The 230,686-nt window shown below is 35.0% G+C and carries 229 protein-coding genes, 1 tRNA gene and 1 riboswitch (1 of these 231 running past the window's edge); of the genes, 74 read left to right on the top strand and 156 right to left on the bottom strand.

Features of this window, described 5'->3' with window-relative positions; translation table 11 throughout:
• Nucleotides 1-636 carry the 5' portion of an ABC transporter ATP-binding protein gene (locus tag ACRHOC_RS11115; protein WP_431158712.1) on the bottom strand. 264 nt of this gene lie to the left of the window's left edge, so only the first 636 of its 900 coding nucleotides appear in the window; its start codon is at nucleotides 634-636; its stop codon lies off the left edge, out of view.
• 128 nt (nucleotides 637-764) lie between these two features.
• On the opposite strand from ACRHOC_RS11115, the gene ACRHOC_RS11110 reads away from it, so the two are divergent.
• Entirely contained in the window at nucleotides 765-1,826 is a 1,062-nt protein-coding gene (locus ACRHOC_RS11110; RefSeq protein ID WP_431158711.1) for a hypothetical protein, read from the top strand.
• A gap of 2 nt (nucleotides 1,827-1,828) precedes the next feature.
• Here the strand turns inward: ACRHOC_RS11110 and ACRHOC_RS11105 are convergent, their stop codons facing one another.
• From ACRHOC_RS11105 to ACRHOC_RS11085, 5 genes are all read right to left on the bottom strand, one after another.
• Nucleotides 1,829-2,344, bottom strand: coding sequence for an IS1096 element passenger TnpR family protein (locus ACRHOC_RS11105; RefSeq protein WP_431158710.1), 516 nt, complete (start codon nucleotides 2,342-2,344; stop codon nucleotides 1,829-1,831).
• A gap of 29 nt (nucleotides 2,345-2,373) precedes the next feature.
• Nucleotides 2,374-3,405, bottom strand: coding sequence for a COX15/CtaA family protein (locus ACRHOC_RS11100; protein WP_431158709.1), 1,032 nt, complete (start codon nucleotides 3,403-3,405; stop codon nucleotides 2,374-2,376).
• Nucleotides 3,405-4,823 (bottom strand): CCA tRNA nucleotidyltransferase, encoded by a 1,419-nt coding sequence (locus ACRHOC_RS11095; RefSeq protein WP_431158708.1) that lies wholly within the window; start codon nucleotides 4,821-4,823, stop codon nucleotides 3,405-3,407. The genes ACRHOC_RS11100 and ACRHOC_RS11095 overlap by 1 nt, the downstream gene beginning before the upstream one ends.
• A 130-nt stretch (nucleotides 4,824-4,953) precedes the next feature.
• The gene (locus ACRHOC_RS11090; RefSeq protein ID WP_431158707.1) at nucleotides 4,954-5,871 is read right to left on the bottom strand and encodes a polysaccharide pyruvyl transferase family protein; all 918 of its coding nucleotides are present in this window, start codon (nucleotides 5,869-5,871) and stop codon (nucleotides 4,954-4,956) included.
• Between the two features lie 4 nt (nucleotides 5,872-5,875).
• Nucleotides 5,876-6,676: a glycosyltransferase family 2 protein gene (locus ACRHOC_RS11085; RefSeq protein ID WP_431158706.1), complete on the bottom strand. Its 801-nt coding sequence runs from the start codon at nucleotides 6,674-6,676 to the stop codon at nucleotides 5,876-5,878.
• 69 nt (nucleotides 6,677-6,745) lie between these two features.
• On the opposite strand from ACRHOC_RS11085, the gene ACRHOC_RS11080 reads away from it, so the two are divergent.
• Entirely contained in the window at nucleotides 6,746-7,504 is a 759-nt protein-coding gene (locus ACRHOC_RS11080; RefSeq protein ID WP_431158705.1) for a lipopolysaccharide kinase InaA family protein, read from the top strand.
• Here ACRHOC_RS11080 and ACRHOC_RS11075 read toward each other — a convergent pair.
• Nucleotides 7,501-8,262: a glycosyltransferase family 2 protein gene (locus ACRHOC_RS11075; protein WP_431158704.1), complete on the bottom strand. Its 762-nt coding sequence runs from the start codon at nucleotides 8,260-8,262 to the stop codon at nucleotides 7,501-7,503. The genes ACRHOC_RS11080 and ACRHOC_RS11075 overlap by 4 nt on opposite strands.
• An 85-nt stretch (nucleotides 8,263-8,347) precedes the next feature.
• On the opposite strand from ACRHOC_RS11075, the gene ACRHOC_RS11070 reads away from it, so the two are divergent.
• The gene (locus ACRHOC_RS11070; protein ID WP_431158703.1) at nucleotides 8,348-9,175 is read left to right on the top strand and encodes a glycosyltransferase family 2 protein; all 828 of its coding nucleotides are present in this window, start codon (nucleotides 8,348-8,350) and stop codon (nucleotides 9,173-9,175) included.
• Here the strand turns inward: ACRHOC_RS11070 and ACRHOC_RS11065 are convergent.
• Nucleotides 9,164-10,228, bottom strand: coding sequence for a glycosyltransferase family 9 protein (locus ACRHOC_RS11065; protein WP_431158702.1), 1,065 nt, complete (start codon nucleotides 10,226-10,228; stop codon nucleotides 9,164-9,166). The genes ACRHOC_RS11070 and ACRHOC_RS11065 overlap by 12 nt on opposite strands.
• Before the next feature lie 86 nt (nucleotides 10,229-10,314).
• Complete coding sequence (locus tag ACRHOC_RS11060) at nucleotides 10,315-11,130, bottom strand: 2,3,4,5-tetrahydropyridine-2,6-dicarboxylate N-succinyltransferase (RefSeq protein WP_431158701.1); 816 nt, start codon at nucleotides 11,128-11,130, stop codon at nucleotides 10,315-10,317.
• Nucleotides 11,131-11,506: 376 nt separating this feature from the next.
• On the opposite strand from ACRHOC_RS11060, the gene ruvX reads away from it, so the two are divergent.
• The 4 genes from ruvX to mazG are packed head-to-tail and all read left to right on the top strand — an operon-like array spanning nucleotide 11,507 to nucleotide 13,763.
• Nucleotides 11,507-11,920, top strand: coding sequence for a Holliday junction resolvase RuvX (gene ruvX / locus ACRHOC_RS11055; RefSeq protein WP_431158700.1), 414 nt, complete (start codon nucleotides 11,507-11,509; stop codon nucleotides 11,918-11,920).
• Nucleotides 11,921-11,957: 37 nt separating this feature from the next.
• On the top strand, nucleotides 11,958-12,548 hold the full coding sequence (gene def / locus ACRHOC_RS11050) for a peptide deformylase (RefSeq protein WP_431158699.1): 591 nt from the start codon (nucleotides 11,958-11,960) through the stop codon (nucleotides 12,546-12,548).
• A 10-nt stretch (nucleotides 12,549-12,558) separates the two neighbouring features.
• Nucleotides 12,559-12,987 carry a DUF5606 family protein gene (locus tag ACRHOC_RS11045; protein WP_431158698.1) on the top strand — a complete coding sequence of 143 codons (429 nt, stop codon included), beginning with the start codon at nucleotides 12,559-12,561 and terminating at the stop codon, nucleotides 12,985-12,987.
• 2 nt (nucleotides 12,988-12,989) lie between these two features.
• Nucleotides 12,990-13,763, top strand: coding sequence for a nucleoside triphosphate pyrophosphohydrolase (mazG, locus tag ACRHOC_RS11040; protein ID WP_431158697.1), 774 nt, complete (start codon nucleotides 12,990-12,992; stop codon nucleotides 13,761-13,763).
• Between the two features lie 234 nt (nucleotides 13,764-13,997).
• Here the strand turns inward: mazG and ACRHOC_RS11035 are convergent, their stop codons facing one another.
• The 16 genes from ACRHOC_RS11035 to ACRHOC_RS10960 form a co-directional block, all read right to left on the bottom strand.
• Nucleotides 13,998-15,938: a DUF349 domain-containing protein gene (locus ACRHOC_RS11035; protein ID WP_431158696.1), complete on the bottom strand. Its 1,941-nt coding sequence runs from the start codon at nucleotides 15,936-15,938 to the stop codon at nucleotides 13,998-14,000.
• Nucleotides 15,939-16,018: 80 nt separating this feature from the next.
• Nucleotides 16,019-16,777, bottom strand: a complete 759-nt coding sequence (locus ACRHOC_RS11030; RefSeq protein WP_431158695.1) for a shikimate dehydrogenase family protein — start codon at nucleotides 16,775-16,777, stop codon at nucleotides 16,019-16,021.
• Nucleotides 16,746-17,765, bottom strand: a complete 1,020-nt coding sequence (locus ACRHOC_RS11025; RefSeq protein WP_431158694.1) for a DUF368 domain-containing protein — start codon at nucleotides 17,763-17,765, stop codon at nucleotides 16,746-16,748. The genes ACRHOC_RS11030 and ACRHOC_RS11025 overlap by 32 nt, the downstream gene beginning before the upstream one ends.
• Nucleotides 17,765-18,733 (bottom strand): DUF368 domain-containing protein, encoded by a 969-nt coding sequence (locus ACRHOC_RS11020; RefSeq protein WP_431158693.1) that lies wholly within the window; start codon nucleotides 18,731-18,733, stop codon nucleotides 17,765-17,767. Before ACRHOC_RS11020 ends, ACRHOC_RS11025 begins: the two co-directional genes overlap by 1 nt.
• A 36-nt stretch (nucleotides 18,734-18,769) precedes the next feature.
• Nucleotides 18,770-20,176: a tetratricopeptide repeat protein gene (locus ACRHOC_RS11015; protein WP_431158692.1), complete on the bottom strand. Its 1,407-nt coding sequence runs from the start codon at nucleotides 20,174-20,176 to the stop codon at nucleotides 18,770-18,772.
• A gap of 154 nt (nucleotides 20,177-20,330) precedes the next feature.
• Nucleotides 20,331-21,512 (bottom strand): aspartate aminotransferase family protein, encoded by a 1,182-nt coding sequence (locus tag ACRHOC_RS11010; RefSeq protein WP_431158691.1) that lies wholly within the window; start codon nucleotides 21,510-21,512, stop codon nucleotides 20,331-20,333.
• A gap of 6 nt (nucleotides 21,513-21,518) precedes the next feature.
• Nucleotides 21,519-23,312, bottom strand: coding sequence for an OstA-like protein (locus ACRHOC_RS11005; protein ID WP_431158690.1), 1,794 nt, complete (start codon nucleotides 23,310-23,312; stop codon nucleotides 21,519-21,521).
• Between the two features lie 75 nt (nucleotides 23,313-23,387).
• The gene (locus ACRHOC_RS11000; RefSeq protein WP_431158689.1) at nucleotides 23,388-24,668 is read right to left on the bottom strand and encodes an adenylosuccinate synthase; all 1,281 of its coding nucleotides are present in this window, start codon (nucleotides 24,666-24,668) and stop codon (nucleotides 23,388-23,390) included.
• Between the two features lie 13 nt (nucleotides 24,669-24,681).
• Entirely contained in the window at nucleotides 24,682-25,134 is a 453-nt protein-coding gene (locus tag ACRHOC_RS10995; RefSeq protein WP_431158688.1) for a Fur family transcriptional regulator, read from the bottom strand.
• A 25-nt stretch (nucleotides 25,135-25,159) separates the two neighbouring features.
• The gene (locus ACRHOC_RS10990) at nucleotides 25,160-27,367 is read right to left on the bottom strand and encodes a RelA/SpoT family protein (protein ID WP_431158687.1); all 2,208 of its coding nucleotides are present in this window, start codon (nucleotides 27,365-27,367) and stop codon (nucleotides 25,160-25,162) included.
• A 110-nt stretch (nucleotides 27,368-27,477) separates the two neighbouring features.
• Nucleotides 27,478-27,645: a hypothetical protein gene (locus ACRHOC_RS10985; RefSeq protein WP_431158686.1), complete on the bottom strand. Its 168-nt coding sequence runs from the start codon at nucleotides 27,643-27,645 to the stop codon at nucleotides 27,478-27,480.
• Entirely contained in the window at nucleotides 27,638-30,034 is a 2,397-nt protein-coding gene (locus ACRHOC_RS10980; RefSeq protein WP_431158685.1) for a glycogen debranching protein, read from the bottom strand. Before ACRHOC_RS10980 ends, ACRHOC_RS10985 begins: the two co-directional genes overlap by 8 nt.
• Before the next feature lie 76 nt (nucleotides 30,035-30,110).
• Complete coding sequence (locus tag ACRHOC_RS10975) at nucleotides 30,111-30,977, bottom strand: glycoside hydrolase family 16 protein (RefSeq protein WP_431158684.1); 867 nt, start codon at nucleotides 30,975-30,977, stop codon at nucleotides 30,111-30,113.
• A gap of 5 nt (nucleotides 30,978-30,982) precedes the next feature.
• On the bottom strand, nucleotides 30,983-31,843 hold the full coding sequence (locus tag ACRHOC_RS10970; RefSeq protein ID WP_431158683.1) for a glycoside hydrolase family 16 protein: 861 nt from the start codon (nucleotides 31,841-31,843) through the stop codon (nucleotides 30,983-30,985).
• A 121-nt stretch (nucleotides 31,844-31,964) separates the two neighbouring features.
• Nucleotides 31,965-33,197: a M48 family metallopeptidase gene (locus ACRHOC_RS10965; protein ID WP_431158682.1), complete on the bottom strand. Its 1,233-nt coding sequence runs from the start codon at nucleotides 33,195-33,197 to the stop codon at nucleotides 31,965-31,967.
• 1 nt (nucleotide 33,198) lies between these two features.
• Complete coding sequence (locus tag ACRHOC_RS10960; protein WP_431158681.1) at nucleotides 33,199-33,996, bottom strand: TrmH family RNA methyltransferase; 798 nt, start codon at nucleotides 33,994-33,996, stop codon at nucleotides 33,199-33,201.
• A 68-nt stretch (nucleotides 33,997-34,064) separates the two neighbouring features.
• Between ACRHOC_RS10960 and ACRHOC_RS10955 the strand changes: the two genes are divergently transcribed.
• Nucleotides 34,065-34,862, top strand: coding sequence for a DUF6503 family protein (locus ACRHOC_RS10955; RefSeq protein WP_431158680.1), 798 nt, complete (start codon nucleotides 34,065-34,067; stop codon nucleotides 34,860-34,862).
• 53 nt (nucleotides 34,863-34,915) lie between these two features.
• Here the strand turns inward: ACRHOC_RS10955 and ACRHOC_RS10950 are convergent, their stop codons facing one another.
• The 3 genes from ACRHOC_RS10950 to ACRHOC_RS10940 form a co-directional block, all read right to left on the bottom strand.
• Nucleotides 34,916-36,229 carry an amidohydrolase family protein gene (locus ACRHOC_RS10950; RefSeq protein ID WP_431158679.1) on the bottom strand — a complete coding sequence of 438 codons (1,314 nt, stop codon included), beginning with the start codon at nucleotides 36,227-36,229 and terminating at the stop codon, nucleotides 34,916-34,918.
• Nucleotides 36,230-36,233: 4 nt separating this feature from the next.
• Nucleotides 36,234-39,224, bottom strand: coding sequence for an amidohydrolase family protein (locus tag ACRHOC_RS10945; protein ID WP_431158678.1), 2,991 nt, complete (start codon nucleotides 39,222-39,224; stop codon nucleotides 36,234-36,236).
• Between the two features lie 104 nt (nucleotides 39,225-39,328).
• The gene (locus ACRHOC_RS10940) at nucleotides 39,329-40,339 is read right to left on the bottom strand and encodes a DUF3810 domain-containing protein (RefSeq protein ID WP_431158677.1); all 1,011 of its coding nucleotides are present in this window, start codon (nucleotides 40,337-40,339) and stop codon (nucleotides 39,329-39,331) included.
• A gap of 146 nt (nucleotides 40,340-40,485) precedes the next feature.
• Between ACRHOC_RS10940 and ACRHOC_RS10935 the strand changes: the two genes are divergently transcribed.
• Nucleotides 40,486-41,952: an aminoacyl-histidine dipeptidase gene (locus ACRHOC_RS10935; RefSeq protein ID WP_431158676.1), complete on the top strand. Its 1,467-nt coding sequence runs from the start codon at nucleotides 40,486-40,488 to the stop codon at nucleotides 41,950-41,952.
• A 62-nt stretch (nucleotides 41,953-42,014) separates the two neighbouring features.
• Here the strand turns inward: ACRHOC_RS10935 and ACRHOC_RS10930 are convergent, their stop codons facing one another.
• From ACRHOC_RS10930 to ACRHOC_RS10920, 3 genes are read right to left on the bottom strand one after another with little or no spacing between them, the layout of a single operon-like run.
• The gene (locus tag ACRHOC_RS10930) at nucleotides 42,015-43,214 is read right to left on the bottom strand and encodes a peptidylprolyl isomerase (protein ID WP_431158868.1); all 1,200 of its coding nucleotides are present in this window, start codon (nucleotides 43,212-43,214) and stop codon (nucleotides 42,015-42,017) included.
• Nucleotides 43,207-43,737, bottom strand: coding sequence for a gliding motility-associated peptidyl-prolyl isomerase GldI (gene gldI / locus ACRHOC_RS10925; RefSeq protein WP_431158675.1), 531 nt, complete (start codon nucleotides 43,735-43,737; stop codon nucleotides 43,207-43,209). Before gldI ends, ACRHOC_RS10930 begins: the two co-directional genes overlap by 8 nt.
• Nucleotides 43,734-44,756, bottom strand: a complete 1,023-nt coding sequence (locus ACRHOC_RS10920) for a DHH family phosphoesterase (RefSeq protein WP_431158674.1) — start codon at nucleotides 44,754-44,756, stop codon at nucleotides 43,734-43,736. Before ACRHOC_RS10920 ends, gldI begins: the two co-directional genes overlap by 4 nt.
• 135 nt (nucleotides 44,757-44,891) lie before the next feature.
• Between ACRHOC_RS10920 and ACRHOC_RS10915 the strand changes: the two genes are divergently transcribed.
• On the top strand, nucleotides 44,892-45,311 hold the full coding sequence (locus ACRHOC_RS10915) for a nucleoside-diphosphate kinase (RefSeq protein ID WP_431158673.1): 420 nt from the start codon (nucleotides 44,892-44,894) through the stop codon (nucleotides 45,309-45,311).
• Nucleotides 45,312-45,386: 75 nt separating this feature from the next.
• Here the strand turns inward: ACRHOC_RS10915 and ACRHOC_RS10910 are convergent, their stop codons facing one another.
• The 11 genes from ACRHOC_RS10910 to ACRHOC_RS10860 form a co-directional block, all read right to left on the bottom strand.
• Nucleotides 45,387-45,956 carry a DUF7010 family protein gene (locus tag ACRHOC_RS10910; RefSeq protein ID WP_431158672.1) on the bottom strand — a complete coding sequence of 190 codons (570 nt, stop codon included), beginning with the start codon at nucleotides 45,954-45,956 and terminating at the stop codon, nucleotides 45,387-45,389.
• Between the two features lie 11 nt (nucleotides 45,957-45,967).
• Nucleotides 45,968-46,585, bottom strand: coding sequence for an SGNH/GDSL hydrolase family protein (locus ACRHOC_RS10905; protein WP_431158671.1), 618 nt, complete (start codon nucleotides 46,583-46,585; stop codon nucleotides 45,968-45,970).
• A 4-nt stretch (nucleotides 46,586-46,589) separates the two neighbouring features.
• The gene (locus ACRHOC_RS10900) at nucleotides 46,590-46,751 is read right to left on the bottom strand and encodes a hypothetical protein (protein WP_431158670.1); all 162 of its coding nucleotides are present in this window, start codon (nucleotides 46,749-46,751) and stop codon (nucleotides 46,590-46,592) included.
• Entirely contained in the window at nucleotides 46,751-47,506 is a 756-nt protein-coding gene (locus ACRHOC_RS10895; RefSeq protein WP_431158669.1) for a carbon-nitrogen hydrolase family protein, read from the bottom strand. Before ACRHOC_RS10895 ends, ACRHOC_RS10900 begins: the two co-directional genes overlap by 1 nt.
• Nucleotides 47,507-47,616: 110 nt before the next feature.
• Nucleotides 47,617-48,045 carry a hypothetical protein gene (locus ACRHOC_RS10890; protein WP_431158668.1) on the bottom strand — a complete coding sequence of 143 codons (429 nt, stop codon included), beginning with the start codon at nucleotides 48,043-48,045 and terminating at the stop codon, nucleotides 47,617-47,619.
• Nucleotides 48,046-48,180: 135 nt separating this feature from the next.
• Entirely contained in the window at nucleotides 48,181-48,579 is a 399-nt protein-coding gene (locus ACRHOC_RS10885) for a hypothetical protein (RefSeq protein ID WP_431158667.1), read from the bottom strand.
• Between the two features lie 20 nt (nucleotides 48,580-48,599).
• Nucleotides 48,600-49,067 carry a hypothetical protein gene (locus ACRHOC_RS10880; RefSeq protein ID WP_431158666.1) on the bottom strand — a complete coding sequence of 156 codons (468 nt, stop codon included), beginning with the start codon at nucleotides 49,065-49,067 and terminating at the stop codon, nucleotides 48,600-48,602.
• A gap of 458 nt (nucleotides 49,068-49,525) precedes the next feature.
• On the bottom strand, nucleotides 49,526-50,029 hold the full coding sequence (locus ACRHOC_RS10875) for a PEGA domain-containing protein (RefSeq protein WP_431158665.1): 504 nt from the start codon (nucleotides 50,027-50,029) through the stop codon (nucleotides 49,526-49,528).
• Nucleotides 50,030-50,130: 101 nt separating this feature from the next.
• Nucleotides 50,131-50,796, bottom strand: a complete 666-nt coding sequence (locus tag ACRHOC_RS10870; RefSeq protein ID WP_431158664.1) for a DUF5041 domain-containing protein — start codon at nucleotides 50,794-50,796, stop codon at nucleotides 50,131-50,133.
• Nucleotides 50,793-51,284, bottom strand: coding sequence for a hypothetical protein (locus ACRHOC_RS10865; RefSeq protein WP_431158663.1), 492 nt, complete (start codon nucleotides 51,282-51,284; stop codon nucleotides 50,793-50,795). The genes ACRHOC_RS10870 and ACRHOC_RS10865 overlap by 4 nt, the downstream gene beginning before the upstream one ends.
• A 33-nt stretch (nucleotides 51,285-51,317) precedes the next feature.
• Nucleotides 51,318-54,590, bottom strand: coding sequence for a T9SS type B sorting domain-containing protein (locus ACRHOC_RS10860; RefSeq protein ID WP_431158662.1), 3,273 nt, complete (start codon nucleotides 54,588-54,590; stop codon nucleotides 51,318-51,320).
• A 250-nt stretch (nucleotides 54,591-54,840) separates the two neighbouring features.
• Between ACRHOC_RS10860 and ACRHOC_RS10855 the strand changes: the two genes are divergently transcribed.
• Nucleotides 54,841-55,398, top strand: coding sequence for a hypothetical protein (locus ACRHOC_RS10855; RefSeq protein ID WP_431158661.1), 558 nt, complete (start codon nucleotides 54,841-54,843; stop codon nucleotides 55,396-55,398).
• Here the strand turns inward: ACRHOC_RS10855 and ACRHOC_RS10850 are convergent, their stop codons facing one another.
• The 5 genes from ACRHOC_RS10850 to ACRHOC_RS10830 all read right to left on the bottom strand — a co-directional run bounded on the left by ACRHOC_RS10850 (nucleotide 55,399) and on the right by ACRHOC_RS10830 (nucleotide 61,098).
• The gene (locus ACRHOC_RS10850; RefSeq protein ID WP_431158660.1) at nucleotides 55,399-56,103 is read right to left on the bottom strand and encodes a T9SS type A sorting domain-containing protein; all 705 of its coding nucleotides are present in this window, start codon (nucleotides 56,101-56,103) and stop codon (nucleotides 55,399-55,401) included.
• Between the two features lie 104 nt (nucleotides 56,104-56,207).
• Nucleotides 56,208-56,594, bottom strand: a complete 387-nt coding sequence (locus ACRHOC_RS10845; RefSeq protein ID WP_431158659.1) for a hypothetical protein — start codon at nucleotides 56,592-56,594, stop codon at nucleotides 56,208-56,210.
• A 74-nt stretch (nucleotides 56,595-56,668) separates the two neighbouring features.
• On the bottom strand, nucleotides 56,669-57,673 hold the full coding sequence (locus ACRHOC_RS10840; protein WP_431158658.1) for a hypothetical protein: 1,005 nt from the start codon (nucleotides 57,671-57,673) through the stop codon (nucleotides 56,669-56,671).
• 147 nt (nucleotides 57,674-57,820) lie between these two features.
• Nucleotides 57,821-59,170, bottom strand: a complete 1,350-nt coding sequence (locus tag ACRHOC_RS10835) for a hypothetical protein (protein ID WP_431158657.1) — start codon at nucleotides 59,168-59,170, stop codon at nucleotides 57,821-57,823.
• 119 nt (nucleotides 59,171-59,289) lie between these two features.
• A complete protein-coding gene (locus ACRHOC_RS10830; protein ID WP_431158656.1) occupies nucleotides 59,290-61,098 on the bottom strand; it encodes a serine hydrolase in 1,809 nt (602 codons plus the stop codon).
• A gap of 182 nt (nucleotides 61,099-61,280) precedes the next feature.
• Between ACRHOC_RS10830 and ACRHOC_RS10825 the strand changes: the two genes are divergently transcribed.
• The 7 genes from ACRHOC_RS10825 to ACRHOC_RS10795 are packed head-to-tail and all read left to right on the top strand — an operon-like array spanning nucleotide 61,281 to nucleotide 65,501.
• The gene (locus ACRHOC_RS10825; protein WP_431158655.1) at nucleotides 61,281-61,703 is read left to right on the top strand and encodes a DUF2141 domain-containing protein; all 423 of its coding nucleotides are present in this window, start codon (nucleotides 61,281-61,283) and stop codon (nucleotides 61,701-61,703) included.
• Between the two features lie 13 nt (nucleotides 61,704-61,716).
• Nucleotides 61,717-62,340, top strand: coding sequence for a hypothetical protein (locus ACRHOC_RS10820; protein WP_431158654.1), 624 nt, complete (start codon nucleotides 61,717-61,719; stop codon nucleotides 62,338-62,340).
• Nucleotides 62,341-62,356: 16 nt separating this feature from the next.
• Nucleotides 62,357-63,712, top strand: coding sequence for a histidine kinase (locus ACRHOC_RS10815; protein WP_431158653.1), 1,356 nt, complete (start codon nucleotides 62,357-62,359; stop codon nucleotides 63,710-63,712).
• An 11-nt stretch (nucleotides 63,713-63,723) separates the two neighbouring features.
• Nucleotides 63,724-64,038 carry a 2TM domain-containing protein gene (locus ACRHOC_RS10810; protein ID WP_431158652.1) on the top strand — a complete coding sequence of 105 codons (315 nt, stop codon included), beginning with the start codon at nucleotides 63,724-63,726 and terminating at the stop codon, nucleotides 64,036-64,038.
• A gap of 6 nt (nucleotides 64,039-64,044) precedes the next feature.
• The gene (locus ACRHOC_RS10805) at nucleotides 64,045-64,383 is read left to right on the top strand and encodes a 2TM domain-containing protein (protein WP_431158651.1); all 339 of its coding nucleotides are present in this window, start codon (nucleotides 64,045-64,047) and stop codon (nucleotides 64,381-64,383) included.
• A 2-nt stretch (nucleotides 64,384-64,385) separates the two neighbouring features.
• Entirely contained in the window at nucleotides 64,386-64,709 is a 324-nt protein-coding gene (locus tag ACRHOC_RS10800; protein ID WP_431158650.1) for a 2TM domain-containing protein, read from the top strand.
• 36 nt (nucleotides 64,710-64,745) lie between these two features.
• Entirely contained in the window at nucleotides 64,746-65,501 is a 756-nt protein-coding gene (locus ACRHOC_RS10795; protein WP_431158649.1) for a LytR/AlgR family response regulator transcription factor, read from the top strand.
• Here ACRHOC_RS10795 and ACRHOC_RS10790 read toward each other — a convergent pair.
• From ACRHOC_RS10790 to ACRHOC_RS10750, 9 genes are all read right to left on the bottom strand, one after another.
• Nucleotides 65,493-65,921, bottom strand: coding sequence for a J domain-containing protein (locus tag ACRHOC_RS10790; RefSeq protein ID WP_431158648.1), 429 nt, complete (start codon nucleotides 65,919-65,921; stop codon nucleotides 65,493-65,495). The genes ACRHOC_RS10795 and ACRHOC_RS10790 overlap by 9 nt on opposite strands.
• Nucleotides 65,922-65,972: 51 nt before the next feature.
• Nucleotides 65,973-67,142 carry an LETM1-related biofilm-associated protein gene (locus ACRHOC_RS10785; RefSeq protein ID WP_431158647.1) on the bottom strand — a complete coding sequence of 390 codons (1,170 nt, stop codon included), beginning with the start codon at nucleotides 67,140-67,142 and terminating at the stop codon, nucleotides 65,973-65,975.
• A gap of 43 nt (nucleotides 67,143-67,185) precedes the next feature.
• Entirely contained in the window at nucleotides 67,186-68,100 is a 915-nt protein-coding gene (locus ACRHOC_RS10780) for a helix-turn-helix domain-containing protein (protein WP_431158646.1), read from the bottom strand.
• 53 nt (nucleotides 68,101-68,153) lie between these two features.
• A complete protein-coding gene (locus tag ACRHOC_RS10775) occupies nucleotides 68,154-68,906 on the bottom strand; it encodes an SDR family NAD(P)-dependent oxidoreductase (RefSeq protein WP_431158645.1) in 753 nt (250 codons plus the stop codon).
• A gap of 99 nt (nucleotides 68,907-69,005) precedes the next feature.
• A complete protein-coding gene (locus ACRHOC_RS10770) occupies nucleotides 69,006-70,355 on the bottom strand; it encodes an alpha/beta hydrolase family protein (RefSeq protein ID WP_431158644.1) in 1,350 nt (449 codons plus the stop codon).
• Nucleotides 70,356-70,380: 25 nt separating this feature from the next.
• The gene (locus ACRHOC_RS10765; protein ID WP_431158643.1) at nucleotides 70,381-71,775 is read right to left on the bottom strand and encodes a hypothetical protein; all 1,395 of its coding nucleotides are present in this window, start codon (nucleotides 71,773-71,775) and stop codon (nucleotides 70,381-70,383) included.
• An 83-nt stretch (nucleotides 71,776-71,858) separates the two neighbouring features.
• Complete coding sequence (locus ACRHOC_RS10760; RefSeq protein ID WP_431158642.1) at nucleotides 71,859-72,935, bottom strand: hypothetical protein; 1,077 nt, start codon at nucleotides 72,933-72,935, stop codon at nucleotides 71,859-71,861.
• A 170-nt stretch (nucleotides 72,936-73,105) separates the two neighbouring features.
• Nucleotides 73,106-73,906 carry a hypothetical protein gene (locus tag ACRHOC_RS10755; protein WP_431158641.1) on the bottom strand — a complete coding sequence of 267 codons (801 nt, stop codon included), beginning with the start codon at nucleotides 73,904-73,906 and terminating at the stop codon, nucleotides 73,106-73,108.
• Nucleotides 73,907-73,966: 60 nt separating this feature from the next.
• Nucleotides 73,967-74,452: a YdeI/OmpD-associated family protein gene (locus ACRHOC_RS10750; protein WP_431158640.1), complete on the bottom strand. Its 486-nt coding sequence runs from the start codon at nucleotides 74,450-74,452 to the stop codon at nucleotides 73,967-73,969.
• Nucleotides 74,453-74,536: 84 nt separating this feature from the next.
• On the opposite strand from ACRHOC_RS10750, the gene hemN reads away from it, so the two are divergent.
• Together hemN and ACRHOC_RS10740 are read left to right on the top strand one after the other, a co-directional pair.
• Nucleotides 74,537-75,901, top strand: a complete 1,365-nt coding sequence (gene hemN, locus ACRHOC_RS10745; RefSeq protein ID WP_431158639.1) for an oxygen-independent coproporphyrinogen III oxidase — start codon at nucleotides 74,537-74,539, stop codon at nucleotides 75,899-75,901.
• A gap of 11 nt (nucleotides 75,902-75,912) precedes the next feature.
• Entirely contained in the window at nucleotides 75,913-76,746 is an 834-nt protein-coding gene (locus tag ACRHOC_RS10740) for a universal stress protein (protein WP_431158638.1), read from the top strand.
• 103 nt (nucleotides 76,747-76,849) lie between these two features.
• Here the strand turns inward: ACRHOC_RS10740 and ACRHOC_RS10735 are convergent, their stop codons facing one another.
• The 8 genes from ACRHOC_RS10735 to ACRHOC_RS10700 all read right to left on the bottom strand — a co-directional run bounded on the left by ACRHOC_RS10735 (nucleotide 76,850) and on the right by ACRHOC_RS10700 (nucleotide 85,465).
• Nucleotides 76,850-77,551: a sulfite exporter TauE/SafE family protein gene (locus ACRHOC_RS10735; RefSeq protein WP_431158637.1), complete on the bottom strand. Its 702-nt coding sequence runs from the start codon at nucleotides 77,549-77,551 to the stop codon at nucleotides 76,850-76,852.
• A gap of 2 nt (nucleotides 77,552-77,553) precedes the next feature.
• Complete coding sequence (locus ACRHOC_RS10730; RefSeq protein WP_431158636.1) at nucleotides 77,554-78,000, bottom strand: FixH family protein; 447 nt, start codon at nucleotides 77,998-78,000, stop codon at nucleotides 77,554-77,556.
• A 6-nt stretch (nucleotides 78,001-78,006) separates the two neighbouring features.
• Nucleotides 78,007-79,431 carry a cytochrome c oxidase accessory protein CcoG gene (gene ccoG, locus ACRHOC_RS10725; protein ID WP_431158635.1) on the bottom strand — a complete coding sequence of 475 codons (1,425 nt, stop codon included), beginning with the start codon at nucleotides 79,429-79,431 and terminating at the stop codon, nucleotides 78,007-78,009.
• Between the two features lie 20 nt (nucleotides 79,432-79,451).
• Nucleotides 79,452-80,432 (bottom strand): cbb3-type cytochrome c oxidase N-terminal domain-containing protein, encoded by a 981-nt coding sequence (locus ACRHOC_RS10720; RefSeq protein WP_431158634.1) that lies wholly within the window; start codon nucleotides 80,430-80,432, stop codon nucleotides 79,452-79,454.
• Nucleotides 80,429-80,617 carry a CcoQ/FixQ family Cbb3-type cytochrome c oxidase assembly chaperone gene (locus ACRHOC_RS10715; RefSeq protein WP_431158633.1) on the bottom strand — a complete coding sequence of 63 codons (189 nt, stop codon included), beginning with the start codon at nucleotides 80,615-80,617 and terminating at the stop codon, nucleotides 80,429-80,431. Before ACRHOC_RS10715 ends, ACRHOC_RS10720 begins: the two co-directional genes overlap by 4 nt.
• Nucleotides 80,618-80,623: 6 nt before the next feature.
• Nucleotides 80,624-82,819: a cytochrome-c oxidase, cbb3-type subunit I gene (ccoN, locus tag ACRHOC_RS10710; protein ID WP_431158632.1), complete on the bottom strand. Its 2,196-nt coding sequence runs from the start codon at nucleotides 82,817-82,819 to the stop codon at nucleotides 80,624-80,626.
• Nucleotides 82,820-82,829: 10 nt separating this feature from the next.
• The gene (gene ccoS, locus ACRHOC_RS10705) at nucleotides 82,830-83,015 is read right to left on the bottom strand and encodes a cbb3-type cytochrome oxidase assembly protein CcoS (RefSeq protein WP_431158631.1); all 186 of its coding nucleotides are present in this window, start codon (nucleotides 83,013-83,015) and stop codon (nucleotides 82,830-82,832) included.
• A 74-nt stretch (nucleotides 83,016-83,089) separates the two neighbouring features.
• Nucleotides 83,090-85,465: a heavy metal translocating P-type ATPase gene (locus ACRHOC_RS10700; RefSeq protein ID WP_431158630.1), complete on the bottom strand. Its 2,376-nt coding sequence runs from the start codon at nucleotides 85,463-85,465 to the stop codon at nucleotides 83,090-83,092.
• 109 nt (nucleotides 85,466-85,574) lie between these two features.
• Here ACRHOC_RS10700 and ACRHOC_RS10695 point away from each other — a divergent pair, with 109 nt between their 5' ends.
• A complete protein-coding gene (locus tag ACRHOC_RS10695) occupies nucleotides 85,575-86,252 on the top strand; it encodes a Crp/Fnr family transcriptional regulator (RefSeq protein WP_431158629.1) in 678 nt (225 codons plus the stop codon).
• 77 nt (nucleotides 86,253-86,329) lie between these two features.
• Here ACRHOC_RS10695 and ACRHOC_RS10690 read toward each other — a convergent pair whose 3' ends face one another.
• Nucleotides 86,330-89,545, bottom strand: coding sequence for a WD40/YVTN/BNR-like repeat-containing protein (locus ACRHOC_RS10690; RefSeq protein WP_431158628.1), 3,216 nt, complete (start codon nucleotides 89,543-89,545; stop codon nucleotides 86,330-86,332).
• 78 nt (nucleotides 89,546-89,623) lie between these two features.
• Nucleotides 89,624-90,217, bottom strand: coding sequence for a hypothetical protein (locus ACRHOC_RS10685; protein WP_431158627.1), 594 nt, complete (start codon nucleotides 90,215-90,217; stop codon nucleotides 89,624-89,626).
• 90 nt (nucleotides 90,218-90,307) lie between these two features.
• Between ACRHOC_RS10685 and ACRHOC_RS10680 the strand changes: the two genes are divergently transcribed.
• The 4 genes from ACRHOC_RS10680 to ACRHOC_RS10665 all read left to right on the top strand — a co-directional run bounded on the left by ACRHOC_RS10680 (nucleotide 90,308) and on the right by ACRHOC_RS10665 (nucleotide 95,620).
• The gene (locus ACRHOC_RS10680) at nucleotides 90,308-91,450 is read left to right on the top strand and encodes a vWA domain-containing protein (protein ID WP_431158626.1); all 1,143 of its coding nucleotides are present in this window, start codon (nucleotides 90,308-90,310) and stop codon (nucleotides 91,448-91,450) included.
• 1 nt (nucleotide 91,451) lies between these two features.
• On the top strand, nucleotides 91,452-92,915 hold the full coding sequence (locus tag ACRHOC_RS10675) for a magnesium chelatase (RefSeq protein ID WP_431158867.1): 1,464 nt from the start codon (nucleotides 91,452-91,454) through the stop codon (nucleotides 92,913-92,915).
• Between the two features lie 103 nt (nucleotides 92,916-93,018).
• Complete coding sequence (locus ACRHOC_RS10670) at nucleotides 93,019-94,236, top strand: GTP-binding protein (protein ID WP_431158625.1); 1,218 nt, start codon at nucleotides 93,019-93,021, stop codon at nucleotides 94,234-94,236.
• A 46-nt stretch (nucleotides 94,237-94,282) separates the two neighbouring features.
• Nucleotides 94,283-95,620, top strand: a complete 1,338-nt coding sequence (locus tag ACRHOC_RS10665; protein WP_431158624.1) for a fibronectin type III domain-containing protein — start codon at nucleotides 94,283-94,285, stop codon at nucleotides 95,618-95,620.
• Here ACRHOC_RS10665 and ACRHOC_RS10660 read toward each other — a convergent pair.
• The 3 genes from ACRHOC_RS10660 to ACRHOC_RS10650 are packed head-to-tail and all read right to left on the bottom strand — an operon-like array spanning nucleotide 95,617 to nucleotide 98,996.
• Nucleotides 95,617-95,985, bottom strand: coding sequence for a hypothetical protein (locus tag ACRHOC_RS10660; RefSeq protein WP_431158623.1), 369 nt, complete (start codon nucleotides 95,983-95,985; stop codon nucleotides 95,617-95,619). The genes ACRHOC_RS10665 and ACRHOC_RS10660 overlap by 4 nt on opposite strands.
• Nucleotides 95,986-96,001: 16 nt before the next feature.
• Complete coding sequence (locus tag ACRHOC_RS10655; protein ID WP_431158622.1) at nucleotides 96,002-96,580, bottom strand: hypothetical protein; 579 nt, start codon at nucleotides 96,578-96,580, stop codon at nucleotides 96,002-96,004.
• A gap of 13 nt (nucleotides 96,581-96,593) precedes the next feature.
• Nucleotides 96,594-98,996: an outer membrane beta-barrel protein gene (locus ACRHOC_RS10650; protein ID WP_431158621.1), complete on the bottom strand. Its 2,403-nt coding sequence runs from the start codon at nucleotides 98,994-98,996 to the stop codon at nucleotides 96,594-96,596.
• Nucleotides 98,997-99,176: 180 nt separating this feature from the next.
• Here ACRHOC_RS10650 and ACRHOC_RS10645 point away from each other — a divergent pair, with 180 nt between their 5' ends.
• Together ACRHOC_RS10645 and ACRHOC_RS10640 are read left to right on the top strand one after the other, a co-directional pair.
• Nucleotides 99,177-100,253: a sensor histidine kinase gene (locus ACRHOC_RS10645; protein ID WP_431158620.1), complete on the top strand. Its 1,077-nt coding sequence runs from the start codon at nucleotides 99,177-99,179 to the stop codon at nucleotides 100,251-100,253.
• Nucleotides 100,250-100,978 carry a LytR/AlgR family response regulator transcription factor gene (locus tag ACRHOC_RS10640; protein ID WP_431158619.1) on the top strand — a complete coding sequence of 243 codons (729 nt, stop codon included), beginning with the start codon at nucleotides 100,250-100,252 and terminating at the stop codon, nucleotides 100,976-100,978. Before ACRHOC_RS10645 ends, ACRHOC_RS10640 begins: the two co-directional genes overlap by 4 nt.
• Here the strand turns inward: ACRHOC_RS10640 and ACRHOC_RS10635 are convergent, their stop codons facing one another.
• Genes ACRHOC_RS10635 through ACRHOC_RS10625 form a run of 3 tightly spaced genes read right to left on the bottom strand, consistent with a single transcriptional unit; the run spans nucleotide 100,979 to nucleotide 104,538 of the window.
• Nucleotides 100,979-101,557, bottom strand: a complete 579-nt coding sequence (locus ACRHOC_RS10635) for a YdeI/OmpD-associated family protein (RefSeq protein WP_431158618.1) — start codon at nucleotides 101,555-101,557, stop codon at nucleotides 100,979-100,981.
• Nucleotides 101,557-103,191, bottom strand: coding sequence for a M1 family metallopeptidase (locus ACRHOC_RS10630; RefSeq protein WP_431158617.1), 1,635 nt, complete (start codon nucleotides 103,189-103,191; stop codon nucleotides 101,557-101,559). The genes ACRHOC_RS10635 and ACRHOC_RS10630 overlap by 1 nt, the downstream gene beginning before the upstream one ends.
• Complete coding sequence (locus ACRHOC_RS10625; RefSeq protein WP_431158616.1) at nucleotides 103,192-104,538, bottom strand: M28 family peptidase; 1,347 nt, start codon at nucleotides 104,536-104,538, stop codon at nucleotides 103,192-103,194. It abuts the gene before it with no gap.
• Between the two features lie 190 nt (nucleotides 104,539-104,728).
• On the opposite strand from ACRHOC_RS10625, the gene ACRHOC_RS10620 reads away from it, so the two are divergent.
• Entirely contained in the window at nucleotides 104,729-105,931 is a 1,203-nt protein-coding gene (locus tag ACRHOC_RS10620; protein WP_431158615.1) for a flavin monoamine oxidase family protein, read from the top strand.
• Nucleotides 105,932-105,971: 40 nt separating this feature from the next.
• On the opposite strand, the gene ACRHOC_RS10615 is transcribed toward ACRHOC_RS10620, so the two are convergent.
• On the bottom strand, nucleotides 105,972-106,595 hold the full coding sequence (locus ACRHOC_RS10615; RefSeq protein WP_431158614.1) for a TMEM175 family protein: 624 nt from the start codon (nucleotides 106,593-106,595) through the stop codon (nucleotides 105,972-105,974).
• Nucleotides 106,596-106,598: 3 nt separating this feature from the next.
• A complete protein-coding gene (locus ACRHOC_RS10610; RefSeq protein ID WP_431158613.1) occupies nucleotides 106,599-107,744 on the bottom strand; it encodes a DUF6265 family protein in 1,146 nt (381 codons plus the stop codon).
• Nucleotides 107,745-107,809: 65 nt separating this feature from the next.
• On the opposite strand from ACRHOC_RS10610, the gene ACRHOC_RS10605 reads away from it, so the two are divergent.
• Complete coding sequence (locus tag ACRHOC_RS10605) at nucleotides 107,810-109,135, top strand: M24 family metallopeptidase (RefSeq protein ID WP_431158612.1); 1,326 nt, start codon at nucleotides 107,810-107,812, stop codon at nucleotides 109,133-109,135.
• Here the strand turns inward: ACRHOC_RS10605 and ACRHOC_RS10600 are convergent.
• The 11 genes from ACRHOC_RS10600 to ACRHOC_RS10550 form a co-directional block, all read right to left on the bottom strand.
• Nucleotides 109,132-110,406 (bottom strand): nuclear transport factor 2 family protein, encoded by a 1,275-nt coding sequence (locus ACRHOC_RS10600; protein WP_431158611.1) that lies wholly within the window; start codon nucleotides 110,404-110,406, stop codon nucleotides 109,132-109,134. The genes ACRHOC_RS10605 and ACRHOC_RS10600 overlap by 4 nt on opposite strands.
• Before the next feature lie 92 nt (nucleotides 110,407-110,498).
• The gene (locus ACRHOC_RS10595; protein WP_431158610.1) at nucleotides 110,499-112,301 is read right to left on the bottom strand and encodes an acyl-CoA dehydrogenase family protein; all 1,803 of its coding nucleotides are present in this window, start codon (nucleotides 112,299-112,301) and stop codon (nucleotides 110,499-110,501) included.
• Between the two features lie 25 nt (nucleotides 112,302-112,326).
• The gene (locus ACRHOC_RS10590) at nucleotides 112,327-113,517 is read right to left on the bottom strand and encodes an acetyl-CoA C-acyltransferase (protein ID WP_431158609.1); all 1,191 of its coding nucleotides are present in this window, start codon (nucleotides 113,515-113,517) and stop codon (nucleotides 112,327-112,329) included.
• A 4-nt stretch (nucleotides 113,518-113,521) separates the two neighbouring features.
• The gene (locus ACRHOC_RS10585) at nucleotides 113,522-115,930 is read right to left on the bottom strand and encodes a 3-hydroxyacyl-CoA dehydrogenase/enoyl-CoA hydratase family protein (protein WP_431158608.1); all 2,409 of its coding nucleotides are present in this window, start codon (nucleotides 115,928-115,930) and stop codon (nucleotides 113,522-113,524) included.
• Nucleotides 115,930-116,385 carry a MarR family winged helix-turn-helix transcriptional regulator gene (locus tag ACRHOC_RS10580; RefSeq protein WP_431158607.1) on the bottom strand — a complete coding sequence of 152 codons (456 nt, stop codon included), beginning with the start codon at nucleotides 116,383-116,385 and terminating at the stop codon, nucleotides 115,930-115,932. Before ACRHOC_RS10580 ends, ACRHOC_RS10585 begins: the two co-directional genes overlap by 1 nt.
• 144 nt (nucleotides 116,386-116,529) lie before the next feature.
• Nucleotides 116,530-116,922 (bottom strand): hypothetical protein, encoded by a 393-nt coding sequence (locus tag ACRHOC_RS10575; RefSeq protein WP_431158606.1) that lies wholly within the window; start codon nucleotides 116,920-116,922, stop codon nucleotides 116,530-116,532.
• 157 nt (nucleotides 116,923-117,079) lie between these two features.
• Nucleotides 117,080-118,855, bottom strand: a complete 1,776-nt coding sequence (locus ACRHOC_RS10570; RefSeq protein WP_431158605.1) for an AMP-dependent synthetase/ligase — start codon at nucleotides 118,853-118,855, stop codon at nucleotides 117,080-117,082.
• Nucleotides 118,856-118,954: 99 nt separating this feature from the next.
• Nucleotides 118,955-122,611, bottom strand: a complete 3,657-nt coding sequence (gene purL / locus ACRHOC_RS10565) for a phosphoribosylformylglycinamidine synthase (protein WP_431158604.1) — start codon at nucleotides 122,609-122,611, stop codon at nucleotides 118,955-118,957.
• Nucleotides 122,612-122,745: 134 nt separating this feature from the next.
• Entirely contained in the window at nucleotides 122,746-123,615 is an 870-nt protein-coding gene (locus tag ACRHOC_RS10560; RefSeq protein ID WP_431158603.1) for a fructosamine kinase family protein, read from the bottom strand.
• Between the two features lies 1 nt (nucleotide 123,616).
• Nucleotides 123,617-125,479, bottom strand: coding sequence for an endonuclease (locus ACRHOC_RS10555; RefSeq protein ID WP_431158602.1), 1,863 nt, complete (start codon nucleotides 125,477-125,479; stop codon nucleotides 123,617-123,619).
• Between the two features lie 20 nt (nucleotides 125,480-125,499).
• The gene (locus tag ACRHOC_RS10550) at nucleotides 125,500-126,711 is read right to left on the bottom strand and encodes an RsmB/NOP family class I SAM-dependent RNA methyltransferase (protein ID WP_431158601.1); all 1,212 of its coding nucleotides are present in this window, start codon (nucleotides 126,709-126,711) and stop codon (nucleotides 125,500-125,502) included.
• A 110-nt stretch (nucleotides 126,712-126,821) separates the two neighbouring features.
• Here ACRHOC_RS10550 and ACRHOC_RS10545 point away from each other — a divergent pair, with 110 nt between their 5' ends.
• Nucleotides 126,822-127,922 carry a WD40/YVTN/BNR-like repeat-containing protein gene (locus ACRHOC_RS10545; protein WP_431158600.1) on the top strand — a complete coding sequence of 367 codons (1,101 nt, stop codon included), beginning with the start codon at nucleotides 126,822-126,824 and terminating at the stop codon, nucleotides 127,920-127,922.
• 31 nt (nucleotides 127,923-127,953) lie between these two features.
• On the opposite strand, the gene ACRHOC_RS10540 is transcribed toward ACRHOC_RS10545, so the two are convergent.
• The 7 genes from ACRHOC_RS10540 to ACRHOC_RS10510 form a co-directional block, all read right to left on the bottom strand.
• A complete protein-coding gene (locus tag ACRHOC_RS10540; protein WP_431158599.1) occupies nucleotides 127,954-128,406 on the bottom strand; it encodes a sensor of ECF-type sigma factor in 453 nt (150 codons plus the stop codon).
• Between the two features lie 14 nt (nucleotides 128,407-128,420).
• A complete protein-coding gene (locus ACRHOC_RS10535; RefSeq protein ID WP_431158598.1) occupies nucleotides 128,421-128,921 on the bottom strand; it encodes a hypothetical protein in 501 nt (166 codons plus the stop codon).
• 32 nt (nucleotides 128,922-128,953) lie between these two features.
• On the bottom strand, nucleotides 128,954-129,496 hold the full coding sequence (locus ACRHOC_RS10530) for an RNA polymerase sigma factor (protein ID WP_431158597.1): 543 nt from the start codon (nucleotides 129,494-129,496) through the stop codon (nucleotides 128,954-128,956).
• Nucleotides 129,497-129,793: 297 nt separating this feature from the next.
• Nucleotides 129,794-131,620 (bottom strand): ABC transporter ATP-binding protein, encoded by a 1,827-nt coding sequence (locus tag ACRHOC_RS10525; protein WP_431158596.1) that lies wholly within the window; start codon nucleotides 131,618-131,620, stop codon nucleotides 129,794-129,796.
• Between the two features lie 3 nt (nucleotides 131,621-131,623).
• Nucleotides 131,624-133,351, bottom strand: a complete 1,728-nt coding sequence (locus tag ACRHOC_RS10520) for a phospho-sugar mutase (RefSeq protein WP_431158595.1) — start codon at nucleotides 133,349-133,351, stop codon at nucleotides 131,624-131,626.
• A gap of 65 nt (nucleotides 133,352-133,416) precedes the next feature.
• Nucleotides 133,417-134,370 (bottom strand): glycosyltransferase family 2 protein, encoded by a 954-nt coding sequence (locus ACRHOC_RS10515; RefSeq protein ID WP_431158594.1) that lies wholly within the window; start codon nucleotides 134,368-134,370, stop codon nucleotides 133,417-133,419.
• Between the two features lie 55 nt (nucleotides 134,371-134,425).
• The gene (locus ACRHOC_RS10510; RefSeq protein WP_431158593.1) at nucleotides 134,426-134,941 is read right to left on the bottom strand and encodes a DUF4199 domain-containing protein; all 516 of its coding nucleotides are present in this window, start codon (nucleotides 134,939-134,941) and stop codon (nucleotides 134,426-134,428) included.
• A gap of 165 nt (nucleotides 134,942-135,106) precedes the next feature.
• Here ACRHOC_RS10510 and ACRHOC_RS10505 point away from each other — a divergent pair, with 165 nt between their 5' ends.
• From ACRHOC_RS10505 to ACRHOC_RS10495, 3 genes are all read left to right on the top strand, one after another.
• Nucleotides 135,107-135,358 (top strand): type B 50S ribosomal protein L31, encoded by a 252-nt coding sequence (locus ACRHOC_RS10505; protein ID WP_114300980.1) that lies wholly within the window; start codon nucleotides 135,107-135,109, stop codon nucleotides 135,356-135,358.
• A gap of 99 nt (nucleotides 135,359-135,457) precedes the next feature.
• Nucleotides 135,458-136,633, top strand: a complete 1,176-nt coding sequence (locus tag ACRHOC_RS10500) for a GlmU family protein (protein ID WP_431158592.1) — start codon at nucleotides 135,458-135,460, stop codon at nucleotides 136,631-136,633.
• A gap of 34 nt (nucleotides 136,634-136,667) precedes the next feature.
• The gene (locus ACRHOC_RS10495; RefSeq protein WP_431158591.1) at nucleotides 136,668-137,540 is read left to right on the top strand and encodes a TolB family protein; all 873 of its coding nucleotides are present in this window, start codon (nucleotides 136,668-136,670) and stop codon (nucleotides 137,538-137,540) included.
• Here the strand turns inward: ACRHOC_RS10495 and ACRHOC_RS10490 are convergent.
• A complete protein-coding gene (locus ACRHOC_RS10490) occupies nucleotides 137,527-139,152 on the bottom strand; it encodes an ABC transporter substrate-binding protein (RefSeq protein WP_431158590.1) in 1,626 nt (541 codons plus the stop codon). The genes ACRHOC_RS10495 and ACRHOC_RS10490 overlap by 14 nt on opposite strands.
• Nucleotides 139,153-139,245: 93 nt before the next feature.
• Between ACRHOC_RS10490 and mtaB the strand changes: the two genes are divergently transcribed.
• The gene (gene mtaB / locus ACRHOC_RS10485) at nucleotides 139,246-140,574 is read left to right on the top strand and encodes a tRNA (N(6)-L-threonylcarbamoyladenosine(37)-C(2))-methylthiotransferase MtaB (protein WP_431158589.1); all 1,329 of its coding nucleotides are present in this window, start codon (nucleotides 139,246-139,248) and stop codon (nucleotides 140,572-140,574) included.
• Nucleotides 140,575-140,633: 59 nt separating this feature from the next.
• On the opposite strand, the gene ACRHOC_RS10480 is transcribed toward mtaB, so the two are convergent.
• Entirely contained in the window at nucleotides 140,634-140,930 is a 297-nt protein-coding gene (locus tag ACRHOC_RS10480) for an N-acetyltransferase (RefSeq protein WP_431158588.1), read from the bottom strand.
• Nucleotides 140,931-141,104: 174 nt separating this feature from the next.
• On the opposite strand from ACRHOC_RS10480, the gene ACRHOC_RS10475 reads away from it, so the two are divergent.
• Together ACRHOC_RS10475 and ACRHOC_RS10470 are read left to right on the top strand one after the other, a co-directional pair.
• Nucleotides 141,105-141,767 carry an alpha/beta hydrolase gene (locus ACRHOC_RS10475; protein WP_431158587.1) on the top strand — a complete coding sequence of 221 codons (663 nt, stop codon included), beginning with the start codon at nucleotides 141,105-141,107 and terminating at the stop codon, nucleotides 141,765-141,767.
• A 48-nt stretch (nucleotides 141,768-141,815) separates the two neighbouring features.
• Nucleotides 141,816-142,742: a lytic transglycosylase domain-containing protein gene (locus ACRHOC_RS10470; protein ID WP_431158586.1), complete on the top strand. Its 927-nt coding sequence runs from the start codon at nucleotides 141,816-141,818 to the stop codon at nucleotides 142,740-142,742.
• Between the two features lie 32 nt (nucleotides 142,743-142,774).
• Here the strand turns inward: ACRHOC_RS10470 and ACRHOC_RS10465 are convergent, their stop codons facing one another.
• Nucleotides 142,775-143,353 carry a DUF2892 domain-containing protein gene (locus tag ACRHOC_RS10465; RefSeq protein ID WP_431158585.1) on the bottom strand — a complete coding sequence of 193 codons (579 nt, stop codon included), beginning with the start codon at nucleotides 143,351-143,353 and terminating at the stop codon, nucleotides 142,775-142,777.
• A 158-nt stretch (nucleotides 143,354-143,511) separates the two neighbouring features.
• Here ACRHOC_RS10465 and rpmH point away from each other — a divergent pair, with 158 nt between their 5' ends.
• From rpmH to ACRHOC_RS10450, 3 genes are all read left to right on the top strand, one after another.
• On the top strand, nucleotides 143,512-143,673 hold the full coding sequence (rpmH, locus tag ACRHOC_RS10460) for a 50S ribosomal protein L34 (RefSeq protein WP_224527467.1): 162 nt from the start codon (nucleotides 143,512-143,514) through the stop codon (nucleotides 143,671-143,673).
• A 98-nt stretch (nucleotides 143,674-143,771) separates the two neighbouring features.
• Complete coding sequence (gene carB / locus ACRHOC_RS10455; RefSeq protein ID WP_431158584.1) at nucleotides 143,772-146,627, top strand: carbamoyl-phosphate synthase large subunit; 2,856 nt, start codon at nucleotides 143,772-143,774, stop codon at nucleotides 146,625-146,627.
• A 72-nt stretch (nucleotides 146,628-146,699) separates the two neighbouring features.
• Complete coding sequence (locus tag ACRHOC_RS10450) at nucleotides 146,700-147,563, top strand: T9SS type A sorting domain-containing protein (RefSeq protein WP_431158583.1); 864 nt, start codon at nucleotides 146,700-146,702, stop codon at nucleotides 147,561-147,563.
• A 57-nt stretch (nucleotides 147,564-147,620) separates the two neighbouring features.
• Here the strand turns inward: ACRHOC_RS10450 and ACRHOC_RS10445 are convergent, their stop codons facing one another.
• From ACRHOC_RS10445 to ACRHOC_RS10425, 5 genes are all read right to left on the bottom strand, one after another.
• Nucleotides 147,621-148,157 carry an acyl-CoA thioesterase gene (locus ACRHOC_RS10445; protein ID WP_431158582.1) on the bottom strand — a complete coding sequence of 179 codons (537 nt, stop codon included), beginning with the start codon at nucleotides 148,155-148,157 and terminating at the stop codon, nucleotides 147,621-147,623.
• An 18-nt stretch (nucleotides 148,158-148,175) separates the two neighbouring features.
• Nucleotides 148,176-149,498 carry a DNA recombination protein RmuC gene (gene rmuC, locus ACRHOC_RS10440; RefSeq protein WP_431158581.1) on the bottom strand — a complete coding sequence of 441 codons (1,323 nt, stop codon included), beginning with the start codon at nucleotides 149,496-149,498 and terminating at the stop codon, nucleotides 148,176-148,178.
• Between the two features lie 78 nt (nucleotides 149,499-149,576).
• Complete coding sequence (locus ACRHOC_RS10435; protein ID WP_431158580.1) at nucleotides 149,577-150,374, bottom strand: ABC transporter ATP-binding protein; 798 nt, start codon at nucleotides 150,372-150,374, stop codon at nucleotides 149,577-149,579.
• Nucleotides 150,374-151,402 carry a FecCD family ABC transporter permease gene (locus ACRHOC_RS10430; protein ID WP_431158579.1) on the bottom strand — a complete coding sequence of 343 codons (1,029 nt, stop codon included), beginning with the start codon at nucleotides 151,400-151,402 and terminating at the stop codon, nucleotides 150,374-150,376. Before ACRHOC_RS10430 ends, ACRHOC_RS10435 begins: the two co-directional genes overlap by 1 nt.
• The gene (locus ACRHOC_RS10425; protein ID WP_431158578.1) at nucleotides 151,403-152,542 is read right to left on the bottom strand and encodes an ABC transporter substrate-binding protein; all 1,140 of its coding nucleotides are present in this window, start codon (nucleotides 152,540-152,542) and stop codon (nucleotides 151,403-151,405) included.
• 72 nt (nucleotides 152,543-152,614) lie between these two features.
• Nucleotides 152,615-152,805, top strand: a riboswitch (cobalamin riboswitch).
• 62 nt (nucleotides 152,806-152,867) lie between these two features.
• Between ACRHOC_RS10425 and ACRHOC_RS10420 the strand changes: the two genes are divergently transcribed.
• Together ACRHOC_RS10420 and ACRHOC_RS10415 are read left to right on the top strand one after the other, a co-directional pair.
• Nucleotides 152,868-154,736, top strand: coding sequence for a TonB-dependent receptor plug domain-containing protein (locus ACRHOC_RS10420; protein WP_431158577.1), 1,869 nt, complete (start codon nucleotides 152,868-152,870; stop codon nucleotides 154,734-154,736).
• Between the two features lie 7 nt (nucleotides 154,737-154,743).
• A complete protein-coding gene (locus tag ACRHOC_RS10415) occupies nucleotides 154,744-155,316 on the top strand; it encodes a PAS domain-containing protein (protein WP_431158576.1) in 573 nt (190 codons plus the stop codon).
• A gap of 40 nt (nucleotides 155,317-155,356) precedes the next feature.
• On the opposite strand, the gene ACRHOC_RS10410 is transcribed toward ACRHOC_RS10415, so the two are convergent.
• On the bottom strand, nucleotides 155,357-156,841 hold the full coding sequence (locus ACRHOC_RS10410; protein ID WP_431158575.1) for a S41 family peptidase: 1,485 nt from the start codon (nucleotides 156,839-156,841) through the stop codon (nucleotides 155,357-155,359).
• A gap of 157 nt (nucleotides 156,842-156,998) precedes the next feature.
• Here ACRHOC_RS10410 and ACRHOC_RS10405 point away from each other — a divergent pair, with 157 nt between their 5' ends.
• Genes ACRHOC_RS10405 through ACRHOC_RS10390 form a run of 4 tightly spaced genes read left to right on the top strand, consistent with a single transcriptional unit; the run spans nucleotide 156,999 to nucleotide 159,137 of the window.
• A complete protein-coding gene (locus ACRHOC_RS10405) occupies nucleotides 156,999-157,508 on the top strand; it encodes an RNA polymerase sigma factor (protein WP_431158574.1) in 510 nt (169 codons plus the stop codon).
• Nucleotides 157,495-157,989: a hypothetical protein gene (locus ACRHOC_RS10400; RefSeq protein ID WP_431158573.1), complete on the top strand. Its 495-nt coding sequence runs from the start codon at nucleotides 157,495-157,497 to the stop codon at nucleotides 157,987-157,989. Before ACRHOC_RS10405 ends, ACRHOC_RS10400 begins: the two co-directional genes overlap by 14 nt.
• Nucleotides 157,990-158,015: 26 nt before the next feature.
• Nucleotides 158,016-158,585: a DUF4252 domain-containing protein gene (locus ACRHOC_RS10395; protein ID WP_431158572.1), complete on the top strand. Its 570-nt coding sequence runs from the start codon at nucleotides 158,016-158,018 to the stop codon at nucleotides 158,583-158,585.
• A 6-nt stretch (nucleotides 158,586-158,591) separates the two neighbouring features.
• Nucleotides 158,592-159,137, top strand: coding sequence for a DUF4252 domain-containing protein (locus tag ACRHOC_RS10390; protein ID WP_431158571.1), 546 nt, complete (start codon nucleotides 158,592-158,594; stop codon nucleotides 159,135-159,137).
• Between the two features lie 240 nt (nucleotides 159,138-159,377).
• Here the strand turns inward: ACRHOC_RS10390 and purB are convergent, their stop codons facing one another.
• On the bottom strand, nucleotides 159,378-160,721 hold the full coding sequence (gene purB / locus ACRHOC_RS10385) for an adenylosuccinate lyase (protein ID WP_431158570.1): 1,344 nt from the start codon (nucleotides 160,719-160,721) through the stop codon (nucleotides 159,378-159,380).
• Between the two features lie 68 nt (nucleotides 160,722-160,789).
• Complete coding sequence (locus ACRHOC_RS10380; protein WP_431158569.1) at nucleotides 160,790-161,353, bottom strand: adenylosuccinate lyase; 564 nt, start codon at nucleotides 161,351-161,353, stop codon at nucleotides 160,790-160,792.
• Between the two features lie 41 nt (nucleotides 161,354-161,394).
• Between ACRHOC_RS10380 and ACRHOC_RS10375 the strand changes: the two genes are divergently transcribed.
• From ACRHOC_RS10375 to ACRHOC_RS10360, 4 genes are all read left to right on the top strand, one after another.
• Nucleotides 161,395-161,874 (top strand): heme-binding domain-containing protein, encoded by a 480-nt coding sequence (locus ACRHOC_RS10375; RefSeq protein WP_431158568.1) that lies wholly within the window; start codon nucleotides 161,395-161,397, stop codon nucleotides 161,872-161,874.
• Nucleotides 161,875-162,019: 145 nt separating this feature from the next.
• Nucleotides 162,020-162,427 carry a hypothetical protein gene (locus ACRHOC_RS10370; RefSeq protein WP_431158567.1) on the top strand — a complete coding sequence of 136 codons (408 nt, stop codon included), beginning with the start codon at nucleotides 162,020-162,022 and terminating at the stop codon, nucleotides 162,425-162,427.
• Nucleotides 162,424-163,125: a helix-hairpin-helix domain-containing protein gene (locus ACRHOC_RS10365; protein WP_431158566.1), complete on the top strand. Its 702-nt coding sequence runs from the start codon at nucleotides 162,424-162,426 to the stop codon at nucleotides 163,123-163,125. The genes ACRHOC_RS10370 and ACRHOC_RS10365 overlap by 4 nt, the downstream gene beginning before the upstream one ends.
• Nucleotides 163,126-163,188: 63 nt before the next feature.
• Entirely contained in the window at nucleotides 163,189-164,430 is a 1,242-nt protein-coding gene (locus ACRHOC_RS10360) for a glycosyltransferase (RefSeq protein WP_431158565.1), read from the top strand.
• Here ACRHOC_RS10360 and ACRHOC_RS10355 read toward each other — a convergent pair.
• Genes ACRHOC_RS10355 through recF form a run of 7 tightly spaced genes read right to left on the bottom strand, consistent with a single transcriptional unit; the run spans nucleotide 164,427 to nucleotide 170,336 of the window.
• A complete protein-coding gene (locus ACRHOC_RS10355; RefSeq protein ID WP_431158564.1) occupies nucleotides 164,427-164,783 on the bottom strand; it encodes a hypothetical protein in 357 nt (118 codons plus the stop codon). The genes ACRHOC_RS10360 and ACRHOC_RS10355 overlap by 4 nt on opposite strands.
• Nucleotides 164,776-167,199 carry a penicillin acylase family protein gene (locus ACRHOC_RS10350; protein ID WP_431158563.1) on the bottom strand — a complete coding sequence of 808 codons (2,424 nt, stop codon included), beginning with the start codon at nucleotides 167,197-167,199 and terminating at the stop codon, nucleotides 164,776-164,778. Before ACRHOC_RS10350 ends, ACRHOC_RS10355 begins: the two co-directional genes overlap by 8 nt.
• Nucleotides 167,200-167,240: 41 nt before the next feature.
• Nucleotides 167,241-167,771, bottom strand: coding sequence for a CIA30 family protein (locus ACRHOC_RS10345; protein ID WP_431158562.1), 531 nt, complete (start codon nucleotides 167,769-167,771; stop codon nucleotides 167,241-167,243).
• A gap of 42 nt (nucleotides 167,772-167,813) precedes the next feature.
• Entirely contained in the window at nucleotides 167,814-168,518 is a 705-nt protein-coding gene (locus ACRHOC_RS10340; protein ID WP_431158561.1) for a class I SAM-dependent methyltransferase, read from the bottom strand.
• A 3-nt stretch (nucleotides 168,519-168,521) separates the two neighbouring features.
• Nucleotides 168,522-168,818 carry a DUF721 domain-containing protein gene (locus ACRHOC_RS10335; protein ID WP_431158560.1) on the bottom strand — a complete coding sequence of 99 codons (297 nt, stop codon included), beginning with the start codon at nucleotides 168,816-168,818 and terminating at the stop codon, nucleotides 168,522-168,524.
• 19 nt (nucleotides 168,819-168,837) lie between these two features.
• On the bottom strand, nucleotides 168,838-169,260 hold the full coding sequence (locus ACRHOC_RS10330) for a hypothetical protein (RefSeq protein ID WP_431158559.1): 423 nt from the start codon (nucleotides 169,258-169,260) through the stop codon (nucleotides 168,838-168,840).
• A complete protein-coding gene (gene recF, locus ACRHOC_RS10325; RefSeq protein ID WP_431158558.1) occupies nucleotides 169,257-170,336 on the bottom strand; it encodes a DNA replication/repair protein RecF in 1,080 nt (359 codons plus the stop codon). The genes ACRHOC_RS10330 and recF overlap by 4 nt, the downstream gene beginning before the upstream one ends.
• A 137-nt stretch (nucleotides 170,337-170,473) precedes the next feature.
• On the opposite strand from recF, the gene ACRHOC_RS10320 reads away from it, so the two are divergent.
• The 8 genes from ACRHOC_RS10320 (at nucleotide 170,474) to ACRHOC_RS10285 (ending at nucleotide 176,975) form a co-directional block, all read left to right on the top strand.
• Entirely contained in the window at nucleotides 170,474-171,238 is a 765-nt protein-coding gene (locus ACRHOC_RS10320) for a tetratricopeptide repeat protein (RefSeq protein WP_431158557.1), read from the top strand.
• Nucleotides 171,239-171,242: 4 nt separating this feature from the next.
• Nucleotides 171,243-171,749 carry a 6,7-dimethyl-8-ribityllumazine synthase gene (gene ribH, locus ACRHOC_RS10315; RefSeq protein WP_431158556.1) on the top strand — a complete coding sequence of 169 codons (507 nt, stop codon included), beginning with the start codon at nucleotides 171,243-171,245 and terminating at the stop codon, nucleotides 171,747-171,749.
• 169 nt (nucleotides 171,750-171,918) lie between these two features.
• Nucleotides 171,919-172,134, top strand: a complete 216-nt coding sequence (locus tag ACRHOC_RS10310; RefSeq protein WP_431158555.1) for a hypothetical protein — start codon at nucleotides 171,919-171,921, stop codon at nucleotides 172,132-172,134.
• An 8-nt stretch (nucleotides 172,135-172,142) separates the two neighbouring features.
• A complete protein-coding gene (locus ACRHOC_RS10305) occupies nucleotides 172,143-172,448 on the top strand; it encodes a hypothetical protein (RefSeq protein ID WP_431158554.1) in 306 nt (101 codons plus the stop codon).
• Nucleotides 172,448-174,301 carry a DNA mismatch repair endonuclease MutL gene (mutL, locus tag ACRHOC_RS10300; RefSeq protein WP_431158553.1) on the top strand — a complete coding sequence of 618 codons (1,854 nt, stop codon included), beginning with the start codon at nucleotides 172,448-172,450 and terminating at the stop codon, nucleotides 174,299-174,301. The genes ACRHOC_RS10305 and mutL overlap by 1 nt, the downstream gene beginning before the upstream one ends.
• A 9-nt stretch (nucleotides 174,302-174,310) precedes the next feature.
• Nucleotides 174,311-175,072, top strand: coding sequence for a rhomboid family intramembrane serine protease (locus ACRHOC_RS10295; RefSeq protein ID WP_431158552.1), 762 nt, complete (start codon nucleotides 174,311-174,313; stop codon nucleotides 175,070-175,072).
• On the top strand, nucleotides 175,072-175,947 hold the full coding sequence (locus tag ACRHOC_RS10290) for a rhomboid family intramembrane serine protease (protein WP_431158551.1): 876 nt from the start codon (nucleotides 175,072-175,074) through the stop codon (nucleotides 175,945-175,947). Before ACRHOC_RS10295 ends, ACRHOC_RS10290 begins: the two co-directional genes overlap by 1 nt.
• A 5-nt stretch (nucleotides 175,948-175,952) precedes the next feature.
• Nucleotides 175,953-176,975, top strand: coding sequence for an endonuclease/exonuclease/phosphatase family protein (locus ACRHOC_RS10285; protein ID WP_431158550.1), 1,023 nt, complete (start codon nucleotides 175,953-175,955; stop codon nucleotides 176,973-176,975).
• Here ACRHOC_RS10285 and ACRHOC_RS10280 read toward each other — a convergent pair.
• The 14 genes from ACRHOC_RS10280 to ACRHOC_RS10215 form a co-directional block, all read right to left on the bottom strand.
• Complete coding sequence (locus tag ACRHOC_RS10280; protein WP_431158549.1) at nucleotides 176,967-177,272, bottom strand: DUF6122 family protein; 306 nt, start codon at nucleotides 177,270-177,272, stop codon at nucleotides 176,967-176,969. The two genes, ACRHOC_RS10285 and ACRHOC_RS10280, sit on opposite strands and share 9 nt — an antisense overlap.
• Nucleotides 177,269-177,889 (bottom strand): WbqC family protein, encoded by a 621-nt coding sequence (locus ACRHOC_RS10275; RefSeq protein WP_431158548.1) that lies wholly within the window; start codon nucleotides 177,887-177,889, stop codon nucleotides 177,269-177,271. Before ACRHOC_RS10275 ends, ACRHOC_RS10280 begins: the two co-directional genes overlap by 4 nt.
• Nucleotides 177,890-177,898: 9 nt before the next feature.
• Nucleotides 177,899-179,509, bottom strand: a complete 1,611-nt coding sequence (gene lepB, locus ACRHOC_RS10270; protein WP_431158547.1) for a signal peptidase I — start codon at nucleotides 179,507-179,509, stop codon at nucleotides 177,899-177,901.
• Between the two features lie 60 nt (nucleotides 179,510-179,569).
• Complete coding sequence (gene dapB / locus ACRHOC_RS10265) at nucleotides 179,570-180,271, bottom strand: 4-hydroxy-tetrahydrodipicolinate reductase (RefSeq protein WP_431158546.1); 702 nt, start codon at nucleotides 180,269-180,271, stop codon at nucleotides 179,570-179,572.
• A 3-nt stretch (nucleotides 180,272-180,274) separates the two neighbouring features.
• The gene (locus ACRHOC_RS10260) at nucleotides 180,275-180,832 is read right to left on the bottom strand and encodes a DUF5683 domain-containing protein (RefSeq protein WP_431158545.1); all 558 of its coding nucleotides are present in this window, start codon (nucleotides 180,830-180,832) and stop codon (nucleotides 180,275-180,277) included.
• Nucleotides 180,833-180,875: 43 nt separating this feature from the next.
• The gene (locus ACRHOC_RS10255) at nucleotides 180,876-181,778 is read right to left on the bottom strand and encodes a ParB/RepB/Spo0J family partition protein (protein ID WP_431158544.1); all 903 of its coding nucleotides are present in this window, start codon (nucleotides 181,776-181,778) and stop codon (nucleotides 180,876-180,878) included.
• Nucleotides 181,778-182,545 carry a ParA family protein gene (locus ACRHOC_RS10250; protein ID WP_431158543.1) on the bottom strand — a complete coding sequence of 256 codons (768 nt, stop codon included), beginning with the start codon at nucleotides 182,543-182,545 and terminating at the stop codon, nucleotides 181,778-181,780. Before ACRHOC_RS10250 ends, ACRHOC_RS10255 begins: the two co-directional genes overlap by 1 nt.
• 183 nt (nucleotides 182,546-182,728) lie before the next feature.
• On the bottom strand, nucleotides 182,729-183,610 hold the full coding sequence (locus ACRHOC_RS10245; RefSeq protein WP_431158542.1) for an SDR family oxidoreductase: 882 nt from the start codon (nucleotides 183,608-183,610) through the stop codon (nucleotides 182,729-182,731).
• Nucleotides 183,611-183,625: 15 nt separating this feature from the next.
• Nucleotides 183,626-185,749, bottom strand: a complete 2,124-nt coding sequence (gene scpA / locus ACRHOC_RS10240) for a methylmalonyl-CoA mutase (protein ID WP_431158866.1) — start codon at nucleotides 185,747-185,749, stop codon at nucleotides 183,626-183,628.
• The gene (locus tag ACRHOC_RS10235; protein ID WP_431158541.1) at nucleotides 185,743-186,387 is read right to left on the bottom strand and encodes a hypothetical protein; all 645 of its coding nucleotides are present in this window, start codon (nucleotides 186,385-186,387) and stop codon (nucleotides 185,743-185,745) included. The genes scpA and ACRHOC_RS10235 overlap by 7 nt, the downstream gene beginning before the upstream one ends.
• Before the next feature lie 3 nt (nucleotides 186,388-186,390).
• Nucleotides 186,391-187,758 (bottom strand): methylmalonyl-CoA mutase subunit beta, encoded by a 1,368-nt coding sequence (locus ACRHOC_RS10230; protein WP_431158540.1) that lies wholly within the window; start codon nucleotides 187,756-187,758, stop codon nucleotides 186,391-186,393.
• Nucleotides 187,751-188,077, bottom strand: coding sequence for an FtsB family cell division protein (locus tag ACRHOC_RS10225; RefSeq protein WP_431158539.1), 327 nt, complete (start codon nucleotides 188,075-188,077; stop codon nucleotides 187,751-187,753). Before ACRHOC_RS10225 ends, ACRHOC_RS10230 begins: the two co-directional genes overlap by 8 nt.
• Nucleotides 188,077-188,682: a uridine kinase gene (gene udk, locus ACRHOC_RS10220; protein ID WP_431158538.1), complete on the bottom strand. Its 606-nt coding sequence runs from the start codon at nucleotides 188,680-188,682 to the stop codon at nucleotides 188,077-188,079. The genes ACRHOC_RS10225 and udk overlap by 1 nt, the downstream gene beginning before the upstream one ends.
• Nucleotides 188,683-188,776: 94 nt before the next feature.
• Nucleotides 188,777-189,877 carry a PQQ-dependent sugar dehydrogenase gene (locus ACRHOC_RS10215; protein ID WP_431158537.1) on the bottom strand — a complete coding sequence of 367 codons (1,101 nt, stop codon included), beginning with the start codon at nucleotides 189,875-189,877 and terminating at the stop codon, nucleotides 188,777-188,779.
• 86 nt (nucleotides 189,878-189,963) lie between these two features.
• Between ACRHOC_RS10215 and ACRHOC_RS10210 the strand changes: the two genes are divergently transcribed.
• Nucleotides 189,964-190,041 (top strand) — tRNA-Pro (locus ACRHOC_RS10210).
• 125 nt (nucleotides 190,042-190,166) lie between these two features.
• Here the strand turns inward: ACRHOC_RS10210 and ACRHOC_RS10205 are convergent.
• The gene (locus ACRHOC_RS10205; RefSeq protein WP_431158536.1) at nucleotides 190,167-190,646 is read right to left on the bottom strand and encodes a hypothetical protein; all 480 of its coding nucleotides are present in this window, start codon (nucleotides 190,644-190,646) and stop codon (nucleotides 190,167-190,169) included.
• Nucleotides 190,647-190,805: 159 nt separating this feature from the next.
• Here ACRHOC_RS10205 and trxB point away from each other — a divergent pair, with 159 nt between their 5' ends.
• Complete coding sequence (gene trxB, locus ACRHOC_RS10200; protein WP_431158535.1) at nucleotides 190,806-191,789, top strand: thioredoxin-disulfide reductase; 984 nt, start codon at nucleotides 190,806-190,808, stop codon at nucleotides 191,787-191,789.
• Between the two features lie 60 nt (nucleotides 191,790-191,849).
• Here trxB and ACRHOC_RS10195 read toward each other — a convergent pair whose 3' ends face one another.
• The 6 genes from ACRHOC_RS10195 to ACRHOC_RS10170 all read right to left on the bottom strand — a co-directional run bounded on the left by ACRHOC_RS10195 (nucleotide 191,850) and on the right by ACRHOC_RS10170 (nucleotide 196,870).
• Nucleotides 191,850-192,686: a GIN domain-containing protein gene (locus tag ACRHOC_RS10195; protein WP_431158534.1), complete on the bottom strand. Its 837-nt coding sequence runs from the start codon at nucleotides 192,684-192,686 to the stop codon at nucleotides 191,850-191,852.
• A gap of 180 nt (nucleotides 192,687-192,866) precedes the next feature.
• Complete coding sequence (locus ACRHOC_RS10190) at nucleotides 192,867-193,595, bottom strand: head GIN domain-containing protein (RefSeq protein ID WP_431158533.1); 729 nt, start codon at nucleotides 193,593-193,595, stop codon at nucleotides 192,867-192,869.
• A 35-nt stretch (nucleotides 193,596-193,630) separates the two neighbouring features.
• Nucleotides 193,631-194,143: a nuclear transport factor 2 family protein gene (locus ACRHOC_RS10185; RefSeq protein ID WP_431158532.1), complete on the bottom strand. Its 513-nt coding sequence runs from the start codon at nucleotides 194,141-194,143 to the stop codon at nucleotides 193,631-193,633.
• 81 nt (nucleotides 194,144-194,224) lie between these two features.
• Entirely contained in the window at nucleotides 194,225-196,006 is a 1,782-nt protein-coding gene (locus ACRHOC_RS10180; protein ID WP_431158531.1) for a PspC domain-containing protein, read from the bottom strand.
• Nucleotides 196,003-196,344, bottom strand: coding sequence for a PadR family transcriptional regulator (locus tag ACRHOC_RS10175; protein ID WP_431158530.1), 342 nt, complete (start codon nucleotides 196,342-196,344; stop codon nucleotides 196,003-196,005). Before ACRHOC_RS10175 ends, ACRHOC_RS10180 begins: the two co-directional genes overlap by 4 nt.
• A gap of 79 nt (nucleotides 196,345-196,423) precedes the next feature.
• A complete protein-coding gene (locus ACRHOC_RS10170) occupies nucleotides 196,424-196,870 on the bottom strand; it encodes a DUF4870 domain-containing protein (protein WP_431158529.1) in 447 nt (148 codons plus the stop codon).
• A 145-nt stretch (nucleotides 196,871-197,015) separates the two neighbouring features.
• Between ACRHOC_RS10170 and ACRHOC_RS10165 the strand changes: the two genes are divergently transcribed.
• From ACRHOC_RS10165 to ACRHOC_RS10155, 3 genes are all read left to right on the top strand, one after another.
• Complete coding sequence (locus tag ACRHOC_RS10165; protein ID WP_431158528.1) at nucleotides 197,016-197,480, top strand: DUF4442 domain-containing protein; 465 nt, start codon at nucleotides 197,016-197,018, stop codon at nucleotides 197,478-197,480.
• 60 nt (nucleotides 197,481-197,540) lie between these two features.
• Nucleotides 197,541-198,368, top strand: a complete 828-nt coding sequence (locus tag ACRHOC_RS10160; protein WP_431158527.1) for a TIGR00266 family protein — start codon at nucleotides 197,541-197,543, stop codon at nucleotides 198,366-198,368.
• Nucleotides 198,369-198,581: 213 nt separating this feature from the next.
• The gene (locus ACRHOC_RS10155) at nucleotides 198,582-198,779 is read left to right on the top strand and encodes a hypothetical protein (RefSeq protein WP_431158526.1); all 198 of its coding nucleotides are present in this window, start codon (nucleotides 198,582-198,584) and stop codon (nucleotides 198,777-198,779) included.
• Between the two features lie 27 nt (nucleotides 198,780-198,806).
• Here the strand turns inward: ACRHOC_RS10155 and ACRHOC_RS10150 are convergent, their stop codons facing one another.
• The 8 genes from ACRHOC_RS10150 to ACRHOC_RS10115 all read right to left on the bottom strand — a co-directional run bounded on the left by ACRHOC_RS10150 (nucleotide 198,807) and on the right by ACRHOC_RS10115 (nucleotide 206,579).
• Nucleotides 198,807-199,745: a LysR family transcriptional regulator gene (locus tag ACRHOC_RS10150; RefSeq protein WP_431158525.1), complete on the bottom strand. Its 939-nt coding sequence runs from the start codon at nucleotides 199,743-199,745 to the stop codon at nucleotides 198,807-198,809.
• Nucleotides 199,746-199,873: 128 nt separating this feature from the next.
• Nucleotides 199,874-200,290 (bottom strand): DUF2141 domain-containing protein, encoded by a 417-nt coding sequence (locus ACRHOC_RS10145; RefSeq protein WP_431158524.1) that lies wholly within the window; start codon nucleotides 200,288-200,290, stop codon nucleotides 199,874-199,876.
• 114 nt (nucleotides 200,291-200,404) lie between these two features.
• Complete coding sequence (locus ACRHOC_RS10140; protein ID WP_431158523.1) at nucleotides 200,405-201,736, bottom strand: DUF58 domain-containing protein; 1,332 nt, start codon at nucleotides 201,734-201,736, stop codon at nucleotides 200,405-200,407.
• A 7-nt stretch (nucleotides 201,737-201,743) separates the two neighbouring features.
• Nucleotides 201,744-202,739 carry an AAA family ATPase gene (locus tag ACRHOC_RS10135; RefSeq protein WP_431158522.1) on the bottom strand — a complete coding sequence of 332 codons (996 nt, stop codon included), beginning with the start codon at nucleotides 202,737-202,739 and terminating at the stop codon, nucleotides 201,744-201,746.
• The gene (locus ACRHOC_RS10130; protein ID WP_431158521.1) at nucleotides 202,721-203,878 is read right to left on the bottom strand and encodes a DUF4350 domain-containing protein; all 1,158 of its coding nucleotides are present in this window, start codon (nucleotides 203,876-203,878) and stop codon (nucleotides 202,721-202,723) included. The genes ACRHOC_RS10135 and ACRHOC_RS10130 overlap by 19 nt, the downstream gene beginning before the upstream one ends.
• Before the next feature lie 65 nt (nucleotides 203,879-203,943).
• The gene (locus ACRHOC_RS10125; RefSeq protein WP_431158520.1) at nucleotides 203,944-204,678 is read right to left on the bottom strand and encodes a DUF4129 domain-containing protein; all 735 of its coding nucleotides are present in this window, start codon (nucleotides 204,676-204,678) and stop codon (nucleotides 203,944-203,946) included.
• Entirely contained in the window at nucleotides 204,679-205,566 is an 888-nt protein-coding gene (locus ACRHOC_RS10120) for a hypothetical protein (RefSeq protein ID WP_431158519.1), read from the bottom strand.
• Complete coding sequence (locus tag ACRHOC_RS10115) at nucleotides 205,563-206,579, bottom strand: stage II sporulation protein M (RefSeq protein WP_431158518.1); 1,017 nt, start codon at nucleotides 206,577-206,579, stop codon at nucleotides 205,563-205,565. Before ACRHOC_RS10115 ends, ACRHOC_RS10120 begins: the two co-directional genes overlap by 4 nt.
• A 34-nt stretch (nucleotides 206,580-206,613) precedes the next feature.
• Here ACRHOC_RS10115 and ACRHOC_RS10110 point away from each other — a divergent pair, with 34 nt between their 5' ends.
• Both ACRHOC_RS10110 and ACRHOC_RS10105 read left to right on the top strand, forming a co-directional pair.
• Nucleotides 206,614-207,330 carry an RDD family protein gene (locus ACRHOC_RS10110; RefSeq protein WP_431158517.1) on the top strand — a complete coding sequence of 239 codons (717 nt, stop codon included), beginning with the start codon at nucleotides 206,614-206,616 and terminating at the stop codon, nucleotides 207,328-207,330.
• Nucleotides 207,330-207,938, top strand: a complete 609-nt coding sequence (locus tag ACRHOC_RS10105) for a trimeric intracellular cation channel family protein (RefSeq protein ID WP_431158516.1) — start codon at nucleotides 207,330-207,332, stop codon at nucleotides 207,936-207,938. Before ACRHOC_RS10110 ends, ACRHOC_RS10105 begins: the two co-directional genes overlap by 1 nt.
• Before the next feature lie 52 nt (nucleotides 207,939-207,990).
• On the opposite strand, the gene ACRHOC_RS10100 is transcribed toward ACRHOC_RS10105, so the two are convergent.
• From ACRHOC_RS10100 to ACRHOC_RS10085, 4 genes are read right to left on the bottom strand one after another with little or no spacing between them, the layout of a single operon-like run.
• Nucleotides 207,991-209,103, bottom strand: coding sequence for a Gfo/Idh/MocA family protein (locus ACRHOC_RS10100; RefSeq protein ID WP_431158515.1), 1,113 nt, complete (start codon nucleotides 209,101-209,103; stop codon nucleotides 207,991-207,993).
• Between the two features lie 10 nt (nucleotides 209,104-209,113).
• Nucleotides 209,114-209,413, bottom strand: a complete 300-nt coding sequence (locus ACRHOC_RS10095) for a hypothetical protein (RefSeq protein WP_431158514.1) — start codon at nucleotides 209,411-209,413, stop codon at nucleotides 209,114-209,116.
• 59 nt (nucleotides 209,414-209,472) lie between these two features.
• Nucleotides 209,473-209,892: a hypothetical protein gene (locus ACRHOC_RS10090; protein WP_431158513.1), complete on the bottom strand. Its 420-nt coding sequence runs from the start codon at nucleotides 209,890-209,892 to the stop codon at nucleotides 209,473-209,475.
• A 2-nt stretch (nucleotides 209,893-209,894) separates the two neighbouring features.
• The gene (locus ACRHOC_RS10085; RefSeq protein ID WP_431158512.1) at nucleotides 209,895-210,530 is read right to left on the bottom strand and encodes a CatA-like O-acetyltransferase; all 636 of its coding nucleotides are present in this window, start codon (nucleotides 210,528-210,530) and stop codon (nucleotides 209,895-209,897) included.
• A gap of 110 nt (nucleotides 210,531-210,640) precedes the next feature.
• On the opposite strand from ACRHOC_RS10085, the gene ACRHOC_RS10080 reads away from it, so the two are divergent.
• Nucleotides 210,641-211,402, top strand: coding sequence for a DUF481 domain-containing protein (locus ACRHOC_RS10080; protein WP_431158511.1), 762 nt, complete (start codon nucleotides 210,641-210,643; stop codon nucleotides 211,400-211,402).
• A 42-nt stretch (nucleotides 211,403-211,444) separates the two neighbouring features.
• Here the strand turns inward: ACRHOC_RS10080 and ACRHOC_RS10075 are convergent, their stop codons facing one another.
• The 3 genes from ACRHOC_RS10075 to ACRHOC_RS10065 are packed head-to-tail and all read right to left on the bottom strand — an operon-like array spanning nucleotide 211,445 to nucleotide 212,680.
• Nucleotides 211,445-211,795 (bottom strand): hypothetical protein, encoded by a 351-nt coding sequence (locus tag ACRHOC_RS10075; protein WP_431158510.1) that lies wholly within the window; start codon nucleotides 211,793-211,795, stop codon nucleotides 211,445-211,447.
• 45 nt (nucleotides 211,796-211,840) lie between these two features.
• A complete protein-coding gene (locus tag ACRHOC_RS10070) occupies nucleotides 211,841-211,972 on the bottom strand; it encodes a hypothetical protein (protein WP_431158509.1) in 132 nt (43 codons plus the stop codon).
• A 6-nt stretch (nucleotides 211,973-211,978) separates the two neighbouring features.
• Nucleotides 211,979-212,680: a peptidylprolyl isomerase gene (locus ACRHOC_RS10065; RefSeq protein WP_431158508.1), complete on the bottom strand. Its 702-nt coding sequence runs from the start codon at nucleotides 212,678-212,680 to the stop codon at nucleotides 211,979-211,981.
• Nucleotides 212,681-212,682: 2 nt separating this feature from the next.
• Between ACRHOC_RS10065 and ACRHOC_RS10060 the strand changes: the two genes are divergently transcribed.
• Nucleotides 212,683-213,324, top strand: a complete 642-nt coding sequence (locus tag ACRHOC_RS10060; RefSeq protein ID WP_431158507.1) for an NUDIX hydrolase — start codon at nucleotides 212,683-212,685, stop codon at nucleotides 213,322-213,324.
• 47 nt (nucleotides 213,325-213,371) lie between these two features.
• Nucleotides 213,372-214,172, top strand: a complete 801-nt coding sequence (locus tag ACRHOC_RS10055; RefSeq protein WP_431158506.1) for a lysophospholipid acyltransferase family protein — start codon at nucleotides 213,372-213,374, stop codon at nucleotides 214,170-214,172.
• A 1-nt stretch (nucleotide 214,173) separates the two neighbouring features.
• On the opposite strand, the gene ACRHOC_RS10050 is transcribed toward ACRHOC_RS10055, so the two are convergent.
• Genes ACRHOC_RS10050 through ACRHOC_RS10040 form a run of 3 tightly spaced genes read right to left on the bottom strand, consistent with a single transcriptional unit; the run spans nucleotide 214,174 to nucleotide 216,024 of the window.
• Entirely contained in the window at nucleotides 214,174-214,806 is a 633-nt protein-coding gene (locus ACRHOC_RS10050) for a hypothetical protein (RefSeq protein WP_431158505.1), read from the bottom strand.
• 4 nt (nucleotides 214,807-214,810) lie between these two features.
• Nucleotides 214,811-215,305 (bottom strand): RNA polymerase sigma factor, encoded by a 495-nt coding sequence (locus ACRHOC_RS10045; protein ID WP_431158504.1) that lies wholly within the window; start codon nucleotides 215,303-215,305, stop codon nucleotides 214,811-214,813.
• A 32-nt stretch (nucleotides 215,306-215,337) separates the two neighbouring features.
• On the bottom strand, nucleotides 215,338-216,024 hold the full coding sequence (locus tag ACRHOC_RS10040) for a lysoplasmalogenase (protein WP_431158503.1): 687 nt from the start codon (nucleotides 216,022-216,024) through the stop codon (nucleotides 215,338-215,340).
• Nucleotides 216,025-216,156: 132 nt separating this feature from the next.
• Here ACRHOC_RS10040 and ACRHOC_RS10035 point away from each other — a divergent pair, with 132 nt between their 5' ends.
• Nucleotides 216,157-218,307, top strand: coding sequence for a TonB-dependent receptor (locus tag ACRHOC_RS10035; protein WP_431158502.1), 2,151 nt, complete (start codon nucleotides 216,157-216,159; stop codon nucleotides 218,305-218,307).
• 89 nt (nucleotides 218,308-218,396) lie between these two features.
• A complete protein-coding gene (locus ACRHOC_RS10030) occupies nucleotides 218,397-219,122 on the top strand; it encodes an energy transducer TonB (protein WP_431158501.1) in 726 nt (241 codons plus the stop codon).
• A 71-nt stretch (nucleotides 219,123-219,193) separates the two neighbouring features.
• Here the strand turns inward: ACRHOC_RS10030 and ACRHOC_RS10025 are convergent, their stop codons facing one another.
• Nucleotides 219,194-219,718, bottom strand: a complete 525-nt coding sequence (locus tag ACRHOC_RS10025) for a GNAT family N-acetyltransferase (protein WP_431158500.1) — start codon at nucleotides 219,716-219,718, stop codon at nucleotides 219,194-219,196.
• Nucleotides 219,715-220,269 (bottom strand): thioredoxin family protein, encoded by a 555-nt coding sequence (locus tag ACRHOC_RS10020; RefSeq protein WP_431158499.1) that lies wholly within the window; start codon nucleotides 220,267-220,269, stop codon nucleotides 219,715-219,717. Before ACRHOC_RS10020 ends, ACRHOC_RS10025 begins: the two co-directional genes overlap by 4 nt.
• Nucleotides 220,270-220,300: 31 nt before the next feature.
• Between ACRHOC_RS10020 and ACRHOC_RS10015 the strand changes: the two genes are divergently transcribed.
• Nucleotides 220,301-220,636 (top strand): tRNA-binding protein, encoded by a 336-nt coding sequence (locus ACRHOC_RS10015; protein WP_431158498.1) that lies wholly within the window; start codon nucleotides 220,301-220,303, stop codon nucleotides 220,634-220,636.
• A gap of 3 nt (nucleotides 220,637-220,639) precedes the next feature.
• Here the strand turns inward: ACRHOC_RS10015 and ACRHOC_RS10010 are convergent, their stop codons facing one another.
• From ACRHOC_RS10010 to ACRHOC_RS10000, 3 genes are all read right to left on the bottom strand, one after another.
• Nucleotides 220,640-223,150, bottom strand: a complete 2,511-nt coding sequence (locus ACRHOC_RS10010) for a M14 metallopeptidase family protein (protein ID WP_431158497.1) — start codon at nucleotides 223,148-223,150, stop codon at nucleotides 220,640-220,642.
• Between the two features lie 87 nt (nucleotides 223,151-223,237).
• Nucleotides 223,238-223,630, bottom strand: a complete 393-nt coding sequence (locus ACRHOC_RS10005) for a PUR family DNA/RNA-binding protein (protein WP_431158496.1) — start codon at nucleotides 223,628-223,630, stop codon at nucleotides 223,238-223,240.
• 58 nt (nucleotides 223,631-223,688) lie between these two features.
• Nucleotides 223,689-225,446: an ABC transporter ATP-binding protein gene (locus tag ACRHOC_RS10000; RefSeq protein ID WP_431158495.1), complete on the bottom strand. Its 1,758-nt coding sequence runs from the start codon at nucleotides 225,444-225,446 to the stop codon at nucleotides 223,689-223,691.
• A gap of 133 nt (nucleotides 225,447-225,579) precedes the next feature.
• Here ACRHOC_RS10000 and ACRHOC_RS09995 point away from each other — a divergent pair, with 133 nt between their 5' ends.
• The 4 genes from ACRHOC_RS09995 (at nucleotide 225,580) to yajC (ending at nucleotide 228,676) form a co-directional block, all read left to right on the top strand.
• Nucleotides 225,580-226,683, top strand: coding sequence for a Glu/Leu/Phe/Val family dehydrogenase (locus ACRHOC_RS09995; protein ID WP_431158494.1), 1,104 nt, complete (start codon nucleotides 225,580-225,582; stop codon nucleotides 226,681-226,683).
• Nucleotides 226,684-226,803: 120 nt separating this feature from the next.
• Entirely contained in the window at nucleotides 226,804-227,715 is a 912-nt protein-coding gene (nusB, locus tag ACRHOC_RS09990; RefSeq protein WP_431158493.1) for a transcription antitermination factor NusB, read from the top strand.
• 110 nt (nucleotides 227,716-227,825) lie between these two features.
• Nucleotides 227,826-228,374, top strand: coding sequence for a DUF1573 domain-containing protein (locus tag ACRHOC_RS09985; protein ID WP_431158492.1), 549 nt, complete (start codon nucleotides 227,826-227,828; stop codon nucleotides 228,372-228,374).
• An 8-nt stretch (nucleotides 228,375-228,382) separates the two neighbouring features.
• On the top strand, nucleotides 228,383-228,676 hold the full coding sequence (yajC, locus tag ACRHOC_RS09980; RefSeq protein WP_431158491.1) for a preprotein translocase subunit YajC: 294 nt from the start codon (nucleotides 228,383-228,385) through the stop codon (nucleotides 228,674-228,676).
• A gap of 50 nt (nucleotides 228,677-228,726) precedes the next feature.
• Here the strand turns inward: yajC and ACRHOC_RS09975 are convergent, their stop codons facing one another.
• Nucleotides 228,727-229,326: a YdeI/OmpD-associated family protein gene (locus ACRHOC_RS09975; RefSeq protein WP_431158490.1), complete on the bottom strand. Its 600-nt coding sequence runs from the start codon at nucleotides 229,324-229,326 to the stop codon at nucleotides 228,727-228,729.
• Between the two features lie 10 nt (nucleotides 229,327-229,336).
• Entirely contained in the window at nucleotides 229,337-230,569 is a 1,233-nt protein-coding gene (pepT, locus tag ACRHOC_RS09970) for a peptidase T (protein WP_431158489.1), read from the bottom strand.
• Nucleotides 230,570-230,686: the final 117 nt, after the last annotated feature.

Here is a 230,686-nt window from a genome sequence, read left to right as displayed (position 1 = left end):
TCCAGAGTACAGCTTTTCGCCTTTACGAAGTACGACTACATGTGAGCATACTTTTTCTACTTCATCCAATAAGTGCGATGCCAGAAGTATTGTGGTACCGTCTTTGGCAATCTCTTTAATGATTTGTCTTATTTGATGAATACCTTGTGGATCAAGACCATTAGTAGGTTCATCAAGTATTAATATTTCAGGATCATTGAGAAGGGCAGAGGCGATAGCTAATCGTTGTTTCATACCCAGTGAATAGGTCCTAAATTTATGATCTTTCCTATCTAGTAAGCCTACAACCTCTAGCTTTTCTTCAATCTTACTTTCATCTACGCCTTTAATTCTGCAGACCAATTTTAAGTTTTGTTCTGCCGTCATATACGGATAAAAATTAGGACGTTCGATTATGGCTCCTACTTGCTTTAAAGCATCGTGTGTGGTGATATCGCCATCGAACCAATGGAAATCACCACTTGTTTTATTTACAACATTAAGGACTATGCCTAATGTAGTTGATTTACCACTACCATTGGGTCCTAGGATACCGTAAACATTGCCCTTGTTTATAGTGAAACTTAAATCTTTGACTGCAGTTAAATAGCCAAACTTTTTAGTAAGATTATTAATAGATAAAATTGGTTGTTCCAAAACAGATTGGTTTTAATAATTGATTGATTTAGTTGATTCTGATTACAGTCAGAACTATTGGTTATGAAGGTAAGACGAGTCACCTAGAAATTTGTTACAATTTTAATTAAAAGGTTTAATTTTAGACTATGGCAGACGATGTAAAAATTTCTAAAAAGAAACCTTCTTATCCTGTTTCGAAAAATCTAGATTCTTATTTGTCGGAGTATAGAAGAAACATGGATTTACCGATTGTATATTCAGACTTGTTGCGCTTTCAAGGATCAGTTGTGGTTTATGATGAAAAAGACCAAGATACACTTTGGATAAGAGTATACTACAGTGACACAGATCGGGATGAAATAGATCACAGTTTAAAGAAAGTTTATTCAGAATTAATTTCGGATGGAGGCGATTGGATCTTAAAATATTTAAATGTTGATGCAATAGATTATTGCACCTTTGGAAATTCAAAACCATTTCGAATTAAAGTTAGAAATATCCTTAATGATAACTACACCTATTTCTATGTGAAAAAGGCAGATGCGTCAAGAATTTATGGTCTTGAATTAGAACATATGCTCTCACCTTATAATTTAAACTTTTTGGTTTGCAAGGATACTTTAATTGAAGAACATATAGCCGGAATTCCCGGAGATGAGTTTATTAAAAACAGTTTAGATAATTGTTCTGAGTCTGAAAAAGCCCAAATTGCCAAGGAATTTGTAAAATTCAATGAACGCTGCACTATTAGACTATTAGGAGATATGCGTTCTTACAATTATGTTATAGTACCAATTCACGATTTCGATCATGTTGTCTTTAAAATAAGAGCCATTGATTTTGATCAGCAATCCTTCGAAGGGAAACTAAAAATTTACATGCCACAATTCTATAAGGAGAATAACAAAATGGTAGAAATGGTCCAAAATAAAATTCAAAATGAATCCATTGAACAGTATAGAATTGAGGAACGCTCAATTGTAGCAAAAAGAATTATTAGTTTTAAAGAACGTCTGAACTCCTTACTAAAATGCATGGAATCAGACGAACTCTCATTATCGAAAAATGTTGATAATCTAAAGGAAGAAATATATAACTATACCTTAGATAAGACTTTTAGACAAAGTAAGTCTATGGGAGAAATTGTAAAATCAACTTTAGATTTTGTGAAGCGTAATTATGAAAATGTTAGTACTAAAGTAATGTAAATTTAGTTCCAATTTTCATCAAAATCTAAATCACCGTAGTCATCTACATCTATGCCATCCTCAAATTCATTGAAGGCATCATCTTGGTCAGCTTCAAATACCTTTTCAGGTGCTTCATCAGGTATTTGCCCATGGACAAACATTAAATTAGGATAGTCTGTTCCTTGAGTCTCCTCAACAATTTCTGCTAGCTCAACGTAAAACGTCCACATACTTAAAAAATCGTAGACGTAAATTAATTTAGGTGAGGCTTCATGCGCAACATCTTTGATAATAGTTTCATTCATTACGCGCACTTCATTACCTGCTTCACTCATATCAAACATGGCAATTTCTTCACCTTGGTTCCATTCATCATCACTGATATAAAACGACGCCATTTCCATACCATTAAAACCAAAAGATTGCGTAATTATGTTATGAAGATCTTCCATAGTATCCGTTTCACGGATTTCTAAATCTCTAAAAACATCCTCATCTGTATCGTTATCTAATATGACTCTGAATCTATATATCATAAGATTAAATTATGGCGTAAATATAAAACTTAATTAGAAGCAACTAGTGCTTTGGTTTTTGTAGTTTCTAACAAAATGTAAAACTGAATTCCTATGAGAATTGTTGCAATTACCAAATGCAGAGGTTGCGAAGAAAATGGGAAATTAAAGTAATACATAGCAATACCAGTTGCGACCTCAATTCCTAAACACAACATCACAAAATTGAGTTTACTATAACCAAGATTTAATTTTTTATTCCTGAAGTAAAGGAAACCATTTAATAATACTACAGCAATTGATAAGCTTCGGTGTACATAAAATTTGATCGGCGCTATTGTGGTGATGTCCCAGTTAAAATAACCAAATAGCTTATTTTGAATATCTACAAATTGACGTACTTGTGTACCTAATACTATTTGCACTAGCGTTAAGATAATTGCCACAATAAGGATATTCTTGAAAAGCGCATCGCTTGTCTTAAGCTTAAATTCTGATCTTGAATTAAAAATAAGATAAAGGAGAATGGCAACAATAACTAATGCCATGACCATATGAATGGTTATTTTATATGGCGCTAAGTTTGAATCGACCACAGTTTTGCCTAACCAGGCTTGAAAGGCCATTGCGAAAACCGTAATTATTGATAACATCAAAAACCGCTTCCGATCTTTCCATAACCATATTGACATGATAGTGAAAATGAGTATGGGTAGACCAGAGAGAGCTCCTATTAATCTATTAATATACTCTACCCATGTGTGTCGCGGGTTGAATATGGCATAATCATGAGCAGTGTAGGGTTCCCAGTTAGATAAATCTAATTTGTTACCCGACTTGAAATCGGCCTTAGCCACTTGTAAGGCTTCATCGACAATAATGACAATACCTTTTTTATATTCGAAGTTTGCCTTAAACTGTAAATCTGAAATATCTGTTGGTGGAATATAATACCCAAAACATTTTGGCCAATCTGGACAGCCCATACCGGAGCCAGTCATACGCACAACCGCACCAGCACATATAACTAGATATACTAATACCAATGCAATTTTTACAGTTCTTCTGTATCTTCTCTTCATCAATTCTCTACTGGTTTTAGACCTAATGCTTTTCCTTTTTCTAACATTAATGCAAAAGCCGATTCATGTTCATTTGGAATATCACCTTCTAAAATGGCTTCCTTAATGGCTTCCTTTATAATCCCAATTTCCTTTGACGGTTTTAAATCGAAGGTTTTCATTATTTCTTCTCCTGAAACAGGAGGTTGAAAATTTCTAACATGATCTCTAGCCTCTACTTCGACAATCTTATCCCTTACTATTTTGAAATTATTGTGATACTTTTCAAATTTTCGAGGATTTTTAGTGGTAATATCTGCTTCACAAAGCGTCATAAGATCGTCTACATAATCTCCTGCATCAAATACCAATCGTCTTATTGCAGAATCTGTGACATCTGTAGCAAGTACAATTGGACGCGAACTCATTAATACCATTTTTTGTACAAACTTCATTTTATCATTCAATGGCATACGTAGACGTTTAAAGAGTTTGTACACCATTTTAGAGCCAACAAATTCATGCCCATGGAAAGTCCATCCCACTTTATCACTAAATTTTTTGGTTGGTGCTTTACCTATATCATGAAGCAGTGCAGCCCATCGTAACCAGAGATTATCAGTGGTTTTACTTATGTTATCAACTACTTCTAGTGTATGATAAAAATTGTCTTTATGACGTTGTCCTTCTTTTTCGTCTATTCCTTTAAGCGCTGTTAATTCAGGTAGAATAAATTCTAAAAGACCTGTTTTCTCTAAAAGCTTAAAACCAATTGATGGTTTATTACTCTCAAGAATTTTGTGGAGTTCTACAACGATACGCTCCTTAGTTATAATTTTAATACGATGGTTATTTTCTGAGATTGCCTCTAAGGATGCTTGTTCGATTTTAAAATTTAATTGCGTTGCAAAACGAATCGCGCGCATCATCCTTAAAGGATCATCACTATATGTGATATTTGGCTCTAAGGGTGTTCTGATTATTTTATTTTCTAAATCAGAAATACCATCAAAAGGATCTAATAATTCACCATAATTGTCTTTATGTAGACTCAATGCCAGTGCATTAATGGTAAAATCTCGTCTATTTTGGTCATCTTCTAAGGTTCCGTTTTCAACAACTGGATTTCTGCTGTTTTCATTATAACTTTCCTTCCGAGCTCCAACGAATTCGATTTCTAAATCTTCAAACCTTAGCATTGCCGTACCATATGTTTTAAAGACTTTTACTTTTGGTCTATTAGGCAATAAGCTAGATACTGTGTTTGCCAATTCTATACCGCTTCCTATAGCCACTATATCAATATCTTTGGCATCACCTCTTTGTAATAGAAAATCTCGAACAAAACCACCAATAACATAACTTTCAATGCCCAATTTGTCTGAAGCATCGGCTACGTATTTAAAGATATTATGTTGAAGGGCTTCCTTGAAATTCATAAGATGATGAACTAAATTCTAGTCCATGTTTTGAGTATTAAAAGTGTCAATAATTTGGTTTTGCAAAGATAAGACAAGCCACAACTATGCACAAACCTAGAACCATCAAATTATAGTAGAAGTGATGGTGCTACAGGTTGAAATAATCAAAAGCCTTTTCAGCAAATTTTAGATTTATCTCTCGGCATTCCTCTAATACACCTGTGTAGGATTGCGCCTTATGTAAATCATTAGTGAAATCTTCGAATGTTGTAATTACCGACTTATACTTAAAATCATAGAATTTTGAGGTAGTAGGCACAACCAAAGTCTTCTTGCCAAGTAAAATAGCCCAATACATAGCGTGGTAACTGTCGGTCACAATTATATTTGATTTTCCAATAAAAGAAATCATTTCTTCGAGATTAGTTGTGTTTGATGTAAATGGAAAATCATCTAATTTATTGACTAAACTCTTATTGTTCTTAATTGTTTTTTTTCCGTAGAGTAAGCCAATTTCTTGGGTTTCAGTAAATGATTTGTCAAAAATAGGATTAAGGCAACTTACGCAAGGTACCCATTCCGTATCCATGCTAAAATCTCTGGTGCCAACTAAACCAAATTTTTTAAGGTCAACATTATATCTTGATACGTTACCAAATTTTGATCTGTCTTTTTCATTATGCCCAGGTCCCCAAACAACGGTTTTTTTTCCTCTAGAACTTAGCTCTTCAAATAATTCTAATTGTCTTTTAAAGTATTTTATATTAAATAGGCCACCACCACCAATAATTAAACTGTTATTAGAAACCTCATTTATCCAGTTACTCGTCACCTCTTTTTTTAGATTTCTCATACCCAAGATATCTAAATATTTACCATTTAGCTCTTTAAAATAAAGATGAGGCGCGCAATAATAATCACCAACATTATTTTTATCGTATCTATGAATATTTATAACATCATTATCCTGTTGAGGTGTCTTTAAAACTTTTCTGGCAATTCTTTCTTTACGTTCATCGCCATCTACAATGGGTAAAAATTTACCTATGATTTTTTTGAGAGACATTTATTTATAAGTATTGTTCAACACCAAAGGGAATGTGAGTAATTTTATTTTTGGTGGTATTATCCTCTATTTCTCTATTGAGATGTATATGGTCTTTAGATTGTTCTTTATGATAAATATGATAAGCTAATCCTCTATATTTTAATCGCTTTCCTTTAACACCAATATTCAATAATCGTTGGATCATCTCGCTATCATCAATTCCCCAGCCCACAAGTTTTTCGTTAAATCCATTTACTTTAATAAAATCTTCTCTCCAGAAGGACATATTACAACCCCTCAACTTTGAAGATCTTTTATCTTGTTTTTTATAAAAATTTGATAGAAACGGAATTCTTAGTGTTCTGCCACGCTTTTTAATCCCTTTTGAGAAGAAGTTGAATTTAGTTTGCTTCTTTTTAAATAGCTCATCAAGATAACTCTCTTGGATATTTACCCTACTTCCATATAGAAATGTATTCTTTCTGGCCATTTCTAGATGATCCTTAATAAAATCTTTATGCATTATGATATCACCATCAATTTCAACGATATAATCATATTGCGCTTTTGCAATGGCCTTATTCATTATTTTGGGCTTCTGATTTTTATTGTCTTCATGCCAAACATGAATAATAGGGACAGGACTATTTTCTTTAAAACGTTCTATAAGTTCTTTAGTCTCCTGTCTAGATCCATCATCTGCAATTATTATTTCGTTTGGGAGTCTACTTTGATTTAAAGCACTTATGAGTAGTAGTTCTAGAGCTTCTGGCCAATTATAAGTTGGTGTTACTAAACTGCAGTTGGGAATTTTTCTGGACATCTTAATTTTATTCAGATCAAAATTAACTATTTAAACTTATTTTTGTTGATCTACAAGATGGATTTTTAAATGAAAAAGGTAATTGCCGAACAGTTTGAATCTAAAACAAAAAGCCTAGACGAAATTATTGAGTTTTTTGATACTCGAGGTGAAGGCTTTGGCCAACAAGACAGAAATTCATTAAAACTATTTGATTTAGACGGTAAAACCATAAATGTAAAATCATTTAGGGTGCCTAATCTAGTTAATCAGGTTGCTTACCGGTTTTTGAGAAAAAGCAAAGCGCAACGATCTTTTGAATACGCAAATAAATTACTAGAGCTAGGAGTAGGCACACCACAGCCTATTGCTTTTTATGAATTTTCAAGTCTATTTTTATTTAAAAAGAGTTACTACATTTCACAACAGCTACAGCCAGATTTAACTTATAGAGAGTTAACCACTGATTTAAATTATCCCAATCATGAAGAAATATTAAGAGCTTTTACAAAATTTACCTTTGAGCTTCATGAAAAAGGCATAAACTTTTTAGATCATTCTCCAGGTAACACTTTAATTAAGAAAGAGGATAAAGGCTACTCATTTTTTTTGGTAGATTTAAATAGAATGGAGTTTAAAACTATGAGTTTTGAGGCGCGTATACACAATTTTAGTCGTCTTACGATTCATAAATCCATGGTTGAAATTATGAGTGATGAATATGCCAAATGCATCAACGAACCTTATGAAAAAGTGTTTAAGTTAATGTGGGATGTCACTCAAAATTTTCAGAAAAAATATCGTGCTCGTAGAAATCTCAAGAAGAAACTTAAGTTCTGGAAACGTTAACTTTTATTGCGATAAAGCTCCCTGAGTTTAGAATACTTTAAAAATGTAAGATTTGCAGTTTGCACACAGATTACGAAGCCGTTATAACCATCTAAAAAACCTAGTCTTAAGAAATAAGCTTTAAAAAATGCCCAGCTTGGATTCCAAAGGGTTTTCCAGATTGTAGCTTTCTTTCCTAAGTCATAATAAGCTTGAGCTGATATACTTGAAAAATGCTCAATTTTTTGGTTGAACTCAGAGTAAGTCTGATAAGTTTTATGCAGTATATCTCCCTTTAGTTTACCAGTCTTTGCTTTTTTATCAAATAACGCAATACTATCATGTGGATTTATTCCTTCCCACTGCGCTTTTCTTCTATCAAAAACACGTAATTTTTTATTTGGATACCAATCGGAGTGTTTAATCCATTGCCCACAAAAATTATTAAATCTATTCGCATAGTACCCATCAAATTTCCAATTAGGCTTAAGCTTTATAATAGATTCTTGTAATTCTTTAGATAACGACTCATCGCCATCTAGCGATACCACCAAGTCATGACTGGCTTGCTGTAAGGCAAAATTCTTTTGTTCTATATAGCCTAAAAATTCCTGCTCAATAAATTTGACATTATACTTAAGGCATATTTCCTTAGTCTTATCCGTGGAATAAGAATCTACAACAACAATTTCATCAACTACCGCACTCAATGACTTCAAGCAGGTCTCTATGTAGCGTTCTTCGTTGTATGTAATAATTACTCCAGATAATTTTAGCATCGGGTAGTTTTCTTTGCCGGTAAAAATAGTACTTTTAGTATTTCACACAAAGCTTTAATTTTGTAACGCAAAAGTTAGATAAACCATGCAGAAACCGGAAATTTCAATTATAATAAGTACTTACAATTCTGAGGATTGGTTAGAAAAAGTGATGTGGAGTTACGAAGCTCAAAGTTTTAAAAACTTTGAGATGGTTATCGCGGATGATGGATCTAAACAGCCAACTTTTGATTTAATTGAAAAAATGAAATCTTTGGTGAGTTATCCTATTATTCACGTTTGGCATGAAGATAATGGTTTTCAAAAATCGCAAATACTCAATAAAGCGATTTTAGCTTGCAATGCAGATTACATATTAATGAGTGATGGAGACTGTATGGCAAGAGCAGATTACGTTCAAGTCCATATAGATAAGCGTGAAGCAGGTTATTTTTTATCTGGAGGCTATTTTATGTTGCCAATGGAAATTTCAAAATTGATAACGAAGGATGATATTTTAAGCCAACGTTGTTTTAATGTAAAATGGCTCAAAACTCACGGATTAAAGTCTTCCTTCAAAAATAATAAGCTTACAGCAAAAGGATTTAAAAGCCAATTTTTAAATACCATAACACCGACTAATGCCAGCTGGAATGGTCATAATGCATCTGGTTGGAAGAAAGATATTGTGGCCGTCAATGGATTTGATGAACGCATGCAATATGGTGGGCAGGATAGAGAATTGGGTGAACGTTTATTTAATTTTGGTATTAAGTCTAAGCAAATTCGTTATAGTGCTGTTTGTCTTCATTTGGATCATCCAAGAGGCTATAAAACCAAAGACTCTATCGATAAGAATCTTAAGATAAGAGCCTATACAAAATCAAATAAAGTTTCTAAAACACCTTACGGAATAGAGAAGTTAGTGGAGTAAATCAATAAATTCTTTAAGTACTCCTTTGATTAATTCAGGTTTGAATTTTTGATATAATTTTTCTGATTCTTTCTTTAATCCTTTATGGTGTTTTGTATTTGAATAAACTTCAGGATGATAATCTTTAAGATGTACTGACACGTGTTTTTTATTATCATCAAACATGTTCCAAGAATCTTTATTAATCCATGGTGAAAATATTGTGAATGTTGGTACATAAAGTGCTTTTGCCATATTTGTTGCACCCCCTTCATTTCCAATAAGCGCATTGCAACTTGCAGTCAGCATTAAAAATTCCCTTAAACTCTTACCAAAGACATCTAGAAAGATTTGATTTTGAGTTTTTTCATTACAAAGATCATAAACTGCTTTGGCTTCATTGATTTGCTTTGGGATATAATTGAATAGTATCTGCGCGTCCTTATTACAATCAATGATTAAATCAATGATTTTAGCCATGTATGGAAGAGGGTAGGTTTTATTTTCACTGCTACCCAAGACACCTATCATAAAGATGGGTTTGTTTAGATCGAGTCCACCAGCTTTTATGATAGATTTTCCCTTTTCAATTTCCTCCTCTGTAAGATATATTTTGGGTTTTAGAGCTTCTGTATATATACCTAGTGGACTTAAAAGTTTTAATCGGTTTTCTATTGCCAGACCAGCATTAGTTGTTGGTTCTTTCTCTTCAACAATAGTATCTGTGTATAAAAATGAGGTATACCACTTCCGTTTGGAAATTCTTGTTTTTGCTTTGGAATAATAGGTAATAATATTGCTCGAGGTTTTGGAGTAGACATCAATTACTACATCATAGTTTTGGTGGCGTAGTGATTTGGCAAATGAAATCACATTTTTAAAACTATCCTCATGATGTTGCGTAAAGAATTGACATTTATCAATAAATGGATTTCCTTCGACCACAGGATGCGTGTGTGAATTGATTAGGTAATGTAATTCAGACTTAGGATACTTCTTTTTGATGGCTTCAAAAAGAATGGTCGATGTTAGTACATCGCCAATCATTTTCTGTTGAATAATGAGGACCTTCATAATAGAATTTCAAAGTATAAATAAAAAAAGCCAATATCCAAAACTAATCGCAAAGGAACTGGCTTTTATCTTCTTTTTGATGAAGGCTAGACTGCCACGTTATATTCTCTTAGTGCATCATTTAACGATGTCTTCTTATCTGTGCTTTCTTTACGCTTACCAATAATTAAGGCACATGGTACTTGGTATTCTCCAGCGGTGAATTTTTTGGTATAACTACCAGGAATTACTACAGACCGTGCTGGGACCCTACCTTTCATCTCAACAGGTTCATCACCCGTTACATCAATAATTTTTGTACTCATTGTCAATACCACATTGGCGCCAAGAACAGCTTCTTTTTCTACACGCACACCTTCAACAACAATACAGCGACTTCCTATAAATGCACCATCTTCTATAATTACTGGTGCGGCTTGTAGCGGTTCTAAAACACCACCAACACCTACACCTCCAGATAGGTGTACATTTTTACCAATTTGAGCACAGCTACCTACAGTAGCCCAAGTGTCAACCATTGTTCCTTCATCTACGTAAGCACCAATATTAACATAACTCGGCATCATAATAACACCACTAGAAATAAAGGCACCATGTCGTGCAACAGCATGAGGTACAACTCTAATTCCCTTTTCTTTATAATTTCTCTTTAGTGGAATTTTATCATGGTATTCAAATATGCCAACTTCAAAGGTTTCCATTTTTTGAATTGGAAAATAGAGAACTACAGCTTTCTTTACCCATTCATTAACTTGCCAGCCATTTTCAATAGGTTCTGCAACACGTAAGTCTCCTAAATCAATTAGGTTTATGACTTCTTTAATTGCGTTTATTGTGTTTTCCTCAGTTAGTAAGGAACGATCATTCCAGGCGTTTTCTATGATAGATTGTAATGCTTTCATCTTTATTTTTTCAAAAAATTAAAGTGCAAAGATACGGTCATATAAAGGGTCATAAAAAATATTTATTAAAAATTGTGACCACTTATAATATTGGGTGTCTTATAAATGTTAAATCGAGGATAACTACATGAGAGTATATCTGAGAATTTAATTAATAGCTAATTACGAAAACTCCTCTCCCCGCTTTTTGAGGAGTTTTCTTTTTTTAACACATAATAAATGTGACCTACTTAAAACTTTGGTGTCTTATCAATAATTAACGACATGATTTATTTAAATGAGGGAAATATAATCATAGATTAATTGATAGCTTAATTTAAAACGCTTCTGTGATATGAAGCGTTTTTTTATTTATTGCGTTGTACCTTTGTAACATATGGGAAGAATACTAGCCATTGATTACGGAACAAAGCGAACTGGGATAGCTGTTACAGATGAACTTCAGATAATAGCATCTGGTCTTACTACTGTGGCAACGCCAGAGCTTTTGGATTTTCTTAAGGACTATTTAGAGAAGGAAAATGTTGATAAAATTGTTGTTGGTGAACCAAAACAGATGAATAATACAGCATCCGAAAGTGAAGTGTACATTAAGACGTTTCTAAAGAAATTGACTAAAGCAATACCACATATTACAATTGAACGTGTTGACGAGCGTTTTACTTCTAAAATGGCATTTCAAACTATGATAGACAGTGGTTTGAAGAAAAAACAAAGAAGGAATAAAGCCCTTGTTGATGAAATCAGTGCTACACTCATATTACAGAGTTATTTGGCTTCACAATCTTAAATAAGAATTGTACTTTTGCTCCCGAAATTAAAGAATTATGATTTTACCTATCGTTGCATATGGCGACCCAGTACTTAAGAAAAAAGCTAAGGACATCAGTAAAGACTATCCAAAACTTGATGAATTACTTTCTAACATGTACGAGACTATGTATGGTGCCTATGGTGTTGGTTTAGCAGCACCACAGATAGGATTACCAATTAGAATCTTTTTAGTGGACACAGAGCCATTTGCAGATGATGAATCACTATCAGAAGACGAAAAAGAAGCATTAAAGAATTTTAAAAAGACTTTTATCAATGCTAAAATATTGGATGAAGAGGGAGATGAGTGGGCTTTTAATGAAGGTTGCTTAAGCATTCCAGATGTTCGCGAAGATGTTTTTAGAAAGCCTAAAATTAAAATCCAATATCAAGACGAAAATTTTGACACACACACAGAAGAATATGATGGATTAATAGCTCGAGTTATTCAGCATGAATATGATCATATTGAGGGTGTTTTATTTACAGATAAACTTTCTTCATTCAAAAAGCGTTTAATAAAAGGTCGCTTAACTAATATTTCAAAGGGTAAAATAAAAATTGACTACAAAATGCGTTTTCCATTAATGAGCAGAAAGCGTTAATACACAATATATGAGTTTAGATAAAATATTAGCAATTTCAGGGAAACCTGGATTGTTCGAAATTGTTACACAGACAAGAACTGGTGCAGTTGTTGAGTCGCTCTTAGACAAAAAACGACTAACTGTTGGTGCACACAGCAATATTAGCATTTTAAGTGAAATTGCAATTTATACCTTATCAGAAGAGGTGCCATTAAAGGAAGTGCTCAAAAAGGTAAAGGAAAAAGAAAACGGAAATCCAACATCAATAAGTCATAAAGATGGCAAAGATGCTTTAGAGGAGTACTTTTTTGAAGTATTACCAGAGTATGATGAGGATCGTGTTTACGCTTCTGATATTAAAAAAGTGATCCAATGGTATAACTTACTTCAAAAAAACAACCTACTAGACACTTTAGAGTCAGAGGATGACAATTCAGATACTTCTGAAGAAGAGTAAATATGTCTGATAAACAAAAACATCTTGAAGCTTTTGAGCGTCTGCTAATAGTAATGGACGAGTTGCGAGAGCAATGCCCATGGGATAAAAAGCAGACCATGGAATCCTTACGGCATCTTACTATAGAAGAGGTTTATGAGCTTGGGGATGCCATTTTAGATAAGGATCTCGAAGATGTAAAGAGAGAGTTAGGTGATGTACTTCTTCACATTGTATTTTATTCGAAAATAGCAAGTGAAACTAACGATTTTGATATTGCCGACGTATGTCATGCGATTTGTGATAAACTCATTGAAAGACATCCACATATCTATGGAGATGTAGAAGTGAAAGATGAGGAAGGCGTAAAACGAAATTGGGAGCAAATAAAACTTAAAGAGGGTAAGAAAAGTGTTCTCGAAGGTGTTCCAAGAAGTTTGCCTGCCATGGTAAAAGCAAATCGCATACAAGATAAAGTTGCTGGAGTAGGCTTTGATTGGGAAAAACCAGAACAAGTTTTTGAAAAAGTAGAGGAGGAGCTATCCGAACTGAAATCTGAAATAAAAAAAGGAAATCAAGAAGCTATTGAAAGCGAATTTGGAGATGTTCTCTTCTCAATGATTAACTACGCTAGATTCCTAAAGGTTAATCCTGAGAATGCCTTAGAGCGAACCAACAAGAAGTTTATCAAAAGATTTCAGTATTTAGAGTCAAAAGCTAAAGACTTGAATAAGTCACTTAAGGATATGACCCTTGCCGAAATGGATGTGTTTTGGGAAGAGGCAAAGTCTATTTAAATCTCATATTCAATTCCTTTGTAAATATGAATTAAGAGGCTTAATGTTAAATCTTTCAGAATATTTCTTTTCCTAACATCCAAAGTTTATTGCATGTACGTAAATACTGTACATAAAAGCAAAACGTTTTTATAAAAGTAGGATATCTTAATTATTTTGATAGCGGTTGTAATTAAGATTAATTTAGTTTAGTTAGGACAAAACCCATCTGTGATAAGCAGATGGGTTTTGGTTTTAAGAATACATACTTTTAATTCTGGTGAGCTTGGCTTTCCAAGTATCTAATTCAGATTTATGCCTATCTATATTTTTAAGTACATCTTTAACTAATGGATTAGATTCGTCTACATTGGAAAAGAATTGAAGATTGTTCTCTAATTGGGTTATCTCAGATTGTACTTCACCAATTTTTTTACGGATAAAATTCTGTTCGTTATCCAATAATCGAGTGTCGTTCTCATGACTGGCCAAATTTTCAAGTTTACTTTCAAACTTTACCATCTCTAACTTAGACCTATCCATTTTCAATTTGTCGAAGGCATCATCTATGGCCTTGTAAAACTTGCCGTCTATATAACGCTTATTTTGTGGTACATGGCCGATACTTTTCCATTCTGCAATTTTTGATTTTAAAGTTTCAAACGAGGATTTATTATCACCTTTCAATTCTAGAGTTTTAATAGTATCAAGAAGCTTTACTTTTTTATCAAAGGCGTCATAAAGATGTTGGTTTTCTGCTTTTCTCTGTGAATGCATCCTGTCAAAGTAATAGTTACAAGCATCTTTAAATTGTTTCCATACCTTATCACTATCACGTCTTGGAACATGTCCAATTTTTTTCCAATCGTTTTGAATTTTCTTCATTAACGGTGTCACCGTAGAAAAATCCTCACTCTCCTTATTGGCTTCAGCAATTTCAATAAGCTCTCTTTTCTTTTGGAGATTATCGTATTGTTCCTTCTTTAAACTTTTATAAAACTGATTTTTACTTCTGTTAAAAGTTCTTACAGCATCTTTAAATTTTGCCCATGTCGCCTCATTGACTTTTAAAGGCACTTTACCAGCATTGAAAAAAGCTTCGCGTAAGGCCTCAATTTCTTTTATTTTTTTCTGCCAGGTGCCATGAGAACCCGATGTCTCGGCACTTATGGCATTAATATTAGCGATTATTTCCTCCTTTTTAATGAGATTCTTCTCATAGGCCTTATCTAAGTCTGCATAGTAAGATTGCCTTTTATCATGTATGGTTCTGGTAGCATCACTAAACCTCTGCCATATTTCTTCTCTATGCTCTTTAGCAACTGGTCCTAATTCTTCCTTCCATAGTTTGTGCAAAACCTGAAGCTCTCTAAAAGAACGATTTATATTATCGTCTTTTGCTAGTTCTTCTGCCTGTTCTATGATTTTAAGCTTTTGCTCATAGTTGTGCTTAAAATCCATATCACGCAAATCATTATTGAGGTGTAGAAAGTCATAAAAACGCTCTACATGATGATGATAAGAATTCCATGCATTATTGTATTTATCTCTTGGGATTGGGCCAGCATTACGCCATTTTTCCTGTAATTCTTTAAAATGCCTATAGGTAGTGTTTATATTTTCTTCAACACTTAGTAGGCCTTTAATTTCCTCAATTATATCTAATCTATTTTCTAGATTATGCTTAAGGTTTTGCTCACGTTCTTTATAATAAGCGCTTATACCTTGTTTGTATTCTTTATATAATTGATTGAATAACTTTTTAGCATCATTGGTGAAATAAAAATCAATTTCATTACCACCTTCGTTTATAAACTCTTCCTTTTTTTCTTCAAGTAAAGCACTGAATTTTGAGTTAAATTCAGCTTTGATAAGATTTATATTCTTGGAAATAGTCTGTATTTTGTGATGATTTAAAAGCCTGTTAAACTCTGTAACAAGCTGGTCTAGCGTCATAGCATGATAGTCTTTTTCTTCGACTTCATGACGTTCTGCATTACTCTCATCTTCTGCGTCCTCAGCGTTAGACGCTTCTATTTCCTCTACATGATCTTCCTTAGCATCACTTTCAGTAGCTTCTGCTTGTATTTCACTAGAGGGATTCTCTTCGGCAATTGTTTCTTCTGTTGGGATAGCTTCTACTAATTCTACCTCTTTTTTTCCATCTGCTTCTTGCAGGTTATCATTCTCAGACATAAGTCAATAATTTAATAAGGACAATAAAGATACTAACAACTACCTTTAATAACAAAGGATTTAGCGGGCTTAACAAGGTATTAAGACTTATTCCAAATTTCCCATGATTTTTCAGCTTGCAGTTCTAGCATCCGTAATCCGTTTAAAATGGTCGCACCTTTTACAACGCCTAGTTCTAAAAATTTAGTGCGTTCAGGATTATAAATTAAATCGTATAGAATGTGCTCATCACCAATACCATTGTATGGTATATCTGGGCATTTATTTATATCTGGGAATGTCCCGACAGGCGTACAATTAATAATGACCTTATATTGATTTATAATTTCAGTGGTAAGGTCATCATAGCTGTATTTAACACCTTTTCGAAGGGTTCGAGAAACAAATTCAAATTCTATCTTAAGCTTTTTAAGAACATGAGCTATGGCCTTTGAAGCGCCACCAGTACCTAGAATGAGCGCTTTTTTATGGTGTGATTTTAAATGGGGTTCCAACGATTTTTTAAAGCCGTAATAATCGGTATTGTAGCCAATGAGTTTGCCTTTTTTAATACGAATTGTATTAACAGCTCCAATTTTTTTTGCCCGTTTATTAATGCCATCTAATAAAGGGATAACTACTTCTTTATAGGGTATAGTAACATTAAGTCCTTTTAGATTGGGTGTGTTTTTAATTACATCGTTTAATTCATCAATAGACTGCAAGTCAAAATTGACATAGGAGCAATTTAAATTGTCTTTTTCAAATTTCTTTGCAAAATACCCACGGGAAAAGGAGTAAGAGATACTCTTACCTACTAAGCCAAATTTATGATTTGATTTGTTGTGTTCGTTGCCCATACCATTCTAAACCTAATACAATTAAAACACCCAAAAATATATAAATAACAGCAAGTAAAGTTTCAGTTGAAGCTTCAGGTAGAAAACGCTGATAATTAAGTATTATTTGTTCACCTCTCGAGTCTAGCATAAAACTGCCATCATCGTTGAGCATATATATAGTTTTCTTCCAAGGCCAAACCACACCTAGAGATCCTATAATAAAACCTATAATGGTGGCTAAGGTGATTTTTTTATAGTGATGTAAAATATAATTAAGGATATGAGAAAATGTAACCAAACCTGTAACGGATCCTAAGGTGAAAACAGATAAAACTTTAAGCATTCGAATACGAGCAGTATCATTTACAAAACTAAAATCACCAGAAAAAATATCTGATATCGTATCGTATAATGCATTGACAGAATCTACGAGCAATAACACGTAATTACCAAGTAATATTAAGATGAATGAGCCAGAAAATCCTGGTAAGGTCATACCCGAAACACTAATTATTCCACAGAAGAATACAAAAATTAAATTATCATTTTCTTTAGCTGGGTTTAAAAAGCTTATACTCAATCCAACTAGGACTCCTATGGTTAGAAAAATTAGGGTCCTCCTGTCCCAATCTCCAAAGTCTTTATTGATATAATAGATGGAACCTAAGATCATACCAAAAAAGGTACTCCAAACGTATAATTCATAGTTGATAATAAGATAATCAAGCAATTTTGAAACGCTAAAATAACTTACAATCATCCCTAGGAAGAGTAGTGCTAGGAATTTGCCATTTATATAACGATAGAAACTACTAAACCGTCCATTAAATAATAATTTGAAAGCGGTTTTATTAACGCGTTGTAACGAGTATATGAATTCCTCATAAAATCCAGCAACAAATGCAACAACACCTCCAGAAACACCAGGTACTTTATTTGCAGCACCCATGGCAAGACCTTTTACGACTAAGAATATACGATCAATAAAACGTCTCGTGCTTTGCATTAAGCCACATTTTTATTTTTACCTAGTCTTTCTAACACCAAGATGGTTGCGAACCCAATAAAAATTAAAACTAATGCTAATACAAGTTGATTGTCACCATTAAAATTTGATGGTAAGATACTTTTATCCAAGAGTGTTACTTCTTCACCTTTTGAATTAATACGTGTTTTTAGGACTTCTTTCCATGGCCAGATTTTATTTAATGAACCAATCATAAAGCCGGTTAAAATAGCCAAGGTTAAATTCTTTTGATGTTTAAACATCCAGTTAAGTGCTTTAGAAAATACCTTAAGGCCAATAACTGCACCAATTGCTAATAGAATAAAGTTTAGGAACGCCTCCTTAAATAGTTCCATATTACTTTGAACCAGCCCATCTCTTAGGTTATTAATTGTATCTATTGCAGTTTGGTAAGCACCAAGAATTAATAAAATAAAAGCACCAGAAACACCAGGTAGAATCATTGCAATAATGGCGATAAAACCACAGAACAATAAATAATAAGGGCTATCTGGTGAAGCAAAAGGTTCAGCAAGGGTTATGTAATAGGATAGAATAGAAGTTATTGCAATAGCAATAATCACCTTTAAAGACCATTTATTTATTTGTTTACCAATAAAAAGGATGCTTGCTAAAACCAACCCAAAGAAAAACGACCAGAGGAGTATAGGCTCATTATGAAGTAACCACTTAATTAATTTTGCAAGGGATAGAATACTTATTGCAATCCCTGTAAAAAGCGCTAAAAGAAAACTTCCATTGATGCTCTGCCATGCTTTTTTAAAGCCATCGCTTTTCCAAACTTTAAAAAATCCTATATTAACTTTATCAATGCTTTCAATCAGTTCTTCATAAATACCAGAAATAAATGCAATTGTACCTCCAGAAACTCCAGGTACCACATCTGCAGCACCCATTGCAATCCCTTTTAGGGATATAATAATATAGTCTAAAACCCTTCTAGTCATGTTGTTAATAATAGCGTAATGCTAAGGTAGGAATTTTTAATTTGAAGTATTTCTTGAGTCTGAAATAATCGCTTTTACTATTGGTCTATCGCTCAGATGAGGAAACAATTCTGAAATGATAAAATTGTATTCCACATTAAGACCTACAGCATTTTTTAAATGGAATCGACCCTTTTCATTTTGTTGAATGGTAAAATATAATCCACCTAAGCGATATTCGATTTCTGCATTTTCTGGATAGAATTCTGCGGCCTGAAGCAAATTATAAATCGAAGCCTCATATTCTCCCAGAGCGACGAGAATATCTGATCGGTCTAGCCAAGTATCTAACTCATAATTCCCTAACTCTAAACTCCTTTTATAGCCATGTTCTGCCTCCTCTAAGAAATTTAAGCGTTTATTAACCGTAGCATAGAGTTTCCAATACAAAACGTTTTCTCCATCAATATTTACAGCTTTGTTAATATAATACAGGGCCTTTTGATAGTTAAGACGCTTCATGTAAAATTTTGTGATCGCCAGCCAACCTTTGTCTAATAAGGCATCCTCATCAACTGTTTTTTTAAGAAACTGAATGGCCAAATCATCTTTTTCAAGTTTCTCATAACAATGACCGATGCGCAATAGGGCAAAAGATGTTGGTTCATCTAGGGCGAGTGTTATTTTGTAGTTCTCTATGGCATCCTCATACTGCTTAAGCTTCTCTAAGACCTTTCCTTTTTCAATGTAAGCACCAACAAAGGTATCATCAGAAATTATTGCAAAGTCAAAAGCAGCATTTGCTTTAGCGTATTCTTTTATAGCAAAATATTGTCTACCTAATTGATGCCAAGCAACCTCACAATATGGGTTTTGATCTAAAAACTCATTTAAATAGGAAATAGCTTCTGCATTTTTATTCAAAAAGTCATAGCAATAGATGATATTGTGAAGGGCGGAATAATCTGAAGGGTCAACCTCAATACATTTTTTAAAATAGATGATTGCATTATCAAATTGATCTAAAAACAAATATTCCATGCCTACTAGAGCGTATAAGTCGCTGTCATCTTCAGGAGCATCAGAAATCCCAATAGCCATTAACAAGATCTCAATCGCTTTTTCATGCTGATCTTGCTTAGAAAGCACATTTGCTTTTTGAATATATACCTCTTCATTGTTTGGCTCTAAATCATAAAGCTGATCTAAAATTGTATTAGCTTCTTCAAATTTGTTTTCTATCACAAGTATTTCAACGCGATAAAGCATTAGGTTAACTGAACTAGGATGCTGTTCTAATCCTAACTTAATAGCACGCTTAGCTAATGATATTTTACCATTTTCGAGGTAGTGGTGGATGATGTTTTCGAATTCATTGGAGTCAAAAAACAAAATGTCATTTGTTTTTAACATGGATTCGAAGCGAGTAAGTGAGAAATTTTCGTCGTTCTGACTATATTCCATAGGCGGTTATAAAGTTCACTGAAATAAATTTACTGTTATCCTGAAAAGATGGAAGGAATTTAATTTATTGTTTTTAACAAATTAATTAACAGGGATGATAGTACATTACGATAGCTTTTTAATATTGATTATCAGGTAAATAAGTAGATTTACTTTATTTTATACTATCAAGAATTTCTAGGATAATATCACAACCTTTAATGATTTCTTCATCAGAAATTGTTAGTGGAGGTGTAATTCTAACTGCGGAGGTTTCAAAAAGTAACCAAAAAAGAATAAGCCCATGCTTTTGAGCATCGAGAATAATCATATTGGCTATATCTGGATTCTCCATGATTAAGGCTAGCATCAAACCACGGCCTCTTATTTCTTTTATAAGGGGATGAGTGAGTCGACTTCTAATGAGTTTTTCTTTACGAAGCGTTTCAGCAATAAGATCACTTTCTGTAATTTCTTTTAATGTGGCTAATGCGGCACTTGCAATCACAGGGTTCCCACCAAAAGTAGTGATGTGTCCTAATTTGGGATTATCAGATAAACTGTCCATTATAGCTTTGGATGATGTAAATGCACCAATAGGAAGTCCACCACCAAGTCCTTTGCCAGTAACTACAATATCTGGTATGCAATTATAATTCTCAAAACCAAACAGTTTGCCTGTTCTACCTATTCCTGGTTGTATCTCATCAAGTATGAGAAGTGCACCAACCTCATTACATCGTTTCTGAACCTTTTGTAAATAACCGTTAAAAGGTTCAATAAATCCAGCACCACCTTGTATGGTTTCCAATATGACGGCAGCTGTATTATTTGTAATTTCATTTAGGCACCATTCACAATTAAAGGTGATGTGTCGAACATCTGGAATTAATGGTAAGAATGGTTGTTTCCTGGTGTCATAATCCATTAGACTTAAAGCACCCATAGTATTTCCATGGTAGGAATTTTTTGCGGCTATAATTTGAGATCTACCTGTATGTCTTCTGGCTAATTTAATACTCCCTTCAATAGCTTCGGTGCCTGAATTTACCAAATAGGTTGTATTAAGAGGGTCGGGTAGGTGACTAGCGAGTAATTTACACAAATCGACAGCTGGCTTCTGAATGTACTCGCCATACACCATAACGTGTAAGTACTTCTCAACCTGATCTTTTACAGCTTCAACAACTTTTGGATGGCAATGTCCCAAACTACAGGCTGAAACACCAGCAACAAAATCTAAGTAAGCATTATCATCAACGTCATAGATGTATGATCCTTTAGCATAGCTGATATCCATGGCCAAAGGGTGTGGCGTTGTTTGAGCTTGATATTTAAAAAAGTCAATATCTCTCATCACACTTTATTGACCTGATTTCTCTTTATTAGTTTTAGGTTTCTTTACAGATTCGGGAAATGGAAAGACAGCATCCTTGTTGGGTAGATTCTGAGCGGCTTTGTTTGGTTTGTTTGGAGTATTATTACCAGCCTTTTCAATGCGTTCATTTAAGCTATCATCAATAAATTCTTCTGGTGGAATATAATCCTTAAGCCCATTAATTACAGGTAATTCTAAAGGTGGATCATTGGTAAAAAGATCTTCTACAGACATGAGCTGTTCATCACCTCGCCAATCAAAACCGCGTAAGCGCCTAGCCCCTTTAGGGAATTTAGAATCTGGATAGAGTTCACCATCTATTTGATTAATAAACCGCACTTCTTCTATAGTTTGAGCCAATATTTTTAAGTTGATACTACCTGATTTAGATTTCTGTATGCCAACAAGGTCATTTTTCTCATTACGCATATAATAAATCATTTCTGCATTTTTAATGATATCTACATTATAGAGCTCATTGTTTTTAAACAAACCGATTAGCAATTTTCCTTTAACCTGGTTATAGCCAGATTCACTAATAGTATCTCTGCTCACTAAAAAAGCATTATTAAAGACCTTTAGAGAATCTAACTTTTCTGTTTCTGCATTAGATATTAGATGTATCGTATCACCAGTCATCTGGTTACCCATATTCCATAAAATGGGTTTACGTCTAGTAGCAAAGGCATCCTTTGAACTAAAACGTTCCAAATTAATCATTTGTGTTAATCCTGTTTGGTGATTTACATGTATTGAATCAGCTTTGCCAGCTAAATCGCTTTTATAAAGTCTTACGTTATAATAGGCTCTCGTTATTCTATTATTTTCCTTGCCTGTGAGCATTAAGGTGTCGGCATGTATATATACAGAATCTTGATCTTGTACAGATATACCAAGTGCTCTTTTTGTAATAAAAACAGAATCTTTTGCACGCCAAACTTCAGCATAATGCCCTTTAACCAGGCTATTATTAATAGTGTCTGTTACTGTAATATTATTAGTAGCAGAGGCAAAGTTTAAATTTCTATCAAAATAAATACTATCTCCTTCTACAGTTCGATTATCATAATCGATCCGTGCGTTCCTTTGAAAATGCCCACGATCTGTATTGGTATTATAAAAACCTCGTTCTGTGTATATTTTACTATCCTCACCAACAATAGTTGAGGGTCCGAATAAATAGGCATGACCGTTCTCTGTGAAGAAATCGAGGCGCTCCGTATTTAGCGTATAATCTGGATTAACCAATACCACATCTTGAACAAATTGATACTTCCGCGAATTCATATAGTAACGACCTATTTGACTCGTTATTGTGCCAGAAGTGTCACGGACAACTTTACCCTTTGTGTTATAATAGGCGAGTTGCCTAGTTCGATCAAAATAGAGTTTGTCTGTTGTTAAGGTGGAATTAGGTTCGGTAAGTACAACATCTCCTCTTGCAAAAGCTAATTGTGTATTACCACTATAGGTCGCATATTTAGCAACCATATTAATAGAATCCCCTTGTTTCATAACAACATTACTAAAAGCCTCAATGAAATCTTGGTCTTCAAAATATATGGCCTTGTCACACCACATATTTACACCTTTATGCACAAAATGAACTTGTTGGGATTTGTCTCTTAAAAAAACTTTGGCGCCTTCTTCAATTTCAGAATCTGTATAGGCAGTACCAGCATATTTAATAGTAATTTTCTGTTTTTCCTGAGCGAAAAGACATGTTGCTGTACAAATAATTATTGAAAATACCAGTTTTTTTAGACTGCTCAAAACCATTAATTTTTTACAAAATAACACTTATACTATTGCTTTAGTATAGGTTAACAGAATATTTAACAATCCTAGGTGTGACTAGACTGTTTTTCTGATAATCGTCTGCTTACGATCTGGGCCGACAGAAACAATAGTAATTGGTATGTTAAGTTCTTTTTCTAAAAATTCAACATAAGCATTAAATTCTTTTGGTAATTGAGATGCTTCTGTCATTTCGGTTAGATCTTCCTTCCAGCCATCTATTTCTGTGTAATTAGGAGTTACATTTTCCTCTTCAATATTATAAGGTAAATGTGTTATGGTCTCACCTTTGTATGTATAAGCTGTACAAACTTTAAGTTTCTTAAATCCAGAAAGTACGTCCCCTTTCATCATAATGAGTTGGGTAACACCATTGACTTGACAAGCATAGCGTAGTGCTACTAAATCTAGCCAACCACAACGTCTTGGTCTTCCTGTTGTTGCGCCGAATTCGTGACCTACACGTCCCATGGTTTCACCATCTTCGTCAAATAATTCTGTTGGAAAAGGACCTGACCCAACACGCGTTGTGTAGGCTTTAAAAATACCAAATACAGCACCTATTTGACCTGGAGCCACACCTAGACCAGTACAAGCACCTGCGGCAGTGGTATTAGAAGAAGTTACAAAGGGATAAGTTCCAAAATCAATATCTAATAACGACCCTTGAGCACCTTCTGCCAAAATTGATTTTCCGGTAGTCTGAGCCTGGTGAATAAATTCTTCTGAATCTATAAACTTTAAAGACTTTAAGGTTTCAATAGCTTCAAAAAACTCTGCTTCTAATTCTTCTAAATTGTACTGAATATCGACATTGTAAAATGAAATCATCGCTTCGTGCTTATCTGCAAGCGCTCTATATTTTTCTTTCCAATTTGATAATTCAATATCACCAACACGAATCCCGTTACGACCAGTTTTATCCATGTAAGTTGGACCTATACCTTTTAAAGTTGATCCAATTTTTGCTTTTCCTTTAGCGGCTTCACTTGCTGCATCTAGCAAACGATGCGTTGGTAAGATAATATGTGCTTTTCTCGAAATACAAAGTGAACTTCTGTAATCGACATTTTGCTCATCTAACTTATTTAACTCTTTCTTAAAAATTACAGGATCTATTACGACACCATTACCAACGAGATTAGTTGTGTTTTCATGAAAAATACCTGATGGTATGGTGTGAAGGACATGCTTTCTCCCATTAAATACTAGCGTATGACCAGCATTTGGTCCACCTTGAAATCTCGCAATAATATCGTATTTGGAGGTGAATACGTCAACAATTTTTCCTTTGCCTTCATCGCCCCATTGTAGTCCTAGTAGTAAATCTACTGCCATTTTAAAAAATTAGTTAGTCGTCTGTTTTACGTGTACCGTAAAAATAAAGTGAGTGATTATTTATTTTAATATCGAAGACTTCTTCGATTGTTTTTTTGATGGATTGAATGCGTGGATCACAAAACTCTATAACTTCACCTGAGTCTGTAAGAATAACATGATCGTGTTGTTTGTCAAAATAAGACTTTTCATAATGTGCCTGACTTTGACCGAATTGGTGTTTGCGAACCAAATTACATTCTAAAAGTAATTCTATAGTATTATATAACGTTGCTCTACTCACACGATAGTTTTTGTTTTTCATTTTAAGATAAAGTGATTCTATATCAAAATGTTCTTCACTATCATATATTTCTTGTAGAATAGCGTAACGCTCAGGAGTCTTTCTATGCCCTTTTTCTTCGAGATATTGCGTAAAGACACGCTTTACGATTTCCTGATTACTTTCTTCTGTAGTTGCCTTCATAATTAAGGTGCAAATTTACACAAATTTAAACTCTTGTTACCTTATCAATACCATTAATTTTTTTAAGCCTATCGATTAGTTTTTTCAGCATCGTTTGGTTCTTTACCTGTACCGTTATCTTACCAGTAAATACGCCATCATCACTTGTAAAGCTTATACTTTTCATGTTAACGTGCATATTTTCTGAAATGAGACTAGTTATATCATTTACCAATCCTAGGTTATCTATTCCAGAAAGGGTAATATGTGAGGTATAAACTTGTTGAGAGGAGTCAATCCATTTTGCTGTCATTATACGATACGCATAGTTGGATTGTAGACTTAATGCATTAGGACAGTTCTTTTTATGCACCTTTATCCCATCATTAATAGTTAAGAATCCGAAAACCTGATCACCTGGAATTGGATTACAGCAGTTAGCCAATTTATAGTTAAGCTTCTCTTCTTCTTTGCCAAAAACCAGCATATCATACTTAGATGTGATCTCATCCTTATCGATATCCTTAGGGACTTCTGGTTTTCTGATTTTATTCTTGATGTAACTGACAAATGCATTACTTCTTGATGATGCAAATGCCTTTAACTTGGTGTTATCTATGGTTCCAATTCCAACACGATAAAACAAATCTAAAGAGGTACTCAATTTAAAGTAACTAACGAGTTCGTTAACAGAACTTTCATTAAGTGTAATCTTAAGTTGCTTTAATTTACGTCTTAGTATTTCTTTACCTTCCTCAGCAATTAACTTGGTGTCTGCTTTTAGAGCTGATTTAATTTTACTTCTAGCTCTTGCAGTTGTGGCATAATCTAACCAGTTGGAGTTTGGTTTTGCATTTTCGGAAGTTAAAATCTCTACACGGTCTCCGCTTTGCAATTCATGACTCAATGGAACTAACTTACCATTAACTTTCGCACCTCTAGTTTTCATTCCAATCTCAGTATGAATACTAAATGCGAAGTCTAATGGAGTTGCACCTTTAGGTAATGATTTTAAGTCACCTTTTGGAGAGAATACAAAAATCTCTTTCGAATAGAGGTTTAGTTTAAACTGCTCTACAAAATCAACCGCATCAGCCTCATTATTTTCAAGTGCTTCTTGCAACTTATTGATCCAAAGGTCTAAACTATCATCTTTATCGTTTTCATTCTTGTATTTGTAATGTGCCGCATATCCTTTTTCTGCAATTTCATTCATGCGCTCACTCCTAATCTGAACTTCGACAAAGCGACTTTTAGGCCCAACTACGGTTATATGTAAGGCTTCATATCCAGTGGATTTTGGTGATGATATCCAATCGCGCAATCGTTTAGGATTTGGGGTGAAGTGATCTGTTACAATCGAGTAAATCTTCCAGGCCAAAAACTTTTCGTTTTGGTAGTCGGACTTATATATTATTCTAACCGCAAATTTATCGTATACCTCATCGAAAGATACGCCCTGTTTCACCATTTTACGTCTTATACTAAAAATGGATTTTGGTCTACCCTTTATTTCATAATTAAGACCTTCTTTATTGAGTGACTTTTCGATGACCTTGGAGAAAGATTTTATATAGGCATCTTGTTCCTCCTTGCTTTCTTGCATTTTTTCAGCAATATCATTGTATACTTCAGGTTCGGTATACTTAAGGCCTAAATCCTCTAATTCTGTTTTGATATTATAAAGGCCTATACGATGTGCCAAAGGCGCATAAATATATAAGGTTTCAGATGCAATCTTAACCTGTTTGTCAGCACGCATGGACTCCATAGTTTGCATGTTGTGAAGTCGATCTGCTATTTTAATTATAATAACTCTTACATCCTCATTTAAGGTTAATAGCATTTTACGAAAATTCTCTGCTTGTAAAGAGACATCCATATCCTTTTTTAAGGAGGAAATCTTTGTAAGGCCATCAACTATTCTTGCTACAGTTTGCCCAAACAGTTGTTCAATATCTGTAATCGTGTAGTTAGGATTGTCCTCTACAACATCATGAAGTAGAGCAGAGGCAATTGAAGTTGCATCTAGCCCAATCTCTTGAGCTACAATTTTAGCGACTGCAATGGGATGAAAAATATAAGCTTCGCCTGATTTTCTGCGCTGATCTTTGTGGGCGTCAACGGCAACATTAAAGGCATGGCGGATCAATTTCTTGTCCTCCCTGCTTAAGGTTTGATAGCTTACTTTTAGAAGTTCTTTGTAAGCTTTGGCAATGGCCGCATTTTCTTTTTCGATATCCACTTCAGTCATAGAACTAAAGTAGTGAAAGCTATTTTAATGTGCAATGGTTTGCGATGCGAAAAAATGATACTTGTATAGTGGTTTATTATCTTATTTTCAGCATTAAATGAGTCTCCTAATTATGACTTTGTCGACTTGTAATCTTGATATCCCTTAAAGGTAACACCAAGACTCGCAATAGTTCCAAAAATACCAATCATCATGCTATCTTGAAACATGAGCACAATGCCTGATAGTGTTCCGAGTATACCAATAATAAGGGCGAGTTTTCCGTTATTTTTAGTCATAATTCAGGCTTATTTCTATTTGTGTTTCATTTGTCGTAAACACATAACTGTTCTCAACAGTTATAGGCTTTATTGAGTCAGAGGTGGCTTGATATGTTGTTTCACCTTGTGTTTTTGGAAGTAAAATTTCAACTTCCCATTCAGGGTTGTCCTGTTCTACACGAAGCGTAAGTTTACCATCTGATTTCGTGTAATATACAGAAATTGCATTGTTTGCAACTATAACATTCTCAATGGAGGCATTGTCCCACTGCGAAGGCATATTTGGACTTATTGTAATTTTTTTGTTTTGTGCTTGGGGATTAATGCCAAAGAACTGTTGAACTATAGGAACAGCAAAACCGTATATATTCCAGGCTTGCGTAATCATACCATAGTCTGGTGATACTTCATATATACTTCCCGGAAAGGCAAAACTGAAGGTTCTAGTCATTCTCTGAATATAATTCAAGGCCTTATCTGGATTACCATAATTATTTTCGGCTACCGCTTGTACACTTGTCGGTAAGGTCATTACCGCTCCTGTATAAGAGAAGACTTTAGTGCCTTGAAAGGAGCCATCATCCGATCCTGCTGATGAATCACGATCAATTCCAGTGACAAAAACACCAAAAGGATTAACAAATTTTTCCGCGGTCTTTAGTCCTCTTTTGGCCTTGTCTTTATCTGCAATGTTCATTTCCATCGGAGTATTTATCACCCAATTATGATGTAGTACAAATGGTCTAGGTTGATCTGATGGATTAGCAATAATAGATGCTTTGGTTGCTTTTAATTCTTCAACAGCCCAGGGCTTATTTAAGGACTCGGCACGTTTAATCGCATCTTCTATAAGATGTAGAGCTTGTTCATCTGTGCCAATAAAATCTGCATAAGAATTGAATTCTTCAGACCAAAACTCAGTATTAATTTTTGCTTTTATTTCATCTGCAGTTGCCTCATATTTTTTTGCTAGATCTGTATCGCCAAGCTCATTCGCTATTTTTAAAGCATCATTAAAGGCGCGTTGAGTGTAGGCCGCAACATCAATCATTTCACTATCCATTCCATGAATTTCCATCATGCCATAACCATCGGGAAAAAGATTATTATCTGCATCTTTTTCGGTCATCAACCAGTTTAAACCTTTCTTAATTGTTGGGAAATAAGATTTTAAAAATTCTTTATCACCATTCCATTGGTAAACTTCCCAAATTAGTGATGCAAACTGAGGTGTTTCATTAATATTACCTTCGTTAAAAACAGCACCATTTGTCGAAACTTCATGCACAATTCTGCCGTTTCCATTTGTTGCTTCAGACAGACTATCTAATAAACGTATGGTATTATATGTTGCGTCTGTTTGACCAATAGCCATATAGCCTTTTAGAGCATACTCACTATCCACACCAAACCACCAAGGGTAGTCTGGAATACCAGCTGTGATTCCAGTTCCAATTTCCGGAACTTTTCTTACCAGCCAATCACAATTATATTTTAGCCACTCAAAAGCCTGTTCAATATTTTTGTCTGGTACGGTTAATTTAGATTGACTAGCCAATCCTTTATAGCGATCACTTTTTGAAATAAAATCAGAGTTTATATCACGTTTAAGTGATTGAAAAGTTGAAACCGCCTCTTCTTCAGATTTATAAGATCCTGAGACGATATAATTAACTACATGTGTGCCACCAGCCTCTAAAAAAAGAACATCTTCAATGCTATTTATAGAGGTATTATCTACAGTCTTTTCTGAACTAAATTTTGATTTTTGTTCAAACTCGAGCTCTGATCCAAATACCGTATACCATTCATTGAGACTGTCTTTTACTTTCCATAGCTGATTCTCCTCATCTAAAGAGGCTTCATCTTTACCATCAAACATATAAGTGCGTTCTCCTAACCAAGTAGGTCTGAGATCTGAGATCCCATCAAATTTTAATTTAATACGTTGCTCACCACCTAAATTTTTTAAGACTAATTGAATTACCGTACCCTGTTTATCATCTGGAATAAATTGCCAGCGTTCAACCTCTATATTCTTGGAAGACCAGTTGTATTTAAACTGACTAGCTATAGGATAATTGGTAAAACGATCTGCTTTATCCAAACGTAGTGTATCTGAACTATCGAATAAGGTAATATTAAAGCCATCCATAAGTTTTATAGGATGATTCCAAATGCCACCCATTTCACCTTTAATGTGCCAACCTAAGTCAGGAAATGAGCCATCCTGATGCCCAACAATGTATACTCTATTACCAGCTGTAACATAAGGTGAGGGTAAATATTCTTGTTTACCAGTAATATTTGGACTGTCTGAAGCAAGGTCACTTATCGGAATTGATTTTGTCTCAGAACAGGAAATAAATAAAGCGAGAACAATTAAAGAAATGCTAAATTGTTTCATAAACAATGAATTTTTTAAGTGGATCATTTAAACTTTACCTGAAAGATAAATAATTGGTTTAATAAAATTGAAATAGTTATTGATAAACCCTAATGTAATCTACGACCATGGCACTCTCAGTAAAATTTGGATCAATATCGGGTTCAATAGCAATATTGAGGATGAGATAATAATCTGAGTCGTAGGGCCATGTTTTGGCATTTTTAACTTTAGGATGGTATTCGTAGTGCGGTTTGCCATCTACACTAAAAGTCATTTTTTCAGCGGTCCATTCGAACGTGTAAATATGGAATTCTGAAGATGCATTGTTTACGGTTTGTCCACCCACATTTTTAACATATCCACCATAGCTTGAACCATTATGAAGCGCACTTGATACATAATCTTGATTTTTTCCCCAATGCTCAAGAATGTCTATTTCTCCACAGTTTGGCCATTTTACTTTTCCGTAACCCTGTAAATCCCAATAGGCACCATCTTCATCAATGTTTGTATTTAGCATCCATATGGCAGGCCAAGTGCCATGCCCTGAAGGCAATTTAGCTCTGATCTCAATTTTACCATAGGTAAAGGCAAATTTTGAATTGAGTCGTGCTGAGGTATAATTTTTAGTTTCACCTTGATCGGTTAGCTTTTGTTTTTTAGCAACAAGGTTTAAATAACCGTCTTTAAGATAAGTATTCTCTTCACTATCTGTATAATGCTGTATAATACCGCCCCACCAACTACCACCTGGAGGCAGTTGCGTTTGTAAGAACCATTTTTCAGTATCAATTTTACCAGAACCTTCAAATTCATCAGACCATACCAGAGTACTAAATTCTTTCTTTAATGGATTCAGTTTTCCAGGAGGTTCGTTCTGAGCAATGCAAGGTGTCATTAAAGCCAAGAAGAAGGCCAGTAATGGTTTAGTGAGGTAATATTTGAATTTAGCGTTAACCATCAAAATTAGGATTTGCGATATTCGTGCTTTACCCAATCTACTTCCATTACCCATTCGCCTTCCATAGGAGAATCTGTGATTTTTGCAAAATTCAGTATGGCGAACATAGGCTCAGGATATTTGTCACCTTCACCTTCATTACGATAGACTTCTTTTCCATCTAACCTGTACACAAGATCACTTCCTTCCCATTCTACAGAATATTCGTGGAATTCATTAAGCGTCGCAGGGAAGTTTCTGCGCTTGCTTTGCCAATCACCTTTATCACACTCACCCAAACTTACAATAGCACCAGTTGTGAACTCATCTTTCATATGATCACCATGATGTTCAAAAATGTCAATTTCACCGGAACCTGTTAATGGCCAACATACATTTTCATCAGCTTCCTGAACTGGAGGTTCGTTATTTTGGGCACCGAGTAACCACCATGCTGGGAACATACTAGCTTCACCATTACTAGACAATTTGAGTCTAGCAGTCCATTTTCCTTTTACAAATTCTTTTCGATTTTTAGAACAGATTCTTCCCGCTACATACTCAGTATCTGGATGTTGGTTACCATGCTTATCAAAATTATCACAAGGACGTTTTTCATCAATTTTTACGACTTTAATTTTTAAAGTCCCATCACTGACTTCCCTTGTACCATATTCACCATCTGGTACATAGCAATGATTTTCATTGTTTACCCAAATACGTTGGTCTTGCCAATTATCTGGATTAAAGGTTTCAAAATCATCAAAGAAATCTATTTCCCAAGGGCTGGCAGTTTCTGGCATGGTATCGTTGGATTTTTTTTCGTTTTTACAACTCAATGCAAATAGCATCAAGATAAGACTAGAAATTAGTAGTGATTTTTTCATTTTTAAAACGTCTAAATAAAGCTATTTCAAAATTTGCAATTAACAAATTATAGCACCTAATAAATATAGTCAATTCAAATAAAATTGTTTTGATTTTTGGATGACTTACCTTAAATAATAATTATTTCCTGAGATTATTTACACGGTCGAGTAGTGTTGGGTGCGAATAATGCATAAAGACATAAGCTTTATGTGGTGTTAAATTGCTCAAACTATTTTTAGATAGTTTTTTAAGCGATGTAATAAGAGGCTCAGCTTTATAGGTAGTTTTAGCATAATCATCTGCTTGGTACTCAAAGACGCGTGAAATGTAATTCATGATTAGGCTTGTAATTTCTGAAATTGGGGAGTATAACAAGCCGAAAGCTATAAGACCAACGTGAAAACTTTGTTTTTCTACACCAATGGCATTCGACAGTAGTGGATTAGATATAAATATTGATAAAATATAAAGCGTAAGACCTGTGAGTAGTAATGATGAAACTAAATTGAAAATGATATGTTTACGTTTGTAATGCCCAACTTCGTGTGCCAAGACAGCAACGATTTCGTCATCTTCTAAATCATTAATTAAGGTATCATAAAGTGTGACCCGTTTTTCACTCCCAAAACCCGAGAAATAGGCATTGGCTTTGGTACTTCTTTTAGAACCATCTATAACAAAAATTTTATTAAGACTAAAGCCTACAGAATTCGCATAGTCCGAAATCTTTTGTCTTAATTCACCATCCTCTAAGGGTTTTTGTTTGTTGAAAAGTGGCACGATTAACTTGGAATAAAACATATTCATAAAAACCGTAAATACTGCAACGATTCCCCAAGCATACAGCCAAAACATCTCATTTGTAATTTGATAAAACCAGATTATAACCGCAAGGATACCACCACCCAAAATAGCAGTCATAATTAGTCCCTTTATTTTATCTAAAAGGAATGTCTTTTTAGTTGTTTTATTAAAACCAAAATTCTCTTCTATGACAAAGGTTTTATAATAAACAAAAGGTGTGTTAATGAGGTCGCTTGCGATAATAATAATCCCAAAGAAAATCAGTCCTATAATGATAGGATTATCCGAAAAATCTCTTGCTATATTATCCACATATTCAAAACCATCAAATACTAAAAACCCTAAAGTAAGCGCAAATGAAAATAAGGATGTCCAGAGTCCAAAACCATAGTTGGTAGCTTTATACGCCTGCGATCTTTTATAGGCTTCATCGTCATATACATCACTCAGTGGTTCTGGAATAGGGTCATTATATTTTTTGGCATTTAAGGCATTTAGAACTTTGTCTTTTATAAAATTAATGATGATAATGCCTATGATAATGTAAAAGAGTATTTCAGCTGTCATACTATTTAAAATCGCGTTGTCTTTTGGCTTCAAAAATAAGGATTCCGGCAGCAACAGAGACGTTCATAGAATCGATAATGCCTTGCATTGGGATATTTATTTTTTTAGTGGAGGCATCTCGCCATTCTTGGGTTAATCCAGTAGCTTCTGTACCGACCACAATTGCAGTTGGTAAAGTATAGTCTTGTTTATGATAAGGTTCTGATTCTTGCAGTATGGCTGCAAAAATATTAAAGCTGTATTTTTTAAGAAATTGAATGGCCTCTTCAGTGCTAGACATTGCAATTTCTGTCGTAAATACACAACCAACACTAGATCTTATAATATTCGGATTATAAAGGTCGGACTTTGGATTTGTAATAATCACTGCATCAATATTGGCAGCATCTGCTGTACGCAATAACGCACCGATATTACCAGGTTTCTCAGGTGCTTCAGCCACTAAAATCAGAGGGTTTTTGGCATGTAATTGCAGATCTTCTAACTGATGTGACTTTGATTCGACTAAGGCGATTACACCTTCGGTTGTCTCTCTATGCGCTAGTTTTTGAAACACGTCCTTTGAAATTTCTATGATTTCAATCCCATAACGTGCCATGGCTTTGGCTTCGCTCTCCGAAAACAAATCAGGATAAAATAAAAGTGATCTTATTTTATAACCGCTTTTTATAGCTAGGGAAAGTTCGCGTTTACCTTCTATCAAAAACTGTTCACGTCGTTTACGCTCACGCGATTTGTCTTTTAATAGGACTAATTGTTTTATTAACGGATTTTGAGTGCTTGTGATGTTTTTTATCATAACCAAAACAAAAGTAGTGTAATTTTAGCGGAAGTTTCTCGTCCAATTAGTCAAACTAAAACTTAAATATGAAGTACTTATTAAAGATCTCCTTGTTAGCACTAGTACTAACGAGTTGTCAAACCAAAACCAAGACCGAATCAACCGTAATAGAGGATGTCAAAGCATCAGATATTACAACGAGTATTTATCCAGATAATGTAACCAAAGTTTTTAATGCACATGGTGGTATAGATAATTGGAATTCTATGCGTACACTTAGCTTTACTATGACTAAACCTAATGGTAAAGAAGTGACGACAACCAATTTAAAGACTAGAGCAGAACGCATAGAAACACCAACATACGCTATGGGTTTTGATGGTGAGACGCTTTGGGTTAATGAAAAGGGTGGAGAAGCTTATAAAGGCAATGCTAGGTTCTATAAAGGTCTTATGATGTATTTCTATGCTATGCCTTTTATTCTTGGTGATAGTGGTATTATTTATGAAGAAACAACATCACTCACATTTGAAGGCAAAACCTATCCTGGGATCCTAATTTCCTATGAATCTGGAGTGGGTGAATCACCAGATGATCAATACATTTTGTATTATGATGATACCACAGGCAAAATGGCCTGGTTGGCTTATACAGTAACTTTTGGTAAAGATGAAAAAAGCACAGATTTTAGATATATAAGGTATGATGACTGGCAAACCATCAATGGTTTAATACTGCCTAAAAGTATAAGTTGGTACAAGTATGAGGACAAGGTACCGACTGAAAAACGTAATACGCTAGTTTTTGAAGATATTCAGTTAACTAACGAAGCGCCAGATCAGAGTTTATTTGCTAAACCAGAATCTGCTAAAATTATAGATTAATTCTTTACCCATAAGGAATAAAAAAGCGAGCTATTTAGCTCGCTTTTTTATGATTAGTCTTCTACACCATACTTCTTAGCATAGCGTTTCCATAATTTGGTTTGATGCGTTTCTAGACTTAATTGTCTTCCATCTATAAAGGCATGAATTACTTGATTGGTTCGCATATCGAGTGCATCACCTTCAGAGATAAACAGCGTTGCACTTTTGCCTGCTTCTAAGGTGCCATAATGATCATCTATTCCCATTATTTTGGCAGGGTTTTGCGTAATAAGTTGCAAGGCCTGTTCTTTGGATAAGCCATGTGCAACAGTTGTACCTGCATAGAATGGTAAATTCCTGGAGTTCATACGCTCCATCTGTCCACTTGTTTCGAGTGCTACAAGTACACCATCATCAACAAGTTGCTTTGCCAATTTAAAAGGCAGGTCATAATCATCATCTTCACCATCTGGTCTGGTATGTACACGTCTTAAGAATACAGACACATTATGTTGCTTTAAGAAGCTCGTCATATTTACAGCTTCATAAGCACCAACAATTGTGATATGATCTACACCTTGACCTTTGGCAAAATTCACAGCATCAGTAATACTTTTCTCATCATTAGCATTAATGTATAATCTTTTAGAACCATCAAATACTCCAGCCAATCCTTCAAAAGGAAGATGTGGCTCTTTTTTATCACCCTTATTGTAGCTCTTTGCTTCATTAAAGTATTCTTCTAATTCTTTTACTTGTTTCGCATAGTTTTTATTAGGCTTAAGTCCTGGATCTTCACCAAGCCACCAGCGCCCTCTACTAAAACTATTCGGCCAGTTGATATGGAGTCCATTATCCATTTTAATAGCCGCATCCTCCCAATTCCAAGCATCATATTGCACCACAGATGAGGTTCCTGTAATGCGTCCACCTCGTGGTACCACCTGACCAAGGAGTACACCGTTTGGTCTCATGGATTCTACCACTTTAGATTCCGCATTATAAGCAATAATACTTCTTATGTGTGGATTGTACGTTCCTAATTCTGAAAGATCATTAGAAGCTTTAACAGCGTCGACTTCCACGAGACCTAAGGTTCCGTTAGAAACGATAAATCCTGGATAAACATGTTTGCCCTTAGCATCAATAATATCCATGGCTTGTAATGTAACAGCATTAGGTTGGCTGTTCTCTAACACTCGGGTTATTTTTCCGTTACTAACGATAATCATACTGTTTTCAATTACAGTACCATTACCAATATGTGCAGTTGCTCCAACTATCGCAAAATCCTTTACTTGATTTGAAGCTGGTGTTTGCTGTGCTAAACAAATTGTAAAACACAACAGCGTTAAAATAGTAGTTATATGTTTTAATGTCTTCATCGTCTTACTTTTTTTCTGTTGTGTTAAAATCCATTGAGTCACAGTGGAGGAGAACCTTCTCCTTTTTCTTAACAGGTTGTGTTTTTAAACCTTTATTTTTCTCCTGAAGCATCATATTCACCAAGGTACTTTTTTCTTTTTTGATGGCCTCACGCATTTGCTTGTCCTTCTCAATATCGAAATAAGTAGTACCTTCAATAATCGTCTTTTCAGCTTTTGCATAGATACTTAAAGGATGGTCAGACCATAATACAACATCGGCATCTTTGCCTTCTTTAATACTGCCAACACGATCATCTAGGTGTAATAATTTAGCAGGATTGAGGGTTACAAATTTTAGTGCGTCCTCCTCGCTAACACCTCCGTATTTTACAGACTTGGCCGCTTCTTGGTTTAAACGTCGTGACATCTCAGCATCATCACTATTAATAGCCGTTACAACACCTACATTATGCATAATAGCCGCGTTGTATGGTATAGCGTCATTAACCTCATATTTGTAAGCCCACCAATCACTAAAAGTGGAGCCACCTACACCATGGGATTTCATTTTATCAGCAACTTTATAACCTTCGAGTATATGCGTAAAGGTGTTAATATTAAAGTCAAATTGCTCCGCCACCTTCATTAGCATATTAATTTCACTTTGTACGTAAGAATGACACGAAATAAAGCGCTCTTTATTTAAAATTTCAGCAAGAACTTCCATTTCGGTATCCTTTCGATAGGGCTTACCACTTTTCTTAAGCTCGTCATAGGCTTTAGCTCTACTGAAATAATCCATAAAGACTTGTTCTACACCCATACGCGATTGTGGGAAACGTACGTTAAAACGACTTCGCGATTGCTTAACATTTTCTCCAAGCGCAAACTTTATGAATTTTGGAGTATTGTCATAAACCAGATCGTCTGCAGATTCACCCCATTTTAGTTTAATGATAGCAGATTGTCCACCAATAGGGTTGGCACTTCCATGAAGAATTTGAATGGATGTGACACCACCAGCGAGATTTCTATAGATGTCAATATCTTCATCATCAATAACATCTTCTATAGTAACTTCTGCTGAGGAGTTATGACCACCTTCATTGATTGAAGCTGCTGCAATATGCGAATGCTCATCTATAATACCTGCAGTAATATGCTTGCCTGAGGCATCAATTATGGTCGCACGTTTATCAGTGAGGTCTTTACCTACTTTAGCAATCTTTCCATCCTTTATGAGCAGATCTGTATTTTCTAAAACACCATCGGATTCGTTGGTCCATATCGTAGCATTTTTGAAGAGTAAAGTTTCTGATTTTGGTTTTTCCGTAAATCCATATGCGAGATTTGGATAGGTGACAGGACTCATATAAGACGTAGCGTCCTTCTTTTTATCCTTCTTCATGCCATCCATTTTGTCCTCAGCCATTTCTTTTTTGGCTTTGTTAGCATAAAAGGCGAGCTCATTACCATTTGGTAAGGTAGCTTTTCCATTTAAGCTATTGGCACCAGAAGCACTCGCTACAACTCTAATATATTCGGTTTTTGTGTTGTCTAAAGTCTTAAATGTCATGGTAACCCAATCATTACTGTAATTTAGTTTTGTGCCGAGCTCTTTGTCACCACTAATTAATTTAGCTGATGGTTTTGAAGCACTTCCTGAAATTGTTAGGTTATAATCCTTACCAGTTAATTTAAAACTATAGTCACCATCGATATCCTTAATATTCATGTTTGTTATAACATGTGGTGTACCTTGTACCCAGTTTTCATAGAGCTTAGTTTTCTTATCAAAAATATCTCCACTAGTAATTAAGAAATTCGCATAACTACCAGCTTTAAGTGTTCCGATCTCGTTGGATTTCCCTAATAATCTCGCAGGTATTGTGGTTAAGGCTTCAAGGGCAGTTTGTTTAGATAAACCACTTTCAATCGCCTTCATTAAATTCGTCTTGAATGACTTTTTAGATTTTAATCCATGTGTCGTTAAGGCGAATGTGACCCCATTTTCAGCTAAAAGCCTTGGGTTATGAGGTTCTTGATTCCAAGCACGCATATCACTTAAAGACAGTGTTTTTGCCAAGAAGGCATTATCCACATCATAAGCCAAACGAAAATCGATTGGTAATATAAGGGTGGCGTTAGTGCTTTTTATTTCATCTAAACGTTCATATTCGTCACCACCACCTACTATGGTGTATTGTATATTGTAGGCATCACCTACTTTATCAGCACGCATTACATTAGCTCTGCCATTAGCTTCAAAAATTTGTAGTAGTCCTGTGTTTTTATTCAATGCTTCTAAGGAGAGGTCTCGAGTTGCTACTTTCCCAGAGGCATACCACTTAGCATCGTCATACATTTGTCTTAATAACGCCATACTTCCCATAAGAGAAGAGGGATAAGATTGTCTTGATGCTACACTTTTTCTAAATGATAGATGTTGTGAGGTTTCACCATCAACAACACGCATAGAATTATCAGCATTATTGTTTAGTGCAATTAAAGCACCAGTACCTCTAACAATACCATCTGGCATATGTGTGTTAACAACGCCAAATCCTAGCTTGTGCATTTCGCTGGCCGTTTTCTCATCATACTTAAAAGTCGCCATAACATCTTGCTCTGGCATAATATGATCGTTCCAATAAAAGCCACTTCTACTGGCTTCATATTGTGGAAAATTTCCAGTGGCACGTTTTGGTGTTTTTACACCAAAAGAGGTATAAATATCAATGAATGAAGGGTAAATCTCTTTTCCAGTAAGATCAATACGTGTGGTATTCGCAGGAATTGTAACTGATTTACCAACACCAACTACTTTACCGTTTTTAATTAACAAGGTACCCTTATCAATCACCTCTGTAGGTGAGATATGGATTTTTGCATTTGTTAGTGCGGTGTAATTGGTGTTATTGGCAATAACTCCCGAATTGCTAGGGAAGTAATCTTGCGCAAATAACGAGAAACTGCACATTAAAATGAGCAGTCTTAAGTGTGTTTTAATCATAAAAATTAGTCGGTTTATTTAGTCTTAAAGATAAATAATAATGAAGCAACAGTCTGAGTTCTTAAGAATATTTAACGTTTCAAACCGCTCTAATAGAGTTGTTTCTAGAGTGGTTTGTCACTGTAATAATTAACGAGTAAGGCGACTACATAATTATAGCTTTTCATACCGTCTGCTTGATTATTGGCTTTTAGGAAGCTGTCAAAAGTTTTTTCAAAATACGGTTCTAATGGATTTTCATAATCCATCCAAAAGGTTTGGATTTCTTTGTAATTCTCAATGATCCCATAATTCACCTTCGATAAGATGTTGGAGTAGGTTTCTGGATCTCTTCGGAAGAGTTCAGAGAGGCAATAGCGTAGACCAAAGGTATAGCCAGCATACTTAAAATAAATATCTTCATTCTTAATAGTGGCCAAGCAACCTATAAAATTAGCTTCGTTCTCAGCGGCATAACCTAGTTGATGGGCAACCTCATGACAAGATGTTGTTGGGAATTTATATACAGGAATCAAACCATCCACCTGAGCCTCATTGGTAAAAGGGTTGAGATAACCTGAAAAACCCATATATGTTAAGGGTGTACTGTAGATCGATTTTTTTATACTCTTAGGACTGTAAACGAGATGCGGGAAATCTTTGGCTAAATTATCATAACCATTAACGAGCCTATCAAAAATTTCTGATTTTGAATATGGAATCTTCACACCTAAAGAATCATTATCTGGTTGTAATAGACTGTGGCAATAATTTGATTTTTCAATAAGTCGGTTTGTGAAATCTAATAATTCACTAGTTGTATAATCTGCCTTAATATTTAAAGAAACATTTAAGGGTTGGCGGTAATAGTTAAATGCCCATAGAAGGTGAAAACCAATGTAAGCTATAGAAAGAGTGGCTCCAACATCTAATAGCCAATTCCAGGTATCCATTATAATGCGTTTACGATTTAAGTATAGCCATCTTAAGAGGTAGATACTCGCTATGGTATAAAACAGATCACCAACGGAGAAAGGCACCCAGCCAAAAGAAAAACGCATAAGTTTTGATATGTAAACATAAATGCCATGACTATAATACTGCTCTACAAAACCTGGATAGTTTCTCAAGATCATATTCAGTATGATTTGAACACCAAACAAGGAAATTATGAGTAGCTTTTTTCTTTTATGCATACCTCAAAAATAACGAAAAACTTATGGTCTAGGATACAGTACAGAACTAAGTTGTTTTGTAATTTTGCTAATCTAAAATAATAAAAATGAGCGCAGAGATTAGAGCACTAGAGCCTAAGGCATTATGGAACAAATTTGCAGATTTAAATGCCGTTCCAAGACCTTCAAAGAAAGAAGAACGTGTTATAAAGTTTATGAAGGATTTTGGTTCTCGACTCGGTTTGGAGACTATAGAAGATGAGGTTGGTAATGTTATTATAAGAAAACCGGCTACAGCAGACATGGAAAATCGAAAGCCTATTGTAATGCAATCGCATTTGGATATGGTACATCAAAAGAATAACGATACCACTTTCGATTTTGATACCCAAGGAATTGACATGTTTGTTGAAGGCGATTGGGTTAAGGCAAAAGGTACAACACTAGGTGCTGATAATGGTCTGGGAGTTGCAACAATCATGGCTATTTTAGAAAGTGATACGATTGCACATCCTGATTTAGAAGCCCTTTTCACCATTGATGAAGAAACGGGTATGACTGGTGCTAAAGGTCTTAAAGGAGGCTTATTAAAAGGTGAAATACTTCTAAACTTAGATACAGAGGAAGATGATGAAATAGGTGTTGGTTGTGCAGGAGGTGTTGATGTTACTGCAACTCGAAATTATAATGAAGTTAATGTTGGTGCAGGCTCTTCTGCCTTTAAGATTGAAGTTAAGGGATTACAAGGTGGACATTCAGGTATGCAAATTCATGAAGGTTTAGGTAATGCGAATAAACTAATGAACCGTTTGCTTTATAGAGCTTACGACGCATTTGGTCTTCAGGTTTCTGAAATAGATGGTGGTAGTCTACGAAATGCTATACCACGTGAGAGCGTGGCCGTTGTTATCGTAGATACCAATAAAACCACTCAGTTTGTTAAGGATATGGACCAAAAGGCCTCGGTTATTAAAAAGGAATTTAAAACCATGGAGCCAGAATTGGAGATTAATGTTGCTGAAACAACCCTTCCTGAAAGGGTTATGGAATCGGACGTCCAGGAGCAATTAATCAAAGCTATTTATGCTGCATGTAATGGTGTGTATAGAATGAGCCCAGATATACCAGATTTGGTTGAAACGTCAAACAATATTGCAAGAGTCATCGTTAAAGACGGTTTTATTAAGATAGGATGCTTAACGCGTAGCTCTGTGGAGAGTTCTAAAGCCGACTTGGCCAATGCCTTAACGTCTACTTTTGAAATGGCAGGTTGTGATGTTGAATTATCAGGCGATTATCCAGGTTGGGCACCAAATATGGATTCAGATATTCTTAAGGTTATGGTTCCAATTTATGAACGTTTAAATAATGGAGAGAAGCCACATGTAGCCGCATGTCATGCAGGACTAGAATGTGGTATTCTTGGAACTAATTATCCAGATATGGATATGATTAGTTTTGGACCAAATATAAAGGGTGCACACTCACCAGATGAACGTGCACAGATTTCTTCAGCTCAGAAGTATTGGAAATTTGTACTTGAGATTTTAAAGGAAATCCCAAAAAGAAATTAATAGTAATTTGAAATAAAAAAAGCAGCGGTATCGCTGCTTTTTTTATGTTTTATGTTTCGTGCTTATTTTTTGATACCTACAAGTTCGATATCAAAAACTAAGTTAGTACCACCAGGAATTAATGGTGGTCTACCAGCGTCTCCATAACCTAAATAGTAAGGAATAAAGACTCTTGCTTTATCACCAATATTCATGTTTAGCATGGCTTCTCTAAAGCCAGCAACCAAGCTTGCTTTTTCATTGTATGGCATACTAAATGGTGCATATTGTCCGGCTTTATCTTGTTGCTCGTTATACATACCATTATTTTCCGCAACTTCTTTTTGTGTTGTCCAGAATAAAGTACCATCTTCAAAATAACCAGCACAATCAATATTCACATAATCTGTTGCCTTTGGTGTCGTTCCTTTAGATTCATTAGTAAAGATCATGGCCATACCTGTAGGCGAATCGATGCGACGTCCTTCTAAAGACTCATTTTTCTTTAGCCATTCTACTTTAGCCAAACGAGCTTGCTCTTCTGCTTTTTGCTTCGCTTCAGCACGCATAGCCATAAAATTACCTTCTACGTTAGGCATTTCTTCAGTAAATACCTTTGGTGCATCAAAGAATTTGGCATCGTTACCTTTTCTAATAATATTCACCTTTTGGATGACTACATCTTCCACAGGCTTATTACGTCCTGCTACTTTTACATTAGAAATTGAATCTTGTACTTCTAATCCTAAAACTAGCTCTCCAAAAACAGAGTGACAGCTTACACCAGGTTGGTCACATGGCTTTAACTTACCACTTGGGTCATATATATTTCCTCTTGGATAAGGTCTTTCAGTAATAAAGAATTGACTACCATTTGTATTAATACCACCAGCGTTAGCCATAGAAAGAATACCAGGTTTATCGTGCTTTAATTCTGGGCTAAAATCTGCGGCGAACTTATATCCAGGTGTACCTGTTCCATTACCTAATGGATCACCACCTTGAATCATAAAGTTGTTCATCACACGATGGAAGGTAAGATTATCGTAAAAGGGCTTTCCTTGATATTGTTCTTCAGTCATAGGATGATTACCTTCAGCCAAAGCCACAAAATTAGCCACTGTTACAGGAACCTTATCATAATGCAGTTTTGCCACCATGGTTCCTTTAGAGGTAATAAACTCGGCATACATGCCATCTTCTAAATCAGGATAGCGTTCTTGGCAAGATATATTTACCAAAACGAGTAATACAACAAATGCTGTAAGTGCTTGTTTAATCATTGTTTTCAATTATAGTATTTAAAGTTACTTCACATATTAACGGAACATTTGTTCCAATCTTATTATCGTCACCGTAATAACCAAATGCAATTTGAGAAGGAAATATAAAGGTGACCTTTTCAGTAGGCTTCATTAATTTGAGCCCTTCACGTAAACCCGTAAACAGCTCTTCCTTTTCCATAACATAGGTCCTGTTTTCTGTGGCATAGATTTCATTACCTTCTAGATTAGAGACATTAAAGTCAAAATCTAAAATATCACCAAACTTAGGTTGTAAGGTATCTACTTCTATTTTATTGGTATAGAAATACCAGAAGCCATTTTTGGACGCAATGTATTCGCGATCTGGATTACTTTGTATGATCGATTCGATTTTATTTTTTTCTAATGCATTTAGTTTCTTGTTACGCTCAGCAGATTCTTTAAGAAATGACCCAGACTTTACCGTTTCTGGCATCCGAGCTTCAGGCGACTTGCAACTAAAGGTAAAAGCAATTATTAGTATGAAGTATAGGTTTCTCATTTTGGGGACAATTGCGATTTATACTCTGGTAATATACTAATAAATTTATCAATGGTTTCTTGGAGGCCTGCATGACTGCGTCCTCCTGCGGCATTTGTGTGTCCACCACCATTAAAGTGAGCTCTGGCGAATTCGTTTACAGAGAAGTCTCCTTTGCTACGCAATGAAATCTTAATAATCTCTTCAGCTTCATTTTCGATAAAAATGCCAGCGAGAATAACTCCTGAAACTGAAAGCCCATAATTAACAAAGCCTTCGGTATCGCCCTTTTTAAAATTAAAGGTGTCTAACTCTTCTTGGGATAGGGTAATGTAAGCTGTTCGTAGTTCTGGGATGACCTTCATGTTTTTCATGGCACGACCTAATAATTGCAGTCTGCTGTAACTATTGGTATCATAAATATTATTATGAATTTGAGCATGGTCTGCACCTTTGTCTATGAGGTTGGCAACTACTTGGTGTGTTCTACTGGTTGTTGACGGAAACCTAAAAGATCCTGTGTCTGTCATAATACCAGTATACAAACAGGTTGCGATTTGTGCATCAATAAGGTCGGTATCACCAAGCATTTCAATGAAATTGAATACCATTTCGCAGGTCGAAGACATACTCACGTCAGAATAGACAAACGTAGCATAGTCATCTGGCTGTTGGTGATGATCTATCATTAGTTTTGTAGCGCTAGAAGCCTCGAGGACCTTACCATAATCATCGCCAGCTCTATGTAAAGCATTAAAGTCGAGTGTAAAAATGAGATCTGCTTCATTAACTTTGGCTGTGCATGCCTCCTCATTATTTTCAAACTTAAGCACTGTATCATCACCAGGTAACCACTTTAAAAAGTCTGGATAATCATTTGGTGCAATCACCGTAGGATGCTGGTTCTTTTTTATCAAGTAATGGTAGAGCGCGAGGGTAGAGCCCATGGCATCACCATCTGGATTTTTGTGTGGCACAATAACAACCGTTTTCGGTGTACTTAGGAGTGTTTTTATTTCTGAAATATCAGCCTCAGTCATAGTTGACGAAGATACAATTTTTTACAATCTCAGAATGGTAAATTTGATTTTCAAATGATAAAGATTTATTAAAATTAGGCACTTGATTAATTAAAGAAATACATTACTTTTGCACCACATTTTAAAAAACATTACATGGCAACTAACAGAACATTTACAATGTTAAAGCCAGATGCTGTTGAAAAAGGACACATTGGCGCAATTTTAGAAAAAATAACGGCTTCAGGTTTTAGAATCGTAGCGATGAAACTTACACAGATGACTAAGGCAGATGCACAGGAATTTTATGCAATCCACAAGGAGCGTCCATTTTTCCCAGAGTTGGTAGAATATATGACACGTGGTCCTATCGTTGCAGCGATCTTAGAAAAGGACAATGCAGTTGAAGATTTTAGAACTTTAATCGGTGCTACTAATCCTGCTGAAGCAGCTGAAGGAACAATCCGTAAATTATATGCAGCTTCAATTGGTGAAAATGCTGTACACGGTAGTGATAGCGACGACAATGCAGCTATCGAAGGTGCTTTTCATTTCTCAGGTAGAGAAATGTTCTAATTGTAACCTCTATACAACATATGAAGGCCATCATACACGATGGTCTTTTTTTTGCCCTAAAATGATCAATTAGAATTAACCGTCAATGTCTTCAATTTTGGGTAACTTTTTATTTGTTGTAAAAATCCAAAGGGCGAGTAAAAATAAAATTACAGATGTAAATAGTGGTACTAACCAAATAGTGCTGAGGTCAGTATTTAAGGCGATAAGTAAACTACCCACGGAGATGATAATGGCGGCAACAGCATAAGCCATTTCATCATAATACCAAGCATACGGGAATAAGTGCGCTCCTGTTATGATCGCATAGGTCATGATAAAATAGTCAGGATATTTAATGAGAATAAATATGAGAAACGGAAAATATATCAACTGTGCAAAATTGAGCCATAAGCCCAAAGGATCTAACGGATTATCCTTTATTTTCCAATTTGTTTTGAACACCTTAGACATTCCAAAGGCCATAGGCAAAAGAAAGGCTCCAATGATAAAGGTGATTATGCTATTATCATAAGAACTGTAATCTAGCGTCCAAACGTATGCAATGAAAAGCCAAAGAATGGCGGCTGTGAATATAAAATCGATGCCTCTTTTAGTGAGAATATTGATTTCTTGTTTGAGATACTTAAATGATTTTTGTGTCATTATTTGATTGATTAGTTGTTAAAAAGGGTTTCTACAATAACGCGTGCGGCAACTTTACTTCCCAATACCGAAGGGTGAAAACCATCTGGCCCATAGTATTGAAAATTATTAGTACGGTCAAAATAGTCTTTCCAAACTTCGCCTACTGGCAATAAAATAGCATCATTAATGCTTGCGGCATCTTGATGGTTTTTTATAACACCATCAAAAGTGTGGTAGTAGGTCCGAGAGGGCCAAACCATGTAATAGCAGAGTTGTGTGTTATGGGCTTCGCATAAAGCCTTGTAGTCTTTCCCAGATTCGATAAGCATCTGGCGACCTTCTCGTTGTGATGATGGTCCTTGTTGTACAATCACATAGTCGTAATTTTCCTTAGCAATAAGCTTTTGGACTTTGCCTTCTGCCCAATGATCTACTATGGCATAATTTGGTTTGGCCACCATGTCATACTTTATTTTAATACCCAGTTTTTTGGCATGGGTCTTTACCAATTCAGGGAGATCATTATAATAAGTAAGGCTATTACCAACAAAAAGGATAGAAGCTTCTTTTTTGGAGGTGTCTTGAGCAATTCCCGTAGTAATCGAAAGAATTAGGATTATAATGAAGCTGTATATTCTAGTGCTCATTGTATTATTTTTTCCAAGTGCCACCATAACGATAATTAGGATTGTCTTTTTTCACCTCAAGTAAACACGACTCACATGCAAATACCCATGCTTTGGGTTGTTTGTATTGAATTCGAAACATAGTATCGAAATCCTTGTTACAAATAGCGCAGTATTTAATCCGCATTAGCCTTGGATGATTTTGTTTTCATCACTCAAGATAATACTTGTCGTGGTGTTATTATCTAAATGAAATATTAAAAGTCCTTCATGAGAAGCGTCTAAAGTCCCTAAAGATTTGCCTGTTTTGTCCCAAATAGCTGATTGTCCTGCACAAAAGAAGTCTTCAGATGGTCCAATACTATTGCACATTAAAACAGGAATGCCATGGGTTTTTGCCATAGTACTATAGTGTGTGGTGGCTCTGCTAATATCATGCATTGGTTTAGCCACACTGGCAATATAAGCATCTGAATTATTGCATATCGCCTCTTCAAAAGGTTCACAGAACATGGTCTCATAGCAAATCCCAAAAGCAATGACCTTATTGTTGATCTTTGCTAAAGGGTTTTTTTGACCTTGCACAAAATAGGGCAATTCATCGTCGTGTAGTTTCTGTTTAGCATACACGATGGGATGGGTATGTGGGCGGTAAAAAACAAGACTAATAGTAATGCCTTTTTCTGCTGTAAGAGGAACACCAATTGCAATGGTTATCTGGTGTTGGTCTGCTTTGTCTTGAAATACTTTAAAACGTACATCATTAGCATTTGTGGCTAAGGTTTTAGCTAAGCTTGGTTCATAACCGGTTATGGACAGCTCAGGGAATACAATAAGATCCGAACAGTTTTCAATAGCCTTGTCAATAAGATAGAGGTGATGCGTGATATTTTTTGCAATATCACCTTTAAAGGACTTTGATTGTGCGAGACAAATGTTCAATGTTGTACCTGTTATGACGACTACTAAAGTAGCAAAACTTAAGATCTAAATTAAACTAAAAACCATCCTGAGTAGGATGGTTTGTTTATGTACTGTGTTTGTAAATTCGATTAGTCTCCTTCACTCAGTGAATAGCTACCATCACCATTAAAATTAGTAAGATTAATAGTTACGGTCCACTCGCCAGGCGTACCAGAACTGGTCACACCATCAATACTATCAGGTTCGGAGTTACCAGTTAGAGTTCTGTCTAATACAATGTTGCCGTTGGCATCTCTTACTTCCATTTGGAATTCTCCGGTAGCCGTAGCTGTAATATCTGCGTTGTAATCTGCAGTGGCCAGACCATTGTTCCATGCTATCGTTCTAGAACCGCTTCCACCACTACCTGTAAAATCACCACCAATGTCACCATTTGGGCCTTCATTAACTGTAATATTAACACCAGGTCCATCATCATCGGAGCACGAAGAAAATGTCATTGTAAAAAGTGCTAACGCACTAAAAAGAGTAAGTAATCTAAAATTTGAGGTTTTCATTTGAAATAAGTTTGTCTGTTAATCGCTAATATAACAGTTGAAAGCTTCAATTCCCTACCTTCTAAGCCCTATTATTAGCGTAATTATTATAACAATTTCAAAATTAAACTACTCGACTTGATATTTATACAACTGTTACTCCAACTCCTCCGTTTCTATTTGGTATTTATAGCGAAAGAAACGTTTTGAAGGCTCTCTACCAATCCAGTCATCACTGACGTTATAGATGTTTTTACCAGTTTGATTTTCTTTATAAATTCTAAGAATGGCATCTGAAGCATTGCGCACCACCACAGAGTCATACTCTGTCATGGACGGTTCTAAGAAGGTACTACCAATATCAAATCCCTCTTGAAAGAGTACCGTTTCATCTGGTGCAATATCTAGGGTTTTATTTAGAGTGGTATCAAAAGAAATAAATTCAACAGTAAGGGTTTCCTCCGTAAGATTCTCAATATTGGCTTCCATGTCTGAAACCGGATCACAGCTCAATACAAATACGGCACATAAGGCCATTAAACTTAGCTTTTTCATAGCAATATATAGGTCTTAAATTAATCGTCGAGGGTTATAATTTCGAAGGTCCAAGTACCATCATTTACAAATTTGCGCTGAAAATTGGGTGATTTTATTCCTGTATAGACGAGCGCGGCACCTGGTATAATGAGCCAAAAGGCTGTTGTGTCTGCGAGTAGGCCAATGAGCGTTCCTAAACCAATGGTGATACCACCAACATAGGCAAAAAAGCTACTGCCTAGGATAGAAAGTAACAGCGAATTACGTTTTATGGACGCAATGTCTTCCATTTCAAAAGCCTCCTGGTCGACCATTATGGTGTTATTTTTTATCTGTAAGCGACCTGTCACTTTTCGACCGTCGACAGTTTGCAGTTTAACGCGCCTGTTTTCTTCAATGATAACTTCCTTACCATTACTCACTTTCGTCAGTTTAACGGCTTGGGTCTGTGCAAAGAGTGCACAAGACATAAATAGAAATAGGGTAATAGTGATTGTGTTTTTCATAGTGATGTTTTTCTTTAAGATGCACTTATTGCAAAAGGGTTGCGTTAAGAAATTGTAAATAATTTAATTTTTTCTGTTGATCATTGATTAAAATAAAATTAGCATAATTTTTATTTTTTACTAAAGACATTTAGGACACATTTATTTTAATTAGTAAACATTTGAAAATGTAAGCTTAAGACAACTTTTTCGACCTATTGCACGTATAAGAACTGTGTTATGCGAGTAACACTGAAGAATAGATAATTAAATTAAACAAAAATGAAAAAGTTAAGTAACAAATTAAGCATGGTCAGACCAGAGTACTTACTCGTTACCTTAATCGGCTTACCATTTTATGTTGTGTATTGGATGGTAAATGACCAGAAAAAAAGAAGTTAAAAACAATTAGAACCATATTAAAAAAAGAAGGCTTTTATTAGCCTTCTTTTTTATTTATATGCGATTAAAACTTATGTCTATTCATCGCTTAATGCGACCAAATGTGGACGCCAAGCCTCAGGAATCGTATCTATGGTATAGAACTTTAAAGCCTCCTTTTCAACACTCGCAGTAGAAGGTGAAAGGGTTTCACTTATGTATTCCTTATCTAATTTGTACATGGCACCAGTTGCAGGATCTACAATTAATAATCCGATGAGGCCACCAATTAAGATATTACCGAAATACCAGCCGTCTAATTTAAATTCAATTGGTACAAGCTTAGTGTCATAACCCATTTTCTCAAATTTCACCTGATAGCTCGCTTTTGAGAAAAATCCACTACCTGCTTTTAGTTTTAATTCTGCAGGTGTGTTGCCTTTATAGACCTCTTTTCCGTTTTTATCGGTAATGGTGATTTTTGCATCAGAAGGGGAACTATTAATCGTAATTGGATAGTTAGACTTACTTACGATACTTGCACAACTTGTTGTGAACAATAGAACACAGGATAAAAAGACTGCTGTTAATTTTTGTTTCATGTTTTATTATTAAAAAAATTGATTGAGGCCTACTTCTGTTTAACGTCTTTTTTCGGCATATTCAGACGTATATTTTTTTTCGGTTTAATCTACTGGTAAGACTAGTCGTCCTTTTCGGCTATCTTATAGCTTAAAACCACATAGTTGGGTGAATAGTCCAACAACTCTTGTGTTCGTGGATCATTATCTTTAAGATTTACAACACCACAAAAACGGTGGAAGTTATATTGTTTATCTAACCATGAGGACGCAAAAATGAGTAATGGAACTTTGGTATTAAGTTGCCATTGGGTGTCCTTATAAGCGCGCCAGTTGTAAAATTGTCTGGGGTCTGTTTTGCCCAAATTGATTTCTTTGGTCGTGCCTAAAGCATAGGTTCTTATATTAATGGTAGCAAAGTTTTCCTCGGTTTTGGTGAAGACTTTTATTTGGTCGATATAACCAGGATTATATTCCTCATCAATCCAAAAACCATACTCGTTGGTATAATCCACTAAGGTGTCTGTTTTTACCAGCTTGCCGTTAATGTATTCATCAGCAAACATTAGGAATTTGTATTCCTTTTTCATTTTACCAATATTAAACTTATGAGCTCGCACACCAGCCAGTTCTAAGGCTTCAAGCAGGTCCAAAGTCGATATATTACTTTGGGTGTACATGTCATTAGAATCTTCTTTTTCGAGCTGTGGTCTGGTATCCACGACCTTGGTTTGTGTGTAACCAAAAAAGGTGGTTACTAAAAAGGTGAGGAGGAGTATCTTTTTCATGATCTAAACTTTCTATATAGTGATTTTTTACGATCTAATTTTCGCATTTTTTGCACGAGATTGTTCATTATTTTTTGGTTTAGTGGATGGGATTCGTCTAGACAGTCTCTATCATTGGAATCGAAAACCATAAGACAGGCATAGTAGTCTTTCATGGTTTCTGTGCCATCTGCGATTACCAAAAAGGTTTCATCAGAATTATCTAAGAGTTTAACCTCTTTCCAAATAAGTCTTTTGATATTGGATTGATGCAAGCTATTACTCTTTTTGTCCCATTCTCCATAGTTACGATACATGAGCATCATACCATCTAATGCAGAATTGATTTTGTAAAAGCGTAATTGATTTACATAAGCAGTGTCCTTTTCAATTAAAATAGGAGTATTTACAATTAAGAACTCCTTTTTATTGCTTTCTTTGTCGGTTTTGGTCTGTGAGTTACCACAAAGAGCCATAACCATAAAGGCGAGGAGGAGTATCTTTTTCATAATTATATTTTTTTAGTTGGTCTAGTTTTAGGTTTAACGCTTCAAGGCAAAATGACCCGAAAAGGTTCGGCCATCACCAAGATCTGTTGTAAACCAATAATCACTAGACTTCATTTTTTTACCGTTATAGCGTCCATCCCAACCTGCATCATTCGATGATATGATTGTGATCAGTTTTCCGTAGCGATCATATATTAAGGTACTCGAATTTGGATAATTCGCTATCCCTTTTATCTGCCAATAATCGTTAAACCCATCGTTATTTGGTGTGAAGAATTTAGGATAGTCCACAATAACAACTTCTTCAGCATCTTCACCACAACCTTCTTTATCTCTTACAACAACCGTATAAATACCACCTTGAATGTTTGGGAAATAATTGGAGTCTTGGAAAAATTGTCCATCGATGGAATATTCAAAATCACCATCACCAGAGGCAATGATTTCAATAAAATTATCACCTAATTCTCCAAAATTCACACTTTGTATTTCAGGCAATACAGAACGTACCAAGCTAAAATTAAATGAAGACGAACAACTAATCCCATTACTAACTTCGGTAACCGTAACTTCATAATTGCCTTCTTCTATAATTTCTGCAGTGCTTGTATTTGAAATCGAAGTGCCATCTTCAAAAACCCAGTTATACGCATCATAACCAGAAGCTACATTTAAGGTAATCGAAGGTTCTAAATTACAGATGAAGTATTGGTCTTCTAGCACAATCTCGGGTAATGTATTAACGATTAAATCAAACGAGGTTTCCGAATAACACAGTGGATTTGCACTGTCCTCAACACGTACGTTAATAGTTTGTGTATATGGCTCTGTATTTTCAAATAGTGTTGGTAAAGGACTTGTTAGCGCATTGTTATTGGCATCAAAATAGCTGATGGTTAATCCGGTTTGGTTGCCGATAATTTCTTGCTCAATAGTTGAGGTGTCAAATAGTGCAAAGCCGTTACCAGCATCACAGGCATATAAATTATTCGGTTGGTTGATATTCGGTTGATTTACCGTCTGAAATTCTAAAGTCGTTTCCGCATAACAGGTCGAAGCCGTATTGGTCACCCTTACCGTAATGATTTCATTAAATGGTGTGCTATTGGTAAATGGGTTTGGTAATGGACTTGGTAAAGGATTACCATTGGCATCAAAATAGCTCACACTCATTCCGGTTTGGCCATTTAATACATCGCTCTCTACGGTTGAGGTATCAAAATATTCGGAGATGCCATCATTATTATCATCACATCCATTAATCAATGCTAAGGTATTGGCTACTGGATTCTCACTCACAAACAGATCAATCGTTATTTCAGAAGTACAATTGGTAGTCGTGTTTGTGGCACGTGCCGTCACATAATCTTGATTAGCCAACACATTGGCAAAGCTGTTATAGTCGTTAAGTGCAATAAGATTGTCACTGCTATCAAAAAGTTCTAGCGTTACATCGGTTTGCCCATTGAGAATGGTATTCGGTAAACCAGAGAGATCAAATTGTGAAAACCCATTAGAGCCTTCATCGCAACTGGCTAATGCAGGTACGGTTTGTAACTCTGGTAAAGGGTAGGTGATGAGGTCGAAAGTGGTTTCTGAAACACAACATGGATTATTTTCATTAGCTACACGTACCGTTATGGTTTCTAGTCCACTAACCGTATTGGTAAATGGATTAGGCAAAGTATCGTAGGTATTACCACTACCATCAATATAGGTGACGGTTTTACCGGTTTGGCCACCAAGGACCTGAGTTTCTATGGTCGTTACATCAAATGTTGAGGAGATTCCCGAATTTAAAGTATCCTCACAAGCATAAATATTATTAATGCCATATGCGTTTGGTGGTTGGGTCACTTCAATGGTTTCGGTGAGGACTTCAATACTGCCATCTAAGGAGGTCACTGTAGCTGTAATGGTATAGGTACCATCGACCGTAAAGTCGTGGAATGGTGATAAATCACTAGAAGTATTATCTGGTCCAGAAGCTGGATCACCAAAATCCCAAAGTACCGAACTGATATTAGGATTACTTTCTATGCTAAATTCCTTTAAAAACTCAGAGCAAATATTAGTCACTGAAATCCCGTAGGTATTACTCACATGGTTAACATTACCAGTTACGTTGATATAAAAGTTAGAGTTAGGATAACCCATTTCTGTAGCCGTAACAAAACCGTTAACAGGTGTGGCATTAACAATACAACCACGTTGCCAAGAGACATCATTATCTACCGTTGTGCCACCAACAAAGGCGAGGGCAGAACCATAGACAATGCCTTTATGCACTTCTACGAGGATACGCTCCACACCAGCAGGCACGGTAATGGGTGTGTCGAATGTAACTTCGACGACTTCTGGGTCATCGGTTATGGCTGGGCTGAGCGTCTGATACTGACTACTGCCTATTAGATTATCTTCTGAAAACGAGGCTGGGAAATTCTCATCGATTTCATAAATTCTAAAGTTAATTTCTGGTAACCAACCGACACCACTCACAGCTACTTGACCTTTAGTAATCACATACTCCTCATTGGTAGATATGCCAAAATCTGCCAATGTAAAGGTTCTCGACCAGTACAAATAGGAGGAAGAACAGGAGAAAATATTAGTCCTTAATATTTCACCACAGGTATTATGCGATAAGCGTGTTACTGGGCCATTACTAAACACATCATAGGCTTCACCAGTGACATTGATAAAGAAATTAGCATTAGGCTGTGGGTTGTTGGGTAAATCTCCAGTGGGTATAAGACTATAGCTCTCATCACAACCGTAGTAATACGATATGTCATTATCCTCTTGCGTCCCAGCAATCCTCACCACGGAAGATTCATCATCATAAATGCCCCAATATTTTTCTACGGCTACTAGGATTTGTTCCGTACCAGCTGGGACAATAACCGGTTGGTCAAAATCGACTTGTACAATCTCTGGAGCGCCAGTTATGGTTGGTGCCTCACCAATACCACGTGTACCAAGTAAGTTTGTAGGGTATAAAGAGTATGGGTAATTTGGAAATTCTGGACCTACACTATAAAAACGAAATTGAAGGTTCGCACCAGAATAGGACTCTGCAAAAGCGATTTGCCCAGAGGTAATGGCAAATTCTTCATTAGGACCAATACCAAAATCGGCAAGTGTAAAAATACGCATCCAGGTTTCGTCATCTTCATCACAAGAAAACATTCCAGTATCTATTGGTGTATTGCCTACATTATGCGATAAGGTAATTTGTGCTTGCGCAACAAAAGCCCAACAGAGGCAAAAGAAGATGAGAAGTTGATAGCGTGGGTTATACGTCATGTTTGAGGTTGGTCGTTTTATCAAATATCAATGATTTCTGCGAATTCTACTACATATTTAGTCTTAAATTTTCGGATTTTATCATAAGATTTTTCTCCTCGTACTGAGGAAAGGCCCTACAGCATTGGCATTATTGCGATGCCATGACAAGAAAATAATTAGACTGGTGCATTTCGTCGTAAATGTGAACTGTAACCGTATGTGTGTCAAATAATTATTTATCTTAGAGTATTGATTAATAACTTAAAGTATGAAACATTTTTTTACTATTCTTATTTCGGGTCTCGCTGTCCTAACCTTGAGTGCCCAAGACATTAAAAATACCTTAGGGACAAACGGAAACTTCGTTGTTGAAAACATTAGTAATTCTAGTTTAGCTACGATTTCTAGTAGTGATGGGAGCGTTACTGTAAACAACTTGGCAGGTGCCGGAGAGCGTAATTTAAAAGTTGATGCCACTGGTAAATTAGTTGCGGGAAGTGCCGTTGGTGGTTTAGTTTTATCGGTAAACCTGGTGACCACAGCGTCGTACACAGCTACAGCAACCGATTATACCATGATTCCTATTGTTGATGGTACAACAATAACGGTGCCAGATGCCAGTACAGTTTTAGGAAGAGTCTATGTGATTAAGTTGTCTGGAAATGCAGACTATACCGTAAATATTGCATCACCAGATCCTAATGACCGCTTTGATGGTGCTTTAGGTATACAATTAGACTCAGGTTGGGAATTTGTTCAAATACAAGCCGCAACCAACGAAGCATGGATTGTTATTGGTGGTAATGGTTATACCTTAACCAATTAATTAATTTTTTATGATCTTATAATAGCGACTACCTGAAGATTCAAGTTGGGTTGCTTTTAGTATATAGATACCATTGGCTAAAGTTGTGAGGTCAATGGTATTTTTTGTGGTCTCCATAACCTGCTTACCTTCCATATTAAACAGTTGATACTGCAGTGCTGTATTGGCTTCTACATGCAAAAGGTTTTGGGCTGGGTTAGGATAGAGGTGTAGTTCCTCAAAACTGGTGCTATCTGTAGACAAGGTTATACCAACTGCTGAAGCTGTAATTTTATCAATACTTATGTTATTAAAGGTGCCATTATAAATCACCTTATTGTTTACCGTATCTACAAAAGACGGTTCGTATTTTGTCCAAATACCACTATCTAATACTTCTATATTTAGAGTGGACTCAATACCACCATTAAGTTCACTGTCTTCATAATCTAAGGTAATGGCACCACTAAAATTATTTAAGGTCGAAGCCCAACTGTAAACTCTTAAAATAGAAGGTTGCATATTAGACACCACTTCTTGAGAGTTTGAAAGTGAGAGCGTGTTATTGGTAATGACAAAATCTGCGTTGGGATTCATCTCTAAACCGAAGGCTTTAAGACCACTACCAGTTTCGAAGGTGAGGTTAGCATCACCTGAGACGGATACGTTTTGTGCATAGGACACGATACATAGTGCCATAAGACTATAAGTGAGGTAAGTTTTCATTTGGAATGTATTTAATCGCTAAATAATTGTATCTAAGATACTTAAAATTTCTAAATCTGTAATAGACACGTGTTAATGCCTTAGTGAAAGCGTAGTTGGAGCTATTACCAAATGTCTATGACTTCTGTGAATTCTACATCACCTGTGACCAAAATTTTAAGTTTTGAGGGCACAAAGCTTTTGCCTTTGTATTCTGGTAAAGCCTCAAAGCTTAGCTTTTTACCATCATAGAGTAAGGTCTCAATACGTTTATCTACTTTGTCTTTAAAGTCTTTTACAAATGCTGGGACAAAGAGGGTATTCACCTCGGAGTCATCACCACCAAAATCTATAGGCATCATATAGATTTTAGCAAGATTTCCTTTTTTATGAAGCCTTGACGCTTTTTTATAGCTATCCACATCGCTAAAGTCGTGTACTTCTTTAGTGTCCTGTGCAATTAAGGATGCTGAGCTCAGTATTATAAAGAGTAAGAGTAGTGTTTTTTTCATTTGAATCGGTGTTTGTCGGATTTTCCAAAGTAGGTAAGAAGCTAGTAATTGAATATACACGGTGTTTTAGGACGTTATTCTATTGTTTTTGATACTTTGGTTGCGACATCAATTAGTTCCTTAATATCCTCTATTTTGTAGTTTTTGCCACGTTCTTTTTTTTCGGTTTCTTTTTCAGCGGGCGAGAAAATCACACTTGCGGCTTCTGATGTAATTTGGTCACCGACACTTTTTTCAGTAAGAAGTTCAGGATATGAAGGAAGTGTTTCTGCAATTGCAGATTTATGTGCATAAACTTCTTCAAGTTTTCTCTCTTTTGAATATTGTTTTATTGCAAAGAAAACTACATAATAGATGGGAAATAGAATTAACAGCCTCAAAATCCATATTATTCCAATTGTTGTAGAATCATCAACTTTTCCACTTTTCTCCACAGGATTTATTAATTCGGTAATCGTATTTGTAACATCTGAAGTATAATAAATTGCTGTGCCAATACTTATTATTACAAGAGCTAACCAGCTAATTTTTTGCCAAAATATATGTTCTTTCCTTTTACTAAATGCAGTACTTAATCTATCTGCAACAGCTGGTGATAGTAATGTTCTTACTTGAGTAGTCAATTTATCTAATTCTTCTTTCCTTGCATTTATGTTGACTAACTGTTGTTGAATTAACTTATCTGTTTCAGGTATATCCGGACTTAATTTTATTAGTGAGTAAAGTCCGCTATTTCTTATACTTGAATTAACTGAATTAATTTGATTAAGCGGATTATGATGTTGATTTCTTAATTGGTTTTGTTGAAGTCCTTTTACACTTTGAAATTGACTATTAAAATTATTCAAACTATTATTAATTCCATTCAGATAGTTGAATGGTAGACCGACTAATAAGTTTTTGTCAATTGCAATTGCTAAAAGTTCAATTGTTTCCTCTACTAAAAGTTGTATTTCAGAAGAGTCTAAATTATTCCATTTTTGAATATTTGTATCTTCAGCCCATAAAATGGAAAGGTCTTCAGAACTATTTCTTTCCACATTTGCTTTTATTCCTTCAATGTATGTATTTGTGCTCATATTAATAATGTACTACAACGGTCTAGTGTATGAGTAGTAGCGGATTTGTACTCACAAACCTTTCGGTTTTCACCGACCTTTGTTTTATGTTTATACTTTGGTTTTATCAATTAAACCGCTATTACTTATACACAATGTTACCTGCCGTTATTCTTTCTCAATCGTTCCTTTTGGAATTAGATTCTGTGTAAAAGAATTGTATGGAAACACTTTAGGCATTTTACTATAAATAAGCTCATCTTCAAAGAATGATTGAGCAACTCTATCATCAAATAATACAGGATTCAAAGGAATTTTTGCATTTGGATTATGAAAAACTACTGTTCCTTCTGACCAAGTTTCGTTACTATCTTCATTTACTTGATATGTAATAAAATTTGGTTTGTCCGCATTCGGTTCGTGGTTGTAAAATGTCCCTACTCTGATTAATGTTGGTATTTCACTACCAAGTCCTGCCTGTTTGCCCATTCTGTTAAATTTCGATAATGTTCCACAAGAAGAAAAAATAATAGCACTTACATTCTCTGAATCTGGTTGGAAAAAGAATCCGCTTGGGATTTTAGTTCCATTAGGTTTTGTATAATCTCCTATTTTAACTGGTTTAACAATCAACTCACCCTTTTCATTGAATGAATGCTCATATTTATAACCATATAAATAATCCAAAAGAGCATTATATGTCCAAGTCATAGACATTGTATCGTGAAAGTCCGCAATTGCAATAACAAAAGGCTTGTCCTTAACGTGTTCCTTTTCCCAATACTTTTTCTTCATTTTGTCAAAGAGTGCGTTGCCAAACAAAAGTGGTGTTTCATTATCTAATTTCTTTTGGATTTCCTCAGAGCTTTTTGGTTCACTTTCAATTTCCGTTTTTCTACTTACTATTACTGCCTCTACAGCAATTTCTTGATTGAATTTCTCAACCATATAGTCAGGTGCATTAAAGTTTCTCTTGAATGAAAAGAATTGTTCTCTAAAGAAACAGAATAGAAATAATTCCCAAACCCTGGAATCAAATCCATTTTCGGATTGAAACTGGTCTATGAAATTACCATCTATGTCTTTATAATGATAACTGACTTCTTTAACAGCTTCGAGAGCCGAAGAAAGAGCAATATTTGATTTTAATAGCTTAAAGTATGGGTGCTGTTTTTCTTCATTATTCAAATCTTGAAAGAGGTCAAAATATTCGTGTGTATTGTCGTGAAAAGTAATAGAGTCGTTACTCATATTCTCATCTATCCAATTACGAGCTTCGTCAATCGTAGACAAACTCGCAATTACCAACTCAGCTCTGTATTGTTTAGATTTATCTCTTGATAAAATACATCCGTAATAATCATTATCAGTCAAGTCAAGACTTATTAACCCTAAAAGTCCGCCATTTCCGTTTGAATAAAATTCCAATTCTTTAGAAAAATATTGAACAAAAGGCTCTCTTGTAAACAAAAGATAAATGTCAAATAGTTTCTTATTTATTGGAATTGCTGTTTTCATCTAATGGTAGGTAACGGTAGGATAAAAACAATGTCTTTATTCCCATTATGTTTTACCTCTAAAAATAATGGAATATACTCAGGTTTTTATACGTAACCTTACTTATTTTTCCTACAAACTTAGTCTTCTTTTTTGGTCCCAATAAAAGTACCATTAGGTTGTATAAACTTTACAGAGGTGATCTTACCGGCTTCTTCGATAAACTCTACTTTAAAGCCTTCTAAGACCTTAAAATTAAACTTATGCTCTGCCGTTGGGATGAGCTCATACTCAGGCTGGCCTGGTACAAAGACATATAAGACATTCTCGTCCTTTATATAGCTCTTTATTTCCGTACCCATTAAATCGTACAAGCCTACATACTGCTCTAAGGTATCAGCATCTACATCGATACTGTTTGGTGTACGCTTAAAGACAATGGCATCGGTCATCGGTTCTATATTGGCTCTCATATTTTCTATATCACCAGCCACATTGGTACTAAAGGTTACTTTTAGAGCATCGCCAATCTGGGAGGTTTCCACCTTACCATCCGTTACATCGATTAACTCAAAGGTATCGTAATGGTGATGATGTAGGTAGATGCGGTTATCATCTAAAGTGGCAAATAGCGTATCGTTTTCTACAACAATATCAAACTTACCATAACCTTTATTTTCATAAGTGCCTGTATAGTCTAATAAAATATGTGAGGGTCTCGTACCCTTTACATTAGAGTCTTCTTTACCACCATCCTCAGCTTTAGCTTGTGCTTCAATGGCCTTTTCGGTGTCTTCTTTAAACTTTTTGGCCCAATCGGTCTTATCCACACCCAACATATGGTCGGCCGCAATGCTACGTGCCAATCTTGGAATGGCAGAACCGTTTTGGTTGGTCAACACCACAATACCCATATTATCGCTTGGATAAAAGGCAACATTGGCTGAGAAGCCATCGATATTACCACCATGCTCTACCAAGTAATGACCTTTATAGGATTGTAAAAACCAACCGTAGCCATAATTGGCAAACTGCACACCTGGTAATTCTGCAGATGGATAACCTGCACCAACCACCATTTGTGAGCTACTGGCTTCTTTTATATAATCTTCAGGCAGGAGCTGTGTTTCGCCAACCTTACCTTTATTTAACCAGAGCATAATCCATTTGCTCATGTCGTTAACACTACTGTTAATGCTTCCTGCTGGTGACATGCCTGAGATGTCGTAGTAATCCATTTTTTTAATCTCACGGTTTTCATCGAGACGGTAACCTATGGCAATATTATCACTGCTTTCCCAACCGGCTAAGTCGGTCTTAGAGCGGTTCATACCCAAAGGTTTAAAGAAGGTTTCTTCGATATTTTCTTCCCAGCTTTTGCCTGTAATTTTTTCGGTAATGACACCTTGTAATAAGAAGGCAAAGTTGTTGTAGTACCATTGCTGGCGCACACCTGTAAACGGTTCTTGGTATTTCATACGTGCAATAAGCGTGTCCTTATCTTTGTTAGGAAAGAAGTACCAGGCACCATCGTGTCGTGGCAATCCTGTACTATGGCGCATTAGGTCTTTAATGATGATATTATTATTCATATCACCATTATAAAACTCAAAGCCTGGAATGTGTTGTATTGGGCTATCGTCAAAGGAGAGTTTGTCCTGTTCGCGTAAAACCCCTAATAAGGCTGAGGTAAATGCCTTAGTGGATGAGCCAATCGCATACAAGGTATTGGCATCTGCAGGCACTTTATTTTCGTAATCCTTATAGCCAAAACCTTTGGCATATACGATTTTATCGCCTTCTACAATGGCAATGGCAAAACCTGGTGCTTTGCTGGTTTCTAAAATAGATTCAAATTTTTTGTCTATGCCTTTAAGACGCTTGTCGGTCTGTGCATAGGCGAAGGTAAAACAAAGGGAAAGGGCAATGAGAATCGCGTGACGTTTCATAATGGGTTGGTTTTTGATGATTTAATACATGCTATAGGTAGCATAATGTCTCTACAAGTTACTGAATTTTCGTACTTATTTTTTAAAAATGACAATTCGTCTCCAAAATTTTACAATTCGGTCATGTGGGTTTTAAAAAACTGGAAATGTGTCGGATATTTGTATCAACAAAAACAAACAGCATGAATATCATAACAAAACTCGCCGTCATTCTCATCTTAAGTCTTACGACTTTAATGTTAAATGCTCAAGATGGTTTTAGCCTTACCGTAAACATCGAAGAGGCCTCTAGCAATGATGGTAAAATGTTTATTGCCGTCTACGATTCTGAAACGGCCTTTTTAGAAAAGACCTTTATGGGAACTACTAGCGCTATAGAAAATAACAGATGCACGGTAACCTTTAAGGATATTCCAGAAGGGATTTATGCGGTGTCGATATTTCATGATGAAAATGATAATGGCAAGATGGACAGCAACTTTATAGGCATCCCAAAGGAAGACTATGGTTGTTCTAATGGTGCGAAAGGGTTTATGGGACCACCAAAATGGGAAGATGCCAAGTTTGAAATAAAAGAAAACAAATCAATCACAATAACACTTTAAAATCAATCAAAAAATGAAACAGTTACTATTAATCGCTATGATCGTTATCACAGGATTAACGCAGGCACAGACCAATTACGAAAAAGGCATGGCAAAAGCATTTGAGCTTTGGGAAGCCGATAAGTGGGATGAAGCAGAGAATTTATTTGTACGCATCTCTAAAGCCGAAGCTAATGAGTGGTTGCCAAACTACTATGTGGCTTTTATGAACAGTTTAAAAAGCTGGAATGTAAAAGACGAGACCGTTTTAAAAGCGCAATTGGATAAAGCACAGGAGCACTTGGATATCGCCATGGGTAAAAGTGCCAACAACCCAGAGCTTATGGTAATGCAAGCACAGGTTTTAACCAACTGGATTGCCTACGATGGTGCCGTTTACGGTATGAAGTATGCCGCTAAGGTGAGTGAGATCTATGCGAAGGCCTATGAGTTGGCACCAGAGAATCCTAGAGTGGCTTATGGAAAAGCGAGTTGGGCTATGGGCAGTGCACAGTATTTTGGACAGGATACCAAACCTTATTGTGCGGCTATTGAAGCCTCATTGGAACTTTTTGATACCTTTAAGGGAGAGAGCCAGTTTCACCCTAAGTGGGGAAAAGATAGAGCAGAACAATCTATTGCCGCTTGTAAATCTTAATTAAACCAAGAACAAAATGCTAAAGTCAATTAAAAGTTTAATCGTTGTTTTTATTATCGGATGCGTCGTCTATGCCGTGAGGTTTCTCTTTATTGGTGACGAAGTACGCTACGAGAGTATCAATTTTTACCTTATTGACTTTGGCTTTACACAGCTGTACACCTTTGCTTTAAGTTTTGTAAATACAGCGTATTTCGACTTTATAAAACGCTTAACGTTTCAGCGCTACGATGTGATAAAACGTATTGTTTATGGTGTTGCAGGTGCTACGGTAATTACATTGGCGACCATCTTTGTTCTTAGATTATTAATCCTAGTGTTTATCTACGGACAGTCCCTTAAGACCTTTGTACAGAATGATGGTTGGAGTGGTTATTCCTTTGGTCTTTGGATTACGCTGAGTATCCTATCTATTTTTTACATCGCGTATTTCTATAATCGCTATCAGAAAAATAAGGTAAAAGAGCAGAAGGTCATTGCAGGTGCAGCGAGTGCCAAGTTTGATGCCCTTAAGAATCAGTTAGATCCGCATTTTTTGTTCAATAGCTTAAATGTACTAACGAGCTTAATTGAGGAGAATCCAGAAAGTGCACAGAAGTTTACCACCTCTTTATCTAAGGTATACCGTTATGTCTTAGAGCAGAAAAATAAGGAGCTGGTAACGGTAGATGAGGAATTAAAGTTTGCACGCACGTATATGTCGCTATTAAAAATGCGCTTTGAGGATAGTATCATTTTTGAGATTCCAGACCAAGCGTCGAATCCAGAAACGAAAGTGGTGCCCTTATCCTTGCAACTCTTATTAGAGAATGCGGTAAAGCACAATATGGTAACGTCGAGTAAACCGTTGCACATAAAAATTTATGAAGATGGGAATCACCTGGTAGTGATGAATAATCTTCAACCAAAACAAATTGTAAAAAAGGGTAGTGGTGTAGGCCTTGAAAATATAAAACAGCGCTATGCACTGCTTACCGAAAGAAACGTATACATCAATCAACGAGAGAAGGATTTTGCCGTGGCAATTCCGATGCTCACAAAACAAATATCAATCATGAGAACAGCAGACCGATCAAACAGCCGTTTACAAGACGATTACGTGAGAGCACGTAAGCGTGTGGACGAATTAAAAGGCTTTTACTACAGTTTAATTTCTTACTGTATCGTTATACCTTTTTTAATCTTTATCTGGTATAAATTTTCGAGCTATACCATACAATGGTTTTGGTTCCCACTTGTATTTTGGGGATTAGGATTACTTTTTAATGCGTATCGCGTATTTGTAGATCAAGGTGCCTTTGGTGCCAAGTGGGAAGAGCGTAAAATACAAGAGTATATGCGCGAAGAAGAACAAAAAGACCGTTGGAATTAATTTTAGACATTATGAAAAAGCAGAACCCTAATTTAAGTTATATCAAAGCTAAAAATCGCGTGGAGCGCGAGAAGGGCTTTTACACGCACCTTGTGATTTACTTTACAGTAAATACAGTATTGACTATTTTTAAGGTATGGGGCGACCTCGATAGCTGGGACAGTTTTGTACAAGGTTTCCTTACCATTAATGTATTGAGTAGCTGGACCGTTTGGGGCGTTTTTGTAGTGCTTCATTATCTATCAATACGGTTTGGCCAGGCGTGGGAAGAACGCAAAATAGAACAGATTATGAATGACGAATTATCTAATAATTCGAGAAAGTAAAATATTATGGAAAAGTATAGTTTAGAGCCATATGGCAAGAACGAAGAGGTTTCAGACTACAGAAAGGAAGAGGCCTATTTAAGAGCAAAGAAAAAGGTAGAATCGATTATTGGATTTTATTGGCACTTGGCCGTTTACATCGTCGTTAACCTCTTTTTAATTATTCTAATTGGCGTTAACGCTGGTTTTGGAGGATTTGGTCCTTATGCTACAGCATTCTTTTGGGGCATTGGATTGTTCTTTCATTTTATCGGTGTGTTTGGTCCAGATTTTTTCTTCGGAAAGAATTGGGAGAAACGCAAGATCGAAGAGTTTATGGATAAGGAACGCCAGAATTGGGAATAAATATGACAACATTTAACGAGGAAGAAAGTCGCCAAAGGGCAAGAGAACAGGTAAGACGTATTCAATTGTTTTACATACATCTTGCAGGTTATGCACTTTTAGTGCTATTAATTTTTTACAATTTTTATATCATGGACGATAGTCCTTATGCACCAGCAGTGACTTTTGTAAATACCGCGGTTTTAATTGGCTGGACCATATTTATTATTCTCCATGGTTGGAGAGTCTTTAGAGGACGAATTCTCTTTAAAAAGGAATGGGAAGATCGTAAAATAGAATCCTTCGTTAATGAAAGCAAAGAGGAAGAAACCACAATGTGGGAATAACAAAATTTCAACACTACTATAAGTCGTAAATCGCATATGAACGTAATTATTATTGAAGACGAAAAGCCATCAGCAAGACGCTTACAGCGTATGCTAAGCACTGAAGGTATTGAAGCCGAAACTATGTTACACTCTGTTGAAGAGTCTATTGAATGGTTTCAGAATAACCCACATCCCGATCTTATCTTTTTAGATATTCAATTGAGTGATGGTTTGTCTTTTGAGATTTTTGAAGCGCTCGAGATTAATTCAGCAGTCATCTTTACAACCGCTTATGATGAATATGCTTTACAAGCTTTTAAGTTGAATAGTATAGACTATTTGCTTAAGCCTATTGATGAGGACGAACTCAAAGCGGCCATAAAACAATATAAAGGGACTACCTCGCAACAACAATCGGTGACCTTAGACTTCAACGACATAAAAAAGCTATTGGTTAACCCTATTGAGCGTGAATATAAGAAGCGATTCTCGGTGAAAGTTGGGCAACATATTAAGCTTATAAATATTGAAGATATCGAATGCATTTACAGCGAAAACAAAGGAACTTATGCCTACACCAATGAAGGGCGTAATTACCTTTTAGATTTAACCTTAGATCAATTAGAAGATGAGCTCGAGCCACATGTGTTCTTCCGCATCAGTCGTAAATTTTATGTGAATATTAATGCGATAAAGGATATTATTAGCTATACCAATTCTAGACTTCAGATAAAGCTCAATAGCTTTAATGAGAAAGAGGTCATCGTTGCACGCGAGCGCGTTAAGGATTTTAAAAACTGGTTAGAATAAATCGAATATTTCGCCAATGCCATCTGATATTCCATCAAGGAGATCATCAGAAAAGATACTATCTAGAATTTCACCATTAAGGACAAAAATATCTAGCAATAGTAATTCGTCAAGACCAAATCCTTCGTACTTCTTAGACTTTGTTTTGGCTTCTTTTTGCCAATCTTCGTATTGCTCCTTCTGTTCGATGATGACAGGTTTATTCGTCGATTCAAAAGCGAGCATCTCATCATAGACTTTTCGTTTTTCGGTATCTGATAAGATATCAAAGGCCTCAATTATTTGTGCGAAGCGTTCTTTGGCTTCAGGTGATTTGTTATTGTCTGGATGATAAATGGCAACTTCGCGTCGAAATGCTTTTTTAATGGTGTTGAGGTCTGCTTTGGGATCAATATCCAAGAGGTGGTAATAGTTAGTCATCTTACTTTAGCTTATAACTATGAGTACCCATAGTCTTTAAATTGTTACAGCCTAGTCATCAATTCTGTTATCATCAAAGGCTGAGGGCAACAGTTTTGGTATAAACTTTACGAATAATGGCAGGAGCAACATACCACCTGGTAACATAAAAATAGCGAGACTTGGTATGGTTTTAAAAATATCTAAAAGTTGAGTCTGTATTTTCTTTTGTTCTTCGTCTGTAAGATGGCGCTGGGTGGACTGTGCCAATAAAAACATGGCTTCCTTACTTTCAGACAGTTCTCGAGTTAGGCGCTTACTGTTACGCTTTATGAGTCGTGTTACCACTTTACTGCTATTATCATAAAAACTCTGCGCCAGGTTCTTAGAACTTAAGAAGGCCACTTTTTCTTTGTGCGTATGATAAAAGGCATTGATATCATCAACAGATTGTGTGATGGTATCATCTTCTAACTCTAAACCAGTCTTTAATTCTCTTAAAAATTCACGTTCGGCTTTATCGATGACCTTATCTGTCCAGGAGGCCATACAGACCAAATCGATCACATATAATTTTTCAAAAGGTGAGGTGATTAAGGCGATGGCTTCTTTATATGATGGTGGTGTTGCTTTTTTATGACGCACCGAGCCTTCAAAGAGTTTTATGAGGTTATGATCATACTCAGATTTTAAGGACTTTTTGTCCATAACCGTAAATATGATGGTCTCCAATGAGGCTTCTAAATGATTCACGTAGCTTCTTATACCATCAGGTGCATTTAAATACCGTTGATAGCCCAGCACATCGACGAAGAGTAAGGCGTTAATCAAGAAATAATTAAAGTTCTTGGTGATAAAATTATCATCGATATGAATGCGCTTATGGATCATTTTTTCCAACAAACTTTCGGAGGACTTGTCACCAAAAAGCTCCTCAAAGAACGACTGTTTTTTGTCACCTATGGCCTTATAAAAACCAATGAGACTTTCAATAAAAGGCATGTCTTTATCCGTCTTTCTATAAACAAAATAAAAGGTGAGGAGGAGGTTAATCTTACAGCGCTCTTCTTCGGTAAGATCAAAAGGTTTTACAATATCTAAAACCACACTGATATTGCTACCATATATAAATCCTGTTTGCTTAAGCCTGGTGTAAAACTCCGTGAGTCCGGTTTCTTGGTATTGGGTTTCTGAAACCTCCCGAATTAATTTTTTTATCCAGCCACTCGCTGATGGATTCATAGTATAGGTATTATATCATAAAGATACTTTTTATCTGTAAACTTTAATGAAACCTTTTTCGAAAATCGATGGGTGACATATCAGTCTTGTTTTTAAATAATTTTGAGAAAGAAGCGGGTTGCTCAAACCCTAAGTTATAAGCAATCTCACTTATCGATAAGGCGGTGGTGGACAACTGTTCTTTGGCCTTGTCTATGAGTTTAGCATGAATGTGATTTTGCGTGCTCATACCAGTTAACGACTTTAATAAACTACTCAGATAATTGGGTGATAGATTTAAATAATCCGCTACCAATTGCACACTAGGCAAGCCTTTGTCAACAAGGTCTTCATTATTAAAGTAATCCTTCAATAAGGACTCTAGTTTCTCTAGAATACCATGATTAGCAATCTTCCGTGTTATGAACTGGCGCTCATAAAAGCGTTCGGCATAATTGAGCAGGAGTTCAATTTGTGAGATGATAATCTTTTGACTAAACTTATCGATATTCGATTGGTACTCACGTTGAATATTTTTTAGAATATCAATCATCATGTTTTCCTCTTTTTCAGAAAGGAAAAGCGCCTCATTAACAGCGTATCCAAAAAAGTCATAGTGCTCCATGTGGTCTGCAAGAGCTGAATTCCACAAGAAATCGGGATGAATAAGTAATAACCATCCCGTTGGTGGTTTTTTGATATTGGGATTGCTAGAAAGACGCATCACTTGATTTGGAGCAACAAAAGTCATTAGACCTTCATCAAAATCATAAGACTGCTGTCCGTAAAAAAACTTGTAGGCCACGTTTCGCTTAAGACCAATTGTATAATAGTCTTGTGTCCAGGTGAGCTCTTTTATGTCCTCAGGATAGCGCACGTCAGTATAATCTACCAAACTAATTAAAGGGTGTTGAGGCGCTGCAAGATTAGCCAGTTTATGGTAATCACCTACTTTTTTGAGACGTTTAATGCCTTTCATATCCATAAATTTAATGAAAAGAATTGGAGCAGAAACGATCCAATTCTAATCTGTTAAACGAGCATACCTCCAGAAACTTCGATGCGCTGTCCATTGATCCAACTTGCGTCATCAGAACATAAAAAGGCAACAACACCACCAATGTCATTGGCTTCTCCAACGCGACCCAAAGCGGTAATACTTGCAATCATTTTGGCTTTATCAGCATCCTTGTTGCTACCACCAGCAAAATCTGTGGCTATGGCACCAGGTGCTATCGTATTTGCAGTGATTTGACGACTTCCCAGTTCCTTTGCCAAATAGCGGGTAAAAACTTCGATGGCACCTTTCATAATAGCATAGGCCGACATACCTGGTAAACTAAAACGGGCTAGGCCACTGGAGATATTTATAATACGACCTTTAGTGTTTAGATAAGTGAGTGCCTCTTGCGTCATAAAATAAACACTTTTTAGATGCACATTCATCATTTCATTAAACTGTGATTCCGTTGTGTTTTCTACAAGGTTAAAGGTGCCTGTGCCAGCGTTGTTAATGAGATAATCAAAGTTTGGTGAACTATGTTTTTTAGTGAGATACGCTGTGGCACTCTTTATAAATGCTGCACCACTTTCGTGATGGTTAGCATCAAATGGAAATGCGATGGCATCTTGACCAAGTTGTTTTATTTCATCGATTACTTCTTGGGCTTTAGAAGTATTACTGTGGTAGGAAAAAATAATATCTATTCCTTTTTTAGCAAGACTTAAGGCCATATCTCTACCCAAGCCTCTACTACCTCCTGTTATAATTGCTGTTTTACTCATAATGTCATTGTTTTAAGATTACAATGCAAATTTGAGTCAATTAGGCATTAAGAATTTGTCCAAATCTTTGAAAGACTAATCCAAATCTCATAATCTAACTTAAAGCGTTATAAAACTGTACTTTAATAAGAAGTCAATAATAGAAACTTGCACACTAGGTGATATTCTAAAGAAGCGCCAATAGGAATGGTTGTCATTGAGTGTGACGTATTTTCCTTTTGTTTCTGTTCCATGTTCAGCATCATGAGCAATAGTAATATTTAAGAGATTGCTTCTTTCACCACTAAACTGTTGCCTTAGCCGTTCTACATTTTCTTTATACGGCACAATCCAGTCAATTTCACCATAGATGGCTAAGAGGGGTTTGCTGAATGATGATAATGATGCATTTGGGTCATAATTATGGCGTCTTACCCATAAGTTGTCAATACCATCAGCATCAGGTGGGACATCTGTGTCATCAAGGAGTTCGTTCCATCCATCTCTTTTGGCATTTTCTAGTAATTCCTTGAATCTATTATAGCTGGTTTTATTGGCCTTTGCTTTAAACATCATATTGGTATATTCCACAAGATCTGCTCTAGCTGTTTCTGGCAGTTTATAAACGTCCAAGCCATACTCCATTGATTGCATCTGTTGTTCGTAAACCGAAGTTGAAGGTCCAACAATACTTATCATAAAATCAAAATCCGTTGATTCTTCTGCCTTTGTAATAACCCAGCCACCAGCACTGCTACCTATCACACCAATATTTTCATAGTTATTAGCATGTTGAGCTAAATAGTTTTTGCAAGCAATAACATCATTTGCTAAATCGTCTATAGTAGCTAGTGAGCAATCTCCAGTAGATTTTCCTGTTCCACGTTTATTAAATACGAGCACTGAAATACCATATTGTCGTAGTAGCTTGGCATAAAGATCATATTTTGTACTACCAGCATAACAACTGCGACCACCAACAATAATAATAGCCGTTTTATTACTCTTGTCCATAGGTTGATGTAGATGGCCATAAAGTGAGATCTCATCATTTTGTACAGTAATTTCTTCAACTGTATAATTAGGAGCAGGAGGCGAAGGAATTTTTTTGAGATGAACATAAACCGTTGGCGAACTTTTGTCAATACCACCATTAAGCTCTAGAGATTTGTCATCTAATTTCAAAATGGCTTTACCCAAGCCTGTATTAAACTTGATTTGATGGAGCGAATCTATTTCAACAGGTATAACGAATTCGCCAAATTGTGGATGCCATTCTTCAATAATTTGAAGCGATTTTGTGCCATCTTCATCCTTGTAAAACTTTACTTCAAATTTTTGAAAGCTGTTATTCTTAATGAAACCGCCTTCCCAATAGCCTTCAAGATTTTTGAAAAGTATTTTGTTAGTTTCCTGTGCTTGAAGATTTAAAACGAATAAGAATGTGATAAGAATAAATGATTTGAACATAAAATTGAGAAGTTAGTTTTTGTAATTAATTTAGATTTAGTTCTGAGATTGGTAAAACAAGAATATCATCACCATTTGTATACATAAAGTTTTTTCCAAATGGACCAAGAGAAGCATTCCATCCATAGGGTAGGTTATCTATTTTGCGTGGTGTGCTCCACTTTGGATTTTTACTAGTGCCTTCATTATTACTTATAAAAAAGCCTTGATTGTTTTTGTCACCTTCTAGGTATCTCGTAAAAAGTAAATAGGACTGATTAGGAGCTATGTATGGACTGAATTCAGTGGCATTTAAGGTGTTTAGTTTCTCTAATTTATTTACAATTTTTAGTTTATTATCATTTAATTCAGCGATTACAAGGTCTCCATTGTTATCTTCAGATTGAAAACATAAATTGGATTCATTTATCCAATGGAAATACCCACCATTTATGCCGGATGATTTGGATAAATCAATAAATTTTGTCCATTGATTATCTTCTTTGGTAGCCAAATAAATTGTTAAAACCTCATCTTCTCTTGTGCAGAATATGATTTGTTCTCCTGAAGGAGAGATGGCCCCATTATAGATAGCTCCAAGTTCGGTAATTTGCCTTGGTTGTGTATAGATGCCGTTCTTTAATTCGGAGAGGTATGGTGTCTGATTTATCCAGTTTGTTGTTCTTGTGAAAAACATGAAGGTATTATCTTTAGTAAAATTAAATACATTTTCAGACCATTCTGCAGTTGAGATATACCCTTCATAAAATTTACCACTTACTGGAATAGCATTTAATTGATAATAAAGTTCACGCTTTTGAAATTCTCTAATGGTATCGTTCATAATTTTTCTTCGTACTACCCAATCCTTATTTTTATTAACAGAGTCGTAGTCAAAAAAACGATCGTTATAAACTTTGCCGTTAACATTGGTGAAGAAAATACGTTTTTCAAATCCCTCTTCGGTATAGAATGTAGAATCGTAACCGTGTGTTTTGTTACCAATAAATGTGGCTCTGTAGGTTTTGTTAAATTTGTTGAGGTCGTCTACCATTGTGTAATAGACATTTCCAATAGAATCTAACCACTCCGTTACACGTGTACTATCGTTTTTAAAGGTAACGACTTCAATATCAAACTCTGCTTCGCCGTCCTCTCGGTATTTTGCTCCAGTTTGAATCCAATTTTCGTCATATTCGTATATATAATCTATCATCACCTTACCTGTGGAGTCTAATTCTAACCACCGATAGGGTTTAAGGTTGTCATAGTTATATGATAATCTGTATTTAATAGGAGCATCATTTTGAGAAAGGGGATAGTTGTAATAATTGATTTTATCGAATATGAAGTCCGCCTCAGATTGTTTTTTTGAAATATCATTATTACACGATAAAACACTAAACAAAGACAGAACAATGATTAAAATATAATTTTTCATGACTGATACTCATTGTCATGTAGATTAACGGCGTTAAAGCATTTTCAGGGATTACCTCTCTAAGTTAGGAAAAGAAATTGGATTTAATTAAACAGTTCTAATTCAGAGAGTTTAATTCTGTAGATATCAGAAGTGCCTCTCCGATAACTATTAAAGTATAGATAGCCATTTTTATGATCTACCCAGGCGCCATATTCGTAAGCAAAGGAATTTACTTTTGGGCCCAAGTTTATTGGCTTTGTCCATCGGCCATTTGTATTATGACTAATATATATATCATCTGCACCATAGGAATCATCACGACCCGTCGAAGCAAATATTAGATAACGTTCTTGAGAATCTATAAAGACATCAGCTTCACTTAAATCTGTATTAATGGAATCACCAAGATTATTAACCTCATAACTATCAACTGAGGTTTTTGAAGCTTTATAAATATCAGAGCGACCAAATCCATTTGTTCTATTATAGGATACGAAATATATATTGCCCATGGCAGAAATACTTTGGTGATAATCACCTAAACTATCAATGTTTATAGGGTATGGAAAAGGTCGAGGTTTAGACCATTTGCCTTCTTTATATTTTGCAGACCAAATGTTCTTCTTTTTAAACGAACTTGAATCTAAAGGGTGATTAGAAGTAAAAAGTAATGTATTACCATCTGCACTAATTGAAGGTGCATTGTTTGTAAAGTCCGCATTGATATCTAATATGTTGGGAGTACTCCATTTTCCATTATCAAATTTACTGGATAGGATATCTTGGTCTCGTGTAAAATATAAAATTTGATTTTTGTTGTCGTAGGAAGGAAAAGATTCCTCTTTGAAGGTTGAAATTATACCTCGACCAATTGGCTTTAATGTAACAAGAGCCATAAGGTCTTTAGATGGTTCTGCAATTCTATTAGCAGTGAGATCTGCTGTAATTCCAAAGTATTTAAAAGAACCTTTCCATAGAGCGTCTCTTTTTTTTAACCTTAAATAACCACCATTGCCAGGGAGAATAAAACTGAGCGAATCCTCAGTTCTATATGCAAGGCCTACTTCAAACATCCTCTTTCTTTTTCCGTTTAAAATGAGTTTTCCAAAGTAATCTCCCTCTTCACCTACAATCTCTAGTTCACCAGAAGAAAGACTTTTAGAGTTTTCAATTTTCAAAGTATACTTACCAACAATGTCGTTGGTATGTGTTTTGCAACAAGTGATCGTCAAACAGATTAAAACTAATATGAATTGAATTACTCTCAATATAAATGGCTATTACCTTAAAGATAAAATAAAAAAAGCCATCAAAAATTGATGGCCTTTTTTTATGGTATTTAAAAGTATTATTCAGCTTTTAGTTGAACGGTGCGCTCAACAGTATTGAAAGGCCCTGGAATAACTTCTCCATTGGCATCTACCAGTTTTAGATTAATGGTCACTTCGCCCATTGGTAACCCAGAAACAACATGTGGTTCCCAAGACGAAATAGTAAATGCTTCTCCATTGATAGTGGCAATAACCTTATTGCCATCTTCGGATAACTCTGTATTCAGAACAAAAAAGTCTAGTAATATTTGTTCTGCATCCTTACCAACATAAGTGCCTTTTGGACGACTGTATATTAAGGTTGGTGCTTCCATATCTAAACCAATTGTATCTTCTGCATCGTCTCCAACTACAAGTTTTCTTACTACAACCGAATTATCATTCTTTACGGACTCATGGTAAGAACGACTTAAAAATGCCACAAGGTGATGAACACCTGCAGGTACTTCTTTTTTAATATTCGGCTCATAATGTGCAGAATACGGCATATTATTCAAAATAAAATGAATATGTTGGCCTTTACCTGAATTTGCTAATTTTTGAGCATTAGGACTATCAGTCTGAGCACCTAGTTCATAATTCTCTAAACCAAAATTAAAATCTGCTTCACCGACAGGTAATGACATTTCATTTGGCGTGTCTAAAATAAGAGAAGCGTCCGCATAAGCTGGTGACTCCGATAATGGTGCGATAGAAATTTTAACTTCCTCTACATCCTCAATGGTTTCGACTTGTTCATCGGTCTCTTTTTTTTCTTCCTTACAAGCTGTAAATACAACTAATGTTAGTGCTAATACAATAAGTTTTATGTGTTTCATGCTGGTTATTTTAAGTTGTAAGTAAAGTTAAGCAAGAAAAGGTATTAAACCAAGCTGGTATTATTTCTTTAACCAAAGTTTAGGGTCTTTTACACCGCGCTTTAAATTATTACAAAGCAAAAGCGCCTTGTCTACACGTGTTTGCGGTGATTTATATCGAGAAATCGCATAGATTATGCTACGTTGTTTGCCAGGTGTTAGTCCTTCAAAAATGGTGAACGCCTCATGATCACTGAGTAAAACGGCTTCCAATTCTTCCGACATCTCTACACCGTATTTGGAGGTGTCTTCAAAAATTTCAATCGTGAAATAATCATTAGTGAAAACACCAAGTTCATTCTGTTTGGTCTTACTAAAATAAATACGATGTAGTCCTGTTTTTTCGTACTTCAAATGTGCATGAAAGGCAAGAGATTTACCTTCAAACGAGGCCCTTACTTTGACCCTTTTATGATTGTCTTTAATAAATGGTTCAATATACTGAGCAGGTAGAATTACACTTTGCTTATCGGCCAAAGAAACTTCAAAAGGATCGGATTTTAGCATAGCGCTCAATTCTAAGGGTATACATGACAAATATCATATTTTTTAAACATCCTTACCAGTAATTTTGATATAGATTGAATACTTATGTGCATATCCTTAGTAAATAAATATAATGTGGCGGGTCCTCGCTATACGAGTTATCCAACAGTCCCATATTGGGATGTTGATTCCTTTTCTGGTAAGGCCTGGATGGACTCCTTGTTTAAATCCGTTAATGAAAGTAATTCTGATGAAGGCATAAGCCTTTATATCCACTTACCTTTTTGTGAAAGCCTTTGCACCTTTTGTGGTTGTCATAAACGGATTACCAAACGGCATGAGGTTGAGGTACCTTATATAAAAGCCGTTATTAAAGAGTGGGAGCTCTATAGAAAACAGCTTGGAACAAAACTTAAGATAAAAGAGTTACACCTTGGAGGTGGCACACCCACTTTCTTTTCACCAGAAAATTTAAGCTGGTTAATTACCGAAATATTGAGACCTGTTGAGGTAGCACATAATTATGAATTTAGTTTTGAAGGGCATCCTAATAATACGACGAGCGCACACCTACAAGTGTTATATGATCTTGGATTTAGACGTGTCAGTTATGGTGTGCAAGACTATAATCCCAAAATACAGAAAGCCATAAACCGAGTACAGCCTTTTGAAAATGTAAAGCGAGCTACAGAAATGGCGCGAGCTATTGGTTATACGTCTGTTGGACATGATATCATTTTTGGATTACCCTTTCAGACAGAAGCTGATGTTGTGGAAACGATAAGCAAGACACGTGAATTAATGCCAGACCGAATAGCATTTTACAGTTATGCGCATGTGCCTTGGATTAAAGGTAATGGACAACGAGGTTTTAAGGACGAAGATTTACCTAGTGGCGAATCTAAGAGACAGCAATACGAAACCGGAAAAGCATTATTAGAGCAGACCGGCTATTTCGAAATTGGTATGGACCATTTTGCGCTTAAAACGGATACCCTTTTCAAAGCCATGCAATCGGAAACCCTCCATAGAAATTTTATGGGTTATACCGCATCCAAAACCAAAGCTATGATAGGCCTTGGTGTCTCCTCAATTAGTGACAGTTGGTATGGGTTTGCCCAAAACGTAAAGTCCATAGAAGAATATTATCATTTGGTTAATGAGGGCATTATTCCTGTATACAGAGGGCATATTCTCAATGAAGAAGATCTTATCCTAAGACAGCACATTTTAAACTTAATGTGTCATTTTAAAACCTCCTGGTTAGATACTAAAATGCTATTTAAAGAACTGCCAGAAGTACTTATTAAGCTAAAAGAATTTGAGCTTGATGGATTGTTGGAGTTCGAAAGAAAACAAATTAAAGTAACTAAGAAAGGGCAACCTTTTATTAGAAATATATGTATGGCTTTTGATTTGCACTTACAACGTAAAAAGCCAGATACCCAATTATTTTCAATGACTATTTAAAAAGAGAAAAAATGAAACGCATCATAGTACCCATAGATTTTTCAGAGCAATCGGAATTTGCTCTCGAAGCGGCAGCCAATTTGGCGCATAAATATGGCTCAGAGCTCATCGTATTACATATGTTGGAGTTATCGAACGCTATTTTAACAACCAATGGTACTGCTATTAATGAAGAAGCCGTTTTTTATTTAAAACTGGCCGAACAGAAGTTTGAAGCCTTTCTGAATAAACCCTACTTAGAGGACCTTAAAATTACACCCATCGTTAAGCACTTTAAAGTGTTTAGTGAGGTGAACGATGTTGCTAACAAGCATGAAGCTAATCTTATTGTCATGGGATCTCATGGTGCTAGTGGTGTTAAGGAAGTATTGGTAGGTTCTAACACAGAGAAAGTGGTACGGCATTCAGATGTGCCAGTCTTGGTTATAAAGCACAGTCCAATCTTATTAGATTTTGAAAAAGGGGTGTTTGCCAGTGATTTTTCTGATGATGCCATTAAGCCTTATTTAAATGCCAAAACCACGTTTAAAAAATTAGGAGCAAAGATGCATTTGGTCTATGTGAATTCTCCAGATGGTAATTTTAAAAGTACTTCTGAAATTGATAAAAAGGTGTCCTTGTTTTTGAAAAAGGCTGATGGTGACTTAGAAAACCTTAAAGATGTAAATATCGTTTCAGACTACTCTATAGAAAAAGGAATTCTAAATTTTGCAAATGATATTGGAGCAGATTTAATTGCCGTTGCAACCCACGGAAGAAAAGGACTAGCGCATTTCTTTGAAGGTAGCATTTCTGAGGATATTGCTAACCATAGTACATTGCCTGTAATGACTTTTAAAATATAGTTTCTTGATGTTTATTAGTTAGTATTGTTAAAATGTCAAGTAAACGCCAGAGAAGCAATTCTCTGGCGTTTTTTATGTGTAGATTTCTAAAAGATTACTGAATTTAATGACATTCTATAGCGCTCGTTGCCATTTCAACAACTGGAGCAGGAGAGATGTATGGAATGCCTAGGCCTAATCCTCGTAAGATGAAAAGAACACCAATGATCACCACAAAAACAGGAATTGCTTTTTGGATACGTTGTTTTACGGTGCTGTTTAAAAACTTCCCTAAATAAATAGCTGAGGTCATTAATGGAATTGTACCTATACCAAATAAGATCATGTAGGTTGCACCTTCAAGGAGGTTTGCGGTGGCAACAGATCCAAAAACGGCCATGTAAACTAAACCACAAGGCAAGAATCCATTTAAAAATCCAATGGTTAAAAAGGTGTCCGCAGATTTCTTCTGCAAGGCCTTACCTAGATTAGATTTTACCTTTGAGATGAGTCTATGTAGAGGCTTAGAAAGGTTATACTTACTGAAGGTTTGATATGGAATGAGCACAACAATAATCATTAAAATACCAATGGCAATAGATAGTTGCTGTTGCATTCCAAAGATATACAGGCTTTTACCTACAAGTCCAAATACAAGCCCAATAAGGCTGTAGGCCAATAAACGACCCAGATGGTACACACTAATTTGGCTAACCTTTGTAATCGAATTGGATCTATCTACTGGTAACATAAAGGCAATAGGACCACACATACCAACGCAATGCAAGCTTCCTAATAAACCCAATATAAGTGCAGATAAAAGCATGTCTAATAATTTATTTCAGTTTTGTAGAGGTAAGGTTTACTATCGTAGGTCCAATCGATCTTAATGTTCCAACGACCATCTAACAAACGGTTGTCAGGTATGAGCAAATTGTGGTTAGATAATGAAATTGGAGTTTCAAAATCTAATTGTTTATTAGATGGTCTATACAGGAACACTTTTCCTTTTATTGCCTCAATATTTAAATCTTCTGGGAATGTAATTACAATGCCATCTTCAGTTTTATTCCAGCTGACATTAGTCGTGAGCTCCCAAGCATTTTTTTCCTTGTCAATGTCAGTTTGAAATTCGAGCTCTTGCTTGTAGTAATCTTCGACGACCAAGTCGTGATCGTATTTATCATTAGCACTCATATTCACTACGAAATACATTATAAATCCTATAAATCCGATAAATGCAATTACAATTGCTGTTCCCCAGTTAATTTTCATAATATTTTAATTAAAGCTTCGTGGTCCTAAGAAACTTACGGTTGTTGTTTCAATAAGTTGCTCGCCACTATATACATCGATTCTTATTTTCTTTTTATCGCCACCAATTGCACTTTGTTTCATTTCAATAAACATAGTGCCTTCAGCTAAGCCTTGCGCATCTACGGTAACTTCACCAGTTGCTGACACTAATTTTATAGTGCCGTCGATACCTCTTAATTTAAAGCTTACATCTTCTATGGTTTCACTTGTTTTATTCACCAACTTATACGTGAATACATTGCTAATTATGTTATTTTCCTTGTGCTCATAAAGTTGGCCTGGTAATCTCAGTACACGTGCTTCAACATCATTTCTTAAGGCTAGCATGCCAAGTAAAACTCCAATTAATATCACCAGCACAGCGATATAGCCTTTCATGCGTGCTGTTAACTTAAATGGTGTCTTCTTTTCTATGTTTTCCTCACTTGCATAACGGATTAATCCTTTTGGTAGATTAATCTTTTCCATTATGGTATCGCATTCATCGATACAAGCCGTACAGTTGACGCATTCTAATTGGGTTCCGTTTCTAATGTCAATACCTGTTGGACAAACATGCACACATTGAAAACAATCAATACAGTCACCATGGCCAAGTGCTTGGCGATCTTCATTTTTTCTAAACTTCTTTCTGCCATTTTCGCCTTCGCCACGCTTGTGGTCATAAGCAACAACAATAGATTTTGTATCGAGAAGTACGCCTTGTAGACGTCCATATGGACAAGCAATGATGCACACTTGTTCTCTAAACCAGGCAAATATAAAGTAAAACACACCTGTAAATATTGCTAATGGGATCAAGGTTCCTAGATGTTCACTCGGACCTTCTTTTACATAGCGTAACAGTTTATCACTACCAATTAAATAGGCCAAGAAAATGTTTGAGATCAAAAATGATATGATCAAAAAGATGAACCACTTGATTAATCGCTTTCTGATTTTTTCTGCATCCCACTTTTGACGGTCTAAGCGCATTTGCTTATTGCGATCACCATCAATCCAATATTCAATGCGTCGAAACACCATTTCCATAAAAATGGTTTGTGGGCAAATCCAACCGCAGAAAATCCTTCCAAATCCAACGGTGAAAAGTGTAATAAAGATGACACCAATGATCATGGAGACTACAAACAAGTGGAAGTCTTGAGGCCAAAATGGAAATCCGAAAATATTGAATCGTCTTTCTAATACATTAAACATTAGAAATTGATTTCCATTTACTTTAATGAAAGGCGACAGAAATAAAAACGCTAATAAAAAGTAGCTTACAACCTTACGCTTCTCATATAATGGTCCAGACGGTTTTTTTGGAAAAATCCAACTGCGCTTACCCTCCTCATTTATGGTAGCGATAGAATCTCTAAATACTTCATTTGATGGTGTCTCCATCGCAGTACACTTAACCGTTATTAATTGTTTGAAGCTACAGTTGAGGTTTCTATAGTTTCTGCTACTTCTTCAGGTGCTTCTTCTTCTTCTGTTGCTCCCGATTCCTCTCCAGAAGTGTCAGCATTTTCGTCTATCCAGATGTCACCTTCGGCATCCTTAGGATTTGCTGGTGTTGTACCTTGAAATTGCAATAAGTAACTTGAAACCTGAGCGATTTCTAATGGCTTTAAACTCTGTTTCCAGGCTACCATACCCTTACCATCTCTACCACCTTCGGAAACTGTCTTAAATATATTTTTAATACCACCACCTAAGATCCAATAGTTGTCCGTAAGGTTTGGTCCGATACCGCCACCACCATCTGCCATATGACAAACAACACAGTTGGTTTCAAATATTTTTTGGCCAGCATTTAAATCAGAGGCTTCGGTTAATACTTCAACCGTATTAATGTCTACCAAATTTTTGGCGGTTCTTTTGTATTCTTCTATGGCACGCTGTGCTTCTGCATACTCAATTTCATATTCTGCAAACTGATCATCAGCATTAAAAATATGATAGCGCACCATATAAATAACACCAAAGATTATTGTCGCATAGAAGCCATATAGCCACCAAGGTGGTAAGTTGTTATCGAGCTCCTTAATACCATCGTAATTATGATCTAAAATAATTTCACCTTCTTCTTCGATTGGTTTAGAACCGAGTAGTTTTATATAGGTCTCTTTGATCCAAATGACCAAATTAGAAGGTGCCTCTTTTTTGGCATGGTATCTCGCTTTGGCTTCTTCATCTAAACTTTGATACAAGATATTATCCATTGAGCCTACAATACCTTCAATAGCCACTAGAATAAGAAGTACCAATAAAAGGAATAACATGATTACAGGTTGCTCCATAAAAGCCGGTTGATCACCAGATTCTACAAAATATTCTACAAGTCCTACAATTGTGAAGAACACAACAGGAACTCTTATGTATGATGGGATTAAATGTCTCATAATATCGTATCGTTTTGATGGTTTTCTAATGGTAATTGACTAACAGTCTTGATGTATTCTTTTTTTGCAGTAAATACCCAATAGAATAAGACTACAAAGAAGATGAAGAATATAAGGAGTGAAATAATCGGGTATATCTCTATACCTGCGATACTTTCCATATGGTTTTTTACAAATTTTAGCATGACAGATTAGTTTTGAGCGGTTTGATTAATAATATCTTTAACCTTAATATCGGTTCCTAAGCGTTGCAGATATGCAATCATAGCGACGATTTCTCTGTTACGCATTTCTACAAAGTCTGCACCAGCAGATGCTTTGTCAGCTTCATAGGCTTTTACAAAATCAGGATCTGCGTAGAGGTTCTTTTCAATCTGAGTGCCTTGCTCTAACATGGCTTGTTGCGCATTGGCAATTTCTTCCTCAGTATATGGAACACCTAAACTCACCATCGCTTCCATTTTCTTTTCAGTCATGGATTTGTCAAGCTCGTTTCTAATCAGCCATTGATAAGCCGGCATTATAGAGCCACTGGATGTGCTTTGTGGATCGTACATATGATTAAAGTGCCAGTTGTCAGAATACTTGCCCCCAACTCGGTGTAAGTCTGGACCTGTACGTTTACTTCCCCATAAGAATGGATGGTCGTATACAAATTCACCAGCCTTAGAATACTCGCCTCCATAACGTTCTACCTCACTTCTAAATGGTCTTACCATCTGCGAGTGACAACCCACACAACCTTCTCTAATATAAAGGTCTCTACCTTCTAATTCTAGAGGTGTATATGGTTTTACACTACTTATCGTAGGAATATTAGACTTAACAACAATGGTTGGCACAATCTGAACAACACCACCAATTAAAATGGCAATTGTAGCATAAATCGTTAAAAGAACTGGCTTACGCTCTAACCAAGTGTGCCATCCTTCACCAGCCACACGTCCTTTAGATACGCGTTTAAGAGCAGGTGCCTCAGCTAATTCGTCAGTAACTTTATTACCAGATCTTACTACAGTGATAATAACATTGTAAACGAGGATTAACATACCAGCGATGTAAAGTGTACCACCTATAGCACGCATCCAATACATAGGGATGATTTCAGTTACAGTTTCTAAAAAGTTACCGTATACTAGAGTACCATCTGGATTAAATTGTTTCCACATACTCGCTTGTGTAAATCCAGCCACATACATTGGAAGTGCATAAAGGATAATACCTAATGTACCTACCCAGAAGTGGAGGTTTGCTAAGCCAACAGAATGTAGTTTCGTTTTGAATAATCGTGGGATTAACCAATAGATCATACCAAAGGCTAAGAATCCGTTCCACGCTAAGGCGCCAACGTGAACGTGCGCGATAATCCAATCTGTAAAGTGTGCAATCGCATTCACATTTTTAAGTGACAGCATCGGACCTTCAAATGTTGCCATACCATAACCGGTAATTGCAACAACCATAAATTTTAATACAGGATCTGTTCGTACTTTATCCCAAGCACCTCTTAAGGTTAATAGACCATTAATCATACCACCCCAAGACGGTGCAATAAGCATTACTGAGAATGCTACACCTAAATGCTGTGCCCATTCAGGTAGTGCTGTATAAAGTAAGTGGTGTGGTCCAGCCCAGATATAAATAAAGATCAATGACCAGAAGTGTACTATGGATAGTCTATAGGAGTAAACAGGACGGTTCGCGGCCTTAGGTACAAAGTAATACATTAAACCTAAGAATGGTGTGGTTAAGAAGAATGCAACCGCATTATGACCATACCACCATTGCACTAAAGCATCTTGAACACCAGCGTAAACCGAGTAACTCTTTAATGCACTTACAGGAAGTTCTAAACTGTTAAAAATATGGAGTACTGCAACGGTTACAAATGTGGCGAGATAAAACCAAATGGCCACATACAAATGACGTTGGCGACGTTTTAGGATGGTACCAATCATGTTCACACCAAAGGCGACCCATATTAAAGCAATAGCAATATCAAATGGCCATTCTAATTCGGCATACTCTTTAGATGTTGTGATACCAAGAGGTAAGGTTATTGCGGCACCAACAATTAATAATTGCCAAGCCCAAAAATTAAAATTACTTAAGAAATCACTAAACATTCTCGCTTTAAGCAAGCGTTGCAAGGAGTAATAAACACCAGCAAAAATCGCATTTCCAACAAATGCGAAAATAACAGCGTTAGTGTGTAGTGGTCTTAAACGTCCAAAACTTAGCCACGAAATACCGTCGGTCATGTTTGGGAATAAAAACATGAAGGCTAAAATGAGCCCTACTAGCATCCCAACCACACCCCAAAGTATGGTAGCGTAAAGGAATTTTTTAACGATTTTATTATCGTAGTAAAATTGTTGCATTTCCATATGTAATGAATTAGTCAGTTTTTGATTTTATTGATTCTTTTGATTTTTCTATTACGAGTTCGTCTTCAAATAGCATACGTACTGAGGGTGTATAGCTATCATCATATTGGCCTGATTTTACAGCCATTAGAAAAACGACAAAGAAGGCAATGCCTACTATGACGCTTACTGTTAGAACAATATATATAACACTCATACCTACTTGAAGTTATGGTTCAAAAGTAATTTTGAACTTGTTTTTAAAACATGATATTTATCATGTGGTTACATTTATTTTAGTTTCCGTCCTATGATATTGGTGCAAATGGTGGTAAACACCACGATACTAATAGAACTTAATGGCATAAGAATGGCAGCGACCACTGGAGCTAATTGACCAGTTACTGCAAAGTATAATCCTATGACATTGTATATAAATGAGAGTACAAAACTCCATTTGATAATTTTAATTCCGGACTTAGATGCGTTGATAAAACTTGAAAGTACATTAAGCTTTGTTGCATCCAAAATAGCGTCACAAGCAGGTGAAAAGACATTCACATCTTCTGAAATGGCAATACCTACATTACTCTGTGCCAAAGCACCAGCATCATTCAGTCCATCACCAACCATTAAAACCTTGGCACCTTCACTCTGATGAAATTTTATAAATTCTAATTTGTCGTCTGGTTTTTGGTTAAAAATCAGTTTAGTTTTTGCTGGTAGTAGTTTTTGGAGGTTTTGGCGTTCACCTTCATTATCACCAGATAAAATGACTAAATCAAAATTTTTCTTTAGTTGATTAAAGAGTTTAGAGACCCCTTTTCTATAACTGTTGTAAAAGGTGAATTTCCCTTTATAGTTATCGTTACTGCTAATATGTACAGTCGTATTTAAGGATTGTGTTTTTAGAGCATTACCAACAAAACTGGCTGACCCTACCTTAAGACTTATGTCATCGTACTTAGCCTCAATACCTTTACCGATGTGCTCTTGGAAAGTATCTAGAGATACAATATTGTTTTCTTCTAGAATATGATATAGTGTGCGACTTAAGGGATGATTTGACCCTCTTAAGGAGTTCTTTAATACGACATGCTCCGAACTTGTTAAATCTGCACCTTCATAAACCGCATTACTATTTTTATTTGAAGTAATGGTTCCGGTTTTATCAAATATAATGGTGTCAATCTGTGCTAATTGCTCTATAACACTAGCATTTTTAATGTAGAATTTAAGCTTACCAAAAATGCGCAATAAGTTTCCGAATGTAAAGGGTGCCGATAATGCAATGGCACATGGACAAGCAATGATTAATACTGCTGTAAATACATTCATCGCTTTACTCGGGTTATTAAATAACCAAAATCCTGTCGCGATTACGGCAATACTCAGAATAGCGATTGTAAAGTGTTTACTTATGGTATTGGTAATATTTGTAAACTGATCTTCCTTATTCTTATTGAAGACATCATTACTCCAAAGTTGTGTGAGATAACTTTGTTCAACAGATTTTAAAGCTTCTAATTCTATAACACCTGCAGTTTGTTTACCACCAGCAAATAACTTATCACCTGAATGTTTTCTAATGGCTTGCGACTCGCCAGTAACAAAGCTATAGTCGATTTTTGCATTACCATTTATGAGGATACCATCAACAGGAATTAATTCCTCATTCCTAATGAGTAGTCGATCTCCTTTCTTGATATCATATACCTGAATGGCTTCTTCATTTCCCTCTTTATTTATTTTAGTTATTGCAATCGGAAAGTATGACTTGTAATCGCGTTCAAAAGATAAAAAGTCGTAAGTCTTTTGCTGAAAGAACTTTCCAACTAATAGAAAAAATACAAGACCAGAAAGGCTATCAAAAAAGCCCGAGCCAATATCAAATGCAATTTCGATTGTGCTTCTTAGAAACAAAACGGTTATCCCTAAAGCTATTGGGACGTCAATATTTAAAAGCTTTGCTCTAAGCCCTTTTATAGCAGAAATAAAATAATCTTGAGAGGAATAGAAAACAACAGGAATAGCTAGAGCAAACATCAACCACCTGAACATATGTTTGTATTGTTCTAACCAAAACTCATTAATTTCAAAATACTCTGGAAACGAGAGGAACATAATATTCCCAAAGGCAAAGCCTGCAACACCCAATTTATATATGAGTGTTCTGTTAATATGGTTTTTGGCATCGCTAAAATCTTCAAGACTTATATAGGGTTCATACCCAATAGAGCTTAATAACAACACAATTTCCTTGAGGTTGGTTTCTTCAGGATTATAACTTACACGAACCGTTTTCTTTCCAAAGTTGACCTGCGAATCGGAAACGTATGCATTGAGCTTGTTCAGGTTTTCTAAAATCCAAATACAAGAGCTACAATGAATATGAGGAATATAAAGTGTTGCAATTTCGACAGTGTCGCTTCGAAACTCTGTGAGCTGTTCGATTATTTTATTCTGCGTAAGAAAATCGTATTTACCTTCAATCTCTTTGGGTACAGCTCCTGGAGATTGTTGCAGATCATAGTAACAGGTCAGATCATTGGCATTGAAAATTTCGAATACGGTCTTACATCCATTACAACAGAATGATTTTTCTTGAAAAGATATGGGATGTTTACCACAATCATCACCACAATGAAAACAAGAGTTGTTTTCCATTTTTATTTGCTCATTTTTACCTGTAACAAAGGTGACATTAAGACATAATTTAAAATATGATATTTGTCATGTAATTATTATATTTGAGTAAGACACTAAATCCATCGGTATGAGTAAATGTGAATCTTGTATTGTAAAAGAATTTAATTCCTTAAAGGCCCTAACCAGAGAGGAGCTTATGCGCGTTTCTGCCTGTAAGACTGGTAAGATCTATAAAAAGGGTCAGGTTATCTTTGAAGAAGGGGAAACCCTAAATGGCGTATACTGCGTGAGAGATGGTGTTTGTAAGTTGACTAAACTTAGTGAGAATGGTAAAGATCAAGTAGTGAAACTTGTGGTTAAAGGTGGTTTACTTGGTAAGCGTTCTCTAGTTTCTGAACAAAAGACCAATTTAAGTGCTGTTGCACTAAATGATATGGAGATGTGTTTTATTCCAAAAAGTGAAATCATGGCCGATCTACAGAAAAATCCAAAGTTCACGATGGATGTTCTTAAGAAAATGGCAAATGATTTGAAAGAGTCCGACGTGTCTTTAGTAAATATGGCTCAGAAATCGGTTAAGCGACGCATGGCTGAAATACTTATGTATATTCATGATAATTTTGGGACAGATGATGAAAATTATCTGAATATTGTTATTTCCCGAGAGGATTATGCGAGTATAGTGGGAACTGCAACAGAATCTGCAATTCGAATTTTATCTCAGTTTAAAAAAGAGGGTCTTATTTCTACACGTGGCAAACAAATAAAGATCGAAGATTACGGAAGCCTAAAATGGATTGAATAATCTAAATTCATTTATAAAAAAACGGCCTAGAATATTTTAATTATTAATTCTAGGCCGTTTTTTATTTATATGGGTTTCTAGTCTATACCAAATTGTTTCGTCTCTTTAAATGGATCCATTTTAACAGCTTGCATAGCTTCCTTATAGGTTTTCCATTCCTCAGTAAAGAAATTATTGGTTTCGCCAAATAGCTTATCTAAAGCATCTTTAGCATGCTTTATCAGTGTTGTTTCAGTTGAAGTTAAACCAGTCTGGCTATTATAAACATAACTTCTTGCAGTTCCTAAGCGTTGTAATGGTGTTACTTCTGGGTTTCTCGTAATACCTTGTCTACGGTCTATTTTACCTAAGTACTGATTTAATAAACTATCAATAGACTTTACCACATTTTCTGATTTTTCAATATGATCTTTGAAGGCATCTTTATCGAGTTTGCTCAAGTCATTCTTAAACTTCTCAGCGATGGTCTTGCTTTCAGTCAGTTGCTTTACAGCATCTGCTGCAGTTTGTTGTAATTTCTCAAGTTCTTTTGCTGCGGCATAGACTTCATTGGTGTTTTTAGTAGATACATCTAACCTAGGATCTGACGCTACTGTTACAGATGTTTCAGAAGTTAAATCTCCGTAATGTAAAACAGCTCTATAAGATCCAGGTTTAACGGATACACCACCTGGTTCACCAAATCTTCTTCTGTTACGACGAGATGGGTAATCCGCTCCAGCCTCATCCATATACCAAGTCCATTTGTGAATTCCATTTTTCTCTGGAGCCTTACGTTTTAAGGTTCTTATTAAACGTTCACCATCATAAAGTTTTAATGTTAGTGAATCCCACTTTACCTTTTTATCGTCAGAAACTTTTTTATCACTGATATTCTTATCAGCTTTTTTAGCATCCTCTTTTATATCGGATTTAACCGCCTCTTTCTTGTTAAAGAGATAGGTGAGGCGTGCTCCACCACCACGATTTTCACCATGATACATGGCATCTGCACCAAAACGACTTCCAGTCGGTTGCTGATAAGCGGCTTGATAAGCAGTCGGTGGATCAAATAAATTAATTGTGGACTCCATTACAGAATTGTTTTTTGCCATTTCGCGTAATGGTCTAATATCATCGAGAACCCAAGCAGCGCGTCCAAAGGTGCCTATAACTAGGTCGTGCTCACGAGGATGAATCACCAAATCTTTTACTGATGTTGTAGGGAATCCTTCGGTCCATTTGGTCCATTTATCACCTGCATCGATTGACACATAAAGGCCATCATCCGTACCTAAAAACATAAGGTTTGGTTCTTCTAAATCTTCTACGACGGCTAATGTGTAACTCTGTACGTCATTTTCATCAACAATACGCTCCCACGATTTACCGTAATTCTTAGTTCGGTAAGCATATGGCGTGTAATTAAATCGTCTATAATCGTTAGCAATTAAAAGGGCTTCACCTTTATTTTTATTTGAGGCTTTAATTTGGGCTATCCAACTACCTTCAGGTAAACCTTTAATATTTTTAGATACATCTGTCCAAGAATTTCCACCATCTGTTGTGTAGTGCACGCGACCATCATCACTACCTGCCCACAGCATATCTTTTTCCAAAGGAGAAGGTTCAATCACTAAGATAGAACAGTGGTTCTCTGCACCTGTAGCATCCATGGTTAAACCACCACTTTCGGATTGTTTTTGTTTTTCTGGATCATTAGTGGTAAGATCTGGAGAAATTATGGTCCAAGTTTCACCCTTGTCTTTGGATTTATGTACAAACTGACTTCCGAAATAAATGGTGCTGTTGTCAAAAGGATCGATATTAATGGCGGAGTTCCAGTTAAATCGTAATCGTACTTCAGGATCTGGGTGAGTAGGTCTAACCGAGTAATTATTTCCTGTTTGCCAATCGTAACGACTCACAAACCCTTGTTGACTCATGGACCAACCATATCTAGAATCATCGCGATCTGGAACCACATCAAAACCATCACCAAAACTAATTTCTTGCCAATAACTGTTTCTTATGCCTTGCGCACGCCATACGTAAGCAGGGCCTCGCCAAGATCCATTGTCTTGCATACCTCCATAAACATTATATGGATATTCGTTATCTACGGCGATATGATAAAACTGTGCCACAGGAAGATTGCCGATAAAACGCCAAGTTTTACCACCATCGCGTGTGATGTTCATTCCACCATCGTTACCGTCAATCATAAAGCTTCCGTCTTCAGGATGAATCCACCATGCATGATGATCTGGATGAACGCCATTGCTTACACCGTAAGCTGGCATAAGCTGATTAAAATTTTTACCTCCATCTTCTGATACATTGACATAAGTGAAAACTGAATAAACACGATTTTCATTTTGTGGATCTACATAGATTTCAGAATAGTAAAATGGTCTGTTACCAATATCATTTTTATCATTGACTTTTTGCCATTTAAATCCGCCATCAGTGCTTTTGTAAAGTGCATTCTTTTTTGCTTCAATTAAGGCATATACAATATCAGGTTTACCTGGAGCTATGGCAATACCAATTCTTCCGAGATCGCCTTTTGGTAGACCATCTTCATCGGTTAACTTTTTCCAGGTTTTACCACCATCGTGAGTCATATGTAATCCAGAACCTTGACCGCCTGATTTAAAAAACCATGGATCACGTTTGTGTTCCCACATGGCTACAAATAGTTTGTTTGGATTAGTAGGATCCATAACCATATCTGCAACACCTGTTTTATTATTAGCGAAGAGAATTTTATTCCAAGTTTTTCCACCATCTGTCGTTTTAAAAACACCACGTTCTGGATGCTCGCCCCAAGGTGAACCAATTGCACCAACATAAACCACATCAGGATTGGTTGGATCTACTATAATTCTATGAATATGACGTGTTTTTTCTAATCCCATGGCATTCCATGTTTTGCCACCATCTAAGGACTTATAAACACCATAGCCACCGTTAAGTGAGTTTCGAGGATTACCTTCGCCGGTTCCGACCCAAATTACACTTGGATTGGACTGTTGTATTTCTACCGCACCAATTGATGCCGTAAGTTCATTATCAAAAATGGGATCCCATTTAATACCGCCTGATGTAGACTTCCATAGCCCACCCGAGGCTGTACCGACGTACATAATATCTGGGTTGTCTAAAACAACATCAATCGCTGTGACACGACCGGACATACCACCTGGACCAATATTTCTTGGTGCCATATTTTTAAGCATATCCATCGATAATTCTTGTGCAGAAACAAATGCTATGCAGATTAGCATAACAAAAGACAATATTCTTCTCATTATATTAGGTTAGTTAAGTTTAGGCTAAAATTACTGAAAAGAAATTTTGAAAATCTAAAAGAGATGTTAAGGTATTACTTAATCCTCCTCAGTGATTTCAATAGGAATATTTGTTGGATTTCCTGATTGGTTATTATTGGTCAAAAGCCACTTAGATCCATAAACATCCTTATAGATTATTTTATAAGTGATTTTCTGTTTGGCCAAAGCTCTTCTTGCAGGCCCAATATGCATTCTATTATTAATCTCTAGAATGTCAATCTTATCATTGGCAGGTAATACAAAGCCCTTTACCAAGGTGCTGTATCGATATGGAATTGTATCTAATCCAGGTGTGTTTCTAAAAATATGCCGGAATAGATCTTTTGTATTATCAAATTTATGTATAGAATCGAGTACCAATTCAACCTCGTCAATAAATGCTGGTCCAACACCTTTATTACCAATAATATATTTAAACTGACCACTGTTATTACTAAACCATTGGTTGAGGTGTGGAAGCACAGAAGCACTTTGTTGCTTTTGTATGAGACGGTTTTCTTCGCGTGCGAGATAGGATTGATAGAGTAAAGCAATTAAGGATATAACACTAATAAATAAGGCAGAGGTGCTCATTATTTTATCAGTAGTCCATTTTATTCGCTTTTTGGGCGCTTCAATTTCTTCCGACATAGTGGTGGCATTTGATAGTAAAGTTAAGAAAATGTTAGAATCTTATTTTTCCCAATTCAACAGGCTTAAATAGAGTATTTTTATACTACTATGAAGAAGGATATTAAAAAGTCGGGTTTTGTATTTAAACAATATGAAGCGCCATATCAATCTCCCTTTGATAAGCTTTTTGAAATTTTTAAAGAACTTATCACCTATACTTCAGGAGATTTTGATGAAGCCATTGACTGGTTACGACAATTAGATAAAGAATATGAACTCACTACTCCAGATTATACAATCGATGATTTTATCGAAGATCTTAAGAATAAGGGTTACATAAGAGAAGAGTTTGATGTTGACGGCACAGGTGATGGAGAAGGTGAAGGCAAACTGAAGATTACCGAAAAAACGGAACGCGCCATTCGCAAACAAGCTTTAGAGCACATCTTTGGAAAAATTAAACGTAGTGGTGCAGGTAATCACAGAAGTAAAGGAGTTGGTATAGGCGATGAACATACAGGAGAATTTAGGTCCTACCATTTTGGAGATGCCTTAGAAAAGGTTTCAATGACTGAAAGTTTAAGGAACGCACAAATTAATCATGGTTTAGGTGATTTTAATTTGACAGAGGACGATTTGGTAGTTGAAGAAACACTTCATAAGAGCCAGATGAGTACGGTGCTTATGATCGATATTAGTCATAGTATGATTTTATATGGTGAAGATCGTATCACGCCTGCTAAAAAAGTGGCAATGGCACTTTCAGAATTGATTATGACACGTTACCCTAAAGATACCTTAGATATATTGGTGTTTGGAAATGATGCATGGCCAATTAAAATTAAAGATTTACCGTATTTAAAAGTTGGACCTTACCATACCAATACCGTTGCAGGATTACAATTGGCAATGGACATGTTAAGAAGAAAACGTAATACCAATAAACAGATTTTTATGATTACAGATGGTAAGCCAAGCTGTTTGCGCATGCCAGACGGACAATACTATAAAAATAGTAATGGTTTAGATCCTTACATCACTAATAAATGCTATGCCATGGCACAACAAGCAAGACGACTTCATATACCAATTACGACATTTATGATTGCGGAGGATCCTTATTTGATGCGTTTTGTGAGAGAATTTACCCAAGCAAATAGAGGTAAAGCATTTTATACAGGATTGAAAGGGTTAGGGGAAATGATATTTGAAGATTACGAGAACAATAGAAAAAGACGAATTAAAGGATAAGATGAATAGAATAGAGATTAAAACTTTAGGAGAACTAAAACAATCAGGTTATCAGAGTAAATCTATTAAAGAAGAACTTCGTGATAACTTAATACATAATATTAAAAATAAGGTAACAACTTTTGAAGGTATCCATGGGTATGAGCATACGGTTATACCAGAACTAGAACGTGCAATACTCTCTAAACACAACATTAATTTGTTGGGTTTAAGAGGTCAGGCAAAAACACGTCTTGCTCGAATGATGGTTAATCTTTTAGATGAGTACATTCCATATGTTGAAGGCTCAGAAATTAATGACGATCCGTTACAACCTATTTCTAGGTATGCGATAGAATTAATAAAGGAGAAAGGTGATGATACGCCAATTGCATGGCTACACAGAGAGGAACGTTTTGCTGAGAAATTAGCAACACCAGATGTTACCGTCGCGGATATTATTGGAGATGTAGATCCTATAAAAGCGGCGAACTTAAAATTGAGTTATGCAGACGACCGTGTAATTCATTACGGGATGATTCCACGAGCGAATCGTTGCATATTTGTGATTAATGAGTTGCCTGATTTACAAGCCAGAATTCAAGTAGCATTGTTCAACATCTTACAAGAAGGCGATGTGCAGATTCGAGGTTTTAAATTACGATTGGCTTTGGATATACAATTTATCTTTACAGCTAATCCAGAAGATTATACAAACCGAGGAAGTATTGTTACACCGTTAAAGGATAGAATAGGATCGCAGATTTTAACCCATTATCCTAATACCACTGAAATTGCTAAAACAATTACCAGTCAGGAAGCACGATTAGATACTCGACAAGCAGGTTCTATCTATGTGCCAGATTTAGCAAAGGACTTAATTGAGCAAATTAGTTTTGAAGCACGCGAAAGCGAATTTATAGATGTAAAAAGTGGTGTGAGTGCGCGTATGAGCATTACAGCTTATGAGAATTTATTGAGTACCGCTGAGCGTCGCGCATTAATTGCTGGACAAGATGAGACAACAGTAAGATTATCTGATTTTATAGGTGTTATCCCTGCAATAACTGGAAAGGTAGAGTTGGTATACGAGGGTGAACAAGAAGGTGCGGATTTTGTAGCTCAGAACTTACTAGATAATGCTATAAAGACCTTATTCCCAAAATACTTTCCTAAGATTGAAAAGCTTCAAAAACAAGAAGATGAAACCCCTTATGATGATGTAATATCTTGGTTTTTTAATAGTGATGGTTTTGAGCTTCTAGATGATTTTGACGACGCAACCTATAAAGAAAAATTAGATGAGGTAACACCTTTAAATAGTTTAATTGCTGACTACCAACCAGAAATTGACCCTAAGGATATTTATTTTGAAAAGGAATTTATTCTTTGGGGACTCGTTCAATTTAAAAAGTTAAGTAAGTATCGTTACTCCGAAGGGCTCCAGTTTCAAGATCCTTATGGGAGTTATATTAGTGGATTATAGTCCGACTATAACATAGAAGTATAAATTACAAATGCAACCTAGTTGCATTTGTAATTTATTGCACTTAAATTTGTCCTCTACATAAAGAATAAATCTATAGATAATGGATAAGAAATTGCCGGTTACCGTTTTAAGTGGTTTTCTTGGAGCGGGAAAAACAACTTTATTAAACCATGTTCTGCATAACAAGCAAGGCCTTAAGGTGGCTGTAATTGTTAATGATATGAGTGAGGTAAATGTTGATGCAGCACTTGTTAAAAGCGAGAATACGCTTTCGCGTACAGAGGAGAAGCTTGTGGAAATGAGTAATGGTTGTATTTGTTGTACGCTACGTGAGGATCTCATGGTTGAGGTTGAACGTCTTGCAAAGGAAAATAGATTTGATTATTTACTTATAGAGAGTACAGGGATTAGTGAACCGATTCCAGTAGCACAAACTTTTTCATTCGTCGATGAGGAAAATGACATTGATCTATCACGCTTTAGCTATGTAGATACCATGGTTACTGTCGTAGATGCTTTTAATTTCTTTAAGGACTTTGGTAGTCCTGAATTGCTGGTAGATAGAGATTTAACAGATATCGAAAATGATTACAGAACCATAGTAAATCTATTGACTGATCAGATAGAATTTGCCAACGTAATTATTCTTAATAAGACAGATTTAGTTACCAAAGATCACGTTGGTGTCTTAAAAGCAACTATAAACAAATTAAACCCATCTGCTCAGATTATTGAGTCTAGTTATAGTAAAGTAGATCCAAGTAGAATTCTAAATACTGGGTTATTTGATTTTGAGGAGGCCGAGCAAAGTGCAGGATGGATTGAAGAACTGAATAAGGAGGAACACACTCCAGAAACAGAAGAGTATGGTATTTCTTCTTTTGTTTATAGAACAAAAAAGCCATTTGACCCTGTTCGTTTTATGAATTATATACAACAAGGATTTCCGTTGTCTATTATAAGAAGTAAGGGATTGTTTTGGTTGGCTTCACGTCCAGACCAAGCTTTAATTTGGGGACAAGCAGGAGGCTCATTAAAGGCAGATAGTGCAGGAGTTTGGTGGAGTAGTATGCCTTTTGAAAGTAGAATACAACAATACGCTTTTGTGGAAAATCAGGAGCATATTGAAAAAGATTGGGATACGACATTTGGGGATCGAAAAAACGAGATTGTTTTTATTGGGCAGGATATGGATGAAGCCCTAATAAGATCTCATCTCGATAGTTGTTTAGCTACAGATGATGAAATTAAATCGCATCGATGGGAGGAAGGTTATGAAGATTCTTGGCCAGTAGAACGTGCCTATGCTATTGAATAAACCTAAGCGTTTTTCGCATATATTTATATCACCTAACTATTTCATTATGTATATAAGAACCAAGAGCGCACTACTACTTTTTTTCACTTGTATTATATACACCTTTAATTCTGAAGTGTCTGCACAACACGATCATTTAGGATTACACCATTGGGAAATACCAAGTAAAGATCCTGACAGAATTATGTTGACATTCTATGATAATCCTGCGACGAGTAGAGCTGTTACATGGAGAACCAGTACCGATATCGCGACAGCATATGCTCAAATTGCAGAAACTACTGTGAATTCAGGCTTTACGGATAATGTCGAAACTATTGAAGCTAAGACTGAGATTTTTGATCTGGGTATGTACAAGGCAAATGCCTCATTAACTGTTCATTATCACAGTGTGGTGTTTAAAAAATTAAAACCAGATCAACTCTATGTTTATCGTGTAGGTGACGGTGATAATTTTTGGTCGGAGTGGATTCAATTTAGAACTGCTAAGACAGCATATGCACCAACCGAATTTGTTTACTTTGGTGATGCCCAAAATGAGGTTTTAGACCATTGGTCTCGTGTCATCAGAATGGCATATCAAACCGCTCCTAATGCATCATTTGTAATTCATGCAGGAGATTTAATAAATAATGCGCATCGTGATTACGAGTGGGCAGAATGGTACAAAGCAGGAGGATTTATTCACAGTCAATGGACAGCCATTCCTGTGGTTGGAAATCATGAGTTTAGACCAAAAGTAAAAGGTGAATCAAGAGAATTGGCCATACAATGGCGTCCGCAATTTACTTTACCCATTGAGAAACAACTCAATGAAACCTTACACGAAACGGTATACACGGTGGATTACCAAGACATTAGAATTATAGTTTTGAATTCGAATGACAAATTGGAAGAACAAACACAATACTTAGAAGCGCAACTTAAAAGTTCCAAGGCAAAATGGAATATTATTACCTGTCATCATTCTATATTTTCTCCTGCTAAAGGACGCGATTTCCAGTTTGCTCGAAAAACTTGGAAACCTATTTTAGATAAATATAACGTGGACCTTGTTTTGAATGGTCACGACCATACCTACGCACGTGGGCATGTACCGCAACGAGCTAGTGATTCAGATAATCTAAATGATATTACAACAGTTTATGTGACTTCAGTAAGCGGTCCAAAACAATATGGACTAGACAAAGAACAAATGAAACTCTATGTTGAAGATGGTTACGAATCTGACAAAACAGCAGAGCAAACTCAATTTTATCAGGTGATAACGATAGACGATAATACCCTCACATATGTGGCTTATACTGTTTTAGGTGAAGAATACGATCGTGCTGTAATTACCAAGAATTTCAAAACCGGGAAAAAACAGCTCCAGCAAAATTAATTTGTTTTTTTAGCTGTCCATGGCGCCGTAAATTTTCGACCTGGACAATACGATATTCCGTATAGTTTTCCATTTTCAAGATAACCTGAATGGTAATAATTATGGCTTGCATCTGAGGTAATAAATGAAAAGTAAATTTTATTCCAGTTTTTATTCAGCAGAGCCGCCTTTATTTCGCTGTTGTAGAAAGATCCTTCGAAGGTTTTATTATTAACAAAGGAGATTTCCATTGATTGATAGTATTCTGGGCTACTTGGAGTAGGTCTTAAGTCAATAGACCATTCACCTTTAAGTTGTTCTGTAGTATTCTCATCTTGAGTTGGTATAAATAATACCATACATAGTAATAGACTTATAGTTTTCATGATTTATGTTGTTTAATTATTGTTTTTCGAAGATCCACCAAACAACACCATTGTTTGGATTGAAACTTAATTTTAGTACGCCTAGACCAGTATAAATAAGGTATTTGCCTCTGGTTTTAAGTTTATTACCATTTAAAGTGGCTTCATATTCGCCATCAACATATTTAAATACAATGCCGTTGCTCAGTGTAAACTTTAAGTTCTTCTTTCCTTCATTAACTTTTGAATCTGTGAGTTCTTTTTCTGCCGTAACGCCATTATAACTTGTCGGTTCATCATTCTCGTGAGACCAAGAATAGGTTTTGGTTAGTACTTTTTCAACTTTACCTTCATTGATGACAAAAATATCTGGATCGTTTTTCCAAGAAGGGTATACGTAAAGCGTATGCTTTTCTTTAATTTCAACAATTCCAGGACTTTCGCTATTTTTAAATATGATATAGCCCTCTTTAGTTTTTAGTTCAAAGTTAGTACCTGGAGGATACATAATTTGATCTAAGGATTTATCGTTTGTTGTTATTTTTAAATAGGTCGGCTGTGCTTGTGTAACTAAAAACATGAGGCTTGCAAAAATGGTAAATACTAACTTTTTCATTGTTTATAATTTTTTAAATTCTATTTCTTTCGTCTTCTAAACCAGTATCTCTCTTTCTGGCTTTTTTAATTTCATTTCTACCGAAATTGTAGGTGAGGTTAAATCTAACTTGTCTACTATCACCTCCGCCGTCACCATTAATGATAAGGTTTCCAAATTCGGTAGTACCTTCCCAAGGCGAGGTAAAAAGGATATCGTTGAAAGATAAACGTGCTGTTAATTTGTCATCGAAGAAACGTTTTTGAACAGCTAGATTCAATGACCCTATACTGCGCGTTTCGTAGGTGCCACCCCAAACTGAGGGCGAACTATACCATCCAGAAATCTCAGCTCTAAGGCCTTTTGGTAGTTTAAAAGTGTTTTGTGCATAAAAACTTAAAGTGTTTTGTGATACCTCGTTAAAATCTGGGTTGGTTGCTTCATAGATGCTTCTAAAAGCATTGAGACTAAAGTAAATATTCCACCAATCTGTAAATTTAGTAGGATAACTAACCCCAAGATTTATGACTTTCTGATTGGCCACATTTCTTGTCATTAAAAAATTCTGATCATCTCCGACAGCCTCCGTAATCCGAGCGAAGTAATCCCTGACAAAACTATAACTAACAGATGTAGTTAATCTGTAGTTGAACGTGTGGGACAACTTTAAATTATCGGTGTATTGCGGTTGTAAGAACGGATTTCCTTTGCTGAATGACAACTCATCAATTTTATATTCAAAAGGATTTAAACTGGCATAGTTTGGTCGTTGTATACGTTTGCTATAAATAAGTGCAAATGAATTCTTTTGATTCATTTGATAGGTAATTCCACCACTAGGAAACCAATCTGTATAGCTTCGCTTTACGCGATTGTTTTGATCTTCCTGAAGACTTGTTAAGATCCCGTCGGATTCTGTGTTTTCCATGCGTAAGCCAAATTGGAAATTCCACTTTTTATATTGACGATTATAGTTAAAATATAAGGCATTGACATTTTCGTCATATTCAAAATCATTGGTACGCTCAGTATTTAATACGTCTTCGCCATTTATTCGATCGTAAAATTCGAATTGATTATCCGTTACAACTTTTGAGAATTTTCCACCGAAGCTAAGTTTCCCCTTTAAGAAATTCTGTTCATAATCTACTTTAGCTGTAAATAAGTCAATATTTATAGGTGTTACCATATAGTTTATGGTTTCACTGATTATTTGCGATTCGTCACCATTAAAATATTGGTTTGGTTGAAAATTTTCACGATTCCTGGTATAACGTCCATAATCAACATCAACATTTATCGAACTTTCATTATCACCTTTATACTTGTAATTGATATTTGTATATAGGTTAGTAACGTCGTTTTGTGTGTCACTTCCAGCTATTAGGACTTGATCAGGTATAATATTACCATTTGGTATTATTGGAGTTCTAGAATCTGAAAAGGAATCGTTATTTGAAAAATTACCCGATACTATAATGCCGAAGGTTGATTTTTTATTGGCGTACCAATCAAAACCAAATCGTGCGTTGGTGTTGACATTGTCGTAAATGGTTTCGGTACGCGCATCAAAAATGGTATTGTTTTGTTCTCTGTAGAGATTTATAAAACCTAAACTCTCACCAAAATTATTGCTGAATGTGCCATAAAAACTTGTTTTCTTTCTCCTGTTATTAAAAGAGACTGAACTATTTACTCTGGCAAACTCACCATAGGTTAGGCCCGATGTAACGCTGCCATTAGTCCCTAAACTTTTATCACGCTTAAATTTGATATTGATGATACCTGCGTTACCTTCAGCGTCGAATTTAGATGATGGTTGGGTAATAATTTCAATGGCCTCGATATTGCTAGATTGAATGCTTTTGAGATAATTCACCAAATCCTCACCTCTTAAAACAGAGGGTTTATCATCAATATAAATTAAAACACCAGTTTTACCTTCTACTATAAGATTATCATTGTTGTCAACAATGACTCCAGGTGCTTTACGTAAAAGTTCAAATCCCGAATCTCCAATGGCATTAATAGTATTCTGCACATTAAATACAGTCTTGTCTGCCATAACCTGCACCATTGGTTTTTCGGATTGTACAACAACTTCATCCAAATTCTCTGCTGCTGGATTTAATGTAATAGCACCAAGATCTTTTGTAGTATTTGAGTGGTTGAATGGTTGAGAAGTATAATTCTCAAAACCGAGGCTTGTTATCAATATAACATAATCACCTGATGGCAAATTTTTGATGGAAAACTTTCCGTTGTCATCAGTTATAGCCGCTTTTATAAATGTGGTCTTATCTGGCGAAAGCACAGATACTGAAGCTGCAGAGATAGCTTGTAGCTCTTCGTCAACCACAAGACCTGTTAAATTAGACTGTGCATTCATCACAAAGGATGTTATTATTAATAATGTGAATTTGATTAAAGTTTTCATGTCGTTTTAATTTTGATGATTCAAATATCAGGCTGAAGTAAAAGATAGACACGTACTTAATGATGAGTGGACCTATAAAGCGATGAGTTGACTGGACCATTTAACTGCCTATAGGTCAACTCGTCGATTAGAGTATTATAAAATAATGCACTAACTTTAAATTTGTACAAAACAAATAGTATGGAAGCAACACAACCATTTTATAAAAAACGATGCCTTGGTATTAAGATTGAAGAGTTGGTAATTTTTATAGTATTTTATCTGTTTTGGGCATTTGCCTACCATTGTGCAATAACCTTTAATAGTAGAGCCTGGAATGAAGGTGAGGTATCATTATTCGATTTGAGTAGATTTATGGACTCCGTAGGTTTGGACTACATTTTGAAAGCTATACTTACTTATCCTTTTTGGTGGTTGCTGATAAGAAAATTAAAACATTGGAATTATAATAAAAAGATATTACTGCATTTTATTTTATTGCCCACATTTGTTATTGGTTGGCAGCAATTGTATTACTTTACAAGTGAATTGGTTGGATATGGACATTTACAAGGTCCGGCGAGTGCTTGGGATATTTATATTCCTGCATTGTTTTATACACTTCAGTTTGGAATTATCCACTCATACAATTATTATTTAGAAAATCAGCAAAAAATACGCTTAGAGGGTGAATTGAAAACAGCTGCATTAAAAAGTGAACTATCAGCACTAAAGGCACAGTTAAATCCTCATTTTTTATACAATATCTTTAATACTATAAGTGCATCGGTACCACCTGAAAATGAGAAGACGAGGCATTTAATTGCTGAGCTTTCCGATTTATTTCGTTATCAATTGAAAGCCTCACAGGTAGAGAAAGTTCCACTAAGGGAAGAATTGGGGTTTGTAAATAAATATCTCGACTTAGAGAAAGAACGTTTTCAAGAACGACTAACCGTTGAGGTAAATGTTGATGAAAATTTAAAATCTGAAATGGTACCTCCAATGTTATTACAACCCTTGGTAGAAAATTCTATAAAGCATGGACTCGCGTCCTTAATAGAAGGTGGTAAAATCAGTATCAGTATTTTTAAAAAGAATGATAAATTACATTTTGAAATTGCTGACACTGGAGTAGGAATTAAGGATAAAAATTCAGTTTTTGAACAGGGTATAGGGTTAACCAATACTAAACTTCGTTTGGAAAAAATGTATCAGAGCACACTCAGCCTATCTGATAATTTGCCTCAAGGCTTAAAAATTTCTTTCACAATATGAGGAAGGTAATTATCGTAGACGATGAGTCGGCTGGTAGACAATTGATTAAAGAATACCTTGAAGATTACCCAGAACTTGTATTATTAGGAGAAGCTAATAATGGGGTTGATGCGGTAAAAATCATAAATGAGTTTAAACCAGATTTGGTCTTTTTAGATATCCAAATGCCTGGTATGACTGGTTTTGATGTCTTGACCCATCTAGAAGAATTACCACAAATTATCTTTTCTACCGCTTATGACCAATATGCGTTAAAAGCTTTTGAAGTACATGCTGTAGATTATTTATTAAAGCCCTATACAAAGGATCGATTTAAGGTGGCAGTAGACCGACTGCAAGCAAATATTTCGGAAAATAAGGCTAGACCATTGGCAGAGAGTTTACTTATGGACTCCCCAAAGACGCCTGAAAAAATACTTGTACAAAGTCAGAATAAATTAGTGACTGTTGCACTCGATGACGTGATAAGGATTGAAGCTTACGGTGATTATTCTAAGTTGATTACTGAAGATAAAACTTATGTGAGTAATTATGGGATTTCAACCTTAGAAGAAAAATTAAATGGTAGCATTTTTATTAGAGTACATAGGTCATCAATAATTAACCTTAATGCAGTAAAAGAGCTCAATAAATACACAAAAAGTTATGATGTTACTATGAAGAATGGTGATGTTGTACGCGTTAGTAGAGGTTACATGGAAAACATCAAAAAATTAATGTACTAACTACCAAGTATTTCTACTTTTAATATTAGCCTCACAAAGTCTTATAATTTCAGCAATACGCTTTTCTTTAGTGGCTTCTCGTTTTGCACTATTAAGCCAAGAGAGGTAGCTTTTGCGGTATCCACGACTGAAATTGTTATAATTTTCAAATGCTTTTGGATTAGCATTAAAAGCCTTTTGTAGAGCAGGTGGTATTACTCCATTTTCAACATCATCCATTGCTGTCCACGTTCCTGTTTTTTTGGCAAGATTTATCATGTCATAACCTGGATTTTGGATAAGTCCAGCGTCTTCAAGTTCTATAATGTACTTTTTGTTTAAAGCACTCCATGTACTTTTTGGATTGCGAGGTGAGAAATACTGTCTTCGCTTTCCGTTACCGAGACTTTTTACTGTAGAATCAATCCAGCCGAAACATAACGCAACTTTAACGGCTTCCTCCCAGCGCATGGTAGGCATACCAGTCTCGAGCTTATAGAAGATAAGATATACAGCCTTAAACTTATCGTGGTTGGATTGCAACCAATCGTACCATTCTACGTCGCGTTCAAAATAATATTCTGGTATTTCTGAGGTCATCAGATTTCTTTGGTCTCAATATAAAAATCTCGATCTACATTAAAGGTATTAGCTTTTGTTTCTAATTCCTGCCATTCGGCATTTGGAAAAAGCCAATTGGAATATCCATCTAACTCAACTTGGATAGGCATATCAAAGCCTTTGACAATATTTGTATAGCGATAATTTAATTTACCGTCCTTCATTTTATATTCCAAAGTCGGAATCCTTACATCACGTAGATACTGATTAAAAAAGGCAGTGAGATCTTTATTTGTGCGTTTGCTAATGTAGTCTTCCACTTGCTGACTCGACACAGTCTGATGATAAAACTCTTTGTTTAATCCTCTTAGAATGTCACGCCACAATTCGTCATCCTCTATTAATTGGCGCAAGGTGTGTAGCATATTTGCACCCTTGTAATACATATCACTAGATCCTTCATTATTGACATTGTATTTTCCTATTAAAGGTCTATCGTTGGCTATGTTCGCTCGTGTGCCAATAACATAATCTGCCGATGCCTCCACGCCATAATGATAATCTAGAAACAGATTTTCAGAATAGGCTGTAAATCCTTCATGGATCCACATATCTGCAATATCCTTATTGGTGATATTATTAGCGAACCACTCATGTCCGGCTTCATGGATAATTATGAAATCAAATTTTAAACCCCAACCCGTTCTAGATAAATCCATTCCTAGGTAACCTTGCTTATACTGATTGCCATAAGTGACTGAGCTTTGGTGTTCCATACCTAAATAGGGTACTTCAACAAGTTTAAAACTATCCTCATAAAAAGGATAAGGTCCAAACCAATGTTCAAATGCTTCCATCATTTTAGGCGCATCCTTAAAGTGTTTTTTTGCGGTTTCGAGATTATAGTCTAAAACCCAATAGTCCAAGTCTAAAGGCCCTTTTTCACCTTCATAGACTTCAGAAAAGTTCACATAATTGCCAAGATTGATATTTACACCGTAGTTATTAATAGGATTACTTACAAACCAATGAGAAGTCACAGTTTCGTCCTCATTTTCGACTATTTTTCTGAGACGACCATTTGAAATATTGGTTAATTCTTTTGGATTGGTTACGCTAATTAGCATACTATCTACTTCATCATACATATGGTCCTTGTTCGGCCACCATACACTAGCTCCTAATCCCTGGCATGATGTGGCTACGAAGTGATTACCCCTTTTGTCTTTTTTCCAAGATAAGCCACCATCCCAAGGCGCACGTTTTGCCTCTCTAGGATGTCCTTTATAATAAACAGTGATGTCATTAATATCACCAACGTATTGAATTTTCTTTAGATTTATAAAGTGGGTGTTGACTTCTGAGGTGAATTCAAGGTCGTTTCCATTTTGTACTACCTTTTCAATTTGCATAGGTGGTTGCAAATCAATTTGTAAGACCTGATGCGATTTTAACACCTTATATTGAATTGTATTTTTACCAGAAATAAATTTCTCATCTGGTTGTACTTCTATATCAAGATGATAATAGGTGAGATCCCACCATTCTCTTTCTGGTGTAATACTACCTCTCAGTGTATCCTGTCGCGTAAACTTAGTTTTGTCTTGCAACAATTGAGCAAAACTAATTGTACTAAAAAGGGCGATGGATATGGTTAATATGATTTTTCTCATTTATCGTTTTATTGAATTTGGAAATACGACTACACTTTCGTGGCCATTTGCTCCGACGGCACTCACTCCAAATAGAAAGTTATCAATAACAATACCATCTAAAGTAAATTGGGTTGCATCCTCGACATATCGACTATATTCCCAATGCGGAGAGGTCGTATCACGCCAGTAAATTTTATAACCTTTGGCACCTTCAACCTTATTCCACTCTAGTTTCACGGACGCTTCAACAATTCCTCCAATCGCAACTTTAGTCGGTGAGGGTGGTGCAGATGCTAAACTAGCCATAGTAATAGCATTAACTGCTGTAAGTTTTTTGCTATATGGAAAGTTCACATGTTCAAAGGTGTCACCATATTTTATACCATCTTCTTCTCTAATATCTTGATGCTGTTGGGTATAATTTTCATGTGCTTCCATAATTCTTAATCCAGCGAAACCTAAATCATTAAATGGTCTGTGATGTCCACCGCGACCAAAGCGATCTAGCCTGTAAACCATCAAAGGGTTCATCTCAGGCATATAGGTTTTAGTGGTCTTGTAAACATAACGTGCTAGTTGTCGTGAAATACCGTCTACTTCTCCACCATAAAAGCGTCGAGCTCTAGCTTGGCGAGCCAATAATTGTGGATCAGTAACATCCGTAGTTATTGGTTCAGAAAAAATTCTAAAGGTTCGATTATCAATTACTCCATCAACACCCTTTATATTGCCGATCATATCATTGTTTAAAACACCTATGATATCCCAATCATTTTCTTTGGCGTAACGTGCTAAGCCTTGGCCTCCAAATAGCCCTTGCTCTTCTCCTGATAGCCCAACATAAACGATACTATTTTCAAATTGGTATTGAGATAATACTCTAGCGGCTTCCATGGCACCTGCCATTCCTGTGGCATTGTCGTTGGCACCTGGTGAATCTGAGGTATAATTATTAGGGTCTGATACCCTAGAATCAATATCACCACTCATTATTATAAAACGATTAGGATACTTAGTACCTCTTTGAATTGCAACCACATTGACAACCATCACATCTTTTACGATGCGTTGATTAGTACCTTTTTCAACCAAATCTTGCTGATAGAAAACCTCCAAACAATTGTCGCAATCATTTGAAATCTTATCAAATTCTGATTTAATCCATCGTCTAGCTGCTCCAATGCCACGCGTATTAGAAATGGTATCACTAAGCGTATGTCGTGTACCGAAACCTGCTAGTTTCTTAACATCATTTCTTAGTCGATCTTCTGAAACCGCATTGATTATGTCATAAATTTTTTGATTTGTCTGAGCAATACTGAATGCGAAAAATGTAGAAAGTAGGGCTGAAAAAATGTATTTCATAGAAGTAATCTTTTTATGATAGTAAAGTTAAGGTTTTACACTATTATATCTTCAAATGAACTGTTAATACAAAAACTAAGATATGAAATGATGCACCTATTCTTAATTGAACTATTTAAATTTATTATAGTGTGGCACAATAAATTTTTTCTTTCTTCATTTTAAATTATATTACCATAAATGAAATTTTGTGACACGAAAAGACTTTATTAGAGCCTGTGGTTTGCTTGGAATATCCTTGCCTTTTTCTCCGGTTATAAATGCATGCAAATCGAGTGATGACAATGATGTCAGTACAAATAATACCAGCGCATCATCAATTGAGAAAGTAATAATTGTTGGTGCTGGTGTAGCAGGTATGACAGCTGGTTATCTGTTAAATCAACAAGGGATTGATTTTCAAATTATTGAAGCTTCTCCCAATTATGGTGGTAGGATAAAGCATACGAGATCATTTTCTAACTTTCCAATTTCACTTGGAGGTGAGTGGATTCATGTTGATAGAAGTATATTAGAGGAAGCTGTTAATGATTCATCTATAGACGTCTCAATGGAAACTCAACCTTATGTGAGTGCAGATCAATACGGATACTATGATGGAAATGAATTAAGCATCAGTAATTTAGGAGCTTCTGGTGTATCAGAAGATTTGAAGTTTGTTGGTTCTAGTTGGCTAGACTTTTTTGAAACTTATATTCTTCCATCGGTTGAAAACAAAATTATTTATAATACCCCAATTCAAAGTATTGATTATTCAGGAGCGAGTATTATAGCTACAAGTAATGGTAATAATACATTTACCGCAGATAGAATTATTGTTACCGTCCCTCTCAAAATGATACAAAACAATACTATCAACTTTAATCCTGAATTATCTTCTTCAAGGCAAAACGCAATAAGTAGTTTAAATGTGTGGAGTGGGTTTAAGGCCTTTTTTAAGTTTGATACTAAATTCTATCCAACTTTTTTAGAGTTTGAAGATAGTGCTAATAGTCAAGGCCAAAGGTTATATTATGATGCATCTTATGCTCAAAATACGACTGATAATATTCTCGGATTATTTAGTGTGGGTCAGCAAGCAGAAGTTTATCAGGCTTTAAGTGAAACGGCACAGCGTGATTATATACTCGACGAATTAGATACTGTTTTTGGTAACAATATGGCGACTGATAATTATATAGATCATGTAGTTCAAAATTGGAATGATGAACCATTCATTGGTGGTGCATATATGACGGATCAGGAAAATTGGCAATTAGTAAGGCGAATAGGAAGGTCTGTTGACGATAAATTATTTTTTGCGGGTTGTGCTTATACAACAGGTGAGGATTGGAGTAGCGTTCATACAGCGATAAGATCAGCAGTAAGAGCTATTGAAGAGCTAGTGTCTTAATCGATTTATCATTTAGAGCTAATTCAAAAACTACTTTGAGCTATGAAAATAGTCCAGGATATTTCTTTCTAAAAAAGGCACCATTGAAATAACAAAGCGGTCCCAGTAAGGTATAAACAAATCCTGGGAAACCAAACTGCATGCCAACCTTAAAAACAGATAGAATCACTGAAACAATCCCGATAACCACAAATATTAAAAAGTGCTTATGGTAGAATTTAAGTTCTAATGATCTCTTATTATCTGTATCCTTATGAAAGGCACGCCAATACAAAAAGGAATAGGATGCAAACACAAGAACAAAACCAATACCATAAAGCACAAAGAGTTGTGATAAGGCATCTACAGTCATTCCAATTTGCTGCGTAATCGAATTAATTAGAGTCTTTAGAGGAAATAGATAAAAGAGAATAGTGAAAAGTAGGAGTGTATTTGCTGCGATTATCCAATTATCTACATATTTTGTTCTTTGAAAAAAATTATAATGAACTTTCCATAACATCATCATAACAAAAAATGCAACTCCAAAACTAATAAATAAGGGCAATTGTGCATCGATATGTTGAATATCTACAGTGGTACCTATATCTACAACCATAAGTGTAGAGGCGAAGGCGAAAATACCATCACTTAGAGCCGCAACACGACTTTTGGAGTGTTTCATGATTTACTTTTTTAGAACAAGGGTGCCAAAAATATTAGCATCGATCCACCCTCTATTTTTGTCATCACCTTCCACATACACAGATCCAATAAAATTCTCCCGATTTTTACTAGTATCATTATCGCAATATGCTAAGGCAAATCCGATATTTTTATTAGCGAGTAGTTTAACGGCTTTATTCTCACCATCGTCATCATAATCATCACTGTAAATCTCAATTCGAACTTCCCAAGTTGTCAGATCTCCCTCTGTTTTAATTTTCGATTGAATATGAGAATTATACAATTTACCTTCTTTCTTGGTGGACATGTCGACAACATTACCATCTAAGGCGATATGATAAGCAAAAGCATTATGATTAAACTGATGCTCGCCACCACTATTATCTTCATCAATAAAAACTTCAAGGCAATCATCATCCCACCAGTCTATTAGTGGGTCTTCATTAAAATCAACAAGTTTATCATCTCGTATTCTTGCCAATAAATACAATGCATCCTCTGTCCAGGTTAATTTATACTTGCCAGAGAAATCCTCATTGCTATAGGCGTCACCAAGCCATCTTTGGTCTAAAGTATGCCATTTACCTTCCTGCCAAGCTACATCGTCTGCTATACCATCAATAACAGGTGCAACTGTGGCTTTATTAACTTCCATAAGTTGTTTAATCGGTTTTTGATTTTCAATTGCTTTTTTATAATTGAATTTTACCGTTTCAATTTCACCTTTTTCTTTGATGTCAACATAAACATTCATTTCTGATTCGCTAACTCTTTCAAAGGTCATTCCTTCAAAAACAACTTTGTCTTTTGTAATTTCTTTCAACGGAAAATCTACGGTTTCATCCTTAGTTTCCCAGCCTTTGAGATCTGGACCAAAATGTTTTAACTGAAGTATAAGACTATTTTCTATCTCTCTAATGACCTCGATTTCATAAAAAGTGACCTTACCATCATTAATAAGTTTAAAGGAAGCCATCATAGAACCACCTGATGGTTCGCTCCAAATTTCTTCCGTTTGGCCTCCGAAGGCTTCGCCGTGCCAGGTGCCCGAAATCCATGAAATATGCTCTAGTTTAGGTTCAAGTTGATTTTCTTGAGCCATTATTGGTAAGCAAAATAGAAAATAGAGTAAAAAGATGTTTTTCATGAAGTGTAACTTTTAGATGTTTATTGCAATCATTATCTTTCGTCAAGATAAGATAAAGTTTAAAAATGAACAATTTACACCGTCTCGTACTCGTCCTTTTAATATGCTTTTCATGCAATACTACAGAACAACAGATTACTTCGATAGATCCTGAAACGTATTGGGGAGAAAACCCTTGGCCTGAAATAAGAAAAAAGCGAATCAGTCAGCTCCTGCCCAAAGCTCTAAAAGCTTCTAGTGTAGATTGTTGGTTAATTGTGTGTCGTGAAAATAATAATGATCCGATTGCTGACCATATTGGAGGAGAGAATGCTGGAGGTACTGCGGCCTTTTTATTTTTTAACGATATCACCGGATTTCATTCTAAGGTGTTTTCGCCATCTGGTGAGGCTACCGCACTGGGTGACCTTAAAATACATGATGAGGTTGTTAGTGTAGAACGTGGGACCTCTGCCGTAAAAATGGCGGTAGACTTTATTAAAAAGAAAGATTTTAAAACTATTGCCGTAAACTCCTCAGAGAGCAATTCAATGGCAGACGGACTGTCTTTTACACAACGTCAAACCATTGAAGATTTGCTAGGAGAAAATGCAGACCGTCTTGTATCATCTACCGAAGTTATTTATGAATGGCTTTCGATTAAACTTCCTGAGGAGGTTGAAATTCTTAGAAAGGCCGCACAGTTAACTGCGGACTGGCAGATTGAGGCCTATAAGGAGGTTGTTCCAGGAAAAAGTACAGATGCTGACATTGCAAAATTTTTGAAACAAAAAATGTCTGAATATGGTGTCACAGATGGTTGGGCACCAGATCAAAATCCAAATGTGAATTCAGGACCAGATCGTGGTCATTCTCACGCTACAGATAAGGTTATTATGCCAGGTGATGTGATACAAATAGACTTTGGTATAAAAGTCTACAATCGATGGGTAAGTGATATTCAGAGATTTGCCTATGTGTTAAAAGAAGATGAGACTGAGGCACCTGATGATATTATGCATTATTGGGAAAGTGGTAAAGCAGGAAATAGAGGTGCTTTAAAGGCCATGGTACCTGGAGCAAAGGGAGTGGATGTTGATAGAGCCCAACGTGTCTTAATGAAAGAAGCTGGTTCCGAATATGTAATGTGGAGTACAGGTCACCCAGTCGGTTATGTGGCACATGATGTTGGTCCTAATTTAGGAGGTTCTCAGTCCTCACATGTGAGGCCAGCATCAGAGAAGAAGATTAAAGTGGGTATGACCTTTGCTTTTGATGGATTCCATGCTTGGAAACTCAAAGATGGAGGCATTAAGACAATATCAGTAGAAGAAATGGCTATCGTTAAGGAGAATGGTGCTGAATATCTCATAGCACCACAAGAAGATTTAATTCTTATTCCTTCAAATTAATTTTGGATAAAGGTAACTTTAGTAATTAGTCCGTTTTCGACTTCATAAATAGCAACAGCATTAAATATTTGACCGTTTGCGGTTACTTGTTCTTCGTCAATAACCTTATTACCGATAACGATGCGTTTTTTTATAAAAGCTCTTAAGTCTGGAGTTCTATCAAACCAATCTTTATAGCCTTTACGCATAGATTCTTTTCCTTCTGTACGTAAGGTGTTTGGATAAGCATATAGTTTAATATCTTCTGCATAATCTTTCATAAAGGCATCAATATCTCTTGCATTATAGGCATCCAGATTTCGTTGTACTATAGCTTCAACCTCTGAAATTTCTGCACTGCTATCTGATGATGTTTCGGTAGTTTCTGTCTCTTCATTTTGAATTGGCTTTTCATTGGTCTTGTTACCATTATTTAGATCACCAGCAATTGCTAATTTATTTGCAGAAGGGTTTATTACTAATCTTGTAATAGAGGTTATGCCTAATGATGATAAATCAATAACTTCATTCCAGTCATTATCCTTATTTAGGGTGAGTTTATAAAGCTTTGAACCTTTTCCTGATAAAATGGTCTTACTATTTAACCAACAAATATCTTCAACACCACTTATAGTATTTGCAATCAATTTTGTTTCACCTGTTGATGGGTTTACAGATTTTATCTGCCACTGGTCAGAGTTTACCTTCGATATGAAACTCACAAGATTTGAACCTGGTATTTTATGAAACGATCGACCAACATTGGTACCATATTTTCGGTTCGTCCCTTCACTAATATTTGAGCTAAACAAATTAAGGTCATTACCTTCTATGACGGCGGATACGACCGTATTATCGTCGAACCAGGTATAATAAGCTACAACTAAATCCTCAATTAATGTGTTTGATTCACCATTACTTAGGTTATAGCTGTAAAGGTGTTGCTTCCCATCTTTATCTAACCTAACTGCTGAGACTTCATTTTTATTAGGAATTTTATGAGGTGAATACTCGCCACCTTCGGTAAAATTAATCCAAACTTTAGAATTATAGTTGCTGAAATATTGAGCAATATCCGTTTGATTATTTCTAGTTGATGAATATAAAAGTCGCTCATCGTTAATAAATGAAGGTTGATTGTCGTAGCCTTCATTATTGGAGATATTCTTACCATTAGTGACTACGATGCTATTATCTTTTGCCTCTATGTCAAACAGAAAAACTTCTGTATTGGTTTGAGAAAAAATAAAAATGGTAAAACAACTTAGGAGTAAGAATAAATAGGATTTCATGATGATGATATTAAAAACTAAATGTACTAAAAAACAAAAGCCAATTCAATTAAGAATTGGCCTAACAATTTCTAATTAGTTATTAGGGGATATTAGAAACAGTATTTGTTTTCTGCTTTAAGCTTTTCCGCTATTGTATTACGAAGTTCAACAACGTTAGGGTAGTTGGTGTACTTTGTGAAGCGCTTTAAGCCCATAAGCATCATTTTTTGTTCATCACCTTCTGCAAAGGAGATGATACCTTCCATACCATTTTTCTTTATGATTTCTACTGCATTAAACAAATACAATTGTGCCATAGCTATTTGTTCTTTCTGAGCTTCTTCACCAAAACGCTTAGCGTTCTTTTCTGTTCTCAATATTGCAGATTCTGCCATATAGATTTCTATAAGAATATTAGAAGCATTCATTAACAATTGTTGGTGTTGCTCTAAGTCTGGACCAAATTTCTGAACTGCTGATCCTGCAACCATTAAGAATACTTTCTTTAATCTAGTAATTAAGTCTTTCTCTTCAGAGAAAAGTTCAGAGTAATCTTGGACATCAAATGAAGGAATACCCATTAATTCGTCTGCAACTTTCATCGCTGGACCTAAAAGATCAACATGACCTTTCATAGCTTTTTTCACTAGCATACCAACAGATAACATACGATTAATCTCGTTTGTTCCTTCGTAAATACGTGCTATACGTGCATCTCTCCAAGCGGCTTCCATAGGAGTCTCCTCAGAGAAGCCCATTCCGCCAAAAATTTGGATACCTTCATCAGCACAATTCTGTACATCTTCTGAAACAGCCACTTTAAGTATAGAACATTCTATTGCATATTCTTCAACACCTTTTAACTCAGCTTCTTGGTGTGTATTACCAGAGGCTTGTCTAATTGCAATTCGGTCTTCTATGTTTTTCGCAGCTCTATAAGATGCTGATTCGCCTGCATAAGCACTTGCTGCCATTTCGGCTAATTTTGATTTGATAGCACCAAAATCTGCAATAGGTGTTTTAAATTGCTTACGCTCAGTAGCATATTGTATAGCTGTAGTGGTGATTCTTCTTTGAGAATCTAAACAAGCAGCCGCTAATTTAATTCTACCCACGTTTAAGGCATTCATGGCAATTTTAAATCCTTCGCCACGTCCTGCTAACATATTTTCAACAGGAACTACCGTATCGTTAAAAAAGACTTGTCTTGTAGAACTTGCTCTAATTCCTAATTTGTGTTCTTCCTCACCTAAGGTGATACCATTAGAAGGATCATTTTCTACAATAAAACCTGTGATATTTTTATCATTTTCAATACGTGCAAAAACTATGAACAACTTACAGAATCCTGCATTTGAAATCCACATTTTCTGACCATTGATTTTATAAGTTTTACCATCCGCTGATAGTTCGGCAGTAGTTTTACCAGAATTTGCATCACTACCTGCACCAGGCTCAGTTAAACAGTAAGCACCAAACCACTCACCAGTTGCTAATTGTGGTACGTATTTTTGCTTTTGCTCCTCAGTACCATATAATGTAATAGGCATGGTTCCAATTCCTGTGTGAGCACCAAAAGCTGTACTAAATGAACCTGTACCGCTTGATATATAATCACAAACAAGCATAGTCGATACGAAGCCCATTCCCAATCCACCATACTCTTCTGGTACGGCTACACCTAAAAATCCGAGTTCACCAGCTTTACGCATACACTCTTCAGTAAAGGCATAATCTTTTTTCTCAAAGCGTTCTCTATGAGCAATGACTTCACGGTCATTAAATTCCATAACCGCTTCTTTCATCATTTGTTGCTCTTCATTAAAGTCTTCAGGTGTGAATATATCTTCACAGTTAGATTCCTTAACCAAAAACTGGCCACCTCTTAATAATTCTTTTTCAACTGTTTCCATTGCTTATATAATTGATATTGTTGTATTAGTTTAAAAATTCAAAAATTCCAGCGGCACCTTGACCTGTACCAACGCACATGGTTACCATACCATATTTGTTTTTCATATTTCTTTTGCGCATCTCATCAAATAACTGAACAGAGAGTTTAGCACCTGTACATCCAAGTGGATGTCCTAAGGCAATTGCACCTCCATTTACGTTAACGATATCTTGATTAAGATCTAATTCTCTCATCACTGCTAGAGACTGAGAAGCGAAGGCTTCATTTAGCTCAATTAACTCAATATCACTCTGAGATAAACCACCTTGTTTTAAGGCTTTTGGAATCGCTGCAACAGGACCAATTCCCATTATTCTTGGTGGTACACCAGCCGCTGCATAACTCACTAACCTCGCAATTGGTTCAAGATTTAATTCTTTCACCATATCCTCACTCATTACCAATACGAAGGCTGCACCATCACTAGTTTGAGAAGAATTACCAGCTGTAACAGATCCACCTTGTGCAAATACAGGTCTAAGTTTTGCTAGAGCTTCTTTGCTAGTGCCTTTACGTGGTCCTTCATCTTTTGTAACAGTAAACTTTCTATTCGCTTTCTTTCCATTTTCATCCACATAAGTTTCCTCAACTTCGATAGGTACGATTTGATCTTGGAATTTATTTTCTTCAAGAGCCTTTAAAGCTTTCATATGAGAATTGTAGGCAAACTCATCTTGGTCTTCTCTTGAGACGTTATATTTATTCGCTACAGCTTCAGCCGTATTTCCCATTCCCCAATAGTAATCTTCATGTCCAGAATTAACAATGTCATAATTTAATTCAGGCTTAAATCCAGTCATAGGAACAGAACTCATACTTTCAGCACCACCAGCGATGATGCAATCTGCCATACCTGCCTGTATTTTTGCTACAGCCATTGCTATGGTCTCCAATCCTGAAGAACAAAATCGATTTACTGTTACACCAGGAACATCCACTGTATTTAATCCAATGAGTGAAATAATTCTCGCCATATTAAGACCTTGCGATCCCTCTGGCATGGCATTACCAACAATGACATCATCTATACGAGTTACGTCAAAATCTGGCATTTTACCCATCATATATTGTATAGTTTCAGCAGCAAGCTCATCAGCTCTTTTAAATCTGAAACCACCTTTTTTGGACTTACCTACTGCAGTTCTATATCCTTTTACTATATATACTTGTTTCATTTTTTTAATTTCTTAAAGGTTTACCAGTTTTTAACATGTGCTGAATACGTTCTAAAGTTTTACGCTCAGTACATAGTGATAAGAAAGCTTCACGCTCCAAATCCAAAAGGTATTGTTCTGTTACTAAAGTCGGTTCTGATAAATCACCACCAGCCATTACATATGCTAATTTGTTAGCAATCTTTTGATCATGCTCACTGATATAATGACTTGCTTCCATAGAATCGGTACCTACTAAGAACATACCTAAGGCTTGTTTACCAAGCACCTTGACATCTTTACGTCTAACCGGTTGTGTATAACCTGCATCTGCTAAAAGTCTTGCATGTGCTTTCGCAGTTGCAATTTGTCTGTCTTTATTGACAACAACGATATCTTTTCCTTTTTGTAAAACACCTAAATCAAAGGCTTCATAAGCAGATGTTGCTACCTTCGCCATACCTACAGTTAAGAAGTATTCTTGTAATATGTTTAGCTCTACATCTCCTTTCTTAAAAGTGTCTGACGCTCTTAGTGCCATTTCTTTAGAACCAGCACCACCTGGTATAACACCTACACCAAACTCAACTAAACCAATATAAGTTTCTGCCGCTGCAACAACTTTATCAGCATGCATAGATAATTCACACGCACCACCTAAAGCCATGCCGTGAGGCGCAGCTACTGTAGGAATTGAAGAGTAACGCATGCGCATCATAGTATCTTGGAAATACTTAATGGCCATGTTGAGTTCATCGTACTCTTGCTCAACAGCCATCATAAAAATCATTCCAATATTAGCACCTACACTAAAATTAGCACCTTGATTTCCTATTACAAGACCATCAAAGTCTTTTTCAGCTAAATCAACAGCTTTATTAAGCCCAGCTAAAACATCACCACCAATAGTGTTCATTTTAGATTGGAATTCACAATTAAGAATACCATCGCCTAGGTCTTCAATAACAACACCTGAGTTTTTAAAGACTTCGTTTGATTTTCTAATGTTATCAAGAATGATAAAACTATCTTGTCCAGGAATTTTTTGTTGTGATTTAGATGGTATATCATAACAGTAAGAAGCACCATCTTTTACGGAGTAAAAACTTGTATTACCTGAAGCCACCATTTCAGAAACCCAAGCATTCGCTTCTAGGCCTTCTGCTTTAATCATTTCTAAGCCTTTCTCAACACCAATGGCATCCCAAATTTGGAAAGGACCATCTCCCCAACCAAATCCAGCCTTCATGGCATCATCAATCTTGTAGATTTCATCAGTTATTTCTGGAATACGATGTGACACATAGGCGAAAAGCGCTGCAAAGTGCTTTCTGTAAAATTCTGCCGCTTTATCTTTACCACCAACAAGTACTTTAAAACGATCTGATACTCGATCGATAGTTTTTGTCAACTCTAAAGTGGCAAACTTTGCACGTTGCTTACTTCTGTATTCTAATGTATTTAAATCGAGGGAAAGGATTTCTTTTTTACCATCTGCGGTAACATGTTTTTTATAGAATCCTTGGCCTGTCTTACTTCCTAACCATTTATTCTCCATCATTGTATTGATGAATCCAGGAAGTGTAAATAATTCTAAACGTTCGTCTTTAGGGCAATTGTCTTTAATACCGTTTGCAACATGTACTAGTGTATCTAATCCAACAACATCTACTGTTCTAAACGTTGCCGATTTTGGTCGTCCTATAACAGGGCCAGAAAGCTTGTCGACCTCTTCTATGGTCATACCTAATTCTTCAACAACATGAAAAACATTCATAATGCTGAAAATTCCAATTCGGTTACCGATAAAAGCTGGTGTATCCTTAGCAATTACTGATGTTTTTCCAAGGAATTGCTCACCATATCCATTTAAGAATTCTAAGACACTAGCATCAGTTTTAGGGCCTGGTATAACTTCAAAAAGTTTTAAATAACGCGCTGGATTAAAAAAGTGTGTTCCGCAGAAATGCTTTTGAAAATCTTCACTGCGACCTTCGCTCATAAACTTAATTGGAATACCTGAAGTATTAGAGGTAATTAAGGTGCCAGGTGTTCTGTATTTCTCTAATTTTTCAAAAACTTGTTGTTTGATGTCAAGACGTTCAACAACAACTTCCATGATCCAATCGACATCGGCTACTTTGGCAATATCATCCTCTAAGTTACCTGTGGTAATCCTATTTTTGAATGAAGGGTGATAAAGTGGTGCTGGTTTTGATTTAATAGATGTCATTAAAGCATCATTAACCAAACGATTGCGAACTACTTTATCTTCTAAGGTAAGCCCTTTGGCTTTTTCCTTATTATTTAGTTCTCTTGGTACGATATCTAGTAATAAGACATCAACACCAATATTGGCAAAATGGCAAGCTATACCGCTTCCCATAATACCTGAGCCAATAATCGCTATTTTTTTAATTCTTCGTTTGCTCATTATTTAACAGACTGTTCTTTTTGTTTATATATTTTTTTATTTGAGATCATATTATTGATAAGCTCCGCAACCTCATAGAAGTTCTGAAGTTTTTCAGGTTCTATATTTGATCTTATCGCTTCATCAAATGTGAGTACGCGGTCTTTTGAGTAGTCGCGTTTCTCTTTACCAAAATCTGTAAGATAAATTAATACACCACGTCCATCTTCTGGATTAGGCTTTCTGATAATAAGTCCTTTTTCTTCCATGGTTTTTAATGTTCGAGATAAACTCGTCGCTTCCATACCCATTTTAGGGCCTAGAGAGGTTGAAGGTGTTCCGTTTTCTGGATCAATATTAAGCAACGCAAAACCCGTTGCCATAGTTGTACCAAATTTTGAAGCTTCTTCATTGTACATTTTGTTTACTGCTAACCATGTAGTTCGCAGTACATAATCTATAGTTTTGTCTTTCATAACGTTTTGGTAGTTTTCAAAGATAATAAAAAATACTATGCATGCATAGTAAATTAAAAAAAATTATGCACGCATAGTAAAAAGACGAGATAAAAAAGAAGCACTTTAACTAGAAGTGCCTCTTATATTCTTTGTGAGGTTGAACTATTTCACTTTACCGTTGATTAGCCCGACTGCGCCTCCAACTACAGCAGAGATGATGATGTATATTATCAATTCTAAACCGAATAATTGATAATCCACTTCTACTTGTTCTGCCATGCCAAAGAAGACACTTATTAGACCCATAAATAGACCAATAATTACTCCAGCCTTAGCGCCTGTGGCTACTGTTGTAATTTGAGCCCATTGATTGTAAATGTAGGACATGAAGAAACCGAAGGCAAAACAGCCCATTGTAATAAATAACATAGCATTTGTTTCTTCTTGCGGTTGAGGAAAGGTATCAGCGAATAAAATACCGTAGAATAACCATCCTAATAGCCAATCTACAAGACCTCCAACGAGTCCTGCGACAATAAAAGTTTTAGTTTTCATAAAATGATTTGTTTAGTTAGTTACTTTAAATATATAACAAAATGAACAAATCATAATGCAAATGTAAGTAGTAACTTACAGTAATTATGCGATTCAAATGTGTTTTGCCAACCCTTTCATACGGAGCTAACATTACAATATTAAAAACTATACTTTTTTAAGGACGGTAAATTTTTTCATATAGCTCATCATATTTTTCACGTATGACACTTCGCTTCATTTTCATGGTAGGCGTGAGGTGGCCCTCATCTATAGACCAAATATCTGATGTGAGTTCAAATCGTTTGATTTGTTCCCATTTACCAAAATTCTTGTTGTATTTGTCAACTTCTTTTTGAATTCGTTTTATAACTTTTGGTGAAGTCGCAATTTCATCCTCTGATTTACCTATTTCATGCTCTTTATGGTCAATCCAATCTCGAATAAATTCAAAGTTTGGTTGTATGATCGCTCCAGGCATTTTCTCACCTTCACCAACCACCATTACCTGTTCTATAAATAAAGATTGTTTGAGGTTGTTTTCAAGTAATGTTGGTATGATGTATTTACCACCAGAGGTTTTAAACATTTCTTTTTTACGACCTGTAATTTTTAGGAAGCCATCCTCATCAATTTCGCCTTTATCACCTGTGTGGAAATAATCACCAGTCATAACACTGGCAGTTTTTTCAGGATCTTTATAATAACCCATCATCACATTTGGCCCCTTAATTAAGATTTCACCATCATCGGCAATCTTAACTTCAACATTAGGAATTGGTTTTCCTACAGTACCAATCTTGTACATACTGTCGTCGTATTGACCCACTGATACCACTGGAGAGGTTTCTGTGAGACCATAACCTTCCATTACTTTCATACCTGCAGCTCCAAAAACTCTTGCTAATCTTGGTTGTAAGGCTGCACTGCCAGATACCATGGTTCCTAATTCACCACCTAAGGCTTCTCGCCATTTACTAAATATGAGTTTATTGGCAATTTTTAATTTAAACTCATACCAGCCACCATTGGCACCATAAGGTTGCCATTGCTCACCTAAACGCACGGCCCAGAAAAAGAGTGCTTTTTTAATACCTTTTAAGTCTTCACCCTTAAGCATTATTTTATCAAATACTTTTTCGAGTAGTCGTGGCACCACACTCATAAGATTAGGATTAATCTCTTTAGCGTTATCTCCAATTTTATCTAAGGCCTCCGCAAAATATATCGATGTACCAGCATACTGATAAACATAGATTAATACACGTTCAAAAATGTGACAAATTGGTAAAAAACTAAGTACACGCGTTTCACCAGATGGTGGAAGGGGTACACGTCCTGAACTGTCCAATACATTACTCGTAATGTTCCAGTGTGATAACATTACTCCTTTTGGTCTACCGGTTGTACCAGAAGTATATATTATTGTTGCTAAATCTTCAGGTTTAACTTCGTCTTTGCGTTTTTCAACATCTCCTTGTGTACTCTCATCTTTACCGATTTCGAATAATTCAGAATAATGTTTGCAACCCTCAATATGATCGAAAGAATAGACCTCCTTTAAACTTGTCCTATCCTTTATTTTATTCACCTTTTCTAATACCTCCGCATCTGATACGAAACAAAAGATAGATTCACTATGATTTAATACATACTCGTAATCTTCAGAACTTATTGTTGGGTAAATCGGAATATTCTGTGCTCCAACCTGCAATACTCCAATATCCATAATATTCCATTCGGTTCGGTTAGTAGAGGATATGACTGCAATTTTATCATTCTTTTGAACACCCATTTTTAAGAGCGCTCTACTTACAGCATTGGCCTTGTTTAAATACTCTTCTGTAGACATTGGTGTCCACTTACCATCATATTTAGTAACAAGGGCAGTTTTGTTCGGTTTATTTTCTAGTTGGTAATAGGGAAAATCAAACAGTCGTTTAACTTCGGTCATAATAGTATGTGCAAATAATTAGTCGGAATTTTACGAAAGTAATAAAATTAAAGCGATTATTTCCTAAATAAATAATAATCGGAAATGAAATTTTATGACTTATAAATTCTCAATCCAAATTCTTGCATTAACAAAGGCTTCCAACCATGGTGAAACCTCATCGTTTCGATCTTGGGGATAATTAGCCCAGTTCCATTGAAATGTTGAACGCTCTATATGAGGCATGGTTACCAAATGACGACCAGTTTTGTCACAGAGCATGGCACTGTTATAATCCGATCCGTTAGGATTAGCAGGATACGCTTCATAACCGTATTTAGCTACAATATTATACTTGTCTTCGGAATAAGGTAAATCGAACTTGCCTTCGCCATGTGAAATCCAAACGCCTAGTGTTGCACCGCTTAGGGTTGATAGCATTACGGAGTTATTATTTTCGATTTTTACAGATGTAAAACTACTCTCATGCTTATGGGAATCGTTATGTACCATTTTACCATGAACTTCATGTTCAGGGTAGATTTCTTCGAGCTCCATAAATAATTGACATCCATTACAAATGCCTACAGATAAAGTGTCTTCGCGCTCAAAGAAGTTTTTAATCACTTCATTTGCTTTTTTGTTGTATTTAATGGCACCTGCCCAACCCTTTGCAGAACCTAAAACATCGCTATTACTAAAACCACCAACAGCACCAAGAAACTGAATATCCTCTAAATTTTCTCTACCAGAGATTAAATCGGTCATATGCACATCTTTAACATCAAATCCTGCTAAATACATCGCATTGGCCATTTCACGTTCAGAATTACTTCCTTTCTCCCTTAAGATTGCTGCTTTAGGTCTGGTTTTACCAACTGCAGGCAATTGACCAGTAAAATGACTAGGGAAACTATAAGTTAATGGTTGATTCTTATAGTTATTAAAACGTTCTGTAGCTAAGTTGTTTGCTGTTTGTTTATTATCTAGCAAATAAGAAGTTTTATACCACACATCTCTTAATCTAGAAATGGTCATGGTGTAAACTTCAGTGCCATTGATGACACCTAGTACATCACTTTCTGTGACCTCACCGATTTTATGAAATTCTACACCTGCATCTGTAAGATCTTTTTCGATAGAAGCATCTACGGATTGTATTACAACACTTGTATTTTCAGCAAAAAGTACTTTAAAACCGTCTTTTTCACCTAAATCAGTTAAATCGATTTCCGCTCCTATATTATTTTCAGCAAAACACATTTCTAAAAGTGTTGTAATCAGTCCTCCAGAGGCGATATCGTGACCAGCAACAATTTTATCTTGTTTTATTAAAGATTGAATGGTATTGAAAACAGTCTTTACGTAACTAGCATCTTGCACATTCGGTGTATTATTACCAATCTTATTATTAATCTGTGCAAATGAACTTCCACCAAGTTTATAAGTGTCTTGAGAGATATTGATATAATAAATAGAGCCCTTGTTTTTTTGAAAAACAGGTTCTACAACTTTAGAAATGTCATTACAGTTACCAGCTGCAGAAATTATTACTGTGCCAGGTGCGATGACGTCACCTTCAGGGTATTTCTGCTTCATTGAAAGCGAATCTTTTCCTGTTGGTACGTTAATACCTAAATCAATAGCAAAATCAGATACAGCTTTTACAGCTTCGTATAATCTTGCATCTTCACCTTCATTTCGACAAGGCCACATCCAATTTGCAGAAAGTGATACACTTTTTAATCCGTCTTTAAGTGGTGCCCAAATAATATTGGTAAGCGCTTCGGTAATCGAATTTCTACTTCCTGCAACAGGGTTAATTAGACCAGAAATAGGTGAGTGGCCAATCGATGTGGCAATCCCTTCTTTTCCCTTAAAGTCTAATGCCATTACTCCAACATTATTTAAAGGTAATTGTAAGGCACCTGCACATTGTTGCTTTGCCACTTTACCACCAACGCAACGGTCTACTTTGTTGGTAAGCCAGTCTTTACAAGCCACAGCTTCGAGCTGTAAAACCTGCTCTAGATAATTATAGAAATCATCGGTGTTATATGAAATACCTGAAAAGGATTTATCAAGAGTAGAGTCGGTCATTATAGTTTTTGGAGAACTACCAAACATGTCTTCCAATGCCAAATCCATCGGTTTATCACCTTTACTCTTTGATTTAAATGTAAATCGGTCATCTCCAGTAACATCACCAACATCGTAAATAGGTGATCGCTCTCGATCTGCGATTTTATGTAGTAAGCCTAAATGGTCTTCCGAAATGACAAGACCCATACGCTCTTGGGATTCGTTACCTATAATCTCCTTCGCAGAAAGGGTTGGATCTCCAATTGGTAGTTTGTCTAAATTGATTTGACCACCAGTGTCTTCTACAAGTTCTGATAGACAATTAAGATGACCACCAGCACCATGATCATGAATTGATACAATAAAGTTTTCATCACTTTCCACCATGCCTCTTACAGCATTTGCTGCACGTTTTTGCATTTCTGGATTGGAACGTTGTACGGCATTTAATTCAATTCCTGTATCAAACTCACCAGTATCTGCCGAAGATACCGCTGCACCACCCATACCAATGCGGTAGTTGTCACCGCCTAGAATTACTATTTTATCACCTTGCTTTGGTGTGTCTTTTAAAGCTTGGTTCTTTTTGCCATATCCTATTCCTCCAGCAAGCATTATCACTTTATCGAATCCAAGTCTTTCATTATGTTCTTGGTGCTCAAAGGTCAGTACAGAACCACAGATTAAAGGTTGTCCAAACTTATTACCAAAGTCGGAAGCACCGTTACTTGCTTTAATAAGGATATCCATTGGTGTCTGATATAACCATTTACGTTCAGGGAAAGCCTTCTCCCATGGACGTTCCTCCTCAAGACGTGAGTAAGAGGTCATATAAACTGCAGTTCCAGCTAAGGGTATAGATCCTTTTCCACCAGCAAGTCGGTCTCTGATTTCTCCACCAGAACCAGTTGCAGCACCATTAAACGGCTCTACTGTAGTAGGGAAGTTGTGAGTTTCTGCTTTCAAAGAAATTACAGATTCAAAATCTTCGGTTGTATAATAATCTGGCACATCTGCACGCTTTGGAGCAAATTGTTCAACGACTGGTCCTTTTATAAAAGCGACATTGTCCTTGTAAGCGGATACAATATCATTAGGATGTGCTTCAGAAGTCTTTTTTATTAATTTGAATAACGATGTTGGCATTTCTTCACCATCAATAACGAAGGTGCCGTTGAAAATTTTATGTCTACAATGCTCAGAATTAACTTGCGAAAAACCAAATACTTCAGAGTCAGTCAATGGTCGACCAATCTTCTCAGAAACGCCTTCCAAATAGTTGACTTCCTCATTACTTAAGGCCAAACCTTCTTGTTGATTATATGCTTCAATATCAATGATATCTTTGATAGCTTCTGGCTCAACATTAATGGTGTAAATCTCTTGATTGAGTCCATTGTACTTTTCAGAAATCATAGGATCATAGCCTTTGAAATCTTCTTTAATACTTGTGAACTCCTCGATTCTTACAATACCATCTATGCCCATATTTTGGGTGATTTCAACAGCATTGGTACTCCAAGGTGTAATCATTGCAGCTCTTGGACCAACAAAAAAAGCATCTATCGATGCTTGCTCTATTTTAGGTTGGTCGCCAAATAACCACACTAATTTTGATATTGTCTCTGTTGAAAATTCTCTTGTTGCTTGAACAGCAAAAACCTTGCTGTTTTGGTTTCCAAAGAAATGAATCATTTATGTCTCAGGTTTGGTGTGAAAATTAAAAACACAAAGTTAATCTAAATTGTGATATTCCTAATAGAAAAACCAATTCAAATACCTAAGTAGTCAACAGGTTTTAAACAAATAATTTATGAAAGACATTCCTATTAAAAATGCTTGTTTAAAATTTGCTTTACCGAGGTATAGTAAGAACTACCAAACATATTTAGATGAACGAGTAAATAGTATAATTGGTAAATTTCGATTCGAGCTTGAAAGTGTTCTGTGATGGGAAACTCATTATGATAGGCTTCATAAAAGCTAGCATCAAACCCTCCAAATAACTTGCTCATGGCCATATCAATTTCTGCATGTCCATAATACACTGAAGGATCTATAAGATATGGTGTGCCATTGGTTGCAATTAGGTAATTGCCACTCCAAAGATCACCGTGAAGTAATGATGGTTTAATGTTATGGCAGATGCTTTCTAAGTATGATTTTATAGATGCTATTGCTGGCACCTCAGACGTTTTTAAAAGTCCTTTACTTAAAGCTAATTTAAATTGAATTCCCAGTCTATATTCGCTAAAAAAGTCAATCCAACTATCTGTTAGGTCATTTTGTTGCTCGAGCCTACCGATATAATTAGGACTTTCTAATCCAAATGATTCTGAAGAATGTTTATGAAGTTGAGCTAGTTGTTGTCCTAATCTTGAAAAGTCCTCCTTGTTAGGTCGTTTAGAAGGTACATATTCCATTAATAGGTAAGTCAATTCGTTGAAGACTCCATAACTATAAATTTCAGGTGTACGAATCGTTTTAGAATTTGCTATACATCGTAACCCATTTACTTCGGCATTAAGTAAATTATTCGATGTTTTATAAGTGCCTAATTTTAAAACTGCAAATTCCTTACTGCTTGTTTCAATTTTAAAAACAGAAGATGTGTCTCCACCAGAAAGGGTATGAAGTCCAATTATTGTGTTATTAAGAAAAGACTCAAGATGATATTTAAAGTCTTTCGGTAATAACACTTTATAAACGCACTAATTTGTATGTTTTACTCTTTTTATCTGAAGTAAATTTTATGAGATAAACCCCCTTGTTCAGATTGCTAAAATCAATCTGACTATTAAGAATTTGCCCTTCCGTTACCTTTTTACCTAAAATTGAAAAGACTTCAAAGTCTAAATTAGAGTTTGATCTCACATGGAGAATATTACCACTCAATGGATTTGGATATATTTTGATTGTGTCAGTTTCAAATGATTCAACATCAAGTGCTTGGGAATGACTACCGAGACCAGTACAATCATTCTGAGGTAAAATGTTCCACTCAGCACTATTATAGGTTGTGGTTGGGAACTCTACAGATTCTTTTCTCACCAAGGTTACATTTTCAGCAAAATCATTACCATCACCTTCAATACCAATAATATCAATTAAAACATCATTCTTAAATAGGCCTATGGCATCATTACCATTAAAATTTGTAATACTATTATTTACATCATCTTGCTGAGGTTGGCAAGAACTTTCAAGTCCACTGTTCGCGACAACAAATACATCTCCATTCGCGATGGATGTATTTGGAAAATTATAAACCGTAGAGAAAGAATTTGCATTAAATGCCAGTTTTAAAGTATAGTTAGAAAGACTTACAGTAATACCTGTAAAGTTTGCAATTTCCAAAGCTTTATTTGTACTAGACCCTTCAACATATTCAGAGAAGAATAGATCAGCTGTTCCTCCCGATGAATCTAATGTTGTTGCACAAGATTGGTTACTTGAAGCTGATGTATTCATTGCTTCGTCTCTAGCAAAAACTGTAAAACAATATTCGGTATTTAGCGCTAAGCCTGTTATCGTGGTACTAGTTGATGTAACACTTTCTGAGAATGAGCCACCAATATAAATGTCATAAGCTGTGACTGCAACATTATCTGTAGAAGCAGTCCAACTTAAGTCAATGGTACTTAATGTTGGATTAGTCGCCATTAAATTGGTTGGTGCTGTAGGTGCCTCAGTATCTGGTACCGGATTCCAAATCATTGAGGCATATTCTGGATGGTCTACAAAAGGATTTGCATTGCCTTGAAAATTATAGGCTTCATTATTTCTATCAATCTCTCTTTGGTCTACTGGATCGACATTATTATGCCAGTCTAAAAGTAAATCGATTGCCCAAGTAAAAAAGACTTCATCATTTGTGCCGTTAAACATATCAAAACTGGTATAACCATCAACTGTATCTTCATAACGCACTGCAAAATAGAGTAGTGCTCTAGCGATATCGCCTTTAAATTCATCTATAGGTTCAAACATATCACCTGAGTAACCACTAACATCACTATTGCCACGCATAGAACCATTTAATGAAGTCCATAGATCTGGGTCGCTTATATCTACAATTCCAAATGGTAAGGATCCTCTAAAGTTATTTACACGTCCATCTGTTGGAATCACATGGTGAATATCACTTTGCATTGGAAACGCGCTACTAAAAGAAGATTGAGGTACCAAGTGTTCTCTGTTATAGCAGTCGCCTTCTGCCATTTGATTACCACATTGATTATTGCCATGGGTAAAGTTGTATGGATCTGCACCAGTTGGATTTTCGGAGTAAAAATCTAATATGGTTCCGTCATTTTCATAATTGGTTCCACCAGTAACATTAAGGTCAGAATGTGTGTCTTCATAACCATTAGAGCCTGCGATTCCGTTGCCATCATATAATTGATCATAGGTTCTTGCAACATGTCCATTTGAAACAATATTTTTTAATTCCGTTTTAAGTGCAAAGCCACTAAGACCATTTGCACTATCATAATAGTTTGAAGGTATTTGCCCAAATGCTAGGCTACTGATAAATAAAAAGAGAATGTAAAATTGTTTCATTTGAATTGATGTGATATAGTTTAGTTCTTTTCTAGCAATGCCATGTAAAAGCCGTCATAACCTGATTGATGTGCAAGAATTTTTTTATCCTTGACAAATTTAAAAGTTTTACCGGCTTCTGACGTTAAGAAATTATCAACTTGCTTTTCATTTTCAGACGGTAATACCGAACACGTTGCATAAACCATTTTACCTCCTGGTTTAACCATCTTTGAATATTTTTCTAAAACTTCCGACTGTACTTTTTTAATGTTTTCTATAAACTCTGGTTGTAATTTCCATTTAGAATCAGGATTTCGTCTTAAAACGCCTAATCCAGAACATGGTGCATCAATAAGCAAACGATCTGCCTTACCGTATAACTTCTTAATAGGTTTTGTAGAATCGATAACTTTTAATTCTACATTATGCACACCATTACGTCTAGCTCTAACCTTAAGTTTTTTTAATTTACTCTCATAAATATCCATGGCAATGATCTGACCTTTGTTTTCCATCAAAGATGCCAAATGTAAAGTCTTACCACCAGCACCTGCGCAAGCATCAACAACTTTCATGCCTGGTTTTACATCTAAAAAGTCAGCAACTAATTGCGATGAAGCATCTTGTACTTCAAACCAGCCCTCTTTAAAAGCTTCGGTTTTAAAAACATTAGCACGTTCAACTAATTTTAAGGCACTAGGATAATTTGAGATAAATTCTGTTTCAATATTTTCCGATTGAAGCTTCAGTTTTAAATCTTTCTTATTGGTCTTTAAAGTGTTGACGCGAAGAATAACCTCTGCTTGTTCGTTCTGCTTACGAATCTCTTTAGACCATGTTTTTTCACCGAGTTCTTTAACACCCAAATTGTCCATCCAATCTGGAATAGATTCACTATACTTTCTAGTTTTTGAAAGTTCATCGAATCTTCCTTTAATTTTTCTTGTAGGTGTTTCAGAGAAATATTTCCAATCTGGAAGCTTTATTCCTTTTAGTGTTGCCCAAACTGCAAAAATGCGCCATAGATTATCACGATCAAAGGGCTCTTTTACATTCGCAATTTCAGCATAAAGACGTTTATATCTTACGATTTCATAAGTTGTTTCGGCAATAAAACCTCTATCTCTACTTCCCCAACGCTTATCACGTTTTAAAAGTTGTTGAACCACCTTATCGGCATATTCATTTTCATTAAAGATTTTATGTAGTCCGTCGATAACGGCAAAGCACAAATTTCTGTGGAGTCGCATTGAAATAAATTAAGCGCTCAAAGGTAATCTAAATCTTTAATAATATTGGTTTTGTTAACCCCATCTGAAATAATTAACTAAGTTTTCTATTTTTAGGTAAAATTTGATGTATGAAATACTCTTTTATTTACTTAATATTTTTAAGTTTTTTGATGTGTAAATCAAAAGAATTTAAAACTAAAAAAACTTTTCGCGAAGTAAAAATTGATAATGTTAGACAGATGGATTCGGCTTTTAATGTAAGAGCTATAGAATTAAAAGATAATAAAGTTTGGTTTGCAGGTGCGGACGGCGATATTGGGAATGAGTCAATTTCGGAGAAAGATTACTACAATTCAAATGTTTTTCAATTTCAGAATGATTCTGAACCTAAATTATTGAGTAGTTGGACAAGAATTTTTAGAAATGACTCAACAATGTTGAATATGCGATCTCTGGCAAAAATTGATGATGCACTATTAGTATTATCTATAGAGTCTCCAGCAATGTTATATAAATATGAAAATGGACAAATTAAACTAGTTTATACAGAAAACCACCCAAAAACATTTTACGATTCCATGGCTTTTTGGAATGACCTCGAAGGTATTGCCATTGGTGACCCTACAGATGATTGCATGAGTGTTATCATAACTAGAGATGGTGGTGAAACATGGAACAAAATCTCTTGTGATACTCTCCCTAAAGTGAAAGAAGGTGAAGCCGCTTTTGCGGCTAGTGATACTAATATTGCTATAGTCGGTGATGACACTTGGGTTGCAACCGGTGGTAAAACCAGTCGTGTTTTATATTCCCCAGATAAAGGGTTAACCTGGGAGGTTTATGAAACACCAATTATTCAAGGTAAAGAAACTACAGGGATGTATTCTATAGATTTTTACGATGGGGAAAATGGTTTTGCTATTGGTGGTGATTATACCAATCCCGATGCTAATATTTCGAATAAAATTAAAACAACAAATGGTGGTAAAACATGGGAAGTTGTTGGTGATGGAAAAAGCCCAGGCTATAGAAGTTGTGTACAATATATTCCAGGCAGAAATGCTAAGGAATTAGTAGCTGTTGGTTTTAAAGGTATAGATTATAGTAATGATGCAGGCAATACCTGGAATCATCTTAGTGACGAAGGCTTTTATACAATTAGATTTCTTAATGACTCTATTGCCTATGCAGCTGGTCGAGGTAGGATAAGTAAATTAACATTCAAATAAAAAAAGGAAGCCAATTGGCTTCCTCATTATTTTAGTTTTTATTCATTCGTCGCTCACGCATTTTTTTGAGGCGCTGAAGGAGCTCACGGTTAAATTCATCCTCGGCGGCTCTTAACCTTATTATTTTTTTTGGCGATAATACAGATTGAAGATCTTCAGCTAATTTCATTTTAGCATTATGAATCTCATTTTCAGCATTAAGAATTTGATCTAACAGTTTACGCGCTTCATTATCTGACATGTCTGGATTACTTCTTATTTTCATTTTTACCTGACGTAGTGGACCAGATTTGATGCGCTCTCTCGATTCTTCAAATGCATTGTATATTGGCCAAAATTGTTGTGCCTCCTCAGCAGTAAGGCTCAATTTTTCAGTTATAAAAGCTACTTTTTGAGCTTTTATACGTTCATTCATTTTACCATCACGTTGTGCATGACCTGAAAGGCTAATTAGTAAAATAAATATTGGGATTAATCGTTTCATAATATTGTAAAGTTCTATTCTATAATTAAGTCTATTTCTGAGTTTTCAAGCAGATAAGATTCTAGATTATCTTCTTCAAAACTTGTTTCTGTGATTACAAAATCATCTTCAAGCAAATCTGAATCTGCCAATAAGGCAGCCAATTCATAAGAACTGAGATCTCTGTCTTCTAAATAACTTTCTACCATTTCTACAGAAAGCTCCTCTTCAAAAGGTTTATAAATGAATATTGCCAACATTAATACTATTGAAGCGGCAATACCAGCAACATAGTATAACTGTCGTCTAGAAGATAATTGAATTACAGGAGTTTCCTCTTTCTTTAACTTACTCAATATGTCTTCATCGAGGTTTTTAAAGTAGTCTTTTGGGACTTCAAAACCACTAGATTTTATCTCTGATAAAGATTCTGGAGTGTTAAGTTTTGCCATAAGTTTATCCTCGAATGAATCGAAGTATCCTTCAGGTGATTTAAATCCTAGATTTTTTATGTTATGTAATTTATCTTTTTTCATCTATTATTATGACTAATTATTACTGCAATGGTTTAATTAGACGTTAAATAGGTTTCTATCTTTTTAACTGCAATATGATAAGATGCTTTTAAGGCACCTTCACTTGTTTCTAAAATTTCAGCCATGTCCTTGTATTTAATGTCATCAAAATATTTCATATTAAATACTAACTGTTGCTTCTCGGGCAACGATGCAATTGCTCTCTGTAATTTAAGTTGAATTTCATCACCTTCAAAATAAACGTCGGCAGTTAGGCTATTAAGTGCGTTATCTTTTTGCTCTTCATTACTTATGTGTAGGCGTTTCGCATTCTTATTCAAATGTGTAATAGATTCGTTGGTAGCTATGCGATATAACCAAGAATACAATTTACTTTCGCCTTTAAACTTATCAATACTTTTATAAACCTTTATAAAGGTATTTTGAAGCACGTCATCTGCATCGTCATGGCTCAGTACAATTTTACGTATATGCCAATAAAGACGCTCTTTATAAAGTTGTAATAACTCTCTAAAAGCGGTCTCTTTAGACTTGGGGTCTTGAAGACGCAATATGAATTGTGATTCGTTGGTCAATGCGATTCTTTTGCTTTTTAGACTCCGTAAATTACTAAAAGTTTAATTGGTCAATTTTTTTAGTTTTAACATATTTATTTAAAACATTGATAAACAAGTATTTAATAAAAATAACATCGATTAAATGTATAAAAAATACGATAAAAAGCACTTTTTTCTTGGTTTGTAGCATTTTTTGTCATATGTTTGACCTGCTTAACCTATTAACTGTTGCCAGTGTCCCCAAATCTGGTAACATATAGAAGAGGATGTGCCGAAAGGCGCATCCTTTTTGTTTTAACCCATAAGATTCTCTGTTTATTCGAAACTTTGCATTTCTACAAGTTTCTTATAGACACCATTTTTAGCAATTAATTCTTTGTGGTTGCCTTGCTCAGCGATTTCGCCTTTTTGCATTACGATAATTTGATCTGCATTTTGAATTGTAGATAATCGATGAGCAATAACGATTGATGTTCTATTACGCATCATATTTTCTAAGGCTTCTTGAACAAGACGTTCACTTTCAGTATCTAACGCAGAAGTCGCCTCATCTAAAATCATAATTGGTGGGTTTTTGAGAACCGCACGTGCAATACTTAAGCGCTGCTTTTGACCGCCTGATAACTTATTTCCAGAATCACCAATGTTAGTATCTATACCATTTGGTAATTCCTTGACGAATTCCCAAGCATTAGCAATTTTTAAAGCTTCAACAATCTCATCATCACTGGCATCTTCTTTTCCTAATAAGATATTGTTTTTAATACTGTCATTAAATAAGATAGAATCTTGTGTTACAAGACCCATTAGATTTCTCAAAGAATGTTTGGTAAGATCTTTTATATTATTATTGTCTATAGTAATACTGCCTTTGTTCACATCATAAAACCGTGTAACTAGATTGGCAATAGTACTTTTACCACTACCTGACTGGCCTACTAAAGCGATGCTTTTACCTTTTGGAACCGTCATCGTAAAGTCTTTGAGTACATACTCTTCATCATATTTAAAGGAGACATTATTTAGTTTTATGTCTGAAGTAAATTCTGTTTTCGATTTGGCATCAGAACGATCCTCTAATGGTGATTCCGTATTTAAAATCTCTAAGACACGATCAGCCGCTGCATTACCAGCTTTAACTTTATAACTTGCTTTACTAATGGCTTTAGCTGGTGTAAGAATTTGATAGGCCAATGCCATATAACCAATAAAAGCGCCTCCAGAAAGTGTTTTTTCTACTAAAACCATACTACCACCATACCATAAAAGTGCTGCAATGGTGACGATACCTAAAAACTCACTTGTTGGTGAGGCCAAATTTTGACGATTCATTAAGGTGTTGGAGAAGTTGTAAAAGCGATCTGTCGAAGATCTAAACCTATCATTAAAACGCTGTTCGGCATTAAACCCTTTAATAACTTTTAATCCACCTAAGGTTTCTTCTAGTGTTGAAAGAAAGATGCCTTGTTCGCGTTGCACACGATCTGATTTCTTTTTAAGGCTTTTACCAATTCTTGAGATAATAAAACCAGAAACTGGTATAAAAAGAAAAACAAATATTGTCAATTTCACGGAAATTGTAAACATCGCAACAATTGCAAACAGTATTGTAAGGGGTTCTTTTACAATAAGCTCAAGTATAGCAAGTAAAGAGTTTTTAACCTCATTAACATCTCCAGAAATTCTAGCAATGATATCACCTTTCTTTTTCTCAGAATAATAGGAGATTGGCAGACTAGTCACTTTTGCATAAATCTCGTTTCTAAGATCCTTTAAAACACCATTACGCAAAAAGGTTATAAAGTAAAGGCCTAAGTAATTAAACAAGTTTTTAAGTAAGAAAAGGCTAATGATTAAAATAATCATGTACAACAATGAACGTTGTGGACCAAATTCTTGTGATGTTGAAGTGATAATGTAGTTAATGAAATTTTCTACATAATCTTTTAATGAAGTGATACCTTCATAAACAGGTTTTTCTGTCACCTTCTTACCCTCACCAAATAGAACATTGATCATTGGCATTAAAGAAACCATGGCTAATGTGCTAAAAAGGGCGTAAAAAATATTGGCAACTATGTTTAAAATCCCATAGCGTTTGTATGGGATAATAAACCTGCCTAGCTTTTTTAAATAATCCATTAATTATAAATTCATATCCTTGAGGATAGCATCAATTCTAGATTCCAATAATTGCTCCGTTTTTTCAAAATCGGACACATTGTCTAGATTGGTATTTACGCTTATGTAGAATTTAATTTTTGGTTCGGTTCCACTTGGTCTTAAAGCAATTTTACTCCCATCTTCCGTGTAATAAATAAGCACGTTTGATTTAGGAATATCAATTGATTCCTCAGTGCCTGTTACCATATCTTTAGCAATAGATAGTTGGTAATCTTCTATTCTTACCACCTTAGAGCCGTTTACAGTCTTAAACGGATTCTCTCGAGAATCGATCATAATCTGTTTGATTTCTTGGGCACCTTCAATACCTTTCTTGGTCAGTGATACTAAACGCTCTTTGTAAAAACCATGATCAACATATAAATCGATAAGCTTTTGGTATAATGTTTTACCTTCTGCTTTAGCCTGTGCTGCAATTTCGCAAGCCAATAGAGTAGAGGTCACAGCATCTTTATCTCTCACAAAGTCTCCGACCATAAAACCAAAACTTTCTTCACCGCCACCAATAAAATCAAGTTCTGGGAAGTCAACGATCATTTTGGCAATCCATTTAAATCCTGTAAGACCAATTTTACAATCTACACCATATGCATTGGATAATACAGACATCATTGGTGTAGAAACTATTGTTGATCCAACGAATTGATTTCCATTTATTTTGCCAGTATCTTTCCATTGTCTGAGTAAGAAATCTGTCATTATTATCATGGTCTGATTACCATTAAGAATAACCAATTCTCCGTCTAAATCTCGCACGACTACACCTAATCTATCACAATCAGGATCTGTACCAATTACTATATCACCACCTACTTTCTCTGCAAGTTCCATTGCCATTTTTAAGGCTTCAGTTTCTTCAGGGTTAGGAGATACAACTGTTGGGAAATCACCGTTTGGCTCTTTCTGTTCTTGTACAATATTTACATTGGTATATCCGGCGCGACTAAGCGTCTCTGGAATAGACATTATCGAAGTTCCATGTAAGGATGTAAATACAATATTTAAGTTTTCACGTACTTCCGAAGCCGTGTCAAAACTACCGTTCTTTACAGAGTTTGAAATAAAAACATCATCTACATCTTTACCGATATATTGAATTAAATCAGCGTTCGCATCAAATTTTACTTGTGAATAATCTAACTTATTTATCTCAGCAATAATTTCACCATCTTGAGGTGGTACCAATTGACCTCCATCTTGCCAGTAAACCTTATAACCGTTATATTCAGGAGGATTATGAGAGGCTGTCAAAACTATACCACAATGACAATTTAAGTGTTTTAGTGTGAACGATAATTCTGGAGTCGGTCTTAAATCCTCAAAAAGAAAGACTTTTATTCCATTTGCAGAAAACACATCAGCAACCACTTTACCAAATGTTTGACTATTATGTCTACAATCATAGGCAATAGCCACCTTTACAGTTTCATCAGGAAAAACCTTTTTAAGATAATTACTTAACCCTTGTGTATTTTTACCCAAGGTGTATTTATTAATCCTGTTAGTTCCAAGTCCCATTATACCGCGCATACCACCTGTACCAAATTCTAAGTCTTTATAGAAACTTTCTTCAAGTTCTTTAGGATTGGAAGCGATAAGCTCTTTAATCTCGGATTGGGTATCTTCGTCAAAACTTGGCGTTAACCAAGCATTTATACGTTCTAGGATTTCTGGTTTTATATAGATCATTTTGTAATTGGTTTATAACATAAAATTAATCAAATATGCGTTTTGTAAGGCATAAATAAAATTAATTATTTTTCTGTATTAATCTCGCTTTCAATATGATAACGTTGTTGTTCCTTTTTGGTTCTTAAAATTAGCTCACCCAAGAATCCGGCAATAAAAAATTGCACACCTATTATCATAGTAGAAAGTGCAATAAAAAATTGTGGTCTGTCTGTAATGAGTCGTCCTGTTGGATTTATAAATAGTTTATTGATTCCTAAATAAAAGGCAAAACCAAATCCAATTAAGAACATCAAAACGCCTAAAGCGCCAAACAGGTGCATTGGTCTGCGTCCAAATCTAGAAATAAACCAAATAGTCATTAAATCTAGAAATCCGTTTATAAATCTATTCATACCAAATTTTGTGTGTCCATATTTGCGAGGTTGATGCTTAACAACCTTTTCTCCAATTTTCGAAAATCCTGCACTTTTAGCTAATACAGGAATATATCTATGCATTTCACCATATACATCAATGGTCTTTATAACCTTTTTGTCATAGGCCTTTAACCCACAGTTAAAATCATTTAATTGAACTCCAGATGTTCTTCTTGCTGCCCAGTTGAATAATTTTGAGGGTAGATTTTTTGCAATAACAGAATCGAAACGTTTTTTCTTCCATCCTGATACTAAATCATATTTTTCGGCCGTGATGAGTTTGTAAAGCTCAGGAATTTCCTCTGGACTATCTTGTAGATCGGCATCCATCGTAATCACAACATCGCCTTTTGCCTCCGCAAAGCCTGCATGTAGTGCCTGAGATTTCCCAAAATTTTGAAGAAATTTTATACCTCTTACATTATTATTAGTTGAGGATAAATCTTGAATAACTTGCCATGAATTATCGGTACTGCCATCATCTATAAATAGAATTTCATATGAAAAGGAATTGGATTGCATCACTGATACAATCCAATTATGTAATTCTTTTAAAGATTCTTCTTCGTTTAGTAGTGGTATTACTACTGATATATTCATGTTTTTTGAGTCTTCCGTCTAGACTCCAAAAATAAATAAATTATTTAAGGTGTAATTACGAGTTGGTTCTCATTATTAATCCGGCAATAATAGAATATATCAACCCGAAGAATGCACTAAGTGCCACCCAAAGCGCTGATCCTAATAATGGATTTTGCATTTTTTCCATAAAGGCAAGCGTCTGCTCAATTTGCTCTTCTGTTACATTAGGGTTCTCCATCATTTTTTCGCGTTGTACATCCATCATCTGACTCATAAATTCTGGGTCAATAACATAATTAAAAAGAAGACCGTATAGTAAATATACAATTGCACTTACAACAGCGATACTCAGTCCAACCTTGAGTGCATCTCCAATAGTTAATGAATTTGCATTAGACTTTTTGTATTGACTAATTGCATAAAAAATAACAATAGGGAACGCTATGTAGTAGATAATATTTGGCCATTGCGCACCTTCTAAGGCCATTCCTGTAACGTAGGTAACTACACCAATGGCTATCATTAATAGACCTAATAATAATCCGTAGTTGAGTGAAAATTTTCCAGCAGTCGGTTTCTGATTTTCCATGATTAAAAAGAGATTTTTTAGTTAATTGAAATGTTAGTATCTAAATATAAGAATTTGTTACATCAAATTTGATAAATAAAAAAGATTAAAAAGATTGTACATTTAATAAAAATACTTAAATTTGCACCTCGAAAAAATCGAAACAAAGTTTAAACAATTTTAGAGATGAAAGCAGGAATACATCCAGAAAATTATAGATTGGTAGCTTTTAAAGATATGTCTAATGATGACGTATTTTTAACAAAATCTACAGCAGATACTAATGAAACTATCGAAGTGGACGGTGTTGAATATCCATTAGTTAAATTGGAAATTTCTAGAACATCTCATCCATATTACACTGGTAAATCTAAATTGGTAGATACAGCTGGTCGTATTGATAAGTTCAAAAACAAATACGCTAAGTTTAAGAAATAAGTTTAGTTATACGATATCAAAAGCCTTTCTTCAACAAGAAAGGCTTTTTTGTTTTCTGTAATTGCCCTACTTTTGATAACAACATAATCTAAGCTATTTATGAACTATATTCTGTTTGATGGTCCTTACCGCGATAATTTATTGCCTTTTACCTTTACAAGGCCAGTTGCTGATATTAGAGTTGGTATATTAACCATTCGTCAGAAATGGGAATCGTATTTAGAGTATACAACAACCACAGTAACTGAAGATTATCTTTCTGATAAATATCCTATGGTTGAAATGGAGCAGAACATTATGATTAATGCGTCTTTTTTACCAAATAGAGAGTTGGTTGAAGTGGTTAAGGGACTTGAACATAACCAGGCCTTATTTAAAGAAGAAGATGTCATTGCCTTTTACTCAAAAGAAGGTGAGGAGGTTAAGGATTTCTCCAATTTTGAAAGTATTGATTATAATGGCGAGGTTATTAAGATTGAGCATACTTGGGATATATTTTCAAAGAATGGTAAAGCCATTACAGAAGACTACAATCTATTGGTTAATGGACGACAGTCAGAACCTATACCATCTTCTGTAAATACTATAAATCCTGAAAATATTTTTATTGAGAAAGGTGCGAAATTAGAATTTGTAACGCTAAATGCAAGTTCAGGGCCAATTTACATCGGTAGAAATGCTGAGGTTATGGAAAACTCGGTAATTAGAGGTCCATTTGCACTTTGTGAAGGCGCTACGGTTAAATTAGCCTCTAAAATTTATGGACCTACAACAGTTGGACCTTTTAGTAAGGTTGGTGGTGAAGTAAATAATTCCGTTTTATTTGGTTACTCAAATAAAGGACATGATGGATTTTTAGGAAACTCTGTACTAGGAGAGTGGTGTAATTTGGGAGCTGATACCAATAATTCAAACTTAAAGAATAACTATGCCGAAGTTCGCCTTTGGGATTATAAAACCGAAGGATTTGCAAAAACGGGTCTTCAGTTTTGTGGTTTAATGATGGGTGATCATAGTAAATGCGGAATCAACACCATGTTTAATACTGGTACGGTTGTTGGTGTTAGTGCAAATATATTTGGTAGTGGATTTCCAAGAAATTTCGTCCCAAGCTTTTCTTGGGGAGGTAGTAAGGGCTTTGTAACCTATAAAACCAACAAAGCTTTTGAGGTAGCTGAGGTTGTTATGGCCAGACGCAAGGAGGAATTTACCAATAAGGATAAAGCTATTTTAGAACATGTTTTTGAAGAGACCAAACAATACCGTAGAGAATAACAAATTATTCAGATATTTATTTCTATTCCTATTTATGAATAGCTCACTAGTATTGGCACAGAGCGATACTGTTGAGGTACGACAGTTGAGTTTAAATAGTGAGTTAGATCATTTTGCCGCACGCGTTGTTGGTAATAAGGTATTTTATAGTCATAACCTTACCACCAAAAGAGGACGACCAATTAAAGACAAATATGCAGGCTTTGTTTATGGTATATATGAAGGCGAGTTGAATTCTGAAGGTGAGATAATTAATGGAAAGCCTATTGTTAAGACTGAACTCGGGCAATTTAATATGTCTGCAGCAACCTATTCTAAGGATGGCAGATTTATGTACTTCACTTCAAACCAGACAGGAAAAGGAGCTAATAAACTTAAAGGTATTGACACTTATAATTTATTGATTAGACGAGCGGAGTATGTAGAGGGAAAAGGATGGACTAATTTTGAGACTTTACCGTTCTGTAAGCCTAACAACAATTTTGCGCATCCAGCATTAAGTCCAGATGGGAATACCCTTTATTTTATTTCAGACATTAGAGGAACAAAAGGTAAATCTGACCTGTATAAGGTAACTGTAAACAATCATCAAACTTATGGTGAGGTTACTAAGCTTAGTGAGGTTATTAATTCTTCAAGAACCGAGATTTTTCCATTTGTGAGTTCCGATAATGTATTGTACTTCACATCTAACCGTAGATATGGAAAAGGCGGACTAGACATTTATAGTTACGATTTAAATTCAAAAGATCCAGAACAAAAACCTATATCGCTCGACGCTCCAATTAATAGTCCAGGAGATGACTTTTCTTTCTTCTTAAACGAAGATTTGACTTCTGGGTATCTTTCTTCTCGTAGACTCAAAGGTGCAGGAGGAGATGATTTGTATTATTTTACTGGGTTTTAGTCTTACGTACCGACTTAATTTCTAAAAGATTTGTGGCGTTTATACCAAGTCCACTAACAGATTTTCGTGTAAACCTTACCACTTCGTCATAAAATAGTGGTACAATTGGTGCAGAAGCCATTACTAAGGAATCCATTTTAGTGTATAATGATTTCCGTTTATCAGGATCTGTTTCTAGATATGAGGCTTCATATAATTTATCATATTCCTCATTCTTAAAATGTGTATAGTTTGGCCCATCTGGCGCAAAGTTATTGCTGTAATACAACGAAAGATAGTTCTCAGCGTCAGGATAATCAGCTATCCAACTCGCTCTAAAGAAATCGAGTTGTCCGTTGGCTTTAGCATCCTTTAGACTTGAAGCTGGTATAACATCAACATTAACTGTGATACCAATTTTTTGAATCTCACGCTGAATAAACTCACAAAAACTCAAATAATTACTCGTTGTTGTTAATGTGACTTCAGGATTTTCAATTCCAGTTTCTTCTTTAAATTTCTCTACTAAGACCTTAGCCTTTTCTGGATTGTAAGCATAACCAATTTCGTTATTATAACCTGGTAATCCTTTTGGAATAAAACCACCATTTGCAGGAGTGCCGATACCATTCCTTAAATAGGTTATCATTTTAGATCTGTCAAAACCCAAATTTATGGCTTGCCGTATGGTTGCATTTTGGAGTGGCCGAACGTCTGTTGGCATAAAAAATGCTAGATATTCAGTATTTAAATAAGGACCTCTAATCATATTAACATCTTCCTCGTATAAGGCTTTTAATTGACCATCTGAGGTTAATATTTCATCCTTATAGGACGCATCCAAGCCAGAGACAAAGTCGATATTATCTTGTGCAAATTGCAAAAATTCACTTTGTTTATCGGGTAGAAAAGTCACGGAGACCGCTTCTAGATAAGGCAGTTTTTCTCCTTTTTCATCTTTTTCAAAATAGTTCTTGTTTTTTCTAAAGACGAGTTTAATATTCTCTTCCCATCTTTTAAACTTAAATGGACCTGTACCAATTGGGTGAGCTCTAAAATCTGTACCATAATGGTCAACAATTTCTCTTGGTACTACAGAGCAATACTTCATGGTCAATAATCCTAAAAAGGCAGGAAAAGGTTGTTTTAATTGTATTTGAAATATAGAATCATTCACAGCAGAGAACGCTTCAACCTTTTTTAGAACCCAACTACCAGGTGAAGCAATAGACGGATCTTTTAGCCTGTTAAAACTGTATTCAAAATCGTTTGCTGTAACCTTACGGGTTCCATTTTCTCCGAACAATTCGTGTTCATGAAATAAAACGTCATCACGTAAAGTAAAGGTGTACACTTTAGCGCTGTCTGTAACCTTCCAACTTTTAGCAATACAGGGTTTTACGTTTAACTCATTGTCCATTTGTACCAGACCATTGAACAATTGATGTGTCGCCCAAATATCTGCTAGGTCTTTAGAAAATGCAGGATCTAGAGATCCGATGTTTTTATGTTCGTTATATCTAAATACAAGATGGTCTTGTGCTTCTTTGTTACTAGAATTACAAGCACATAAAAGGAGCGCAGAAACAACTAGGTATAAGTGTTTTAATAAGATTCCACTTGTTTTTAACATCTAATATTTAATCGTAAATTTGCCAACTCAAAAATAGAGTCGAGTAAATATATACGAATAAAGGGCTGCATACAAGTTCTGAAGTCTAAAAACATGGAAAGAAAAAAAGTCGCATTTTACACACTTGGTTGTAAACTCAATTTTTCTGAAACCTCTACAATAGCAAGAAGTTTTAAGAATGAGGGGTTTGACCGTGTCGACTTTTCTGAAACTGCAGATATCTACGTCATTAATACTTGTTCAGTAACTGAAAATGCGGATAAACGCTTTAAGACCATTGTAAAGCAAGCCCAGAAAGTAAATCCAGAAGCGTTTGTAGCTGCCATAGGTTGTTACGCGCAGTTAAAACCTGAGGAATTAGCTGATGTTAATGGAGTTGATTTGGTATTAGGTGCTACTGAAAAATTTAAGATCACAGATTATATTAATGATTTGTCCAAGAATGATTTTGGAGAAGTACATTCCTGTGAAATTGAGGAAGCCGATTTTTATGTTGGTAGCTATTCTATTGGTGATAGAACACGTGCATTTTTAAAAGTACAAGACGGTTGTGATTATAAATGTACCTATTGTACTATTCCATTAGCACGTGGTATTTCTAGAAGTGATTCTATGGAAAATGTCATTAAGAATGCTCGTGAGATTTCAGAGAAAGGCATTAAAGAAATTGTACTCACTGGTGTAAATATTGGTGACTATGGAAAGGGTGAGTTTGGAAACAAAAAACACGAACATACTTTTTTGGATCTTATTACCCAATTAGACCAGGTTGAAGGTATTGAACGACTTCGCATATCCTCAATAGAGCCGAATCTTTTAAAGAATGAGGCTATAGAATTAGTTTCAAACTCGAGAGCTTTTGTACCTCATTTCCATATTCCCTTGCAAAGTGGTAGTAATGAATTGCTCAAAAAAATGAAGCGTCGCTATATGTGTGAACTCTATGTAGACCGTGTACAGAAAATTAAAGCAGTAATGCCACATGCTTGTATAGGTGTTGATGTAATTGTGGGCTTCCCAGGTGAAACAGATGATTTATTTTTAGAGACTTATAATTTCTTAAATGAACTGGATATCTCCTACCTGCATGTTTTTACATATTCGGAGAGGGATAATACCGAGGCTGCCCATATGGATGGTGTTGTACCCAAAAACATAAGAGCTAAACGTAGTAAAATGCTAAGAGGATTATCTGTTAAGAAACGTAGAGCTTTCTATGAACAGCAACTCAATTCTGAACGCGTGGTGCTGTTTGAAAGTGAAAATAAAGAAGGATACATTCATGGTTTTACAGAAAACTATGTAAAGGTAAAAGCACCTTGGAATCCAGAATTAGTGAATACACTTCATAAGGTAGAATTGTCTGAAATTGATGAGGATGGGCTAGTCCGTTTTAAGTTTATAGAAGCGCTAGTACCGTAAATTAAAAAACCCATAACTAAATGCAGTTATGGGTCTTAAAATTGTATTTCTTTTTCAAATTATATTCGAATGCCAACGGGTAGCATACGCTTATATTTTCTATTGCTTCTTACGAATTTTGCGATTTCTGGACTAGTCGGTACGACACTAATATTACGTTCTTTAATATTATCAAATACCATAGCTAAAAATTCCTTTTCAAAACTATCAGACTTCATTACATCTGGAATAATCATTTTAGTAAGGAAAATTTTGCGTTCTTGAAGGGAATATTCAATAACAGCCATGTCGTTGTCAACCTTTAATTCAAATTGACGTAGAAAATCATTGTCAATCAATTCGGCAGTTTCAGTCATAATTTCATTATTTAAAATTAGCGGTTGGCGTGTAGATACTATATTTTATATAGTTTTGCAGTGCAAAAGTACAAAAAATCAGGGTAATTTCCTAGATCAGAACTGTTAAATGCTTGTATTATGGGCATTTGTGAGCGGTTTCTGTTGCCTTTAGCCACAAAATAAAACTACTTAATGGTACCCAAGAAAACCCATGTATATCTTATGCCTGGTATGGCCGCAAGCCCTACCATTTTTGAACATATAAATCTTCCAAAGGCGCAATATGAAATTCATTGGTTAGAGTGGCAAATCCCGCTAAAAGAGGAGTCATTACAGGACTATGCCAAGCGCATGTGTGAATTTATTACAGAGGACAATGCCGTACTATTAGGTGTTTCTTTTGGAGGTATTTTAGTTCAAGAAATGAGCAGATATTTAAACCTAAAGAAGTTATTTGTTGTTTCTAGTGTTAAGTCACATCATGAGTTGCCAAAAAAGTTTAAGCTTTTAAAAATAACTAAGGCCTATAAAATATTACCCACTCAATTGGCAGGTCGTATTGATATATTAGCTAAGTATGCCTTTGGTGAAACTATTAAAAAGCGTGTAGATTTATATAAAAAATACCTTTCTGTTAATGATAAGGCCTATTTAGATTGGTCCATAAAACAGGTAGTCTGTTGGGATCAGGAAAGTCCACATCCTGAGGCAATTTATATTCATGGCGATAAAGACGCTGTTTTTCCACATTCCTGTCAAGGTGAGTGCATTGTATTAAAAGGAGGGACACATATTATGATTATCAATAAGTATAAATGGTTTAATGAAAATTTACCAAAACTTATAGAATCCTGAATTTGATATAATTAATTACTTTACTTACTTTTAAAAAAATTGAAAGCTATGCAAATCTTAAAAAATATACTCGCAGGTATTGGCCTCATCTGTGTGTCTGGATTACTCATTTTTGCGACACAAAAAGCACCTTCGGATGATACATTAGGTAAAGAACAACCTATTATAAATGATTACAATGTCTATGCATTAGAAATGCCAGATGACCTCAATTTCGCTGGAGAAGTAGTTCCTGTAGATAATCCTGATATCTACGAACGCATGGACAGAGAATTGCTTGTTAATACCTATTGGCAATCTAATGGCTTGTTAATGTTTAAGAGGGCTCAAAAGTATTTTCCAATTATAGAGCCTATTTTAGAGAAAAACGGTGTGCCTTCAGATTTTAAATATCTCGCTGTCATCGAAAGTGGATTGACCAATGCAGTTTCTCCAGCAGGAGCTAGAGGATTTTGGCAAATAATGAAAGCTACAGGTAGAGAAAATGGATTAGAGGTAAATACTAATGTTGATGAGCGCTATAATTTAGAACTCGCTACTGAAGTTGCTTGCAAATATTTAAAAGAAGCTAAAGAGAAATTTGGTTCTTGGACACTTGCAGCAGCTTCATATAATGCTGGTAAGGCTGGAATATCTAGACGACTGGAGGAGCAAGATGTAAAAGACTATTATGATTTGTTATTGGGAGAAGAAACCGGTCGCTATTTGTTTAGAATAGTGGCATTAAAAGAAATACTAAATCATCCTGATAAATATGGCTTCAATTTTAATAATAGCGATTTGTATAAATCTATTCCTACGTACAAAGTTGAAGTTGATACAGCTGTTACAGATTTTACGCAGTTTGCCGAACGCTTTGGTATAAACTATAAAATTTTAAAGATTCATAATCCTTGGTTACGCGAAAGACACTTAAATAATAAATCAAGAAAATTATATAAAATCGAAATCCCTAAAGAGGGTTACTACAAATAATAAGAAAGGCGCTTTTAATAAAGCGCCTTTTTTTATCTTCTACTGCGTCGATGTTGTCTTGCAGATGTTGGTTGTCCGTAATGTTGTCTTGGAATAGAAGCTTTTTTCATTTGTTGCTTCATCATTTTAATCTGATCTGTAAGCATATCTCGTTTATCAAGCTTTTCAGCTTCAGATAATAATTTTTGTGCCTCTTGTTTACGACGCTTAGAAAAAGCAATACCTGCTAGGTTTAATTTAGCCATGGCCAAGTCATGATCCATAGATAAACCTAATGTAATGGCCTTTTTAAAATATTTTTCAGCATCATTCATATTAGTTTGAGAAACCATGATACCGTTTAAATAGTTTAAATAACCTTGTTGTTTTTTTACCAGAGCCGCTTCAGGATTCTTTATTTTATTTAACCATTTTTTTGCACCAGCAAAGTCTTGCTTTCTTAATCTTAGAAATGCCAGAAGAATAATTTCATTTTTAAAATATAGAAATATAAAAATGGAAGACAGTAAAATATACATTATACCATTACCAATATATCCTTCTGTAAACTGATATATAGCGTATGCTATAACAAGTCCGGCTAGAATTAACTTTATATTTTTGTTAAACATGTAGTTGTTGATTTTTTGCAGTGGGCAAAGTTAACAAAATCTGATTGAAATATTTTTATTTTGGTTCTTGTTAAAGTAAAAAGTTGTTGTATATTTGCACGCAGTTTTGGAAAACCAAACGAAAAAAAGATTCATTAAGAATATAAAGATATAAGACAATGCCAAAAAGAACGTTTCAACCATCGAAAAGGAAGAGAAGAAACAAGCACGGTTTCAGAGAAAGAATGGCTTCTGTTAACGGAAGAAAAGTGTTAGCGCGTAGAAGAGCTAAAGGAAGAAAGAAATTGTCTGTATCTTCAGAATCAAGACATAAAAGATAATGATTAACAATTGTTAATATTTTAAAGGTGTTGCTTAGGTGTAACGCCTTTTTTTATACCCTATTGATAACTATTTTTGCTCACCAAAACATATAAACATGCCAAAAAATAAAAACATCAAATCTATTTTACTTATCGGTTCAGGTCCAATTATTATTGGTCAGGCCTGCGAATTCGACTACTCTGGATCACAAGCATTACGCTCTTTGAGAGAGGATGGGATTGAAACAATTTTAATTAATTCTAATCCTGCAACGATTATGACAGACCCTTCGATGGCAGATCATGTTTATCTTTTGCCATTGACGACAAAATCGATAGTAAAAATATTAATGGAGCACCCACAAATTGATGCTGTATTACCTACTATGGGTGGACAAACCGCATTGAATTTATGTATTGAAGCTGATGATAAAGGTATTTGGGATGATTTTAATGTTGAAATCATAGGTGTAAATATTGATGCAATTAATATTACTGAGGACAGAGAGAAGTTTAGAGATTTAATGACTAAGATTGGTGTTGGCATGGCACCACAAGAACCAGCGACGTCCTTTTTAAGAGGAAAAGAAATTGCGCAAGAGTTTGGTTTTCCGCTTTGTGTTAGAGCGTCATTTACATTGGGTGGCGCAGGAGCATCTATTGTATATGATGAAAAAGAATTTGATGAATCGCTAACACGAGGCCTTGAGATTTCACCTATTCATGAGGTGATGATTGATAAAGCACTTTTAGGTTGGAAAGAATATGAGTTAGAGTTATTACGTGACAAGAATGATAATGTTGTAATCATTTGTACCATCGAAAATATGGATCCAATGGGAATCCATACTGGAGATTCCATTACTGTTGCACCTGCAATGACCTTATCAGACAAGACGTTCCAGAAAATGCGTGATATGGCTATTCATATGATGCGCAGTATTGGAGATTTCGCAGGTGGTTGTAATGTACAGTTTGCCGTTAGTCCAGATGAGGAAGAAGAAATTATTGCCATTGAGATTAATCCTCGTGTGTCACGTTCTTCGGCTTTAGCAAGTAAAGCAACTGGTTATCCTATTGCAAAGATTGCTGCCAAATTAGCTCTAGGTTATACGCTTGATGAATTAAGTAACCAAATCACAAAGTCAACGTCTGCTTTATTTGAGCCAACATTAGACTATGTGATTGTAAAGATTCCTCGTTGGAACTTTGATAAGTTTGAAGGTTCGGACAGAACATTAGGGTTACAGATGAAAGCTGTAGGTGAAGTAATGGCCATTGGACGTTCTTTCCAAGAGGCGCTACATAAAGCCACGCAATCTTTAGAAATTAAGCGAAATGGACTTGGTGCAGACGGTAAAGGTTATAAAGATTACGATACGATTATCAGTAAACTGAAATATGCTAGTTGGGATCGTGTTTTTGCCATATATGATGCCATTGAAATGGGTATTCCATTGAGTCGTATCCATGAGATTACTAAAATAGATATGTGGTTCTTAAAGCAATATGAAGAATTATTCCAATTGCATAAAGAAATCTCAATCTACGATATTGAAGGAATTGATAGAGAACTTCTGCTAGAAGCAAAGCAAAAAGGTTATGGTGATCGTCAGATTGCTCATATGTTAGGCTGTCTTGAAAGTGAAGTTTATAATAAAAGAAGAGAGTTTAATATAAATAGGGTATATAAACTAGTAGATACTTGTGCGGCAGAATTTAAAGCACAAACGCCTTATTATTATTCCACTTTTGAGAGCGAGGTAGAAACAGCAGACGGTGTCGTTTCTGTAGCAAATGAAAGTAAAGTAACCGATAGAAAAAAGATTATTGTATTAGGGTCTGGACCAAACCGTATTGGTCAAGGTATTGAGTTTGATTATTGTTGTGTTCATGGCGTATTAGCGGCATCAGAGTGTGGTTACGAAACCATTATGATTAACTGTAACCCGGAAACGGTATCTACGGACTTTGATATAGCAGATAAACTTTATTTTGAGCCTGTATTCTGGGAACATATTTATGATATTATCCAACACGAAAAACCAGAAGGTGTCATTGTACAACTTGGTGGACAAACAGCTTTAAAGCTTGCAGAGAAGCTAGAACGCTATGGTGTTAAGATCATGGGTACAAGTTTCCAATCTCTAGATTTAGCTGAAGATAGAGGTAGTTTTTCAACCTTATTAAAAGATAATAATATTCCTTATCCCGAATTTGATACAGCCGAGACTGCTGACGAAGCATTGGCGATTGCAGATCGACTTGATTTTCCAATTTTAGTAAGACCTTCTTATGTTTTAGGTGGTCAAGGGATGAAGATCGTAATCAATAAGGAGGAATTAGAGGAACACGTTGTTGACTTACTTAGAAAAATACCTAATAATAAACTCTTATTAGACCATTACTTAGATGGAGCTATTGAAGCTGAAGCAGATGCTATATGTGATGCAGATGGTAATGTATATATCATAGGTATTATGGAACATATTGAGCCTTGTGGTATTCATTCAGGTGATAGTAATGCTACATTACCTGCATTTAACCTTGGTGATTTAGTGATGCAACAAATTATAGACCATACACATACCATCGCAAGAGCTTTAAATACTGTAGGTTTAATAAATATTCAGTTTGCGATAAAAGATGATACAGTTTATATTATTGAAGCGAATCCAAGAGCGTCTAGAACAGTACCATTTATTGCTAAAGCCTATAAAGAACCTTATGTGAATTACGCAACTAAGGTGATGATAGGTCATAATAAAGTCACTGATTTTGACTTTAAACCACATCTTGATGGTTATGCGATAAAGCAACCGGTATTTTCATTCAACAAGTTTCCGAATGTTAATAAGAAGCTGGGACCAGAAATGAAAAGTACAGGTGAGAGTATATTGTTCATAGACAGTCTAAAAGATGACGAGTTTTATGATTTATATTCTCGACGAAAGATGTACTTAAGTAAGTAAATACATACTTTTTGTTAAAGTTCTCAGCGTGTTTAGTTTATAATTACTAACTTAGCTTAAAATAACCTACATATGAAGAGAGCTTTACTATTATTTTCTATCTGTTTATTCTCCTTTAGTCTTACTGCACAAGTGGTACTAAATCAGGTAGACGATTTTCAAAGTGGTTCAACCGATAACTGGAGAATTGGTGGTGCCGGAAATGCAACTGATGGCCCTATAAATGTTGCAGATGGTGGTCCTGCAGGAGCTGGCGACAATTGCTTACAGTATACTTCTACTGGTGTTGGAAATATAGCTAGTAAAATGGTGTTTTATTCGCAAAACAACCAATGGAGTGGTGACTTTACCTCGGCAGGTGTTGATCAAATTAATTTTGATGTTAATGTTCAAACAACTGCATTAAATCTTAGGATTGCGATGCAAGGTACCAACGGTACTAGAATTTGTACTACAAACGCAATTAATGTGCCTGCAAACGGAACATGGTCTAATATTACAATCCCGATTGATGCTTCCGATTTTACAGTTATATCCGGAGGTTCTGATGCGGCAACTGTTTTAGGTAGTGTTTTAACCATGAGAATTTTGAGTAGCTCGACACCAACTTGGACAGGTCCAGATGCTGTTGCTTCAGTAATTCAAGTTGATAATATTTTGGCGTCATCTTCATTAAGTACAGATGAATTTTCATTACAAAATAGAGAATTTACAATTTCACCAAATCCTGGTAGAAATAGTTTAAATATTAAATTACCAAGTGCCGATAGCGATATGAAGCTTGAAGTATTTGATGTACTTGGTAAACGTGTTTATCAAGGTATAGTATCCCAATTAGAATCTTCTGTCAATGTATCAAATTGGAAGAGTGGTGTATATCTTGTTAGGATATCAAATAATGAAATAGTACAAACTAAACGCTTTATTAAGCAATAGACTCAAATAAAATACGTACTATATAAAAGCCATTTATTTTAAATGGCTTTTTTTTATTTAAAACTCTAACTGAACGCGATAATCACTAAGTTGTGGTAAATGATCTTCAACATATTTATAGACCTGACTTAAAGCTTCATTTTTGTCCGATTCACTTTCTTTCCGCTTAATGGCCTTTAAGAAACGCTTAGCGTCAATTTTAGATTTTAGTTTTAAACCTGGGACTTGTGTTGTGTTACCATTAACGTCAATAGCCACCATAGTGAAATAAGAGGAGTTACAATGTTTCTTCTCACCGGTCCTAATATTTTCAGATTCTACCCTAATACCAACAACCATTGACGATGACCCTACAAAATTTATAGAAGCTTTCATGGTAACAAGTTCACCAACTTCAATAGGATTAAGGAAATTTACTTTATCAACAGAGGCAGTGACACAATAACTACCAGAATGTTTGGAGGCACAAGCAAAGGCTATTTGATCCATAAGACTTAAAATATAGCCTCCGTGAATTTTACCTCCAAAATTGGTATAGGAAGGCAACATTAATTCAGATATCTCAATTCTTGAGTCGTTAATGGATTTATACATTGTTCTAGTTGTTTCCCACTACTCAGAGTCCTGAGTTGCGCGTTTTATAATATTTTCAGGCAAGGACTTTTTAGCTTTTGCACCCATTTTCTTAATTTTCTCAACACGAGAAATAAGATTACCCTTACCTTCAACTAGTTTGTTCATTGCTGCCGAGTAGTCCGTCTTAGCGGCATCGATTTTTTTGCCTACACCTGTTAAATCGGAAACAAGACCTTCAAATTTATCGTATAAGGCTCCAGCTTGTTTGGCAATCTCTATGGCATTTTGTTGTTGTTTTTCATTGTTCCACATGGTGTCAATGGTTCGTAAAGTGGCCAAAAGGGTAGATGGTGTAACAATAACAATATTCTGCTCAAAAGCTTTGCTATATAGTGTGTTGTCCTCATTTATTGCAACAGCAAATGCTGGCTCGATAGGAATAAACATTAGTACAAAATCAGGAGATTCTATATCATAAAGATCTTGATAGTTTTTCGCGGATAGTTGATCTACATGTTTCTTAATAGAATTGACATGAGCCTTTAAATAAATTTGTTTTTCATCGTCCTCGGCATTTACCAATCGTTCATAATCTGTAAGTGACACTTTGGAGTCGATGATCATTTTCTTTGAGTCAGGAAGATGTAATACAACATCTGGCATAACACGAGATCCATCTTCACGTTGAAAATTTTTCTGCACAAAGTACTCTCTGTCCTTTTCAAGTCCAGATTTCTCGAGGACACGTTCTAATACTAATTCACCCCAATTACCTTGTGTTTTACTATCACCTTTAAGAGCTTTGGTCAAATTTGTGGCCTCCTTGGCCATTTGTTGATTTAAGTCTTTTAGGCCTTTCAGTTGTTCCTCAAGGGCTGAATGCATTTTTACACTTTTTAATTGAGTATCCTCGACTTTTTTCTCAAATCCTTGAATTTTTTCTTGCAAAGGGTTGAGTATATTCTTGATGTTTTCTTTATTCTGCTCTGTAAACTTATTAGACTTTTCTTCTAATATTTTATTAGCGAGTAATTCAAAATCCTTTCTTAATTGAGCTTGTCGTTCTTCCAACTCCTGATCACGCTTTAGGTTTTGCTGTTGCAGATTTTCTAATTCGGTATTTCGTTTTGATAATTCTGTATTCAAAAAGTCTTTATCACGTCTTATAGACTCTCGTTCTGTCTCGATTTTCCCGACAGTTTCCTTTAGATCAGTAATTGTATTTGTTAATTGATTTTGACGCTCTTCTAGGGCACTTTTATCACTTTTGCTTTTTAATTTCGCAAATTGCATTCCTATAAAAGCACCAATTCCTGCTGAAACTATAATGGTAATAAGGAGAATAATAGAGTCGTTCATATACTGAAGGTGTAAGTCTCAAAGATAGCCTTTAAATACCTAAAATGAAATGGGATTTAAGGTCCTATTTATTAACAATTACGATTTATTTACCCTAAAACTTCCAGTGGAGTTATCGAATAAAATCAGATCTTTAGGGAAAAGCGATTCGAAGACTCCATTGGCTATAAGATTGCATGGTTCATCGCAAATGACGCCTTCATTGGTCATGACTATCATGGTATCACAGAGCTGAATTGCAAGGTCAATCTCATGAGACGAAAAAAGTATGGTTTTACCAGTTTCCTTAGTGAGATCTTTCAACAGTTTTAAAATATAGGCTTTGTGATACATATCTAGATGTGTTGTGGGCTCATCTAGAATTATAATATCAGTGTCTTGCACTAATGCACGTGCTATCATGACTTTTTGTAATTGGCCATCACTTAGCTCATAGCACTTTTTAGCACTTAAATCAGAGATTTTCACTAAATCTAGTGCTCTACTTATAATAGCTTCATCTGCTTCACTGAGCTTGCCAATCCAATTGGTATAAGGATGTCTTCCCAATGCAACTAATTCGTAAATAGATAAGTTGGCGGTACTTAAAGGATCAGTAAGAACTATGCTTAATTTTTTTGCCAACTCAAGCGCATTTATTTCTTCAAGGTTTTCATTATTTATTTTGATACGTCCAGATAGGCTTGGTTGTACTTTAATAAGAGTTCTTAGTAAAGTAGATTTTCCTATTCCGTTTGCACCGACTAGACCAACGAGCTGACTTTCACCCAAAGAAAAATCAATCTTCTCAGCCACAACCAAATTTGATTTTTTGATTTTATAACCAATCGTCAAATTTTCTACACACAGAATATTTTTCTTCTTCTCCTCAATCATTAAAACATCATTTTACGTTGTCTTACTAATAACCAGATTACCACAGGAGCACCAACTAATGCCGTAATGGCATTTATAGGTAGAACATAATCACTAGAAGGTAATTGAGCAATACTATCACAAATAAGCATCACTATAGAACCATATAAGCATACAGCAGGTAATAGTATTTTGTGATTAGAAGTTTTAAATATTTGACGCGTTAAATGTGGTATAGCTAATCCGATAAAAGCAATCGGTCCTGCAAATGCAGTGATGGTACCAGCAACCACACTTGTTGCCAAGATAATTATTAACCTACTTCGTTTTAAATTCAGACCGAGACTTTTGGCGTAGTTATCACCCAATAATAGACTGTTTAAGTTTTTAATTGAAAAAATAGCCAGAAGCATACCTAGAAGATACAGACCAAAAAAGAGTGTGATTTCATTCCATGAAAGATTGCTTAAACTCCCAAATCCCCAGAATATATATTGTTGAAGTTGTTCGGCAGTACTGAAATAGGAAAGGACGCTAACAACAGCTGCCGTAATACTTCCAAACATTAATCCAATTATTAGAATGGCCATGGTATCACGTACCTTGCTAGAAACAGCCAAGACCGCTAAGAGCACTAAAAAGCTACCAATACTTGCTGCAATAACAATACTCCACTTAGAGACTAAATATGTGGCTAAAACACCACCGAATAATCCTGAGCCAAGTATAACTAAGGCTACACCCAAACTTGCTCCAGAACTTAGGCCAAGTACAAATGGACCCGCTAAAGGATTCCTAAATAAGGTTTGCATTAATAATCCAGAAACACCAAGTCCCGAACCTACAAGTATTGCTGTTATGGCTTTTGGCAGTCTAAAATCTCTAACAATGACGATAGACGTGCTATTGTCACTCACACCAAAAAGACTAGTTAAGATTTCACTAAAGGGAATGTTGATAGATCCAAAACTGATATTCAGTAAAAAACATAATAGAACTATAAAAGCTAGTATTATAAATTGTTTACTGTATGTAGTCACATTTTTCAATTAATCGAGCTGTTTAAAGAAAAAGGGTTTATAATCTGGTAAAAGTTGTGGATGGCATACTTTTATTATGTCCTGGAGTACCAAATCTGGTCTTGCGGTACCAAGCTCGTAATACAATACACCTCCAGTTGGTCCCGTTTTACCTGAAAAAGCATAAATGGACTTTGACTTAAAAGCCTCAAATTGTTTATACAATTCGCTTGCTTCTTCTAATTGCGAGTAGCTTGTGTAATACGAAGGACTTAACCATATTTTGGCATCTTGTGCCTTTTCAAAAACAGCTTCAAAGCTCAAGGCAAGACTGCCATCTCCTTTGGTATCCTTCCATAGATAATCCACATTAGCATCTCTTAAAAATTGGCCTTCTGGGCTCGATCCATTGGGTAAGTACCATACATCTTTGTGCATGGCACCACTGAGTACTGTAGGCGGATTTTTAGCTTTACTAGCTAGAATTTTAGCCTCGTTATAGCGACGTTCTATTTGATTAAAAACCGAATCAGCTTCTCTTTCTTTTCCAAATAAAACACCAAATAGTTTAATCCATTCGGCCTTAGCGAGCGCAGAAGCTTCAACCCAGTCGCCATTGTAAATGATTGGTATACCTGCTTTTTTAATGGTTTCAAATGTTCTGTTTACACCATCTACACCAAATCCTACAACGACATTTGGATTTAATTCAAGTAGAACCTCTGTATTAATTCCTTCGTTTTTACCAAGTTCCCTTACTGCTCCATTTTCAATTCTTTCTCTTACTTTTTCAGAGGATATATAGTCTGTTCCAGGAAAACCGACTAAAGAGTTCTCAATACCTAAAAGTTCTAAGGCTGGTATGTGTGTCGTTGAGGTTACAACTAGTCTCTTAATAGAATTATCTAAAACACCATCAAAGGATTCTAGACTAATATCAAGTTTCGACTTATCATCAATAATACAGTAACTATATTGTTTTTCGGCATTTGGCCAAGGCGTATTAATCGTTATTATTTTATAACCATCAAAATAACTGGCGCTAAACCCTGTCGCATATTTGAGTCTAATATCCTTACTAATCTTAGGTAGAACCGTTTTTTCTTTTTTGTTCTGTTCACAAGAGACGGTCAGTATCACAATTGAAATAAAAAGAAGGAAATTTTTCATGAAATAATAATGAATTGAGATATCAAAAATAAGATTAATTAATTTTTTTAAATGCATCAAGAGTTATTGTTTATTTTTGCAACGAAATCTGGTTCACTTTTGTTTTTAAAGTGATTAAAAGGGAATCTGGTGAAAATCCAGAACTGTTCCCGCAACTGTAAGCTGTAAAGCTTGTTATTACACTTCTTGTCACTGGAATTTTATTCTGGGAAGACCAATAACAAGACGCAAGTCAGGAGACCTGCCAATTTCAACATAGAAGTCAAACTTTCGGGATAAAAGTTTACGTATAGTTCGCTGTATGTTCTCGAGCAATTAAATTAAAATGAACAAAACAACATGGTTTTGCATACTTTTTATAGGTATGCTGAGTACCGGATTTTCGCAAACACAAAAAGATTCGGTAAAAGTAGAGGCACTCGATGAAGTGGTTCTAACAGACACACGTTTTGCCTTAAAACGTGAAAATTCTGGTAAAACGGTTATTAAGATTTCAAGAGAAGAAATTGAAAGAAATCAAGGAAGAACAGTTGCAGAATTAATCAACACTAAAAGTGGTATGGAAATTAATGGTAGCCGCAGTGTAGCTGGTCAAAACTTGGGCTATTTTATTAGAGGCGGTAACAACAGACAGGTATTGGTTTTAATTGATGGTGTACAAGTCAATGATCCTTCGTTGGTTTCAAATGAATTTGATTTACGATTATTGGATTTAAATACTATTGAATCTATTGAAATTGTGAAGGGTGCGTCTAGTACACTTTATGGTAATGCTGCTGCAACGGCCGTAATTAATATTACAACAAGGAAAGCTTCAAAAAATAAGATTTCAGGAAGTTTTTTAAGTATTGTTGGTACTAACCAAACTCAGGACGATCTTAACAACAACATTGCAAGTTTTACAAATAATGTTTCAATAAATGGCACTTTAGATAAACTATCTTATGTGGCTTCATTTGGAAATCAATTTCAAAATGGTCTATCGGCAGCCAAATCAGAAAATCCTGAAAGAGACCCATTTTCGAGATATAATACGAGCTTAAAGTTGGGCTATGAGATTTCTGAAAAATTAAAGATCACCGCTTTTACCAGTTTTGACAAATTTAAAACGGACATTGATGGTTTTCCACCACCTAATTTTACTTTAGCAGACACACCAGACACTTTTGAATCTGAACAATTTCGTTTTGGGATTGCACCAGAATTTAAATATAAGAACGGTAGCTTTAATGTAAATGCCGCAATAACTCAGATTGATAGAGAAACGGTTTCAGCATTTAGAACTGTAAATGAGGCTGAAAGTATTGTTGTAGATGCTTTTAACAAATATGTGTTTAATGATACATTTTATACGATCGTTGGTTTAAATTATGGTGATTATAACAGCACTTTTGCCGAAGAAGAGAGTTTTACCAATACAGATCCCTATTTAAATGTGGTATACGTCTCAGATTTTGGGTTAAATATTAATGCAGGTGGACGACTTAATAACCACAGTGAATATGGCTCTCAATTTGTTTATAATCTAAATCCTTCGTATAAAATCGATTTGGATAATGGTTATGCAAAAGTGTTTGGATCTTATGCGACCTCTTTTATCGCACCTAATCTTTCGCAGTTGTTTGGATTTTTTGGAGCTAATCCAGATTTGGAACCTGAAGAAAACTTAACTATCGAAGGTGGATTAGAATATAGCACTAATAATGGTGTACGTTTCAGTGGTGTGTTTTTTAATAGAATGGAAGAAAATACAATCATTTTTACATCTGCATATGAAAATGCATCAGACGATGCTACAGTTCAAGGGTTTGAAGTGGAGGCAGAAATAAGCATAATTGATAACTTAGATTTCTCTGCAAACTATACATTTACCGAACTTAAAGATGGTGAGCGTATTAGATTGCCTAAGCATAGAGCTAACGCTAATCTTGGCTACGATTTCTCAAGTCGAACTTATGCTTCTATAAATGCGCAGTACGTTGGTGAAAGAAGTGACTTGGATTTTGCTACTTTTAGTAATACAGATTTGGAAGCCTATACACTTTTAAATCTCTATGTTAGTCATAAGGTACTTAATGATAAGCTCAAAATATTTGTATCCTTTGATAATATTCTTAATGAAGATTACTTTGAGATATTAGGATATACAACAAGAGGGCGAAACATAAATTTAGGATTTAATTTAAATCTTTAAGAGTATTATGGCACTTAAGAATCCGTATTACATGAATGCATTGGATATTTATACGTCCAATTGTAAAACTTCCCGGCTTGAGATTTTTCAAGAAAAAATAAATGACGCTAAATTAATGGCGATGCCTTTAATGAGTTGGGATATATATATGACGCATTACTACGCTGAGATTGAAACTTCATTAAAACGTATTGAACTTGAAATGGTTATATCGTTTGCTCAAAAATTCAATTGGATGAATGATATTAATAAAGCATTTGAAACAAATGAGTATGAGGCATTAATTATTACAGATAATAAACAAAATATCATTTGGGTAAATAATGGGTTTACGCAAATGACCGGATATTCAAAATCTTTTGCTTTAAACAAGACACCTAGATTCCTACAGGGTAACAAAACTTCTATGCATACAAAAAAGCGTATAAGACAAAAAATTTCTGAGAATAAACCTTTTAGAGAAGTTATTATAAACCATAAAAAGGATGGGTCTACTTATAAATGTGAGGTTAAGATATTACCTCTATTTAATAAAAATGAAACCACTCATTTTATGGCATTCGAAAAAAGAGTAGGATAATTAAAAACAAAAAAGCCACCTTCATGGGTGGCTTTTTTTATTATTTCTCGATATACATTTCCCGTTCTAGAGGATGTATTAATTTAGACATATTAGCTTCGCGCAAAGGCTCATTTTGCATACTAATTTGATCAGCGTTTCTTCCAGACACTCCTGTAATCTGAAAAATAGCTTCAGCGAGTAAAGGTTCATCCACATTTCCTAAAATACCTAAGTTACCAGGAAATTCAGAAAGTTCTGTATCTGGTGCTAATCCATTTGCTGGTACTAGTTGATCATTAACATTAGTTGAATTAGCCACTAGAGGTTGCATAGCATAGGTATGACTAGGATTAATATTTTCAGTTGAAAAAAGTGTCGGAGAATCGTAAACCGTTAGTGAGGCTTGTGTTTTTCCCGCAGTATTTTCTCCAATAACTACAACATCAATATATGGGCTTAAACTATTTATAAGGAGCTCACTTGCAGAAGCTGTTCTTCTATTTGTAGTCAACACATATACTCTAGATAGATTTAAACTGTTTAAATTACCACCACCTTCAAAACTATTAGTAAATAGATAATCTCTATTAAGGCTTGATAAGTTGTTATTATACATAAGTTGTGAATAGACCTGGCCATTAAACTGTCCAGTTACCATACTACCTAAATATGCCGCAGATTGTACCGAACCACCACCATTGTATCTCAAATCGATAACTAATTCGTCAATATTAGCATTTAAAAAAGTTCCGAAGGCATCGTTAAGTTCGTTATCAAAATTACTCGTAAAACCATTATAAACAAGATATCCTATTGTTGTATTACTTACTTCTAAAACTTCTGTAAGGTGAACAGGGTTTTCAACATAATTCTCACGCGTTAATGTGGTACTTGCACCATTTAATTCTATAGTGTCGTCATCAGCATTGGGTGTGCCATTATCGTCATAATCTGCAAAATTTAAAGTGTAAGTGCTAGTGCCTAACAGACTGCTAAGATTTTCTGTATTTAGATTTTGGCCATTAACTGCTCTAAATATCAGACCACGTTCTAGGCCTTGACTCGATGCTACACTATTATTTAAAACCAAGGTTATTGCTCCAAAAACTTCCGTATCACTTCCAGGAACAAAATATAGATTGAACTCTATACCATTAGAGAGTGTATTCCCTTGCAGTAAATTTTGTAAATCAAAATAATTAGAAAATAATCTACTGAATCTATCTATACTAGATGGATCATATAGTAAAGAGAAAAATATATCTTCTGGAGTTTCAAAACTATTGAGGTAGTCCGCATATTCTTGGTCAGAATCAAATCGATCATCTGCAAGATCAGGAATCTGCTCTTTGTATAGGTATACGGCATTCATACCTTTCCAAATGAAATCTGTGATTTCAGATGCACTAATTGCATTATCATCAGCATCCTCAAAACAGCTGGTTACTGTTATGAGCATTAATGTACTTAGTAGTAAGGCTTTTATTTTAATATTGAGACGTATGCCCAATAGAAGGGTCCAAAAATTCTTAGAATTTTTCATGGTTTTTCTTTTAAATATAGCAATGTTTTACTTCAGTCTGTAAAACTCTAAATTTACTTACATTATTGTGAAAAAAAAAATTTGTAACAAAATGTAATGTGCATCGTCGTAATGTTGAAGAAGAGCTAAAACTCCCTTCACCACCAATCAAAATGTAATGAAACAAGCAGATTTTGTAAGCTTAGTAATGCCTTTTAAAGATAAGGTTTTTCGTTTGGCGAAACGATTGTTAGTGTCCACGGAAGAGGCCGAAGATGCAACACAAGAAATTTTGCTAAAGCTTTGGAATAACAAAGAGAAGATTGGTGAGTATAAAAATGTGGAGGCCTTTTCGATGACAATGACTAAGAATTTTTGTTTAGATCGATTAAAATCAAAACAGGCACAGAATTTAAAAATTGTTCATAGTAATTATACAGACAATAGCTCCTCATTACAAAAGCAAGTTGAAACAAAGGATAGTGTAAGCTGGGTGGCAAGAATAATGGAAGAATTACCAGAACAGCAAAAGATAATAGTACAGCTGAGAGATATTGAACAATATGATTTTTCTGAAATATCTAAAATGTTGGACATGAATGAAACAGCAATTAGAGTAGCATTATCGAGAGCACGAAAAACAATAAGAGAAAAATTAACTAATACACATAGTTATGGTATTAAATAATATAGAAAAGCTTTTAGAAAAATATAACGAAGCAGAAACTTCGGTGAAGGAGGAAGCGCAATTAAGAGCCTATTTTAATGGAGATGATGTTGCACCACACCTAGAACACTATAAGCCATTGTTTCAGTATTTTTCTTTAGCACAAGAAGAACAGTATACGAAGGACGTTCCATTAAAACCTAAAAAGAGAACCGTATTTTATCAGTGGATTTCTGTCGCAGCAGTTGCAGTTCTAATGTTAAGTATCTTCATTCCTAATTGGTCTGGTGGTCAAAAATCTCTTGCAGACTATTCACAAGAGGAACAACAAATGTATCTGGAAGCTAAAGAGGCATTAGCCATGCTTTCAAATAATTTCAATCAAGGAACTACAAGTTTAAATACATTAAACGTAGCTTCTGAGAATTTTAATGTTGGCTTGGAAAAAGCAAGTCACCTTACAGAATTCAACCAATCAACAAACAAATTATTAAAGAATTAAGAATTAAAAATTAAAAACAAGAAATCATGAAAAAAGTAGTAATAGTTGTAGCGATGATGTTTGCCTCGATCACAGCATTTAGTCAAAGTGTATTTGATAAGTTTGAGGATCTAGATGGTGTAACGTCAGTTATTTTAAATCAGAAAATGTTTAAGATGTTAGCTACTATGGGAGTGGATATTGATGATCCAGAAATGAAAGAATATGCTGAAATGGCAGGAGGAATAACTGGTTTTAAAGTATTTACCACAGGAGATGAGAAAATTTCTGCTGACATGAAGGCTACAGTAAACAGATATTTAAAGTCTTCTGATCTTGAAGAGTTAATGCGTATTAAGGATGGAGATCAAACGGTAAAGTTTTATGTAAAAGAAGGTAGAGATGATAACCACGTAAAAGAATTATTAATGTATATCAGTGGCCTTAAGGAAATGACAAAAGGTAGTAACATCGAAATTAATGGTGAGAAGCGTGAATTCGAAACCGTAGTTATGACCTTAACAGGTGATATTGATCTTAGACAAGTTTCAAAGATTACTAACCAAATGGATATCCCAGGAGGTGAGCAATTGAAAAAAGCAGGTCAGAAAAACTAAAACATAATGAAACAATCAATCAAAAAATTAATGGTAATGTTGCTTTTGGTTACGGCTTTTACAAGCTGTAACCAAGGGCCTACTTTACAAACGTATTATGTAGATAACGAATTACAGCCAGGTTTTTCGTCTTTTGATGTACCAACGAGTGTGGTAAATGTTGAAAAAGTCGAAATGACAGATGCACAAAGAAAAGCTTATAATTCGGTTGATAAACTTAATGTTCTAACTTTTGTTTTAAACGAAAACAATGTAGAGGATTATAAAGTAGAACTTGGAAAGGTAAACACCATACTAAAGAATCCTAAGTACGAAGAATTAATGCGTACTAATCTAGATGGATCTAAAATCGTTGTAAAGTTTCTTGGAGAATCTGAAGCGAGTATAGATGAACTCATTCTTTTTGGAAGTTCCAATGAGAGAGGTTTTGCTATTGCGCGAATCCTTGGAGATAATATGAATGCCGGACAATTGATGCAGTTAGGTGATGTACTACAAAATGCTCAAATAGAAGATTCTCAATTAAAAGGCCTAACAGATTTTTTTAAATAAACTGACACTTATTTAAAATGTTAATAGAATCGTCTTGTTGCTAGTCTTCAAAACGATTTTTTTTGTTCTGAACCGCAAAATAAAATCCTGTAAAAACAAGGGTCAAGAAGCCAACCACAATAATAAATTTGATGATTAAATAGTCTAGTACATCAAATAAACCCCCGGTAAAAAAACCTAGAGTAATTATTAATACAAAGGTAAGGGCAATACTATTTCGACTTGTCGGGATCCACTTTATCATATGCCAGTATAATTACTTGGTGTAATAGCTTTTAATTCGGTTTTTATATGATCCGAAACTTCTAATGAATCAATAAAATTTGAAATAGAATGTTGAGTTATAGCTTCATTAGTGCGTGTAAGCCCTTTTAATGCCTCGTATGGATTTGGATAATTTTCACGTCTTAGAATCGTCTGTATAGCCTCTGCAACAACAGCCCAATTGGCTTCTAAATCTTGCTCAAATTTTGTCTCGTTAAGCAATAGTTTACCAAGACCTTTTAAAGTTGACTTAAATCCAATTAAAGTATGTCCAAAAGGGACACCCACATTACGTAATACCGTACTATCTGTTAAATCGCGTTGTAATCTAGAAATAGGTAATTTAACTGCAAGATGCTCAAAAATAGCATTGGCAATACCCAGGTTTCCTTCACTGTTTTCAAAATCTATAGGATTTACCTTGTGAGGCATTGCAGAACTACCAACTTCACCTTTCTTTATTTTCTGTTTGAAATAATCCATAGACACATAGGTCCAAATATCTCTATCTAAATCTATGATGATTGTATTGATGCGCTTTAAAGCATCAAACAATGCGGCCATATGATCATAATGTTCTATTTGGGTCGTTGGAAACGAGTGTTGCAATCCTAATTTTTCTTGCACAAATTGCGTTCCAAAAGCTTTCCAATCGATATCAGGGAAAGCAACTTTATGTGCATTGAAATTTCCTGTTGCACCACCAAACTTTGCAGCACTTGGTACATCATTCAATAAATTAAACTGTTCTTTTAAACGTACGGCAAAAACCTGAATTTCTTTTCCTAATCGCGTAGGTGAGGCTGGTTGACCATGTGTTCTGGCCAACATAGGTACATTTTGCCATTCCTTAGAAAGTTCTTCAATCTTTTCTAAGAGAATAAAATATTCTGGGACATAAACAGCATTCATAGCATCCTTAATACTTAAAGGAATCGCGGTGTTATTAATGTCTTGCGAGGTTAATCCAAAATGAATGAATTCTTTATAATCTGAAAGTCCTAACGCATCAAACTTCTCTTTTATGAAATACTCGACTGCTTTAACGTCGTGATTAGTGACTTTCTCAATATCCTTGATGGCATTAGCATCTTCGGGAGTAAAGTTTTTATAGATGTTTCTTAAATCCTCAAAAAGTGTATTTGAAACTCCATCTAATTGTGGTAAGGGAATTTCGCATAGTGCAATAAAATATTCGATCTCTACAAGTACTCTATATTTAATGAGTGCTTCCTCAGAAAAATACTGAACAAGGGCGTCAACTTTAGATCTATATCTGCCATCTATAGGCGAAATTGCATTAAGGGATGTAATTGCCATCTATCATAAAATTTGAAACCTCAAATATAACGAAGTTGGGTAAGAGTACTTGTATGGAAAATGGATTTTTATGAATCGATTTTAGCCAGAATATGTCTTGCCCTTGCTTTGTACCCTGAACTTTGATGCGGATAGTCTTTTTGAAGTATATTTTTTAATTCTGGATAGATCCAGGAAAATTCTGTCCCCAAATAATACAGAGCATTCATACTATACGCTTTTACAGCAATTTTTTCGTTTCTAATCATCCAATCAAAACAGCATTCTACAATGGCTTCACGATGAATCTTATTTAAAGCCTCCTTAATTATTAGATCTTGTTTTTTGTAATATAGTTCAATTAAAATTTCAATGATTTTGGCACAGGGTCTAGTGGTGGAGTCTAACTTTAATCTCGAGATATTCGATGTAAAATAATCAAGGTGTGGTAAAATGATTGTAATATCATCTTTACAGGCAAATTCGAATACCCATGCCGCTCTAGACGAAAGTTTGTCATCGACCATAAAGACTATCTCTAAAATGGGCTTAATCAATTCCTTCTGATCAATAACCATATTGGCGTATTTAGACCTACAAACTCGGGTCGCACTCACATAATTTAATTCTTTATAAAGTTGATCTTTTGTCAAAAGGTTTATTAATTTAACAGTTCTAAATTAATCAAAATGCCATGATAAAAAAACTCATCAAAAATGCGTTATTAGCGATTCTTATAGTCTTTACAATTGCACAATTCTTTGGCCCTGTAAAAAATGATGGTGATTTGGCTTCCATTGAGGGGTTTTTGGTAGATACAAATCCTCCCGAAGATGTCAAACTCATTTTAAAAAATGCCTGTTTCGACTGTCATAGTGACCATACGAGATACCCATGGTATAATAATATTACTCCAGTTAATTATTGGTTAGCCGATCATATTAGACATGGTAAAGGCGATTTTAACGTTTCTAAATGGAATGACTACTCCGAAAAAAAGAAAGATCATAAATTAGAAGAATTGGCTGAAAAAGTTGAGGGCAGGCACATGCCTTTACCAAGTTACACTTGGACACATAGTGATGCTAAGCTAACAGATGCTCAAATTGAAGCGGTTACAGCTTGGGTGCAAATGGCAAGATTAAAATACGCCTTCGTTAAGGATCCGGAGTAGTCTTGTGAGTTGATTGTTTAGGGTTATCTAATGAGAAATCCAACCCTTAAAATTATTATTTAGAATTTTTCTAAATAATTTTTTTTTCGATTTAATCGTATGTAAATTTGCCCTTCAATACAATCACGCTAGACAAAAACAGCAATTGGGTTTAAAAAAGATCATTTTTATTGGCTTTTTATTTATGATGTTAGGTACCGTTTCAGAGCTGTATCTGCTAGATCACTACGAAGATACGCTTCAGTTTATTCCAATCCTTTGTATAGGCTTATTATTACTATTGGTCTTTGTTTTGTTTTTCTATCGCAGTCGTTTCTTAAATCGAGTATTTAAAATATTACTTGTACTTACGGTATTAAGCGGTGTCTATGGTACTTTTTTACATCTTCAAGCTAATTACGAGTTTGAGCTAGAAATGACACCATCACTGGGTGGCTGGGACTTATTTATTGAGAGTTTATCTGGTGCTTTACCAGCTTTAGCGCCTTTAAGTATGGTTGTATTAGCAATTATCGGTTATTCATATTTAATCCTTATAAATCAAAAACAATGAGAAATATTAAATCTTTATTAATTGTATTCGTATTAGTTACAGCGTTTATGATGTCTTGTAAAAATTCTGAAGCTGAAGCAAAAGAAGAAACATCCACGACTGAAGTGTCAGACAACAAAGCTTCTGAAGAAGTGAAAACTGAAACAAATGAGGCTAAAGGTGTTTTAAACGCTAACTTGGCCACCGAAGCAGACCTTCAAGGATTAGGGTTGCCCACTGAAGTTATTGCAACAATTCTAAACAACAGACCATTTTTAGATATGATGGATCTAGATAAAATGCTTATGGATAGCAATAAAGATGAATTGTATAAACAAATGTTTGTTCCATTAAACCTAAACACAACAGCAGAAGCGGATTTTAAAATCATTCCTGGTGTTGGTGACCGAATGGCACACGAATTCGAAGAGTATCGTCCATACACAAGTGTAAAACAGTTTAGAAAAGAGATTGGTAAGTATGTTGACGAAGATGAGGTAGAACGTTACTTAAATTACGTATTTGTACCTGTAGAATTAAATACAGCATCAGAAGAGGACATTAAAGCTTTACCAGGAGTTGGTAAAAAAATGACCCACGAGTTTGAAGAGTATCGTCCATATAAAAACATGGAACAGTTTAGAAAAGAGATCGGTAAATATGTTGATGATAATGAACTTAAGCGTTTAGAGCGTTTGGTATACTTAAAAGACAATTAATTGTAAAAATGGTGAACGGTTATTACCATTTATACCATAAAAGTTTTAATTTAAGAGGTTGTTATGTCTAGTAGCAACCTCTTAATTGTTGGATTTGTTTGGCCAGAGCCTAAAAGTTCGGCCGCAGGCAGTCGCATGCTTCAACTTATTGATCAATTTCTGGCGCAAAGTTATGAGATTACCTTTGCTTGTGCTGCAAATACTTCAGATAACACTTATGATCTATCCCAGCTAGGTGTGCAAACACAAACCATAGCCCTTAATGATGCTTCCTTCGATAGTTTTATCACTAAGCTTAATCCAGATGTGGTCCTCTTTGATCGTTTTATGATTGAAGAGCAATATGGCTGGCGTGTTGCAGAACATTGTCCAAATGCCTTGCGAATTTTGGATACTGAAGACTTACATGGACTCAGAAAGGCTAGAGCGCAAGCTCTTAAGGCAAATGAAACTTATGAATACAAACATCTCCTTAATGATTTTACTAAACGAGAAATTGCTAGTATATACCGTTGTGATTTAAGTTTAATCATTTCTGAATTTGAAATGAATTTACTAACTCAGCATTTTAAGATAGATTCAAAGCTTCTGCTTTATTTACCGTTTTTGTTAGAGGCTATATCTGATACAGTAAAAGCCCAATTTCCGACTTATGAGCATCGTAGTAATTTTATGATTATCGGTAACTTTTTACATAAGCCAAATACTGATGCTATACTACATTTAAAAAAGTCTATTTGGCCAGTTATTCGAAAGGCTCTACCAAAGGCTGAAGTACATATATATGGTGCTTACAGTTCTGAAAAAAGTTTACAATTACATAATGAAGACGAAGGATTTATTGTAAAGGGTGGTGTAGAGGAGGTAGATCCAATAATGAAAAACTATAGAGTATGTTTAGCACCTTTACGATATGGTGCAGGTTTAAAAGGAAAAGTGTTCGATGCTATAAAAAATGGAACACCTTGCATGATGTCCCAAATTGCTGCTGAGGGTATTTTTAAAGTTGAAGAAGCATCCTTACTAATAGAGAATGACCCTATTGAGTTTGCAAACAAAGCTATTGCATTATTTACTAATCCTAATACATGGGCTGAAGCACGTCAAAAGGGGTTCGAAATTTTAAGTACAAGATTTGATAAGCAAACTTTCGAAGCGAATTTTAAAGAGAAATTGAATTATATCACATCTAATATCGTTTCACACAGAGAAAGCAATATTATTGGTCAAGTATTATCACATCAATCCATGAAAAGTACCAAATACATGAGTAAATGGATTGAAGCAAAGAACAGGGCTAATTAATCCTTAGAAAAGAGTGTACTAAGTTGTTTACCAAGTACTCCTGCGACACCACCGACTATGCCACCCACAAGACCTGTAATGACTAAAAGTAATGTTGTATTACCCTTTAAATCTAATAATACTGCGATTTTTTCTGCAAGAATAAAATCATTGCTAGAGCCGAGTGTATAACTATAGACGACCCACAAAATAAATATCGAAAGAAAAGGCACAATGAATACCGCTAAGCGTTTTAGCGGTAATAAAAAACCTGTAATTAAGGATGCTACCATTACAGAATACCAATCCATAAATAAGGACAAAACAAGTGCAATTACAATAGTGATAACAAAATTTAGAATGTTCCTATTCATTTTTAAGAGGTATTAAAGTTTGTGTTCCGATGATGCCTTCGTTAGCATTACCATTTTGAATAAAATTTAGTTGGTGATAATTTCCTTTAGCCCAATCGTCTATAAAATTGTCATAGTATTTGCTTCCTGGGTTTCCAGATTGTCCACCAGGATAAATACCGATGGCTGTTGGAGGAGATGTCATTTCTACAATCATTCGCCATGAAGGGCCATGGTTTTCTGAAGTTGCATTTACAATATTACGATCACCACCTATTGGAATATCAAATCTAGAAAATGCTGGTAAAGCTTGTAGTAAATGACCAGCATAAGTCGCTTTATAGGTGAGCCAGTTATAATTACCTTTTTCCTCTTTAATTTCATTAAGTCTTACCACGGCCTCCTTAAATGCAATTAAGAAAAGATCTTTTGCAGTTTCAGTTTTGTCTTCTGTTTCTATGATATCCATAAATTTATGGTCACCATGATTTTTAAGTAAGTAAATGGTCTGATAGGTATATGGTTTTGTTAATGCTAATTCCTCATCATCCAATTCGTCCCATAATAAATTATAAAGTTTACCGTACCATTGTCTCCATATGCTAGGACCCACTTCAGTAATATCATTATTATATTGCCAAGTTTTAATGGCTTTAAAAACTACGAGTTCTTCTTCTGTTAGTTGTGACTCTTCAATTTGATTGATCATATAAGGCAACAATTCAGAGGCTTTGAGATTGTAATTATTATTGTGTAATGCCTTAAAATCGTCTACACTAAAAGTGTCCTTTGAATTAAAATAATCATTTATAACCCGATTTCTATAGGTCTCGTAGCCATCATTAAAAATGTAGAATGGATAGTTCTCATCGACAGGGTGTTGGTTAGCTGAACTGACAAAACCTCTCTCAGGATTTTTGGTGTGCGCATTAAACTTTTGTGGTATATAGGATTGCCAATCATTCTTTGGATCACTTCCATCCATTAAAAATTTACCCTGACCTTCCCATTTATTGGCAAATTTACCTTGAATCCATAAAGCAATATCACCTTCTGTTGATGCAAAAACAAAGTTTTGTGCAGGTGCATTCCAATATTGAAGTGCATTGACGTAGTCGTCATAATTTTTGGCACGATTAAGCTCAATAAAGGTTTTTTGATTATTTCCACCATCGTGGCCTATCCATCGCATGGCATAACCAGAACGTCCATTATCCGATCTAAAATTTTTATCATACACAACAGGCCCATGGTGAGTATATAAAACAGAATCCTTAAAGCTTTCTTTGCCTCTAATTTTAATGTCTTCAACACGCACTTTTACGTCTTTCCAACCCTGATCATATTTATATTTTGTTCGGTCCTCATTAAATTCAATCTTATACCAATCTATAACATCGCGTGTGGCATTAGTTTCTCCCCATGCAATGTATTGGTTAAAACCTGATATTACGCTGAGTGCACCAGGAATTGTAGCTCCAAAAGCATTGTGTTCTGGAGTACTTAATTGCATAACAAACCAGATTGCAGGAAGGTTTAATCCAAGATGTGGATCATTGGCCAGAATTGGATTTCCTGTTGTGGACTTTGAACCTGAAACTGCCCAATTATTACTACCATTATCTGGATGCGGTTTCTCAATCGTTTCTGAAATGGTATCTAATACGGCTAAACTACCTGGTGTTGGAGTTTGGGCTACATCAACGAAACTCCAGTCTGTTTCTTTGGGAATTACAGGATCTGTAATATCGAAGAAATCTGGAAATAGCAAGTCAAAATCTTTTTGACCAATTTTTTGTAATACGTTAGTATACTCTAAGTCGTCATCATAACCTGCAAGCATCTTGGTCATATACATTAGTAATAATGCTGTTTTCTTTGGTGACCAACTTTCAGGTTTATAGTCTAACATTTTATATTCGACAGGATAATCTACAGGATCGAGCTGTTCGATATAGGCATTAACGCCATCTGCATAATCTTGAACAAAGCCTAAGGTTTCTCTATCAAATTCTTCCATATAAGCGATGGCTTGATCAGCTCCGTAACCCATGCCACGACGACGTTCAGAACGGTCATATTCTAAAGCGCCTTCACCAAAGATTTCAGACAATCGTCCTGCTGCCGCATGAGTTTGAAATTCGAGTTGCCATAGACGATGTTTTGCGGTTAGATATCCTTGAGCTTTATACAAATCGTGCTCGTTTTGTGCAAAAACATGTGGGATTAGGTGTTCATCATAATGAACAGTCACGGTCTCTGATAGGCCCTTTATCATGATATCACCTTCAATGATATCATCACCTTCATTTTGCCATATACCTGTATATGGGTTTAAAAATTTTCCTATTGGAGGTATTGAACCAAATTTTGTATTGAGTGCATAAAAAATTCCTATGGTGAGTACCAAGGAAATTAGAATTTTGAGGTATTTCATTCGGTTTTGAATATTAGATTCAGAAAGATACCAAATAAAAATTATTCAATGGCAATTGAGTCTATTATCAAATTGAATTGTTCATTCCTTTTATTGGCAATTAAGAATGCGATTTCTTGCATCTGACTACCATTATAATTAGGAATATCAAGGCGATTACCTCTAAAAGAAGCATACATGACATCAAAAGGGATTTCTATGGTCTGCCATTCTCCATTCGTTTGGAATTCGTAAATGTAGGAGTATTTTTTGTAGAATTTATCTTTTACACGAAACTGATAGTTTTTTCCATCTCCTTTTAGTTTCAAAACAAATTTTGACTGATTAGTTGCTGCAATGGTATTAAAACTATGTCTTATGGATGAAAATCCGCCATTATTATCTAAGGAGACTGTACCATAAAATTGAGCATGACCCTCTTTATTTATTTTAAGGTTACCCATAGAACGTCCTCCCATAACAAAATCATCAACAACTGTCCAGCTTTTAATACGACTTGAAGGATTAAAATCAAAAATCATGATTTGTTGCATAAATAAAAGACCAATTAAGATGTGACCTAACTTCATCATATTACTTTCTGTAAAGATACAAGCACCTGGTCGCTTGGGATTCTATTTTTTGAAAACTTTATAAATTGGTCTTAAAAATCCGAATAGGCGTCTATAAAAATGCATGGATTTATAATAGGTTAATCTGTATAGCTTGTTTTGATATCTGGAAATCGAAAGTGTATCAGTGCGTTTATTGGGTTGCATTTGTATAAGTCCAAATCCGCCCCACATTTCTCTATAAAGACCATCATGATTAAACGCACCAGTTACAAAGTCTAATTCCACCTCATGCACAAAGGGATTTTTAGTGTAGTTGGGTAATGACATGCCTTTTCTACAAGTTGGATTAAAACTATCATGCATAATAATAGTTATTGTACTTTTTGGGAGAATTTGTAAAATATTTTCGATATCTGAAGCGACACCTTTTGTGCTATGATCACCATCAATGAGAATAAATTCAACCTTTTCGTCCGATTTATTTATTTCATCTACTAATTGAGGAAGTATGTCTTTTGAGTTTCCAATTAGATATTCAACATTTTTAAATTTTTCGCAACGTTCATCTCTTTGTTCAGGAGATATATCTATAGCATAGACTTTATCAGAAAAGCGACTTATAGCTTGTAAACTACCACCGTTAAACGTACCAATTTCAATGGCTACCTTGGGTTTAATTTTACCTAATAGTTGAATTAAAGTGCATTTTTCAGCAGTAGTCATTGACCATGGGATGGGATAATCTGATGCGATAAAATCTCTCATGAATTAACGAAGCACTAATTTCTTTATCAGGTCCTTTCCTAATGCTTCATTTAGCATACTTACAATCTTCTCACTGCCATAACTTAGTTCTTCTCTCAGTACACTAGAGCTGAGTTGCACGTAGAGTGTTTCTCTTTTAAGCTCGATAGCTGTTGTATAGTTATTTACACCATTACCCATTAAGTTTAACCATGCTTCACGGACATTGACCTTATCTAAACCAGATTGCAAATTATTCGATGAGACAAATTCTTTTAGAATATCCTGAATAGGTTGGTTATCATTATTACGTTTGGCCATGGATTAATCGGTTTTCTATTTACTCTTCAAATTCCAAGTTAATAGGCTGGTATCTTTTGTATAAATATACTACGTTATTGTCATTAACAATTTTTAAGGTCTCCTCTGAAGCAGAGAGTACAGTCTCATTCCAGTTGGCATAAGGTGTCGTATATTGAAGAATGAGTTGGTTGTTTTCAATTTTTGCAGAGATACCTTCGGCATCCTCAGAAGTGAAGTAAGTATCATTAAGACCAGGTTTCATTTTTTTTCTAAACCCTTTTAGGTTCTCATCGATCTTAATATAATCTAACGTTTCATTAATACTATATTCTCGTTTTGTTCCGTCGCTTAATATAACTTCTTGAATTTCCCAGTAGCCATTAATATGACGCAACAAGTTTTCAGGGTTTTCACTACAAGAGCTTACTATAAATAGAAGACAGAATAGTATTCGCCTCATAACTTAAAGATTTTATATGATTGATGAATCTGTTTAACTATATTCTCAGTGCGCTCGCCATGTGTGTCGCTGATAAAAATCTGACCAAAATGTTCATCGTCTACTAAGCTTATTATTTGAGCCACTCTGTTTTCGTCAAGCTTATCAAATATATCATCAAGGAGCAGAATAGGAGATACACCACTTTGCTGTTTTATAAAATCGAATTGTGCTAGTTTAAGTGCTATTAAAAAGGATTTTTGCTGTCCCTGACTTCCAAACTTTTTAATTGGAAAACCATCAATTAAAAATACCAAATCGTCTTTATGGATACCGACACTAGTGTATTGTAAAGCTCTATCCTTACTTAAATTCTGATCTAATAGTGAACTCAATTCCGCATTAAACAAATCACTTTTATAAGTGAGATTGATGGATTCACCACTTAAACTTATGGCATTGTAGCGTTGTAAGAAAATCGGAATAAAGGTTTTAAGGAAATCATCTCTTTTCTTAAAAATTTCCGCACCATAAGTGGCGAGCTGATCATTATATACTTCTAGATTATCAGAATTAAAGGTGCTATTAAGTGCAAAATACTTAAGGAGTGCATTTCTTTGGGAGAGGATTTTATTATAAGCTATTAATGCTGAAAGATAAGATTTGTCACTCTGTGAAATAACACTGTCTATAAATTTACGTCTTGTATCACTGCCTTCAATAATTAAATCACGATCTGCAGGCGAAATAATTACCAGCGGGATAAAACCAATATGCTCACTAAATTTCTCGTAGGCCTTACTATTGCGTTTTATAACTTTTTTTTGTCCTCGTTTTAGCGAAACAACAATTTTCTCTTCGCGTTCATTTTTTGTAAATCTCCCATCAATCACAAAAAATTCTTCACCATGCTTAATATTTTGAAGTGCAATGGGATTAAAATAGCTCTTACCAAATGCAAGATGGTATATTGCATCTAAAGCATTGGTTTTACCGATACCATTAGCACCTACAAAACAGTTGATTTTTGTATCAAAATCAAAAATCTGGTTTTCAAAATTTTTATAATTAACTAAGGATAGTGTATTAAGATTCATACAAAACGAAAAATTCGCTATAAATTGTAAATGCTAGTCAAGCATTTTGGGCAAAAAATTATTCAAAAATAACAAATAAATAGGCTTTTAAATCCCAATAAAAATTTTATTTTTGCGCACGCATAAATTGACATATTATGGCGACATATAAGAAAAGAGGCTACAAACCAAAAACTAAAAAAGAGAAGGTTGAAGTTGTTGAGGAAAACTCAACAACTGCTGAGGTGTTTAAGTCCTTAGACGAAGGTGCTTCAAAAACCGAAGAGTGGGTTGTAAAAAACCAGAAGTATATTTTTGGAATTATTGGAGCCATTGCAATTGTTGTTTTGGGCTTTTTAGGTTATAATAAATTTATAGCTGAACCAGCACAAAAAGAGGCAATGAATGAAATGTATCAGGCTAAGAAATACTTTGAAGAGGCTGTAAATGGTGTGGAATCTGATTCACTTTACAATATGTCATTAAATGGTGGAGAAGGTAAGTATGGTATGCTCGATATAATAAGCGAATATAGCGGAACACCTGCGGCGAATTTGGCTAACTATTATGCTGGTATGGCATATTTAAACCTTAAGGATTACCAAAACGCTATTACATTTTTAAGTGATTTTTCTAGTAACGATAAAATGCTTAGTCCAATTGCAAAAGGAGGTATTGGAGATGCCTTTGTACAATTAGAGCAATTAGAAGAAGGTTTAGAATACTATGACAAAGCTATTAGTGCAAATACAAACGAATTTACAACACCAATGTACTTATTGAAAGCTGCACGTGTTGCGATTGAATTAGGTAGTTTTGATAAGGCCTCAACGTATCTAAATAGAATCACAACTGAATTTTCTGGTTCTACTGAGGCAACACAAGCTGAAGTGTTAATTGGAAAAGTAGAGGCTAGCTTATAGACACATGGCAACTGCAAATCATAATTTATCAAACTACGATAAATCAACAATCCCAAACGCGAAGAATTTTCGGTTTGGGATTGTTGTTTCAGACTGGAACACAGAAATAACGGAAGGTTTGTGGCAAGGAGCTTTTGATGCTTTAATAGATTGTGGTGCCCAGAAAGAGAATATTGTTCGTTGGAATGTGCCAGGGACGTTTGAGCTTACATATGGTGCAGCTCGTATGTCTAAGAGTATTTATGCCGATTCTGGTATGCTAGATGCTATTATTGTCATAGGTTGTGTAATACAAGGTGAGACCAAACACTTTGATTTTGTTTGTGAAGGTGTCACGCAAGGCATTAAAGACTTAAATCTTAAAGGTGATATCCCAGTTATATTTTGTGTCCTTACAGACAACACAATGCAACAATCCATAGACCGTTCCGGAGGTAAGCATGGTAACAAAGGTACCGAGGCGGCAATTACTGCAATTAAAATGGCACAGCTTAGAAACGACACTAAGTAGACTCTTTTTTACGATTATCTCTTACTTTTTTTAATTCAACAGAGTAATTACTTTAAACCAGAGCATAGATTGTGGCATCCTTTTTGTTGATAATTTTAAGGATTCATTAGGTTATATTTCTCCGTATTTTAAGTACTTTTGACTTATAACAGGTTTATAAGAATCCCTTTTGTTTAAGCAGAAAAAAAATAAAAAATTTAGCTACAAACCGAGGTTTGATGAAACTCAAAATGGCAAGTCAACTTCAAATTTTGAGGCTAAATGGAATGATGCTAGAAGAGAGACGCAACGAAGAGGAAGTTTTCTAACATCATTGCCCGCACTTTTAGTTATGCTTATAGCGATTATTGTATTAATGTATATTCTTGAAGGATATATAAACTGAATTAGATTATGGGACCAATTAAATTCACTTTAATAAAAAGACTGCCACGTAATAAAAGATTTAATTACACGCCTAGGTATTACAAGGGTAAGGAAGATACAGATGTAACTAAGTACAGTTCTAAATTTGATGCCTTTGCCGATAATTATAATAAGAATGATTTTTCGGGACAATGGCACGAAAGTAGGATTAAGAATAGAAATCGAAATAATTCAGGCATCAACAGTACCATTTTAATCCTAATCGCAGTATTTATCCTTATTTTCCTGTTTTTTATTGATTTTGATTTATCCATATTCTCTTTAGGAAATTAATGGCAGATATAATTCAACTATTACCCGATCATGTCGCCAATCAAATCGCGGCAGGTGAAGTAGTACAACGTCCAGCATCCGTAGTAAAAGAACTTTTAGAAAATGCAATTGATGCAGATTCTAACGAGATAAAACTTATTATTAAAGACGCAGGTAAAACGCTTATACAAGTTATCGATAATGGTAAAGGTATGAGTGTTACAGACGCACGACTAAGTTTTGAGCGTCATGCTACCTCAAAGATTAAAAATGCTGAAGACTTATTTCAATTATGTACTAAAGGATTTAGAGGAGAGGCTTTAGCGAGTATCGCAGCTATTGCGCATGTAGAGCTAAAAACAAAAAGAGCAGTTGATGAATTGGGTACAGTTATCAAAATGGAAGGAAGCAAGGTTGAACATCAAGATGTTGTGGTAACACCAAATGGAACCTCTGTTGCTGTAAAAAATCTCTTTTTTAATATTCCAGCTCGGCGTAATTTTTTAAAGTCAGATACAGTTGAGCTTCGTCATATTACTGATGAATTTCATAGAGTGGCGCTAGCACATCCCGACATTGCATTTGTGCTATACCATAATGGAGGTGAGTTATTTAATCTTCCCAATGAGAATTACAGACAGCGTATAGTACATGTTTTTGGAGCGAAAACTAATGAGAAATTAGTACCAGTAAATGAAGAGACTGAAGTATTAAAAATTGAGGGTTTTGTTGGTAAGCCTGAGTTTTCGAAAAAGACACGTTCCGAACAATTTTTCTTTGTTAATAACAGATTTATAAAAAGCCCATACTTAAATCATGCCGTTAATGCTGCCTATGAAGGCTTACTAAAGGAAGGTTATCACCCAAGCTATTTTTTAAATCTAACGGTAGATACTAAAACTATAGATATTAATATTCATCCTACTAAAACAGAAATAAAGTTTGATGATGAGCATACCTTATATGCTATATTAAGGTCTGCCATTAAGCATAGTTTAGGGCAATTTAATATTGCACCAGTTTTAGATTTTGAACATCAAGAGCAATTTAACACACCTTATAGTTATAAAAATAAGGAAGCTAGTGCGCCATCTATAGATGTAGATCGTGGTTATAATCCTTTTAAAGAAGAAACATCTCAAAAGGGTGCTATTCAAAGAACTTCGATACGGTCAAATAAAACGAACAACTGGGAGAGTTTATATGTAGGATTAGAATCTAAGAGTAATGGGCATAATGAACCATTAAAGGAATTCTCATTTGAAAGTGATCAGGTTTCTACATCTTTGTTTGACGATACGGATTCGGACAATTTTCAGAAGCCGACATTTCAATTACATAACAAATACATTGTGAGCACTATCAAGTCTGGCATGCTCGTCATTGATCAGAATAGAGCACATCAGCGCATATTATATGAAAATTTCTTGAAGCACATAACTATTAAAGAGGCGACAAGTCAGCAACTTCTCTTTCCAATAAATTTGGACTTCACGCCTAACGAAATAGCAATTATTAAGCAGTTAAAATCTGACTTAGAACATACAGGATTTGTATTTACGCACATCGAATCAGTTAGTGTTACCATTTCTGGTGTTCCAATAGGTGTACCAGAAAGTGAAGTTTCTATTTTATTAGAGCAACTTATAAATGACATAGAAAACGAAGTACCAGATACTAATTTTAGTGCTGCAGATTTATTGGCAAAATCTTTGGCCAAAACTTTAGCAATTAAAAATGGTCAGAGCCTAAACCGTACCGAGCAAGAGCATATGGTTAATAGTTTGTTTGCTTGTAAGGAACCCAACCTATCACCAACAAATAGACCAACATTCATAACATGGAGTGTTGATGAAATCGAAAAAAAATTCTAGAGAATCGTTATGAGAACATCCATTACTGAAGGTGTAAAACATTTATTAATTATAAACGTCATTATGTATGCTGGTATGATGTTAATGGGTAATAATGGTGAATTATTCATGCAATGGTTTGCATTATATTTTCCTCAGAACGAATTATTCCAACCTTGGCAAGTACTTACACATATGTTTATGCATAGTAATGTAACCTTTGCACATATCTTGTTTAATATGTTTGCCTTGTGGATGTTTGGAACTGCTGTGGAGCAAATATTTGGCATGCGAAAGTTTTTAATTTTTTACCTCTTATCTGGTTTTGGAGCCGCGACTATACAGATTGCCTTTTTATACTTTCAATTTAATTCAGGATTATCTGCATTAATTGATGCGGGATTTTCACAAACTGAGATTTTGAGCACACTTGCAAATGGTGAATACAATACAAGATGGGCTACAATTTTGGGTGAAGACTTTAATAGTTTCGCAGGTTCTTATATTTCACCAATGGTTGGTGCTTCGGGTGCCATAATGGGTGTTTTGGTTGCTTTTGGTATGTTATTTCCAGAATCTAAACTGATGCTTATTTTTTTACCGATTCCTATTAAGGCGAAATATTTTATACCAGCAATAATTGGTTTAGATTTATTTTCTGCCATAACTGGAAGTTCAATATTTAGTCCAAGTAATACCGCATATATGGCCCACGTTGGTGGTGCGCTTACTGGATTTCTATTAATGTATTTCTGGAAGAAAAATGAAACTGATAAATACCGTTGGAATTAATGGGGAATTCGATAGAAGATTTAAAATATAAATTTGGAAACCTAGATGTATTTGGCAAAATCATTGTGATTAATGCAATTGTTTTTATTTTCAATTTTGTGCTTTCTGCATTATTAAAGTGGGATTTTGCACAATATTTTGTTTTACCTTCTGACTTCATGGATTTCATCTTGCAACCATGGTCGCTAATTACATATGGTTTTATACATAGTGGCTTTTGGCACATCCTTTTTAATATGTTATTACTGTTCTATTTAGCAAGGGTTGCGACAAATATCTTTAGACCAAAGATGGTCTTAAATATATACTTTATGGGTATCATATTTGGAGGGCTAGCCTATATGGCTGTAGCAAATATATTACCTGGTAGTTTGTTTAGAGCTAGAGGTGTGTTACTAGGTTCTTCGGCAGGCGTTTCAGCACTATTAATGTTTATTGCAGTTTATATGCCCGATTCTCAAATAAGATTATTTAATGCCTTTAATGTTAAATGGAAGCACATTGCCATTGTTTTTGTTGTTTATGATGTCTTAAGACTCATGTTAGGGCTAAATCAAGGTGGATATATAGCACATATTGGTGGGTATTTGTTGGGCTATTTTTATGCTACAAATCTAATTAAGGGTAAAGATATTGGTTCTGGTTTTGAACGATTTATGGATATGTTTATGAGCTGGTTTAGACCAAACTCCAAATTAAAGACTGTGCATCGTAAAAAAGGACAAAAAAGGTATACGAACAAAACAAAAAACGAGTTTGATACGTTCAATAAACAGAAAAAGATAGATATGATCCTCGATAAGATAAGTAAGAGTGGTTACGACAGTCTTACTACCGAGGAGAAAGAATTTCTATTCAAAGCCGGAAAAGATTAAACTCTGTGAAAGGACTAAAATTTTGGGATAAGATCATTTTTGCTATTAATTCGATAGTAGCTTTTTTATTGCTTATCTCTTTTCTTTTGCCTTATGTACCTCCAAAAAGTTTTGCTACTGTATCTGCCTTAAGTCTAGGTGTTCCGATTCTTATAATTCTAAATATTTTATTTTTTGTATTCTGGGTTTTAAGAATTAAGAAACAATTGCTTTTGTCATTAGTGGTCTTAATTCTCGGATGGAATCATGTAAAGGCACTTTATAAATTTTCATCTTCATATACTAATGAGGATGAAAATAACTTTACTGTAATGTCATTTAATGTTAGGCTTTTTAATCAATATAATTGGATTCCTAATAAAACTGTGCGTGAAGACATTATTGATTTTTTAGAATCAGAAAGTCCAGATATTATTTGTTTACAAGAATACACGAGGGGTTTACCTATAAAACTCAAAGGCTACCATGAGTTCAATGCTAGATATATGAAAAACATAAGGCCAGGAATGGCTATGTTTTCTAAGTTTCCCATTGTTAATGGAGGATCATTAGATTTCCCCGATTCTTACAATAATAGTTTGTTTATGGATGTGGTTAAGGGCAAGGATACTTTAAGAGTCTATAATGTGCATCTACAATCTTCGGGTATTAATCCAGATGTAGAGGCGCTGAAGAACGAACCATCAAGTGGTTTATTTTCTAGAATAAAAAGTGTATTCAAAAAACAGCAAGAACAAGCGGAACTATTAATAAAGCATCGATCTAAAACTGATTATAAAACTATTATAACAGGCGACTTTAATAACACGACGCACTCTTATATCTACAAAGAAATTAAGGGTGACTTTGTGGATACATTTGAGGAAGCTGGTAACGGTTTTGGGAGAACCTTCGATTTTAAGTTCTTTCCCTTTAGGATTGATTTTATTTTGGTAGATGATACTTTTGAAGTTAATGGCTTTGAAAACTACAATGTAAAGCTCTCAGATCATTATCCAATTAAAGCGACTTTAAAGCTGTTATATTAGCATGCAATCTGCACTATCTGCAACAATGTGAGCAAGTAAACCTAGCGCAATTACACGTGTTTTATTTGGAATCAACAAAAGGACATATATGCCTATTGCATAATAGGAGTGAAGCGGGTGAAAATTAATACTGCATCTATCAGCCTGAAATAATGGAGTCGCCAATAGATGGTCGATATCAATTAAAAATCCAAGCAACATAATTACATAAGCTTTAAACCATTGTTTTCTATAAAACAGAAGCGCGATGGCTAAAGGTAAAAATACGTGTATACCATAATGAATACCTGTTTTCATGATACTAGTGACGAATGATTTTTAAGGTAGAGCTCTGAGTTTGGCCCTTCATTAAATAGAAGATCTAAAATACTCAGGTTTGATAAAAATCCGTGTTTCTCTGTAAATACCTGTGTGTAGGGTATAAATTCATGGGTGTTTGAATTTCGGTTTACCATATGACGATAATCAGAAAGATTAGTTGGTAGTTTTTCGTAGGCATTAGTATAGTTAACATCTATATCAATCTGTAAGCAATTCGTCATAATTTCAAAACACTTTAGATTAAGCTCTAAAATAGAATCAAATTTATTCTCAAATAAGGGCATTAGGTCGTCGATGTAAAACTCATAAAAAGGAGACATTCTATAGGCTGACTCTAATGACTTAAGATGTTGTGATTGCCACTTGCCATCATTTGCAATTTTCACATCTTTATAAAGCTGTCTATTCTTTTGAGTATATATTACAGGAACTGTAAGTGCCAGTTTACCATTGGCACCATAAATTTCAGTACGATTGCGAAAGGTTTGTTTCTGGTAATTATCATGGGTTTCGAAAACCAATTTAGATGCATTAATAATTACCGAAAAGTGTTCTAAATTCGGGAAGTATGTTGGATGCACTAAACAGTCCATGACAATTAATTAAGCGTTCAGTTTAGCCTTCTTTTTTTTACGCCATTTATTAAATAGGGTTAGGCCTATTACAACAACCATAAATGGAATGAAATAAGATACTCTCTTACCATCACCACTAGCTGTAGTAAATATACGATCCCATCTAAAACTCCAATTTTTCAAGCCATCCATAAGGCCATCAATACTCATCCAAATGAAAACGGGCTTTCCAAACACATGATCGTAAGGTACAAAGCCCCAAAATCTACTATCTATAGAATTATGCCTGTTATCACCCATCATCCAATAATAGTCTTGTTTAAACGTGTAGGAGGTCGCAGGTGCGTCATCTATAAAAATCTGGTTTCCTCTGGTGACAACACTATGACCTTCATATTCCGAAATAGCACGTTTGTAGAGTGAAATATTATTAATATTTAAATTAACTGTTGATCCAGCCTTTGGAATAAATAAAGGACCAAAATTATCTATGTTCCAATTATAGTTAATGTCTCTTGGAAAAATCTCTTCACGTAAATTTTTCTCTTTTTTGATAGGAATAATTTTATCCACTTCTGGATGGGCTTTTAAACGTGCAATCGCCTTATCAGTTGCTGCTGGGATACGGTAAAAACCTTCTTGAGTTCCATAGCCCAGACCATCAGTGATATCGTGTTTTTTAAGGATATCATAAATACGTGATGGTTGTAAGTTCCTTTTGAATCTTATGTCGTAAGAGAATTGTAAATGGGTTCGAGGTGGTAAAACATTCTGCTTTCCATTGATAAAGACATAACCATCTCTTATTTCTAATGTATCACCAGCAACACCAACACAGCGTTTTACAAGATTTGTCTTTTTATCAATTGGTTTGTAGTAATTCCGATCTGGCTGGAATTTATTCATATCTAAAAGCGTATCTGCTGGTTGATTAAAAACTACAATATCATTACGCTCAATACTTTCAAATCCAGGTAATCTAAAATACGGTAGCTGTAACTTATTTAAGAGGCTCGTATTGCGCTTCTCATAATTATCACTGTAGAGATATGATTTTTTCTTTAGAATTGGGATTGTATCGTGCACCATTGGTGTTGCAACCGTAGTCATCGGTCCTCTAGCACCATAATGAATCTTACTTACAATAAGAAAATCTCCCACTAAAAGCGACTTTTCTAATGATGATGAAGGAATAACAAACGGTTGAAAGAAGTAGGTGTGTACTATGGTTGCTGCAACTATTGCAAATAGAATAGATGTAATCCATTCGCCTGTTGAGGTCTTTGGCTTTAATCTGCGGTTTTCAATATAATTTACATCCTCAATGTAATTGAGATAATACAAGTAAAAGCCTAATGTGATTAGACAAAGTAAGGCATCTTTTTTTGAGTCTTTACCGAAGCTACGAGCTGTTTCTACCCATACAGCAGGTATCATAATTAGATTCACAATTGGGAGAAACATTAGGATAATCCACCACCAAGGTCTGGAGATGATTTTCATAAGGATTACAGCATTGTACACAGGCACAAAGGCTTCCCATGCCTGTCTCCCAGCTTTAGTATATAGTTTCCAAGTCCCTAGACCATGAATAATCTGGATTACTATAATAAAGATGAACCATTCTGTCCAATTCATAATTTTGATTTTAATCTATAGGTTGAAAAATATTTTAAATTGTATCATCAAGAGATGTAATTAACCAATGTTTAACACATCTTTCATTGTAAAAATGCCCTTTTTATCCTTAATCCACTCAGCAGCAACAACTGCGCCTAAAGCAAATCCTTTTCTGTTGTGTGCTGTGTGTTTTATATTGATTGTATCAATTTCAGACGTGTATACAACCTCATGAGTTCCAGGAATACCTTCGATTCTTTTAGCAACAATATTTAATTGATTTGCTTCACTTTCATCGAGTACCCAACCCTTATATTTGGTGTTCTCTATGATTTGCTCCGCAAGTGAAATTGCGGTACCACTAGGAGCATCTAGCTTTTGTGTATGGTGAATTTCTTCCATCATAACGCTATAATCTCCTAAAGGACCCATTAATTCACTTAGCTTTTTGTTGATTTCAAAAAATATATTTACTCCTAAACTAAAATTTGAAGCATAAAGAAATGTTCCGTTTTTAATCCTGCAGTATTCAACTATTGTGTCATAGTTATCCAACCATCCAGTAGTACCAGAAATAATTGGAATACCAGCATCTAATGCTTTTTTAATATTTGTTTCTGCAGCTGATGGCACACTAAAATCAATAGCCACATCACAACCTGTAAAATCGAATGCGTCTTCAGGCTCTGAAATTTTAAGACAAATCTGATGATTACGACCTATAGCAATCTCTTCAATACTTTTTCCCATTCTGCCATAGCCGAGTAATGCAATATTCATTGTTTAGAATTTAAAATTTAGGGTCAGTCCTAGGTCAGAACTATTTTCTAATTCATTGTATTGATAATGGGGACTTAATGTTAAATTTTCATCCACATTAAACTGTAGTAGGTGAGCATCGACATTGGCATCGATAATATTTAAGGCGTATAATCCAATTGTTACTAAGAGCGATACTTCTTTATTCCTTCTAAATTGTTGTTGAGCTCTTATAAGTCCATCATCAGAAATTTGAGGAGTTGGACCGTCACCATAGAATTCGTCATCTGTAAAACCAGCAAGACGTCTTTTATACGCATCTCTAAATCGATCAAATTGATTGTCATTTCTAATATAGAAATACACACCAGTACCAATTGCACCCCAAACTATTGGGATTTTCCAATATTTCTTATTGTATGCTTGACCTAAACCTGGTAATATAGCTGAGTAGAATGCAGCCTTTGACGGTCTCAAAGGATCGATAGGCTTTCGTTCTACGATGGCATTATCGATTTGAACCAATTCTCTATCCAATCCAAGGCTTGTACTGTCTTGTTTTACGTCTTCTTGTGAAAACATAAAACTGGCCGTCAAAAAGCAAAGGAGGAGTGTATATAGTTGCCTATTTAGCACGTTGTACTAATTTTTTAATTCTATTAAAATCTTCTTCAGAATGAAATGGTATGGTAATTTTTCCACTTCCATTTTTAGCTAGTTTTACATCGATTTTATGACCAAAATATTCTGAAAAATCTTTTATACCTTTCTTTACATATTTTGGGATCTCCACTGATGTGTCTGAGTTTGAGGTAGTATTAGGATTATTAAGGTTCTTCACTAATTGCTCAGTAGCCCTTACCGAAAGTTTATTTGAAATGACTTTCTCATAAATTTCCAATTGGTCTATTTGACTTTCTATATTCACCATGGCACGTCCATGACCCATAGAAATAAATCCATCGCGCATACCTGTCTGTATAATCGGATCTAATTTTAATAGTCTTAAGTAATTGGCTATAGTTGAACGTTTTTTACCAACACGCTCACTCATTTGTTCTTGCGTAAGATTTATTTCATCAATTAACCTTTGATAAGAAAGTGCTATCTCAATTGGGTCTAAATCTTGACGCTGAATATTTTCAACCAATGCCATTTCTAACGATTCTTGATCGTTAGCGATTCTTATATATGCTGGGATAGCCTCTAGTCCAATAAGTTTAGACGCTCTAAATCGACGTTCTCCAGAAACAAGCTGGTATTTATTAAAAGCCAGTTTCCTAACCGTTATTGGCTGAATGACACCTAATTCTCTAATCGATGACGCTAGCTCTCGTAATGATTCTTCATTAAAATTTGTTCTTGGTTGAAATGGATTAACCTCAATACTGTTGATCTCTAATTCTACAATATTACCAACAACTTTGTCTGCGTTTTTATCCTCAGCAGAATTTATATCATTATCTGGGTCTTTAAGCAGTGCTGATAAGCCTCTACCAAGCGCCTGTTTTTTTGTCGCCTTCGCCATTACAATTCATTTTTTTTAATCAGCTCCTTTGCTAAACTTAAATAATTTGAAGCACCTTTACTACCAACGTCATAATTAATTATGCTTTCGCCATAACTTGGAGCTTCTCCAAGTCTTACATTTCTTTGTATTATAGTTTCAAACACCATATCGCTAAAGTGTTTTTGAACCTCTTCAACTACTTGATTTGATAATCGGAGTCGAGAATCAAACATGGTAAGAAGCATACCTTCAATGTCTAACGCCTCATTGTGTATCTTTTGTACACTTTTAATAGTGTTTAACAGTTTCCCTAGACCTTCAAGTGCAAAATACTCGCATTGGATAGGAATTATAACAGCGTCTGATGCTGTTAGGGCATTTAAAGTTAGAAGACCTAATGATGGTGCACAATCAATTAAAATATAGTCGTATTCACTTTTTAAAGGAGCGATAGCCTTTTTGAGCATATATTCCCTTTCGTCTTTATCAACTAATTCAATCTCAATAGCTACTAAGTCAATATGTGCTGGTATAATATCTACATTAGGTGCATTAGAAGCGACTATGGCTTTGTCAGCAGTGTGTGTATGCTCAAGCACTTGATAAGAACCGATTTCAACAGCATCAACATCAACGCCTAAACCAGAACTCGCATTTGCTTGTGGGTCTGCATCTATAAGTAGGACTTTCTTCTCTAAAACACCTAGAGAAGCTGCTAAATTTACTGATGTTGTGGTCTTGCCAACACCACCTTTTTGATTAGCGATTGCAATGATTTTACCCATTAAATGATTTGGTTTTAGTAAGGTTTAAAAATACAATTAATTATGGGTTTTGAAAATCGAAGTTGTTAACACTAAGTAAACATATTTTCGCCAAAAACCTTACACTTAGATTATAGCTATACCTAACTTATATTCAGAAGATTGGTGTTGTAAATGAGCTAAGCTTTAGACTTCAAAAATCTTCTATTTGTTCTTCTTAGCTCGAATCATTTTTTCGAGTTCGTCCCAAAGTGCTTCTGGAATTTCTGAGAGCATATTAAATTCTCCCGCACCCTTTAACCATTCACCACCATCAATAGTAATCACTTCACCATTTATGTAAGCAGAGAAATCGGATACCAAATATGCTGCTAAATTGGCAAGTTCTTGATGTTCACCAACTCTATTTAAAGGGACTTTCTTAGCCATATCAAATTTATCTTGAAGATTGCCAGGCATTAATCGATCCCATGCGCCTTTAGTTGGAAAAGGACCTGGTGCTATAGCGTTAAAACGCATTCCGAATTTGGCCCATTCAACAGCTAAGCTTCGCGTCATAGCTAAAACACCTGCCTTTGCTGCAGCGCTTGGTACAACATAACCTGAGCCTGTCCAAGAGTAAGTGGTGACTATATTTAGAACATTTGTGTTAGTTTGCTTAGTATCTATCCAATGCTTTCCGAAAGAAAGTATACAGTTTTTAGTGCCTTTAAGAACAATGTCAATAATCACATCAAAAGCACGTGGTGATAGTCGCTCTGTAGGTGATATGAAATTTCCAGCAGCATTGTTTAGCAGTATATCTACTTTACCAAAGTGTTCGACTACTTTTTGTCTCATGGTTTCCACTTCATGAAATTCTCTAACGTCGCATTGTACGGCGAGACATTTACCACCAGTTTCAGCTTCAAGCTCTTGAGCTGTACCTTGTAGTTTTTCTAAATTTCTTGATGTTATGGCTACTTGTGCTCCAAGTTGAAGAAAATATCTAGTCATTGCTTTGCCAAGTCCACTTCCACCACCTGTAACCACAATGGTTTTACCTTTTAAGGCATCATCACGTAGCATCTTATCATTAAAGTTCATAAGGGATATTTGTATTTAGTCAATAAGGATTTCTAAAATCTGAATAGCAGCCTCACTAATTTTTGTTCCAGGTCCGAAAACAGCAACTGCACCAGCATCAAATAAAAACTGATAGTCTTGTTTTGGGATTACACCACCAACGATTACCATAATATCATCACGTCCATAAGATTTTAATTCTTCTATTACCTGAGGGACTAAGGTTTTATGTCCGGCAGCTAAAGATGATACACCCAAAATATGTACATCATTTTCTACGGCTTGTTTTGCGGCTTCTTTCGGTGTTTGGAAGAGAGGACCAATATCGACATCAAAACCAACATCAGCATAGCCAGTAGCAACCACCTTTGCACCTCTATCATGTCCATCTTGTCCCATTTTCGCGATCATTATTCGAGGTCTGCGACCATCTTGCTCAGCAAATTTATCTGCTAAAGATCTTGCTTTTTTAAAGCTTTTATCGTCTTTAATTTCTTTACTATACACTCCTGAAAATGATTTAATCTGTGCTTTATAACGTCCAAACTCAGCTTCTAGAGCATCACTAATTTCACCAAGGGTGGCTCTTTTTCGTGCAGCGTCTACAGCCAAAGCTAGTAAATTTTCCTCACCTGTTTTTGCAGCCATTGTCAATTTAGCCAGCGCCTCTGTAACCTCAGTGTTATTTCGTTGTGACTTAAGGGATGTTAGGCGTTCAATTTGTTGATTCCTAACCGTTTGATTATCTACCTCTAAAATATGTAAAGGATCTTCTTGCTCTAATTGATAAGCATTAACGCCTACGATTGTATCCTGCCCAGAATCAATACGTGCTTGTTTTCTTGCAGCAGCTTCTTCAATTCTTAGTTTTGGAATTCCAGCTTCAATAGCTTTAGTCATTCCACCAAGTTCTTCAACTTCCTGTATAAGATCCCAAGCTTTATTTGCAATCTCATGAGTAAGACTTTCAACGTAATAACTACCAGCCCAAGGGTCAACAGTTTTAGTTATATGTGTTTCTTCTTGAAGATAGATTTGTGTATTACGTGCAATTCTAGCCGAGAAATCAGTAGGTAATGCAATAGCTTCATCTAAAGCATTTGTGTGTAAACTTTGTGTACCACCAAAAGCAGCAGCAGCTGCCTCGATACATGTTCTGGCAACATTATTAAATGGGTCTTGTTCGGTTAAACTCCAACCAGAGGTTTGACTGTGTGTTCTTAATGCAAGAGATTTTGGATTTTTAGGATTGAATTGCTTCACAAGTTTAGCCCAAAGCATTCTGGCAGCACGCATTTTAGCAATTTCCATAAAATGGTTCATGCCAATGGCCCAGAAGAAGGAGAGTCTTGGAGCAAAAGTATCTATGTCCATACCAGCTTCAAGCCCTTTTCTAATGTATTCTAATCCATCTGCTAAGGTATAAGCAAGTTCAATATCACAAGTAGCACCAGCTTCTTGCATATGGTAGCCGGAAATACTAATACTATTAAAGCGAGGCATATTCTGACTCGTATATTCGAATATGTCCGAAATGATTTTCATGGATGGCGTTGGAGGATAGATGTAGGTGTTACGTACCATAAACTCCTTTAGAATATCGTTTTGAATAGTACCAGCCAATTGCTCTGGTTTAACACCCTGTTCTTCGGCTGCTACAATATAAAAGGCCATAATAGGCAAGACTGCACCATTCATTGTCATAGAGACCGACATCTTATCTAAAGGAATCTGATCGAACAATACTTTCATATCTTCGACAGAATCAATGGCAACTCCTGCCTTACCAACATCACCAACAACCCTTTCGTGATCGGAATCATAACCTCTATGTGTGGCCAAATCAAAAGCTACTGAAAGACCTTTTTGACCCGCAGCTAAATTACGTCTATAAAACGCATTACTCTCTTCGGCCGTTGAAAACCCTGCATATTGTCTAATGGTCCAAGGCCTCCTCACATACATAGTAGAGTAGGGGCCTCTTAAATTTGGAGCTATACCAGCAACAAAATCTAAATGATCAAAATTTTGGAGATCTTCTTTAGAATAGGTTTGTTTAACCTCTATGCCTTCCGCAGTATGAAATGAATCCTCATTTTTTTTGACTGTAGTATTCGGCTTTTTCTCTAATGTGATATGTTGAATGTCTTTTCTCATAATATCATTTTTTCAATAAAAGGATCGAAGTAAACCTCGAAAGGCGCCATTAAATTTATGAGCACGGTTTTATTGTTTGACGATATAAAATAAGCATGTTGAAATGCTTGTTGTTGTAATTTTTGATTCTCTATTTTGAAAATAGCCTTAAATATTTGGGTCTTGCCATTATCATTATGCTTGGCAGTTATTTTGGTATAATCCAAATCAGTTAACTCAGATAATTGTTCTTGATTTTGTCTTATTATACCAAGTACAAATTTTGCATCCTGCCGAGAAATTGGAGTATAAGGAATTGTATTTAGGGTATACGTTGCATTAACGGTATCATCAAAATAGATATAATGATTTCCATCCATTTCACGCATGTGTTTTAATCTTGTGCGTTCAATCTCTAGTTCCTTATGGTCCGTTGCTAATGAATCTAAAAGTGCTAAATATTTTATAGACGAATAACGTTTAAAGGAGGTAGGTAAGAACAGTTTGATACCATCATCTCCGAGATAATGTGTTTTGCCTTCTACTGCTTCTATGTCCTCTATCTGAGTCCAATGAGATATGCCTTTAGCGACCTCTAAGCAAGAGGTGAAAGATATAGCAATAAAACATAAAAAAAGAACTATAGATTTTCTCAATACCATGTTTTATTCTTCTTTTAAACGATTCATTTCCAATTGTTCAGATAATCTTTTCTTAATAATTGGTTCAATTAAAGTTTTGCGCACTTCTTTTTTGATAAATGGATGTTTTTCTAAGTCATTTTTCATTTTATCGTTAGGGTTTGGGTATTTATTTGTACCCAATAAAACAAGTTTCCCTTCTTCGAATTGTTGCTGTTCTTTTGCCGCACTTTCTTTAATTTTTCTTTGAATAGTTCCAGATTTTAGTTGCGCCAAAAAGCCACCATTTTTTTCAATATCCTTAAATACTTTTAAGGCTTTATTACTTATTTGATCGGTAAGTGACTCAATGTAATATGATCCATCAGCAGGATTATTCACTTTATCTAAATAGCTTTCTTTTTTTAGTATTAAAAGCTGATTTCTTGAAATGCGGTTTCCAAATTCGTTAGCATCGTGATAGAGGTGATCGTATGGTAAATTACAGATTATATTTGCACCACCTATCACAGCACTCATACATTCGGTTGTTGTTCGTAACATATTTACGTTGTAATCATAAATTGTTTTGTTGCGCTCACTTGGAATAGCAATAATTCGGCAACTTTGGTTATATCCAAATGTATCTGCCAAGACCGACCAAAGACTTCTTAGAGCCCTCAGCTTGGCAATTTCAAAAAAGTAGTTAGATCCAATACTAGTTGTAAAGGCAATTTTAATCGATGCTTTGTCATTTTCTGATAACTTATCACTAAAGTGATTAAGGTACTCATTAACGTGTGCTAATGTGTAGGCTACCTGCTGTATTATGTTTGCACCTGCATTTTGGTAAAGGCTTAAATCTACATTAAATTGATTTTTGGATTTTACAATCTTTTCAAATTCTAAATGATCGTCTTTGAGTGACCTAAACCAATTTCCTGTTTTTCCTAGATTACCAATTATATCATTTAAAATGGTGATATTTTCAATGAGGACAGGGTCGATATTATTAACAAAGGCCTCAGATAAAAAATCACATTTAAGAATTACATGTATTTTCTCTAAATCTATTCCGTCAACTAAGCTATTAACAGATACCGAGTCTGAAGTTAAACTAAAAAGAATACTCTCAGCGCCACGCTCTATAGCGTCTTTTGCATTATCATTGGCTTCAGAAACTTCGTTTACTTCAATAAATTGGCATATTTTCCAATTCGTGGCATTACTATTTGATACATCTGGTAATGCGTCAAATTGATCTGAATGATAAAATGGTTTTACATCAATACCATCATTTGTTTGCCAAATTAGTGTGTCGTTGTAATCAGCGCCTTTTAAATCTACTTGTATTTTTTGTTTCCAGGCTTTTGAGGAAGTACCCTCAAAATCATTAAATAAGTTTTTACTCATTCTTATTTGATTTTGGTATGCTGTCTTCGTATTCGATTATATAAATTTCCTCGTTGGGCTTTTTCATATTGTAGGTCTCTCTTGCCATACGTTCTACACCTTCATCAGTGCTGAGTTCCTTTATGGCCTTATTATCTTTGGCCATTTCGTTTTTATAGTGTTGCTTTTGATATTCGAGTTCCTCGATATCGGTATTTAATTCGTGATGAAACAACCATGAATGAGCATCAAAAAAAAGCATCCAAATGGCAAAGCCCAATAATACAATGACGTATATATTTTTAAACGGTTTAAGATATTTTGATTTTGGTTTGGCCATTATAATTTTTCGTTAATTATAGTTTTAACGATATCTACAGCTACCGTGTTGTATTTGTTATTTGGAATAATGATATCGGCATATTCCTTCATAGGTTCTATAAATTGCTCGTGCATTGGCTTTAAAGTGGTCTGATACCGTGTTAAAACTTCATCTATATCTCGACCTCTTTCTGATATATCTCGCTTTAATCGTCTAATTAAACGCTCGTCAGAATCAGCATGAACAAATATTTTAATATCAAATAAATCCCGTATTTCTGGGTTGGTGAGAATTAAAATCCCTTCAACTATAATAACCTTTCTGGGTAAGGTTTTTATTGTATCACCTGTGCGATTGTGCTTAACAAAGGAGTAGACAGGTTGTTCAATGGGTTTGCCTGCTTTGAGTTGTTTAAGGTGATCTACTAATAAGTCGAAATCTATAGAGCGTGGATGGTCAAAGTTAATTTTTACGCGTTCATCATAACTAAGATGTGACGTATCCTTGTAATATGAATCTTGGGAAATAACACCGACTTCACCTGCTGGCAGTTCTTTGAGAAGTGTGTCTACAACAGTAGTTTTACCGCATCCAGTACCACCAGCAATTCCGATTATAAGCATAAGATTTTTCTATTTATAAGAGAGTACAAAGTTAGCTAATTAACAATTGCTTTTAATGACATTTGTCATTCGCAGAGGTAATTTTTTATAGTGCTCATTGCCTCAGTAATTTAACAATGCCAAGATTTTCAATACCAACATAAATAAAACCATCGGGTTCTTGTTCTACACTGCGCACTCTTCCATGACCATCAAGTAAACGTTCTTCTTTTACGACCTTGCCATTTCTAATAGTACACATATCTAAATATTGAAATTTTAGCGATCCGACCAATAGGTTTCCTTTCCAGTCACCGTATTTATCACTACTTATAAATGCCATTCCACTTGGTGCAATGGAGGGATCCCAATAGTGTAGTGGTTGTTCCATACCCTCCTTGGCTGTCAAATCTGTGAACTTTGTACCACTGTAGTTAACGCCATAACTGATTACTGGCCAACCATAATTCTTTCCTTTTTTAATAATATTTATTTCGTCACCTCCTTTTGGTCCATGTTCATGAGTCCATATTTCCTTAGTTTCAGGGTGTAAAGTCATACCTTGCGGGTTCCTATGTCCGTAGGAGTAAATGGCCTTTTTAGCGCCTTGGCGATTGTAAAATGGATTATCATTTGGTATAGAACCATCATCATTAATACGGTATACCTTACCGCAATCCTTACTAATATCTTGAGGGTTTAAATCTCTATCACCACGATCACCAATAGTAAAATACAAATAACCCTCTTCGTCAAATACTAATCTAGAACCAAAATGTTGTCCTCGAGTAGAATTTGGTGTTGCTTTATAAAGAACTTCCCAATTGGTAAAAGTGTTATTCTTCAATTTAGCACGTCCAATTGTTGTATTGCCTCCTTTACCGTCATCATCTGATGAGGCATAAGAAAAATAGATCCAACCTGTTTTAGTGTAATTGGGATGAAGAATAATATCTAAAAGCCCACCTTGTCCGCGCAAGTAAATATCTGGTAAACCTGAAATTAATTGTTTTTTACCATCTTTAAAATGGATAACCTCACCTGATTTTTCCGTAATTAGCATTGATCCGTCGGGCAGAAATGTAAATCCCCAAGGAATTGTAAGATCTGGCACAACGACTTGATAATCATTTTCAGTATTGGTTGGATTACGATCTTGTGCACAAGAAAATGTGGTAATGAGAATGAAGGTGAAGATTAAAGGTTTTATTTTCATGTAAAAAATAAATAGACATTAGATTTTAAAGTTATGAATTTGTTGTCGGTTTCTAAAGAAAAATAATATATTTGCAAACCTATTTTCGGGGTGTAGCGTAGCCCGGTTATCGCGCCGCGTTTGGGACGCGGAGGTCGCAGGTTCGAATCCTGCCACCCCGACCACAAAGCTTAGTTTTTACTAAGCTTTTTTTGTTTCCGGTACTTATTTGGTTAAATTATCTGAATACTAAAAAGGCCTAAAACTTAGGCCTAGATATTCAAAATTTACTTTATAATAAATAGTTTACTTATTCAATTCTCACGTAATTTTCTGAATAAATACGGTTACCATCTTCGTCTATTTCGATTTGTTCGAAACGGTCAGGATGAAGTTCAAACTGAAACACAAATTCTTGTTGATCCTCAATAACATCATTCATAAAGGCAGAACCAAATTCTAGTACTTCGGTTAATACACCATCATCGTAGGAGTAAGATCCATATCCAAAAAACTCAATAGAATCCGTTTTTAGTAGCTTACACCACATCACTTTAGTATCGGTATACATTTTTATTTGACGTGATAAGGTATTGTTAGAAAAAGAATCTACCACCTCATTATCTTGATAATTATAGAATCCTTTTAGTTCCCAAGCACCTTTAAGACCATTTATTTTCGCTGTTGTAATTTCAGTAGCTTCTGCGTTGTCATTTTCAGTATTGGCTGTGTCTTTACAAGAAGATATAAACACAAGAACGAGGCAACTAATAATAAATTTGATTTTCATGATCTCGATGATTTAGTAGTTAAACACTTAAAAATTACAAAATTATAAGGAGAAATGGAAGGTATTTGTTGAATTTATATTAGCATTGCTAGTGTTAATAACTTCTATGTAAGGATTTAAGCAAAAATCCTACTTTTGCTACATAATAAAAGCGAATTTATGTCAGAGATTATTGAAAAAGTTAAATGCTTAATTATTGGTTCTGGACCTGCAGGATATACTGCGGCGATTTATGCTGCAAGGGCTAATATGGAACCTGTTTTATATCAAGGGGAACAACCTGGTGGACAATTAACCACAACCAACGATGTGGAGAATTTCCCTGGGTATCCTGATGGAATTACAGGACCTGAAATGATGATTCAACTTCAGAAACAAGCAGAGCGTTTTGGTACAGACGTACGTCACGGTTGGATTACAAAAGTAGATTTTTCAAGTGATGTACATAGAGTTTGGGTTAATGATGAAAAAGAAATTCATACCTCAACAGTAATTATATCTACTGGAGCATCAGCTAAATATTTAGGACTTCCCTCTGAACAGAAGTATTTAAGTCTTGGTGGTGGTGTTTCTGCATGTGCAGTATGTGACGGATTTTTCTACCGAAACCAAGAGGTAGTAATTGTGGGAGCAGGTGATTCTGCCTGTGAAGAAGCACATTATTTATCTAAACTATGTAAGAAAGTAACGATGCTTGTAAGACGTGATCAGTTTAGAGCTTCTAAAATAATGGAAGCAAGAGTACGCAATACTGAGAATATTGAAATTCTGTTAAACACTGAAACAGTAGAAGTACTTGGTGATGGGCAAGTTGTTACTAGTGTAAGAGCAAAGAATAATATATCTGGTGAAGAATTTGATATACCTGCTACTGGATTTTTTGTTGCGATAGGCCATAAACCAAATACTGATATTTTTAAGGAGTATTTAGATTTGGATGAGACCGGCTACATTATTAATGCAGTACCTGGAACGAGTAAAACAAATGTTGATGGTGTTTTTGTTAGTGGAGATGCAGCAGACCATGTCTACAGACAAGCAATTACTGCAGCTGGTACAGGTTGTATGGCAGCTTTAGATGCGGAACGTTATTTGGCCGCTAAGGAGGCTGACTTTGAAGTGTCAACATCTACTTATAATTAAACGTATACAAATAAAAGTGCATAAAAAAAGCCGAAGTTAATCTTCGGCTTTTTTACATTCTTATCTTTTCTTTTTTTGTAGTTTCGAGGTGCCTTCAAGTTTATTTATAGTTATCGAAGGATTACCATAAAGATATACCTCACTATTTCCTGAAGCACTTATAACTATAGACTCTTCAACTGCGATGGTGATATCACTATTATCTTCTAATGTTGCATCAACTTGTTTGACTTCAAATTTTGAACCTGTTAAATTTGATGAATTATCCACTCTAATTAATGAAGAATCCGATATACCTTCAATCACTGCGTCTGATCGTTGATATAAATCAAAATTTGTTACTCTACTTTTTATTAAGGCATCAAGCTTACTCGTATCACTTAATTCAACATAACTAGAATCTGTTGTAAGATTTAAGCGTGTTTTTGATTTCCCCGAACTTTTGTACCCAAACGTTTTCGAATTTATATTAAGGTAGGCTCTTGAGTTATCAGAGGTGCTAAGCGTAACATCTCCTAATTCCATAGAAGTAAGGGATCTTATTTCGCCATCGCCTTTTACTTGTATGTTGCTTAAGGCGTCACCATAATTAACTTTAATATTTAATTTCTTTTTTGATGTAATTCTCATCGTTTGAGAAAATGAAAGTACACTGTCAACTACATTAAATTGTATAACATCGTGTAAATTATCATCGGCTTCTATTTCTACTGACGGTTTACTGTTATAAACAACTTCGATTGCAAAATCACCGTCAACAACTATTGTTTCAAAATCATCAATAAAAGTCTGCTTAATGGTGACATTTCTGTCGCCTTTGATTTTTTGAGTTGACTGCGATAATACCGTTGGTACCGTAGCCAACATAAATATTAAAACGAGTAATTGTTTTTTCATATATCAATTATTATCTTCTAATAAGACCCATTCTTTTTATTAAGTCACTTTATTAGAGGTTTAACAAATATATACAAAAACCATCCCAAACTGCATAAATGCGTTTGAAATGGCTTATAACTGATTGGTTTTGAATTTATTACGTAATTTCCATGAACCACGCAATTTGGTTAAGGCTATTTATTGTTTTCTTACACTACCAGATGAGGTATCTGATTTTTCGACTTTTTGAGGGTTACCCGAATATCTAATATCACCACCACTAGAAGCTCTAGCAGTTAATTCTTTAGAAGTGTTTACTGATATATCTGCACCACTTGTAGCCTTTACTTTAGAGGTTTTAGCCCTTAAATTAGAAGCTCTTATATCGCTACCACTTGTTGCTTCGGCGATTAAATAATCTGTAGATCCACTCAGCTTAATATCGCTACCACTAGTAGAATGGCAGTTAAGTGATTCGGTTTTTACATCGAGTGTAATTTCTGCACCGCTTGTACAATTTATTTCTAAATCGTCTACTTCTATTAGGTTAGTGGAAAACACATCACTACCGCTAGTTGCTTTAATCGCTTCTACATCTGTAATACTTAGAATAATTTTTCTAGACGAAGCGCGTCTAATATTTTCCGTGGTGTAAATACTTAAGGTATTGTTTTCAACCTCTGTCATAATTAACTCATGTAGATTCTCATCAGCTTCTACTGTGAGATCAACAGAATTACCTTGCGTTATAAATAACTCAAGTCCTTGGCTAACCTTTATATTCTTAAAGTCGTCTTGGATATTTCTATCGGCACTAACAACTTTGCCGTTTCCGTCTATTCCCATACCAAAGTTAATATCCATGTTACAGGAAAGCATTAATATGCTTACAATGCTCGTAATAATAATTCTAACTAGTGTATTCATGATTTTTGTTTTTGATTGAATTGATGATTTTATAATTATTTTGATTTGTGATTATAACTTATAACACGTTTAATCTTCCATTGCCCATCAGCATCTATAATCCATAGATGAGAGAATTGAGCGTCGTTATTACTTGAGGTGTAATCCATGTCCTTATCGGGTGAAAAATAGTGAATACCATTTTGTAAGGCTCCGTACAACTTATTGTTGTTGTAGAGTGGAAATACTTCAAGGCTTTCTTTTACAAGGAAGCGGTAGATTTTATTTGGGTTATTTTCTCTACATAGTCCATTTTTCATGACTTCAACAAATTCAGATTTTGAATTGGTTACACCGCTTTTATCATGATAGAATTCTAAATCCTCAAATAGTAGCGAAGCACTGACGTCCATATCGCATTGATTAAAACCTATCTTAAAGAGTAAACTATCCTTTTGTTTAAGGGTCTGAAATAATTCTGAGTTTTTTTCTACTTGTGCTAATGCAATACCGGAAAACAGAAGTAATCCGATATTGCATAACAAAGGTATTTTGGTTGATTGACTCATTTTTTTTGATTGATTATTCAAATGTATTTTGAATGTGATTAATTTTTAATTAATTATGACCGAATTGTCATTTTTTAGACCTCAATTGTCATTAACTTCGATATTTACACCATCTTTTTCATTAATCTGAATACTCACATCTGGTTTTTCTTCTTCGATAACTTCGGCTTCAGAGGTAATCACTGTTAGATCTTCTTCTTCCTCTTCTTCAATAGAACAATTGAGACATTCTGTATCATCTTCAATAATTCTTAAGTACTGTTCCTCCATACCGTTTTCTAGTATATCATTGTAGTAACTAGAGTTTCTATGGAAACTGTAAGTGTTATCATTGGCATATATAACTGCACCTTCAGGAACATATAAAATCACCGTAACTTCTTGATCACTAAATTTATTTTCAATATCAGTGGTTAAATAGGCACCAAGATCTAAAGTGTTGTCATTTAAAGCGAAATTATACTTGATATTCTCAGCTCGGTTTCTGGCAATTTCATAACTGCTACCTCTTGCTTGTTTTTCGATAATTAAGGAGGCTAATGAATCTTTTGTAGATCTAACGACCAAACGAATATCAGAAGACCTAATAGATCTGCCATTGTCATCTTCTATTAATCTATAATTGTTATTGCGTCTGTAATAATAGTTGTTATAATCACTATCGCTAAACATATTAATACGTAAGGTATCATTAGCTGTTAAATCTAATTGTTCCTTAACGGTAAATTTCGCATCAAAAGCATGTTCTGTAGCCTGTTTTACTCCGGTAATAACCAATCCAATAATGGATATAAGCCAAATGCCTAGTAAAGTGAACTTCGCAACATTTCCGATAGACTTTAAGTTGTTTACCAAAATCTTCAAGCCCAAATAGAAGACAAAGAAGAAAGGTATTCCAATAGCAAAGAATATAAGCATAGACATTAGCCACAATGGTATGCTGGCGGCATTTGCTGCGTCAATAAAGTCCATTCCTGGAAAATGTACTGCATCTGTTACACCTACTGTAAAGAATGCTACTATAAGGCTAATAAGTGTAGTTATCCCAACAATTATGAGTATAACACCTATAAATTTGGCAATAACTTTTAAGAAGAACATGATAATTGATCCGAGCGTGTCAAAAAAGTTCTGAGAGCTCGACTTTAATTTGTTCCCTTGTTTCTGAAAGTCTACATTTTTTACCGATTGTGAGATGTTATCACTAACAGTATCAATGCCTTCTTTGAGTTTTTCACCGTGCTTTTTTAAATCTACATTTCTAACTTTCTTTGAAACGGTATCAATGCCGTCTTTAATTTTTTTTTCAATGTTGGTGATGTTAACCGCATCACCTGTCATTGTTAGCTTTTCTGCTGTTGTTACAGCTTCGGGTACTAAGGCCCAAAAAATTAAATAGATAAAGATGAATGTACCTCCAGAACCAATAGTCAATAAGATCCATAATAAACGCATCCATATTGCATCGATTCCAAAATAGTGACTTAATCCTGCAGCTACACCACCTATATAAGAATTGTCGGTATCTCTAAAAAGCTTTTTAGTTACTCTATTATTATAAGTTGATCTCGGTTGAGGCTCGTCTTCAAAGATTTCATCATCTACAAGGTAATCTTCTGGTTGACCCATTATAGCAATAACCTCGTCTACAAGTTTTATTCCTACAACTTGTTTTTCGTTTTGTATGCGTTCTGCGAATAATTCTGCAATACGTGCTTCGATATCCGAAATAATTTCAGAACGCCCTTGAGAGTCTGTAAATGAACGTTTTATAGCCTCAAGATAGCGTGATAATTTAAGGTAAGCATCTTCATCGATATGGAAGAATATACCTGCTAAATTTATATTGACTGTTTTATTCATTTTTTCTTTGTTTTTGTACTTGTTACTAGGTTAACTGCATTTTGTAATTCACTCCAAGTTGTGTTTAATTCATTTAGAAACAACTTGCCTGTTTCTGTAAGACCATAATATTTTCTTGGTGGTCCAGATGTGGATTCTTCCCAACGGTAGTTGAGTAATCCCGCATTTTTCAAGCGCGTAAGTAAAGGATAAATTGTTCCTTCAACTACAAGCATTTTTGCGTCTTTGAGTGTGCCTAAAATTTCTGCTACATAGGCATCTTCGTCCTTCAGTATTGATAAAATGCAGTACTCTAGGACACCTTTACGCATTTGTGCTTTTGTATTTTCTATCTTCATATTAAAAGCGTCTTAAATTCGATTAAACTGTTCATTTTTTGATTGATTATGTGCTTAAACCAAGCATCTGATTGATGATTTATTTTAAAAAATTTATGGTCAATGGATATTTATAAATCTCACCGTCTCTGGCCGTAAGACTCGCCTTAACGATTAATGCTAATTCAACAATAAAAGCTAAAACTGCAAGTACACCTAGTCCGCCACCTATATAAAGTAGTGGAGAAGGTTCTCCAATATTAATGTGGAAATTATTAAAGCCGCGGAAATCTAAAACACTCATTCCATCGAATAACCTAAAAATAAAGAAGGGTACACTTATCGTTCCTAAAATAATAGCGTATAGTAATACACTAATTTGAAAATTAATGGCTTGCTTACCATGCTGATCAACAAACTGTGACTTTTCTTTATTAGCAGCCCATAGTATGATTGGCCCTATGAAATTTCCAAAAGGAATAACAAATCTCGAGAATGTCGAAAGGTGTATAAATGTCGCGAGATTTTTATGGTGATTATCTATCATTTTTAAATGTATATAATAGTTTCTTATGCAAATATATGTCCTAAAAAAGGTATTATGTTACGCATAGTACCTAAAATTAACAAAATATTAACATTAGTGCAGTTTGGATATTTGCCCTATTTTAGAGCAAAACTTATAATTAAACATGCGCATTACAGCTTCAAAACTCAACACATTCCTGCTGTTTAAGCTACCATCGGCCTATCTTACAGGAGTTAGAACAAAATCAATTACAGAAAATACGTGTGTCGTCTCTGTAAAGCATAGATGGATAAACCAGAATCCATTTAAATCCATGTTTTGGGCGGTTCAAGGTATGGCTGCTGAGCTTTCAACAGGTGCTTTGGTTATGCTTAAGATTCAGGATAGTGGCAAAAATATCTCTATGCTCGTTGCAAATAATAATGCCACCTTTACCAAAAAAGCTACAGGCAGAATAACATTTACATGTGATGATGGTGAAAAGATAGATGAAGCAATTTCTAAAGCTATTGAAACAGGAGAGGGGCAGACGGTTTGGTTAAATGCTAATGGTATTAATAAAGATGGTGTACAGGTGTCTTCCTTTAATTTTGAATGGACTTTAAAAGTAAAGAATAAGAAGGCATAAGTTTGTAACAAAATAAGATTCTTAACAACATATAGGCGTCAACCAAAAAATTAAAATATTATGGAACAATTACCTGATTTTACAGATAGAAATGCCCATGAAATCGATTACCGTATTTATGGAGAAGAAATGCAATATGTGGAGATTGAATTAGATCCGCAAGAAGCTGTTATTGCCGAATCCGGTAGTTTTATGATGATGGATGATGGTATTAAAATGGATACCATATTTGGAGATGGTTCGCAAAAAGATAAAGGGTTTCTCGGAAAGATATTAGGTGCTGGTAAGCGTATTTTAACAGGAGAAAGTTTATTTATGACGGCCTTTTATAATGATCTCACAGGAAAGCGTAATGTATCTTTTGCATCACCATATCCTGGTAAGATTGTTCCAATAGATTTAACAGCCTTTGGAGGAAAATTTATCTGTCAAAAGGATGCATTTTTATGCGCTGCAAAAGGTGTTAGTGTTGGAATTGAGTTTTCTAAAAAACTTGGTCGTGGCCTTTTTGGCGGAGAAGGATTTATTATGCAAAAGTTAGAAGGTGATGGTATGGCTTTTGTTCACGCTGGTGGCACCATGGCCGAAAAGACTTTACAACCAGGTGAAGTGTTACGTGTGGATACTGGTTGTATTGTTGGTTTTACTCAGGATGTTGATTATGATATTGAATTTATTGGAGGGATTAAAAATTCAATTTTTGGTGGAGAAGGACTGTTCTTTGCAAAATTGAGAGGACCAGGAAAAGTTTATATACAATCATTACCATTTAGTAGATTGGCGAATAGAATTATTGCGTCTGCACCAAGAACTGGTGGAAAGGATCGTGGCGAAGGAAGTATCCTCGGTGGTTTGGGTGATTTATTAGATGGAGACAACCGATTTTAGACCAAACTAAAGTAATGACAGTCAAAAGGTTAGGTTGTAAGAAATCTCGTTTCTCTAACAAGTTCGTCATCGTATAAACACAACATTTAACATAAAAAGCTGTTAAACAATAATAACTGCTTAGATTTTTTTCTAACTTTAGATAGTAATTTGATCACATAGCCTATAGAAAAAATCTACGTTATTGTTAAATCTTAAAACCCCTAAATGCATATGGCGAGAGCAATGTATGAGTACACCAAGACTGTACTTAATAAAGTAAGTTTTGATGCGACATTATTCTGTAAGGAGGTTCAAAAAGCAGTAAGACGATTATTGCCTCACGAACTAGAAGATCTAAAGGTTTTTATACAATCCTTAATCAATCAAAATCCAGAATTAGATCAATGTTTAATTTATTTAAAAGCATAAAAAAAAGCGACTCACGAGTCGCTTTTTCTATTTAGCCAAAGGGCTAATAATATCTACATTTTGAAAGGCTATAGCGCCTCTAATTATTCCAGAAATTTCATTGTGCAAAGCATCAATAATCTGCATTTTTAATTCGCTCTTATGATAAATGATACTTACCTCGCGTGCTGGAGAGGGCTCAGTAAAGTGTCTCAAATTTGGACTTAATTTTTCTTTTACATCTAAGGTATGCAGATAAGGAAGTAAAGTCATTCCTAATCCTTCATTTGATAGTTTGATTAAAGTTTCAATACTACCACTCTCTAATTGAAAGCTATCATCGATATGGTCTTTAAATGACTTGCAAAGATTAATAACACCTTCTCTAAAGCAATGTCCATCCTCTAGAAGTAACATATCATCAATATCTAAATCGGCCACCTCAATAGTTTTCTTATCTCTTAATCTATGATTAGCGGGTACATAGGCTACAAAAGGTTCATAATAAAGAACACGTTCTTTGATGTTGTCACTTTCTAAAGGTGTCGCTGCAATTGCAGCGTCTAGATGGCCATCACTTATACGCGACAGTATTTCTTCGGTGGTAAGCTCTTCGATTTTAAGCTTTACCTTCGGATATTTTTTAATAAAATTCTGCAAAAACATAGGTAATAGAGTTGGCATTATTGTAGGTATTATACCCAATCTAAATTCACCACCAATAAATCCCTTTTGCTGATCTACGATATCTTGGATTCTTTCTGCTTCGTTTACTATGTTTCGTGCCTGATAAACAATTTTACGACCAACTTCTGTTAGTTCAATCGGCTTTTTACCTCTGTCGAAAATGATAACATCTAGTTCATCTTCTAATTTTTGGATCTGCGTACTAAGGGTGGGTTGCGTAACAAAACACTTTTCAGCGGCCTTTGTAAAATTTTTATGTTCTGCAATACTCAGTGCATATTTTAATTGCGTAATTGTCATAGTATAAATTTAGACTATAAAAATACAAAAACTATTGACGTTATCTATGCAAATAGATTTAAAAGATAAAAGACTGTAGGTCGTACAGTCTTTTGATGTGATTGATTTTGATTGATTATGTTGTCGATTTAAAACCTAATGTTTAAATCTAGGTCTTCATTTTCTACCTTAAATTTAGCATCGTCGTATTGTGGAGGACCAAAAGCCATTACGTTATTGGATGTACCGAAACTTTCTAAAGGCATTCCATTTTCTCTATAATCCATTCTTCCATTTTCGTTGGCATCGTGCAATCCAAGAAGGGCATACTCTCCAGGTTGAACATTTTTAAATGTAATGATGACCTTACCTGCTTCGATTTTACTTTCTGCATTCATAATACCAGCGCCTTTCATAAAGGTGTCTTCCGTATGCAGGGCAAAAGCAACTACACCTTTATCACTTGTTAAATTATCTACGGTTACCGTAATAGTAATGCCCTCGTTTTGGGCGAAGCTAAATACTGTTGAAAGTGCAAATGTGAATACTAATACTAATTTTTTCATGACTTAATAATTAAATGGTTAATGATTGATGATTCAAAAGTCCAACAATCTAAAGACACTAAATAATAAGGATGACCGAAATGTAAAAATTTGAGGATGAACTGTAGAAGATGTCTACAGTAGTCCTCTAGCCTTAATTTCTAAATACTTGTTTATGGTATTAATAGTTAGCTTTTCTGGTGGTGTAAGAATGGATTGAATACCGTGTTTCTGTAATTCTTTAACCATTAATCGTTTCTCATATGCAAATTTTTCTGCAATTGTTTTGTGATAAATGGATTGTAAATCTTCAGCATTTAATTTTATAATATTATCTAATTCTGTGTTCTCAAATAAAACTACAACGAGCATATGCTTTTTTGAGATGGCCTGTAGATATGGCATCTGACGTTTAAGTGCGCTTAAATGCTCAAAATTTGTATATAGCAAAATTAAGCTTCGATGTGTTACCTTTCGTTTTAACTGAGCATATAAGTGTCCAAAATCACTATCACTGAAATTAGTGTTGATATTATATAGCGCTTCAAGAATCCGATTGAGGTAGGTAATTTTATGTATGGCAGGTAAAAAAGTTTCAATCTTTTTAGAAAAAGTCAACATGCCAACTTTGTCATGTTTTTTAAGGGCAACATTACTGAATGCCAAGGTCGAATTTATGGCATAGTCGAGTAGTTTAAGACCATCAAACGGCATCTTCATAACACGACCAGTATCTATAATAGAATAAATAGGTTGGGATTTTTCGTCCTGGTATTGGTTAACCATCAGTTCACCATGCTTTGCAGTGGCCTTCCAGTTTACCGTTCTAAAATCGTCTCCAAGTACATATTCTTTAATCTGTTCAAACTCCGAAGTATGACCAATCCGTCTTATTTTTTTTAACCCAATTTGAGTCAAGGCATTGCTAATAGCCAGAAAATCATATTTCTGCATTTGAATTATGGAAGGGTAGACCATTACCATTTGCTCATTTTGAAATCTGTAACGACGCTTAATAATTTTAAGCAATGAGGAAACAAAAATATTAAGATGACCAAAATAATATTCACCACGATCAACAGGCCTTACTTGATATTCAAAATTATAAGTTTCGTTAGGTATTAAAGTTGTTTTAATTAAGAAATCTCTTTTTTGAAATTGTACCGGAAGCTCATCTATAACATCAATAAATACTTTTATGCCATACTTATTTGAAATGGTTATAGGAACCGGATTGTTATCGCTATTTGAGAATTTATCTGGTAATAGCCTTCTAGCGTCTATGCCATTTTTTGGGCCATATAAGAGTAATAAATCAATAAAAAATACTACGACTAATATCGTCGTAATAATCCAAGCGATGCTATATAAAAAAGGAAACCAAAAAGACATTAAAAAGCATACCGACAAAATTGCGATATAAACATAGAACTGATTATGTATGTATAATGACTTAAGGAATTTCATAGGTTGCTTACCTTGGGACTTCTACTGATTGTACAATCATTTCAATCACATTTTCTGTCGTCATACCTTCCATTTCGCGTTCTGCAGTTAAGATAACTCTATGATTTAGGACCGGATTTAGAGCTTTTTTTACGTCTTCTGGAATTACAAAATCTCGTCCATTAATAGCAGCAAATGCTTTTGAAGTATTTAAAATAGCAATCGATGCTCTCGGAGAACCTCCTAAATATAAATGAGGATGATTTCTTGTTTTAGAAACTATTTCAGCGATGTACTTTATTATTTTTTCTTCAACAACTATAGATTGTGTTTTAGACTTATAGTCCGTTAAGGACTTGGTGTCTAAAATGGCATTTATAGACGCCTGAGGTGCTTCACCTTTACGTTCGTGATGGGTCGCTATTATTCTAATTTCATCTTCTAAGGATGGATAGTCTACCTTTATCTTAAAGATAAAACGGTCTAGTTGTGCTTCAGGTAATGCATAAGTCCCTTCCTGTTCGATCGGATTTTGTGTGGCAAGAACCATAAATGGATTCTCAAATTTATAGGTTGTACCGTCGATACTTGCTTGGCGTTCCTCCATAGTTTCAAATAAAGCTGCTTGAGTCTTGGCTGGAGCTCTATTTATTTCATCTATGAGCACGATATTTGAAAAAATGGGACCTTCTCTAAATTCAAATTCTGAAGTTTTCATATTTAATACCGAAGTTCCTAATACATCACTCGGCATTAAATCTGGTGTAAATTGTATACGACTAAAATCGGTTTTTAAAACTTTGGCAAAAAGCTTTGCAGTAACCGTCTTTGCAATTCCAGGAACACCTTCAATAAGCACATGTCCATCGGCTAGCAAGGCCACAATGAGTAGTTCTATAAAACTATCCTGACCTATAATTACTTTACGTAATTCGGCTTTAATCTGATCCACAGCTTCACGTAGATCATCTAAAGGTATTCTGTTATCAAAATTTAAGTTTTTGTTTATGTCTTCGTTTTCCATTGATTATTGGATTTAAAGTTTTCTATCAAGGTATTTAACCGCTCTAGTTCTATTTGATTTATCTGTGATTTTTTATCTAAGCCTGAAATAAAATTGAATAGTGTCGTAGTGTCTTCCTCAGTATTATTACTTCTTGCTGCTAGATTTTTTATAAATTCTGGTTTAATTTCTGAGGTGTTGAGATATAGATAATTCCTAATGTACTCTAAGAAATGCTGAATTTTATGTTTTGCAATATCCTTGTGTTTTGCATTTTCATAATACATATCAGATATAGTCCTAGTAAATTCTACTGTTTGATTTTTGAGAGGTCTTATTGTCGGAATGGCACGTTGTTTTCGTTTGCCTTCAAAAATGATATAGACTAATGCTCCAATTAAGATCATATAATAGGCCCATTTCAATGATTTGGTATTTAATAACAAATACATTGGCGAAGTGTAAAACTTTTTGCCACTTTTATAATAGTGGTCTATAAAAATAGGTCTCTTATAATCTAAATATGATATTAAACCTGCGGTATAATCTTGGTTTGGTGAATTAAGTATAAAGTAGTTTGTAAAGGCTTGCGGGAAAGTACTTAAAATAATTTCACCATCTCCAAAGGGTTGTTTAATAACATTTATTAAGGAGTCTTCCACGGCTTTATTTTCACCTCTATAAGCATCAATGAATCCTAAAACACGTGTTTGGAGTGTATCAATTTCATTGAAGTGGAAAAAGGTAGTAGGACGATCAAACTTATAAGACTTTTTATTATTAAGAATTGGGTTTACAAGTTGTACTTGATATTCATTATTAAAATTATCGAGTGCATTTACAGAAGTTGTGTTAAGGTTTAAGGTATCTAATAAGGATTCCTCAAAATCTACAGCTGAAACCACTAGAGTATTACCTTGGTCTACCCAATTTAGAAGTCTTTCCAATTCATCATCTCCAAAATTAATACCACCATTATAAAAAACGTAGGTACCATTTATATCTTCGGAGCCATTTAAAAATTCAAAGGGTGGTCTATCTATCAAACGAACAGAATCTGCAATTCGATCTAGTTGCTCCTTAAAAACCAGTGATCCAAAGGGAATTTTATGATGAGTAGCATAGGAAGGATACCAATTAATTTCTTTGGGTTTGGTCATCTCTAAAGCGACGATTGCCAAAATCGTAATTAGCACTAACGTTATGTATATTTTGCCCTTTTTACTCAACGTTTTGTTAATGTGTTATTTAGGTTTTCAAAAGACACCTTAAGCGTTTCAAATTTTAAGGCGTCCACTCCAAACTCACCATACCAAACATAATCATAGATACGTGTTATGTTTTTAAATCTGGCCTTAAGATCATTAGTTTTGATCTCTTTTATATAATCTTCATTGGTCTTTTGAGGTTCCCAATTTATGGTCTCATTCTCCGTTAGATATTTTAGAGAAAGTAGATAATAATAGCGTATGGCTAAACGATAATTTTTTTGCTGAATAGCATCACGAATCAATGCTGGTATATCTTCATTTTTAATAATTTGCTCTTCCTCTGTAATGGATATACTTCCTTGTTCTTTAGTAGTTGTTATTAATCTATTAGAATTAACCTTCAAAAAGAAGCGTATGAGCAAATAGATTAAGAACGCTAGTAATAAATAGGGGAGGATTCTAAAAATAAAATATAAAAAACCTGTTGCCGTACCAGTACCAAATATAGCTTCCCAAAATTTACGTAAAATATTATTTAACCAACGGTAAGCTCTATCTAAAAAATTTTCTTCGGCCTCTACTTCTACGTAATTAAAGTCCTTATCTGCTTTATACTTCTCAAGATGCTCGTCAGAGATATTTTGCCTTTCTATCTGCTCTTTATCGAGTAGAATAGGAGTGTCATCCTGTTGGGCATTAAGTATTTGAACAGTTAAAAGAAGTGCAAGTAAAATCTTTAATAGAGGCATTTATTCTTCTATTTTCCCTATTTCACTAATACGTTCAAATGTCCCTGTAAAGTTGGTCTTTTCGTGTAAATGAAAATAAATTGCAGCACCACCAACAACGAGTATAATATTAAGTAATACTTGCACAAAAGCTTGTATAACACTTAAAATAATCACAATAGGATCTCTTGAAAATGTATCAATATTGGCTGGATCCACTTCTCCAGAGAAAATACCTGTGCTAATCATTGCGTACATAGAGCTCGGTAAAGCAAAAACAACAATGATGATGTAATAAATAATGAATAAAACAATATAAGAACCCCATGCTGTCCAAAAATCTACATTCACGAGAGAAAAACTTTTACTGTAAGCATCAATGGTAGTGTTTTTGGGCTCAAAAACATACAAGCTAAACACAACAGCCATAGGAACCATAGCGTAAAAAACGGGTAAAACACATAACATTGTTGCAAAAAATAGGGTGATACCTTTTAAAATGCCTAATCCAAAAAACGATCCTATAGCGCGATAAGTATTTTGTTTTATTTCAGCGTAGTCGGTTACGCCTTTATTTTCGATATAAGATTTTAAATAATAGAGTACAGTACCTCCAATAAGAATGTAAGTAGCGATACCTGCCACTGCGTAAACAAAAAACGCAAGTAGCGCTATAACTATACTCCCAGAATTAAATGAAGGGTCTCCGACACTAGTAATATTAAATATATCACCAGCTACATAATTATAAACAGCCAATGATAGGAGGTAAACCAATATTGCAGGCCCTGCAATATTTAATACCATTTTCATAAGAGTTTTGAATTCATTTCTAATAAAACCAAATGTATCCGTTAGGATACCACTAAAATCACTCTGCTTTCTAAACTCTATGTACTTTCTATTCATGTTCGGTTGGTTTGAGGTTGTGTTGAAACTATATCACTATTTAAATCTGAAAATGTATTTCTAAGTTGCCTATTTAGCTTTATTGGATAATAAACATAATAGAACAAGATTAGCGATAATGAACTTAAAATTATTAAAATAGCCAGCCAATCTGGCATTTCGGTATGTCGTGTTACGAAGCCTTCTAAAAACCCAGCTAAAATAAAAAAGGGTATGGTACTCATTAAGATTTTAAGGCCATTAATCACACCACGTTTAAAAGATTCTAGCCGTGGATAAGTACCAGTAAACAGCATGCCATTACCCATAACAAGGCCAGCACATCCTGCAATGATTATAACCGAAATTTCTATGGTACCATGAATCCATATTGTTCGTGCAGATTCCCAAAGAAGGCCTTGGTCATAGAAGAAATATTGAAAACTCCCTAACATAATGCCGTTTTGCATCATAATATATAGCGTGCCCACTCCAAACAAAATGCCATATCCAAATGCATAGAGTGCCACTTTTATATTATTTAAAGTAATACCTAAGAACATATTGAATTCTCCCTGTTCTTTATAAACAGCCATAGGATCACCTTTTTCGATATTATCTAATGTCATGTTAACATAACCGTCTCCTAAAAAAGAACGGACAAAGTCACCTTCGTTAGCAGCGGAGAATGCACCAACAAGCACAAAAAAACTAAAAGTTAAAAACGCTACTAAAAGCTCACGATGATGTTGATAAAAGAGTAATGGAAATTCAGTTTTAAAAAAAGAAATTAGTCTGTTTTTTGGCTCTTTTTTTGTTTTGTAAATCTTCTGATGCGCCTGAGAAGCGAGTTGGTTTAGATACCTCTCTGTATTACTGTTTTTGTAGAAGGTTTTGGCATAACTCAGATGATCAGTTATTTCGATATACAGATCGGAGAGTACATCAGGATCTATGGAGGTTTTATTTTTTAGAATGCTTTCAAATTCTAACCATTTATCTTTATTTTGCTTCACAAAGGATGCTTCGCGCATACATAAAACCTTTTGCTTTCAAAGAAAAGAAAATATGGATGAATTTCAAATAGAAACCGCGCAAAATGTGGGCATTAACCAAAACGTTGCTACTATAGGTGATCGCTTACTCGGTTATCTTATAGATAGTGCTATCATCTTGTTTTATGTTATCGCTTCAATCTTACTATTGGTATCCCTAGATTTAGATATGGGAGATGCATGGGCCATCTATCTTTTGATTAATCTTCCAGCTTTTTTATACTATGTTCTTTTTGAGACCTTTTGGGATGGTAAAACCATTGGTAAAAGTACCATGAGAATGCGTGTTGTTAAATTAGATGGATCAAAACCAAGTTTTGCTAACTATTTTGTGCGTTGGATTTTGCGAATTGTAGATGTGGTATTGACTTCTGGAGGTGCTGCGGTTGTCACAATTCTCATTAAAGGCAATGGGCAAAGAATTGGTGATATCGCTGCAGGAACAACTGTAATAAGTGAGAAAACGAAAGTAACTATAGAGGACACAATTTTAAAAGAAATACCATCAGATTACGTACCAAGTTACAGCCAGGTAACTGTATTTAATGATGCAGATATGCGTAAGGTAAAGCATCTATATGATGATGCCGTGAGAAATGGTAATCACAATGTCATTATTAACCTCCATGAACGTCTTGTAAAAGTTATGGCAGTTGATCCAAAGGAAAAACCAGTTGATTTTATTGCCAAGGTTATAAAAGACTATAATTTCTATACTCAAAACATGTAATGTTTTTTCAAGTCATTGATATATTAGGTACTATAGCGTTTGCTATTTCTGGTGTTTTAGTAGCAATGAATAAACGCATGGATGCCTTTGGTGTTATAATAATTGCCTTTGTAACTGCTGTTGGTGGTGGTACCTTGAGGGATATTATGGTTGGTGTACAACCTGTTTCATGGATGCGCGATATTACCTATGTTTATGTAATTGTCGGCAGTACTGTATTTGCTGTAATTTTTAGAAATCAGCTTAAGCATCTAAGACGCTCATTATTTTTATTTGATACTATTGGAATAGGATTATATACCGTAATTGGAATTGAAACAGGATTAGTTGCCAATCTGCATCCATTAATTTGCATCGCCTTAGGAACAATCACCGCTTGTTTTGGAGGTGTTATAAGAGATATTTTAAGTAATGAAATCCCAGTGATATTTCGAAAGGAGATTTATGCTACGGCCTGTATTTTGGGAGGTTTTACCTATTTTTTGATGCGGAAATTCTTGGAAGATCAAAACTATCTATTCATCATTGCTGGTGCAGTGGTAATCGTACTGCGCCTTATCGCTGTGAAATTTAAAATAAGTCTACCAAGCTTGTATAAGAATATTTAGGAATCTGATAATTGAGATAAATTTTCTTATACAACCTCATAGTTTAATTTGCCTAGTCTTGATTGCTCAAAAATATGGTTTGATTTTGTTTTGCGCTTTTTATTGCCGCTTCAAGAATCTCCATAACAATCATGTTGTTTTCTAAAGCAGATAACTCATAAGGACTTACTTCTATTTCTCCATTTATTACAGTGGCAAAATATACAAATGGATCATTGTAAGGTAGAGCTCTCTCTTCAAGCGTATATTTTTCTTCACTAAAATCATCATAACCTGAACCAATTCGTACGCGCATATCATTTCTATTATCGGCATATAGTACACCATTTAAGCCATAAACTTCCATGTCTTTTCGACCTATAGGCCAATTCCACGAAGCTTGGATAACGCCAACCAGATTTTCATAGGTCAATAGAATAATGGCTTCATCATCAACTTTCGGATTATTTTCAGCCTGCTGTTGCATGGTAATGGCTGTAACGCTTGTTGGTCGTTGACCATTTGTTATCCAGGTAAGTAGATTAGCGCCATAACAGCCAAAATCAGTAATGGCACCTCCACCATTTAGTTTAGGGTCTGTTAGCCATTCTAAGAACTCATCATCAACTCCAATTTTTTTAGGTCCTTTATGGCCATCTCTTACAATTATTTTTCTGAGATCACCAATAATAGTGTCCTGTTGTATTAGTTCATAAACCATGTGGTTTGTTGGGTACCAAGTAGTTTCGTAATTCGTTAGGAGATGGATGTTATGTTTATCTGCTAATTGCTTCATTTCTACGGCATGGTCTAAATTAACAGCAAGCGGTTTTTCTACCATTACATGGATACCCTTTGGTGCACAGTACTTCACGATTTCTAAATGATCATATATAGTACCGAAGGCCGTTACAGCGTCAGGCCTCTTATTATTTATGAGATCTTCAAGCGTATCAAAAACCAATTCCATTGAAAAATTGTATTGATCTGCATAACCTTTTGCCAATTCTTTATTCGGTTCAACGATACCAACAATTTCAAATTCGGGATAACTATTGCTGTTAAATATCCAATGCACATGCGTGTGTGTTAAGCCTACAACACCAATCCTCACCGGATTTTTTTGAGCATAAGTAGAGAGATTAAGCAATAAAATAAATAAAAGGAGGCTAAATTTTTTAATCATTTTAATGGAATTAAAGTGTTAATTGGCCAAAATGTTTAGTGAACATATTGTAAACAAAAGCTTGGATTATACCAGCTAAAAACCCAAAAAAGACTCCAATTAATGGCATTCCAATAAGGGCGCCAAAAGCCAAAAACGTTCCAATACTTAATCCTGGTGTTTCATTAGAAGTGATCAATTCTAAGGTAACTAATGTATCAATTATTAATCCGCCAAAGGCATAGATTATGCCGCAGACTAAACCAATAATAAGTCCCATTACAGCTTGGAATTTTCCGAATGATAAGGGGTTTAGTGCTTTTATTTTCATCAGATTAGTGATTTATAAATTGAATATCTACAGGCCAACAGCACTTATAAATTTATTAATTAATCAATAATTCTATCAAATGTTTTGTAAACAAAGCGTGTTTGTAGAGAATCAGAAATAATATCAAATTCTAATTTTTTAAATTCTGCATTGAAACGACCTGTTCCTTTTTTCTTTTTTAAATCTTCAATTTTATTCCAATGTTGCATTTCTAACGGTAAAACTGCACAAAGTTCATCACCTTGTATATAAAAGTATAAATATTCTATTTCCCCTAGTTTTTTATAATCTTTTAACCAATAAGAATAAGAAGCGTTTGCCTTAGATTCTAAAATATCTTTTAACTCAGCTTTGTAAGTTTCTGAATCTGGTGAATAATTATCAAAAACAGCGTTATAATTAACGCAATCTGGACGATCACAACGATAGAATAAGGTAACTATTAAAATGAAAACTAAATATTGTTTTTTTATATGCATAATTAATTATTTAATAATTCTTGAAATCTTTCAATGAAAAGACCAATATGATAACCATCTACTAATCCGTGATGTGCATGTACTGCAACAGGCATTTTTTTTAGGCTATTTTCTTCTGTGATTTTGCCAAACGATATTTTTGGACAGCTGTCTGAATGGGAAAAGCTTCTTGCATGTGATAGACTGCTAAAATCTACCCATGGTATTGCAGAAAAGTGGATAACATTTTCTCCAGAAAGCGCTGGGTCTAGCCCACTTGACATTCTTACCCTTTCAATTTCTTGCTTTGCAAAATCGTAAAACAAATTCTCATCTTCATAAAAACTCATATATGAAAAACCAAAAGTACCATCTGGTTTGTTTACAGTAGGTGAAGCATTAATGGTATCATATAAATAAACGTTATTATTTATTATTCGGTATCTAAAGTTTTCGATTGAATTTGCTGCTTTTAAAGCTCTGTATAGATAATATAGGAAAAATGAGACGTTATTTTTCTTTGCTTGTTGATAGGCAATTGTACAATCTACCTTCACTGTCATACCATAGAATGGTTCCTCAAAAGCTGAGAAAAAGTTGAAATGATCTTTTCTTTTCCAGTTTGAGATGTCAATAAGGGTTTTATCAGATTGGTCCATGGATTAAATGCCTTAGATTCGTTGAATAAAAGTAAAGAATTAAAAAGTATTAAATCTCTAAATATTTATATTTGCCGCGTTAATTCGGATGTATTAAAATTACATTAATCATGATGAAACAGTTTTGTTTTTTGCTCTTTTTGCCACTTATTGCTTTTGGTCAATTAAAGCATAAAGACTCTTTAAGTATCAATGCCGATTTATCATTAACTGGTTTTGTTCAAGCAGGTAATGTAGAAACTATAATTTTTAGAGCGACCTCAGATATTAGTTTTAAACCATGGGAAAAAGCGCGTTTTGAAACTAAAAATTCTTATGTCTATCAGGAGTTTGGAAATGAAAAAGCAGATGAGGATATATTAAGTCTCAACTTTTTAAGATTTACGCCAGAGCGGAAAATTTCACCATTGGTACTCGGCTTTGTAAGTACTAATTTTAGGCGAGAAATTGATATAAGATACCTTTTTGGAGCAGGTGCAACCTTTCAAATTTTTAAGAAAGATAAGAACCTATTAAAATTTGCATTATCCTTCGAATATGAAAATACAGACTTTAAGATGTCTGAATTTAATCAATCACAATATGATGGTAATTCTTCGATAAATACCATAAGAGGTACACTATGGGTTAAAGGTGTTTATCATTTGTTTAAGAACAAAATGATTTTAAGTCATGAAAGTTATTTTCAACCGTCATTAGAGGAAAGTGATAATTATAGATGGCGCGCCGATTTTAGTTTAGAGTTCCCAATTTGGAAATTTCTTAATTTTAAAATAAACTACCTCGATACATTTGAAAGTGTTGTAATACAAGGGCAGAGGCAAGACGATAGTGTACTATCCTTTGGTTTTAAAATTAAAAACTACCTATAATATGCCAGCCTGTATTGCTGCGAATACTTGATCACAAATTAACTAGATGATCTTTGTTTTTATGTATTTAAAGAACATAAAAATTCCAGCTACTAGATTTAAACCAATAAAGAGCGATCCAAAGATCAATAGGTAATTATAGTTGCTGTTTGGTTCTGGAAATTCTGCGAGTTCTGAGAATAATGCTAATACCAAATAAAGATTAATTAATATTAATAATGAGGCAATAATGACGCCTGTAATAAATTTTTCTGTGTAAATCTGATAGGCCAATAACACTAAAAAAAATATGGCAAAAGGATTAAGAAGATTAGCCGTTAGAAACCAATAATATAAGGTTGCAAGAACTAAATATATTTCTGGCGATAGCTGGAGTAAGGTCTTGGTTTTCAATTTGATTTTTGATTGATTTAATACTCTAACGTAAAAATCATTTTTTTATTCTTCTGAGAAGATATCCTGATAGTCTCTTAGTTTATCCCAAATAGCAATAAGCTGTTGAACATCTTCATCACTATTTAGGTCTGTATTAATTAGCATTAACCTTCCAATTATACTAATGATTCTCATCGTTAATTAATTTAGAATTTCTACTTTTCTGATGTATACATTTTGAAGTGGCCATTCGCCCTCATCAGTTTCAACCTTGTTTATTTTGTCGACCACATCCATACCATTTAATACCTCACCAAATATAGTATAGCCTTTATCTAGATAATCGGCACCACCAGGGCGTTGCACAATAAAGAATTGAAAGGGTGATGCTAGTTTATATGCATTTTCAATCTCACTACTTGGCATAGACACTGCACCACGTTTGTGTGTATAACCACGTTTTGTATCTGGCGGTAATAGGTATTTTCCGATTTTTTTTCGACGTTTCGCAATATTGTAATCATCACTACTACCACCTTGAATGATAAAGTTTTCAACTACTCTATAAAATTGTGTGCCGTCAAAATAATTACGCTTTGTTAAATAGATAAAATTAGCTCTATGAAATTTTGTTTTATCGTATAACAGAATATCTATATTACCATAGTCGGTTACAATCCTTACTTTATTCTCTTTGTGCTCCTTTTCATATTCTAAAAAAAACTCCATGGCGTTGCCATTAGTTAAGAGAGGAAAAGATTCCTCTATTGCTTTAGTAGTCACTTTTTCAGCCACTACATTGGTTGAATCTTTACTGTTTTGGGAAGTCTTTTGTTTTGAAGTTTGTTTATCTTCACAGTTCGTAAAAAAAAGAATAAAAAAGGCTAATACCAGAAATCTCATAGATGCAATTTGATTCATTTTTAGATATAATAGTAAAAATAGAACATCTAGACCTTTTAGGAGAAGTATCGCATTCAAAAATGTCACCACCTTACCGTTTAGAGTTGGCGGAAAAAATGAAGGAAAAGGCTAAAAGTGCAAAGAAGGCTGGTGTTATGGCGCTTTTTTATCCAGGTTATGATTTACAGACTAAATTGGTATTGATACTTCGTAAAACTTATAAGGGTGTGCATTCTGCACAAGTTGGATTTCCTGGTGGTAAATTTGAAGAAGATGATACTGATTTAATGACCACAGCTTTACGAGAAACTCAAGAAGAAATTGGTATTGATGCCGAGAAGGTAAATGTTATTAAGCCAATGTCGCCTTTATATATACCACCAAGTAATTTTTTAGTACATCCATTTTTAGGAATTATGAATGAACAACCAATTTTTTCTAAACAGGAAGAAGAGGTCGAAGATATACTAGAAGTTTCATTAATCGATTTTCTAGATGACAAAAGTATCCTAACGGCAAAAGTACCAACCTCTTACAATATAGAAGTTGAGGTTCCGGCATTTACGCTTAATGGACATATTGTTTGGGGTGCAACTGCCATGATGCTAGGTGAATTAAAAGACTTGTTAAAACAACTTTTATAGCTGGGCTTATTTGTTACATTTGTAATTCACATTAATTGAAAAATTAAATGGGTTTATTTAAAACTAACCCTTTTGGACATATACTTTGGGTAAAAAAGTTCTTAATCCGGTTTTTAGGATTATTAACGCATAGACGATTCAGAGGGTTTAATGAACTACAAATCGAAGGATCCGAGGTCATAAAGAACTTACCTGATACCAATGTTTTATTTATTTCAAATCATCAAACTTATTTTGCTGATGTGATAGCCATGTTCCATGTTTTTAATGCCAGTCTTAGTGGTAGGCTAGATAATATTAAAAATGTAGGCTATTTATGGAATCCAAAACTTAATATTTATTATGTAGCCGCTAAGGAAACTATGCGATCTGGTATTCTGCCTAAGATATTTGCTTATACGGGTTCAATCAGTATTGAGCGTACTTGGAGAGCTCATGGCAAGGATGTGAACCGACAAGTTAAAATGAGTGATATTTCAAATATTAAAAAGGCACTCAATGACGGATGGGTTATTACCTTTCCCCAAGGTACAACAACGCCATTTAAACCAATTAGAAAAGGGACGGCTCATATAATAAAACAATATAGACCAATAGTAGTTCCTATTGTAATTGACGGTTTTAGACGCTCATTTGATAAAAAAGGACTGCGCATAAAAAAGAAGAATATCTATCAGACTTTTGAAATTAAAAAGCCTTTAGAAATTGATTATGACAATGAATCTATCGCAGATATCGTTGAAAAAATAGAGTATGCTATAGAACAACACCCTTCTTTCCTTAAGGTAATTCCCCAAGAAGAAATAGAAGAAAAGGAACGATTAAATAAAGAACTCCGCGATTGGTAGATTAGACTTCGAGTTTCTTTAATTCGTCATAATTTCTGTTTAGACGCTTCAATAAGATCCCATAGATAAGGCGGTAGAAAAGCCAAAATATAAGAATGATTACACCTGTTACAACCACTGTAATGGCGTATAGTACAAACATTTGAGTAGAATCCATCGAGGCAACCTGGTCATGGAATTCAGGATTCTGATTAAATTCAAAATAAAGTGATAACGGAATGGAGATAAAGACCATCGCTAGATTAAAAATCACATAATATTTAATGACCTTTCTTGTATGTAAAATGCTCTCCATTAATTTTTTAGCGTTGTCAGTGATTGAAATTGACTTGTAGGCTTTAAAAAGAAGGTAAATAAACAACACAATAACACCCATACTAAGTAGTGATAGCCCAACAAACAGAGGATTTTCGTAGCTAGTTTCTAATTTTTCTCTGTAATTATCTGATAAGAAGTATGGTAATGTGTTAACAAGAATCCAAAAGGTAAATTCAGCAATACTTATATAAAATAAGGTTTTAATAATGGAGGAGGACTTTTTGTGGAGCATTGGGTAAATCTCCGTGTCAGACAGGTGTTTAAATTCAGTCTCAGCTTTTTTCCAGTCCTTTTTTAATAATTCTAACTCATCCATTTACTTACGGATTTAATATTGTTCTCAATTTCTTTTTTACACGATTCATTTTTACCCGTGCATTAACTTCTGTGATACCTAAAGTTTCACTTATATCCCTATAATCCTTGTCCTCTAAATACAAGAAAACTAGAGCTTTTTCTATGTCGTTTAATTGATGAATTGCATTGTACATGAGCTTTAATTGCTCTTCTTCCGTATCATCATATTCTTCAGCTTTAATTTTAAACTGAACACTATCAAACTCTTGCGTACTAATTCTACGTTTGGATTTTCTGTATAAGGTAATTGCTGTATTTAACCCTACACGATACATCCATGTACTAAATTTAGAATCGCCCCTAAACTTAGGATAGGCACGCCATAATTGAATTGTTATTTCCTGAAACAAATCATTATGTGCATCTACATTATTAGTATACAAACGGCATACCTTATGAATAATGTTTTGATGCTCTTGCAACTGTTCAACAAAACTATGTTCGAGTTCTTTGTTCAATTGATAATTTTGGTTAGTTACACCATTAGTAGTTATACTTTAGTGTTTGTTACATTAATTTTTAAAATACCTAAAACAATTAAATATTGGGCAAGGGCATAAGTTGTCATAATATAGATACCTGAGTATGGAATAGCCTTATAAAACTTATTGATTGCCAGAATACTATCAGAGATCATAAAGCATAATGCTCCAATGAGTACTAATAAATAACTTATTTCTGAAATATTTTTTTTTCTGATATAGGCAGAAACAGTCATGGTTAAAATAACCAATATATAGAATACCACAGGTAAAAGTAAATCACCTAAGCCATCCTTTAAAAGTATAAACAAACCAACAGCATAGGCCACTAGTAATAATATGAACCAATATGTACCTTTTGTTTTTGCCTTATTGTTTAAGAAACAAAATATATACATGACATGTGCTAGAAGAAAAGCGACTAGTCCAAACATAAAATAGTGTTCGGAAAAATCTACAAACATCAATAAGATATCTCCAATTACAGAGAAAGCTAAAGCGAAAAGTGTAAGTCGTTTTATTTTGGATGGCAAATTATTAGCGTTGTTGTAAAACAATATAATTAAGCTAGTAACTATCGCTGGTTTTGCTATATAATGTGCATAACTGAGATCTGGAACAAGTCCAGTTATGATCTCCAATAAGACTATTATGAAAAATAAAATCGAGAATTGTTTTTCAACTGTAGTTAGCATTTCTAATTTTTTAGGAAATACCAAATATATTCAATTCATCCATCAATTATTACAGTTCGGTTAAAATGAATTTCACAATCCTTATTGCTATTAGAAATTTGTATCACAATCAAAAACGAACAGTATCAATCAATGAAAACTTTAATCACAACCTTATTTTTATTTTTAGTCAATATTACTGTGGCGCAAACTACTATTTCAGGACGCGTGACAGATAATAGAAATCAGCCCATTCAGGGTGCCAATGTTTATTTAGATGGCACCTATGATGGTGCTACAACAAATGAAAATGGAGATTTCCTTTTTACAACAGAAGAAGAGGGCACACAAGCCTTAATCGTTTCATTCCTTTCTTACGAAACAAAAACAGTATTACAAGACGTTTTAGAACTCAATAAACTCGATATAAAACTTCGAGAGGATGTCGAAACACTGGATGCCGTAGTTTTAAGTGCAGGTACATTTGAAGCGAGTGATAATAGTAAGGTATCGGTTTTAAAACCATTAGATGTGGTGACGACTGCAAGCGCTTTAGGAGATTTCGTAGGTGCTTTACAAACTTTACCAGGAACGTCTAATGTAGCAGAAGATGGACGTTTATTCGTACGAGGTGGTAGTGCTGATGAAACACAAATCTTTATAGATGGTATTAGAGTTTTTACGCCTTATTCGCCAACAACTAATAATATTCCTACTCGAGGTAGATATTCACCATTCTTATTTGATGGAATAACATTTTCTACAGGAGGATACTCGGCTGAGTTTGGACAAGCCCTTTCTAGTGTACTTTTACTAAATACCATAGATGAGCCTGTTCAGGAAAAAACAGATATAGGAATTATGACTGTTGGTGGTGCGTTAGGGAATACTCAGAAATGGGAAAAATCGTCTCTCAGCTTTAATGCAACTTATATTAACCTAGCACCATATTTGGAGGTTTTTGAAGATAGAAATGAATGGGAAACACCATATGTTGGGGCTCAAGGTGAAACAGTTTTTAGACAACGCTTAGATAACGGTATTTTAAAGTTTTATTCGGCCTTTGATACCGCAAAGTTTAAACTAACACAACCGGATATTAATTTTGAAGATGGCTTACAGTTTTCACTAAACAACAATAACTTTTATTTAAACTCATCTTATAAAGGTGTATTAAGTGATTCTTGGACTTTAAATACAGGATTGAGTTATACCTATGCTAAAAATGATATAGGAATTCAAACAAGTGATATATCGAACACAGAGAACTCTGCACATCTTAAACTTAAACTAAAGAAACGATTTAGTAGTCGATTTAAATTGAGTTTTGGAGTAGAACAATTCGTAACAGATTTTAATGAAACTTTTGAAGAAAGTACCTTTTCAGAAACTTATGGATTTAATAATAACATTACTGCAGGTTATGCCGAAGCCGATGTTATCTTCTCTAAACAACTCGCCCTAAAAGCAGGAGTCCGAGCAGATTACAGTACAATATTTAAAACTACTGATTTTGCACCTAGAATGGCAATTGCTTATAAAGTGTCTCAGAATGGACAATTTTCTTTAGCCTACGGTAACTTCTTCCAAAATCCAAATAACGATATATTAAAGTTCGAACAAAATCTAAAGGCTCAGAAGACAGATCACTATATATTAAATTATCAATATGTTAATGATGGTAAAATATTTAGAGCTGAGGCCTATAGAAAGGATTATCATAATCTGGTGAAATTTGATACAGAATTTGAAGGTTTTGATAGTGAATTCAATTCGTCGGGTAGTGGTTACGCACAGGGAGTAGATTTGTTTTGGCGTGATAATACCAGTATAAAAAATCTAGATTATTGGGTTAGTTACTCGTATTTAGATACTGAGCGCGATTACCGTAATTTTCAAAATGCAGCCCAACCTAATTTTGCAACCGATCATAATTTATCAATCGTAGGTAAATATTGGGTAGACAGTTGGAAAAGTCAATTAGGATTAGCCTACAGCTTTGCGTCTGGAAGGCCATACACAGATCCTAATACAGATCAATTTTTAGGGGAGCGTACAAAGTCATTTAATAGCTTAAGTTTTAATTGGGCTTACCTGCTAGATCAACAAAAAATATTATACTTCTCCGTGAATAACATATTAGGATTTAATAATATTAATGGTTATCAATATTCTAATACACCAGATTTTAATGGGCAGTTTAATAGACAGGCTTTGCGTCCTGCAGCAGATCAGTTTTTCTTCATAGGTTTCTTTTGGACCATAAGCGAAGATGGAACAGATAATCAATTAGATAATTTGTAGTTGGACAAATAGCCGTACTTCCAAACATGACTTTTATCATAATTATTACGTAAAGTGATGATTAACTTTATAGTATAAAATTAAACGTCATGGAACTCAAGAAGAACCCAAAAGCCAATGTAGGTCGAAACAGCAGTTTATATTTTGCTGTTGGCTTAAACGTAATGTTAGTTCTTACTTATTTAGGATTAGAACATAAGACTTACGAAAAAGAGAGTACTAAGATTGATATCTTAATGTTGCAAGAAAATTTAGAAGAGGATATTCCTATAACTAATATTAATATTCCGCCACCACCTCCACCTCCAAAAACAATTGTATCGGAAGCAATTAGAGTTGTTGAGGATGTTGAGGATGTAGAAGAGACCGTTGTAGAAAGTACCGAAATTGGACAAGATGATATTATAGAAGATGTTGTAGCAGTTGAGGATGTTGAGGTTGTTGAGGTAGAAGAAGATATAGAAGTACCATTTGCGGTTATAGAACGTGTTCCTCAATTCCCAGGCTGTACAGGTAATAATGCAGAATTAAAAGCCTGTTTCCAGAAGAAAATGCAAGAACATTTACAAAAGAATTTTAGATATCCTCAGGTTGCAGCAGAGCTGAATATACATGGTAGAGTATTTGTTTTCTTCTTAATTGATAAAAACGGTAATGTCACTAAGATAAAGAGTAGAGGTCCAGATAAGATATTAGAAAATGAAGCAGAACGCATTATTGGACTACTCCCTAAGATGGAACCTGGTAAGCAACGAAACAAACCTGTTGGTGTACCTTATAGTATCCCTATAAACTTTGTGTTACAACAACAGTAAAATAAATTATATAACTTGGTTTAGAATAATTTGATTGATGACAAAACCTCAGAAATGGGGTTTTGTTTTTTTTATATCTCAGGATTTATGGCAGTATACCAATTACACTTTATTCCTTCGAGGAAAAAAGTCCCATCAGGTTGCATACCAATATTTCTTAGGATTTTATTGGATACGGTATGTTCTACATCTGCTGCGGCATTAATTTCTTTTAAGTTTAGCGTATTAAATCCGTAATCTAAAGATGCTATGGCAGCCTCAGTGGCATATCCATGACCCCAAAACGACTCTTTAAGTCTATAGCCAACATCGTAATAATTAAATTCTTGGCGTACCTCTCGTTCATATTTTAGTCCAGACCAACCTACAAATTCATTTGTAGATTTTAATATCATAGCCAATCGACCTATATCATAATCACTATACTGTTGTATAACACCAGCAACCATTTTTTCTGACTCTTCAATGGTCTTTACAGGGTTATTACCTAAAAACTTATGGACTTTCGGATTAGAGTCCATTTCAAACATATCCTGAGTATCAGTGGGTAAGAATCGCCTCATGTACAGACGATCTGTTTCTATTAAATAATTCATTTCCATTTTATATTACAACCCATACTTGGTTTTTGATTAGGATTTATTGGTGAATTATTAACCAAACCGTCCATCGCATTACGTAGATCTTCTCCTGTTACAGGTATGTCATTTCCTGGACGTGATCCATCTAATTGACCTGCATAAACCAATTCTAATTCCCCATTGAATAAGAAAAAATCTGGTGTGCAAGCCGCATCATAGGCCTTTGCTACATTTTGAGTTTCATCATATAGATATGGGAAAGGGTAGTGGTTATCAATGGCGTTTTGCTTCATTTTATCAGGACCATCTTGTGGGTAGTTAACCACGTCATTACTAGAAATGGCAATACAATTTATTCCTTTTGTGGCGTAATCATTTGCTATTGCTACTAATTCTTCATTTACATGAATAACAAATGGACAATGGTTACAAATAAACATAACTAAGGTTCCAGTTGATCCCTTTAGATCACTTAGAGATTTTAAGTTGTCGTCTCGTGTATCTAAAAGTCTAAAGTCTGGCGCATTTGTTCCAAGAGGCAACATATTTGATTCTGTTCTTGCCATTATTGTAGATGTGTTTTATTAATTTTAAGGTATGGATAATATAATAACATTTGAAGACTTTACAAAAGTAGATCTTCGCGTTGGAACTATAACCGATGTTGCCGATTTCCCTAAAGCCAGGAACCCTGCTTATCAACTTACTATTGACTTCGGTGATCTCGGAGTAAAAAAATCATCAGCACAAATTACCACCCTTTATAAAAAGGAAGATTTACTTAATCGTCAGATTATTGCAATCGTAAATTTTCCAACAAAACAAATCGCAAATTTTATGAGCGAATGCCTTGTTATGGGTGTTGTAAAGGAAAAAGATGTTTATCTACTTCATCCTGAAACCAAGGTTAAAAACGGCTCCCAAGTATCCTAAGCCTTACATTTCATCTCTAAAAAATATGGCATTCATCAAAAGGCGATTTGTACCATACCAAAAGGCTCTAAAATTGGTATTATCCGAAAATCCTATAATTCTCCCACGACCAAGCCTTCCTATTTTTAAAGGCACTGAAGCACTAAGGCTATCGAGATTTTCTTCAGAAATATAACCACTCAACAATGGATTCTTTGTGTATTGAATTGGGTTGTTATAACTGTTTTTATCGGGATTAATAAATAATGTCGTGTTTCTAAACATTGGTAATTCTGTGGTAGTGATTCCGAAATTTATAGGGTGCGATCTATCAATTGTAGTATTAAAAATTGCACCACCAATAACTTGAGCCCCACGAAAATCACCTTGTTCTTCAAAACTTATATTTTTTGCGACTACAGAATTACGCTTCTTAAAATCTATTTTCATTAACTCTTTACCATTTAACCAACGTAATGCATTGCGATAGGCAATGACTGTCCCTCCAGCTTCAATCCAAGATTTTAGCTTTTTAGTATTGTTTTCGTTCAAACCAGAATAAGAATTTACCATTATAATGGTATTGTATCTGCTTATGTCAGCTCTACCAAAATTTTTAGTATCTAGCTTTGTCGCTATTATATCTTGTCTCGTGTCTAAAAGATGCCAAATTTCTCCAGCGTCGTAGGAGGTCATTCCATCACCAACCAATAAGGCGACCTTAGGCAATTCTACAGCTCTAAAGTTTCTACTTCCCAGATCTATACCATCGTTAAGTCCAGTAGACACGGCATCAATTGTTACATGACTCTCCGTAGCCAAATTATTGAGAACACGATATACTTCATCAGAATTGAGGTCTTGGTTTTTTGCAGGAATCATTATCGTGCCGTAATCGTAGGATTTACCATTAGATTTAAATTGCTTCATACTAACCTTAGCTCTCAATCCTTTTTTTAGTATGGCGTTCAATAATTTTGGTGTGTAATATTCGTGCCATTCAAATAAATAGGCATATGCACTTTTTGAAGTCACACCACCTTCTTTCTGTTTAAGTTGATTAACTAATGCTCCTGCATTTGCTGTAGTAGTTTCTGTGTAATCTAAATTGAATGCCAAGGGAAATGTCCATGCAGAAATATCATAAAATAGACTGTCTTGAAACGTCGTGCGCTTTTCAAACATCGCATTTATAAGTCGAGTGTTTTTTTGATTTTTAGGAACTATGAACGCATTACCTTTTTTGAAGGTTTTACCGTCTTTCGTAAAGTCATTTTTTAATTCGTGAAAATTTATTTGGTGACGATTTAAAATTTCTGCCAAGTGATAAGTCCTAGAGGCATCTTTATGATTTCCAAAAACGATAGCCTTATTACCTTCTTTACTAGCTTCATTTCTGGCATTTTTAAAGAAATTATACTGGTATTCTAGAATTTCTTTACGCATACCAAGAGCAGCATTTAATGTCGATAAGGATGCAGTAAATTGATTCCTTATGGTAAATGGAAACGTTAAAAGTCCATTTTCGGATTCCTGTACGTGGCCACGCGAGCTTCCTTGTTCAAATAAAATTCCTATGCCTCCATTAATATCCGGAAATGTTGAGCCTTTACCATAATAAAAGTCATCAAAACTTTCTTCTGAATAATATAATGAACCAATATTATCAAGTGCCTTTGCATGATAATTTGCAATACCTTTGGTTAGTTCTTGATTTAATTTTGGCGTCAAAGGGTGTGTTCTAGATGGAATACCTGGTTGAAAAAAGAAGGTAGAATTAGTACCCATTTCATGATGGTCTGTTAAAATATTTGGTAACCATTTATGAAAGGTTTTTATTCTAGCTCTAGATTCTGGTAATTGCACTGGTAACCAGTCTCTGTTCATATCAAACCAATAATGGTTGGTGCGTCCTCCTGGCCATACCTCAGAATACTCTCTATCATTTGGATCTGCATTTAAATTCATGCCACGATTGGTGTTTGCCCAATAAGCAAAACGTTGTAATCCATCTGGGTTAAAGGAAGGATCGAATAAAATAACTGTATTTTTTAATAAGCTTTCAATTTCTGGTCCTTCACCTGCGGCCAAATAATAGGCCACTAAAAGCGCAGCGTTCGATCCACTAGGTTCATTGCCATGTATAGAATAACCTTGGTATACAACTATAGGGCGATCTTCAATATTACTAGTGTTAGACTCCGTAGCATCGATATGATTCCGTTGAATGTTGTCTAAATTTTCATGATTTTCTGGAGCAGTAATCGTTAATAAAAGTAACGGTCTGTCTTCAAATGTTTTACCACGATCTTCTATTGATATACGATCCGAAGCGTTGGCCAGAGCATACATATATTGTAATAATTTATCATGAGTGATATGCCACTCTCCGACATGGTGTCCTATAACACTTTCGGGTGTTGGGATACTTTGATTATACGAAATATTTTGTGGTAAATAGTAAGATAGATCGGTCTGAGATTGCGAATACAATAAGGATGAACCGATAAAAAACACTAATAGAAAGCGATACATAAATAATAGAAGTTGGTTAAAGTCTAAAAATAAAAAAACCGTTATGATGAGTAACGGTTTTTTATTTTAATTTAACAAAAGCAACTACTATATATCGTCAAAACTGATATCAGTAAAACTCTCTGTAGTTGGTTCAGTATCTTGGGGAGTCTTGGCTTCTTGTCTTGTGAAGTCATCCTCTCTTTTGTAATCTTTTTGGTGTCTTTCGCTAATTACTTCTTCCCCTTTTTCATTAATGATGTAATCGGTCATTTCTTCTAAAATCTCTCTAAACTCAGAAAAGTCTTCTTTATAAAGATAAATTTTATGCTTTTTGTAATGAAATGAACCATCATCATTAGTGAATTTTTTACTTTCTGTAATTGTTAAATAATAGTCGCCAGCTTTTGTGGCTCTCACATCAAAGAAATATGTTCTTCGGCCTGCTCTCAGAACTTTAGAAAATATTTCTTCTTTGTCCATCATTTCATAATCACTCATATATTGATAGTTTTAATTCAATCCAAAAATCTAAAAAAAAAGTAAACTGACAAATATTTTAACTTAATTCTTTTTCGGAGAGTTGCTTGTTGTAAAGTTCTTTGTAATAACCCTCGGTATTCACTAGAGTATTGTGATTTCCTGTCTGAATTACCCTACCATCTTCTAACACAATAATTGTGTCTGCATTTTTTGCTGAAGAGACCCTGTGGCTCACTATAACAGTAGTTTTATCTTTGGTAAGTTTGTTGAGGTTTTTAAGTATTTTTTCTTCGGTTTCAGTATCTACGGCAGACAGACAATCATCAAACAAGAGGATGTCTGGCTTTTTAATAATAGCTCGTGCAATCGATACACGTTGTTTCTGACCACCTGATAGGGTAATACCGCGTTCTCCTAAAATGGTGTCGTAACCTTTTTTAAATCCTACAATATTTTTATGAACCCTTGCATTCTTAGCAGCTTCGATTACATCCTCTTCAGTGGCATCTTCTTTACCGAATTTTATATTGTTCTTAATGGTGTCTGAAAATAGAAAAGCATCTTGTGGAACATAACCTATAGATTCTCTTAAGTTATTGAGGTTGAGATCTGTGATCTTTTGGTTATCGATAAGAATGTTTCCTTGTTTTATATCATATAAACGGCCAACAAGATCTAAAATAGTTGATTTTCCAGAACCTGTTTTTCCAAGTATAGCAAGTGTTTCACCAGAGTTTATTTTAAAGCTAACTTCTTTTAAGGCTTCAATATTTGTATCTGGATACGTAAAAGAGACATTTTTAAATTCAATGTCACCTTTTATAGGAGTTTCGGTAGCCGTATGGTTTTTAATTTCAGGTTCTGTTTTTAAGAACTCGTTGATGCGCTCTTGTGATGCTTCAGCCTGCTGAACTAATGAGGTTACCCAGCCAACAGTAGCAACTGGCCATGTGAGCATGTTAACGTAAATTATAAATTCAGCAATAGTTCCAATATTTTCAATTTCACCATTCATGTATTGCATACCACCAACATAAATGACTATGAGATTACTGATACCGATTAACAAAATCATCAACGGAAAAAACAGTGCTTGGACTTTGGTTAAGTTAATCTGTTTTTGTCGGTTCTCTACTGAAAGGCCCTCAAATTCATTGTTGATACGTGTCTCAATACCGTAAGATTTAATAACGCTGATACCACTAAAGGTTTCTTGTGTGTATGTTGATAGAGTAGAGAGAGATTCTTGCACAATGGTACTGCGCTTATTAATGAGTCTACTTAATTTGTAAATAGACACTGAGAGTATAGGTAAAGGTAATAAGGTGTACAGTGTGAGTTTTGGTGCTGTACTAACCATGTAAATGAGTGCAACCACAAAAAGGGTGATAGTGTTAATGGTGTACATAAGTGCCGGACCAACATACATACGAACTTTACCGACATCTTCACTGATGCGATTCATTAAATCACCAGTTCTATTGGATTTGTAGAAATTTTGAGACAATACCTGGTAATGCTGATAAATTTCATTTTTCAAATCATATTCAATGTATCTAGACACATTAATGATCGTTTGACGCATTAAAAAGATAAAAATACCAGCAACGACAGCGGCTCCTAATATGTAAGATATATTGGCAATCAGTTCTGCTTTAAAAATCTCAAAAGTGATTTTTCCACCCAACCGATCAGATACAACATTGATGGAATCACCTACAAAACGAGGCGTATACATTTTAAAAATATTCGCAAAAACGGTAATAATTACACCAATAATTAATCTAAATCTATACTTGTAAAAATACTTGTTTAAGTGCTTGAGTGCTTTCATGTTGCATTTAATCGGTCAAAAGTATTATGTTAATCCTATTTAATAGTTAATATTTTGCTAATCCTCTTCTATTAAATTATTTTTGCACGTTGTTTTTACAGTAATGTAAAAGCCTTAAATCTAAATAATCGATATGACTTCGGAGATTATAAAATCTCAAGATCTATTAAAAGTAGATCCTGTTTTTGGCCAGCTATCTTATGATAATCACGAGCAAGTTGTTTTTTGCAATGATAAAGATACAGGTTTAAAAGCTATCATTGGTATTCACAATACAGTAATGGGACCTGCGCTTGGTGGTACAAGAATGTGGAATTATGGTAGCGAGTGGGAAGCACTGAATGATGTCTTGCGACTCTCGCGCGCTATGACTTTTAAATCTGCTATTACCGGATTAAATCTTGGTGGTGGTAAAGCCGTTATTTTAGGTGATGCCAAAACACAAAAATCACCAGAGTTAATGCGTAAGTTTGGTGAATTTGTCCATTCTTTAAATGGAAAGTACATAACTGCAGAGGATGTAGGTATGGAAACTGAGGACATGGATATTGTTCGGGAGGTTACACCCTATGTTACTGGTATTTCCCAAAATAAAGGTGGTGCCGGGAATCCATCTCCAATTACTGCTTATGGCGTTTTTATGGGTATGAAGGCCGCTGCCAAATTTAAATTTGGTTCAGAAATTCTAGAAGATAAAAAAGTTTTTGTTCAAGGTATTGGTAGTGTTGGTGAAGCCCTTGTTGAGCATTTAGTAAACGAAGGTGCTGACGTTACGATTACTGATATTAATAAAGAACGTTTAGACGAGGTCAGCTCAAAGTACGGTGTAACTGTATTCGAAGGAAATGATATTTGTGATGCGGAAATGGATATTTATGCACCTTGTGCTTTAGGAGCAACCATTAATGATGATACGATTTACAGATTAAAAGCTTCAGTTGTAGCTGGTGCTGCTAACAACCAACTAGCTGAGGAACTAAAGCATGGTAAATTGTTACAAGAGCGTGGTATTGTTTACGCACCAGATTTCTTAATTAATGCAGGTGGAATTATCAATGTTTATGCTGAGCTTGAGAATTATGATAGGCAAGAAATAATGCGCAAAACCGAGAATATTTATAATACGACTTTAGAAATTCTGGAAAATGCAAAAGTAAACGAATTAACAACGCATACAGCTGCTTTAAATATTGCTCAAGAGCGTATTGAAGTGCGAAGAAGAGAAAATTCCAAATAATTTTTTTCAGAATTAAATAATAGTATTTTTGCAAGGTGAATCTCAACAGATTCGCCTTTTTAAATCATACAAAAGAAGTTCTTAGACATGCTAAATAGAAGACACATCAGAATTAAAGTAATGCAATCATTATATGCATTTAACGGTACTGAAAGTGATGATCTTTCAAAGGATGAAAAGTTTCTATTCTACAGCATTGATGGTATGTATGATTTATATCTAAGTCTCCTTGCATTATTGACTGAAATTCACAAAAAGGGGAAGGTTTACCACAACAAATTACAGAATAAGCTCTCTGCGTCAGGAGGTACTGCCAGCGATCATTTAAAATTTTCTCAGAATCAACTATTAGATTTAATTAGTAACAATAAAATGTTACAAGAGCGCATTGCAATGCGAAAATTAAATTTTTGGGAACTCGACTCAGAGTACGTCGATATTTTATTTAAATCGATTATTAAGAGTGCACATTATAAGAATTATAACGCTAAGCCTCAAAATGATTTTAGATCAGATAAGGACTTTGTAATTGAAATTTATTCAGAATTAATTGCACCAAATGATAAGCTATATGACTATTTAGAAGATAAGCGTCTAACTTGGGCAGATGATTTACCTGTGGTTAATACAAACTTGGTAAAAGCGTTTAAAAAATTAAAGGTACACAGCCCAGAATCAGCACTTCTTCCAGATTTGTATAAAGATAGTGATGATCAGGAATTTGCTTCGCAATTATTAAGAAAAACTCTCCTCAATGGGTCTAGTATTAGTGAAGAAATAGCTAAAAAGACCACAAATTGGGATTCAGAACGATTAGCAAGCTTAGACGGTACTCTATTAAAAATGGCAATATGTGAATTTCAGAAATTCCCATCCATTCCGCAGAAAGTAACAATCAATGAATATTTAGAAATTGCCAAAGAATATTCTACACCTAAGAGTAGTTTATTTATCAATGGAATTTTAGACAAAATTGTTAAGGAATATCAAGATAAAGGTTTACATCCTAAGTCTGGTCGAGGTTTAATGTAATGGCTAAATTTAAATGCAAGGTATGAGAAGCCTTGTTAAAAGTTTTAATTCCTTGAAATAATTGTTAACTTCGCAACCCACAAAGAATCATAATTTTAAATTATATAGCGATGAAAAAAGTAATCTTAGCATTTAGTGCATTATGTATGGTAGCCTTTACTTCTTGTAAAGACGATGCAGCAAGTAAAGTAAAAACTGAGAATGTTGCCGTAGCAGCAGAAAGAGATGCAAACGCTGGTGATTTTCCAGTTATTGCATTTGACAAAACAACACACGATTTTGGAACGATAATGGATGGAACTCCAGTTGAGACCATTTTTAATTATACAAACACAGGTAACTCAATGTTAGTTGTTAGTAATATTAAAAGTACTTGTGGATGTACTGTGCCAAATAACTGGACTAAAGAAGTTGCACCAGGTGAAACAGGGCAATTTACTGTAAAGTTTAATGGTAAAGGAAATGGTAAAGTTTCTAAATCATTAACAATGACTACGAATACAGAAAAAGGTTCGGAGCTTGTTAAAATTACAGCAATGGTTCAGAAAGATCCAAATGCACCAGTGAAGGCTGCAGGTAAAGCAACGATCAACCCATTATCTACATCAGCAACACAAACTTCAACGCAACCTGGCCACGAAGGTCATAACCATAACTAATATTTTTAATGGAAGGATTAGGCTCTTTTTTACCATTTATAGCCATTTTTGCTGTGATGTATTTCTTTATGATTGCGCCACAGATGAAACGTGCAAAGCAAGAGAAGAAATTTGCTAGCGAATTAAAGCGAGGTGATCGCATCATTACTAAGAGTGGCATGCACGGAAAAGTAGTGGATTTGAATGACAAGGATAACAGTTGTGTTATTGAAACACTTGCTGGTAAAATTAAATTCGATCGCTCTGCTATTTCAATGGAAATGAGTAAAAAATTAAATACAACTGCTGTTACAAAGAAATAGTAGTTGATGAAATACAGAAAAGAAACCCGCTCATTGAGCGGGTTTTTTTATTAACAGTTTTTGTATTTATCATTGAGACCAACACCGTCTAATATCATTGGTGTAATTTTTTCTAACCTAGATAATTTTGTCGCTTCTCTTTTTGCAGAAGCGATATACTCACAATACTCGCGTTGTTTTCCTGGAGTAAAGGCCTTAAAAGCTACTTGTAAGTCTTTATTAGCACTAAAAGCCGTTTTTAGTTCATTAGGTATGACGATAGCTTTTGTATTACGCGTTGGTTTAATTTCTTTTCCCAGTTTTTGATTTTCTATAGCTTCCTTTACGTAAGCTAAAATGACAGGTTCATTAATTTCATTTTTACTGGTAAAACGCATCTGCCTTAAGGCTTTTGTCTTATTTTCTTGCGCATTAATTAGCAGATTATGTTCGTCCTTCAGAAATACACCATTAAAAAACCATAATCCAAAATGATTTTTAAAAGCACTAAACCCAACGACATTTTTGCCATTAATCATATAGGTTGGCGCACTCCATTTTACGGTCTCAACTAACTCAGTTTTGTTTAGAATACTTCTGATTAGTTGAAGTTCTTCGCCATATTTTTGGTTTTCTTCTATGTACTCATCAACCGAATAAACTTTTTTCATAATCGACTTTTTAGTGCTCTCTTAAAGCTGTTAATTCCGCAATCTTACAGATCACTTCAACTGCTTTTTGCATACTTTCTACTGGAACATATTCATAACGTCCATGAAAGTTGTGGCCACCAGCGAAAATATTAGGACATGGTAGTCCCATATATGATAATTGCGAACCATCTGTTCCACCTCTAATCGGTTTAATTAAAGGTTCAATACCAAGTGATTTCATAGCGTCTTCCGCTATGTCTACAATATGCATTACTGGTTCTACCTTTTCCTTCATGTTAAAATACTGATCATTAATCTCAATCGAAAAAATATCAGAATTATGAAGCGTATTTAAATCACTTACAATCTTTTGCATAAGTTCTTTCTTAGCTTCAAATTTATCTTTGTCATGATCCCTTACAATATATTGTAACGTAGTCTCCTCGACACGTCCGTCAATCTTTGTTAAATGGAAGAACCCTTCGTAGCCTTCCGTCTGTTCCGGTGTTTCGTGTTTTGGTAAGGCATTAATAAATTCGGTTGCATAATACATTGAATTAATCATTTTGCCCTTGGCATATCCAGGATGTACAATTTTGCCCTTAACTTTTACTACAGCTCCTGCGGCATTAAAGTTTTCGTATTCGAGTTCACCTATTTGACTACCATCCATGGTGTAAGCCCAATCTGCACCAAATTTATTGACATCAAATTTATGAGCACCTCTACCAATTTCTTCATCAGGTGTAAATCCCACACGGATTTTACCATGCTTAATATCTGGGTTATTAATGAGATATTCCATCGCAGTCACTATTTCGGTAATTCCTGCTTTATCATCAGCGCCAAGGAGCGTGGTTCCGTCTGTTGTTATAAGGGTCTGACCAACATACAATAGTAAATCCTCAAAATAACTAGGTGACAATACAATGTTCTTCTCTTTATTTAATACAATATCCTTTCCGTCATAATTCTCAATAATGTTTGGCTTAACATTGGCACCAGTAAAATCGGGAGAGGTATCAAAATGAGAGATAAACCCAATTGTCGGGACGTCATGGTCTACATTGCTTGGTAATGTGGCCATTATATAGGCATTCTCATCAATAGTTACCTCACTCATACCAATAGCATTTAGTTCTTCAGCAAGCTTATTAGCCAAGTCCCATTGTTTTGCTGTGCTTGGTGTAGTATTAGAATTTGGATCCGATTCTGTATCTATTGTGACGTAGCTTATAAATCGATCTATTATGTTTTGCATGTTTAGTGTTTTTATCAAAAATAATAACATTTGTCAATAAAGATTAAACACTTTTGAGTTTGTTTTCAATTAATTAGCGAATCCTAGAATTAATTTTTATTTTAGTCCTAGTACTAC

This window comes from Winogradskyella poriferorum, from assembly GCF_050618035.1.
Classification (GTDB): domain Bacteria; phylum Bacteroidota; class Bacteroidia; order Flavobacteriales; family Flavobacteriaceae; genus Winogradskyella; species Winogradskyella poriferorum_A.
The sequence above is the reverse complement of the archived record's forward strand: the minus strand, read 5'-3'. Positions and strand labels throughout refer to the sequence as shown.

Excerpts from the sequence above, each read along its gene's own strand:
- ACRHOC_RS10615 (WP_431158614.1), bottom strand. The coding sequence starts at position 106,595 with ATGAAACACTCCAAAAGTCGTGTTGCGGCTCTAAGTGATGGTATTTTC.
- purB (WP_431158570.1), bottom strand. The coding sequence starts at position 160,721 with ATGGCAATTACATCCCTTAATGCAATTTCGCCTATAGATGGCAGATAT.
- ACRHOC_RS11020 (WP_431158693.1), bottom strand. The coding sequence starts at position 18,733 with ATGACTAGAAGGGTTTTAGACTATATTATTATATCCCTAAAAGGGATT.
- ACRHOC_RS11045 (WP_431158698.1), top strand. The coding sequence starts at position 12,559 with ATGAGTTTAGATAAAATATTAGCAATTTCAGGGAAACCTGGATTGTTC.
- ACRHOC_RS10655 (WP_431158622.1), bottom strand. The coding sequence starts at position 96,580 with ATGAAAAAGTTAGTATTTACCATTTTTGCAAGCCTCATGTTTTTAGTT.
- ACRHOC_RS10785 (WP_431158647.1), bottom strand. The coding sequence starts at position 67,142 with ATGAATCCATCAGCGAGTGGCTGGATAAAAAAATTAATTCGGGAGGTT.
- ACRHOC_RS10160 (WP_431158527.1), top strand. The coding sequence starts at position 197,541 with ATGGAACAATTACCTGATTTTACAGATAGAAATGCCCATGAAATCGAT.
- ACRHOC_RS10640 (WP_431158619.1), top strand. The coding sequence starts at position 100,250 with ATGAGGAAGGTAATTATCGTAGACGATGAGTCGGCTGGTAGACAATTG.
- ACRHOC_RS10260 (WP_431158545.1), bottom strand. The coding sequence starts at position 180,832 with ATGTTTTCACAAGAAGACGTAAAACAAGACAGTACAAGCCTTGGATTG.
- ACRHOC_RS10335 (WP_431158560.1), bottom strand. The coding sequence starts at position 168,818 with ATGGCCAAACGTAATAATGATAACCAACCTATTCAGGATATTCTAAAA.
- ACRHOC_RS10680 (WP_431158626.1), top strand. The coding sequence starts at position 90,308 with ATGAAGAAGGATATTAAAAAGTCGGGTTTTGTATTTAAACAATATGAA.
- ACRHOC_RS09975 (WP_431158490.1), bottom strand. The coding sequence starts at position 229,326 with ATGAAAAAAGTTTATTCGGTTGATGAGTACATAGAAGAAAACCAAAAA.
- pepT (WP_431158489.1), bottom strand. The coding sequence starts at position 230,569 with ATGCAAAACATAATAGATCGATTTATAAGCTACGTCACAATAGATACA.
- ACRHOC_RS10735 (WP_431158637.1), bottom strand. The coding sequence starts at position 77,551 with ATGCTTTTATCTGCACTTATATTGGGTTTATTAGGAAGCTTGCATTGC.
- ACRHOC_RS10770 (WP_431158644.1), bottom strand. The coding sequence starts at position 70,355 with ATGTTCAAATCATTTATTCTTATCACATTCTTATTCGTTTTAAATCTT.
- ACRHOC_RS10835 (WP_431158657.1), bottom strand. The coding sequence starts at position 59,170 with ATGAAAACAGCAATTCCAATAAATAAGAAACTATTTGACATTTATCTT.
- ACRHOC_RS10780 (WP_431158646.1), bottom strand. The coding sequence starts at position 68,100 with ATGAAAGGCATTAAACGTCTCAAAAAAGTAGGTGATTACCATAAACTG.
- mutL (WP_431158553.1), top strand. The coding sequence starts at position 172,448 with ATGGCAGATATAATTCAACTATTACCCGATCATGTCGCCAATCAAATC.
- ACRHOC_RS10665 (WP_431158624.1), top strand. The coding sequence starts at position 94,283 with ATGTATATAAGAACCAAGAGCGCACTACTACTTTTTTTCACTTGTATT.
- trxB (WP_431158535.1), top strand. The coding sequence starts at position 190,806 with ATGTCAGAGATTATTGAAAAAGTTAAATGCTTAATTATTGGTTCTGGA.
- mazG (WP_431158697.1), top strand. The coding sequence starts at position 12,990 with ATGTCTGATAAACAAAAACATCTTGAAGCTTTTGAGCGTCTGCTAATA.
- ACRHOC_RS10915 (WP_431158673.1), top strand. The coding sequence starts at position 44,892 with ATGGCAACTAACAGAACATTTACAATGTTAAAGCCAGATGCTGTTGAA.
- ACRHOC_RS10350 (WP_431158563.1), bottom strand. The coding sequence starts at position 167,199 with ATGAAATACCTCAAAATTCTAATTTCCTTGGTACTCACCATAGGAATT.
- ACRHOC_RS10085 (WP_431158512.1), bottom strand. The coding sequence starts at position 210,530 with ATGGACCAATCTGATAAAACCCTTATTGACATCTCAAACTGGAAAAGA.
- ACRHOC_RS10295 (WP_431158552.1), top strand. The coding sequence starts at position 174,311 with ATGAGAACATCCATTACTGAAGGTGTAAAACATTTATTAATTATAAAC.
- ACRHOC_RS10080 (WP_431158511.1), top strand. The coding sequence starts at position 210,641 with ATGATGAAACAGTTTTGTTTTTTGCTCTTTTTGCCACTTATTGCTTTT.
- ACRHOC_RS10870 (WP_431158664.1), bottom strand. The coding sequence starts at position 50,796 with ATGAAAAAGATACTCCTCCTCACCTTTTTAGTAACCACCTTTTTTGGT.
- ACRHOC_RS10515 (WP_431158594.1), bottom strand. The coding sequence starts at position 134,370 with ATGAATATATCAGTAGTAATACCACTACTAAACGAAGAAGAATCTTTA.
- ACRHOC_RS10605 (WP_431158612.1), top strand. The coding sequence starts at position 107,810 with ATGAACAATTTACACCGTCTCGTACTCGTCCTTTTAATATGCTTTTCA.
- ACRHOC_RS11015 (WP_431158692.1), bottom strand. The coding sequence starts at position 20,176 with ATGGAATATAGTCAGAACGACGAAAATTTCTCACTTACTCGCTTCGAA.
- ACRHOC_RS10275 (WP_431158548.1), bottom strand. The coding sequence starts at position 177,889 with ATGGACTGTTTAGTGCATCCAACATACTTCCCGAATTTAGAACACTTT.
- ACRHOC_RS10010 (WP_431158497.1), bottom strand. The coding sequence starts at position 223,150 with ATGTATCGCTTTCTATTAGTGTTTTTTATCGGTTCATCCTTATTGTAT.
- ACRHOC_RS10965 (WP_431158682.1), bottom strand. The coding sequence starts at position 33,197 with ATGACAGCTGAAATACTCTTTTACATTATCATAGGCATTATCATCATT.
- ACRHOC_RS10800 (WP_431158650.1), top strand. The coding sequence starts at position 64,386 with ATGACAACATTTAACGAGGAAGAAAGTCGCCAAAGGGCAAGAGAACAG.
- ACRHOC_RS11000 (WP_431158689.1), bottom strand. The coding sequence starts at position 24,668 with ATGGCAGTAGATTTACTACTAGGACTACAATGGGGCGATGAAGGCAAA.
- ACRHOC_RS10495 (WP_431158591.1), top strand. The coding sequence starts at position 136,668 with ATGAATAGCTCACTAGTATTGGCACAGAGCGATACTGTTGAGGTACGA.
- ACRHOC_RS10490 (WP_431158590.1), bottom strand. The coding sequence starts at position 139,152 with ATGTTAAAAACAAGTGGAATCTTATTAAAACACTTATACCTAGTTGTT.
- ACRHOC_RS10150 (WP_431158525.1), bottom strand. The coding sequence starts at position 199,745 with ATGACAATTACGCAATTAAAATATGCACTGAGTATTGCAGAACATAAA.
- ACRHOC_RS10230 (WP_431158540.1), bottom strand. The coding sequence starts at position 187,758 with ATGAGTAAAAACTTATTTAATGATTTTGAGGGTACTTCCTCAAAAGCC.
- ACRHOC_RS10590 (WP_431158609.1), bottom strand. The coding sequence starts at position 113,517 with ATGAAACAAGTATATATAGTAAAAGGATATAGAACTGCAGTAGGTAAG.
- ACRHOC_RS11090 (WP_431158707.1), bottom strand. The coding sequence starts at position 5,871 with ATGTCTCTCAAAAAAATCATAGGTAAATTTTTACCCATTGTAGATGGC.
- ACRHOC_RS10975 (WP_431158684.1), bottom strand. The coding sequence starts at position 30,977 with ATGGTTAACGCTAAATTCAAATATTACCTCACTAAACCATTACTGGCC.
- ACRHOC_RS10875 (WP_431158665.1), bottom strand. The coding sequence starts at position 50,029 with ATGAAACAAAAATTAACAGCAGTCTTTTTATCCTGTGTTCTATTGTTC.
- ACRHOC_RS10135 (WP_431158522.1), bottom strand. The coding sequence starts at position 202,739 with ATGGAAAACGAAGACATAAACAAAAACTTAAATTTTGATAACAGAATA.
- ACRHOC_RS10535 (WP_431158598.1), bottom strand. The coding sequence starts at position 128,921 with ATGAAAAAAGATAAATTACATAACATAAAAAATCTAGGATTTAAATCA.
- yajC (WP_431158491.1), top strand. The coding sequence starts at position 228,383 with ATGGAAGGATTAGGCTCTTTTTTACCATTTATAGCCATTTTTGCTGTG.
- ACRHOC_RS10970 (WP_431158683.1), bottom strand. The coding sequence starts at position 31,843 with ATGAAAAAATCACTACTAATTTCTAGTCTTATCTTGATGCTATTTGCA.
- ACRHOC_RS10650 (WP_431158621.1), bottom strand. The coding sequence starts at position 98,996 with ATGAAAACTTTAATCAAATTCACATTATTAATAATAACATCCTTTGTG.
- ACRHOC_RS10545 (WP_431158600.1), top strand. The coding sequence starts at position 126,822 with ATGAAATACTCTTTTATTTACTTAATATTTTTAAGTTTTTTGATGTGT.
- ACRHOC_RS10375 (WP_431158568.1), top strand. The coding sequence starts at position 161,395 with ATGATAAAAAAACTCATCAAAAATGCGTTATTAGCGATTCTTATAGTC.
- ACRHOC_RS10450 (WP_431158583.1), top strand. The coding sequence starts at position 146,700 with ATGAAGAGAGCTTTACTATTATTTTCTATCTGTTTATTCTCCTTTAGT.
- ACRHOC_RS10500 (WP_431158592.1), top strand. The coding sequence starts at position 135,458 with ATGAACTATATTCTGTTTGATGGTCCTTACCGCGATAATTTATTGCCT.
- ACRHOC_RS10855 (WP_431158661.1), top strand. The coding sequence starts at position 54,841 with ATGAAACATTTTTTTACTATTCTTATTTCGGGTCTCGCTGTCCTAACC.
- ACRHOC_RS10105 (WP_431158516.1), top strand. The coding sequence starts at position 207,330 with ATGTTTTTTCAAGTCATTGATATATTAGGTACTATAGCGTTTGCTATT.
- ACRHOC_RS10000 (WP_431158495.1), bottom strand. The coding sequence starts at position 225,446 with ATGAAAGCACTCAAGCACTTAAACAAGTATTTTTACAAGTATAGATTT.
- ACRHOC_RS10950 (WP_431158679.1), bottom strand. The coding sequence starts at position 36,229 with ATGAAGACATTAAAACATATAACTACTATTTTAACGCTGTTGTGTTTT.
- ACRHOC_RS10330 (WP_431158559.1), bottom strand. The coding sequence starts at position 169,260 with ATGAGGCGAATACTATTCTGTCTTCTATTTATAGTAAGCTCTTGTAGT.
- ACRHOC_RS10575 (WP_431158606.1), bottom strand. The coding sequence starts at position 116,922 with ATGAAAACTAAAACTTTTATTGTCGCAGGACTCGTTGGAGGTCTTGTA.
- ACRHOC_RS10940 (WP_431158677.1), bottom strand. The coding sequence starts at position 40,339 with ATGATCTTGAGAAACTATCCAGGTTTTGTAGAGCAGTATTATAGTCAT.
- ACRHOC_RS10525 (WP_431158596.1), bottom strand. The coding sequence starts at position 131,620 with ATGGATTATTTAAAAAAGCTAGGCAGGTTTATTATCCCATACAAACGC.
- ACRHOC_RS10060 (WP_431158507.1), top strand. The coding sequence starts at position 212,683 with ATGCAATTTGATTCATTTTTAGATATAATAGTAAAAATAGAACATCTA.
- ACRHOC_RS11060 (WP_431158701.1), bottom strand. The coding sequence starts at position 11,130 with ATGAAAGCATTACAATCTATCATAGAAAACGCCTGGAATGATCGTTCC.
- ACRHOC_RS10345 (WP_431158562.1), bottom strand. The coding sequence starts at position 167,771 with ATGATGAAGTTAGGTCACATCTTAATTGGTCTTTTATTTATGCAACAA.
- recF (WP_431158558.1), bottom strand. The coding sequence starts at position 170,336 with ATGAATCTTAATACACTATCCTTAGTTAATTATAAAAATTTTGAAAAC.
- ACRHOC_RS10580 (WP_431158607.1), bottom strand. The coding sequence starts at position 116,385 with ATGAAAGACAAAACTATAGATTATGTACTGCGAACTACATGGTTAGCA.
- ACRHOC_RS10890 (WP_431158668.1), bottom strand. The coding sequence starts at position 48,045 with ATGAAAACCTCAAATTTTAGATTACTTACTCTTTTTAGTGCGTTAGCA.
- ACRHOC_RS10755 (WP_431158641.1), bottom strand. The coding sequence starts at position 73,906 with ATGAAACACATAAAACTTATTGTATTAGCACTAACATTAGTTGTATTT.
- ACRHOC_RS10960 (WP_431158681.1), bottom strand. The coding sequence starts at position 33,996 with ATGATAAAAAACATCACAAGCACTCAAAATCCGTTAATAAAACAATTA.
- ACRHOC_RS10630 (WP_431158617.1), bottom strand. The coding sequence starts at position 103,191 with ATGAGAAAAATCATATTAACCATATCCATCGCCCTTTTTAGTACAATT.
- ACRHOC_RS10180 (WP_431158531.1), bottom strand. The coding sequence starts at position 196,006 with ATGAATAAAACAGTCAATATAAATTTAGCAGGTATATTCTTCCATATC.
- ACRHOC_RS10400 (WP_431158573.1), top strand. The coding sequence starts at position 157,495 with ATGGTATTAAATAATATAGAAAAGCTTTTAGAAAAATATAACGAAGCA.
- ACRHOC_RS10245 (WP_431158542.1), bottom strand. The coding sequence starts at position 183,610 with ATGAACTTTAATGATAAGATGCTACGTGATGATGCCTTAAAAGGTAAA.
- ACRHOC_RS10880 (WP_431158666.1), bottom strand. The coding sequence starts at position 49,067 with ATGAAAAACACAATCACTATTACCCTATTTCTATTTATGTCTTGTGCA.
- ACRHOC_RS10405 (WP_431158574.1), top strand. The coding sequence starts at position 156,999 with ATGAAACAAGCAGATTTTGTAAGCTTAGTAATGCCTTTTAAAGATAAG.
- ACRHOC_RS10480 (WP_431158588.1), bottom strand. The coding sequence starts at position 140,930 with ATGACTGAAACTGCCGAATTGATTGACAATGATTTTCTACGTCAATTT.
- ACRHOC_RS10445 (WP_431158582.1), bottom strand. The coding sequence starts at position 148,157 with ATGTATAAATCCATTAACGACTCAAGAATTGAGATATCTGAATTAATG.
- ACRHOC_RS10255 (WP_431158544.1), bottom strand. The coding sequence starts at position 181,778 with ATGGCGAAGGCGACAAAAAAACAGGCGCTTGGTAGAGGCTTATCAGCA.
- ruvX (WP_431158700.1), top strand. The coding sequence starts at position 11,507 with ATGGGAAGAATACTAGCCATTGATTACGGAACAAAGCGAACTGGGATA.
- ccoG (WP_431158635.1), bottom strand. The coding sequence starts at position 79,431 with ATGGAGACACCATCAAATGAAGTATTTAGAGATTCTATCGCTACCATA.
- ACRHOC_RS10945 (WP_431158678.1), bottom strand. The coding sequence starts at position 39,224 with ATGATTAAAACACACTTAAGACTGCTCATTTTAATGTGCAGTTTCTCG.
- ACRHOC_RS10070 (WP_431158509.1), bottom strand. The coding sequence starts at position 211,972 with ATGAGAATCATTAGTATAATTGGAAGGTTAATGCTAATTAATACAGAC.
- ACRHOC_RS10390 (WP_431158571.1), top strand. The coding sequence starts at position 158,592 with ATGAAACAATCAATCAAAAAATTAATGGTAATGTTGCTTTTGGTTACG.
- ACRHOC_RS10175 (WP_431158530.1), bottom strand. The coding sequence starts at position 196,344 with ATGAAGATAGAAAATACAAAAGCACAAATGCGTAAAGGTGTCCTAGAG.
- ACRHOC_RS10955 (WP_431158680.1), top strand. The coding sequence starts at position 34,065 with ATGAAGTACTTATTAAAGATCTCCTTGTTAGCACTAGTACTAACGAGT.
- ACRHOC_RS11005 (WP_431158690.1), bottom strand. The coding sequence starts at position 23,312 with ATGGTTTTGAGCAGTCTAAAAAAACTGGTATTTTCAATAATTATTTGT.
- ACRHOC_RS10795 (WP_431158649.1), top strand. The coding sequence starts at position 64,746 with ATGAACGTAATTATTATTGAAGACGAAAAGCCATCAGCAAGACGCTTA.
- ACRHOC_RS10825 (WP_431158655.1), top strand. The coding sequence starts at position 61,281 with ATGAATATCATAACAAAACTCGCCGTCATTCTCATCTTAAGTCTTACG.
- ACRHOC_RS10995 (WP_431158688.1), bottom strand. The coding sequence starts at position 25,134 with ATGAAGGCAACTACAGAAGAAAGTAATCAGGAAATCGTAAAGCGTGTC.
- ACRHOC_RS10550 (WP_431158601.1), bottom strand. The coding sequence starts at position 126,711 with ATGCGACTCCACAGAAATTTGTGCTTTGCCGTTATCGACGGACTACAT.
- ACRHOC_RS10095 (WP_431158514.1), bottom strand. The coding sequence starts at position 209,413 with ATGAAAATAAAAGCACTAAACCCCTTATCATTCGGAAAATTCCAAGCT.
- ACRHOC_RS10420 (WP_431158577.1), top strand. The coding sequence starts at position 152,868 with ATGAACAAAACAACATGGTTTTGCATACTTTTTATAGGTATGCTGAGT.
- ccoN (WP_431158632.1), bottom strand. The coding sequence starts at position 82,819 with ATGGAAATGCAACAATTTTACTACGATAATAAAATCGTTAAAAAATTC.
- ACRHOC_RS10205 (WP_431158536.1), bottom strand. The coding sequence starts at position 190,646 with ATGAAAATCAAATTTATTATTAGTTGCCTCGTTCTTGTGTTTATATCT.
- ACRHOC_RS10145 (WP_431158524.1), bottom strand. The coding sequence starts at position 200,290 with ATGAAAAAATTAGTATTAGTATTCACATTTGCACTTTCAACAGTATTT.
- ACRHOC_RS10695 (WP_431158629.1), top strand. The coding sequence starts at position 85,575 with ATGAGTAAATGTGAATCTTGTATTGTAAAAGAATTTAATTCCTTAAAG.
- purL (WP_431158604.1), bottom strand. The coding sequence starts at position 122,611 with ATGATTCATTTCTTTGGAAACCAAAACAGCAAGGTTTTTGCTGTTCAA.
- ACRHOC_RS10235 (WP_431158541.1), bottom strand. The coding sequence starts at position 186,387 with ATGGTATTGAGAAAATCTATAGTTCTTTTTTTATGTTTTATTGCTATA.
- ACRHOC_RS10025 (WP_431158500.1), bottom strand. The coding sequence starts at position 219,718 with ATGAATTATTTAATAGAAACAGATCGTCTGTACATGAGGCGATTCTTA.
- ACRHOC_RS10865 (WP_431158663.1), bottom strand. The coding sequence starts at position 51,284 with ATGAAAAAGATACTCCTCCTCGCCTTTATGGTTATGGCTCTTTGTGGT.
- ACRHOC_RS10225 (WP_431158539.1), bottom strand. The coding sequence starts at position 188,077 with ATGGCCAAACCAAAATCAAAATATCTTAAACCGTTTAAAAATATATAC.
- ACRHOC_RS10860 (WP_431158662.1), bottom strand. The coding sequence starts at position 54,590 with ATGACGTATAACCCACGCTATCAACTTCTCATCTTCTTTTGCCTCTGT.
- ACRHOC_RS10110 (WP_431158517.1), top strand. The coding sequence starts at position 206,614 with ATGGATGAATTTCAAATAGAAACCGCGCAAAATGTGGGCATTAACCAA.
- ACRHOC_RS10415 (WP_431158576.1), top strand. The coding sequence starts at position 154,744 with ATGGCACTTAAGAATCCGTATTACATGAATGCATTGGATATTTATACG.
- ACRHOC_RS10170 (WP_431158529.1), bottom strand. The coding sequence starts at position 196,870 with ATGATAGATAATCACCATAAAAATCTCGCGACATTTATACACCTTTCG.
- ACRHOC_RS10645 (WP_431158620.1), top strand. The coding sequence starts at position 99,177 with ATGGAAGCAACACAACCATTTTATAAAAAACGATGCCTTGGTATTAAG.
- ACRHOC_RS10140 (WP_431158523.1), bottom strand. The coding sequence starts at position 201,736 with ATGAAATTCCTTAAGTCATTATACATACATAATCAGTTCTATGTTTAT.
- ACRHOC_RS10020 (WP_431158499.1), bottom strand. The coding sequence starts at position 220,269 with ATGGCAAGAACAGAATCAAATATGTTGCCTCTTGGAACAAATGCGCCA.
- ACRHOC_RS11110 (WP_431158711.1), top strand. The coding sequence starts at position 765 with ATGGCAGACGATGTAAAAATTTCTAAAAAGAAACCTTCTTATCCTGTT.
- ACRHOC_RS10850 (WP_431158660.1), bottom strand. The coding sequence starts at position 56,103 with ATGAAAACTTACCTCACTTATAGTCTTATGGCACTATGTATCGTGTCC.
- ACRHOC_RS10125 (WP_431158520.1), bottom strand. The coding sequence starts at position 204,678 with ATGCCTCTATTAAAGATTTTACTTGCACTTCTTTTAACTGTTCAAATA.
- gldI (WP_431158675.1), bottom strand. The coding sequence starts at position 43,737 with ATGAGAAACCTATACTTCATACTAATAATTGCTTTTACCTTTAGTTGC.
- ACRHOC_RS10815 (WP_431158653.1), top strand. The coding sequence starts at position 62,357 with ATGCTAAAGTCAATTAAAAGTTTAATCGTTGTTTTTATTATCGGATGC.
- ACRHOC_RS10425 (WP_431158578.1), bottom strand. The coding sequence starts at position 152,542 with ATGAAAAATTTCCTTCTTTTTATTTCAATTGTGATACTGACCGTCTCT.
- nusB (WP_431158493.1), top strand. The coding sequence starts at position 226,804 with ATGCAATCATTATATGCATTTAACGGTACTGAAAGTGATGATCTTTCA.
- ACRHOC_RS10670 (WP_431158625.1), top strand. The coding sequence starts at position 93,019 with ATGGATAAGAAATTGCCGGTTACCGTTTTAAGTGGTTTTCTTGGAGCG.
- hemN (WP_431158639.1), top strand. The coding sequence starts at position 74,537 with ATGTGCATATCCTTAGTAAATAAATATAATGTGGCGGGTCCTCGCTAT.
- ACRHOC_RS10035 (WP_431158502.1), top strand. The coding sequence starts at position 216,157 with ATGAAAACTTTAATCACAACCTTATTTTTATTTTTAGTCAATATTACT.
- ACRHOC_RS10355 (WP_431158564.1), bottom strand. The coding sequence starts at position 164,783 with ATGAATAGGAACATTCTAAATTTTGTTATCACTATTGTAATTGCACTT.
- ACRHOC_RS11105 (WP_431158710.1), bottom strand. The coding sequence starts at position 2,344 with ATGATATATAGATTCAGAGTCATATTAGATAACGATACAGATGAGGAT.
- ACRHOC_RS11065 (WP_431158702.1), bottom strand. The coding sequence starts at position 10,228 with ATGAAGGTCCTCATTATTCAACAGAAAATGATTGGCGATGTACTAACA.
- ACRHOC_RS10980 (WP_431158685.1), bottom strand. The coding sequence starts at position 30,034 with ATGAAACAATTTAGCATTTCTTTAATTGTTCTCGCTTTATTTATTTCC.
- ACRHOC_RS11030 (WP_431158695.1), bottom strand. The coding sequence starts at position 16,777 with ATGGGCAACGAACACAACAAATCAAATCATAAATTTGGCTTAGTAGGT.
- ACRHOC_RS10250 (WP_431158543.1), bottom strand. The coding sequence starts at position 182,545 with ATGGGTAAAATCATTGCAATCGCTAATCAAAAAGGTGGTGTTGGCAAG.
- ACRHOC_RS10015 (WP_431158498.1), top strand. The coding sequence starts at position 220,301 with ATGGATAATATAATAACATTTGAAGACTTTACAAAAGTAGATCTTCGC.
- ACRHOC_RS10360 (WP_431158565.1), top strand. The coding sequence starts at position 163,189 with ATGTCTAGTAGCAACCTCTTAATTGTTGGATTTGTTTGGCCAGAGCCT.
- ACRHOC_RS10985 (WP_431158686.1), bottom strand. The coding sequence starts at position 27,645 with ATGACTAAAAATAACGGAAAACTCGCCCTTATTATTGGTATACTCGGA.
- ACRHOC_RS10115 (WP_431158518.1), bottom strand. The coding sequence starts at position 206,579 with ATGCGCGAAGCATCCTTTGTGAAGCAAAATAAAGATAAATGGTTAGAA.
- ACRHOC_RS10775 (WP_431158645.1), bottom strand. The coding sequence starts at position 68,906 with ATGAGTAAAACAGCAATTATAACAGGAGGTAGTAGAGGCTTGGGTAGA.
- ACRHOC_RS10990 (WP_431158687.1), bottom strand. The coding sequence starts at position 27,367 with ATGACTGAAGTGGATATCGAAAAAGAAAATGCGGCCATTGCCAAAGCT.
- ACRHOC_RS10165 (WP_431158528.1), top strand. The coding sequence starts at position 197,016 with ATGCGCATTACAGCTTCAAAACTCAACACATTCCTGCTGTTTAAGCTA.
- ACRHOC_RS10320 (WP_431158557.1), top strand. The coding sequence starts at position 170,474 with ATGGCGACATATAAGAAAAGAGGCTACAAACCAAAAACTAAAAAAGAG.
- ccoS (WP_431158631.1), bottom strand. The coding sequence starts at position 83,015 with ATGAGTGTTATATATATTGTTCTAACAGTAAGCGTCATAGTAGGCATT.
- ACRHOC_RS11095 (WP_431158708.1), bottom strand. The coding sequence starts at position 4,823 with ATGAATTTCAAGGAAGCCCTTCAACATAATATCTTTAAATACGTAGCC.
- ACRHOC_RS10675 (WP_431158867.1), top strand. The coding sequence starts at position 91,452 with ATGAATAGAATAGAGATTAAAACTTTAGGAGAACTAAAACAATCAGGT.
- ACRHOC_RS10885 (WP_431158667.1), bottom strand. The coding sequence starts at position 48,579 with ATGAAAAAGCTAAGTTTAATGGCCTTATGTGCCGTATTTGTATTGAGC.
- lepB (WP_431158547.1), bottom strand. The coding sequence starts at position 179,509 with ATGAATTGGACAGAATGGTTCATCTTTATTATAGTAATCCAGATTATT.
- ACRHOC_RS10475 (WP_431158587.1), top strand. The coding sequence starts at position 141,105 with ATGGTACCCAAGAAAACCCATGTATATCTTATGCCTGGTATGGCCGCA.
- udk (WP_431158538.1), bottom strand. The coding sequence starts at position 188,682 with ATGCTTATAATCGGAATTGCTGGTGGTACTGGATGCGGTAAAACTACT.
- ACRHOC_RS10805 (WP_431158651.1), top strand. The coding sequence starts at position 64,045 with ATGGAAAAGTATAGTTTAGAGCCATATGGCAAGAACGAAGAGGTTTCA.
- ACRHOC_RS10840 (WP_431158658.1), bottom strand. The coding sequence starts at position 57,673 with ATGAGCACAAATACATACATTGAAGGAATAAAAGCAAATGTGGAAAGA.
- rpmH (WP_224527467.1), top strand. The coding sequence starts at position 143,512 with ATGCCAAAAAGAACGTTTCAACCATCGAAAAGGAAGAGAAGAAACAAG.
- ACRHOC_RS11080 (WP_431158705.1), top strand. The coding sequence starts at position 6,746 with ATGAAAAAGGTAATTGCCGAACAGTTTGAATCTAAAACAAAAAGCCTA.
- ACRHOC_RS10845 (WP_431158659.1), bottom strand. The coding sequence starts at position 56,594 with ATGAAAAAAACACTACTCTTACTCTTTATAATACTGAGCTCAGCATCC.
- ACRHOC_RS10155 (WP_431158526.1), top strand. The coding sequence starts at position 198,582 with ATGGCGAGAGCAATGTATGAGTACACCAAGACTGTACTTAATAAAGTA.
- ACRHOC_RS10290 (WP_431158551.1), top strand. The coding sequence starts at position 175,072 with ATGGGGAATTCGATAGAAGATTTAAAATATAAATTTGGAAACCTAGAT.
- ACRHOC_RS10130 (WP_431158521.1), bottom strand. The coding sequence starts at position 203,878 with ATGACCAAACCCAAAGAAATTAATTGGTATCCTTCCTATGCTACTCAT.
- ACRHOC_RS10055 (WP_431158506.1), top strand. The coding sequence starts at position 213,372 with ATGGGTTTATTTAAAACTAACCCTTTTGGACATATACTTTGGGTAAAA.
- rmuC (WP_431158581.1), bottom strand. The coding sequence starts at position 149,498 with ATGAACGACTCTATTATTCTCCTTATTACCATTATAGTTTCAGCAGGA.
- ACRHOC_RS10510 (WP_431158593.1), bottom strand. The coding sequence starts at position 134,941 with ATGGAAAATCAGAAACCGACTGCTGGAAAATTTTCACTCAACTACGGA.
- ACRHOC_RS11100 (WP_431158709.1), bottom strand. The coding sequence starts at position 3,405 with ATGAAGAGAAGATACAGAAGAACTGTAAAAATTGCATTGGTATTAGTA.
- ACRHOC_RS10900 (WP_431158670.1), bottom strand. The coding sequence starts at position 46,751 with ATGCGGATTAAATACTGCGCTATTTGTAACAAGGATTTCGATACTATG.
- ACRHOC_RS10100 (WP_431158515.1), bottom strand. The coding sequence starts at position 209,103 with ATGATTAAAAAATTTAGCCTCCTTTTATTTATTTTATTGCTTAATCTC.
- ACRHOC_RS10540 (WP_431158599.1), bottom strand. The coding sequence starts at position 128,406 with ATGAAACGATTAATCCCAATATTTATTTTACTAATTAGCCTTTCAGGT.
- ACRHOC_RS11025 (WP_431158694.1), bottom strand. The coding sequence starts at position 17,765 with ATGCAAAGCACGAGACGTTTTATTGATCGTATATTCTTAGTCGTAAAA.
- ACRHOC_RS10340 (WP_431158561.1), bottom strand. The coding sequence starts at position 168,518 with ATGAGAGATTTTATCGCATCAGATTATCCCATCCCATGGTCAATGACT.
- ACRHOC_RS10810 (WP_431158652.1), top strand. The coding sequence starts at position 63,724 with ATGAAAAAGCAGAACCCTAATTTAAGTTATATCAAAGCTAAAAATCGC.
- ACRHOC_RS10685 (WP_431158627.1), bottom strand. The coding sequence starts at position 90,217 with ATGTCGGAAGAAATTGAAGCGCCCAAAAAGCGAATAAAATGGACTACT.
- ACRHOC_RS10905 (WP_431158671.1), bottom strand. The coding sequence starts at position 46,585 with ATGAGCACTAGAATATACAGCTTCATTATAATCCTAATTCTTTCGATT.
- ACRHOC_RS10470 (WP_431158586.1), top strand. The coding sequence starts at position 141,816 with ATGCAAATCTTAAAAAATATACTCGCAGGTATTGGCCTCATCTGTGTG.
- ACRHOC_RS11070 (WP_431158703.1), top strand. The coding sequence starts at position 8,348 with ATGCAGAAACCGGAAATTTCAATTATAATAAGTACTTACAATTCTGAG.
- def (WP_431158699.1), top strand. The coding sequence starts at position 11,958 with ATGATTTTACCTATCGTTGCATATGGCGACCCAGTACTTAAGAAAAAA.
- ACRHOC_RS10920 (WP_431158674.1), bottom strand. The coding sequence starts at position 44,756 with ATGACTGAGGCTGATATTTCAGAAATAAAAACACTCCTAAGTACACCG.
- ACRHOC_RS10190 (WP_431158533.1), bottom strand. The coding sequence starts at position 193,595 with ATGAATACACTAGTTAGAATTATTATTACGAGCATTGTAAGCATATTA.
- ACRHOC_RS11085 (WP_431158706.1), bottom strand. The coding sequence starts at position 6,676 with ATGTCCAGAAAAATTCCCAACTGCAGTTTAGTAACACCAACTTATAAT.
- ACRHOC_RS11010 (WP_431158691.1), bottom strand. The coding sequence starts at position 21,512 with ATGAGAGATATTGACTTTTTTAAATATCAAGCTCAAACAACGCCACAC.
- ACRHOC_RS10790 (WP_431158648.1), bottom strand. The coding sequence starts at position 65,921 with ATGACTAACTATTACCACCTCTTGGATATTGATCCCAAAGCAGACCTC.
- ACRHOC_RS10090 (WP_431158513.1), bottom strand. The coding sequence starts at position 209,892 with ATGCATATAAAAAAACAATATTTAGTTTTCATTTTAATAGTTACCTTA.
- carB (WP_431158584.1), top strand. The coding sequence starts at position 143,772 with ATGCCAAAAAATAAAAACATCAAATCTATTTTACTTATCGGTTCAGGT.
- ACRHOC_RS10520 (WP_431158595.1), bottom strand. The coding sequence starts at position 133,351 with ATGATCTATATAAAACCAGAAATCCTAGAACGTATAAATGCTTGGTTA.
- ACRHOC_RS10040 (WP_431158503.1), bottom strand. The coding sequence starts at position 216,024 with ATGCTAACTACAGTTGAAAAACAATTCTCGATTTTATTTTTCATAATA.
- ACRHOC_RS10700 (WP_431158630.1), bottom strand. The coding sequence starts at position 85,465 with ATGGAAAACAACTCTTGTTTTCATTGTGGTGATGATTGTGGTAAACAT.
- ACRHOC_RS10030 (WP_431158501.1), top strand. The coding sequence starts at position 218,397 with ATGGAACTCAAGAAGAACCCAAAAGCCAATGTAGGTCGAAACAGCAGT.
- ACRHOC_RS10600 (WP_431158611.1), bottom strand. The coding sequence starts at position 110,406 with ATGAAATCCTATTTATTCTTACTCCTAAGTTGTTTTACCATTTTTATT.
- ACRHOC_RS10120 (WP_431158519.1), bottom strand. The coding sequence starts at position 205,566 with ATGAATAGAAAGTACATAGAGTTTAGAAAGCAGAGTGATTTTAGTGGT.
- ACRHOC_RS10830 (WP_431158656.1), bottom strand. The coding sequence starts at position 61,098 with ATGAAACGTCACGCGATTCTCATTGCCCTTTCCCTTTGTTTTACCTTC.
- ACRHOC_RS10395 (WP_431158572.1), top strand. The coding sequence starts at position 158,016 with ATGAAAAAAGTAGTAATAGTTGTAGCGATGATGTTTGCCTCGATCACA.
- ACRHOC_RS10570 (WP_431158605.1), bottom strand. The coding sequence starts at position 118,855 with ATGACCGAAGTTAAACGACTGTTTGATTTTCCCTATTACCAACTAGAA.
- ACRHOC_RS10365 (WP_431158566.1), top strand. The coding sequence starts at position 162,424 with ATGAGAAATATTAAATCTTTATTAATTGTATTCGTATTAGTTACAGCG.
- ACRHOC_RS10660 (WP_431158623.1), bottom strand. The coding sequence starts at position 95,985 with ATGAAAACTATAAGTCTATTACTATGTATGGTATTATTTATACCAACT.
- ACRHOC_RS10935 (WP_431158676.1), top strand. The coding sequence starts at position 40,486 with ATGAGCGCAGAGATTAGAGCACTAGAGCCTAAGGCATTATGGAACAAA.
- ACRHOC_RS10910 (WP_431158672.1), bottom strand. The coding sequence starts at position 45,956 with ATGACACAAAAATCATTTAAGTATCTCAAACAAGAAATCAATATTCTC.
- ACRHOC_RS10185 (WP_431158532.1), bottom strand. The coding sequence starts at position 194,143 with ATGAGTCAATCAACCAAAATACCTTTGTTATGCAATATCGGATTACTT.
- ACRHOC_RS10215 (WP_431158537.1), bottom strand. The coding sequence starts at position 189,877 with ATGAAAATAAAACCTTTAATCTTCACCTTCATTCTCATTACCACATTT.
- ACRHOC_RS10465 (WP_431158585.1), bottom strand. The coding sequence starts at position 143,353 with ATGTTTAACAAAAATATAAAGTTAATTCTAGCCGGACTTGTTATAGCA.
- ACRHOC_RS10595 (WP_431158610.1), bottom strand. The coding sequence starts at position 112,301 with ATGGAAACAGTTGAAAAAGAATTATTAAGAGGTGGCCAGTTTTTGGTT.
- ACRHOC_RS10625 (WP_431158616.1), bottom strand. The coding sequence starts at position 104,538 with ATGAAATACATTTTTTCAGCCCTACTTTCTACATTTTTCGCATTCAGT.
- ACRHOC_RS09985 (WP_431158492.1), top strand. The coding sequence starts at position 227,826 with ATGAAAAAAGTAATCTTAGCATTTAGTGCATTATGTATGGTAGCCTTT.
- dapB (WP_431158546.1), bottom strand. The coding sequence starts at position 180,271 with ATGAATATTGCATTACTCGGCTATGGCAGAATGGGAAAAAGTATTGAA.
- ACRHOC_RS10820 (WP_431158654.1), top strand. The coding sequence starts at position 61,717 with ATGAAACAGTTACTATTAATCGCTATGATCGTTATCACAGGATTAACG.
- ACRHOC_RS10720 (WP_431158634.1), bottom strand. The coding sequence starts at position 80,432 with ATGAGACATTTAATCCCATCATACATAAGAGTTCCTGTTGTGTTCTTC.
- ACRHOC_RS10730 (WP_431158636.1), bottom strand. The coding sequence starts at position 78,000 with ATGAAAATTAACTGGGGAACAGCAATTGTAATTGCATTTATCGGATTT.
- ACRHOC_RS10555 (WP_431158602.1), bottom strand. The coding sequence starts at position 125,479 with ATGAAACAATTTTACATTCTCTTTTTATTTATCAGTAGCCTAGCATTT.
- mtaB (WP_431158589.1), top strand. The coding sequence starts at position 139,246 with ATGGAAAGAAAAAAAGTCGCATTTTACACACTTGGTTGTAAACTCAAT.
- ACRHOC_RS10750 (WP_431158640.1), bottom strand. The coding sequence starts at position 74,452 with ATGCTAAAATCCGATCCTTTTGAAGTTTCTTTGGCCGATAAGCAAAGT.
- ACRHOC_RS10195 (WP_431158534.1), bottom strand. The coding sequence starts at position 192,686 with ATGAAAAAACAATTACTCGTTTTAATATTTATGTTGGCTACGGTACCA.
- ACRHOC_RS10585 (WP_431158608.1), bottom strand. The coding sequence starts at position 115,930 with ATGAGCAAACGAAGAATTAAAAAAATAGCGATTATTGGCTCAGGTATT.
- ACRHOC_RS10715 (WP_431158633.1), bottom strand. The coding sequence starts at position 80,617 with ATGCTAAAATTTGTAAAAAACCATATGGAAAGTATCGCAGGTATAGAG.
- ACRHOC_RS11075 (WP_431158704.1), bottom strand. The coding sequence starts at position 8,262 with ATGCTAAAATTATCTGGAGTAATTATTACATACAACGAAGAACGCTAC.
- ACRHOC_RS10930 (WP_431158868.1), bottom strand. The coding sequence starts at position 43,214 with ATGATTAAACAAGCACTTACAGCATTTGTTGTATTACTCGTTTTGGTA.
- ACRHOC_RS10610 (WP_431158613.1), bottom strand. The coding sequence starts at position 107,744 with ATGAAAAACATCTTTTTACTCTATTTTCTATTTTGCTTACCAATAATG.
- ACRHOC_RS11035 (WP_431158696.1), bottom strand. The coding sequence starts at position 15,938 with ATGTCTGAGAATGATAACCTGCAAGAAGCAGATGGAAAAAAAGAGGTA.
- ACRHOC_RS10505 (WP_114300980.1), top strand. The coding sequence starts at position 135,107 with ATGAAAGCAGGAATACATCCAGAAAATTATAGATTGGTAGCTTTTAAA.
- ACRHOC_RS10280 (WP_431158549.1), bottom strand. The coding sequence starts at position 177,272 with ATGAAAACAGGTATTCATTATGGTATACACGTATTTTTACCTTTAGCC.
- ACRHOC_RS10635 (WP_431158618.1), bottom strand. The coding sequence starts at position 101,557 with ATGACCTCAGAAATACCAGAATATTATTTTGAACGCGACGTAGAATGG.
- ACRHOC_RS10065 (WP_431158508.1), bottom strand. The coding sequence starts at position 212,680 with ATGAGATTTCTGGTATTAGCCTTTTTTATTCTTTTTTTTACGAACTGT.
- ACRHOC_RS10690 (WP_431158628.1), bottom strand. The coding sequence starts at position 89,545 with ATGAGAAGAATATTGTCTTTTGTTATGCTAATCTGCATAGCATTTGTT.
- ACRHOC_RS10410 (WP_431158575.1), bottom strand. The coding sequence starts at position 156,841 with ATGAAAAATTCTAAGAATTTTTGGACCCTTCTATTGGGCATACGTCTC.
- ACRHOC_RS09995 (WP_431158494.1), top strand. The coding sequence starts at position 225,580 with ATGACTTCGGAGATTATAAAATCTCAAGATCTATTAAAAGTAGATCCT.
- ACRHOC_RS10765 (WP_431158643.1), bottom strand. The coding sequence starts at position 71,775 with ATGAAAAATTATATTTTAATCATTGTTCTGTCTTTGTTTAGTGTTTTA.
- ACRHOC_RS10305 (WP_431158554.1), top strand. The coding sequence starts at position 172,143 with ATGGGACCAATTAAATTCACTTTAATAAAAAGACTGCCACGTAATAAA.
- ACRHOC_RS10050 (WP_431158505.1), bottom strand. The coding sequence starts at position 214,806 with ATGGATGAGTTAGAATTATTAAAAAAGGACTGGAAAAAAGCTGAGACT.
- ACRHOC_RS10435 (WP_431158580.1), bottom strand. The coding sequence starts at position 150,374 with ATGATTGAGGAGAAGAAGAAAAATATTCTGTGTGTAGAAAATTTGACG.
- ribH (WP_431158556.1), top strand. The coding sequence starts at position 171,243 with ATGGCAACTGCAAATCATAATTTATCAAACTACGATAAATCAACAATC.
- ACRHOC_RS10740 (WP_431158638.1), top strand. The coding sequence starts at position 75,913 with ATGAAACGCATCATAGTACCCATAGATTTTTCAGAGCAATCGGAATTT.
- ACRHOC_RS10005 (WP_431158496.1), bottom strand. The coding sequence starts at position 223,630 with ATGAGTGATTATGAAATGATGGACAAAGAAGAAATATTTTCTAAAGTT.